Genomic DNA, 224,826 nt, shown 5'->3' on the forward strand with positions numbered 1-224,826 from the left:
CGCCGCGTTGGCGCGCTGGCCCCCCGACCGGCGCACCCGGGGGGGCCGCTCCACCACCTGAGCCGCACCCCCCTCACCCCCACCCGGGGTGGCCCCCGACCCCGGGCCCCACCCCGGGATTGTTCTTGCCGCCATTCGTAGGCAACAAATGGCGCCATGTCGACTTCGCCGAAACGGCTGCCGAGCAATCCTCCCGACACGGTTTGATTTCGTCCGTCGCTGATTCGTAATTGTTCTACGTTTTCCGCGATCCCCACGGCACCCCGGAACGGACAGTGCGGTCCTTCCGCCGGGGCGAGCCTTGCTCACCAGCCCCCTCATTTCTCCAGGAGCACCACCATGACCGCCGCCGCCCGCATCCCGTCCGGCACCCCGCACGAACGGCCCGCATCGTCGAGCGCCCGAGAGAGCCGATCGGTGACCCGCTGGTGGGCCGACCGCGGTGTTCGCACCAAGATCCTCACCGGTGTGGCCGTGGCCGCTGTGGCAGCCACCGCCGTCGGTGTCCAGGGCCTCGGGGCGCTCTCCACGTCCGCGGACCGGACCCAGCAGATGTACGCGACGAACGTCGCCGGGACCCGGTTGGCGGAGGAGATGCGCTTCTCGCTGATGAACGTCCGGTTCAACAGCACGAGCCGCTCCTACGCGTCCACCCCGGAGCTGAAGCAGGTCTACACCGACGGCCGCGAGGCCGCCCGTGTCGAGTTCCTCGCCGCCGGCGAGGGGTACAGGACTCTCTCGGGAGTCAGCGCGGAGGAGGTTGCGATCGTCGACGAGGTGGTCCTCGACATGGAGGAGTACTTCGCTCTCGGGCTCCAGATGGACCAGCTCGTCGCCGCGGGAAACATGGCGCAGTTCAACGTCGTCCGCAAGGAGCAGATCACCCCGCTCACAGAGGAGATGGTCGCCGACCTGGAGGGCCTCACCGCCCTGCAGAACGAATCCGCCGCCGCCGACGCAGCAGCCGCACAGGCCTCCTACGACGACACTCGGACCGCCCTGCTCGCCGCCCTGATCGTGGGTGTGCTCGCCGCGCTCACCTGCGGAACGCTCATCGCCGCGAGCTTCGCCCGTGGCCTCCGGCGCATGCAGGACACGACGGAAGCCCTCGCCGCCGGCGACCTGACCCGTCAGGTGGGACTCACCAGCAAGGACGAGCTGGGCCGGATGAGCGCCTCGCTGGACTCCGCCGTCGCCAGCATGCGCGACGTGATGGCCGGAGTCGTCGCCTCAGCGGATGCGGTCGCAGCGTCGTCGGAGGAGCTGTCGGCCTCCTCGGCGCAGATCGCAGCCTCGGCCGGTGAGACCTCCGCCCAGTCCGGCGTGGTCGCCGGTGCCGCGGAGGAGGTCTCGCGCAGCGTGCAGACCGTGGCCGCGGGTGCGGAGGAGATGGGTGCCTCGATCCGGGAGATCGCCAGCAACGCCGCCGAGGCCAGCCAGGTCGCCGCTCGCGCCGTGGACGCCGCGGCCGCCACCACCGCCACCGTCGCCAAGCTCGGTGACTCGTCCGCGGAGATCGGCAACGTCGTCAAGGTCATCACCTCGATCGCGGAGCAGACCAACCTGCTGGCCCTGAACGCCACCATCGAGGCCGCTCGCGCCGGGGAGGCGGGCAAGGGCTTCGCGGTGGTCGCCAACGAGGTCAAGGAGCTGGCCCAGGAGACCGCGAAGGCGACCGAGGACATCGCCCGCAGGGTGCTGGCCATCCAGGGCGACACCACCGCCGCGGTGACCGCGATCGAGGAGATCTCGAGCATCGTCGCGCAGATCTCCGACCGGCAGACGACGATCGCCTCGGCCGTGGAGGAGCAGACCGCCACCACCAGCGAGATGTCTCGCTCGGTACAGGAGGCCGCGGGCGGCACCACCCAGATCGCCGACAACATCACCGGCGTCTCCGGCGCCGCCGATGCGACCAACCAGGCGTTGGGTCAGACCCGCGTCGCCGTCGACGAGCTGTCCCGGATGGCTGCCGACCTCCGCACCACGGTCGGCCGGTTCACCTACTGACGAGCTGAGCGCACCTCTCGGACGGGGTGATCAGTCGACATGGGAAATGCGGTCGTCGTCCCTTCTCGACGGGCTCTCCCGACACGCCGGACACGCGAGTCCGCGCGGTTCTTCCCGCCCTATCTTTCCCCCACCGCACAGCGCACCGAGCCGGTCGCACTCGCCCGGCGCATCCCGTGTGAACGGTGCCGTCGCACATTCCCAGGAGCCTTTCCTTGTCGCACGCCCGCACCGCTCCCGCTCTCGAGGGCCCCCGCCGCGGTCTCCCGCTGCTCGGCCGGCTGGGCGACGTCCGCATCGGTCGCCGCCTCGGCCTGGCCTTCGGCACCGTCGGCTGCCTGGTCCTGGTCAGCACCGGCGCCGGCCTGATCGCGGTGGGCGAGCAGCGCGACATCGCCACCGAGCTGAGCGACGTCGCCGGCGTGCTGCAGGAGGCCGAGACGGCGCGGTTCCAGATCGCCGACGTGAGTGGTTGGCAGGGCCTCGTCATGGCCGACGTCGCCGCGTTCGGCCCCGCGGCGGGTCTCGCGCCCGACGCCTACAACCGCAACGGCATGATCGAGAGCAAGGCGGCCGTGTACGACTGGCTGGCCGAGGTCGACACCTCGGCCATGGATGCGGACGAGCGGGCCACCTGGAGCGAGCTCGAGCCGGCCTGGGACAAGTACTTCGCCATGGACGACCAGGTGGTCGCGTGGATCTCCGACGGCTCGCCCTCGGGCTTCCGCACCGCGGTGGAGAGCATCAACGGCGGGGAGGCGGGGGAGGGGTACGGACTCGTCCTCGACGTCGCCGATCGTGTCGAGGTCTCGGCCAGCGAGCGCGTCGAGCTCCTCACCGAGCGGCAGCGCGACGCGCAGAGCCGGGCCACGATCCTGCTGAGCGTCGTCGGCGGCCTGGCCGTCCTGTTCGCCGTCATCGCCTCGGTCGCCGCCGCCCGCTCGGTCGTGCGCCCGCTGCGCCGGGTCCAGGCCTCGCTCGACGCCGTCGCGCAGGGCGACCTGACCCGCCCGGCGGGCGTGCACTCCCGCGACGAGGTGGGTCAGATGGCCGCCGCGCTGACCACGGCGCAGGACAGCCTCCGCCGGCTGGTGAGCTCCGTCGTCGCCTCGGCCGACGCGGTCGCCGCGAGCTCGGAGGAGCTCTCGGCCTCGTCCGGTCAGATCTCGGCGTCCGCGGAGGAGACCTCGGCGCAGTCCGGCGTAGTCGCCGGTGCTGCCGAGGAGGTGTCGCGCAGCGTGCAGACGGTCGCCGCCGGTGCGGAGGAGATGGGGCTGTCGATCCGGGAGATCTCCCAGAACGCCGCGGAGGCCAGCCAGGTGGCGGCGCGCGCGGTGACCGCGGCCGAGACGACGACGGTGACGGTGGCGAAACTGGGGGAGTCCTCGGCGGAGATCGGCAACGTCGTCAAGGTGATCACGAGCATCGCGGAGCAGACGAACCTGCTGGCGCTGAACGCCACCATCGAGGCCGCCCGGGCAGGCGAGGCCGGCAAGGGCTTCGCGGTCGTGGCCAACGAGGTCAAGGAGCTCGCGCAGGAGACGGCGAAGGCCACCGAGGACATCGCCCGCCGGGTCGAGGCGATCCAGAAGGACACCGGTGCCGCGGTCGGCGCGATCGAGGAGATCTCCGCGATCGTCGGCCAGATCTCCGACCGGCAGACCACCATCGCCTCCGCCGTGGAGGAGCAGACCGCCACCACCAGCGAGATGTCGCGCTCGGTCCAGGAGGCCGCGGGCGGCGCCGGTCAGATCGCCGACAACATCGGCAGCGTCTCGACGGCGGCCGAGTCGACCACCCAGGCGCTCGCCCAGACCCGCACCGCGGTGGACGAGCTGTCCCGCATGGCCGCGGACCTCCGCACCGAGGTCGGCCGCTTCACCTACTAGAAGGACCCCGTCCTCCTCACCCCTCGCAGGCTCGGGGCGAGCTTCGGGACGGGGCCGAACGCCGATGGTCGGTTGCGGGCGATCGGCTGCCGATAACAGCACAGACGGCGCGGGCCGACGGGTTCACCTTGACCCCGCTGCACGCCCGCCGATGACACCCCCGGAGCCGATCGCGCTCCCGGAAGCAGAGAGAAGGCAGCAGTGGACGGTCTGGACGACATCGTCGAGGAATTCCTCGTCGAGAGCCACGAGAACCTCGACCAGCTGGACGCCGACCTGGTGGCTCTCGAGAAGGAGCCCAACTCGCGCGAGCGCCTGTCGAGCATCTTCCGGACCATCCACACGATCAAGGGCACCAGCGGCTTCCTGGCCTTCAACCGGCTGGAGGAGGTCACGCACGTCGGCGAGAACATGCTCTCCCGGCTGCGCGACGGCGAGCTGGCGCTGACCCCGCACCGCACCAGCGTGCTGCTGCAGATGGTCGACGTCGTCCGCGCGCTGCTCACCACGATCGAGGCCAGCGGCGGGGAGGGCGGCGTGGACGTGTCCGCCGCCGTCTCCGCCATCAGCGCCGCGATGGAGAACGGCGACGGCCCGGCCGCCGAGGCGCCCGCCGCCGAAGCTCCTGCCGCGGCCCCCGTCGCCGAGGTGGCCGCCCCGGTCGCCGCCGCCGAGAAGGCCCCCGCCAAGAAGGCCCCCGCCAAGCGCGCCAGCCGCGCGAAGGCCGCCCCCGCCCCCGCCCCCGCCGCCCCCGTCGAGGAGCCGGTGGCGGCGCCGGCCGCGGAACTGCCCGCAGACCTACCCGTAGAGCCGGCCCTGCCGGCCGTTGCCGAGGAGCACCCGGTGTCCGAGCCCGCCGTCGCCGACCACCCCGAGGGCGAGGTCGCCTCCCCCGACGCCGCAGCCGGCTCGGGCCGCCGCGCCGTCGCCGACAGCACGATCCGCGTCGACGTCGACCTGCTCGACGAGCTGATGCTGCTCGTCGGCGAGCTGGTGCTGACCCGCAACCAGATCGTCCAGTACGTCGGCCGTTCCAACGACACCGACCTGCTGCGCGCCTCCCAGCGGCTGAACCTGATCGCCAGCGAGCTGCAGGAAGGCGTCATGAAGACGCGCATGCAGCCGATCGACCACATCTGGTCGAAGCTGCCGCGCGTCGTCCGGGACCTGGGCCTGCAGCTGAAGAAGTCGATCCGCCTGGAGATGGAGGGCCGGGAGACCGAGCTCGACAAGACCCTCCTCGAGGCGGTCAAGGACCCGTTGACCCACCTCGTCCGCAACGGTGTCGACCACGGCATCGAGTCGCCGGAGGAGCGCAAGGCCGCCGGGAAGCCGGCCGAGGGCGTGCTCACCCTGCGCGCCCGCCACGAGAGCGGCCAGGTCGTGGTCGAGGTCGCCGACGACGGCGCGGGCATCGACCCGGTCAAGCTCGGTGCCAAGGCCGTGCAGCGCGGTCTGCTCACCCAGGACGCGCTCGGCCGCATGAGCCCGGCAGACATCCTGCAGCTGATCTTCCTGCCCGGCTTCTCGACGGCGGCCGCGGTCACCAACGTCTCCGGCCGCGGTGTCGGCATGGACGTCGTGAAGACCAACATCGAGTCGATCGGCGGCACGATCGAGGTCGAGTCGGACGCCGGCAAGGGCACCGTCTGCCGGCTGCGCATCCCGCTGACGCTGGCGATCGTCCCGGCGCTCACCGTCGAGTGCGCCACCGACCGCTACGCCATCCCGCAGATCAGCCTGCAGGAGCTGGTCAGCCTGGACGCCGAGAAGGCCGTCAACGCGGTCGAGGAGGTCGGTGGCGCGCAGGTCTACCGCCTCCGCGGCGAACTGCTCCCGCTGGTGCGGCTCACCGACGTCCTGGGCATCACCTCCGAGCGGCACGACGGCCACGTGGTCATCGCCGTCCTCCGGTCCGAGGGCCGGCGCTTCGGCCTGGTGGTCGACCGCGTCATCAACACCGAGGAGATCGTCGTCAAGGCGGTCGGCGGGCAGCTGAAGTCCATCGGCCTCTACTCCGGCGCCACGGTGCTCGGCGACGGCACCGTGGCCCTCATCCTCGACGTCCAGGCCCTCGCCCGGCGCGCGCTGCGCACCGAGAGCCTCGACCGCCAGGAGTCCCGCGCGTCGGTCGGCCAGAGCACGGCGGCCGAGACGGAGCGCCAGCGCATGCTGCTGGCCTCCATCGGTGGCGGCCGCCGCGTCGCCATCCCGCTCGACACCGTCACCCGCCTCGAGCAGGTGCGCACCGACTCGGTGGAGAAGGTCGGCAACCGGGAGGTCGTGCAGTACCGCGGCGCGATCCTGCCGATCGTCCGTCTCGACCGGCACCTGGGCGCCTACGGCGAGACCGACCACGAGGTCCTCGAGGTCATCGTCTACAGCGACCACGGCCGCAGCGTCGCCATCGTGGTCGAGGAGATCCTCGACATCGTCGACGGCGAGGCGGCCGTCCGCAGCGACATCGAGGACATGGGCCTGCTCGGCTCCGCCGTCCTCGGCGACAGGGTGACCGAGCTGCTCGACGTCCGCGCCGCCATCCTCGCCGCCGACCCGGCGTTCTACTCATCCCCCACGACGCCGGCCGGCGTCTCCGACTCCCTGCTGGAGGTCTGACATGACCGCCCCCACCACCACCGCTGCTCCCGCCACCAGCGGGCAGCTGGCCACCTTCCGGCTCGACGGCGACCTGTACGGCGTGGAGGTGGAGCACGTGCAGGAGGTGCTCCGCAGCCAGCAGCTGACCCGGGTCCCGCTCGCGCCGACCGCCGTCGCCGGGCTGATCAACCTCCGCGGCCAGGTGGTGACCGCGATCGAGCTGCGCGAGCGGCTCGGCCGGCCGCCGCGCCCCGAGGGCACCGACGCCGTCGTCATCGTCGTGCGGCTGCACGGCGAGGCGGTCAGCCTCCTGGTGGACTCCATCGCCGATGTCGTCGACGTGGACGCCAACGACTTCGAGGCTCCGCCGGACACCCTCGAGGGCCAGGCCCGCGACCTGATCCGCGGGGCCTACAAGCTCGACGGGCAGCTGCTGCTCGCCCTGGACGTCCAGAAGGCCGTCAGCGCCTGATCGAAGGACCCCCGTGCCCCCCGCCGCTCGCACGCTCGCGGCGGGACCCTGCACGGGGCCGACCGTTCCATCACCTTCTGTGATGGGCCGATAACACAGCTCACCCGGACACGCGGCCGTCACTCCCTCGCTCTCCTGCGAAGGGGTGACGGCCGCGTGGCTTTTCCGGCACCGGGGCACCAGCATGGGACGACCGTTCGGTCCCGAGACGCTGGAGGCGCTAGCCATGCCCTATTCGCTGGTGAGTGCCGCCACGCTGGGATTCGACCTCGTCCGCCTGCCCGCCGGCCGCGCGGTGGCGGAGGTCCTGCTCACCGGCCTCGGCGCCGACGAGGACGCCGTCTCGCGGCTGGCCGCCGTGCACCCCGCCCGCGGGCTGGACCGCGAGCACCGCGGCGTACGCGTCATCCGGGGCCGCCGGGCCCGGGAGATGGCGGCCGGGGTGCCGCACATGCGCTCGGCCGCCGACGCCGGCGCGGCCGCGGGAGACCGCACCGCGCTGCTCGTCGCCCAGCTGGAGCAGGGCACGATCGGCGACGCGCCCACCCTGGAGCGCCTCCTGCGCGAGGACGTCCTGGGCTCCGAGCACGCGCTGCGCGCCGAGCTCGACGTCGACCTGTGGGACGAGGCCACCGAGGTGCTGGCCGACGCCGCCGTCGGCTTCTGGGCCGCCGGCGTGCTGCCGCCCCTGGTGCGCCGCGACCTGACCGCGGCCTTCGACCGCGCCCAGGACGCCGGCCCGCTGGTCGGCACCGCCGGCTGGGGGCTCGGCCCCGCCGAGCCCGAGCTCACGTCCTTCCTGGCCTCGGTCCGCGATCTGGACGACGCCGGACGCACCCGCTGGCGGGTCGCCGTCGACGAGGGGCGCGCCGCGCACCGCCCGTGGGCGACCGCCATGCACGAGGCCTCCTGGGCGGCGCACGTCTCCGGTCGTACCCGGGCGCTCGCCGCCGCTCAGCTGCTGGCCGTCCAGGCGTTCCTCGACGGCGGGTTCGACCTGCGCGACGGGGCGGCGGGCGTCTGGAACGCCGTCGCCGGCTGCGTGCAGGCGATCGTGCTCGCCGACCTGCTCGGTGAGGAGTCCGCGACGGTGCTGCTCGCACCCCGTACGCGGACGGCGCCGCCCGCCTGACCTCCGCTTCTTCGACGGCCCCCGGGGATTTCCCCGGGGGCCGTCGTCATTTCCGCGGCAATTTGTCGATCATGCCGAAGTCGGTCACCGAATAGGCAGAAGTCGACATTTATTGACGCCGAAAAGATTGCGCCAGACATTCTGCGTGTCGGCTGAAATCCGGCTCCCGGACGCCGAGAATCTCTCCGACAGCAGCAGCCCGCCCCCGCATCGTCGCGACGTGCAGGCTGAAGCGCTCAGAGCGCGCGACGTCCTCGTCCTCCGGTCCCCGTTCCCCCTGCCCGCGTGGCGTCGGAGAGCGGCGACCCCGGGCGTCGCAGCGCTCAAGCCGGGCGTGCAGATGCCGATACACAGAACGAGCCCGCCGGTCGCCGGGGGCAGGCCCAGGAGGACGTGTGAATCCGATCAAGGTGATGGTGGTCGACGACTCCGTCGTCGTCCGCAAGATCGTCACCGACGTGCTCTCCGAGGACCCTGGTATCGAGGTCGTGGGCACCGCCGTCAACGGCAAGGCCGCCGTGAGCAAGCTCGAGCTGCTCAAGCCCGACCTGATCACGATGGACATCGAGATGCCGGAGATGAACGGCATCGAGGCGGTGCGCGCCATCCGCGGCCTGCGCTCCCGCGTGCCCATCATCATGTTCAGCACGCTGACCGAGCGCGGTGCGACCGCCACCCTGGACGCGTTGTCCGCCGGCGCCAACGACTACGTCACGAAGCCGGCCAACGTCGGCAGCGTCGCCCAGTCGATGGAGAGCGTCCGCCAGCAGCTCATCCCCAAGATCAAGGCGCTCCTCGGTCGCCCGGTCGGGTACCAGCGGGGGGCTGCACCGCCGCCCCCGCCGCCCAAGCCGGCCGCACCGCGGACAGGGCCGGGCAAGAAGCCGGCCGTCCTGGTGATCGGCTCCTCGACGGGTGGCCCCGAGGCCCTCGCCCGCGTCATCCCGGCCCTGCCGGCGAACCTGCCGGTGCCGATCCTGCTGGTCCAGCACATGCCGCCGGTCTTCACCCGGCAGTTCGCCCAGCGCCTCGACCGGCTGAGCGCGCTGCGCGTGGTCGAGGCCGTCGACGGGACCCCGCTGATGCCGGGCACCGTGCACCTCGCCCCGGGCGACCACCACCTCGTGGTGCGCGCCAACGCCCGCGCGGCGCTCAGCACGTCGCTCAACCAGAACCCGCCGGAGAACTTCTGCCGGCCGGCGGTCGACCCGCTGTTCCGCTCCGCCGTGGCGGCCTACGACGGCGCCGTCCTCGGGGTCGTCCTGACGGGCATGGGCTCCGACGGGCGCAACGGCTGCGGCGAGATCCGCAACGCCGGCGGCACCGTCGTCGTGCAGGACCAGTCGACCTCCGTCGTCTGGGGCATGCCCGGCGCCGTCCAGCAGGCCGGCTACGCCGACGAGGTCCTGCCGCTCGACCGGATCGCCGAGGCGATCCAGCGCCACCTCTCCGGTGCCGCAGTCCTCAACTCTGCAACAACCATGGCCGTGGGAGGTCGTCGATGAGCCTGACCGCGACCAGTTTCGACTGGGTCCGTGAACTCGTCCGCAAGGAGAGCGCCATCGTTCTCCAGCCGGGCAAGGAGTACCTGGTGGAGGCCCGCCTCCTGCCGATCGCCCGGCAGATGGGGCTGGCCGACGTCAGCAAGCTGGTGGAGACGGTGCGCGTGCGCCCCGACGCCGAGAACACCCGGCGGATCGTCGAGGCTCTCACCACCAACGAGACCTCGTGGTTCCGCGACGGTGACCCGTTCACCGCGCTGACCTCCACGGTGGTGCCGGCGCTGCTGGCGGCCCGCGGGCCGAACGAGCGCCTGCAGATCTGGTCGGCGGCCAGCTCCAGCGGCCAGGAGCCGTACACGATCGCGATGCTCCTCGACGACGCGCTGCCGAACGCGGCATCCCGCGTCTCGATCACCGCGACCGATCTCTCCCGGGAGATGGTGCAGCGCACCAAGGCCGGGAAGTTCAGCCAGCTGGAGGTCAACCGCGGCCTGCCCGCCCCGATGCTCGTCCGCCACTTCCAGCGGGCCGGCACCGAGTGGGAGGTCTCCCCGACCCTGCGGCGCATGGTCACCGCCAGCGAGTGCAACCTCGCCGCGCCGCTGCCCCGGATGGGTCCGTTCGACGTGGTCTACCTGCGCAACGTGCTCATCTACTTCGACCTGCCCACGAAGCAGACGATCCTCCGCCGTGTGCGGGACCTGATGCGGCCTGACGGGTGGCTCTTCCTCGGCGCCGCCGAGACCACCCTCGGTGTCGACGACTCATGGGAGCGGGTCGTCATCGGCCGCAGCTCCGCCTACCGCCCACTGAAGGGGGCCTGACATGCGTGCCTTGGTGATCGACGATTCGCGCGCCATGCGCCGGATCGTCACCGGCATTCTCACCAACCTCGGGTACGAGGTGCGGGATGCCGGTCACGGTCGGGAGGCGCTCGACGTCCTCGACGAGGGCTGGGTCCCCGACCTCGCCACGATCGACTGGAACATGCCGGTGATGGACGGGCTGCAGTTCGTCTCCGCCGTCCGCTCCAACCCGGCCTGGCGCCGGATGACGATGATGATGGTGACCTCGGAGAGCGAGCACACCCAGATCGTCCGCGCGCTGGCCGCCGGCGCCCACGAGTACATGATCAAGCCGTTCACCGCCGACGCGTTCCGCGACAAGCTCGCCCTGCTCGGCCTGCTCCCGCAGGAGGTCGCCCTGTGAGCACCACCGACACCGGCCAGCGCCGCCGCGGCAGCGACTCGCGTCCGGTCATCACCGACCTGATGGACGAGGACACCATTCTCGCCGTGGCCGGCGACGCCTGGATCTCCCTGGTCGGCGAGGACGAGGTCCTCGTGCCGATCCCGGGTGAGATGCCCGGCGACGTGCTGTCCAGCTGGGTCGACGTCGTCGGTCCGTGGACCGGCAGCGTCGTCCTGACGACCGGCCGGGCCACCGCCGAGGCCCTCTCCCGGGCGCTCCTGCGGGAGTCCGCTCCCGAGGTGCTCGACGACGAGGACGTCGAGGACGCCTTCGGCGAGATCGCCAACGTCGTCGGCGGCAGCATCAAGGCCGCACTCCCGGGACCTTCGGGGCTGAGCCTGCCGCAGGTCGGTCACTCCCCGCTGGTGCGCAACCCCGCCGACGTGTGCCGCGTCGAGGTCCTCTGGCGCGGCGAGCCGCTCACCATCTCCGTGCAGGGCGCTCTGCCGCCCCTGCCCGTCACGCACTGATCCACCGACCCAGCCCACCGACCGAGAACGAGGTGCTCCTGTGAAGATCCTGATCGCCGACGACAGCCGCGTGATGCGGCAGATCGTCATCCGCACCCTGCGTCAGGCGGGGTACGACGACCACGACATCGTCGAGGCCGAGGACGGCGCCGAGGCGCTGGCCAAGGTCGGCTCCGAGAGCCCCGACCTGATCCTGTCCGACTGGAACATGCCGAACATGACCGGCATCGAGTGCCTGGAGGCGCTGCGCGCCCAGGGTTCGAGCGTGCCGTTCGGGTTCGTCACCTCGGAGGGCTCCGCGGAGATGCGGGAGAAGGCCGCCAACGCCGGCGCGCTGTTCCTCATCGCCAAGCCCTTCACCGAGGACACCTTCAAGGAGCACCTGGACGGGGTGATCGCATGACCGCCCCCACCGGCGTCCTGGTCCCCGGCGCCAAGGAGGTCCGCGACATGCTGAGCGGCCTGGTCGGCAAGCCGGTCGGGGTCAGCCCCGGCGCGCCCGTCACCCCGGCGCCCGACCGTCCGGTCTCCGTGGCCGTCTACGTGGACCCGCAGATGAACGTCAACGCGCTGTGCCTGATGGACCTGGCGGCGTCGGCCTACACCGGCTCCGCCCTGGCCCTGCTGCCCCCCGGTGGTGCCCAGGACGCGGTCGAGGAGGACGGCGAGCTCTCCGGCATGCAGGTCGAGGCGCTGTACGAGGTGGTGAACGTGCTCTCCGCGCTGTTCAACACCCCGGGTGCCCCGCACTCCAAGCTGCACAAGCTCTACGCCCCCGGCGAGGACGTGCCCGGCGACCTGGCCGGCATGCTCTCCGCCTTCAACCGGGTGGACCTCGCGATCGAGGTGCCGACCTACGGCAAGGGAGCTCTCAGCCTCGTGGTGCCGTGACGCATGCGGCCCGAGCGCCGCATGTTGCACGTGGAACTGACCAGCGAGACCCCTGTCGCCCGAGCGCGACAGGGGTCTCGCTGCGTCATCGGCCTCAGGCCGTCGCGGCGCACTCCGTGGGCAGGCAGGCCCAGACGTGCTTGCACTCGTCGTCGACGTACCAGCCGTGCGCGACCGAGAGCCGGGCGACGAGCTGCAGGCCCATGCCGCCCTTCGCGGGGTCGCGGTCGACGGTCGGGGCGGGCATCGTTTCCGGGGCCCGGTCGCTCACGTCCAGCAGCCAGCCACCGCTGCCGGCGACCACCGTCGCGACCACCGGGTGCTCACCGTGGCGGAGGGCGTTGGAGGCGAGCTCGTCGAAAGCGAGGATCAGCTCCTCGCTCGACGGGTCGTCGCCCTCGGGCGGATGGCCGAGGCGGCTGAGCTGGGCGCGCAGGGCGGCCCTCGCTCGTGGGAGCTCCGACACCGCGTTGAGTCGCCAGCGCCACATCTCGCCCCGGCCGTCGGGTAACGGGCGCAGCGGCCACGCGAGTCGCACCATGCCTCCCCCTCGGCTCGGGTCGTCGACGGTTCAGTGGTGCCCCGTCCGGGACCGTGTCAACCCCCGGGCCCGGGTGCTGTGCGTTCAGATGTGGTGAGGGTCACTCCACCCGCGGGTGGGGAGTTCCGGATCCGCCACGTTGCTTTCCGGTGCACGACCGGTCACGCTGAGCCTCTTCTGCTGCCATCGCGCGGCCGAGCAGGCTGGAGCGGGCGAGGCATGGGGCGGGACGACACGGCAGTGCTGCGTGGTGACCTGCTGCTCCAGGCAGTCGAGGGCATGGAGCGCCCGCTGTTCGTCCTCGACGAGGACTGGAAGTTCGCGTACGTGAATCCGGCCGGCGCGAGGGTCCTGGACCGTTCGGTCGGTGACCTCCTGGGGCACGACGTCTGGGTCGAGTTCCCCGAGGCGGTCGGCGGCCCTTTCGAGCTGCTGTACCGCTCGGTGCGGCAGACCGGGCGCGCGGCCAGCACCGAGGCCTGGTTCGGGCCGCTGGAGAAGTGGTTCCGGGCCGATGCCTTCCTGACCGACGCAGGCCTGGTGGTCAGCTACGACGACGTCACCGAGCGCCGCCGTGCCGACGACGAGCGCGTGGCCGCCGTCGCCGCCCGCGAGGAGGCCGCCGCCGAGGCGGCCGATGCGGGGCGGCGGGCCGAGGAGGCCGGCCGGCACCTGATGGTGCTCGGCGACATCAGCCAGGCGATGACCTCCACGCTGGACTCCGACGAGGCGGCGAGCCGGTTCGCCGCCCGCGTCGTCCCCCTGCTGGCCGACTGGTGCCTGGTCAGCGTGGTCGGTCTGGACGGCCGGCGCCGCGACGTCGGGCGGGCGCACCGCGATCCGGCGATGGTCGAGGACATGCACCGCTACGCCGATGCCCGCGTCGCCTCGAACGACGCGAGCGCGCCGGTGCTTACCGCGCTGCGCAGCGCCGCGCCGGTGGTCATCGAGCAGCTCACGGACCACCACCTGCAGACGATGATCAACGACGCCGAGAGCCGGGAGGCGCTCGCTCCGCTCGCGCCGTCGGCGGTCGCCACCTTCCCGCTGGTCGCCCGCGGTGAGGTCTTCGGCGCGCTCACCCTGGTCAACGGGGCCGAGCGGGGACCGCACACCGCCACCGAGCTCCGCACGGCGGAGATCGCCTCCCGCCGCGCGGCCCTCGCGCTGGACAACGCCCGCCTGGTCTCGCTGCACGCCCAGGTGGCTGAGCGGCTGCAGATGAGTCTGCTCTCGCCACCCGTCCAGCCGGACAACCTGGAGCTGGCGGTCCGCTACCGGCCGGCCACCCAGGGGATCTCGATCGGCGGGGACTGGTACGACAGCTTCCTCCAGCCCGACGGCGACACGGTGCTGGTGATCGGCGACGTGATGGGCCACGACATCGAAGCCGCTGCGGCGATGGGCCAGATCAAGACCCTGGTCCGGGCGATCGCCTTCGACCGCCAGGAGGACCCGGCCGGCGTGCTCGGCCGGGTCGACCACGCCCTCGTCGGCCTCGCCGTGCCGGCCATGGCCACCGCGCTGGTGTGCCGGATCGAGCAGGACGAGGCGGAGCGGGCCGCCGGGACCCGCCGGCTGCACTGGGCCACCGCCGGCCACCCCGACCCGATGCTGCTGCTGCCCGACGGCCGGGTCCAGGACCTCAGCGCGATCGTCGGGCCCCCGCTGGGCATCGGCTGGCTCGAGGCCCGGGCGGGTGGCGCGACCGCGCTGCCCGACGGCAGCACCCTGGTGCTCTTCACCGACGGGCTCTTCGAGCGTCGCGGGCTACCCCTCGACGACGGCCGGGCCCAGGTGCGTGCGCTGCTGGAGTCCTCGGACGGGTTGACGCTCACCGAGCTGTGCGACCGGCTGCTCGCCGAGATGCTGGGGGAGGGCGTGGAGGACGACGTCGCCGTCCTGGCCGTCCGCGTGCACCCGGGCCAGATCGAGCGGCCCGCCGAGGCCGGCCCGGAGATCCTGCCGCCGCTGCTCGGCTGACTCCGGTCAGCTGGATCCGGTCAGGCCCGCGCCCGCTCGATGGCGAAGGCGACCAGGAATCCGAGGCTGGTGATCAGGCCGGTCCAGAGAGCGCACGAACCAGGCCACGAGCGCCCCGAGCACCAGCGCGCCGCCGCCGAGCAGCCCCCACAGTCCCGCTTCCACCCACACCGGCACGGAGGCCGCTGTGCCCAGGGCCAGGCCGGTGAATCTTCCCTAGTCGGGGTGGCGGAGGAGGTAGCGGCCGAAGTGGGGAACCGTGAAGGCGATCTGGCCGCGCTCGGCGGAGTAGACCAGGCCCTTCTTGATCAGCGAGTCCCGCGCGGGGGAGAGGGAGGCGGGCTTGCGGCTCAGGGAGACCGCGACCTCCGACGTCGCCACCGCGGCGCCGCCGGGTCCGCCCAGCTCGGCCATGGCGTGCATGTACTCACGCTCGGCGGGCGTCGCCCGGTCGTACCGGGAGCCGAAGAAGCCGACCGCGAGCTCGGCCTCGGCCACCGGCGCGGCCATGGCGACGTCGGCGGCGGTGATGGGGGAGGCGGCGGCGACGTCCCAGGTGACCTTGCCGTAGGCCTGCACGAAGTACGGATAGCCGTCGGCGGCCTCGTAGAGGGCGTCCAGCGCCGCCTGCTCGAACTCGACGTCCTCCCGCTCGGCGGGGGCGATCAGCGCCCGGTCGGCCGCCTCGCGCTCGAGCCGGTCGATGCGGAGGTACCGGAACAGCCGCTCCGAGTAGCTCTTGCTCGCGCTGAGCACCGCGGGCAGGTGGGGGAGGCCCGCGCCGACGACGATCAGCGGGGCGCCCTGCTGCGACAGCTCGTGGCAGGCCGCGCAGATGGCGGAGACGTCGTCGGGCTGGATGTCCTGCATCTCGTCGATGAACAGGGCGATGCCGCTGCCGATGTCGGCGGCCACGCCGGCGGCGTCGCTGAGCAGCTCGACCAGGTCGATCTCCATGTCGCCGGAGTCCGCGCGGCCGGTGGCGGCGGGGACGTCGATGCCCGGCTGCCAACGGTCGCGCACCTTCGCGTCACTCGGCGCCACCCGCTGCGCGAACGCCTTCACCACGCCGAGCACCTCGGCCACGGACTCCTGGTCCCCATGCCGCGGCCCGAGCTCCCGCAGCGCCATGTGCAGGGCGGAGCTGACCGGGCGGCGCAGCGACTGGTCCGGGCGGGCCTCGATCTTGCCGGTGCCCCAGCCGCGCGAGATGGCCGCCGACCGCAGCTGGTTGAGCAGCACCGTCTTGCCGACGCCGCGCAGCCCGGTGAGCACCAGCGACCGCTCGGGGCGCCCGTGCGCGATCCGCTCGAGGACGACGTCGAAGGCCGACAGCTGGGTGTCCCGGCCGGCGAGCTCGGGCGGCCGCTGACCGGCGCCGGGGGCGTACGGGTTCCGCACGGGGTCCATGTCGACCACCGTATGGCTTCGTCTAGCCACTGCCCTAGAGATCGGTAGAACGCCCTAGCGCGTGTCGGAGGACGCCTGCGCGGGCTGTGGACAGCGTGGCCGGTCGATCACCGCGGGTGGATAGGGTCTCGCTCGGTGCCGGATCGGCACCGTCCCCGAACGGAAAGACGTCTCGACCCGATGCTTCGTACCTCCCGGCTCGCTCCCGCGCTCCTGATCCCCGCGCTGCTGCTTCCCGCCTGCGGCGGGGAGGAGTCGGCGGACACCGCTGATCGCGCCCCCTCGGCGGAGACGTCGTCGTCGGCGCCTGCCACCAGCGAGGCGCCCGCTGCGATGAGCGACCCGATCCCGGTCGGCGAGACCATCAGCGACCCGGTGCTGGGGCACCAGATCAGCGTGAAGAACGTGATCCGCAACTTCCCCGTCCCGGCCGACTCCCCGATGGCCGACAAGGAGCTCGTCCTCGTGGAGATCGAGGCCACCGCCGGCAGCGAGTTCTACGGCGGTCTGTACGGCAGCGAGTTCCGGCTCGTCGAGCCCGGTGAGGAGATCCCCTCGCCGTCCACCGGCGCCTTCGACGAGACCATCACGGCCGAGGGCCTCACCCCGTGGGTCGAGCTCGACCGCGGCGCGACCGGCACCGGCTGGCTGGCCTTCTTCGCCTACCAGCCCGGCGTTCCCGGTCTCGAGCTCCAGTACAAGCGCTCGGCCGCCACCGTGATGGGCTCCGACCAGCAGATCGAGGAAGAGCTCTTCACGGTTCCGCTGCCCGACCCCACCTCCTGAGCCCAACACGCCCGCCGGAGCGGCTGCCCCGGCGGGCGTGGGCGCTAGCGTGGGGCGCGTGATCAAGTTCCTGCTCAAGGTCGTCCTCCTCGGCGCGGTCTTCTTCCTGCTCACGAAGTACGACGTGCTGCCGGGGTTGAACGTCCAGGAGAACCCGGACGGGCCGCTCGGGATCTACGGCTCCTACCTCTGGATCGCCCTGATCTTCGGCGTCGTCAACGCCGTCGTCGGGCCGATCCTGCGGCTGCTGTCGCTGCCGTTCGTGCTGCTGACGTTGGGGCTCTTCCTGATCGTCATCAACGCGGCCCTCCTCGGGCTGACCGCGGCGCTCACCACGCGCCTGGAGATCGACGGCATCGGCACCGCCATCCTGGGCGGGCTGATCCTCGCCGTGGCCGGCTGGGTGGCCGACCAGCTGCTCGACCGCTGAGCCCGCTGAGCCTCCCGGGCGGCCGGCCCGGGTGCGCGTCGCGTCGCCGTGACGGGGCTCTCAGGGAGCAGTAACGTGGCCGTTCATGGCCAGTGACACCGGGATCGCCACCGAGCTGGCCGCGCTGGAAGCCGCCCGCGACGAGAAGCGCCACCTGCTCGACCGGGCCGCGGAGCTCGCGGGCGCCGATGCCGGCCCGGTGGGCGAGCTGCCCGCCGGCTGCCGCGCGGAGGACCTGCCGGCCTTCCTGCGCCGGTACTACTGGAGCGAGCCGGCCCAGGAGGTCGTCGGCCGCTCGCCCGATCTGCTCGCGGACCTGGCGCTCGGCCACCTCGCGCTGGCCGAGGTGCGCCCGCCCGGCTCGGCGACCGTCGACGTGCAGCAGCCGGCGGGGGAGCGTCCGCACGCCGTCGTGCGGCTGGTCACCGACGACATGCCGCACCTGGTCGACTCGGTCACCGCGGAGGTCGTCCGCCAGGGCTTCGCGCTGGAGCACATCGTGCACCCGGTGCTCGTCGTCCGCCGCGACCTGCGCGGCCGGATCACGGCGTTCTGCGACAGCGCCGACGCCGCGGCGTGCGGCGCCGACGCCGTCGCCGAGTCGTGGATGGCCGTCGTCCTGGACGGGCCCCTGGACGACGAGGCCGCCGAGGACCTGGTCGCCGGGCTGCGCACGGTGCTGGACGACGTCCGGGCCGTCTGCGAGGACACCGTCCGGCTGCGCGAGCGGGTCCGCGAGCTGGCCGCCCGGCTGGACCAGATGGCGCCGGACGAGGCCGCCGGCCCCTCCGACGACCCGGCCGAGGCCGCCGCGCTGCTGCGCTGGCTGGCGGACGGCAACTTCGTGCTGCTCGGCGCCCGCGAGGTGGAGCTCCCCGCGGACCCCCGGGCGGCCGTCCGCGCGGTCCCCGGGACCGGCCTCGGGGTGCTGCGCAGCGACACCGACATGAGCGGCGGCTCGGCCACCCCGGAGGCGGCCCAGGCGCCCGCCGGCCATCTGCTGGTCGTCACCAAGGCGGACTCCCGGGCCACCGTGCACCGGCGGTCCTGGCTGGACCTGATCGCCCTCACCACGCCCGCGGACCCTTCCGGCGCCCGGCGCCAGTACCGGTTCGTCGGGCTCTTCCCGTCGGTGGCCTACTCCAGCAGCGTGCTGGACGTGCCCCTCGTCCGGCGCCGGGTCGCGGAGGTGGTCGCCCGGTCCGGCGTGCCGGCCGACAGCCACACCGGCAAGGAGCTGCTCGAAGTCCTGGAGACCTATCCGCGCGACGAGCTGATGCAGGTCGACGCGGACGAGCTGCTGCCGGTCGCGATGGGCGTCCTGCACCTGCAGGAGCGCCGGCAGACGCGGCTGTTCCTCCGGCAGGACCCGACGAAGCGGTTCTGGTCCGCGCTGGTCTACCTGCCGCGGGACCGCTACACGACCGAGGTCCGCCTGGCGATGCAGCAGCAGCTGCTCGAGCGGCTGGGCGGGAGCAGCATCGAGTTCACGGCCCGCTCGACGGAGTCGGTGCTGGCCCGCCTGCACTTCGTCGTCCGGCTGCCGATCGGCCGCAAGGGCGCCCCCCGGCAGGTGCGCGTCGACGTCGACGCCCTGCAGGCGGAGCTGGCGGCGGCGGCGCGCAGCTGGAACGACGAGCTCTCCGCCGCGCTGACCGCCCGCTTCGGCGCCGACGCCGAGACCGTGTTCGCGCGGGTGGCCGACGCCTTCCCCGCCGCCTACCAGGAGGACTTCACGGCGGAGCGGGCCGTGGAGGACCTCGTCCGGCTCGAGGAGCTGGCCCCGGGGGGTCTGGCGCTGCGGCTGTGGACGCCGACCGGCGCCGAGCCGGGCGAGCGCCGGCTGTCGGTGTACCGGGTCGGCGAGCGGCTGCTGCTCTCGCACATCCTCCCGATGCTGCAGAACATGGGTGTCGACGTCGTCGACGAGCGGCCCTACGAGCTGGACCGGATCGGCGCCCCGCCCACCTGGATCTACGACTTCGGCATCGCCGTCCCGCAGGTCGAGCTGCCGCTGGTGCGCTCCCTGCCGGAGCGGTTCACCGAGGCGGTCGGCGCCGTCTGGCGCGGCGAGGCCGAGGACGACGGCCTCGGCGCGCTGGTGATGCTGGCCGGGCTCAACTGGCGGCAGGTCGCCGTGGTCCGCGCCTACGTGCAGTGGCTGCGCCAGGCCGGCCTGCCGTTCAGCCAGTCCTACGTGCAGCAGACGCTGGCCGCTCACCCCGGTGTCGTCGCCCGGCTGGTCGCGCTCTTCGAGACCCGGTTCTCCCCGGGCCGGGTCAACGGCCGGGAGGAGCGCCAGGCCGACCTGGTCGCGGCGCTGCGGCGCTCGATCGGCGAGGTCGCCTCGCTCGACGCCGACCGCGTGCTCAGCTCGCTGCTCGCCGCGGTCACCGCCACCCAGCGGACCACCTACTACGCGATGTCCACCGCCGCCCGGCCGGCGCTGGCGTTGAAGCTGGACCCCGCCGAGGTGCCGGACCTCCCCGATCCGCGACCGAAGCACGAGGTGTGGGTGAGCTCGCCGCGCGTGATGGGCGTGCACCTGCGGTTCGGCAAGGTCGCCCGCGGCGGGCTGCGGTGGTCCGACCGACGCGAGGACCTGCGGACGGAGATCCTGGGCCTGGTCAAGGCGCAGATGGTGAAGAACACCGTCATCGTGCCGACCGGCGCCAAGGGCGGGTTCGTCGTCAAGCGGCCCGCGGTGGAGGGCGCCACGCGCGACGAGATCCTCGCCGAGGGGCAGGCCTGCTACCGGATCTTCATCGGCTCGCTGCTGGCCCTGACCGACAATCTCGTCGACGGCGAGGTCGTGCCACCTCCACGGGTCGTGCGCCACGACGGCGACGACTCCTACCTGGTCGTCGCCGCGGACAAGGGGACGGCGACCTTCTCCGACCTGGCCAACTCCGTGTCGCTCGAGCGCGGCTTCTGGCTCGGCGACGCCTTCGCCTCGGGCGGTTCCGTCGGCTACGACCACAAGGCCATGGGCATCACCGCCCGTGGCGCGTGGGAGTCGGTCACCCGGCACTTCCGCGAGCTGGACCTGGACGTGCAGCGCCAGGACTTCACCGTCGTCGGCGTCGGCGACATGTCCGGTGACGTGTTCGGCAACGGGATGCTGCTGTCGGAGCACATCCGGCTGGTCGCCGCGTTCGACCACCGCCACGTCTTCGTCGACCCCTCGCCCGATGCCGCCACCTCGTTCCGCGAGCGGCAGCGGCTGTTCGACCTCCCCCGGTCGAGCTGGGAGGACTACGACCCGCAGCTGATCAGCGCCGGTGGCGGGGTCTGGCCGCGCTCGGCGAAGTCGATCCCGGTGTCCGAGCAGATGCGGAGCGCGCTCGGGATCGCCGACGGCGCCACCTCGATGAGCCCGGTCGACCTGATGCGGGCGATCCTGCTGGCTCCGGCGGACCTGCTGTTCAACGGCGGCATCGGCACGTACGCGAAGGCCGCGTCGGAGAGCCACCTGGAGGTGGGCGACCGGGCCAACGACGCCCTGCGCGTGAACGGCGGGGAGCTGCGCGTCCGCGTCGTGGGGGAGGGCGGCAACCTCGGGCTCACCCAGCGCGGGCGGGTCGAGTACGCCCTCGCCGGCGGCAAGGTGAACACCGACGCGATCGACAACTCCGCGGGCGTGGACACCTCCGACCACGAGGTCAACATCAAGATCGCGCTGAACCGCCCGGTCGCCGCGGGTGCCATCGACGCCGAGGGCCGCGCGGCGCTGCTGGGCGAGATGACCGACGACGTCGCCGTCGACGTCCTCACCGACAACCACGCGCAGAACGCCACCCTGGCCGTGGAGACGGTGTCGGCGCGAAGCCTCATGGACTCCCACGAGCGCTTCATCCGGTCGCTGGAGCGCTCCGGCCGGCTGCGCCGGGCGGTGGAGTTCCTGCCCGACGACCGGGCCCTCGCCGAGCGCCGCCGCGACGGGCAGGCGCTGACCAGCCCCGAGCTCTCGGTGCTGCTGGCCTACGCGAAGCTCGAGGCCGGCGACGCCGTGCTGCACTCCGCGCTGCCGGACGACCCGGCGCTCGAGGCGCTGCTGGTGGAGTACTTCCCGGCGCCCCTGCGCGACCGCTTCCCGGATGCGATCACCGGCCATCCGCTGCGCCGGGAGATCATCGCGACGGCGCTGACGAACCGGGCGGTCAACGTCGCCGGCGTCACCGGGCTGTTCCGGCTCGGCGAGGAGACCGGCGTACCGCTGGCGGCCGTGGTCCGGGCGCACGTGGTCGCCCGCGCGGTGTTCGGCATCGACGGGATCTGGGACGCCGCGAGGCCGCTGGACAACCGCGTTCCCGCCGTCGTGCAGGTGGAGGCGCGCACCGAGGCCACCCGCCTGGCCGAACGCGCCACCCGCTGGCTGCTCCGCCAGCCCGACCTGACCGCGGACAACCCGCCGCCGCTGGCGGAGGTCGTCGCGCGCTTCGCCGGTTCCGTGGCCGAGGTGCAGGCGGGGCTGCCCGGTTGGCTGATGGGCCGGGAGGCCGAGGCGTTCGCCGCCCGGACCGCCCGGCTGCGCGAGGCGGGTCTGCCCGCGGAGCTCGCCGCTCGGGTCACCACCGCGCCGCTGCTGCCGGCCGCCCTGGACCTCGCCGTCGTCGGCGAGCGGACCGGTGCGCCTGTGGCGCTGGCCGCCCAGGTGATGCAGCGCCTGGCCGAGCGCCTGGGCCTGGCGCCACTGCGCGACCAGGTGACGGCGCTGCCGCGCGACCGCCGCTGGCCGTCGATGGCGCGGGCCTCGCTGCGCGACGACCTGGCGATGGAGCAGTCGTCGCTGACCGAGGACGTGCTGGGGCTGCGGACCTCCGACGCCGAGTCGCCGGCGGAGCTCGTGACGCGCTGGGAGGAGAACTGGGACGCCGCTCAGCGCCGCGCGGCCGGGCAGCTCGCGGACATCACCGCCGGCGACCGGCAGGAACTCGCCGAGCTGCTGGTCGCGGTGCGGACCCTGCGCGGGCTGCGGAAGCGCCGTCAGGCCCGCCGCGTCGCCCGCCCCGGCGAGGAGAAGCAGATCCCGGGCGCCTGACGCGCGGCCGTCGAGATATGAACGCCCGGATGCGGATGAGCGCGGTATCGCAGGCCGCGGATATCACTCGCAGGCGCACGTGGGCGGCTATGGCGGCATCTCGGGCTGTCTAGCGCTCCCGCTAGAGAGTCGTAGAACGGTTCAGACGAGCGGACGGCGCTCGCCGAAGCGGGTGGCCTGCTCGAAGGCGTGCCCCACCTCGAGCACCCGCCGGTCGGCGCGCGGCGGCCCCACGACCTGCAACCCGACCGGCAGCCCGTCGGGCGTGAACCCGCCCGGCACCGACAGCGCCGGGCAGCCGGTGGGGGAGAGCAGCGTGCAGGAGCGCATCCAGGCCAGGTAGTCCTCCTGCGGCTCGCCCGCGATCTCGGTCGGGTACTCCAGCTCCACCGGGAACGGCAGCACCTGGGTCGTGGGGCACAGCAGGACGTCGTAGCGCGTGAAGAACTCGACCATCCGCTCGTAGAGCCTCGTGTGCCGCTGCTCGGCGCGGGCCAGGTCGGTGCCGGTGAGCCGCGCACCGAGCGCGGCGTTCCAGCGGATCGTCTCCTTGACCTGGTCCGGATGCCGCCGGATCAGGTCGCTGAAGGTGGCGTCGAACAGCCAGGCGCGCAGCGTGCCGAACACCTCGTCGGCGCCGTCCAGGTCCGGGCACGCCTCCTCGACGACCGCGCCGAGCTCCTCGACCACCGGCAGCGACGCCGCCAGCACGGCGGTGATCGCCGGATCCACCGTCACCCGCCCACCGAGATCCGGCGCCCAGGCCACCCGCAGCCCGTCCAGCCGCTCGGGCAGGGGAGCGGCGAACCCGGCCGGGTCGTCCGAGAGCGAGAGCGGCACCCGGGGGTCGGGGCCGGCCAGGGCCGAGAGCTGCAGCGCGACGTCGGCGACCGTGCGGCCCAGCGGCCCCTGCACCGAGAGCGTCGACCAGCCCATCGCCGCCGGCCACGAGGGCACCCGCCCCGGCGTGGGGCGCAGCCCGACCACGTTGCAGAACGCCGCCGGGTTGCGCAGCGAGCCGCCCATGTCGCTGCCCTCGGCGAGCGGCACCAGCCCGGCGGCCAGCGCCGCCGTCGCCCCGCCGCTCGAACCGCCTGCCGAGAGCCCGTGCCGGTAGGGGTTGTGGGTGGCCCCGAACACCGGGTTGACGGTGTGCGAGCCGGCCGCGAACTCCGGCACATTGGTCTTGCCGATCCGGATCGCGCCGGCCGCCTTGAGCCGGGCGACCACGAGCTCGTCGCGCAGCGGCACGGTGTCGCGGTGCAGCGGCGAGCCCCACGTCGTGCGCATGCCGCCGGTGGCGTGGGTGTCCTTGTGCGCGACCGGGAGCCCGTGCAGCGGCCCGAGCGGTTCCCCCGCGGCCTGCGCGGCGTCGGCGGCGTCCGCGGCGGCCCGCGCGCCGTCGACGTCCAGCGTGACCACGGCGTTGAGCTGCGGGTTCAGCCGGTCGATCCGGCCCAGGTGCGCCTCGAGCAGCTCCCGCGCCGACACCTCCCCGGTCCGGACCAGCGCCGCCAGCTCGGTCGCGGGGCGGGTGCAGAGCTCGTCGGCGGAGGTCACCGGACCAGCCTCGCAGAAACCCGGGTGCGCGCGACCCGCGTCACCGGTGAACGATGGAGGGGATGAGCGACGAACGAACGACCCCCGGCGACGAGTACTCAGCCCCCGACGAGCACTCGGCCCCGGACGAGCACGCCACCTTCGAGGACCTCGGCCTGCGCCCGGAGCTGCTGAAGGCGCTCTCCGCCCTCGGCTACGAGGAGCCCACGCCGATCCAGCAGGAGGCGATCCCGCCGCTGGTCGGAGGCCGCGACCTGCTCGGCCAGGCGGCGACCGGCACGGGGAAGACCGCGGCGTTCTCGCTGCCGGTGCTCCAGCAGCTGTCCGCCCACCGCCGCGACAAGCCGCCGGTGGCGCTGGTCCTGGTGCCCACCCGCGAGCTCGCCGTCCAGGTGTCGGAGGCGCTGCACAAGTACGGCCGCGACCTCGGCGCCCGCGTGCTCCCGGTGTACGGCGGCGCCCCGATCGTGCGCCAGCTGCGGAGCCTGGAATCCGGTGTCGACGTCGTCGTCGCCACCCCGGGCCGGGCGCTGGACCTGCTCAACCGGGGCTCCCTGCAGCTCGGCGAGATCGCGACCGTCGTGCTCGACGAGGCCGACGAGATGCTCGACATGGGCTTCGCCGAGGACCTCGAGGCGATCCTCGACGAGACGCCGCGGGAGCGGCAGACGGTGCTGTTCTCCGCGACCATGCCGCGCCGGCTCGACGCCCTGGCCCGCCGGCACCTGAACGACCCGGTACGGATCACCATCGCCAAGGAGAAGGCGGCGGCGGGCGAGGCCCCGCGCGTGCGGCAGACCGCCTACGTGGTGCCGCGCGGCGCGAAGCCGGCGGCGCTGGGCCGGATCCTCGACATCGAGGCGCCGACGGCGGCGATCGTCTTCTGCCGCACCCGCGAGGAGGTCGACACCCTCACCGAGACGCTCAACGGGCGTGGCTACCGGGCCGAGCCGCTGCACGGCGGGATGAGCCAGGAGCAGCGGGACAAGGCGATGGGCCGGCTGCGCAGCGGGACGGCGGACCTCCTGATCGCCACCGACGTCGCCGCCCGCGGGCTGGACATCGACCTGCTCACGCACGTCGTGAACTATGACGTCCCGTCGGCGCCGGAGTCCTACGTGCACCGCATCGGCCGGGTCGGCCGCGCCGGGCGCGAGGGCGTCGCCATCACCCTGGCCGAGCCCCGGGAGCACCGGCAGCTCAAGACGATCGAGAAGGTCGCCGGTGCGACGATCTCGGTGCAGACCGTGCCGACCGTCGCGGACCTGCGCGCGCGGCGGCTGGACCTGACCCGGGCGGCGCTGCGGGAGAGCCTGCTCGGCGACGAGCTCGACCGGTTCCGGGTCGTGGTCGAGACCCTGGCCGACGAGTTCGACCTCATGGAGGTCGCGCTGGCCGCGGTCAAGCTCGCGCACGAGGCCGGGGGAGGGGTCGACGACGACGAGGAGATCCCGCAGGTCGGCTTCCGGCCGGACTCCGGCCGCCCCGACACCCGCGGTGGGAGCCGCGACGGCGGGCGGGGTGCGGGCGACGGCGGCCGGCCGCCCCGGCGCTCGTCGGGTCCGGCGGGCCGGCTCTTCGTGGGCCTCGGCCGCGAGGCCGGCATCCGTCCCGGCGACCTGGTCGGCGCGATCACCGGCGAGACCGAGCTGACCGGCCGGGACGTCGGCTCCATCGAGATCCACCAGCGCTTCGCGCTCGTCGAGGTGCCCGAGGGCGCTGTCGACGACGTCGTGAACGCCCTGCGCGCCACGATGATCAAAGGCCGCAAGGCGACGATCCGGCGGGACCGCTCTTAGAAGGACCCCTTGCCCCCCACCACTCGCATGCTCGCGGTGGGGCCCTGCAAGGGGCCGTTCCAGCACGTCACGAAGCGACGTCCGGTGGCACGGTCGGGGGGACCCGGTTCGGGCCGGCCTCGCGCGGCCGGGGCCGGTCCTGGCGGTGCAGCCGGACGGCGACGAGTGCGACGTCGTCCTCCGGGCGCCCGTGGACGAGTCGCTCCAGCAGCTCGTCGAGCAGCTTCTCCAGCGGCAGGCCGGCGAGCTCGATCAGCGCCTCGCGCAGCCGGTGGATGCCCTCGTCGAGGTCGGAGTCGCGGCGCTCGACGAGGCCGTCGGTGTAGAGCAGGACCGTCGAGCCGCGGTCGAGCGTGATCACCGACTCGCGGCGCTTGCTCGCCGGGTCGACGCCGAGCAGCAGGTCGCCGTTCCACTCCGCGAGCTCGGCGACGCTCCCGTCGGGATGGATGACCAGCGGAGGCAGGTGGCCGGCGTTGGCCCAGCGCATGCGGGTGAGGCCGCGGGCGAGCTCGTCGGGAGTCTGCTCGAAGCGCGCCACCGCCGCGGTCGCCAGCGTCTGCATCTGCAGCGTGGTCATCGACATGTCCAGGCCGCGCAGGACCTCCACCGGGCCGGCGTCGCTGTAGGTCGCGATCCCGCGCAGCAGCCCGCGCAGCTGCCCCATCGCGGCGGCGGCCTCGGTGTCGTGGCCGACGACGTCACCGATGACCAGCATCGTCGTGCCGCCCGGCTGCATGAACGCGTCGTACCAGTCGCCACCCACCCGGGCCGCCTCGGCGGCCGGCAGGTAGCGGACGGCGATCTCGGCGTGGTCGGGCTCCGGCGGCTCGGTGAGCAGGCTGCGCTGGAGCCCCTCGGCCAGCTGCTGGTGGGCGCTGTAGAGCCGGACGTTGTCCAGCGCCAGGCCGGCGCGGTCGGCCACGTCCTGTGCGGTGCTCAGGTCGGCCTCCCGCACCGGGGTGCCGTCGGCGTAGAACACGGTGAGCAGACCGACGACCCGGTTCCGGCCGCGCAGGGGGATGACCACGGCCTCGCGGGGGGCCAGCTGGTGCAGCACCTCGCGGATCTCGCCGTCGGGGAACATCTCCCGCACCTCGGGGCCGTCCCGGCGGATCACCTCTCCCGTCCGAAGCGCGACCGAGGCCGGGGAGTCCGGCGGCATGGCGTCGAGGCGGAGCTCGGTGTACCGCTCCAGCGCCGGGCGCAGCTCGGGATCGGCGTGCCAGCAGCCGACGTCGCGTGCTCGACCGTCGGCGTCGACGACGGTCACGATGCAGAAGTCGGCGAGCGCGGGGACGACCAGCCGGGGCAGGTGGGCGGTGGCGGCCAGCGGGTCCAGGGCGCCGGCCAGCTCGGCGCTGACCTCGGCCAGCAGGGCCAGCCGCCGGGTGGCGTCCTCGACCTGGGCCTGCACGCGCCGGCGCTCGGTGACCTCGACGAAGTAGACCGAGAGCCCGTCGGGGCTCGGCCAGGCGCGCACCTCGTACCAGCCGTCGAGGGGGGGCGGGTAGTAGGCGTCGAACGAGGTCGGGTTCCCCGTGCGGACCGCCTCGCGGTACTCCTCGTCGAAGACGCTGTCGACCGCGTCGGGGAACTCGTCCCAGAGCACCCGGCCGAGCAGGTCGTCCCGCGAGCGCTGCAGCAGGCGCTCGGCGACGGCGTTGACGTAGGTGAACCGCCACTCCCGGTCCACGCTGTAGAAGGCCGCCGGCATCGCCTCGAGGACGCGGGTGACGAGGGTGGCCGCCTCCCGCTCGCCGGTCACGTCGTAAGCGGTGCCGAGGATGCGGGCGGTCGTCCCGTCAGCGCCCAGCAGCGAGCGTCCGCGGGCGTGGATCCAGCGTGTGTCGCCGTGGGGCAGCACGATCCGGTACGTGGCGTCGTACTCGCCGCCGGTGTCGACCGCCTGCGTCAGCGCCTCGCCCACCCAACCGGCGTCCTCGGGATGCAGGCGGGCGTCGAAGGCGTCGATCGTGCGGCCGAAGGTGCCCGGCTCGTAGCCGAACATGGCCATGAGCTGGTCGTCCCACACGAGTTCGCCGGTCGTCTGGTCCCAGTCCCAGGTGCCGACGCCGCCGGCATCGGTCGCCAGTTCCCAGCGCACGCGGTCGTCCTCGTAGCGCCGCAGCAGAGCGGAGAGCTGGAGCTCGGTCATGACGGAGCCGGCCAGCTGCTGCAGGGTCGCGAGCTCCGAGGGGGCCCAGGGTCGGGGCTCGGCGTCGAAGACGCACAGCGCGCCGATCGGATGTCCGTCGTCGTCGGTCAGCGGTGTTCCGAGGTAGGAGCCCACGATCCCGGCCCGTACCGGAGGCAGGTCGCGGACCCGCGGGTCGCTCGCCGCGTCGGTGACCACGAGGACATCGCCGGGTGGGAGCGCGGCGGTGACCGTGCAGAGCGACTCCTCGAGCGGGCCGGTGGTGCCGGCGGTGGCCGCGCCCGTACCGGCCGCGACGTGCTGGACATCGGTCAGCAGCGCGACCTGGCTCCCCGACGTCCCGAGGAGGCGGGCGGCCAGCTCGGCCAACCGGTGCAGGCCGGGGCGGTCCCCCCGCGGCAGGATCCGCCGCGCGGCCTCGGTCCTGGAGGGGTCCTGGCGGAGCTGGGCTGCCGCGTGATCGGCGGAGGTGGCCTCCGCTGCGACCGCGCGGTCAGAGGATCCGTCCACCGATGCCCTTCTGCCCGGCGTCGCCGGAAGTCCTCGACCGATCCGCACCCGGCTCTTCGAGTGGCGCGGTCCAGCGCAGTTATGTCACGGGTTGCCTGTTGTGTGCAACCAACCACCCGGAATGCGAGCGATCTCTCCGGCCCGGCCGGGATCGATCAGGCTGGCACCACCAGCGTCAGGGCCGTTCCGCCGTCATGTTCCACGTGCAACCCCGCGCGACGCAGAAGCGCGCGCAGCCGCACGACGTCCGTCGGCTCGGCGGTCGTGGTGGCCAGCAGACGGGCCAACCGACCTTTGTGCGCCTTGTTGAAGTGCGAGACGACCAACCGCTTCCCGTCGGGGCGTTCGCTCAGCACGTCCACCGTGACCGCACCCGGCACAGGGGCCAGCGCGGCGTAGGACCCGCTGCGCAGGTCGACGACGAGCTGGTCGACCGCGGCGAGCACGGGCGAGAGGGCCGGCTTCCACAGGGCCCGCAGCGTGGGCAGCCCGGGCAGCGTCGAGCCCGCCGACAGCCGGTACGCCGGGATCAGGTCGCTCGCAGAGACCAGGCCGAACAGCGCCGAGCCCACGGCCAGGCGCCGGTCGGCGCGCGCCCGCTGGGCGCGGTTGAGGGAACCGACGTCGAGGGCGTCGTAGAGCACGCCGGTGTAGCGCTCCAGCGCCGGGCGGGTGGGGCTGGTCCACAGCTCGGCGTTGCGGGCGATCTCGTCGTCCTGCTTCGGCGAGAGGCCGAGCGCGGCCCGCGACGCCGGCACGTCCGCGGCGAGCTCTCCCAGCGCCTCGGTGATCTCGGTGCGGACCGGCGTGAGCTCGGGTGCGGTGAGCGCGCCCAGGTCCAGCGGGGCGCCGTCCCCGCCGGGAGCCTTCGTCTCCGACGGCGGGAGGAGGATCAGCACCGCTGCTACTCGGCGATGTCGACGATCACCGGCGCGTGGTCGCTGGCGCCCTTGCCCTTGCGCTCCTCGCGGTCGATGAAGGCGTGCTCCACGCGGGCCTCCAGCGCGGGGGAGCCGAGCACGAAGTCGATCCGCATCCCCTCGCGGCGCGGAAAGCGCAGCTGGGTGTAGTCCCAGTACGTGTAGACGCCCGGCCCGGGGGCGTGCGGGCGCACCACGTCGGCGTACCCGGCGTCCACGATCGCCCGGAAGGCGGCGCGCTCCGGGGGCGAGACGTGCGTGGAGTGGGCGAAGACGTTCATGTCCCAGACGTCGTCGTTCTCCGGGGCGATGTTCCAGTCGCCGACCAGGGCCACCGGCGCCGACGGGTCCTCGGCCAGCCAGCCCGCGGCGTTCTCCCGCAGGGCGGCGAGCCACTCGAGCTTGTACTGCAGGTGCGGGTCGGCGAGCGTCCGGCCGTTGGGCACGTACAGGCTCCACACCCGCACCCCGCCGCAGACGGCGCCCAGCGCCCGGGCCTCGGCCGTGGGGTCCTGCCCCTCCTTGGCCGACCAGGTCGGCATGCCGTCGAAGCCGGTCCGGACGTCCTCCAGCCCGACCTTGGAGATGACGGCCACGCCGTTCCACTGCGAGTGGCCGACGTGCGCGACCTCGTACCCGAGGTCGGTGAACCGCGACTCCGGGAACTGGTCGTCGCGGCACTTGGTCTCCTGCAGGGCCAGCACGTCGACGTCGTGCCGCTCCAGGAAGGCCGCCACCCGGTCGACGCGGGTACGGATGGAGTTCACGTTCCAGGTGGCCAGTCGCACGGGGCCCGAGCTTACGGTTCGTCGTGTCCCTGGATCGGGCGGTCCCGGTGCCCCGGGACGCCGTCGGCCCCCCGACCTGGCCGGACGGTGCGATCATGGTCGGATGAGCGGGCGGCGAGGGGGGGCGCGGTGACCGCCGGTACGGACCGGTCCGCCCCCGAGCAGGGCAGCGGGGCCTCCGGGCAGGGCACGAACCGGGCCTCGCGCAGCTTCGGTGCCGCGCTCGGCTGGAGCGTCCTGGGCACGCTGCTCCCGGGCGTCGGCTACCTCGCGGCCGGCCGTCGCCGGCTGGGCGCCGTCGTCCTCGGCCTCTTCCTCGTGCTGGTCGGCACGGTGGTGTGGCTGGCCACCGGGGGACGCCGGTTCGCCGCCCGGGCGGCGGTGGACACCGACGTCCTGCTCTGGGCGACGGTCGGCATCGGCGTCCTCGCAGCGCTGTGGGCGGTGGTCGTCGTGACCGGCTACCGCATGCTGCTGCCGCGCCCCACCTCCGGCGGCCGCCACGCGGTCGGCGGCCTGCTGGTGGCGCTCCTGGTCGCCGGCATCGCCGGCCCGGCGGTGCTGGCCGGGCAGTTCGTGATCACCTCGCGGGACCTGATCGACGGCGTCTTCGCCGACGACCGGCGGTCGGCGACGGTGCCGGACACCCCCGACCCGTTCGGCAGCAAGGACCGCGTGAACGTCCTGCTGCTCGGTGGCGACGGCGGCGAGGGCCGCGAGGGCGTGCGCACCGACACGGTGATCGTGGCGAGCTCCGACACCGAGACCGGCGAGACGACGCTGTTCAGCCTGCCGCGCAACCTGGAGGACCTGCCCTTCCCGGCCTCGAGCCCGTTGCGCGAGGTCTACCCCGAGGGCTTCGACGCCGGCAGCGAGGCGGAGAGCCTGCTCAACGCCGTCTACCGGAACGGGCCGGCGGAGTACCCCGACATCCTGGGCCCCACCGACGACCCCGGCGCCGACTTCCTCAAGCTGGGCGTCGGTGAGGCGCTGGGCCTTCCCATCGACTACTACGTGCTGGTCAACCTCGAGGGCTTCAGCCGGCTGGTCGACGCCCTCGGTGGCATCACGGTGAACGTCAACTACTACGTGCCGGTCAACGGCATCCCCGACACCCGCGAGCTCCCCGACGCCTACATCGCGCCCGGGCCGGATCAGGAGATGGACGGCGCCACCGCGCTGGCCTTCGCCCGCGGCCGGTTCGGGCTCACCGACTACGACCGCATGGCGCGGCAGCGCTGCACCATCGACGCCATCGTGGAAGCCGCGGATCCGGTGACGCTGCTGCAGCGCTACCAGGACCTGGCCGCGACCACCGAGGACATCGTCAGCACCGACATCCCGCGGGACGTCCTCGACGACTTCGTCGACCTGGCGTTCCTCGTGAAGGACGCCGGGCTGCGCAGCGTCGTCTTCGATCCGGAGGTCATCGACCCGGCCTATCCGGACTACGAGCTGATGCGGCAGCTGGTGCAGGACGCGATCGAGCCGCCCGTGGCCCCGCCGCCGGCCGAGCCGGAGGGCGAGCCCGGGTCCGACATCGCTGCCGGGTCCGAGACCGCGCCGCCGCCCCCTCCGGGACCGGTCGCCGACGTCGGCGACGCGTGCGCCTACGACCCGGTGCAGGCCCGCGAGGCGCGGGAGCAGGGCGAGCCGCCGACCCGCCAGGGCTGAGCGCCACCCCCTGGGCGGAGAATGGTCGCGTGCCAGTAGCCGTCCGCCCCGTGACCGCCGTCGACGACGCCCTGCGGGCCGAGTTGCTGGCGTGCTGGATCGACGTCACCAACGCCGGCGGCGCCGTGGGCTTCGTCCCGCCGGTGACCCGGGACGACGTCGCCCCCGTGCTGGACCGGCTGCTCGACGGCGTCCGCTCCGGTCGGGACGTGCTCTGCCTGCTCACCGACGACGGCCGCACCGCCGGGTTCGCCGCGCTGGTCGGCCTCACCGGGCCGCTGCGCCGGCACTGGGGGACCGTCCTGCGCGTGCAGGTGCACCCGTCCCGGCAGGGAGAAGGGCTCGGGCGGGTCCTGATGGAGGGCGTGCACGAGGTCGCCCGCTCGCGCGGTTACGAGTTCCTGCACCTCACCGCCCGCGACGGGACCGGGGTGGACGCGTTCTACCGGCGGCTGGGATACCGCGAGGTGGGCCGGGTGCCCGGCGCGATCCGGGTCGCGCCCGCGGACGACCGCGACGAGATCGCGCTGGTCCGCACGCTCTAGCCCCGTGCGCCCAGGCCACGTCGGGGCTCTGGCACCGTGGACGGCATGACCACTCCGGAGCCGTCGCCCATCGCCCGCCGCGAGCGCCTCGTGGGGCTGCTCGTGCTCGGTATCGCCTTCGTGCTGCTGGTCTCGTCGCCGACGTGGTTCGCCAGCGACCGGACCGGGGTCGGGGTGGCCCAGGTCGTCGTGGCCGTCCTGCTGGGCGGCGTCGGCGCCTACCTGCTGCGCCGCGCCGCCCGCGCCTGAACCCCGGCCCGCTCGATCAGCCGCTGAAGGGGCGCTCGCGCGCCAGCTCCTCCTTGGCGACGCCGCGGATGTGCACCGCGTCGGGGCCGTCGACGATGCGCAGCGTGCGGGCGCTGGCGTAGAAGCGGGCGAGCACGGTGTCGTTGCTGACGCCGGCGCCGCCGTGCACCTGGATCGCGCGGTCGATGACGTCCAGCGCGACCTTCGGGGCGGCGACCTTGATCGCGGAGATCTCCGTCTTCGCGCCCTTCGCGCCGTACTTGTCGATCAGGTCGGCCGTCTTCAGCACGTAGAGCCGGGCCTGGTCGATCTCGATGCGGGAGAGGGCGATCGCCTCGCGGACGGTGCCCTGGTCGGCCAGCGGGCGACCGAAGGCGACCCGGTTCTTGGTGCGCTCCACCATCAGCGCCAGCGCCCGCTCGGCCATGCCGATGGCGCGCATGCAGTGGTGGATGCGGCCGGGGCCCAGGCGGGCCTGGGCGATCATGAAGCCGTCGCCCTCGCCGGAGAGGATGTTGCTCACCGGCACGCGGACGTCGGTGAACTTCAGCTCGGAGTGGCCGTGCTGGTCCTGGTACCCGAACACCGGCAGGTGGCGGACGATCTCCAGGCCGGGGGTGTCGCGGGGCACGAGGACCATCGACTGCTGCCGGTGCGGCGGGCCGTCGGGGTCGGTCTTGCCCATGACGATGAAGATCTGGCAGCGCGGGTCGGCCGTTCCGGTGATCCACCACTTGCGGCCGTTGATCACGTACTCGTCGCCGTCACGGACGATCGACGTCTGGATGTTGCGGGCGTCGGAGCTGGCGACGTCGGGCTCGGTCATCGCGAAGCCGGAGCGGATCTCGCCCTCCAGGAGCGGGTTGAGCCACCGCTCCTTCTGCTCGGGCGTGCCGAACAGCATCAGGGTCTCCATGTTGCCGGTGTCCGGCGCGCCGACGTTCATCGCCTCGGGGGCGATGACGGGCGACCAGCCGGTGATCTCGGCGACGGAGGCGTACTCGAGGTTGGAGAGGCCGCCGACCTCGTGGTGGAAGAGGTTCCACAGGCCGCGCTTGCGCGCCTCGGCCTTGAGCTCCTCGAGCACCGGGGGGTGGTCGTGGTTGTCGTGACCCTGCTCGGCCCGCCACTGGTCGTAGACGGCCTCGGCGGGGAACACGTGCTCGCGCATGAAGTCCCATGCGCGCGCGCAGACGTCCTCGGCCTTGGCGGAGAGAGCGAAGTCCATGCCTGGAACGTAGCGCCGGACGTGACCGCCGTCGCACCTGGGGTCCGCGCTCCCGGGCCCGGAACGACGCGAGCCGGGCCCCGGCCGTCCCCGAGGGGAGGTCCGGAGCCCGGCTCGCGGCCGGGGTGCTGGTTACACGCGGCGGTTGTCGACGGCGTTGCGCACCGGCAGGAGCGCGATCACGAGGCCGACGATCGCCGTGGCGATGTGCAGGACGTTGTCGGCACCGTTGATGCTGAGGAAGTCCCAGTCCTTGCCGATGGCGATCAGGCCGTAGACGAACGCGGCGCCGTAGCCGATCGCGAGCAGCCAGCCGTAGGTGCGGGCGCCGGCCAGCGTGCGGGACAGCACCAGACCGGCGATGCCGATCAGGATGTGCACGACGTTGTGCATCCCGTTGATCTCGAAGATGCCGAGCAGCTTCTCCTCGGTGTTGTGCGCGAAGAAGTCGTCGAAGCCGGTGACGAAGAAGCCGACGATCCCGACGAGCAGGTAGATCGCGCCGAACGCGAGTCCGAGGATCTCGGGGACGGTCTTGCCCCGGCCCGCGGCGTTGTGGCCCGAAGCGGCCATGATGTCCTCCAAGGTGATGGTCCCGTCAGGGGCTGACGGGGGTTGTCAGGCCTGTACCCCCGGCTGAGCAGGAGTAACGGGCGTCCCCCGTTGGAGCGACGGTCGTTGCCGAACCGTCATCCGGGCGGGGAGCCCGTCAGGCCCTCGTCCCGGTGTTCGGGGCCCAGGGCGGTGCCGGTTCACCTCCGCCGGTTCAGACCTGCCCTGTACGGGGGGTGGGCCGGGACCGGCGCACGACGAACGGGCCGATGGCCAGCAGGTCCACGGGAGCCGATCCGAAGCACTCCAGGGCGTCCCGCGGGTCGTCGACCATCGGGCGGCCGGCGGTGTTGAGGCTGGTGTTCACGACCACGGGGATGCCGGTGCGCCGCTCGAAGCACTCGAGCATGCGTGCCACCAGTGGCTCCTCGGCGCGGTCGACGGTCTGGATGCGCGCGGTGCCGTCGACGTGGGTGACGGTGGGGATGCGGGCCTTCCACTCCTGCGCGACGTCGTGCACGAACAGCATGTAGCGCGAGGGGACCGGGCCGCGGCTGAAGATCTCCGGTGCCCGTTCGGCGAGCACCATCGGCGCGACGGGGCGGAACTGCTCCCGGCCCTTGACGTCGTTCATGCGCTCGAGGTTGGCCTCGTAGCCGGGGTGGGCCAGGAGGCTCCGGTGGCCCAGCGCGCGGGGGCCGTACTCGCTGCGCCCCTGGAACCAGGCGACGATGCCGTTGTCCGCCAGCACCTCGGCGACCGCGTCCGCGACGTCGCGCGGGCGTTCGTACTCGATCGCCGCCGTCGTCAGGTACTGCTCGATCTCGTCGTCGGACCAGCCGCGGCCCAGATCGGCGCCGGGCATGGGCTCGGTGGTCTCGCCGAGCCCGCGGGCGACGTGCAGGGCGCTGCCCAGCGCCGTCCCGGCGTCGCCCGCGGCCGGCTGGACCCAGACGTGCTCGAACGGGGTCTCGGCGAAGATGCGCGTGTTGGCGACGCAGTTGAGCGCGACGCCGCCGGCCAGGGTGAGCGTCGTGTCGCCGGTGCGGTCGTGCAGCCAGCGGGCCAGGTCCAGCAGCACCTCCTCGGTGCGCTGCTGCACGCTCGCGGCGAGGTCGGCGTGGGCTTCCGTCCAGTCCTCGCCCTTGCGCAGGCGGGGAGCGAATGCGGAGAAGTCGATCTTCGGTGTGCGGAAGCCGCCGTCCTCGGTGGCCACGACCAGCTCCGACAGCTCGCCCACGAACCGCGGCTTGCCGTACGAGGCCATCGCCATGACCTTGAACTCGTCGCTGCTGCGCAGGAAGCCGAGGTGGTCGGTGAGGTCCTCGTAGAGGAGGCCCAGGGAGTGCGGGAGGGCCTGCCCGGCGAGGATCTCCAGCTGCCCGTCGACGTAGCGGCCGGCGAGGTGGCTGTGCGCCTCGCCGCGGCCGTCGAGGACCAGGACCGAGTTGTCCTGCGTGGGAGCGGCCAGGCCTGCCGACGCCGCGTGCGCGACGTGGTGCTTCACGTAGCGGACCTTCGCCGGGTCGAGCCCGGGCAGGGCATGGGCGAGGAACTCCGGGGCCTTCTCGGCGTACATCTTGCGCATGACGTCGCCGTCATCACCGAGGCCGGAGTCCTCGGGCGTGCCCATGAGGGAAGGGTCGAAGGAGTAGGCGACCGCGTCGAGCTCCTCGGGGTGGATGCCCGCTTCGGCCAGGCACCAGGCGGCCGAGAGCTCGGGGAGCTCCCACGCGCTCCACGGCAGCGGCCGCTTGCCGTGCTTGCGGCGGCTGAAGCGCTCCTCCTCGGCGGCGGCCACGATCCGGCCGTCGACGACGAGGGCCGCTGCCGGGTCGTGGTAGATGGCGTTGATGCCCAGGACCTTCACGCAGAACTCCTCGGTCTGGGGGCCCGACCCGTCGTCTCCAGGTGCGTCCCCGTCGTCGCGATCTTCATGGCGGCGCGGCATCGCCGCAGCCCGAAGCCGCTCGGGTCAGCCGCGGGGGCGCAGCAGGTCGTGCTCGAGGACGGCGGCCAGCGCGAGGGTCTTGTAGCCGACCTCGTCGAACAGCACCGTGATCCGGTCGTCCTCCACCCGCATCACGGCGCCGGCGCCCCATCCGGTGTGCTCGACGGCCGTCCCGACGGGGAACGGGGTGTCGAAGTCGGGTTCACCGGCGTTGTCGTGCGCCGTGCCGGCGGTGCAGTTGTCGCAGTTGCCGCACGGGGAGTCGAGCTGCTCGCCGAAGTAGCCGAGGAGGAACTGGCGCCGGCAGTCGGTGGTCTCGGCGTAGCCGCGCATCATCTCCACGCGGCTCTGGTCCACCTTCTCGTGGTGCTCGGCCAGCTGCCGGGCGCGTTCGGCGGCCTCGCCGGGGGGAGGGGCGCCCTCGGCCGGGAAGGCGGCGCCCTCCTCGTCCAGGACGACGGCGGCGACCTGCTCCAGGAGGTTGAGGTCGCGCGCCAGCGGGGTCGCGGCGCGGCCGGTCTCCTCGCGCAGGGCCGGCACGTCCACGCCGTCGTCGATCCCGGCGGCGGCCGCGGCCTGCACCAGGCCGGCGACCTGCTGGAGCTCCTCCTCGGCGGGGGTGCCGGCAGCGAAGAACCGGCGCAGCCCCAGGTCCTCCTGCCGGTACACGAGGACGGCGAGCGCGGGTTCGCCGTCCCGGCCCGCCCGGCCGATCTCCTGGTAGTAGCTGTCGACCGAGTCGGCCGGCTCGGCGTGGATCACGAAGCGGGTGTCGGGCTTGTCGATGCCCATGCCGAACGCGGTGGTCGCGACGACGACGTCGAGCTCGTCGGCCATCCACGCGCGCTGGGTGTCCTCGCGCAGGGCCTTGTTCAGGCCGGCGTGGTAGTGCCGCGCGCGGAGGCCCCGGTCGGTCAGCTGCCCGGCGATGGTCTCCGTGCCCTTGCGGGTGGCGCTGTAGACGATGCCGGGCCCGCGCCCCTCGCCGATCTCGGCCAGGACGCGGTCGAGCACGCCCTGCTCCTTGCCGTGCGCGTCGGCGTAGTGGTCGACCTCCAGCCGGATCTCGGGGCGGTCGAAGCCGGCCACGACGACCTCCGCGTCGCGCATGCTCAGCAGCTCCACGATCTCGGCGCGGACCGGCGGCGCGGCGGTGGCGGTCAGCGCCAGGACCGTCGGGCGGCCGAGCTGGTCGATGACGCTGCCCAGGCGCAGGTAGTCGGGGCGGAAGTCGTGCCCCCACGCCGACACGCAGTGCGCCTCGTCGACGACGAACAGCGCCGGCTTGGCCTCGGCGATGGCCTCGACGACCTCGCCCTTGGTCAGCTGCTCGGGGGCGAGGAAGAGGAAGCGGACCGTTCCGTCACGCAGGCCGTCCAGCGCTTCCTGCTGGGCGCCGGCGGACAGCGTGGAGTTCAGCTGCGCGGCGCGGCCGGCGCGCTCCTCGAGTTCGGAGAGCCGGTCGACCTGGTCCCGCTGGAGGGCGATGAGCGGGGAGACGACGACCACCGGGCCGTCGAGGAGCTGCCCGGCGACCTGGTAGATCGCCGTCTTCCCGGCGCCGGAGGGGAGGACGGCCAGGGTGTCGCTCCCGCCGACGACGGCCTGCATCGCGCGTTCCTGCCCGGGGCGGAAGCCCTCGTAGCCGAGGACCTCGCGGGCGAACTCCCGGATGCGGCGGGTGCGGACCGAGGCGCTGTTCCCCGCGGGGTTGTCGTCGGACGCGGCAGGGGTGGTGGTGCGGGGCACCGGCTCCGGCTGCCCGGTCCCCGCGACCGGCAAACCGGGCCGCGGGCGAAGAGCTGCGCGCGCCCCTCCATCCCGTGGCGTGGATGACGGGGTGGCCGGGTCACCCCAGTCAAGGCCCCGGGTGGAGGCGCACGTACCACTTGTTACGGATTGACTCCGTGCAGTAACTTGGCCCGGCCTCGATGGTGGCGGCCATGGTCGCCATCTGCCGAGCAGCCGGGGGAACCGACGGGATCGACTTCGGAGGTGGCTGGAGAGTGCCTTCGGGGGAGGTGTGCGGCCAGACCCAGCGGGCCTGCCGGTGGCGGTTCACGGACTCGGAGTTGGAGATCCTGCGCCTGGTGGCAACCGGCATGACCGACGACGCCGTCGCCACCAGGCGAGGATCCAGCTCCCACACGGTGCGTCACCACATGGCATCAGCGATGAGGCGAGCGGCAGCGTGCTCGCGCACCGAACTCGTTGCCAAGTGCTTTGCGGCGGGGGTCCTGACGTCCACCTGGCCGCCGGACATCTCCGTGACCCACTGCCTGTGCAGTCTCGACTGAACCTGCCCGGCGGAATTGCCTAGTCGAAACCGGCGATGTGCGGGGGAGCGGAAAGCCACCACGATCTCCCTGAACCGAACAACGGTTCCCGACAGATCGAGAGGTAAACATGTCCAGTGCACGGAATGTCACAGCGGGAGCGGCGCTCTTCGCGGCGATGCTCTTGTCGGTTGCCCCGGCAACGGCCGCCATCGGCTTGATCTCGTACGAGGGGAGCGACTTCTCCCAGGACGTGAACACGTCGAGCGCTGTGCGGGCCTGCGACGGCGAGAGCGACTCGCACGGCGTCCACGCGGACTTCACGACCAAGGGGTCGGGCGTCGTTCAGCAGATCCGGGACGGAAACGGGGCCAACAACAGCTGCGCGTACACCGGCAACTACGGCAACTACAACATCTATTCGCACCGGGCCGTCGAAGAGATCAATGCCGCCCCGGACAACTTCGGCCCTTGGAAGTACCCGTCCTGATGCACCTCGGAGTTGATGTTCGGGAAGTGGTGGTAGAGGCCGGTGACCACCTGGTGCTGGCCTCTACCACCCTTTTCGCCGCTCCTGGGGAGGTCGTTGCCATCATGGGCCCCTCAGGATCAGGAAAGACGACCCTGCTGGCCTGCGTGGGCGGAACGGCGGTGCCGACGAGCGGCACGGTCGACGTCGACGGGACGCGCGTCTCCGGCCTCGCCCCCGCTGCGCGCGCGCGATTCCGTCGTGAGCACGTCGGTCTGATCTTCCAGGATCCTGAGCTGCTGGACGAGCTGACGGTGGGCGAGAACGTGGCGCTGCAGCTGATCTTCTCCGGGGTGCCCCGATCCGAGGCGCGGAAGCAGGCGATGACAGCTCTGGATCGAGTCTCGCTGGCACATCTGGTCGATTCGCCGATCCAGCACCTGTCCGGAGGAGAAGCTCAACGGGTCGCCGTGGCGCGCGCAACCGTGCGCCGGACTGCTGTGATCCTGGCTGACGAGCCGACTGCATCGCTGGATGCGACCAATGCGCGCCTCGTCACCGACCTCCTCATCGACGCAGCCCGCGACCAGGGGTCCGCAGTGCTGCTGGCCACCCATGACGCTGACGTCGCTGCCGCCTGCGACCGAGTGGTCTCCCTACGCGGAACGAGAGTCGACACGGTGCGATGAGGTTGTTGCTACGCCTCGCTCTGCGCTTCGCGTTCTCCCGTGACCGGACTCAGCGATGGCGACAGGTCAGCGTCACCGTGTCCGCGCTGCTGGCCACTCTCGCCGTCCTGCTCGGCATCGGGGTCGTCGGTCTGGCTGCGGGAGCGGAGCAGCGCCGTGCGGACCGCATGCCCGTGCTGACCCGCGAGGAGCCGGCACCTGCTCCGTTGACGATGTCGCTGCGGGGAGAGATCTGGGCTGAGCGCCAGTTTCCCGTGCTCTGGCTCGACGTCGGCTCCGACCCCGACCCGTCGGTCCTCCCCCCCGGCCTGGAGCGGTTGCCCGAGCCGGGAACGGTGGTGGCATCCCCAGGGCTCGTGGAGTCCGGAGCCGTCGACGGGTTGGGTCTGGTCACCAGTCCCGTCGGCACCGGCCCCGACGGCACGATCGGACCCGAAGGGTTGGCTGTCCCCTCGGAGTGGCTGGCGTACGCACGTCCGCCCGCCGGCCGTTCCCTGGGCACCGGCGGCGCGCTCATCTCCGTCGTCGGCTTCGGGCCTGGCCCGCACGACCCGACGATCACCTTCGAGACCGACCCTGCCGCGCCGTCTCTCGCCGCGGCGCTGTTCACCAGTGGATGGCTGTTCCTGCTTCCGGCCCTGGTGCTCGCCGCGAGTGCCGCCGCTGCGTTGTCGCCACTGCGGACCCGCCGACTCCACCTGCTGCACCGGTTCGGTCTGACCGGGGTCCAGCTACGGGCTCTCGCCGCCGTCGAGACCTCCGCACTGGCGGGTGTCGGTGTCCTCGGCGCCCTCGCCGGCTGGGTGCTCGTCGCTCCGCGGCTGTCGGATCTGCCGTTCTCGGGCATCGCCCTGCCACCAGGAGGGCTGGCGATCCCCCCGGCCCTGGTCGGCGGCGCCGCGGTCGGCGCGCTCGTCCTCTTCGCCGTGCTCGGCGCCCTGACCACCGGGGTGGGCAGGTCTTCCTCAGCACGGTCCAGCAGCCGCCGCCCGGCAGCGTCCGTCTCCGCGTGGAAGCTCACGCCACTGGTCCTGGCAGGCCTGCTGCTGCTGCTCAGCCGTCTCCTCGGCGCCCAGTCCGGAGCTCCGCTGATCTGGGCGTCCCTCCTCGTCCTCCTCGCCGGCATCCCCGTGGCCCTGCCGTGGCTCGTGCAGCGCTTCGGCAGCAGGCTCGCAGCCTCCCGGAACGCCCCTCGCTGGCTGGCCGGCCAGCGGCTGCGCTTCTCCCCGACAGCCCTTGCCCGGCCCGCCGTAGCCATCGCCGCGCTGGTCTTCGTCGCCGGCGCCCTCACCGGCATCCACCAGCGATTCACCGCCTCGGCCGCTCTCGAGGGCCCTCCCGGGACCATGTACCTGCTCGACTGGCGGGATTCGCGACCGGGCGACGCGGAGCTCGTCGCCGACCTTCTGGCTCCTGCGTCCGTCATCCCGTTGCACCAGGCCGAGGGTGAGACCCCTCGGGCCTACCTGCCCACCTGCCAGGCCGTGCTCCCGGTCATCGGCGGACCTGCGGCGCGAGCGTGCGTCAACGGCGAACTCAGCGCCGGTGCCGCCCAGGCCTGGCAGGACGCCACGTCCAGCGTGCCGGTCCTCGGCGCCCCTCCCGAGCTCCCCGCCGGAAGCGTCCAGACCGTCCTCATCACCGGCGATCCCACACCGACCGACTCCGCTGTCTGGCGGGCCGTCAACCCGACCTTGTCAGCCGTCAACCTGAGCGTCCTCGGCGCTCAGGCCCTCGCCCCACCCCTTGCCCAGCAGTGGCTGCTCGCCGCCAGCTCCGTCGGGCTCCTCCTGCTGCTGCTGGCCTTCCTGCAGTCCTACGGCAACCGGGTCCTCGCCGTCGTGGACGAGGATCGACGGCTCATCCGCGTAGCCCTCTCCGCCGGCGAGGTGCGGGCCGTCCAGCGCTGGACCCTCGCCGGCCCGCTGCTCATCGCCGCACCCACGGGGTTCGTGTGCGCGACCGTGTTCCTCGTCGCCGCCAACGACCTCGAACTCGCCGTGACCGCCACCGGTTGGGTCCTCGTCGAGACACTCGTCTGCGGGCTGACGAGTGCTCTCGTCGCCCTCGGTCTCGCTCGGCTCCAGCGCTCCTGGCTCAGCTAGGCCGCTGCCCGGAGGGGCGAGGAGCCGGGGTTTGCCGTCTCCGCAGACGCGGATCTAGGGTGCGGTCCGTGGCGACCTCCTACCGGATCGCCGAGGCGGCGGCGCTGCTCGGCGTCAGCGACGACACCGTCCGACGGTGGGTCGACAGCGGCCGCCTCCCCGCGCGGCGCGACGCCGCAGGTCCGACAGTGGTGGAGGGCGCCGAGCTGGCGAGGCTCGCCACCCAGCTGCGCGAGGCGCCCGAGCCCGGAACCACGCCGTCGTCGGCCCGGAACCGGCTGGCCGGCATCGTCACCCACGTCGTCCGGGACACCGTCATGGCGCAGGTGGAGATCCAGGCCGGCCCCTTCCGCGTCGTCTCGCTGATGTCCCGCGAGGCGGCCGACGAGCTCGGGCTGGAGCCGGGCGTCCGGGCCGTCGCGACGGTGAAGGCCACCCAGGTGAGCATCGACGTCCCCTGAGCGCAGTTGCGGCTCGGGGTGGCAGCCCCTTGCGCAGATGCGGAGAAATCTGCTCTGCTCTGCCGCATGCGCGTCCCGGTACTGCTGCTGCCGCTCCTGCTGGCGCTCTCCGCCTGCACCGCCCAGGACGCCGACGCGCCCCCGGAGGAGGCGGCGGCCGGGAGTGCGGCGCCCGCCGCCGACGAGCTGTCCGGCACGCTCACGGTCTTCGCCGCCGCCTCGCTGACCGACGTCTTCACCGCGCTCGGGGAGGAGCTGGAGGCGCAGCACCCGCGCCTGGAGGTGGAGTTCAACTTCGCCGGGAGTTCGGCGCTGGCCGGCCAGATCGCGCAGGGCGCCCCCGCGGACGTCTTCGCCTCCGCCGACGAGGTCCAGATGGACCGGCTGACCGGCGAGGCGCTCGTCGAGAGCACCGACGTCTTCGCCCAGAACGCGATGATGCTCGCCGTTCCCGTGGAGAACCCCGCCGGGATCGCGCTCCCCGGAGGTGGTGGCGTCCCGACTCTCGCCACGCTGCTCCCGGACGACGTCACCATGGCCGTGTGTGCGCCGGAGGTGCCCTGCGGGGCGCTGTCCGCGCAGCTCCTCGAGGCGGCCGGCCTGGCCGATGTGCCCGACACCTACGAGGAGGACGTGCGCGCCGTCCTCACCAAGGTCCAGCTCGGCGAGGTGGACGCCGGCCTGGTCTACGTCACCGACGTCCGCGCCTCGGGCGGCTCGGTTCTCGCCTTCGGCTTCCGCGAGGGCATCGCGCCGAGGAACGCGTATCCGGTCGGCGTGCTCGAGGACGCCCCGAACCCGGCCGCGGCCCGGGCCTTCACCGACCTGCTGCTCTCGGAAGAGGGACAGCGCGTGCTGACCGACGCCGGCTTCTTCGAACCGTGAGCCGCACCCGCGAGGGGACGCGGGTCCCGGCGCCGCTGCTGATCCCCGCCGCGATCGGCGTCCTCTTCCTGACGCTGCCGCTGGCTGGGCTGCTGATCCGCACCCCGTGGTCGCAGCTCGGCACCCAGCTCACCGCGCCCGGCGTGGGGCAGGCGCTGCGGCTGTCGCTGGTGTCGGCCACGCTGGCGACCGGTCTCTCGCTGCTGCTCGGCGTGCCGCTCGCCTGGGTCCTGGCCCGTTCGCGGGCGCGCGGGCGCACGGTGCTGCGCGCCCTGGTCACCGTGCCGCTCATGCTGCCCCCGGTCGTGGGCGGCGTCGCGCTCTTCCTCGTGCTCGGCCGCCAGGGCATCGTCGGCAGCTGGCTGGACCAGGCCTTCGGCCTCACCATCCCGTTCACCACGACCGCCGTCGTCATCGCCGAGACGTTCGTGGCGATGCCGTTCCTGGTGATCAGCGTCGAGGGTGCGCTGCGCGCGGCCGACGCCCGGTTCGAGGACGTCGCCGCCACGCTCGGCGCCGGCCGCTGGACGACGTTCCGCCGGGTCACGCTCCCGCTCGTCGCGCCCGGGATCGCCGCGGGCGCCGTGCTCTGCTGGGCCCGCGCGCTGGGCGAGTTCGGCGCCACGATCACCTTCGCCGGCAACTTCCCGGGGACGACGCAGACGATGCCGCTGAGCGTCTACCTGGCCCTCCAGCGCGACCCGGACGCCGCGATCGTGCTCTCGGTGCTGCTGCTGGGCGTCTCGCTGGCCACCCTGCTGCTGCTCCGCGACCGCTGGCTCGGCCGGGCGGGCACCGCGTGAGCCTGCGCGCCGCCGTCGCCGTCCGCCGCGGCACCCTCGACCTGCAGCTCGACGTCGAGGTCGCCGACGGCGAGGTGCTCGCCGTCCTCGGACCGAACGGCGCCGGCAAGTCCACGCTCCTGCGCGTGCTGGCCGGGCTGCTGCCGCCGGACGGCGGCAGCGTCGTCGTCGACGGCGAGGTCTGGGACGGCGACGGCGCGCACCGCCCCGCGCACCGCCGACCGCTGGGCATGGTCTTCCAGGACGCGCTGCTCTTCCCGCACCTGAGCGTCGCCGACAACGTCGCCTTCGGGCTGCGCACCCGTGGCACGGGGAAGCCGGCCGCGCGCCGGTCGGCCGACGAGTGGCTGACGCGGGTCGGCCTCGACGGGCTGGGCGGCCGGCGGCCGGCCGAGCTCTCCGGCGGTCAGGCGCAGCGGGCGGCGCTGGCCCGTGCCCTGGTGGGGCAGCCGGCCCTGCTGCTGCTCGACGAGCCGCTCTCCGCGCTGGACGCCCGCACCCGGCTGACCGTCCGGGCCGAGCTGCGGCGGCACCTCGCCGAGTTCCGCGGCAGCACGGTGCTGGTCACCCACGACCCGGTGGACGCGATGGCGCTGGCCGACCGCGTCGTCGTCGTGGAGGAGGGCCGGGTGGTCCAGGCCGGAACGCCGCAGGAGATCGCCCGCCGCCCGCGCACCGACTACGTCGCCCGGCTGGTCGGGCTCGCCCTGCTGCCGGGGACGGCGGAGGGGCGCACGGTGCGCGTGGACGGCGGGGGAGCGGTCTCCGTCGCGGAGGAGGCGACCGGCGCGGTGTTCGCCGCGATCCGGCCGGAGTCCGTGGCGCTCTACCTGTCGCGCCCCGACGGAAGCCCGCGCAACGTCTGGCCGGTCACCCTGGTCGGCGCCACCCCGCACGGGGCCACCGTCCGCTGCGACCTCGCCGGCGAGGTCCCGCTGGTCGCGGACGTCACCGCGACCGCCTTCGCCGAGCTCGGCCTCGTCGTCGGCGGGCAGGTGTGGGCCGCGGTGAAGGCCTCCGAGGTCGCCGTCTACGAGCGCTGATGATCAGGAGACCTGATCGTTACGGGTCCTAGCTCACCGTCGACCGTGAGGTAGGACCCAGATTGATCAGGTGACCTGATCACCAACGTCCTGGTCGGCTCCTGGGAGGGTGGGGGCATGAGCAACGCCGCAGCCGTCGTCCTCGCCGCCGGGGGCGGCCGCCGCTACGGGATGCCGAAGGCGCTGGTCGAGTACGAGGGCAGCCTGCTGGTCGAGCGGGCGGTGCGGACGGCGCGGGCGGCGTGCGACGTCGTCCTCGTCGTCCTCGGCGCGCAGGCGGTCGACGTCTGGCGCAGCGCGGACCTCACCGGCGCCACCGTGCTGGCGAACAAGGACTGGGAGACCGGCATGGCCTCCTCGCTGCGCACCGGCCTGGACGGGCTGCGCGGCTTCCCCGGCACGGTCGACGCCGCGCTGATCACGCTGGTCGACATGCCCGGCATGACGCCGGGAGCGCTGCAGCAGCTGGCCGGGCACGCCGCTCCCGACGCCCTCGCCGTCGCCACCTACGACGGCGTCCGCAGCCATCCGGTGCTTCTCGGCCGCGAGCACTGGGCGGGGGTGATCGAGACGCTCACCGGCGACGAGGGTGCCCGCCGCTACCTGGCGGCGCACGATGTCACCGAGGTCGACTGCACCGGCCTCGCGGATCCGGCGGACCTGGACGTGCCGCCGTCGGGGGTACCTTCGGCGCCGTGATCGCTCAGGTGGTTGACGAGCCGCTGTCCGTCGCCGAGCACGAGGACGCCGTCGCCGACAAGGCGGCCGGAGCTGTCGTGTCGTTCTCCGGCGTCGTCCGCGACCATGACGGCGGCCGGTCGGTGACCGAGCTGGAGTACGTCGGCCACCCCACCGCGGCCGACGTCATCACCGAGCTGGCCGAGGAGTTCGCCGCCCGGCCGGGCATCCACGCCGTCGCGGTCAGCCACCGCATCGGCCTGCTCGGCATCGGCGACGTCGCGCTGGCCTGCGCGGTCAGCGCGTCGCACCGGGGTGAGGCCTTCACCGCCTGCGCCGATCTCGTCGACGAGGTGAAGAAGCGGCTGCCGATCTGGAAGCGGCAGGTCTTCACCGACGGCGAGGAGGAGTGGGTCGCCTGTCCCTGACCGGTCAGCCGGCGTACTCCCGAACCGGCAGGCCGCGGACGCCGGGGGTCGCGCGGAACAGGCAGCCGGCCCGTGGGTCAGCGTCGGGCTCCATGCCCTGCCGGGACGTCGTGATGAACAGCTGGTCCAGGCCGGGCCCGCCGAAGGTGCAGGCGGTCACCTGGGCAGTGGGCACCTCGACCACCGCGTCGAGCCGGCCGGCCGCGTCGTACCGGTGCACCGCCCCGCCCCCGAACAGCGCCACCCACACGCCGCCCTCGGCATCGACGGTCAGGCCGTCGGGGTTCTGCTCGGTGGTCATGGTCACGAAGGGACGGCGCCCGGTGAGCCCGGCGTCGGTGTCGTAGTCGAAGACGTCGACCCGGTGGGTCGCGGTGTCGGCGTAATACGCCTGCGTCCCGTCGGGGCTCCACTCCAGGCCGTTGGAGACGGTGACGTCCCCGAACACCCGCCGCACGCCACCGTCGGGGTCCAGCCGGTACATCGAGGCGGCGCCGGCTGCCTGGTCGTAGGCCATGGAGCCGCACCAGAAGCGCCCGTCGGGGTCGCAGCCGCCCTCGTTCATCCGGACCCCCTCGTCCGCCCACACGGGGGGCAGGGGGACGAGCGACCCGTCGGCGTCCTCGAGAGCGAAGCCGCGCTCGACGGCGAGGACGGCGCCACCGCCCCGTCGCGGACGCACAGCCGCCGCGACCGCGCCCACGGAGAACCGCTGGACCCCGCCGTCGGCGGACAGGGTGAGGACGTCCCCGGCGTGCATGTCCACGAAGCGCAGCCCACCCCAGCCGGGCCACCAGACCGGCCCCTCGCCGTGGTGGGCGACCGGCCCGGTCACCTGCTCCGCCCGCATGGGCGCGATCCTGCCGCAGGTGGGGTGCCGTCGGCGCACCGGCCGGCTCCTACTCCGGGGGAGGAGGTGCCGCCGGCGGCTGCATTCCGGCCGCCATCAGGCTGCTCAGCGTGCGGGCCGCCGCCTCGATCACCGAGAGCTCGCGGGCGGCGCTGCGCGGCTTGGCCCGCGAGGAGACGCCGCACAGCGTGCCGAAGAGCTCGAGGTCCCGCGTGAGGAGCGGGATGCCGACGTAGGCGCCCACGGTTCCGAGGGGCTGCTGCGCGTGCGCCGCGTACTCGGGCACGATCGCGGTGACCGTGGCCATCCGCGGAGCCTTGCCCTCGACCATCTGCCGGCAGAGGGTGTCGGCCCACGGAACCCGGGTCCCGGGCCGGACGACGCGGTCGGGCCAGGCCCGCAGGACGACCTGATGGTCACCCACCAGCCGGGTCACCATCCACAGGTCCCAGCCGACGTGGTGGTGCAGGAAGCGCAGCGCATCGTCCGCGGCGGACGTCCAGTCCCGCCACGGTGCGACGTCGGCGACGTGCGCCGGAACCATGTCGTCCATTATCCCCGTGCAGCCGGATCCTGCACGGGCTCGGCGCTCACGGTTCCGGGCCGACGTGGCGTACGCTGCGCAGGCTCCAACAGCGGGGTGGGATCCGCCCTGTCTGCGCGGGAAGCGCAACAGGTGGAGGTCGGCGGTGCCGCTCCCGCTCGACCCCCTGCTCGAGGCGATGCCGGTCGGCTTCATGGCCATCAACCACGACTGGGTCGTCACCCACCTGAACCCGGCCGGTTCCGCGGTCGTCGGCACGACGCCGGCGGAGCTCATCGGCACGAACTTCTTCGAGGCGTTCCCGGCGAACCTGCACAACGAGTTCGGCCGGGTCTACCGCCACGCGATGGACGCCCGGGTTCCCCAGATGATCGAGGCGTTCTACCCCGATCCGCTCAATGCCTGGTTCGAGGCCTACGCCGTGCCCGTGGACACCGGGCTCGCGCTCTACTTCAGCGACGTCACCGAACGCCGTGCCGCGCAGGGCCGGCTGGCGATGCTGGCGCGGGTCGGAGCCGAGATGACCGGCACCCTCGACGTCGCCGACGCCATCCGCCGGATCCCGCGGCTGCTCACCCCGGAGCTCGGCGACGGCAGTCTGCTCACCGTCCTCGACGAGAGCGGTCGCCCGCGGGACGCCGGCTCCTGGCACGTGGACCCGGAGAAGCGCGACCTGCTCGCCGGATACGCGGAGCGGCGGCTGTCCGGGCTGCCGGCCGACGCGCCGGTGCTGCGGTCGCTGCGCGGCGAGACGGTGGTGACCACCGGACAGGCGGCCTTCGACGGCCTGCCCGATCCCGAGATGCGCGCGATCTTCGGCAAGCTCGGGCCGCCCTCGGTCACCACGCTCCCGCTGCTCGGGAACGCCCGGGTGGTCGGGGCACTCACCCTGCTGTCGGCGAGCGGACGAGCCCCGTCGGCGGAGAACCTGCTCACCGCGCGGGAGGTCGCCGACCGCGTCGGGCTGGCGCTGCACAACGCCTGGCTGTTCGACCAGCACAAGCAGCTGGCCGAGGGTCTCCAGCGCCGGCTGCTCAGCGCGCCGGTGCAGCCCGAGGGCGCGGAGGTCGTCGTCCGCTACACCCCGGCCGCCGAGGCGGCGCGGGTCGGCGGTGACTGGCACGACTCGTTCCGGCAGCCCGGTGGGGCCACGGTGCTGGTCATCGGGGACGTCGTCGGGCACGACACCGAGGCCGCCGCTGCCATGGGCCAGATCCGCGCGCTGCTGCGCGGCATCGCCGCGTACAGCGACGCCGGCCCCGCCGAGGTGCTGCGCGGGCTCGACGCGGCCATGACGCAGCTGGACGTCGGCACCTACGCGACCGCGGCGGTCGCCCGCTTCGAGCCGGGCGCCGCGGGGTGCACGCGGCTGCGGTGGTCCAACGCCGGGCACCTGCCGCTGCTGGTCGTCGAGCCGGGCGGCGCGGTGCACCAGGTCGGGTCGTGGCGCGGAGAGCGGCTGCTCGGCTCGGGCACGGACGCCCCGCGCAGCGAGTCGGTGCTCGACCTGGCCCCGGGGTCGACCGTGCTCCTGGTCACCGACGGGCTGATCGAGCGGCGGGACAGCGACCTCGACGTCGGCATGGACCTGCTGCGGGGCGTCGTCACGGAGCTCGCGGCCCTGCCGCTGCCGGAGCTGTGCGACGAGCTGATCGACCGGCTGGTCAGCGGGCGGCCCGACGACGACGTCGCCCTGGTGGCGATCCGGCTGGACGCCCCGACGCCTTAGCGCGCCGCCGCGGTCCCCTCGTCGTCCGGACGGCGCTCCCCGCGCTCCAGGGCTTCTTCCTCGGCCTCGGCCTTGCCCACGTGCGCCTCGCCGGCGACCGTGGCGGCGGCGTCGCCGTGCGACTCGCCGTACAACTCCTCGGCGCGACCCAGCAGCTCCTCGGCCTTGGCCTTCGCCCTCTCAAAGATGCTCATGGGCACATCCTCCTGCAGGTCAGCCGCCGGCGAAGGGCGGGAGGACGTCGACCACCGCTCCGGGCGACAGCGCCACGGCCCGGTCGCGGGTGGTGGTGCCGTCGATCAGGAACGAGCAGGCGGTGAGCACCCGCTCCAGCCGCTCGCCGTGGTCGGCCACGATCTGCCCGACCAGCTCGTCGAGGCTGCCGGCCTCGCGGGACTCGGTGTCCACACCGACCGCGGCCCGGGCGCCGGCGAAGTACCGCACGGTCACGGTTCCGGGAACGTCGGCCATCTCAGCCGCCGATCGCCGACATCGGCCGGGTCGGCTGCAGGAAGCTCGGGTCGTCGATGCCGTGCCCGGGCAGCTTGCCGAGCGTGGCGATCCGCCAGCGGTCGGCGATCTCCTGGTCGGTGGCGCCGTCGCGCATCGCGGTGCGCAGGTCGGACTCCTCGCGGGCGAACAGGCAGTTGCGGATCTGCCCGTCGGCGGTGAGCCGGGTGCGGTCGCAGGTGCCGCAGAACGACCGGGTCACCGACGCGATGACGCCCACGGTGGCCGGTCCGCCGTCGACCAGCCAGCGCTCGGCCGGCGCCGAGCCCCGCTCCTCGGTGTCCGGCGTGAGCGTGTGCGCCGTCGAGAGCCGCTCGAGGATGTCCTCGGCGGTGACCATCCGGCCACGCGTCCAGGCGTGGTGGGCGTCCAGTGGCATCTGCTCGATGAACCGCAGCTGGTAGCCGTGCTCCAGGCAGAAGTCGAGCAGCGGGACGGCGTCGATGTCGTTGATGCCGTGCAGCAGGACGGCGTTCACCTTGACCGGCGTCAGCCCGGCGGCCTGCGCAGCGGCGAGCCCGGCCAGGACGTCGTCGAGCCGGTCGCGGTAGGTGAGCTGCTTGAACCGGTCCCGGTCGAGGGTGTCGAGGCTGACGTTGATCCGGTCGAGCCCGGCCTCGGCCAGCGCGGGGGCCATCCGGGACAGCCCGATCGCGTTCGTCGTCAGGCTCACCTCGGGGCGCGGCGAGAGCGCCGTCGCCGCCGCCACGATGCCGGGCAGCCCGGGCCGCAGCAGCGGCTCCCCACCGGTGAAGCGGACCTCGCGGATGCCCAGGTGCTCGACGCCGATGCGCACCAGCCGGGCGATCTCGTCGTCGGTGAGCACCTCGACCTTGGGCAGCCAGTCCAGGCCCTCGGGCGGCATGCAGTACGTGCAGCGCAGGTTGCAGCGGTCGGTCAGCGAGACGCGCAGGTCGGTGGCGGTGCGGCCGTACCGGTCGACCAGCCCGCCACTGCCCGGGGCGGGCGCCTCGGGGACGCGCACCCGGGGATCGGGGAGCGGGCTGCTGCTGGTCACAGCCCGAATGTAGCCGCGCCGACCGACGAATGCGGCGGCGTCGGCTCCCGGACCCCCGTTAGGCTCCCCCTGCCACCCGAGGTACCGGCGGACGAATCACCCGCACTCGCCTGTGGCCAGGAAGCGCGAGACGAACCCCGTGTCACCCCGCACCCTCTTCGGGCCCTACCTCCGCCTGTTCGCCGTTCCCGGCTCGGGCTCCTTCTCCACCGCCGCCTGGCTCGGTCGCTTCCCGGCGCCGATGCTGGGTCTGGGCGCCGTCCTCCTCGTGGAGGGCGAGACCGGCAGCTACGGCCTGGCCGGCGCCGTCTCCGGCACGCTGGCGCTGGCCTTCGCGGTGGCCGGCCCGCAGTGGGCCCGGCTGATGGACCGGCGCGGGCAGGGCGTGATCCTCCGCGTGGCCGTGACCGCCACCCTGCTGACCGGTATCGCCTTCGTCGTCGCTGTCGTCAGCGGGGCGCCGCGCTGGAGCTGGTTCCTGCTCGCCGCCGCGACCGGTCTCAGCAGCCCGAACATCGGCTCGCTCGTGCGCGCGCGCTGGTCGGCGGTGCTCGATCCGGCCGGCCGGCAGACGGCGTACGCCTTCGAGGCGGTGGTCGACGAGGTGGTGTTCGTGCTCGGCCCGCCCCTCGTGACGCTGTTGGCGACCCTCATCGCGCCTCCGGTCGGCTTCCTCACCGGGATCGTGCTCGGGGTGGTCGGCGGCTGGTGGCTGGCCTCCCAGCGCGACACCGAACCGCCGCTGCACCAGGCCGACCCGGGTGCCCCGAAGCGGCGCCGGTCGGTGATGACGCCGACGCTGCTCGTCGTCGTCGTCGCGTACGTGGCGGTGGGCACGGTGTTCGGCGGCCTCGACGTCGTCGTCGTCGGGTTCGCCGAGGAGGAGGGCGCGCCGGCGCTCTCCGGCCTCGCCCTTGCCGTCTTCGCCTTCGGCAGCCTCCTGGCCGGGCTGGCCTACGGCCTGGCGAAGCTGCCCGGCACGCTCGCCGCCCGCTTCGTCGGCACCGCGGTCGCCTTCGGCCTGGCCGCGCAGCTGCTGTGGAGCGTCGGGTCGCTCCCCGTGCTGGTCGGCGTCGGGTTCCTCGCCGGGCTCACGATCGCGCCGGTGCTCGTCTCGGGGACGTCGCTGGTGGAGTCCCGCGTGGCGCCCGGTGTGCTCACCGAGTCGCTGGCCTGGACGATCACCGGCCTCACGCTGGGCGTCACCGCCGGATCGGCGCTGGCCGGTGCCGCCGTGGACGCCTGGGGAGCGGAGGCGGCGTTCGCCGTCCCCGCGCTCGCGGCCGCGGCCGCAGGGGCGCTGGCGCTCGCCGGATCGGCGCTCATCGGCGAGGGGCGGGCTCCGGCCGAGGTGGTTGAGGGCCGCACCACCGGGTAGGCGGAGCCGGGGTCGATCGCGCACGACCTATCGGTGCGCGGCCCCCCGGAACCCCGATCGGAAGGATCAGTCTTGGCTTCAGCAGTGCCCACCATCGACCTCAACAACGGCGTGCGGATCCCGCAGCTCGGCTTCGGCGTCTACCAGGTCCCGCCGGAGAAGACCGCGGATGCCGTGAGCACCGCCCTCGAGGTCGGCTACCGCCACATCGACACCGCCGAGATGTACGGCAACGAGAAGGGCGTCGGCGAGGCCGTCGCGCGGTCGGGCATCGACCGCGGCGAGATCTTCGTGACCAGCAAGCTGAACAACGGCTTCCACCGTCGCGACGACGCCCTGCGCGCCTTCGACCAGAGCCTGGCCGACCTCGGCTTCGACTACCTGGACCTCTTCCTCATCCACTGGCCGCTGCCGGGCATCGACGTCGACTTCGTGGAGACCTGGAAGGCGTTCGAGGAGATCTACGCCAGCGGCCGGGCCAAGGCCATCGGCGTCTCGAACTTCAACCCACACCACCTGCAGCGGCTGTTCGACCAGACCGAGATCAAGCCCGCGGTGAACCAGATCGAGGTGCACCCCTTCCTCGCGCAGGACGACGTCCGGGCGTTCAACGCCGAGCACGAGATCGTCACCGAGGCCTGGTCGCCCATCGCCCAGGGCAAGGTGCTCGACGACCCGGCGATCGTCGCGATCGCCGAGCGGCTCGGCCGGACTCCGGCGCAGGTCGTGCTCCGCTGGCACATCGAGCGCGGCGACGTCGTCTTCCCGAAGTCCTCCTCCCGCGAGCGTATGGCGGAGAACTTCGCGCTGTTCGACTTCGAGCTGGAGACCGGCGACCTCGCCTCGATCAGCGGTCTCGACCGCCGCGAGCGCACCGGCCCCGACCCGGAGACCTTCAACTACATCCCCTGACGCTCCGCGTCAGGACCGCGGCCAGCAGCCGTCCCCGGCACAGCTGAGCCGGGGACGAGCCGCTGGGTGTCTCGCGGTGTGGGGCCGGAGGCTCCCGCCGCGAGGCACTGGTGGGCTCAACCCACCAAGGGGACGGCACCTGGCCGCGGTGTGATCCGGAGGATCACGGTGCGTCGGTGACGAAGTCGATGAGCTCCTCGACCCGGCCGATGAGCGTGGGCTCCAGGTCGGTCCAGGTGCGTACCCGGGCCAGGATCCGCTGCGCCCAGACGTAGCCGGTGTCGTCCTCCCAGCCCAGCCGCGTGCAGACGCCGGTCTTCCAGTCCTCACCGCGGGGCACCGTCGGCCACGCCTTGATGCCGACGACGGACGGCTTGACGGCCTGCCAGATGTCGATGAACGGGTGTCCCACGACGAGCGCGTGGTCGCCGGTGATCTGGTCGGCGATCCGGGACTCCTTGGAGCCCTTCACCAGGTGGTCGACCAGCACGCCGAGCCGCCGACCGGAGGCCGGGCGGAACTCCTTCACGATCGCGGGCAGGTCGTCCACGCCGTGCAGGGGTTCGACGACGACGCCCTCGATGCGCAGGTCGTGGCCCCAGACCTTCTCGACGAGTTCGGCGTCGTGCTTGCCCTCGACGTAGATGCGGCCCTCGCGGGCGACCCGCGCCCGGGCGTTGGCCACGTAGGTGGAGCCCGAGGCGCTGCGGGTCGGTGCCGTGGCGACCGCGTGCTTCGGCCGCACCAGCACGACCGGCCGGCCGTCGACCCAGAAGCCGGGGCCGAGCGGGTAGCCGCGGGTCCGGCCGAAGCGGTCCTCGAGGTGGACGACGTCCTTCTCGCAGCGCACCACCGCGCCGACGAAGCCCGAGCTCGGGTCCTCGACCACGAGGTCCTTCTCGGCCTCCACCTGCGGCACCGGCTTCTTCACGGTTCGCGGGTGGACGAGGTTGTCGTAGGGAGAACGGGGAGGCACGCCTCCATGCTGAGCAACGAAACCGTCTACGCGTGGGCGACGCGCCGGACGGACGGACGGGACCGATCCGTGACGACACGCCCGCGCCGACGGGTGTCACGCAGAGTGATCGGAACTACGACGGTTGCGGCACTCAACGGTCCACCCGGTCGTGCACGACCATCTGTCTGCTGACCTGCGAGTAAACCGCGAAAGCGTGATCATCTCCGAGTGTCACGATGGCCGTTACCGTTCGTAACGGGTTTCTGAGCGGTTCCGACGGGCCTCGCCTCGTTTCGCGGTGATCTCCCCGGTCACCCATTGGAGTGACGGACACGAACTCGAGCTCAGTGAGGAGCCACACCCCGATGATCGGTACCGACACCATCAGCCGCGTGATCGGCCAGGACGTCTACGACGAGGCCGGCGAGAAGATCGGCTCGGCCTCCGAGGTCTACCTCGACGACGAGACCGGTCAGCCCGAGTGGGTCACGGTTCGCACCGGCCTGTTCGGCACCAAGGAGTCCTTCGTCCCCATCCGGGATGCCGACCTGACCAACGACGGCGTCCGCGTACCGGTGACCAAGGCCCGCGTGAAGGACGCCCCGAAGATCGACACCGACGGGCACCTCTCCCCGCAGGAGGAGCAGGAGCTCTACGCCTACTACGGCCTCGGCGGCGGCAGCGACGCCGGCATGCAGACCGACACCACCACCACGGGCATGGTCGACACGGGGCGCACCGACACGGCCCGCACCGACATGACGAACGAGCACGGCACCGTGGGCCACGACACCTCCGGCCCGACCACCGACAACGCGATGACGCGGTCGGAGGAGCGCCTGAGCGTGGGCACCCGGTCCGAGGAGGTCGGCCGCGCCCGTCTCCGCAAGTACGTGGTGAGCGAGAACGTCACCGAGACCGTCCCGGTCGCCCGGGAAGAGGTCCGCGTCGAGCGCGAGCCGATCACCGAGGCCAACGCCGGCAACGCGATGGACGGGCCGGCCATCTCCGAGGAGGAGCACGAGGTCACGCTGCACGCCGAGCGTCCCGTGGTCGCCAAGGAGGCCGTCCCGGTCGAGCGGGTCCGCCTGGACACCGAGACCGTCACCGAGCAGGTGCAGGTGGACGAGACCCTCCGCAAGGAGGAGATCGAGGTGGACGGCGCCACGGACACCGACCGGCGCGTCTGATCGAAGGACCCCCTAGGGGGTCGGCACCGAAACGGCGGCCGACCGGGTTCCGACCCGGCCGGCCGCCGTTCGCCTGTCCGGAGCTAGTCCGCCAGGCAGGCGGTGAGCGCGCCGACCATGAGCGGGACGTCGTCGGCGGAGGCGAGCTCGCGGCAGGAGTGCATCGCGAGCTGCGGCGCACCGACGTCGACGGTCGGGACGCCCAGCCGGGTCGCGGTCAGCGGGCCGATCGTGCTGCCGCAGGGCAGGTCCGCCCGGGTCACGAAGGTCTGCAGCGGAACACCGGCGGCGTCGCAGCGTTCGCGGAACCAGCCGCCGGTCGTCGCGTCGGTGGCGTAGGCCTGGTTGGCGTTCACCTTGAGCACCGGGCCACCGCCGAGCTGCGGCCGGTGGGACGGCTCGTGCCGCTCCGAGCGGGTGGGGTGCACGGCATGAGCCATGTCCGCCGAGACCAGCACCGATCGGGCCAGCGCGCGGTGCACCGCCTGCGGATCGGCGGGGTCGGCGGCCAGGCGCTGGACGACGTCCTCCAGGAAGCTGCCGCGCGCCCCGGACATGGAGCCGCTGCCCACCTCCTCGTGGTCGTTGCACACGAGCACCTGGGTGCGATCCCCGGCGGGCGCGGCGAGCAGCGCCAGCACGCCGGAGTGGCAGGAGAACTGGTTGTCCAGCCGCGGCGCGGCGATCCACGTCCCGTCGGCGCCGGCCCGGGCGGCGGGCTGGGTGTCGGCGAGCACCAGGTCGTGGCCGACGACGTCGCCCGCCGAGACCCCGGCGGCCGCTGCGAGGGCCTCCACCAGACCCGGCTCGCTGCCGAGGTCGCGGTCCCACACCGGCACCAGGTGCTGCTGGGCGTCCAGCGTCAGCCCCTCGCGCACGCTGCGGTCGAGGTGGATGGCCAGCGAGGGGAGCCGCAGCGGCGCCCCGGGCAGCCGGACCAGCGCCGTCGTCCCGCCGCGCAGGGCCAGGCGGCCTGCGACGGTCAGCTCGCGGTCCAGCCAGGTGTGCCACAGCCCGCCGCCGTAGGGCTCGACGCCGACCAGCCGGTAGCCGGCCTGCCGGACGTCGTTGTTCGGCCGGACCTTGAACGTGGGGGAGTCGGTGTGCGCGCCGACGATCCGCAGCCCCGACTCCGCCGGTGCACCGGAGCCCACCCGGAAGGCGATCAGGCTGCCGTGCCGGACGACGAAGTGCTGCCCGCCGGGCGCGGGCGCCCAGGAGTCGGCCTCGGCCAGCTCGGTGAACCCGGCGGCGCGCAGCCGGCGGGCCAGTTCGGCGACGGCGTGCGAGGGCGAGGGGGAGGCGTCGACGAAGGCCCGCAGGTCGTCGCCGAGCGGGAGCGCGTCGGGAGCAGCGGTCGGCATCGGGTCCGGCATGGGGCCATCGTCTCCCGCGCCGGTGTGCGTGCGCCCGCCCGGGTGGGATGCTGCCCGGTGTGAGCGAGCGCACAGGCCCCGGTGGTCCCGCGGAACTGGCCGCTGCGCTGGAGGCGACCGGCTACCTCCCCGACGAGGGGCTGGCCACCGCCGCGTACCTGGCGCTGGCGATGCACCGGCCGCTGTTCCTCGAGGGCGAGGCCGGCGTCGGGAAGACGGCGCTGGCGCACGCGCTGGCCGAGATCACCGGTCGGCCGCTGCACCGGCTGCAGTGCTACGAGGGCCTCGAGGCGTCCCAGGCCCTGTACGACTGGGACTTCGGCCGCCAGCTGCTGCACCTGCGGGCCGCCGAGGCCGCGCACGTGGATGCCGACACGGCGAGCCTCGAGGCCTCCCTCTACGACCGCCGGTTCCTGCTGGCCCGGCCGCTGCTGCGCGCGCTGGAGGACTCGCCCAGCGTGCTGCTGGTCGACGAGATCGACCGCGCCGACGACGAGTTCGAGGCGTTCCTGCTGGAGCTGCTGTCGGACTTCACCATCTCCATCCCCGAGCTGGGCACAATCCGGGCGGAGACGCCGCCGCTGGTCGTCCTCACTTCCAACCGCACCCGCGAGGTGCACGACGCGCTCAAGCGCCGCTGCCTCTACCACTGGCTGGCGCATCCCGACTTCGACCGCGAGGTGGCGATCCTGCGCCGCCGGCTGCCCGACGTCACCGAGCAGCTCGCCCGCCAGGTGGCCCGGGCGACGGCGACGCTGCGCACGCTGGACCTGCTGAAGCCGCCGGGCATCGCCGAGGCCATGGACTGGGCCACCGCGTTGCACACCCTCGGCGCCCGCGAGCTCGATCCGGACCTCGCCGCACGGACCCTGGGAGCGGTGCTCAAGTACCGGGAGGACACCGAGCGGGTGCAGGCGCTGGGCACGGGGGCGCTCGTCGGTGCCTGAACGGGACGCGCCTGAGCGGGACATGGTGGACACGGTGCTGGCGTTCGCCCGCACGCTGCGGCACGCCGGGGTGCCGGCGTCGCCGGACCGGGTCGAGGCGATGCTCGCCGCGCTCGCGCACCTCCGCGTGCTGGACCGGGGCGACGTCTACTGGGCCGGCCGGCTGACCCTCTGCGGCGGCCCCGACGACCTCGATCGCTACGACGCCGCCTTCGCCGCCTTCTTCTCCGGTGAGCGCCCGCGGACGTCGCGAGCGAGGACGACCACGCCACCCCGGCTCGCCGCCTCCGCGCCCCTGGACGCCGGCAGCGGCGAGGGCGACGACGCGGACGCCCCCGACCTGGCGGCCCGGGCCAGCGCCGACGAGGTGCTGCGGCACCGCGACGTCGGGACGATGAGCCCGGCCGAGCGGGAGCACCTGCGGCGGCTGTTCGCCCTGCTGGTGCCGGCCGCCCCGATGCGCCCGTCCCGGCGGCGGCGGCCGGCGACGCGCGGCGCCGTCCACCCGGCCCGGACCGTCCGCTCCGCCCTGCGCGACGGCGGGGAGGTGCGCCGGCTGCGGCACCGGCGCGCGCGCCCGCGACCGCGGCGGGTCGTGCTGCTGGTCGACGTCTCGGGCTCGATGACCCCCTACGCCGACGCGATGCTGCGGTTCGCGCACGCGGCGGTGCGGGCGCGGCCGACGTCGACCGAGGTGTTCACGATCGGCACGCGGTTGACCCGGCTGACCCGCGAGTTGCGCCGTCGGGACGCCGACCGGGCGCTGGAGGCGAGCGGCCAGGCGATTCCCGACTGGTCCGGCGGAACCCGCCTGGGCGAGGTGCTCAAGGCGTTCCTCGATCGCTGGGGCCAGCGCGGCACGGCGCGGGGCGCGGTGGTCGTCGTCTGCAGCGACGGCTGGGAGCGGGGCGACGCCGGGCTGCTGGGCGAGCAGATGGTCCGGCTGCGCCGGCTCGCGCACGCCGTCGTCTGGGTGAACCCGCACAAGGGCCGGGACGGGTACGAGCCGCTCACCGGCGGGATGCAGGCGGTGCTGCCCTCGGTGGACCACTTCGTGGCCGGCCACAGCATGGCCGCGTTCGAGCAGCTGTCCGGGGTGATCCACCGTGCCTGAAGAAGGACCCCGTCCTCCTCATCCCTCGCGAGCTCGGGATGAGCCTCTGGACGGGGCCGGAGAGGATGAACTCCATGCGTGATGTCCTGGACGAGCTGGTGGGCTGGTGGCAGGCGGGGGAGACCGTCGGCGTCGGCACCGTCGTCGCCACCTGGCGCTCGGCGCCGCGTCCGGCCGGCGCCTCGATGCTGGTGGGCCCCGACGGCACCGCGGTCGGCAGCGTCTCCGGCGGCTGCGTCGAGGGTGCGGTCTACGAGGAGGCCAAGGACGTCGTCGAGACCGGCGTGCCCACGCTCGAGCGCTACGGCGTCAGCGACGACGACGCCTTCGCCGTCGGCCTGACCTGCGGCGGCATCCTCGACGTCTTCGTCGAGCAGATCTCGCGCGAGTCCTTTCCCGAGCTCGGCGAGGTCGCGGCCTCGGTGGGCCGGCACGAGCCGGTCGCCGTCGTCACAGTGGTGGCCGGGCCGGACGACCGGCTGGGCCGGCGCCTGGTGCTCTGGCCGGACCGCGCCGCCGGAACGCTCGGCTCCGCGCGGCTCGACGACGCCGTGGCCGCGGACGCCCGCGGCATGCTCGCCGCCGGCCGGACGGCGCTGCTGCACGTCGGGCACGACGGCGAGCGCCGCGGTGACGACCTGACCCTGTTCGTGAACTCCTTCGCCCCCGCGGCCCGCATGGTCGTGTTCGGCGCGATCGACTTCGCGGCGGCGGTGGCCCGGGTCGGCGCCTTCCTCGGCTACCGGGTGACGGTCTGCGACGCCCGGCCGGTGTTCGCGACGCCGAAGCGCTTCCCGGAGGCGCACGAGGTCGTGGTCGAGTGGCCGCACCGCTACCTGTCGGCGGAGGTCGAGGGCGGGCGGATCGACGAGCGCACCGTGCTGTGCGTGCTCACCCACGACCCGAAGTTCGACGTCCCCCTGCTGGAGGTCGCGCTGCGCACGCCGGTCGCCTTCGTCGGGGCCATGGGGTCCCGCCGCACGCACGACGAGCGGCTGGACCGGCTGCGCGAGGCGGGGCTGAGCGACGAGGAGATCGGACGGCTCTCCTCGCCGATCGGCCTGGACCTCGGCGCCCGCACCCCGGAGGAGACGGCGGTCTCGATCGCCGCGGAGATCATCGCCGGTCGCTGGGGCGGCACCGGCGAGCGGCTGGCCGCCACCGACGGCCCGATCCATAAAGGACCCCCCGGCCCCCCACCACTCGCAGGCTCGCGGCGGGACCCTGCCGCGGGGCCATGACCTACGCGTACGACACCGAGATCGTGGGCCTGGTGGCGTCCGAGGGGCACCGGTACGACGGCCGCCCGAGCGTGGTGATCCCTGAGCAGGCGGCCGACCGGCGGGAGCGGCTCGAGGTGCGCGCCGGCTTCGGCATCGTCGGCGACCGCTACGCGGGAAAGCAGGCCCATCGCGACGCGCAGGTCACGGTGCTGGCGGCCGAGTCGCTGGAGGCGCTGGCCGCCGAGCTGGGAACCGGCCGCGTCGACCCGCTGCTGGCCCGCCGGAACGTGGTCCTGCGCGGGGTCGAGGTGGAGGCGCTGCGCGGCCAGGAGTTCACGCTGGACTGCGGCGAAGGCGCTGTGGTGCTCCGGGGTGGCCGGCCGGCGAATCCGTGTGCCTGGATGGACGTCGTGCTCGCGCCCGGCGCACACCGCGGGCTGCGCGGACGGGCCGGGGTCCGCTGCGCCGCGCTGTCCGACGGGGTGCTGGGCATCGGCGCCGCCGTCCTGACCTGCGGCGTTCCGCTGGACCCCGCGGCGGCAGGCGCGGTACGGGCCCTGGCGCCGCACCGGCGCTGAGCGGCGGGGGAGGATCGGGGGACCGGCTCCCGGACCACGGGAGTCGGCACCACGACGGACGGAGTTCCATGCACATGCGACGACTCGCCCTTGCCGGGGCGGCGGCCCTCCTGCTGGCCGGCTGTAGCGGCTCCGACGAGTCCGGCTCGGACTCCGCGTCGGGCGCGAGCGGCAGCGAGCTCAGCCGGATGGAGGCCGCCGAGGTCGTCGACGCCTCCTTCACCGCGCTGGAGGAGTCCGGCGCGGCCCACGTCGTCGGCTCCATCGATGAGAACGGCGCGGTCCAGGAGCTCGACCTCCAGCTCGAGGGGGATGACGTCGCCGGCAGCATCACGATGGACGGCGTCAGCGTCGAGCTCATCTCCGTCGGCGGGCAGGCCTACGTCCAGGCGCCGGCCGACTTCTGGGCCTCCTTCGGCATGCCGGCCGAGTTCGCCGGGCAGCTCGAGGGCCAGTGGGTGCTCATGCCGGCCGAGGCGGCCGGGTCGTTCGCGTCCCTCACGCTGTCGGGCCTGGTGGCGGAGCTCCGCGCTTCCGGCGGCGACACGGTGAAGGGCGAGGTCACCACCGACGAGCTGGACGGCGAGAAGGTCGTCGTCGTCACCCAGGAGAACGGCAGCACCTTCACCACCCGGGACGACGACGAGAACCCCTACCCGCTGGTGATCGAGGAGCAGGGCGACGCTCCGGCAATGGTGGAGTTCAGCGACTTCGGCGAGCCCGCTGGGATCGCCGCCCCGCCGAACCCGGTTGACCTGACCACCCTCGGGGGCTGATCGTCCACCCGTCCGGTCGGGCCCCCGGGCCCGGCCGGACGTAGGTTCTGCGCGACACCCGCTCCCCCGGAGGACTCCCATGCGCATCCGTCAGCTCACCGCCGCCAGCACGGTCGCGGCCGCCACCCTGCTGCTCAGCGCCTGCGGCGGCGGTCCGCTGGAGGGCAAGACCGGCCCCGAGGTCGCCGACGCCGCGGCCGACGCCCTCGAGAAGGCGGACTCGGTGCACATGGCCGGCGAGATCGAGCAGGACGGCGAGATGTCCTCGGTCGATATCCACCTGCAGGGCGAGGACGCCACCGGCACGCTGTCCTTCGGCGACATCGAGCTGCAGCTGCTCACCGTCGACGGCGTCTCCCACCTGCAGGCCGCGCCGGAGTTCTGGGCGTCGTTCGGCATGCCCGAGTCGATCGCCGCGAACTTCGACGGCCGCTGGGTGCTCGTCCCGGAGGACGTCGCCGGTGACTTCAGCGAGTTCTCCCTTGCCGGCATGGTCGACCAGCTCCGCAATCCGGAGAGCGAGGTCAAGGACGAGGTCCGCTCCGAGGAGGTCGACGGCGAGGACGTCGTCGTCGTCGAGCAGGAGGACGGCAGCGAGCTCACCGTCCGGGACGACGACCCGTCGTACCCGGTGTCCATCCGCAACGACGGGGACTCCGCCGGCACCATCGAGTTCAGCCGGTTCGGCGAGAAGGAGGACATCTCCGCGCCCGAGGACCCCATCGACCTCACGGAGATGATGGGCGGCTCCTGACCGGAGGGGTTCCGGCCGGTCCGGCCTGACCGCTTCCCGGTGGGCCGTCGGCAGGGCAGACTCGGCGGCATCGTCTCGCAGGAGAGGAGCCCGGTGACCGACGGTCGCGCGCTGCCCGGTCCCGTCATCGGTCTCCGCCGCGAGCGCGAGGTGCTCACCGTCGCGCTCGAGACCAACCGGCACGTCGTCCTCGAAGGGCCGCCGGGCACGGGCAAGTCGACCCTGCTGCGGGCCGTGGCGGGGGAGACCGGGCACGACGTCGTCTTCGTCGAGGGCAACGCCGAGCTGACGCCCGCCCGCCTGGTCGGTTCCTACGATCCGGCCGCGGTCATGGCGGAGGGCTACCTGCCCGGCAGCTTCGTGGACGGCCCGCTGCTCACCGCGATGCGCGGCTCGGGGCTGCTGTACCTCGAGGAGCTCAACCGCATCCCCGAGGAGACGCTCAACGTCCTGATCACGGTGCTCACCGAGGGCGAGATCGCCGTGCCCCGGCTGGGCACCGTGCGGGCGACGGCGGGATTCCGGCTGATCGCGGCGATGAACCCCTTCGACGCGATCGGCACCGCCCGGGTGGGGCAGGCGATCGCCGACCGGATGTGCCGGGTGGTGCTCGGCTACCAGAGCGAGGACGCCGAACGGGAGATCGTCGCGGCGGTCACCGGCGGCGCGCCCTCTCGCGTGCAGCTGGCCGTGGCCCTGGTGCGGGCGACCCGGGAGCACCGCGACCTGCGCACCGGCTCTTCGGTCCGCGGCGCCATCGACCTGGTGCTGCTGCTCGACGGGCTGCTGCGGCTGCGTGGGCTCACCGGATTGGACGACCCGGGCGCGCGCGAGGCGACCCGCGACGCGCTGCACGCGGCGCTGTCCGGCCGGATCCGGGTGACCGAGGGCGTGGAGCGGACGCCGGAGAGCGTGCTCGACGAGCTGCTCGACGGCGTGTGGCCCGCCGACGCCGAGCCGCCGGGCGGCGATGCGCCGGATGCAGTGCCGCCGGCTCCCGGGGACGGCCCGGGAAAAGCGGCGGGCCTGCCGTCTGAGACGGCGGGCCCGGACAGCGGGGAGAGCCGCCAGGATCGGCCGGACCGGGCGGGACGGCGCGGCCCGAAGCAGACCGCGCGGCGGGAGCTGCAGCTGCGGCACGCCTCCTTCGACGAGGTCAGCCCCGAGGTGGGCGAGCTCGACGAGGAGGCCTTCGCGGCGCTGATGGGCGCCGATCCGGATGCGGCGGCGGCGCTGCTGGCCGACCTCGCGCTGGCCACCGACCGCGAGCTGCGCTCGGCCGCGCGGCGGCTGGCGGCCCGGGTGTTCGTGCAGGTGGGCCGGGTGGGCGCGGCGCGCGCCCGCGGCACCCGGCGGCTGACCCCGGCCCGTGGCGGCGACGGCGACCTGGACCTGGAGCGGACGCTGGACCGGTGGACGGGCCCGTGGCCGCCGGCGCCCGAGGACCTGGTGGCCCGGCGGTGGACGGGGTCCCGCCGTGCGGTCTGCCTGGTGGTGGACCGCTCGGGGTCGATGAGCGGGCTGGGAGTGGCGATCGCCGCCGTGGCGGCCGCCGGCGTCGTGCTGGCGTCCGGGGAGCGGCTGGAGACCAGCGTGCTGGCCTTCTCCGACCGGGTGGAGGTGCTGCAGGGGCACGGCCGGCACCGGGCGCCGGAGGACCTGGTGCTGGCGCTGGTGGGGCTGCGCGGTCATGGGAGGACCGACGTCGCCGCTGCGCTCCGGGCGGCCGCGGTGCAGCTGCGCTCGGCGGCGCACGCCGACGAGCGGATCGTGGTGCTGCTCTCGGACTGCCTCTCCACCGCCGGGGATCCGGCCGAGTCGGCGTTGGCCGGGATCGACCGGCTGGACGTGCTCTGCCCGCTGCCCGACGGCGGGGACGAGGACGGGGCGCTCACCGCGTCCCGGACGCTGGCCGCCCGCGGCGGCGGCTCGGTGGCCGCCGTGCGGTCGCTGAGGGACCTGGGCCCGGCCCTCACCCGGCTACTGGCCTGAGTGAGGGCCGGTCACCTTCTACCGGTCGGCGTCGGTGTAGATGATCATCCCGCGGATGTTCTTGCCGTCGCGCATGTCCTGGTAGCCCTGGTTGACGTCCTCGAGCTTGTACTTCGTCGTCACCAGCTCGTCCAGCTTCAGCTGGCCCTCCTGGTAGAGCGAGAGCAGCTCGGGGATGGCGTTGCGCGGGGCGAGGCCGCCGAAGATCGCGCCCTGCAGGTCCTTCTGCAGCAGGGTGAGCTCGAAGAGGCTGAGCTTCACGTCGACGTTGGCGTAGTTGCCCATGCCGGTGACGACGGCGCGGCCGCCCTTGCCGGTCACGCTGAGCGCCGCGGCGATGTCCTCGCCCTGGATGTCGCCGACGGTGATGATCGTCTTCTCCGCCATCCGGCCCCAGGTGAGCTCGTTGATCGCCGGAGCGGCCTCCTCCATGTTCGCGAAGGTGTGCGTGGCGCCCATGTCCATCGCCCACTCGCGCTTCGAGGCGACCGGGTCGATGACCATCACGCGCTTGGCGCCGGCCGCGGCCGCGCCCTGGACGGCGTTCATGCCCACGCCGCCGGCGCCCATGACGACGACGTTCTCGCCGGGGCGCACGTCGGCGACCTTCGTCGCCGAGCCCCAGCCGGTGGTGACGCCGCAGCCGACGAGCGCGGCGATCTCCAGCGGGATGTCCGGCTCGATCTTCACCACCGACGCCTGGTGCACGGTGATGTACGGGGAGAACGTGCCGAGCAGGCACATCGGGATGACGTCCTGGCCCTTGGCCTGGATCCGGTAGCTGCCGTCGGAGATCGAGGTTCCGGCCAGCAGGCTGGCGCCCAGGTCGCAGAGGTTCTGCTGCCCGCGCGAACAGGGCGGGCACATGCCGCAGGCGGGGATGAACGCCGTGACGACGTGGTCGCCCTCCTTGAGCCCGGTCACGCCCGGCCCGACCTTGGTGACGACGCCGGCGCCCTCGTGCCCGCCGATGACCGGGTACGAGGCGACCGGGGTGCCGCCGGTGACCAGGTGCTCGTCGCTGTGGCAGAGCCCGGAGGCGGCCAGCTGGACCTGCACCTCACCCGCGCGCGGATCACCCAGCTCGATCTCCTCGATCGACCACTCTTCGCCCACGCCCCACAGAATCGCGCCCTTGGTCTTCACGTACGTCCTCTCGCCAGGCCCGCACCGTCGCGGGTGATGGGGCACACGCGTGTGCCCCGGGTCACAGCCTGCTGAGCGGGCGTCTGTGCGTCAAGATCTCGACCACGAGGACGGCGGAACACCGGGTGTCGCACACTGTCCGGGTGTCCGGCCTGCCCGTCGTCGTGGTCGGTGCCGGGCCGGTCGGGCTGACCGCGGCGCTGCTGCTCGCCCGTCGCGGGATCGACGTCGTCGTCCTGGAGCGGCACCGGGAGCCGTATGCGCTGCCCCGCGCGGTGCACCTGGACGACGAGGTGTTCCGGGTGCTGCAGGCCGCCGGCGTGGCCGATGCGCTCGCACCGCGGACCCGGGCGATGGCGGGGCTGCGGCTGCTGGACGGCGCGCACCGGGTGCTGGCGGAGTTCCGCCGCGACCCGGACGCCGGCGTCAACGGCTGGCCGCAGGGGTCGTTCGTGCACCAGCCCGACCTGGAGGCGGTGCTCGCCGACGCGGTCGCGGCCGATCCGCGGATCGAGCTGCGCCGCGGGGTCGAGGTCACCGATCTGCCCGAGGGCGGGACGACGGTGGTGGCCCGGGACCGGGCGTCCGGGGAGGACCGGTCCGTCCGGGCGGCCGCGGTGCTCGGGTGCGACGGCGCCGGCAGCACCGTGCGGGGCCTGATCGGCGCCCGCATGCGCGATCTCGGCCGGGCCGACCGCTGGCTGGTCCTCGACGTGCGCTCCGACCGCGACCTGGACCTGTGGCCCGGCGTGCACCAGGTCTGCGACCCGCACCGGGCCTCGACGTTCATGCCGGTCACCGGAGACAGGCACCGCTGGGAGTTCCGGCTGTTGCCGGGGGAGACGGCGGCGGAGCTGACCACGCCGGCCCGGCTCGCTGAGTTCCTCCCGGACCTGCGCGACGTCGAGGTGCTGCGGGCGGTCGAGTACACCTACCGCGCGCAGGTGGCCGACCGGTGGCGGTCGGGGCGGGTGCTGCTGGCCGGCGACGCCGCGCACCTGAGCCCGCCGTTCGTGGGTCAGGGCCTGGGGTTGGGGCTGCGTGACGTGCACCAGCTCGCCTGGAAGCTCGCCGCCGTCCTGGCGGGGGAGGCGGGCGAGGAGCTGCTGGACACCTACCGGGCCGAGCGCGAGCCGCACGCCCGCGCGCTGATCCGGGTGGCGCTGCTGCTCGGCGCGCTGATGACCGGGGGCGGTCGCGGCGCTGCGGTCGTTCGCCGGGTCGTGCTCGCCGCCGTCCGCCGCATCCCCGCGGTCGCCCGCCTGGCCACCGACAGCCGCACGCCTCCGCTGCGCTCCGGGCCGCTGGTGGAGCGGCGTGGCCGGGCGGGGCGCCGCCTCGCGGGCTCGCTCGTGCCGCAGCCCGAGGTGCTGGTCGACGGGCGACCGTGCCGGCTCGACGACGTCCTGGGCGACGGCGAGGCGGAGCTGACGGCCGATCTGCTCGTGCGCCGGTCCGACGGGACCGAGGTCCGGGTGGAGGACCCGACCGGGATGCTGCGGCGTTGGCTCGGCCGGGACGTCGCCGTACGGATCCGGCCCGATCGGGTGGTGCGGTCCGCCCGCTGATCAGCTGCGCGGGCGGCCGATGCCGATCGCGTACAGCGTTCCGAGGACGGCGCCCGGCGGGAGCGCCACGTAGAGCCACCACGGGTGGATGTCGCCGACGGTGGACTCGAGGATCCCCCAGACCGTCAGGTTCACCAGGCTCAGGCAGAACCAGATGATCAGCAGCACCTTCATCGCGCCGCCGGCGTCGTCGTCGGTGAACGCCTTCCGCGGCCCGGGCGGTGCCGGGAGCGGCGGCAGGTCAGCGGTGACCCGGTCCAGGTCGCCGCGGGTGCGCGCGGCCCACACGTCGCGCACCCGCTCGTCGAACTCCGACAGGTCCAGCTGCCCGGCGTCGTGCGCTCGCTGCAGCCCGGAGGCGACGACGGAGCGCTCGGCGTCGGAGACGCGGAGGTCGTGCTGGCGGACCGGCTCGTTCACCGCTGCGATCCTGCCAGCCCGGAGGCGCTAGGACTCCTCGCTGGCGCGCGCCACGGCGGACTGCCCGAGCTGGCGCTCGAAGCCCGGCGGGATCACCAGGTCGTCGCGGCTGAGATCCCCGACGTTCGGGCGCCCGAGGCCGACCATCGCCGAGCCGAGGCCGTCGCGCATCAGGTCCAGCACGTTCTCCACGCCGGCCTGGCCGTTGGCCGCCAGGCCCCACAGGTAGGCGCGGCCGAGCATCACGGCCTTGGCCCCCAGCGCGAGGGCCTTGGCGACGTCGCCACCGCGGCGGATCCCGCCGTCGAGCAGCACCTCGACCTGGTCGCCGACCGCCTCGGCGACCGCGGGCAGCGCCCGGATCGAGGCCGGGGTGCCGTCGAGGTTGTTGCCGCCGTGGTTCGACACCGAGATCGCGCTGACGCCGGCGTCGACGGCGCGCTTGGCGTCGTCCACGCGCATGACGCCCTTGAGCATGAAGGGCGCGTCCGGCCACAGGCTGCGCAGCCAGGCGACGTCCTCCCAGGTCGGCATGGGGGACTGCGTCCACTGGCCGTAGGCCTCGAAGAAGGTCGGCGCGGGGGCGCCGGGGACCGGGACCATATTGGGCACGGTGAGGTCGGGCAGCGACCGGGTCTTCGCGAACTCCCACAGCCAGCTCGGCTTGAGCGCCACCTGCGGTGCGTAGCGGCGCACGGCCTCGAAGTCGATCCGCTCCGGGATGAACGGAGAGCCCCAGTCGCGACCGTGGGAGAACGACCAGTCGAGGGTGGCGATCAGGCCCGCGGCGCCGGCGTTGCGGGCGCGCTCGACCTTGGCGGCCATCAGGTCGCGGTCGCCGACCCAGTAGAGCTGGAAGAACGTCTTCGGATTGGCGGCGATGACCTCCTCCATCGGCTTGCTGGCCATGGAGGAGAGCCCCATCGCGGTGCCGCGGTTGGCCGCGGCCCGGGCGACGGCGACCTCGCCGTCGGGGTGCACCGCCTGCACGCCGGTCGGGCTGATCATCACCGGCAGCGAGAGCTCCTGGCCCAGAACGGTGACGGCCATGTTCCGCTCGTTGGCCAGACCTGCGCTGTGCGGCGCGAAGCCGATCTCGCCGAAGGCGCTGGTGTTGTCGTCGACGGTCAGTCCGCGCTCGGAGCCGGCGAGCAGTGCGCCGTAGACGCCCTTGGGGAGGCGCTTCTTAGCGCGCCGCTGCGCCTCGGCCACCGTCTCGAACCATGCGTTCGCCATGCCGGTCTCCCGTCGTCCGCCTCGCCGACCCGGCGTGGCACTCAGTGCCACCGTAGCGGGCGCGGCGAGACGTGCGCCACAGCCGTGCCGGATCAGCTCCGCAGGCTGGGAAAGCCGGCGGCGAGCTCGTCGAAGGCGCGGTGCAGCTGGCGGCCCAGGTCGCTGCGGTCGTCGGCGAGCCAGGCGGCGAACGCGGTCGTCGCCGCGGCCCGGGTGCTCGCCGCGACGAGGCGGGGGAGCAGGCCGGACGGGTCGTCGCCGCTGCTGCGCGCGACGTGCGCGGCCACGACGCGGTCGATCTCGGCGTACCGCAGCTGCGAGTGGGCCTGCAGCGCCGGCTCGGTGAGGATCAGCCGCATCCGCTGGCGCAGCACGGGGAGGTCCGCCTCGCCGTAGTCGTTCACCTCCGCGTAGGCCGCGCAGATCGTGGCCAGCACCGGACGGTCCGGCCCGGCCGCCCGCAGCAGTCCGTCGAGCCGGGCGACGTGCGCGGCGAAGTCGCCCCAGACCGCGTCGGCCTTGGCCGGGTAGTAGCGGAAGAACGTGCGGCGGCTGATGCCGGCGGCATCGGCGACCTCCTCGGCGGGGACCGCGTCGAAGCCCCGGGAGGTGAAGAGCTCGAGCGCCGCGCGCTCGACCCGGGCGCGCGGCGCCTCGGCCGGGGCGTCGGTGGAGGTCACGGCTCCATCCTGCCGCGCTGCGCCGCCGGGAGGATGCTTTCGGCGTACCGCGGGGGTCACTTGCTCACTGGCACTGGGTGCCACTAGCCTCGGCCCACCGTCAGTGACCTCGCTCACCCCAGGAGTGCAGATGCCCGAGCAGACCGCAGTCGTCGAGCCCACCGTCGAGGCCGCTCCCGTCGAGGAGGCCCTGGTCGAGGAGTCGCTGGTCGAAGAGGTCTCGATCGACGGCATGTGCGGCGTCTACTGATCCGCAGGCCGAGATGACCGCTCCGGCCGGGCCCGTCGTGGACGTCGAGTTCGACCCCGCGCTGCCCTGGCAGAAGGCCCGGTCGGTCGCGCTGCGGCCGGAGCCGTTCGGCGCGCTGGTCTACCACTTCGGCAACCGGAAGCTCTCCTTCCTGAAGTCGAAGATGCTGGTCGCCGTCGTGACCTCGCTGGCCGACCACCCCTCCGCCGAGGCGACCCTGGTCGCCTGCGGCGTGCCCGAGGCCCAGCGCCCCGCCTACGCGAAGGCGCTGGCCGATCTCGCCCGTTCCCAGATGATCACTCCCCGGGAGTCCGCGTGACCGCCGTCCTTCCCTCTCGACCGCAGCGGCCCGAGGGCGGCCGGCTGATCGACCAGTTCGAGTACGGCCTGGACGCCCCGATCTGCCTGACCTGGGAGCTCACCTACGCCTGCAACCTGGCGTGCGTGCACTGCCTCTCCTCTTCGGGACGGCGTGATCCCCGCGAGCTCTCCACCGCCGAGGCCGAGGGCGTCATCGACGAGCTGCAGCGGATGCAGGTCTTCTACGTCAACGTCGGCGGCGGCGAGCCGACCGTGCGGCCGGACTTCTGGCACCTGCTCGACTACGCCATCGGCCACGACGTCGGCGTCAAGTTCTCCACCAACGGCGTGAAGCTGGACAAGGTCCGGGCCGCCCAGCTGGCCCGGACCGACTACGTCGACGTGCAGATCTCCCTGGACGGCGCCACCGCCGAGGTGAACGACCGCGTTCGCGGCGCCGGCTCCTTCGCCACCGCCACCCGCGCGCTGGAGAACCTCGCCGAGGCGGGCATGAAGGACTTCAAGGTCTCCGTCGTCGTCACCCGGGAGAACGTCTCCCAGCTCGACCAGTTCAAGGCGCTGACCGACTCCTACGGCGCCCAGCTGCGGATCACCCGTTTCCGCCCGTCGGGCCGCGGCGCCGACGTGTGGGACCAGCTGCACCCCACCCAGGCCCAGCAGCGCGAGCTCTACGCCTGGCTGCTGGCCAACGGCGACAACGTGCTCACCGGCGACTCGTTCTTCCACCTCTCGGCGCTCGGGGAGTCCCTGCCGGGGCTGAACCTGTGCGGCGCCGGCCGAGTGGTGTGCCTGATCGACCCGGTCGGCGACGTCTACGCCTGCCCGTTCGCGATCCACGAGAACTTCCTCGCCGGCAACGTCCGCTCGCCCGGTGGCTTCCAGCAGGTCTGGCAGAACAGCGAGCTGTTCGCCGACCTGCGCAACCCGCAGACCGGCGGCGCCTGCACCAAGTGCGCCCACTTCGACGCCTGCCGCGGCGGCTGCATGGCGGCCAAGTTCTTCACCGGGCTGCCGCTGGACGGCCCGGACCCCGAGTGCGTGCAGGGCTACGGGGAGACGGCGCTGGCCGCCCGCGACCTCGGGCTCGTGACCCCGAAGAGCTCCATCGACCACTCGCACAAGGGACCGGTCCGCGGTCAGCCCACGCTGCTGGGCATGCCGTCGATCCCGGTGAAGGCCTGCGACGAGTCGCCGCTGGCCGGGCTCACGGCCGGCTGACCGCTCCCCCTCGCTCGGGGGAGTGAGACGCCGGACGCTACAGGTTTGTTCCGGAACCGCCGATGCCGGGAAGGTGATCGCAGAGCTGGCCGCCCGGGTGACCGGTCTCCTCCCCCGGGGACGTGAACTGCCGGAGGGTGTGTGGCAGCGCCGCCACCGCGCGATCGTGCGGCTCTGCATGACCGCCGCCGTGGCGCTCGTGCTGCTCGCCTGGTTCAGGGGCTACGACCAACCCACGGCCGTCCTCGTGCTCGCCGTCGTGGCCGGGCCCGCCGCGCTCGCCGCCGTTCCGCGATTCGGCCGCGCCCTGCGCGCCGGTGCCACCACCGTCAGCCTCATGGGCGCCTGTGTCGCCCTGACCCACCTGTGGTCGGGCGTCACGGAGGCCCACTTCTCGTTCTTCGTGATGATCGGCGTCGTCTCGCTCTACCAGAGCTGGGTGCCCTTCGGCATCGCGCTCGTGGTCGTCAGCGTCCACCACGGCCTGTTCGGGACCATCTACCCGCACTCGGTGTTCGGGCACGCCGCGGCGACCCACTCCCCGTGGACCTGGGCAGGCATCCATGCCGCCTTCGTGCTCGCCGCGAGCCTGGCCCACCTCGCCTCCTGGCGGCACAACGAGAACCAGGGCCTCAGCGACTCGCTGACCGGCCTGGCCAACCGCACGCAGCTGGAAGAGGTCACCGCCCGGGCGCTGAACCGCGGCGGCGCCGTCAGCGTGCTGATGATCGACGTCGACGACTTCAGGGACGTCAACGACAGCCGCGGCCACGCGGTCGGTGACGACCTGCTCCGCGTGGTCGCCGAGCGGCTGCGCGCCTGCGTGCGGCCCGGTGACGTCGTGGCCCGGATCGGTGGCGACGAGTTCGCCGTCGTCGTCGCCGGCGACGCGGACGTCGCGCACGCCGTCGGTGAGCGGGTGCTGGTCTCGCTCGCGCTCCCGGTCCCCCTCGACGACGGTCTGGTGACCGTGCACGGCAGCATCGGTGTGGCCGAGGCCGCCGATGACGATCGCACCGCCGGCGCGCTGCTGCGCAACGCCGACCTGGCGATGCACCTGGCCAAGGCGCAGGGCAAGAACCGCCTGGTGGGCTACGCCGACGGGATGGCAGAGGCCGCCCGCCGCCGCGCCGGCCTGCAGCAGGACCTCCTCGCCGCCGTCGTCGACGAGCAGCTGGAGCTGCACTACCAGCCGACGGTCCGGCTGACCGACGGGCGCACCACCGGCTTCGAGGCGCTGGTCCGCTGGCGTCATCCCGAGCGCGGGCTGGTCCCGCCGGTCGAGTTCATCCCGCTGGCCGAGGAGAGCGGCGCGATCGTCGAGATCGGGCGCTGGGTGCTGCGCACCGCCCTGCACCAGGGCGCGACCTGGCTCCGCGAGCGCGACGACACGCTGCGGATGGCGGTCAACCTCTCGCCGCGCCAGCTCTTCGACACCGACATCGTCACCGATGTGGTCGCGGCGCTGACCGAGAGCGGCTTCCCGGCCGAGCTGCTCACCCTGGAGCTCACCGAGGGGGTGCTGGTCCGCGACGTCGACGCCGTCGTCGCCCAGCTGGAGTCACTGCGGGCGCTCGGCATCCGGATCGCCATCGACGACTTCGGCACCGGGTTCTCCAGCCTGTCCTACCTGCGCAGGCTTCCCGCCGACGTGCTCAAGATCGACCGCAGCTTCGTCACCGACCTGCCCGCCGGCCGGTCGGCGACGACGCTCATCGCCTCGATCGTCGAGCTGGCCCGCACCCTGGGGCTGGACGTCGTCGCCGAGGGCGTGGAGACCGACTCCCAGCGGCTGGCGCTGCGCGACCTCCAGTGCGGGCAGGCGCAGGGCTACTTCTTCGCCCGCCCGCAGCCGGCCGACGAGGCCGGGGCCGCCCTCGGCGCGGTCGTGCGGGGCTAGGGGTACGGAGCTCTAGGGGTACGGAGCTAGAGCTCGACCTTCTCGTTCTCGCCGGACTCGATGCGCTCGCCGGTGGCCTTGGCCTTCACGAAGCTGAACGCCGTGGCGAGGCGGCCACCGGGGGCGTTCCAGTACTCCGCCGAGTCACCGTCGACCTTGATCAGCACGACGCTGTCGTCGTCCGGACCCTGCGGGAACCAGGCCTCGACGCCGCTGTTCCACAGCTCCTTCTTCTTCGCGACGTCGTCCACCACGACCGCGTTCCCGGTCAGCGACACCCAGGTCCCGCCGGAGCCGACGCCCACGTTCACCTGCGGCGTGGCCGCGATGTGCAGCACCGGGTGCGAGCCGCGCTCGGCGAAGAACCAGAGGTCGCCGTCGAACTCGACCTCCTGGAGCGTCATCGGCCGGCTGGTCAGCTTGCCGCCGGGAGCGATCGTGGTGAGGAATGCGAAGCGCTCGCCCTTGATGAGCTCGGCGACCTTGCGGGTGTCTTCCGTCGTCATGTCGAGCCAGTGCCCCGCGCCGGCGCTGCCGACACCCGGACGCCGTCCATCACGCGGGGGCCAGGTAGCGCCAGGCGCCGTCCTCGCGCACGAACCGGCTCACCTCGTGCTGCTCGCCTCCCGCGTACCGCGCCACGAACTCCACCGTGCCTTCGGCGGCGAGCATCCCGCCACCGGTCGTGGCGACGACGTCGAGGCCCAGCCAGCGGATGCCGGCGTCCAGGTCCAGCTCGCGCGGCCGGGTGGTCGGGTGCCAGGTGGCGAGCAGGTAGCCGGGATCGGCGACGGCGAAGGCGCTGTACCGGGAGCGCATGAGCTGCTCCGCGGTCGCCGCCGTCCGCTCCCCGGCGTGCAGCGGGCGGCAGCACTCGTCGTAGAGCAGGCCGGATCCGCAGGGGCAGCGTCGGGGAGCCATGGGAGCAGTCTGCCGCCGTGCGAGGCTGCGGCGGTGACCTCGCTCGACGCGACGACCTGGCCCGAGCTCCCCGACCAGCCGCTGCTCGTCGTTCCGCTGGGATCGGTCGAGCAGCACGGCCCGCACCTGCCGCTGACCACCGACACCCGGACGGCGGAGACCGTGGCACGGGCCGCAGCGCCCGCACTCGACGGCGCGCTGCTGGCCCCGGCGATCGCCTACGGGGCGAGCGGTGAGCACGAGGGCTTCCCGGGAACCGTGTCGATCGGCACCGAGGCGCTCACGACGCTGCTGGTGGAGTTCGGCCGCTCGGCCTGCCGGTGGGCGGGTCGGCTGCTGGTCGTCAACGGGCACGGTGGCAATTTCTTCGCCCTGCGCGCCGCGGTGCCGCTGCTCCGGACCGAGGGGCGCGACGTCGCCTGGTGGCCGCTCGCCGTTCCCGGGGGAGACGCCCATGCCGGGCGCACCGAGACGTCACTGATGTTGCACGTGGAACCAGCTGCGGTGCGTGAGGACCGGGCCGAGGCGGGAGCGACGGCGCCGCTGCGCGAGCTGCTGCCCCGGATGCAGGCCGAGGGCGTGCGCGCGGTCAGTCTCAACGGCGTCCTCGGCGACCCTGCCGGGGCCTCGGCGGCGGAGGGCGAGGAGCTCGTGGCGGACCTGACCCGCCGGCTGGTCGCGGCGGTGCGGGAGTGGCGGGTGGACCCCGCCGGGCGGCTCCTGGAGTGAGCGCCCGGCGGGGTCCCGGGCCTCAGGAGAGCGCGTCGGCGAACAGCGGAACCGCGTTCTCCAGCGCGTAGCGGATGCCGCCGGCCGAGCCGCTGGAGAAGGCATTGGTCAGCGTGGTGTCCTCGAGGACGACGGCGCGACCCTCGCGGACCGAGCCCAGCCCCTGCCACAGCGGGTTGCCGGTGAACTCCGACGCCTGCACGAAGATCGGGAAGACGACGGTCAGCTCGGCGTCCAGCAGCGGGACCTCCTCCTCGCCCACCGACACGAAGAAGTTCTCGCCGGCCAGGTCCTGGATCTCGGCCTTGTTCTCGAAGCCGAGCTGCTCCATGAACTCCACCCGGGCGTCGCCGCGCACGTAGGCGCCGAAGCCCTCGGAGGTGTACGCGCCGACGGCGACCTCGGTGCCCGCGAACTCCGGGTGCTCCGCGGCGGCGTCGGAGAAGGCCTGGTCGACCTCGGCCGCCAGCTCCTCGGCCTGCTCGGTCTTGCCCAGCGACTGCCCGACCAGCTCGAGCTGCTGCTGCCAGGTGGTCTGGTACGGCCCGACGCCCTCGGGCTGACCGACGGTGGGGGCGATCTTCGACAGCGACTCGTAGCGGTCCTGCTCGGCGCTGGAACGGGTGTCGAGGATGAGGTCGGGCTCCAGTGCGGCGATCGCCTCGAGGCTCGGCTCGATCGTCTCGATGATCTCCGGCGCCTCGTCGTACTGGCCCTCCGCCCACGGGCCTACGCCCTCGCCGCCGAAGCCCAGCCAGTCGCTCGCGCCGACGGGCTGGACGCCCAGGGCGAGCGCCGTCTCGGCGTCGGACCAGCCCAGCGCGACGACCCGCTGCGGCTCCTCGTCGATCGTGACGTCGCCGAAGGCGGTGCTCACGGTGACCGGGAACGCCCCCGAGCCGGACGACGGCTCGCGGTCGTCGGCGGAGTCGCTCCCACCGCCGCAGCCGGACAGGACGAGAGCGGCGGCGGCCGCGAGGGCGGCGGCGCTGCGGAAGGACGGGCGGACGGACATGACTTCTCCTCGATCGAGCTCAGGTAAGGGTTACCTAAGCACGCGGACGTCGCGAGCCCGACGCCGGGGCGGCGTCGTTAGGGTCCGTGGCGTGCTGGTCGTCCCCGCGCCGCCCGACGGCCGGCTGCCCGACGGGTTCGCCGTCCGGCTGGATCCGCGCACGCGCCGTCGGGACGGCGGTGCCACGCTGCTGGGCGGCTCGCCGCTCCGGCTGCTGCGCCTCGCACCCCGCGCCGCGGCGCTGCTGGGCTCGGACCGGCTGGAGGTGCGGGACGCGACCACGGCCGCCCTCGCCGCGCACCTGCTCGACGCCGGGGTGGCCTCCCCCTCCCTCCCCCCGGTCGGCGACCGCGACGTGACCGTGGTGGTTCCGGTGCGCGACCGGGATCTCGAGCTCGACCGGCTGCTCGCGGCGCTCCGCGCCGATCCGGAGACGGCGGAGCTGCCGGTCGTGGTGGTGGACGACGGCTCGCGCGAGCCGGTGCGGGCGTCTCCGGGCGTGCGGGTGGTCCGGCATCCCGCCTCTCGGGGGCCCGCTGCGGCGCGCAACGCCGGGCTGGCCGCGGCGGGCACCGACGTCGTCGCGTTCCTGGACAGCGACTGCGTGCCGCTGCCCGGCTGGCTGGGCCGCCTGCTGCCGCACCTCGCCGATCCGCGCCTCGCCGCCGTCGCCCCGCGGATCGTGCCGCTCGCCGGCGCGGCCCGCGGCTGGACGAGCGCGTACGAGGACGTCGCCGGAGCGCTGGACATGGGTGCGCGGCCCGCGGCGGTCCGCCCGCTGTCGGCGGTCTCCTACGTGCCGAGCGCGGCGCTGGTGGTGCGGCGGGCGGCGCTGGGGAGCGGCTTCGACCCCTCGATGCGGGTGGCCGAGGACGTCGACCTGATCTGGCGGCTGACCGGCGCGGGCTGGCGGGTGCGCTACGAGCCCGCCGCCGAAGTGGCGCACGAGCACCCGGCCGAGCTGGGGGAGTGGCTGCTCCGCCGGGCGTTCTACGGCACCGGGGCCGCCCTCCTCGCCGCGCGGCACGGCGGTCTGGTGGCGCCGGTGGTGATCGCGCCGGAGACGGCTCTGACCTGGGTGCTCGCCGTGGCCGGTGGCCGCTGGGGCCGGGTCGCGGCCGCCGGGCTGGTCGGCGCCACCGGGGTGCGTCTGGGCCGCCGGCTGCGCCGCCCGGGGGAGCCGCTGCCCGTCGTCCTCGCGGCCGTGCTGACCGCGCGCGGGCTGGCCGCCTCCGGGCAGTCGCTGGCCCGGGCGACCACCCGCCACCACTGGCCGCTGGCCGTCACCGCGGCGGCCGTCTCCCGTCGCTGGACGCCGCTGCTGGCCGTGGCGGCAGCCGACGGGCTGCTCGCCTGGTGGCCGCACCGATCCCGGACCGGACCGGTCCGTCACGTCGGATCGCGTCGGCTGGACGACCTCGCCTACGGGGCCGGGCTCTGGGCCGGAGCGCTCCGTGCCCGCGACCTCCGCGCGCTGCTGCCGGTCCGCCCGCCCCGGCCGTGAGCGGGGACTCGCCGCTCCGGGAATGCGCACCCCGTCCCGCGCCTTCGCCCTCGGAGTGACCTCCGCTCCGCCCGCACCGCCCCTGTCCACCGGCCGCCTGGTGGCCGCCGTCGTCGCGCTGGCGCTGGGTGGTTTCGCGATCGGCACCACCGAGTTCGTGACGATGGGGCTGCTGCCGGACATCGCCGAGGGCGTCGCCATCGACATCCCCACCGCGGGCCACGTCATCTCGCTCTACGCGCTGGGCGTCGTCGTCGGGGCTCCGGTCATCGCGGCGCTGGGCACCCGGCTGCCGCGCCGCGCCCTCTTGCTCGTCCTGATGGTGGCCTTCATCGTCGGCAACGCGCTGACCGCCCTCGCGCCCGGCTACGGCTCGCTGCTCGCTTCGTGGCCGGCCTGCCGCACGGCGCCTACTTCGGCGTCGCCTCGCTGGTCGCGGCCTCGCTCGTCGCCCCGCACCTGCGCGGCCGTGCGGTCAGCTCGGTCATGCTCGGCCTGGCGCTCGCCAACCTCGGCGGGGTGCCCGCCGCGACCTGGCTCGGCCAGGAGTTCGGCTGGCGCAGCGCCTACTGGGCCGTCGTGGTCATCGCGCTGCTGACCATCGCCGCGGTCACCGCCGTCGTCCCCGGCGCCCCGGGCAACCGGGAGGCCACCGTGCGCTCGGAGCTGGGCGCGCTGCGCCGGCCGCAGGTGCTGCTCACGCTGGTCGTCGGTGTCGTCGGCTTCGGTGGGATGTTCGCCGTCTACAGCTACATCGCGCCCCTGGTCACCGACGTGACCGGGATGTCCCGCGGCTCGATCCCGTGGGTGCTGTTCGCCTTCGGCGCCGGCGGCGTGGTGGGGACGGCGCTCGGCGGGCGGCTCGCCGACCTCGCGCTGTTCCGCTCCCTGGTGGGCACCATGATCGCGACCGGCGTGCTGCTGGCGCTGGTCCCCCTGGCGGCCCGCACGCCGTTCACCGTCGTGGCGTTCATCTTCGCCGTCGGCGCCACCGCGTCGGCGCTCGTCGTCTGCCTGCAGATGCGCCTCATGGAGGTCGCCGGCGAGGCGCAGATGCTGGGCGCGGCGCTGAACCACTCCGCGCTCAACGCGGCCAACGCGCTGGGCGCCTGGCTGGGTGGGCTGGTCATCGCCGCGGGGCTCGGCTACACCGCTCCGGGCATGGTGGGTGCCGGCCTGGCAGGGCTCGGCCTGGTCGCGCTGACCGCCTCGGCGCTGCTGCGGCGGCGGGAGCTGCGCCGGCTCGCCGACGACGCCGGGGCCGGAGTTCCGGATCCCGCGAAGGTCAGCGTGGCCTAAGTCACTCCTCCGGGTGCAGACTCCGGGTCGGGCCCCGCGGTTCACCGCGGTGCCGGCGACCCCTGCAACCAAGCGGAGGACTGATGACCCCCATCACCGTGCGCGTGGACGACGCGTCCTACACCGACGACGTCGAACCGCGGACCCTGCTGGTCCACTACCTGAGGGAGCAGCTCGGCAAGGTCGGGACGGTCGTCGGCTGCGACACCAGCAACTGCGGCGCCTGCACCGTGCACCTCGATGGCGAGGCCGTGAAGAGCTGCACGGTCCTGGCGATCCAGGCCGACGGCTGCGAGGTGACGACCATCGAGGGCCTCGCCCGCGGTGCGGAGCTGCACCCGGTCCAGAAGGCCTTCCACGAGATGCACGGCCTGCAGTGCGGCTACTGCACGCCCGGGATGATCATGGCCTCGATCGACCTGCTCAAGGACAACCCCGACCCCAGTGACGACGAGGTGCGCGAGGGCATCGAGGGGAACCTCTGCCGCTGCACCGGCTACCAGAACATCGTCCGCGCCGTCCGCTCCGCGGCGGCCGAGATGCGCGGCGGATCGGACGGGACGGGCGACGGCTCCGTCCCGCCCGCCTCGGTCTCGCCGGCAGTGGTCGACACCGCCGCCGCTCCGCACGTGGCGGCGCAGTCGTGACCGCCGTCGAGGACCGCACCGGGACGCCGGCGCCGGAGAAGGAGATCGGCAAGGCGCGCCGCCGCAAGGAGGACGCCCGGCTGATCACCGGCCGCACGACGTGGACCGACAACACGGTGCTGCCGGGGATGCTGCACCTCGCCGTCGTCCGCTCGCCCGTGGCGCACGCGCGGATCACGAACGTCGACGTCAGCGCGGCGCGCGAGGCGCCCGGCGTCGTCGCCGTCTACACCGGGCAGGACTTCGCCGAGGAGCAGGGCTCGCTGCCCTGCGCCTGGCCGGTCACCCCCGACATGGTCAACCCGGGCCACCCCTCCATCGCCGTGGACCAGGTCAACCACGTCGGCGAGGCGGTCGCGATCATCGTGGCGCGGTCGAAGACCGCCGCCCAGGACGCCGTCGAGCTCACCGACATCGACTACGAGCTGCTGCCCGTCGTGCTGGACATGGAGCAGGCGGTGCAGGACGGCGCCGACCTCGTGCACGACCAGCTGGAGTCCAACACCAGCTACCACTTCGTCTTCGACGCCGGCGAGATGGGCACGGGCGGCGACACCGAGCAGGCGTTCTCCGGCGCCGACGTCGTCGTCAGCCGGCGCTTCGTGCAGCAGCGGCTGATCCCGGCCTTCATGGAGCCGCGCTCGGTCGTCGTCCAGCCGCAGGGCGACAACTACACGATGTGGTCCTCCACCCAGGTGCCGCACATCCTGCGGGTGATGGCCGCGATGGTCACCGGCATCCCGGAGCACAAGCTGCGCGTCATCGCCCCCGACGTCGGCGGCGGGTTCGGCGGGAAGCTGCAGGTGAACCCGGAGGAGATCCTCTGCCTGCTGATCGCCCGCCGGCTCGGCAAGCCGGTCAAGTGGACCGAGACCCGCAGCGAGTCGCTGATGACCGCCCACCACGGCCGCGACCAGGTCCAGTTCGTGGACATCGCCGCGGACCGCGAGGGCCATGTCAAGGGCCTGCGCGTGCGGCTGCTGGCCGACATGGGCGCCTACCTCCGGCTGATCACGCCGGGGGTGCCCGCGCTCGGCGCCTTCATGTACCCGGGCATCTACAAGTTCCCGGCCTACCGCTTCGAGTGCGACGGCGTCTTCACCAACAAGGTGCCCACCGACGCCTACCGCGGCGCCGGGCGGCCCGAGGCGACCTTCGCGATCGAGCGGATCATGGACGAGCTCGCCGTCGAGCTCGGCATGGACCCGATGGAGCTGCGGCGGAAGAACTGGATCGACGCCGCCGAGTTCCCCTTCACCACCGTCGCCGGGCTGGCCTACGACAGCGGTGACTACGAGACGGCGACGCAGCAGGCGCTGGAGCTGCTCGGCTACGACGAGCTGCGCGCCGAGCAGCAGCAGCGTCGCGAGTCGAACGACCCGGTGCAGCTGGGCATCGGCATCTCGACCTTCACCGAGATGTGCGGCCTGGCGCCCTCCCGGGTGCTCGGCTCGCTCTCCTTCGGGGCCGGCGGCTGGGAGTCGGCGTCGATCCGGATGCTGCCCACCGGCAAGGTCGAGGTCGTCACCGGCTCGACGCCGCACGGGCAGGGCCACGAGACGGCGTGGAGCCAGCTGGTCGCCGACTCCCTCGGCGTTCCGTTCGAGGACGTCGAGGTGCTGCACGGCGACACCGCGATCTCGCCCCGCGGCCTGGACACCTACGGGTCGCGCTCGCTGGTCGTCGGCGGGTCCGCGGTCGTGAAGGCGGCGGACAAGGTGATCGCCAAGGCGCGGAAGATCGCCGCGCACCTGCTGGAGGCCAGCGAGGACGACCTCGATTTCTCCGGCGGCACGTTCTCCGTGCGCGGGACGCCAGGGGCCGGCATCAGCATCCAGGAGATCGCGCTGGCGATCTTCGCCGCGCACGACTACCCGGAGGGCATCGAGCCCTCGATCGACGCCGAGGCGACGTTCGACCCGGAGAACTTCTCCTTCCCGCACGGCACCCACCTCTGCGCCATGGAGGTCGACACCGACACCGGGTTCGTGAAGATCCGCAAGTACGCCTGCGTGGACGACATCGGCACGATCGTGAACCCGCTGATCGTCGAGGGGCAGATCCACGGCGGCCTGGCGCAGGGCATCGCCCAGGCGCTGTACGAGGAGGCCATCTACGACGCCGACGGCAACCTCACCACCGGCACGTTCGTGGACTACCTGGTGCCCTCGGCGGCGGACCTGCCGCACTTCGACACCGGCAACACGGTGCACACCGCGCCCGGCAATCCGATCGGTGCCAAGGGCGTGGGCGAGGCCGGCTGCATCGCGTCGACTCCCGCGGTGGTGAACGCCGCGCTGGACGCCGTCCGGCATCTCGGCGTGAGCGACATCCGCATGCCGTTGACACCCGAACGCGTCTGGCGGGCCATCCATCAGGGCGGTGACGGCGGTGATCGCGCCGCCGCCGGCAGCAACGCCTACGGCGGCGCGCAGACCGAGACCACTGCCGGCGTCTCCACGGACGCCTCGTCGCTGGGAGGCGACCGATGATCCCCGCACCCTTCGCCTACGCCCGGCCCACGACGGTGGACGAGGCGCTGCAGGCCCTCGCCGCGGGCGGCGAGGACGTCAAGGTCATGGCCGGTGGGCAGTCGCTCATCCCGGTCATGCGGCTGCGGCTGGCGGCGCCGGAGACCGTCGTCGACCTGAGCAAGGTCGAGGGCTTGCGCGGTGTGCGGGACGACGGCGACGCGATCGTCATCGGCGCCATGACGACGCACTCCGACGTCCTCTCCGACCCGCTGATCGCCGAGCACGCACCGCTGATCGCCGAGGCGACCGGCACCGTGGCCGACCGGCAGGTACGGCACCGTGGCACCTTCGGCGGGGCGCTCGTGCACGCCGACCCCGCCGGTGACCTGCCGGCGGTGGCCCTGGCGCTGGACGCCGAGTTCGTCGTCGTCGGGCCGTCGGGGCAGCGCACCGTGCCGGCCAGTGAGTTCTTCGTGGACTACCTGACCACCGCGGTCGGCGAGGGCGAGCTGCTCGTCGAGGTGCGGGTGCCGAAGCTCGCCGGGGAGTGGGGCATGCGGTACGAGAAGTTCAACCGGGTGGCCCAGGCCTGGTCGATCGTGGCGGTGGCCGCCGTCGTCCGGCGGGAGAACGGCCGGATCGCCGAGGCCCGGATCGGGCTGACCAACATGGGGCCGACGCCGCTGCGCGCCCGCGCCGTCGAGGAGGCCCTGGCCGGGGCCGAGGCGACGCCGGATGCCGTGGGTGCGGCCGCGGCGCGGGCCGCGGAGGGCACCGAGCCGAGCAGCGACCTGAACGCCCAGGCCGACTATCGGCAGCACCTGGCCACCGTGCTGACGCGCCGGGCGGTGAGCGCCGCCGCCGGGCTGTAGTTTCGACGGAAGGACCCCGTCCTCCCCACCCCTCGCATGCTCGGGGCGGGCCCCTGGACGGGGCCTTCTGCTGGTCGAGTCACGTCGTTTCCTGTCGGAGGTCACCGTGCAGCTGGAGAACTCGTTCACCGTTCCGGTTCCCGTCGACGAGGCGTGGCGGGTGCTGCTCGACATCGAGCGGATCGCCCCGTGCATGCCCGGTGCGGCGGTGGACTCGGTGACCGGTGACGACTTCACCGGCCGGGTGAAGGTGAAGCTCGGGCCGATCAACCTGACCTATCAGGGCAAGGCGTCGTTCGTCGAGAAGGACGAGGTCGCGCACCGCGCCGTCATCGACGCGAAGGGCAAGGACCAGCGGGGCAACGGCACGGCGGCAGCGACCGTGACCGCCACGCTCAAGGCCGAGGGGTCGGGCACCCGGGTCGACGTGCTCACCGACCTGAACATCACCGGGCGGCCGGCCCAGTTCGGCCGCGGCGTGATGACCGACGTCGGCAACAAGCTGCTCGGCCAGTTCGCCGACAAGCTCGCCGCGCAGCTGGGTGAGGGTGACGCGCAGGGCGACGCCGAGCGGGAGAGCGCGGCGCAGAAGGTCGTGGCGACGGCGGCGGGCGCGGTCGAGGAGATCGCCGCCTCCGCCGAGCAGGCCGCCGGGAACGGCGCGGTCAAGAAGGCGGCCGCGGCGACGAAGAAGGCTGCGGCGTCGACGACGGAGAAGGTGACGTCGGCCTCCGCGGACAGCGAGGCGGGCACGGCGAAGGCGGCACCCGCGAAGGGTGCTGCGGCGAAGGGTGCTGCGGCCAAGGCCGCACCGGCGAAGGCTGCTCCCGCCAAGGCCGCGTCCGCGCGGAAGGCCACGGCGCCGGCCGTCACCGTCGTGCCCGACGGGGCGCCCACTCCCGCGGACACCGCGCCGGCCGCTGGCGACACCGCTCCTGCGGCGGCTGAGACGGCTCCGGCTGCCCGGGACACCGCGCCCGGCGCGAAGGCGCCCAGCACGCCGCCCAAGGGTCCGACGGCTCCGCCGGCCCGGCCTGCCACCGGGGCGCCGCTGCGCAGCGTGCCGTCGGGCGGCCCGGCGCGGTCGACCGCGCCTGCGGCTCCTGCGGCCACCGTCCGCCCGAAGCAGGCGGAGCCGGAGCCGATCGACCTGCTCGAGGTGGCCGGCGGGGCGGCGCTGTCCCGGTACGCAGCTCCGGCGGCCGGAGTGGCCGCGGTGGTGCTGCTCGTGACGCTCGTCGTGCGCCGCCGCCGTCGCTGAGTTCTGCCCCTGAGCCCGGCTCTCCCTGAGCCCGGCTCTCCCTGAGCGCGGCTCCCCCTGAGGCCGGCTCCCCCTGAGGCCGGCTCCCCCTGAGCGCGGCTCCCCCTGACGCCGGCTCCCCCTGAGCGCGGCTCCCCGGAACCGTCGAGGCCCGATGGCGCAGGAAGTTCCTGGTCAGCCTCGCGCCGACGCCGAAAATTGTCAGACCCCTGCCGCATACTCGTACACATGTTCGAGGGTGGTGGCTACGGAGTCGGCGTGACAGTCGCCGTCCTCGACGTGCCGCCGTGGCCGGCCGAGTTGGTGCCGGCGGGTGTGACGGCGCGGCCCTCGCGCCTGGGCGAGGTCATGCCCGTGGGGGCGCGCACCTCGCCGGAGATCGCGGTGGAGCTGCAGCGCATCGAGCAGCTCGAGGCGCGGCTGGCGGCCTACCGCACCGAGCTGATCGGCGAGCTCGCTGCCCGCCGGCCCGACAGCCTCGACCGCCAGATCGGCGAGCCCGGTGCCGCCTCACCCGACTGGCTGCCCGGTGCGGAGAACGAGCCCGTCCCGGGGGTGAGCGAGTTCTTCGCCGACGAACTGGCGCACATCCTGAACTGCTCCCGCACCGCGGCCACCACGCTCGCCGACCAGTCGCTCGTGCTGCTGAGGAACCTCACGGGCACCTGGGCGGCGCTCGCGGACGGAGCGCTGGACTGGCCCCGGGCTCGCGCGCTGGCCGTCGAGCTGGGCCCGATCGCCCGGGACGTCGAGCCGCAGGTCCTCGCCGAGATCGAGGCGGCGGTCCTGCCCCGCGCCGCCGAGCTGTCCATCTCCCGGCTCCGGGCAGCGGCGCGAGCGGAACTGCTGCGGCGCGACGAAGAGGCCGCCGAGCGGCGTCGGAAGCAGGCGCAGCGCCGGGCGGACGTGACCGTGAAGCCCCGCCCCGACGGCATGGCCGAGTTCACCGTCTTCCTGCCTCGTCCGATGGCCCGGGCCGCGTTCGACACGGTCGACCGGTACGCCCGGATGGCCAAGGCGGACGATCCGTCCCGACCGATCGGCGAGCTCCGGGTCGGGGTCTTCCTCGACCTGATGCTGCGCCCCTGGGACGCGAGCCGCCCGCCGGTCACCGCGCACCTGACCGTCATCGCCCCGCTGCCCGCGGACCCCACCTCGCCCGCCCCGTCGGCCGAGGTGGACGGGCAGCCGATCACCACGTCTCAACTGCGCGAGCTGCTGGAGCGGCTCGACGCGATGTGCCCGGGCGGACTGCGGGCTCCGGCCGGCGGCTCCCTCGACCTCGCGCTCGTCGACCCGCGGACCGGCGCGCTGCGGGCCACGGTCACCCGGCATCAGCTGGAAGGGCTGGCCCGCCGTGGCTGTCCGATCCATCCGGACGGCGACTGCGGCTGCTCCGTGCTCGACCGTCCTCCCGCGACGGACCGGTATCGACCATCCGTGGCGCAGCGGAGATTCACCACGGTGCGGGACCGGACGTGCCGGCATCCCGGCTGCGGCAATTCCGCCGGCTGGGCGGATCTGGACCATGTCGTCCCGCACGCCGAGGGCGGCGAGACGAGCTGCGAGAACCTCTGCTGTCTGTGCCGCCGGCACCACCGGCTGAAGACGTTCGCGCCCGGATGGCGCTTCGAGATGACTCCCGACGGCGCGCTGAGCGTGACCACACCGAGCGGCATCACCCGGACCACCCGACCGCCGGGCTACTGGGCGGCGATGGGCTATCCGGAACCGCCTGTCGAGGCGCAGCTCATGGCCCAGGTCGGCGCGGGGTCAGGAGGCGCGGCTGCTGGCTACGAGGTGGACGATCCGCCGCCGTTCTGAGGCGAAGCCTGCTCCTTGGCAGTTCGTGGCGGGGGAGAACGTGGCGGGGGAGTGCTCAGTGCGGGAGGACCTCGGTGAGCCACGACATCGCCGCGGCCGCGACCAGGTGCGGGTTCTTCTTCAGCGAGTGGTCGCCCGGCACGGCGTACACCGACGCCCCGGGATGCCCCTGGAGTGCCGCCGCGACGTGCTCCGGCAGGCCCATCGCGTCGGTCTCGCCCTGCACCACGACCAGCGGCACCGGCACCCCGACGAGCTCCGGCGCGCGGCTCTTCTCCGGCTTCCCCGGCGGATGCAGCGGGAACGCCAGCGTCAGCACGCCGGCCGCGCCCTGCTCCGCCGCCGTCCGGCAGGCCACCCGCGCCCCGGCGCTGCGGCCGCCCAGCACCAGCCGGCCGGGCAGGCGGTCCAGCAGGCGCAGCCGGTCCAGCACCGCGTGCCACGCCTCGTCCAGCCTCGGCGGCGCGGGCGCGATCCGCTTCCCCGCCACCCGCCACGGCTGGTCCACCCGGTGCACCAGCCACCCCGCATCCGCAGCCTCGGCAGCCAGCACCGCCAGGTCCTCGGACTCCGACCCGCCGCCTGCCCCGTGGCCGAGCACCAGCGTGCCCGTGCGGCCGTCCCCGGCCGAGAGGACGCGTGCCGGTCCGTGCGGGGTGTCGACCGGCGTCGTCGTCGGACCGGTCACGCCTCGTCGCGCTCGTCGGCCGGCAGGTGCGCCCCGGCGCCGCGGGGACGCTGCAGCCGGCCGCTCAGCTTCTTCCAGAGGAACCAGCCGACGACGAGCGCCACCGCCCCGACGACGAGGTAGTCCATGTACTGCAGGTACTCGTTGATCAGGTCCCCGAGCGCGACGCCGAGTCCGATGAGCACGCTGTTCCAGATCAGGCTGCCGGCTGTCGTGAACAGCAGGAACTGCCCGAACGGCATCCGCACGACGCCGGCCGGCACCGAGATGAAGCTGCGCACGATCGGGACCATCCGCCCGAAGAACACCGCCGATCGGCCGTGGCGCTCGAACCAGGCGAAGGTCTTGTCCACGTCGGCGGTCTCCACCAGCGGCAGCCGGTCGAGGAAGGCGTGCGACCGCCGCGGCCCGAGAGCCCTGCCGATGTAGTAGAAGAAGATCGCGCCCAGGACCGAGCCCAGGGTGGCGAAGAGGATGACCGGGACGACGTTCATCTCCCCGTCGTTGATCAGCACACCGGCCAGCCCCAGGACCGCCTCGCTGGGGATCGGCGGGATGACGGTCTCGGCCAGGATGGCCAGGCCCACCCCCACCGGGCCCAGCGACTGGACGAGGTCCAGCAGGAATCCGGTGATCCCACCCTCGTCGGACGTGGCGGCGGCGAGGAGGTCCATGCCGCCCACGGTATCGGCGGCTCCGGTGCGCTGCCGCGACGCGTGCCCGAGACGCCACTACCGTCGGCAGGCATGCGCCAGCGATTCACCGCCCGGGCCGCCGTCGTCGGCGACCGCGCCGGAACCGTCGTCCCGGACGCGGTGGTGGACGTCCTCGACGGCCGCATCGCCTGGATCGGCCCCGCGGCGGAGGCCCCGGACGCGGCGGACGCCGAGGTGGTCGCGCTCCCCGGCGTCCTCACGCCCGGCCTGGTGAACACCCACTCGCACGCCGCGATGGTGCTGTTCCGAGGCCAGGGCGAGGGGTTGCCCCTGGACCGCTGGCTGCAAGAGGTGATGTGGCCGCGCGAGGCCCGCCTCACGCCCGAGGACGTCGAGGTCGCCATGACCGCGGCGTCGGCGGAGATGCTGGGCAACGGCATCACCACCAGCGTCGAGATGTACTTCCACCCCGAGCGGATCGCCGCCGCCGTCACCACCACCGGCGCGCGGGCCGTGATCGCGACGCCCCTGCTGCCGCTGCCGGGCATGCCGCCCATGGAGGAGCAGCTGCGCTCCGCCGTCGCCCTGGCCGCGACCGCCCCCGACGACGGCACCGTCGAGTACGGCCTCGGCCCGCACGCCGCGTACACCGTGCCGCTCCCGCTGCTGGCCGACGCCGCCCGCGCCGCCCGCGAGCACGGCCTGCTGCTGCACCTGCACGTGGCGGAGACGGCCACCGAGGGCGACGACCTCCTCGCCGCGCACGGGCTGAGCGTCCCGGCGCTGCTCGCCTCCTACGACGTGCTCGGCGGGCGGGTGCTCGCCGCGCACTGCGTGCATCTGGACGACGCCGACCAGGAGCTGTGGCAGGAGTACGACGTCGCCGTCGCGCACTGCCCGGCGAGCAACGCCAAGCTCGCCAGTGGCGTCGCGCCGGTCCGCCCGATGCTCGACCGCGGCATCCGGGTGGGCCTGGGCACCGACGGGCCGGCATCGAACGACTCCCTCGACCTCTTCGCCGACCTGCGCCTGGCCGCGGGCATGGCCCGCCTGCGCGAGCGGTCGGCGACCGCGCTCACGGCCGCCGAGGCGGTCTGGCTGGCCACCGGAGCGGCGGCCGACGCGATCGGCCGCCCCGACCTGGGCCGGCTGGAGGCCGGCCGGCGCGCGGACCTCGTGCACGTCGACACCCGCGACCTCGTCTTCGAGCCGGTCGGCGACCCGGGTGACGTGCTCGCCCACCTCGTCTGGTCCGGCGCCGGCCGCCACGTGCGCGACGTCTGGGTGGGCGGCCGGCCGGTCGTCCGCGACGGCGCGAGCACCACGGTCGACGTCGACGCCCTGCGGGTGGACGTCGCGGAGCGCGCCGCCCGGCTCGCCACGGGCTGAGCCGGGCTCAGGCGTCCGACCGCAGGGCGTCGTCGGTCCACGCGTGGACGTGGTCGCCGAGCACGACGGTCACCCAGCCGTCGCAGAGCAGTGCCGGGCCCTCGCCGAGGTCGGGCCAGTCGCCTCCACCGTCGAAGGGCATGCCCACCTGCGGCAGCGCGGTGCAATCGGCGGGCGGCGCGGCGTCCGGCAGCTCCAGGTCGACGCGCACGCTGCCGTCGTCGTCCCCCGAGGCGTCGCCGGGACGGACGACCGTGACGTGGGTGCCCGCCGCGCGGGTCCACTCGGGTACGAGGTCCCGCGGAGCGCGGTCGGCCGTCGAGTACGCCGTGGTGTCCGTGTGGCCCTGCAGTTCGGCCAGCACCTCGCCCGGGCTGTCCACTCCGGGCGGCATGGTCACCATCAGCCCGGCGACCGCCACGCCGCCCAGCGCCACCACGAACGCCCCGCCCAGCACCGTCTTCTTCGCTCTGTTCGCCATGCGCAGAGCCTGGGTGAGGAGACCGTCAGCGGGCGTCGGTCGGCAGGATGATCTCGCCGTAACCCCCTGGTCGGATCCTTGTTCAACCAAACGGTTGACCACAGCCCACGACAGGGGCTAGCTTCGTTATCAACCGAAAGGTTGAGCAACGAGGAGGACGACGTGCCGGCTGATCCGCTCTCCCGGGTGTTCTCGGCGCTGGCCGACCCCACCCGGCGGGACATGGTCGCGCAACTGGCGATCGGTGACGCCACGGTGAGCGAGCTCGCCGCCCCCTTCGACGTGAGCCTCCAGGCCGTCTCCAAGCACCTCAAGGTGCTCGAGGAGGCCGGTCTGGTGAGCCGGAGCCGGGACGCCCAGCGGCGCCCGGTCCACCTCGAGGCGGAGGTGTTCGACCTGATGACCAAGTGGATCGAGCGCTACCGCCGTCGTGCCGAGGCCCGCTACCGCCGCCTCGACGACGTCCTCCGGTCCATGCCGGAGGAGCCGACACCCACCCTCCCGCAGGAAGGAACCCCGTCATGACCAGCACCACCCACCGCGAGACCCAGATCGTCGCCGACCCCGACGTTCCGCTCATCCGGATCACCCGCGAGTTCGACGCTCCGCGGGGAAAGGTCTTCCGGGCCCACACCGACCCCGAGCTCGTCGCCCAGTGGCTCGGGCCGCGGGACCTCACGATGACGATCGACCACTACGACTGCCGCACCGGCGGCTCCTACCGCTACGTCCACTCGCAGGGCGACGAGGAGTACGGCTTCCACGGCTGCTTCCACGAGGTGCGGCCGGACGAGCTGATCGTGCAGACCTTCACCTTCGAGGGCTGGCCCGACGGCGTCGCCCTGGAGAAGCTCGTGCTGGAGGACCTCGGCGACGGCCGCACGCGGCTGACCGCGACGTCGCTCTGCGACTCCTTCGCCGACCGCGACGCCATGCTCTCCAGCGGCATGGACGTCGGCGTCAACGAGGGCTACGCCAAGCTCGACGAGCTCCTTGCTCGCGACGGGGCCGGTGCGCGATGACGACCACGGCGCCCCGGGCCGCCGCGACAGGACGGCGGCACGGGCGCGGCCGTGCCGGAACCATCATCGGGTGGGTGCTCCGGCTCGGGCTGGCCGCGGTGTTCGCCGGGGCAGGCCTGGCGAAGCTCGCCGGTGATGCGGCGATGGTCGAGATGTTCGCCGACATCGGGGCCGGTCAGTGGCTGCGGTACGCCGTCGGCTCGTGCGAGCTGCTCGCGGCGGGAGGGCTCGTGCTCCCCCGGCTGGCGGGGCCGGCCGCCTGTGGCCTGGTCGGCCTGATGATCGGGGCGACGCTGACCAACCTGTTCGTCCTCGAGGTGTCCGCCGCTGTGACGCTCGTCCTCCTGGCCGCGTCCGCGGTGGTGGCATGGGCCCGGTGGGACGACGTCCGCGCGCTGTCTCCGGTTCGCGGTCGCCGTCCGGCGGCGTCGGCGAGCGCCGTGGAGTCCCCGTGGAGCTGAAGCTCGAACTCGTGCCGATCCCGGTCGCCGACGTCGACCGGGCCAAGGCGTTCTACGCCGACACGCTGGGATTCCACGTCGACGTCGACGTCCGCCCCGTGGAGGGGGCCCGCGTCGTGCAGGTCACCCCGCCCGGGTCGTCCTGCTCGATCGGGTTCGGCACGGGCTTCGCGGCCTACGAGGGCACGCCCGGGTCGGTCCGGGCGCTGCACCTGGTGGTCGCCGACATCGAGAAGGCGCGCGCGGAGCTGGTCGGGCGCGGCGTCGAGGTCGACGAGGTCAGCGGCGGCGGGGGCGTGCTGTTCGCCGGGTTCAGCGACCCCGACGGCAACGGCCTGATCCTGCAGGAGATGGCCTGGCGCACGGAGGAGAACTTCTGATCAGGCGCCGTCCACCTCACGCGCGCAGCGACATCGTCTCGCCGCGGTAGGCGGGCCGGATCGTGCCGGGCAGCCGCCGGCGGGCGACCTCGGCCACGAAGTCACCCAGCGGCGAGGCGAACCGGTCGTAGTCGTCGTAGTGCACCGGCACGGTCATCGGCGGCTTCAGCAGCTCCACCAGATCCGCACCCTGCCGGTCGTCCATCGTCACCGTGAGACCGAGCGCCTTCGTCCCGCCCAGGTGCGGGATGACGACGTCCAGCGGCCCGCACCGCTCCAGCACCTCGCCCAGGAACGGCCGGAACAGCGTGTCGCCGCTGATGTAGCCCCGCCAGCTCACCTCGCCGCCGCGCACCAGCTCCAGCACGCTGCCCATCACCGGCGGCAGCACCTTCGCCAGCAGCCCCGGCCCGTGGACGCCGGGCACCGAGGTGATGCGCAGCTCGTCGTCGTCCTGCGCGAGCACGTGCTGCTGCCACGGCTCGAGGTCCGACGTCGCCTGGAAGCCCTTGCGGCCCAGCGCCTTCGCCGCCTCCTGCGTCGTGACCACCGGCGTCGCCTTGTCCAGGTGGTCGGTGGCGATGTCGTCCCAGTGGTCACCGTGCAGGTGCGACAGGAGGATCGCGTCCAGGGCAGGCAGCTGGGTCGGCTGCAGCGCCGGGTCGGTGAGCCGCTTGGTCCACAGCCCCTTGCCCAGGTAGGCGCGCTGGCCGCGGTGCAGGAAGCTCGGGTCGGTGAGCAGGGTGAACGGCCCGACCCGCAGCAGCATGGTGGCGTTGCCGCCGAAGGTCATCGTCACGTCGTCCACGAGGTCGGGCATGCGCTCGCGCTTACCCGCGCGCGGCGCTGGTAGACAAGGGGCCGTGCCAGCACCCCGCGCCATCGACGAGGCGTTCCTCGCGCTGCCGCTGTCCGCACTGACCGACGCCGCCCTCACCCGGGCCGTCGACCTCGGTTGCGAGCACGCCGACATCCGCGTCGAGCGCATCCGCACGCAGACGATCAGCCTCCGCGACGCCCGCCCCGAGTCCTTCACCGACGGCGAGGATCTCGGCCTCGCCGTCCGCGTCGTGCACGAGGGGACGTGGGGCTTCGCCGCCGGCGTCGTCCTCACCGCGGCCGAGGCGGTCCGCCTGGCCGAGGAGGCGGTCGCCGTCGCGCAGGTCGCCGCCGCGCTGAACCGCGACCGCGTCGAGCTCGCGCCCGAGCCGGTGTACGCCGACGCCACCTACGTCTCGGCCTACGACGTCGACCCCTTCACGGTTCCCGACGCCGAGAAGTCCGGGCTGCTCACCGAGCTCTCCGAGCAGCTGCTGGCCGCCGACGGCGTCGAGCACGTGCAGGCCGCCGCCATGCTCGTGAAGGAGCAGAAGTACTACGCCGACACCGCCGGCACCCGCACCACTCAGCAGCGCGTGCGCATCCACCCCGACTTCACCGCGCTCACCGTCGACCGCTCCACCGGCTCGTTCGAGAGCATGCGGACCATCGCCCCGCCGGCCGGCCGCGGCTGGGAGTACCTCACCGGCACCGGCTGGGACTGGCGCGCCGAGCTGGCCGAGATCCCCGAGCTGCTGCGGGAGAAGACCAAGGCGCCCTCGGTGCAGTCGGGCCGCTACGACCTCGTCGTCGACCCCTCGAACCTGTGGCTGACCATCCACGAGTCCATCGGCCACGCCACCGAGCTGGACCGGGCCCTCGGCTACGAGGCCGCCTACGCGGGCACCTCGTTCGCGACCCCCGACAAGCTCGGCAGCCTGCGGTACGGCTCGCCGATCATGAACGTCACCGGCGACCGTACGGCGCTGCACGGCCTGTCCAGCATCGGCTGGGACGACGAGGGCGTCGCCGCGCAGCAGTGGGACATCGTGAAGGACGGCGTCCTGGTCGGCTACCAGGTGGACCGCAACATGGCCCGGCTCCAGGGGATGGAGCGCTCGAACGGCTGCTCCTTCGCCGACTCGCCCGGTCACGTGCCGGTGCAGCGGATGGCGAACGTCTCGCTGCAGCCCGCGCCGGACGGCCCCTCGACCGAGGACGTGATCGCCGGCGTCGACCGTGGCATCTACGTCGTCGGCGACAAGAGCTGGTCGATCGACATGCAGCGCTACAACTTCCAGTTCACCGGCCAGCGGTTCTACCGGATCGAGGGCGGAAAGCTCGCCGGTCAGCTGCGCGACGTCGCCTACCAGGCCACGACGACGGACTTCTGGGGTTCCATGCGCGTCGTCGGCGGGCCGCAGACCTACGTCCTGGGCGGCGCGTTCAACTGCGGGAAGGCCCAGCCGGGCCAGACGGCGGCGGTCAGCCACGGCTGCCCCACGGCGCTGTTCGAGAACGTGAACATCCTGAACACCGTCGAGGAGGCCGGGCGATGAGCTCCCATCAGCGCGCGCAGGACCTGGTCGAGCAGGCGCTCGCCGCCTCCACCGCCGACGGGCAGCTCGCCTTCGTCGTCGACGGCTCGGAGGCGAACCTGCGGTGGGCGGGCAACAGCCTCACCACCAACGGCGCGATGCGCTCCCGCCAGGTCGTGGTCGTCTCGTTCGTGGACGGCGGCGCCGGCATGGCCTCGGGCACCGTGACCCGCAGCGGGACGCCGGACATCGCCGACCTGGTCGCCGCCAGCGAGCAGGCCGCCCGCGACGCCGGGCCCGCCGAGGACGCGATGCCGCTGATCGGCCCAGATCCCGAGGGCACCGCCCCGCCGGGTGCGGGCGACTGGGACGCGGACCCGGCCGACACCTCCATCGGCGTCTTCGCCGACTTCGCCCCGGCGCTCGGCCAGGCCTTCGGCGAGGCGGCCGATCGCGGCGAGCTGCTGTACGGCTTCGCCGAGCACCGGATGAGCACCACCTACCTGGGCAGCTCCACCGGCCTGCGGCTGCGGCACGACCAGCCCACCGGCCGGGTGGAGCTCAACGGCAAGACCCCCGACTTCGGCCGTTCGGTGTGGGCGGGCACCAGCACGCGCGACTTCAGCGACGTCTCGGTGGCCGACCTCGCCGCCGAGGTGCAGAAGAAGATGGCCTGGTCGCAGCGGCGGATCGACCTGCCCGCCGGGCGCTACGAGACGCTGCTGCCGCCGTCGGCGGTGAGCGACCTGATGATCTACCTGTACTGGACGATGGAGGCGCGGGACGCCGACGAGGGCCGCAACGTCTTCGCCAAGCAGGGCGGCGGCAACCGGATCGGCGACCGGCTGGCCGACCTGCCGCTGACCCTGCGCAGCGACCCGCACTTCCCGGGCCTGGAGGCCGCGCCGTTCCTGGTGACGGGCTCCTCGTCGGGCGGGGCGTCGGTGTTCGACAACGGCATGGCCACGCCCGCGGTGAACTGGATCGAGAACGGAGTGCTGGCGAACCTGTTCCGGCCCCGGGCCTGGGCGCTGAAGACGACGGCCCCGGCCGTCGCCGCCGTGGACAACCTGATCCTCGAGCAGCCCGGGGCGACGGCGACGCAGGAGGAGATGATCGCGGCCACCGACCGCGGCCTGCTGTTGACGACGCTCTGGTACATCCGCGAGGTCGATCCGCAGACGCTGCTGCTCACCGGCCTGACCCGCGACGGCGTCTTCCTCGTCGAGAACGGGGAGGTGACCGGCGCGGTCAACAACTTCCGGTTCAACGAGTCGCCGGTCGACCTGCTCGGGCGGGCGGTGCAGGCCGGGCGCACCGAGCGGACGCTGCCGCGGGAGTGGAACGACTGGTTCACCCGCACCGCCATGCCGACGCTGCGGATCCCGGACTTCAACATGAGCAGCGTGAGCCCCGCCAGCTAGGCGGGGTGGGGGCGTTCCGTCACAGTTGGCGACAAGTCGATCTCGCAGTGCTGGCGACTAATGACGGCGACGACACGTGAACGAAGAATTACTCTCGGTGGCGGAACATGAGCGCTCGGAAAGCTTCACCTCGGACGCAGATCTGCCGAAATCTTCCGTAGCTCGACATCCGTACATCGCATGCGGGCCCGCTTCCCGGGACCGTCGAGGGGAGGACTCCGTGAGCAGGAGTCGCAAGCCGTCCGTCTTCCAGGTGGGCAAGGTCCGGGACGACGGGCACACCGTCGTCATCTCCGGCTGGGGCCTCGGCCTCTGTGCCGCGGGCTGCGCCTGCCACCGCCACCCGTCCGCCGGTCACCTGGCCATCGCCGAGGACCAGGCCGGTGGCTCCATCGGGCTGGTCAGCTTCGCCGAGGGCGGCTGTACCTGCTGCGAGCCGTGGACCTCTGACGAGCTCACGGCGATCCTGCGCGACTTCCAGGCCATCTCCGGCCTGGAGGCCCAGGAGCCCCTCGCCGGCTGACGGAAGGACCCTCTCGCCCCCCGACCCTCGCTCCGCTCGGGCCGGGACCCTGCGAGAGGGCCGTTCCATCCGCGTGCGGTCGGGGTAGGCGCGTCGTCATGTTGGGACGCGCTGCCCTGAGGGGTGCCCTCGCCGGGATCGCCGGCGTCGCCGTGATGACGCTCGGCGAGAAGGCTGAGCAAGCGGTCACCGGGCGCCCGGACAGCTACGTGCCCGCGCGCACGCTCACCGCACTCAGCACCGGCCGCCGGCTCCCGGGTTCGGCCCGGCCGCCGGTGCGCAACCACCTCATGCACTGGGGCACCGGCGCCGCCGTCGGTGCCCTTCGTGGCATCTGGGCGGCCTCCGGCCTGCGCGGCTGGCGGGCGTCGGCCTGGCACACCTCCGTGCGGCTGGCCACCGACCAGACCCTGGAGAACGCCACCGGCGTCGGTTCGCCGCCCTGGACCTGGTCCCGCCGCGACCGGATCGTCGACGTCGGCCACAAGGCCGTCTACTCGCTCGTCACCGGTGCGCTCGCCGACCGGCTCGTGCCTCTCGCCCCGGATCGCCGGCCCGACGGCTCAGCCGGCCCGCGCCGCCGCTGAGCGGCCGTCGAGAGCTCGCCGAGGCGCTCGGGCGAGGCGGCTGACGCCTGCTGGGGCCGATGTGACGCATGAGGTTGCCCCAGGTCTTGCAATGGGCGCGCCGACCACTACTAGTCGACACCGCATCCCTACGGTCCGTGCTGACGCGCAAGGTTGAGGCCCCTTCCCCGGGCCCGGCGCAGCTGATCGGAGGCCCACGGTGCAGTCGCAACGCAGGACCACTCGTCGCCGCTCGCGTGCCGTCCTCGCGGTCGGCGCCGCCCTCATGGCGGCCGCGACCGCGACGCTCAGCCCCACCGTGGCGACCGCGGCCCCGGCCAACGCGGCCCAGGCCGCGGAGCTGGTCGCGCAGGCAGCGCAGCAGCTGACCGTCGTCGAGGCGCAGGTGCACGAGGCCGAGGAGATCGTCGCGTCGCACCACGCGGCCGCGGTCGCCGCCGGCGCCCAGGCCCAGGTGGCCCGCCAGGCCCTCGCCGTGCACGAGCCGCAGCTCCGCGCGATCGCCAAGAGCAGTTTCCAGAAGCAGGAGTCGCGCGTGGCGGCCTTCCTCACCAGCGAGTCCGCCGAGGACCTGGTGCAGCGGATGGCGACGCTGGACGTGATCGCCGCCCACACCAACAGCGTGATCGCCGAGGCCTCCGCCGCCCGCGCCACCGCCGAGCAGGCCGAGGCCACCGCGGCTCAGGCCGCTGCCGACGCGCAGGCATCCCTCGAGCAGCTGAAGGGCCAGCAGGCCGAGGTCCAGCGGCGCGCGGACGAGTACCAGTCCGACCTCGCCCGGCTGTCGGCCGCCGAGCAGGACCGGGTCTCGACCCTGGTCGCCGGTCCGAAGCTCGCCACCCCGGACGCCTCGGACCTGCCGGTGGCCCCGAACGGCGCCGCGGCGACCGCGATCCAGGTCGCGCTGTCGAAGGTGGGTCTGCCCTACCGGATGGGTGCATCGGGGCCGGGCGCGTTCGACTGCTCGGGCCTGACGTCCTACGCCTACGCCGCGGCAGGAGTGACCCTCCCGCGCAGCAGCAGGTCCCAGGCACAGATCGGCCGGCAGGTCACCCGCGCGGAGCTCCAGCCCGGCGACCTCGTCTTCTACTACACGCCGATCAGCCACGTGGCCCTCTACATCGGCGACGGGAAGATCGTGCACGCCCGCACGTACGGCACCCCGCTGTCGGTCACCACGGTGGACCAGGGCGGCTTCCGGTACGGCGTCCGCCTCACCGGCTGACCCCGGTCATCCCGCCGCACCGGCGAGCTCCTGCACCGCGGCGGCGATCCGCTTCGCGCGGGTGCCCGGCGTCGCCGCGGTGTGCACGCGCCACAGCACCGAGTACCGGTCCCCGCTCGTCAGGCCCTCGAACGCCGCCCGCGCCGCAGGGACGGCGTCCAGAGCGGCCGCGAGGTCGTCCGGCACGGTGATCGTGGCCGGCCCGGCGTAGGCGCGCTCCCAGCGCCCGTCGGCCTTCGCCGCCTCGACCGCGGCCAGCCCCGCCGGCCGCATCCGGCCCTGCTCGATCAGCCGGGCCACCGTCTCCACGTTCTTCAGCGACCAGACGCTGCGCGGCCGGCGCGGGGTGATCCGCTGCACGTACCAGGCGTCGTCGATCCGGTTCGCCCGGCCGTCGATCCAGCCGAAGCAGAGCAGCACCTCGACCATCCCGGCCCAGTCGACCGACGGCACGCCGGTGCCCTTCTTCGCGATCTTCACGTAGAGCCCCGGAGCGGTGGCGGCGTGCTCCTCCAGCCACGCCCCGAGCGCGGCCTGGTCGGCGAACGGCAGCACGGGGAGGTCGGTCGGGAGGGGCACGGGCGTCATCCTGCTCCCGGGGGGTGACGGTTTCGGGCGCGAGCTGCGCGGATACCGCCGGTCAGGAGCCGCAGGTCGCGGCCGGGACGGGGGCCGGTGTGCGGAATGGTGGGCCGGGCCCGTCGGTGCTGTGGGTCGTCCGGCACGGCGAGAGCATCGGCAACGTCGCCGACGCCCGCGCGCAGGCGGCCCGGGCCGGGCGCCTGGAGCTCGACGTCCGCGATCCCGACGTCCCGCTGTCGGACACCGGCCGCGCCCAGGCCGAGGCGCTCGGACAGCACCTGGCCGGCCTTCCGCCGGAGCAGCGACCCACCGCCGTCCTCAGCTCGCCGTTCGAGCGCGCGCTGACCACCGCGCAGCTGGCGACCGCGGGCCTCGACGTCCGCGTGCGCACCGACGAGCGGCTGCGGGAGCGCGACTTCGGCGCCTTCGACGGGATGACCGGGGCCGGCATCCGCGAGCAGTTCCCCGACGAGGCGCAGCGACGGGACCTGCTCGGCAAGTTCTACTACCGGCCACCGGGCGGGGAGAGCTGGGCCGACGTCGCCCTGCGGCTGCGCAGCCTCCTGGCCACCGAGGCGCTGGTCCTCGACGGCGAGCGGCTGATGATCGTGGCGCACCAGGCCGTGATCATGGTGCTGCGCTACGTCCTGGAGGAGCTGACCGAGCAGGAGCTGCTGGCCGCCGACCGGGAGGAGCAGGTCGCCAACGCCTCGCTCACCCGGTACGAGCGGAGCCCCGCCGGTGAGTTCGTGCTGGTCGAGTTCAACGCGGTGGGCCACCTGGTCGCCGCGGACGAGGACGTCACCGAGGAGCCCGATGCCGTCGGCCAGCCCTGATCCCACCGTCGTCACGCCCGAGGTGCTCCGGAGCTGGCCGCTGCCCGAGCCGGGCGGCGACAAGAACTCCCGCGGATCGGTCCTGGTCATCGGCGGGAGCACGGAGACGCTCGGCGCGGTGCTGCTCGCGGCGGAGGCCGCCCTGCGGGCCGGCGCCGGGAAGCTGCAGGTCGCCACGGTCGCGTCCATGGCGCCGTTCGCGGCCGCGGCGCTGCCCGAGGCGCTGGTGCGGGCACTGCCCGAGACCGACGGCGGGGCGATCCACCCGGACGCCGCCGACGTCGTCCGCGAGCTCGCCGAATCCGCCGGCGCCGTCCTGATCGGACCGGGGATGACCGACAAGGAGGCGATCGAGGGGTTCGGGAAGCGGCTGCTGCCGCACCTGACCGGCCCGCTGGCCCTCGACGCCCTCGGGCTCGCCACCGTCACGGCCGACGACGCCTGCCTGCACCACCTCGACGGCCGCGCCGTGCTGACCCCCAACCCGACGGAGATCGCGATCGCCCTGCACGTCGAGGACGACGAGGTCGACGCCGACCCCGCGGGGGCGACGGCCGACCTGGCCGCGCGGGCCCGCGTGGCGGTGGGGATGGGCGGGACGACGTCGTGGATCGCCACCCCCGACGGCCGCACCTGGCGGGACGACAGCGGCAACGCCGGGCTGGGGGTCTCGGGCTCCGGTGACGTCCGCGCGGGCATCACCGCCGGGCTGCTCGCCCGCGGCGCCGAGCCCGCACAGGCCGCGGTGTGGGCCGCGTGGCTGCACGGCAGGGCGGGGGAGCGGCTGGCGTCGTCGGTGGGCCGCGTCGGGTTCCTGGCCCGCGAGCTCCCCGCCGAGGTGCCGAGGGCGCTGGGGGAGGTCGCTCCCTGACCCCTCGGATCCGCCGCGTACGTTCACCCCTCGAGACGAGATCGACCGTTCGGAGGGGTGCACATGCAGGGCGAGGTCCCGACGACGGTCCAGGGCATCTACGACGAGGTGCTGCGCCGCAATCCCGGTGAGCAGGAGTTCCACCAGGCCGTCCGCGAGGTGCTCGAGTCCCTCGCCGTCGTCCTGGACCGGCACAGCGAGTTCAGCGAGATGAAGACCGTCGAGCGGATCTGCGAACCCGAGCGGCAGATCATCTTCCGCGTGCCGTGGCAGGACGACCGCGGCGAGGTGCAGATCAACCGCGGCTTCCGGGTGGAGTTCAACTCCGCGCTCGGTCCGTACAAGGGCGGCCTGCGGTTCCACCCCTCGGTGAACCTCGGCATCGTCAAGTTCCTGGGCTTCGAGCAGATCTTCAAGAACGCCCTCACCGGCATGCCGATCGGCGGCGGCAAGGGCGGGTCGGACTTCGACCCCAAGGGCCGGTCCGACGCGGAGGTCATGCGCTTCTGCCAGTCGTTCATGACCGAGCTCTACCGGCACCTCGGCGAGTACACCGACGTCCCGGCCGGCGACATCGGCGTCGGCGCCCGCGAGATCGGCTACCTCTTCGGCCAGTACAAGCGGATCACCAACCGCTACGAGTCCGGCGTCCTCACCGGCAAGGGGCTGGGCTGGGGCGGCGCGCTCGTGCGCACCGAGGCCACCGGCTACGGAGCGGCCTTCTTCGCCGAGGCGATGATGGAGGTCCGCGACGAGTCCTTCGACGGCAAGCGCGTCGTCGTCAGCGGCTCGGGGAACGTCGCCGTCTACGGCATCGAGAAGGTGCACCAGCTCGGCGGGACCGTCGTCGCCTGCTCGGACTCCACCGGCTACGTGGTGGACGAGAAGGGCATCGACCTCGAGGTGCTCAAGCAGGTCAAGGAGGTCGAGCGGGGCCGGATCTCCGACTACGCCGACCGGGTCGCCTCCGCGGAGTACGTCGAGGGCGGCAGCGTCTGGGACGTGCCGTGCGAGGTGGCCGTCCCCAGCGCCACGCAGAACGAGCTCGACGACGACGCCGCCACGGTCCTGGCCCGCAACGGCTGCCGGTACGTGGTCGAGGGCGCGAACATGCCGACGACGCCGTCGGCGGTGCAGGTGCTGCGCGAGGCCGGCGTCGCCTTCGCGCCCGGCAAGGCGGCCAACGCCGGCGGCGTCGCCACCTCGGCGCTGGAGATGCAGCAGAACGCCTCCCGCGACCGCTGGACCTTCGAGCACAGCGAGGCCCGGCTGGCCGAGATCATGCGCGACATCCACACCCGGTGCCACGAGACCGCCGAGGAGTACGGCTCGCCCGGCGACCTCGTGCTCGGGGCCAACGTGGCAGGGTTCCTGCAGGTGGCCGAGGCCGTGCACGCGCACGGCCTGATCTAGGTTCGCCCGATGGACGCATTCGTCGGTGCCCTCGACTTCGGCTCGCCCTCGATCGACGACTCGGCCTTCGTGGCGCCGACGGCGGTGGTGGTGGGCGCGGTGACGATGGGCCCGCGCTCGAGCATCTGGTACGGCGCGATCGCCCGGGCCGACGCCGAGGTCATCGAGATCGGCGCGGACTCCAACATCCAGGACGGCTCCACGCTGCACTCCGACCCCGGCTTCCCGCTGGTGGTGGGGGAGCGGGTCTCGGTCGGCCACCGGGTGGTCCTGCACGGCTGCCGGATCGACGACGACGTCCTCGTGGGCATGGGCAGCATCGTCATGAACGGCGCGCACATCGGCTCGGGCTCGATCGTCGCGGCCGGCGCCGTCGTCACCCAGGGGAAGGTCTTCCCGCCCCGGTCGCTCATCGCCGGCGTGCCGGCGAAGGTGCTGCGCGAGGCGACCGACGACGACCAGCTGCACATCCAGGGCAACGCGATCGCCTACACCGACCGGTTGGACTCCGCGCGACAGGTGCGCCGGCTCGAGCGCTGAGCGCTCAGCCGAGCAGCTCGCGCAGCAGCGCGTCCACCGCGGCGGTCTCCACCAGGAAGCCGTCGTGCCCGTACGGCGAGGTGATCAGCCGCAGCGGAACGCCCAGGGCATCGGCCACCCGTTGCTGCTGCGCCGGCGGGTAGAGCCGGTCGGTGTCGACGCCGGCGACCACAGCCCGGGCGGTGACCCGGCCCAGCGCCGACTCCACGCCGCCCCGGCCGCGGCCGACGTCCCAGCTGTTCATCGCCTCGGTGAGGACGAGGTAGCTCCCGGCGTCGAAACGGGCGGTGAGCTTGTCGGCGTGGTGGTCGAGGTAGGAGGCGACGGCGTAGCGCCCGTCGTCCTGCACGCCTGAGCCGAAGCGGTCCTCGAGCTCCAGGTCGCTGCGGTAGGTGAGGTGCGCGATCCGACGGGCGACGCCGAGCCCCGCGACGGGAGGATCGGCCGGATCGGCGCGGATCGCCGCCTGCTGGGTGGTCTGGGTGCCGATCTGGTCGGCGGAGGCAACCGCCGTCGAGGCGAGGAAGAACAGCCCAGCGACGCGGTCGGGCAGCGCGACGGCCCACTCCAGCGCCCGCATGCCGCCCATCGAGCCGCCGGCGACGCAGGCCCAGCGGTCGACGCCGAGCGCGTCGGCGAGCGCCGCCTCGACCCGCACCTGGTCGCCGACGGTGATCTCCGGGAACCGGGCGCCCCACGGCCGCCCGTCCGGTGCGGGGGAGGACGGCCCCGTCGTCCCCTGGCAGCCGCCGAGCACGTTGGCGCAGACGACGAACCACCGGTCGGGGTCCAGCGCCGCACCCGGCCCGACGATGCCGCTCCACCAGCCCGGGGTGGGATGCCCCGGCCCGGCGGCGCCTACGACGTGGCTGTCACCGGTCAGCGCGTGCTCGACCAGCACCGCGTTGCCGCCGTCGGCCGCGAGCGTTCCCCACGTCTCGTAGGCGACGCGGACCGCCGGCAGCTCGCCGCCCCGGTCGAGGGCGAACGGGCCGGGCAGGTCGAGGAACCGGCGGTCGCCCGCCGGATCCCCCTCGACCCACCCGGCCACCGGCTCAGGCGGACTTCGCCGCGCGGAACCCGGCCTCGAGGTCGGCGAGGATGTCCTCGATCCCCTCCAGGCCCACGGCCAGGCGCACCAGACCCGGGGTGACGCCGGTGGTGAGCTGCTCCTCGGCGGTCAGCTGCGAGTGCGTGGTCGACGCCGGGTGGATGACCAGGCTGCGCACGTCGCCGATGTTGGCCACGTGGCTGTGCAGCTCGAGGGCCTCCACGAACCGCTGCCCGGCCTCGCGCCCGCCGTGCAGCTCGAAGGTCAGCACCGCTCCGGCGCCCTTCGGCGCGTACTTCTGCTGCGCCGCGTGCCAGGGGGAGGACTCCAGGCCCGGGTAGTTCACCCGGTCGACGGCGTCGTGCGCCTCGAGGAACTGCGCCACCCGCAGCGTGTTCTGCACATGCCGCTCCATGCGCAGCGACAGCGTCTCGATGCCCTGCACGACCAGGAAGGCGTTGAACGGCGAGATCGCCGGGCCGAGGTCGCGCAGCAGCTGCACCCGGGCCTTGAGCGCGTAGGCCGGCGCGCCCAGGTCCTTGTAGACGACGCCGTGGTACGTCGGGTCCGGGGTGGTGAAGCCGGGGTGCTTGCCGCCGGCCCAGTCGAACCCGCCGCCGTCGACGATGATCCCGGCGATCGCCGTGCCGTGGCCGCCCAGGTACTTGGTGGCCGAGTGCACGACGACGTCGGCGCCGAACTCCAAGGGGCGGAGGAGGAACGGCGTGGCGATGGTGTTGTCGACGATCAGCGGCACGCCGTTGCGGTGAGCCACGCCGGCGACCGTCTCGATGTCGAGGAGGTCGCCCTTGGGGTTGCCGATCGTCTCGCCGAAGAACGCCTTGGTGTTCTCCTGCACGAGGGACTGCCAGTTCTCCGGGTCGTCCGGGTCCTCGACGAAGGAGACCGTGACGCCGAGCTTGGGCAGCGAGTGGTGCAGCAGGTTGTAGGTGCCGCCGTACAGCGAGGCCGAGGCGACGACGTGGTCCCCGGCCTCGGCGAGATTCAGGATCGCCAGCGTCGTCGCCGACTGGCCGCTGGCCACGGCGAGCGCCGCCACGCCACCCTCGAGCGAGGCCACGCGCTGCTCCAGCGCGTCCTGCGTCGGGTTCATGATCCGCGTGTAGATGTTGCCCATCTCGGCGAGCGCGAAGAGGTCCGCGGCGTGCTTGCTGTCGCGGAACTGGTAGGCGGTGGTCGCGTAGATCGGCAGCGCGCGGGCGCCGGTCGTGGGGTCGGGGCTCGTTCCGGCATGGATCTGCCGGGTCTCGAAGCTCCAGCTCTGCGGGTCGGTCATGCGCCGTCTCCTCACACTCGCGGGAGATCCCGCGGCGCGCAGGAACTCCGTCCTTGCCGGACGGCGGACGCCGACCAGCCGGCTCTTCCCCTGGAGCACCTCAGACGGAGTTGAGGTTGCCGGGCAGCCAGCCAGGTGCTTTGCACTGCCTCTCGTGAGCCAGCGCCGATACTAGGGCGGCGTTGTCACACGTGAAACATCTGTCCCGCGCAGTGGACTGCCCGGCCCTGATCGGCCGGTCGCGTCAGCCGGTGGGATCGGCCGGATCCGACGAGCCCGAGTCGCCGGTCGAGCCCCCGCCGTCGGGCGAGCTGTCCTGGGGCTGCGTGGTCGTCGCGGGCTCGTCCGGCTCCGTCGTGGGCTCGGCGTCGGTGGTGGGCGCCGGCGCGCGGGTCGTCGGCGTCGGGGTGCCCGTCGGCGCCTCGTCCTCGTCGGTCGTGGGCTCCGGCTCGGTCGTCGGCGGCACGGTCTCCGTCGGCGTCGGGTCGGTGGGCACCACGACGGAGGGCTCGCTCGCCGGCGCGGGAGTGCCGCCCGGCGGCGGCTTCACCTGGAGGTAGAGGAAGAAGATCCCGACGAACAGCACGCACATCGCGACCGTGCCGGTGCGGGCGCGCCCCAGGTGCGAGGGGATGGAGGACCACCAGCGGTGCTGCGGCGCGGCGGCCGGCGCGGTGCTCACGGTGGGGACGGCGGGCTGCTGCTCCATCTGGCCGGTCTGTCCTGCCGGTCCGGTCTGCTCCGGGCTGCTCATCGGACGCCCTCCTGCACCGCGGTCGCGCCGTCGTTCGAGCCGTCCGGGCCGGTGGGCTGCGAGACCTGCAGGCCCTGGTTCCGGAACGCCAGCACGATGCGCACCCGCAGGTCCCGGCCGACCTCGAACTGCTTGCCGGGCAGGGTGCGGGCGACCACCCGCACGTTCACCTCGTCCAGACCGAGGGTCTCCACGCCCATGACCGTCGGCGGGTCGAGCAGCAGCGGCCGCATCGCCGGATCGCGGAACGCCTCCCGCCCCACCTCGCGCAGGATCTCGTTCACCCGGTTCACGTCCACCGTCGACGGGACCGGCACGTCGACGACGGCACGCGCCCAGTCGCGCGAGAGGTTCACGACCTTGACGATCTGCCCGTTCGGCACGGTGACGACCTCGCCGTTGGCCGAGCGGACCCGGGTCACGCGCAGGGTCACGTCCTCCACGGTGCCGGTGGCCGGGTCGCCGCCGCCCACCACCTGGATCGAGACGACGTCGCCGAAGCCGTACTGCCGCTCGGTGATGATGAAGAACCCGGCCAGGACGTCGCCGACGATCCGCTGGGCGCCGAAGCCCAGGCCGACACCCAGCACCGTCGCCGGGGCGACCAGACCGGTCACCGGGACGCCGAGCCGGTCCAGCACGAAGAAGACCGCGATCGAGTAGATGAGCACGATCGCGGCCCACTGCAGCACCTGGGTGAGCGAGTGCCGGTGCTTCGCGGCCTCCGAGCGGACCAGCGCGTCACCGCCGGTGGCGTTGCGGTCGATCCGGTCGGTGATCTTGTTGCCGGCCCACGAGATGAACCGGGCCAGCAGCACCGAGCCCAGGATGATCAGCACGACCTCGAGACCTCGGCCGGCGAACCAGTCGAGCACGTCTCTCAATGCGTCTTGCACGGGCGGTGCACTCCGATCGTCGGGGGAAGTCGACCCCTCCACCCTCCCCGACGCCCGCCCCCCGGTGCCAGCCGGACCGGCAGGTTCCGGGGGAGATGCGTCACGCCTCGGGGCGGGGCTCCACGAACAGCGACTGGCTGGAGCGGCCGATCGGCCCGTCGGCGTCGAAGAGGACGGCGCCGCACTGGGCCGCGCCGGCGCCGCCGAGCACGGTGGTGGCCGCCATCCCCAGCCACTCGCCGCGCGGCGGGCGGTGCAGGGCCACGGTGAGGTCCACGTTGGCGAAGGTGGCCGTCGTCCAGTCCAGGACCGCGGAGATGCCGCTGGCGGCGTCGGTCATCACCAGCAGGTGCTGCAGCGGGGTCATCGGCTCGCCGGCCACCAGCTCGCACTGCGGGCGGGTCCACGCCGTCGCCGGACCGGGGGCGTTGAAGGAGCCGTCGGCGAAGCGCCAGTCCAGTGCCCGGTGGTAGGCGACCTCGGTCGTGAAGAACGCCGCGGTCTCCGCACGGCTCTCCTCCGGGCGCCGCGGGGACGGGTGCTGCTGAGCGGTCGCCTCGGCGCCGTCCCGGGTGCGCATCCGCCAGGCCGACAGCCGCATCAGCGGGCGCTCGTCCCCGGTGGAGAGCACCGTCTCCACCAGCTCGACCCGCCGGCCCGGCCGGACGACGGAGCTCGTCAGCCGCACCGGGCCGACGGGGACCGGCCCGAAGATGTCGTAGGCCATGCGCACGGTCTGCCCGCCCTCGATCCCGCTGGCGCGCTCGGCCTCGCGCAGCAGCAGAGCCGCGGGCGGCCCGGCGTGCTGCAGCCCGGCGTCCCACGGGCCGATGGTCAGTGCGGTGGCGGTGAAGCCCGCCGGGTCATCGCTGTCTGGGAGGTAGAGGGCGGCAGGCAGCTCCATGGCTGCAGTCTGGCGTCAGCCCCCGACGTCGTCGCGCCGGGTCTCCCGCACCGCGTACGCCGTCCACCCGACGGCCGCGACGGCGACGAGCGACCACACCCAGCGCAGGTCGTCGGTGGAGAGCAGCAGCAGGACGGCGACGACGAAGCTCGACCCGGCCACCGGCGAGGACCGGGCGAGGACGCCGGCGGTGCCCGGGCCGGGAATCGCGAGGAAGACGACGACCGCCGCAACCAGCAGGAAGGCGCACAGTGCGGCGAGGATCCCGGCGCTCACGCCGTACTCCGCGGGCAGCCCGACGCCGCCCAGCCCACCGAGCACGACCCCGAGCGCCGGCACGAGCAGCGTGCGGCGACGGCGGTCGGACCACGGTGGTCGGTGCGGCACGGGTCCTCCTCCCGGGAAGCGGTGTTCCTCCGTTGTACCGGCGCCACCTGTGCGCGGCCTGGGGAGGTAGGTGCCTCGGGCCCGGTAGCCCGCTACCGTGCGGCGGTGTCCCGCACCGCCCGCCCCGCTGTGGGCTACGCCTTCACCCTGGCCTCGGCCGCCCTGTTCGGGATCAACGGCACGGTCTCCACGCTGGCGCTGGAGGCGGGGATCCCGGCCACCCGGCTGACGGCGCTGCGCTGCACCGGGGCAGCCCTGGTGCTGCTCGGCGCCCTCGCGGTGTTCTCCCGCGAGCGGCTCCGCGTGCGGCGATCCGAGCTGCCGCTGCTCGCGGTCTTCGGCGTCGTGGGCGTGGCGCTGACCCAGTTCCTCTACTACGTGGCGATCGGTCGCATGCCGGTCGGCATCGCGCTGGTGTTCGAGATGACCGCGCCGGTGTTCATCGCGCTCTACGTGTGGCTGGTCCGTCGGGAGGTGGTGCGCCGCCGGCTGTGGGCGGCGCTGCTGCTGTCGCTGGGCGGGCTGGTCCTGGTGGCCGAGGTGTGGCGCGGTGGTGGCTCGCTCGACGGGCTCGGCGTCGCGGCGGGGCTGGGGGCGGCGCTCTGCCTGGCGACGTACTACCTGGTGGGGGAGCGCGGCACGACCACGCGGGACCCGGTGACGCTCACCTGCTGGAGCTTCGTGGCGGCCGCGCTGTTCTGGGCGGTCGCGGCGCCGTGGTGGGCCTTCGACGCCGGGGTGCTGGCGGAGTCGGTGCCGGTCTCCGTGGGGGACATGACCGCGCCGCTGTGGCTGCTGGTCGCCTGGATCTGCGTGCTCGGCGCGGTGGCGCCGTTCTGGCTGTCGATCGCCGCGCTGCCGCACCTGCCGCCGACGACCGCCGGGCTGGTGGCGACGGTGGAGCCGGTGTTCGCCTCGATCGTCGCCTGGCTGTGGGTGGAGCAGGTGCTCACCGGGTGGCAGGTGGCCGGCGGCGTCGTCGTCCTCACCGGGATCGCGCTGGCGCAGACCGCGCGGGCCACGCCCGCGCCCTATCCGCTGCCCGAGACCCCGGCCCCGCTGTCGTCGTGACGGCGAGGCCGGGACCCGGCGCTGTTACGGAGTGACGTCCTTGCTCTCGGTCAGGTAACCGGCGAGCTCCTCCATGTAGGCGGCCTGGGCGACGTAGTCGGGGCCGATGTACTTCCACGGGTGCAGCTGGTCGTTCTGCACGGCGGGCAGGAGCGCGGCGGTGGGCTGCGCGGCGATCTCCTCCGGCGTCATGCTGAACCGCAGCGAGTAGAGCAGCACGTCGCTCGGGAAGTTCGGGACCTCTTCCCAGCCGACGGTCTTCCAGAAGTACCCGTCGCCGCCCGGGTCGACGAAGTTCACGCCCAGGTCCTTGTACATCCTCAGCTGCGGGTCGTCGTCGGCCTTGGCCATCCACCAGCCGTCGGCCTCGGTGGCGTAGACCGGCAGCACGCTGACGCCGCCGGCCGCGGCGTCGGTCAGCGTCTTCTGCGCGGCCTCGAAGTCAGCGCGCGCCTCGGCGACCTCGCCGCCCTCGGGATCGACGCCGAAGGACTCGGCCAGCTCGACGACGCGCTCGATGACCTCGGCGCCCGAGCCGCGGTAGGCGATGTGGAGAACCGGAGCGATCGCGGCCACCTGCTCCTCCTGCGCCAGGTCGTTGAACCCGTAGCCCGCGGTGCCCTCGGGGATGTCGCCCGAGGAGTCGGCCGGATAGATCGTGGTGACGATGACGTCGGGGTCGGCGGCGGCGAGCGCCTCCAGGTCGATCTCGTCGTAGCTGGAGCCGACGATCTGAACGTCGCCGAGGTCGCGGCCCTCGAAGGCGACGTCGTCCTCGGCGGAGGTCTGGCCGAAGGTGGCGACCGGCTCGATGCCGTAGTTCCACAGCGAGGCCGTCAGGTCGTTCAGGCCGGCGATGCGCGTCGGGGCCTCGTCGAGCTCCACGGTCTGGCCCAGGTCGTCGGTGAACTCCCAGCCGCCCTCGGCGGCCGGCTCGGTGCCGTTGTCGCTCTCGCCGCAGGCGCTCACGGTGGCCACGGCGGCCAGCGCGAGCAGGCCGCCTGCCAGGCGGCGGGGGGTCCGGTGCACAGGTGCTCCTCAGCTTCTCCGAGGAAGTGGATCTTCCTCGATCGGGAGGAAGGTTAGCCTGCCCTAACCAGAGTCGAGAAGGGGGTGTCGCGCGGATCCGCCCTGCTCAGCGCAGCCGGCGCACCGGAACGACCATCGGCGTCCCCGCGACGGGATCGGGGATGACCCGGGCCTCGAGGTCGAAGACGTCGGCCAGCAGCTGCTCGGTGAGCACCTCGTCCGGCGTTCCGGAGGCGACGAGGGCGCCGTCCTTCATCGCCACCAGCCGATGGGCGTAGCGGGCCGCCAGGTTCAGGTCGTGCAGCACCACGACGACGGTGCGGCCGCGCTCGGCGTGCAGCCGCCCGACGAGCTCCAGCACGTCGATCTGGTGGGAGAGGTCGAGATAGGTCGTCGGCTCGTCCAGCAGCAGCAGGTCGGTCCCCTGGGCGAGGGCCATGGAGATCCACGCGCGCTGCCGCTGGCCGCCGGAGAGCGCGTCCACCGGCCGGTCGGCGAGCTCGGTCATGTCGGTCCAGGCCAGCGCCTCGGCCACGACGGCCTCGTCGTCGCGGGACCACTGGCGCAGCCAGCTCTGGTGCGGGTGCCGGCCGCGGGCCACCAGGTCGCCGACGGTGAGCCCCTCCGGCGCCACCGGCGTCTGCGGCAGCAGGCCGAGCACCTTGGCCACCTCGCGGGTGGGGGTCTTCGCGATCGCCTGGCCGTCGAGGAGCACCTGGCCGGCGGTGGGGCGCAGCAGCCGGCCCAGCGCCCGCAGCAGCGTGGACTTGCCGCAGCCGTTGGGGCCGACGATCGCGGTGAACGAGCCCTCGGTCAGCTGCAGGTCCAGGCCGTCGACGACGACGCGCTCGTCGTAGGCGAGCCGGACGCCCTCCGCGGCGAGGCGCACGCGGGCGGTAGCGGCGGAGCGTGGCTCGAGCTCGATGGGCGTGGTCACAGCTGCGTCGTCCTCACGTGAACTGCCGCCTTCCGCGGACCAGGAGCCAGAGCAGGTAGGGGGCGCCGATGGCGGCGGTGAGGATGCCGACCGGCAGGGCCTCGGGCAGCACGGTGCGGGTCACCAGGTCGGCGCCCACCACGAGGAGCGCGCCGACCAGCCCGCTGGCCAAGAGCGGGGGACGGGAGCCGCCGGTGAGCCGCACCGCGATCTGCGGGACGATCAGCGAGACGAAGGCGATCGGCCCAGCGGCGGAGACCGCGAAGGCGACCAGTCCGACGGCGAGCAGGACGACGGCGGTCTGCGCGCCGGCCAGCCGCACCCCGAGGCCGCGGGCGGTGTCGTCGCCGAACTGCATCACCGCGAGCACCCGGTTCAGGGCCAGCGACAGGGGGAGGAGCACCGCCAGTGCGATCGCCAGCGGAACGGCGTGGTCCCACGTACGGCTGTTCAGCGAGCCGGTGATCCACACGTAGGCCGACGAGGCGTCGTAGATCTCGGCCCGGGTCAGCAGGAAGTCGATGAGCGCGTTGCCGACGGCCCACAGCGCGATCCCGACCAGCACCAGCCGGTACCCGTCGATCCCGGCCCGCCAGGCGAGCAGGAACAGCAGGAGCCCGGCCGCCAGCGCGCCGAGCAGGGCGGCCAGCGGGATGCCGAGGCCGCCGAGGATCGCGCCGGTGGAGGTGCCGCCGGTGAGCACGATCGCCGCGACGGCTCCCGCCGAGGCGCCCGCGGTGATGCCCAGGGTGTCGGGAGAGGCCAGCGGATTGCGGGCGAAGGTCTGGAACAGCGCGCCGGCGACGCCGAAAGCCAGCCCGACCAGCACGCCCACGATCACCCGGGGTGCGCGGAGCTCCAGGACGATGAACTCCTGCGGCCCCTCGCCGAGCCCCACCAGGGTGCGCAGCACGTCGACGACGCCGATCGGGAAGTCGCCGCGGCCCATGCTGACCGCCGAGACGAGCGCCAGCGCGGCGAACGCCACCGACGGGACGACGACGTCGCGCCAGCGCAGCGACGCCGACACCGGGCCGATCCGCACGGTCCGGCCGCTGCGGACGGGGCGGACCTCGCGCTCCGGAGCCTGCACGCTCACAGCCCGGCCGCCCGGGTGCGCCGGACCAGGGCGATGAAGAACGGGGCGCCGATCAGAGCCAGCACGATGCCGACCTGCAGCTCGCCGGGCCGGACGACGACGCGGCCGATCACGTCCGCGCCCAGCAGCAGAGCGGCACCGAGCAGGCCCGAGCAGGGCAGCAGCCAGCGGTGGTCGGGGCCGGTCAGCGCACGCACCATGTGCGGCACGACCAGGCCGACGAAGGCGATGGGTCCGCAGGCCGCCGTGGCCGCGCCGCAGAGCAGCGTGATCGCGGCCAGCCCGACGGCGCGGGCGAGCCAGATGCGCTGCCCCAGCCCGCGGGCGACGTCCTCACCCAGACCCAGCAGGTTCAGCGCCGGCGCGTTGACCAGGGCGAGCACCAGGCCGATCGCGATGAACGGGCCGACCTGCCACGCGACGTCGGCCCCGCGCCCGGCGAGCGAGCCGACGACCCAGAAGCGGAAGCTGTCCAGGGTCTGCTGGTCGGAGACGAGGACGGCCCGCACCAGCGCGTACATCAGCGCCGACAGCGCCGCCCCGGCGAGGGCCAGGGAGAGCGGCGTCGCGCCGCCGCGGCCGGCCGAGCCGATCGCGTAGACCAGCACGGTGCCGGCCAGCGCCCCGGCGAAGGCGAACCAGACGTAGCCCGACGGCGAGGTCAGGCCGAACACCGAGATCGCGAGAACGACGGCGAGGCTGGCGCCCGCGGTGACGCCGAGCAGCCCGGGGTCGCCGAGCGGGTTGCGGGTGTGGCCCTGCATCAGCGCGCCGGCGATACCCAGCGCCAGGCCGACGAGGAGGCCGAGGACGGTGCGGGGCACCCGGAGCTGGCGGACGATCACCGCTTCCTCGGTGCTCAGGTCGCTGTCGAGCAGCGCCCGCCAGACATCGCCGAGGCCGATCGAGCGGGTGCCGACGGCGATGCTCGCGAGCGAGGCGGCGACGACCAGGCCGAGCAGCAGGAGCAGCGTGGCCAGCCGGCGGGCGCGCCTCGAGCGGGCGAGCGGGCGGACCGCGTCCCGCGCCGGGACCTCGACCGTGGTGGCCACGAGCAGCTCCCGGAACGGACAGTGGTGCAGATCAGATAAGGCTTACCTTAGCTGCGCTGCGCCACGGGTGGGAGCCGACGGGTGCCGCGGTGCGGGTGCGGGGGCCGCGCTGTGCGGCGGACATCGTCCCCGTAGCGCGGCACCGAGGCCTCAGCGCTTCTGCCGACGGCTCCCGCCGTGCCAGTCCTCCTGGGCGCCTGCCTCGTCGGTCCGGACCCCGAACGACGCCAGCTGCGGCCGCTCGCGCAGGCTGCGCTTGAGCTCGGCGAACCCCGGGAACGAGGCAAGCCCGACCACGTGGTCCCACAGTGCGACGGCCTCCTCCGGGGCGGGCAGCCGGCTGATCACCGGACCGAAGAAGGCGATCCCCTCGGGCGGGCGGAACTGCAGGATCGGCGTTCCGACGTCCTTGCCGGTCAGCGCCAGCGCCTCGTCGGTCTCCGCCTGGATCTGCGCGTCCCAGGAGGCGTCGTCCAGCGCCTCGGCGAGCTCCGCGGGGAGACCGGCGTCGGCGAGCGCGGGCTCGACGAACTCGCGGGTGCCCCGGCGGACCTCGTCCCCGCGCTGCGCCGCCACCTCGTGGATCCGGGCGCCGAGCGCCTCGTACAGCGGACCGACCGCCGCGGCGCCGTGCTCGGCCCGCGCGCGGGCGGCCACCCGGAGCAGCCGCAGGCCGGCGGTGTGCCCGGCCTCGTACTCGGGCGGGAAGTGGGTGTCGTAGTCGACGTGCGCGTTGAGCAGCCGCAGCGAGATGAACCGCCACTCGACGGCGTACTCGCGCTGGCGGGCCACCTCCCGCACCCACTGGCTGGTCAGCCAGGCGAACGGGCAGACCGGGTCGAACCAGAAGCGCAGATCGGCGTCACTCACGGGAGCACCGACTCGATGGCGGCGCGCACCTCGGGGGCGTCGGGCAGCGTCATGGGCCGGAAGCGGGCCACGACCGACCCCGTTCCGTCCACCACCCACTTCTCGAAGTTCCAGCTCACGTCGCCCGCGGCGCCGTCCAGATCGGGGGCGTCGGTGAGCGCCTGGAACAGCGGGTGCGCGCCCTCGCCGTTCACCTCGACCTTGTCCGTCATGGGGAAGGTGACGCCGTAGGTGGCCGAGCAGAACTCCTCGATCTCCTCGGCGGTGCCCGGCTCCTGGCCCATGAACTGGTTGCACGGCACGCCGATCACGGTGAAGCCGCGAGCGGAGTACTCCTCGTGCAGGGCCTCCAGCGCCGTGTACTGCGGGGTGAGCCCGCATCGACTGGCCACGTTGACGACCAGCGCCGGCCGGCCGCCGGTCAGCGCCCCGAACGTCGTCGGCTCGCCCTGCAGGGTGGTCACGGGTACGTCGAGGAGGTCGCTCATGTGGGCGGCAGCGCCGTCCGCCCGGGGTTCATTCCAGCCCGCTGATGTCGTCGGGGACGTCGACGGCGTGCTGCCGCAGCGCCTCCAGCGGCACGATCTCCAGCGAGCGGGCGTTGGTGGCGGCCAGCACGACGCCCGACGCGGCGCCGGCCTGGTAGGCCTGCAGCCACCGGGTGGCGACGACGCACCAGCGGTCGCCCGGCCTCAACCCGGGGAAGCCGTACTCCGGGCGCGGGGTGGAGAGGTCGTTGCCCAGCTCCCGCTGCATCGCCAGGAACTCCGTGGAGACGACGGCGCAGACCGTGTGCCGCCCGAGGTCGTCCGGGCCGGTGGTGCAGTGCCCGTCGCGGTAGAAGCCGGTGACCGGGTCGGTGCCGCACGGTTCCAGCGGGCCGCCCAGCACGTTGCGCTCGTCGTCGGGATCGGGCGACACGGGCGCTCCTCGGGGTTCGGTGAGCCGTGGTCGGCGCGGACAGAGAATGGCATGGTGCGGGGATGAGCGAGACCCCGACGGAGCTGTGGCGCCCGGACCCGGACCGCATGCGAGGAACGCGGATGGCCGCCTTCGCCCGCTGGGTGGAGGAGCGCCGCGGCGTCTCCTTCGGCGATCCGGTCGAGTACGACGTCCTGTGGCGCTGGTCGGTGGAGAACCTCGACCAGTTCTGGGGTGACCTCGCGACCTGGACCGGCGTGCTGCCCGACGTCCCGGACGACCGGGTGCTGACCGACCGGAGCATGCCCGGCGCGGTCTGGTTCCCGGGGACGACGGTCAACTACGCCGAGCAGGCGCTCGCCTCCGCCACCGACGCCTACCCCGCGATCGTCGCGGTCGCCGAGGACGGCGAGCCGCAGGAGATCTCCTGGGCGACGCTGTGCGGGCAGGTCGGCGCCTTCGCCGCCACGCTGCGCGGGCTCGGCGTGCGCAGCGGTGACCGGGTGGTGGGCTACCTGCCGAACGTGCCGGAGGCGATCGTCGCCTTCCTCGGCGCGGCCTCGATCGGCGCCGTCTGGTCGGCCTGCGCGCCGGACTTCGGCACCCGCGCGGTGCTCGACCGCTTCGCTCAGATCGAGCCCACGGTGCTGGTCGCCGTCGACGGCTACCGGTTCAACGGGCGCGCGCACGACCGGCGCGACGTCGTCGCCGAGCTCCGGGCCGCGCTGCCGACCGTGCGGACGACGATCGCCGTCCCCCGGCTCTTCCCCGACGAGGTGCCCGCCGGTGCGCTGCCCTGGGCCGAGGCGGTGGCCGACGAGCAGGACCCGGTCTTCGAGCCGACGCCGTTCGAGCACCCGCTGTGGATCCTCTACTCCTCGGGCACGACGGGGCTGCCGAAGGGCATCGTGCACGGCCACGGCGGGGTGGTCCTCGAGCAGCGCAAGTCCGGCACCCTGCACAGCGATCTGCATCCCGGCGACCGCTTCTACTGGTACACCTCCACGGCCTGGATGATGTGGAACGTCGTGGTCTCCTCGCTGCTGTCGGGGGCGACGGCGGTGCTGCACGACGGGGCGCCCGCCTACCCCGCGGTCGACGCGCAGTTCGCGCTCGCCGCCAAGCTGCGCCTCACGCACCTGGGCACCAGCCCCGGATACCTCGCCGCCTGTCAGAAGGCCGGTGTGCGCCCGGGGGAGGTCCACGACCTCTCCTCGCTGCGCGTGCTCGGCTGCACCGGGTCGCCGCTGCCCGCGGCGTCCTACGAGTGGGTCTACGACGCCGTCGGCACGCAGCTGCAGCTCACCTCGGCGTCCGGCGGCACCGACGTCGCCACCGGCTTCCTCGGCTCCTCACCCCTGCTGCCGGTGACCGCCGGCGAGCTGCAGCGGCCGAACCTCGGCGTCGCCGTCGCCGCGTGGGACGAGGACGCGAAGCCGGTGACCGGCGAGCTCGGCGAGCTGGTGGTCACCGAGCCGATGCCCTCGATGCCGCTGTACTTCTGGAACGACCCGGACGGTGCGCGGTACCGGGCGGCCTACTTCGAGCCGTGGCCCGGTGTGTGGCGGCACGGCGACTGGCTGGAGATCACCCAGCGCGGCACCTGCGTCATCACCGGCCGCTCCGACTCCACGCTCAACCGCGGCGGCGTGCGCATGGGCACCGCCGACATCTACGCCGCCGTCGAGAGCTTCCCCGAGGTGCTCGACTGCGTCGTCCTCGGCGTCGAGCAGGCCGACGGCGGCTACTGGATGCCGCTGTTCGTGCAGCTGGCGCCGGGGGAGGAGCTCACCGACGACCTGGTCGCCCGCCTGCGGGAGGCGATCCGGACGACGGCCTCGCCGCGGCACGTGCCCGACGAGGTGCTCGCCGTCCCCGGCGTGCCGCACACCCGCACCGGCAAGCGGCTGGAGGTCCCGCTCAAACGGCTCTTCCAGGGCGTCGACCCGGCGAAGGCCGTCAACACCGGCACCGTCGACGACGCCTCGCTGGTCGAGCACTACGTCGCCATGGCGAAGGAGCGCAGCGCCCGCTGACGCCGGCCCGGCCGTGACCCGACCGTGACGTCGGACCCGGGCAGATCACCTTCGGGTGACACGCCTCACGCAACGGGGTGCGGCTGCCGATAAGGGACCGTGCGCGGAGCGAGCTGGACGTCCCTGGTCGGTGCCGGCGCCGTGCTGGCGGTCGCGCTCTCTCTCGCGTCGGCCGGTCCGGTGCAGGCTCAGCCGGCGCCCGCCCCGCAGCCGATCGACGCCGGCGCCCCCGTCACCGTGTCGGCGATCGTCCTGGTCGGCGGCGAGGCCGAGGTCGTCACCCGTCCGGCCGAGCCCTCGGAGGTCGCCGAGGTCATCGCCGACCTGGAGGACCAGCCCGGCGTGCTCGACGTGTCCGTGGACACGCCCGTCTCCATCGCCGGCGATCCGTTCCGGTACGACCAGTGGTCCCTGGATGACCTGCAGTACGACCGCCTTCCCGCGGATGCCGCTGACGGGTCCGGCCAGCTCGTCGCGGTCCTCGACACCGGCGTACTGGCCGCCCACGAGGATCTCGCCGGCATGGTCCGCTGCGACCTCGGCGCGGACTTCGCCACGGACGCCGCCTCTTATCCGGACACGTTGGGCTGCATCGACCCGCAGGGCCACGGCACCCACGTGGCCGGCCAGATCAGCGCGGTCACCGACAACGAGGTCGGCATCGAGGGCGCCAGCCGCGCGCAGATCATGCCGGTGCGGGTGCTGGCTACCGACGGCAGGGGAACGAGCGCGACCGTGGCCAACGGCATCATCTGGGCCGTCGACCACGGCGCCGACGTCATCAACATGAGCCTCTCGGGGCCCTCCAACTCGGCGTACGACACCGCGGTGAAGTACGCGACCGACCGCGACGTCGTCGTGGTGGCCGCCGCGGGCAACAACCGGCAGGAGGGCAACACGGTCGGCTATCCGGCTGCCTCCCCCGGAGCCATCGCGGTCGCGGCGACCGACGACTTCCGGACGAGCGCCTACTTCAGCTACAGCGGACCGACGAACATGATCTCGGCGCCCGGGTGGTCCGTTCTCTCCACCGACCCCCAGTACGGCTACGTCTGGCGGAGCGGCACGTCGATGGCGGCGCCGCACGTCGCCGCGGTGCTCGCCCGGCACCGCGACGCCTTCCCGGCGCACACCGAGGCGCAGATCCGCGCCCTCGTGCGGACCACGGCGATCGACATCGAGACCCCGGGGTTCGACAACAACACCGGCTACGGCCTCATCGACGCCTACGAGCTGATCGTGGGCTCCGGGTCGATCGCCGTCCCGGGTGCGCCGACGGGGGTGAAGGCGGTCCCCGGCGACCGGGCGGCGACGGTGTCCTGGTCGGCGGCGGCCGCCAACGGCAGCCCGGTGACCAGCTACACGGTGACGGCGTCGCCCGGTGGGCAGACGGCGACCGTGGCGGGCCGGACGGCGACGGTGGGCGGCCTGAGCAACGGCACGTCGTACACGTTCCGGGTGACCGCGACCAACGCCGGAGGGGCCGGGCCGGCGAGCGCGCCCAGCGCAGCGGTGAAGCCTGCCCCGCCGAGCTCGATCTTCCTGTTCCACCAGGCCTCGGGCGGGGCGGACGGTCCTCTCGGGGGCCAGGTGACCGCCGAGCGGTGCGGGCTGCCCGGTGGCGGTTGCTACCAGCTGTTCCAGCGCGGCGCGGTCTACTGGGCGGCGGCCACGGGCGCGCACTCGGTGCTCACCGGTGCGGTGGCCACGCGATGGGGCGCTCAGGGCTGGGAGACCGGTCCGTTGGGTTATCCGACGGCGAGCACCGTCTGTGGGCTGGCCGGTGGTGGGTGCAAGCAGGAGTTCCAGGGCGGTTCGGTGTACTCGGCCACGGCGACCGGTGCTGCCCGGGTCGTGTACGGCGCGGTCCGCACGCGGTGGACGGCGCTGGGTCGCGAGGCGGGCGCGCTGGGCTACCCGTCGGCGGAGACGGTCTGCGGGCTGCGCAACGGTGGCTGCTTCCAGAAGTTCCAGCGCGGCACGATCCACTGGTCCCAGGCCACCGGCGCTCGCGCCGTGCGCACCGGTCCGGTGGCGACCCGTTGGGGCGCGCAGGGCTGGGAGACCGGTGCGCTCGGCTATCCGACGGCTGACACGGTCTGCGGTCTGGCCGGTGGTGGGTGCAAGCAGGAGTTCCAGGGTGGTTCGGTGTACTCGGCCACGGCGACCGGTGCTGCCCGGGTCGTGTACGGCGCGGTCCGCACGCGGTGGACGGCGCTGGGTCGCGAGGCGGGCGCGCTGGGCTACCCGACGGCGGAGACGGTCTGCGGGCTGCGCAACGGTGGCTGCTTCCAGTCGTTCCGGGGCGGCACGATCCACTGGTCGAAGGCCAGCGGTGCCTGGTCGGTGTCGGCTCCGCTCCTCGCCGCCTGGGGCGCGCAGGGCTGGGAGACCGGGCGGCTCGGCTACCCCGTGGGACAGGCGACGTGCTCGTCGGCCGGGAGCTGCACCCAGGCCTTCCAGGGCGGAAAGGCCTCGTGGTCGGCGTCCACGGCAGTTCGCTTCAGCTGATCCGGCGCTGGTGAGGCTGCTCACCTCACGGGTGACGACGGCGTGCGGCGGGAAGGGTTCCCCGCCAAGGTGTACGTGATCACCGCCCGACCGAGGAGGCCGACCGACGATGACGTCGAGCGCCAGCGAGTCCGAGAACGAAATCTGGGAGCCGCAGCCGCCGGTCCTCCTCCCGCCGTGGCACACCCCGGAGCGGGAGGAGCTCCAGGAGCAGGCCCGCCGGTTCGCGATGGACGAGGTGCTCCCGGTCGCCGACGAGCTGGACCCGCAGAAGGGCGAGATCCCGGCGTCGCTGCTGCAGCGGCTGGCCGAGCTCGGGTACTTCGGCATCACCGTCCCCGCCGAGCAGGGCGGCCTCGGTCTGGGCGTCTTCGAGTACTGCATGGTCAGCGAGGAGCTGGCCCGCGCCTGGATGTCGACGGCCAGCATCCTGGCCCGCTCCCAGGGCCTCGGGACGGCGCTGCTCGACGCCGACCACCGGCACGAGCTGATGTCTCGCAGCGCCCGCGGTGACTGGATCGGTGCCATCGCGCTGTCCGAGCCGGACGCCGGTTCCGACCTGGCCGGCGTCTCCACCCGCGCCGTCCTCGACGGCGACGAGTGGGTCGTGACCGGGCACAAGCGCTGGTGCGGCAACGCCAAGGCAGCCGACTTCATCCAGGTGCTGGTGCGCGAGCGCGACCCGGAGGAGGGGGAGTCCCGCTCCGCCGGGCTGATCAACCTGCTGCTGGAGAAGAAGCGCGGCGAGTTCCCCGAGGGTCTGACCGGCTCCCCGATCGACAAGATCGGCTACCACGGCTTCCTCACCTGGGACCTGAAGTTCGACGGCGTCCGCATCCCGAAGGACAACGTCATCGACGAGGCCCGGGCGGCGCGCGAGGAGAGCGACGCCGAGGGCGAGGCCGCCAAGCAGGCCGGGTTCGCCGAGGCGCAGAAGTTCCTCAACACCGCCCGCGTGCACACCGCCGCCCGCGCCGTCGGCCTCGCCCGCGCCGCGCTGGAGGACTCGATCCGCTACCTCCAGGAGCGCGAGCAGTTCGGCCACCCGATCGCCGACTTCCAGGCGCTGCGCTTCAACATCGCCGAGATGGCCTCGCAGATCGAGCAGGCCCGCGCCTTCTACCGCCAGGTCGCCCACCTGCTCGACCTCGGGCTGCCGGTGCACAAGGAGGCGTCGATGGTGAAGCTCGAGGCCACCGAGATGTCGATCCGGGTGACGAACCAGGCCATGCAGCTGCACGGCGGCAACGGCTACACGACCGAGCGCCAGGTCGAGCGGCACTGGCGTGACGCCCGGCTGACCACGATCTTCGAGGGCACCAGCGAGATCCAGAAGCGGATCATCAGCGACCGCCTGCTGCCCCGCTCGCCCCTGACCTGACGCACACCGGCGAGGCTCAGCCCCGCCGTGATGCAGCGGTTCCGGGCAGCACGGCGTCCACGGGCGTCCGGTTCAGCTGAGTCGTTCGGCGCGGTCGTCGGCGAGCGCCTGCTCGTCGGCATGCGCGATGTGGGTCAGCTGCGGCCAGATGAGCACCAGGATGAGCGCCGAGCCGACGAAGGCGAACCAGAACGGGCCGGTCAGCCCCCAGATCCGGGCGATCACGCCACCCAGCCCCTGGCCGACGACGATGCCGCCGAAGACGCCGATCATGTAGAGGCTGCCCACCCGGCCCTGCAGCTGCGGCGGAACGGCGCGCATCCGCACGGTGCGGGACACCGTCCCCCAGACGAAGGTGTGCGCGCCGAAGACGAACATGATCGCCAGGGCGACCCAGCCGGTCGTCGCCAGCGCGAACCCGAGGTGGCTGAACGTCTCGATGAGCAGACCCGCGCGCATGAGGGTCGCCATGCTCAGCCGCCGCTCGATCCAGCCGTAGGCCGGCGATGCGACCAGCCCGCCGATCGCCCCCGCCGTGGTGAGCAGCCCGAACCCGACGGGGCCCATGCCGAGGTGCTCGGTCGCGTAGAGCACCAGCACCGACCAGGCCGCGCCGAAGGTGACGTTGAACGTGACGATGGTCAGCGTCAGCGTGCGCACCGCCGCGTTGCCCCACGTCCAGCGGAACCCCTCGGCGATGTCCCTGCCCACGGGCCGCGGGCCCTCGGGGGCGGGTAGGGGCGGGACCGCCATCCGCGAGATCAGCAGCACCGCGAGCAGCAGGCACACCACCTGGACGGCGAACGGCCACGCCATGCCCACCGCGAAGAGCGTCGCGCCCAACGCCGGCCCGGCCAGCTCGTTCATCGTGATGCGGGCGGTGATGAGCCGGGCGTTGCCGATGCCGAAGTCGGACTTCGCGACCACCATCGGCAGCAGGGTGCCGGTGGTGGTGTCGACGAAGACCTCGGCGGTGCCCAGCAGGAACATGGCGGTCAGGACCACCGGCACGTTGACTGCGCCGGTGACCAGCGCGGTCACCAGGACGACGAGGACGCCGCCGCGCAGCAGGTCGCCGACGATGACGATCCGCCGGCGGTCGAGCCGGTCGGCGAGGACGCCGGCGTGCAGCCCGAACAGCAGCCACGGCAGGCGCTGGAGCAGGCCGGCCAGCGCCACCAGGATCGGATCGGAGGTCTGCGAGGCGACCAGCAGCGGCCCGGCGGCCAGCGCGATGCCGTCGCCGAGGTTGCCCACCCAGGCCGAGCCGACGAGCCAGCGGAACGGCGTCCCCATGCGGGCGGGGAACACCGCCTCGACGATCCGCTTCACGAGGAGGCAACCCTAGGCGACGTCCGGTCCGCGGGCGACGAGGTTTCCCGGCGGGGCGCCGGTGCCGGTCACCAGGCGGGTGGGGTGAGGCCGTAGCGGCGGAGGACGTCGGCCTGCCAGTCCGGCTCCCCGAACTCGAGGCCGTAGGAAGCGGCGAGCGCGACGAACTGCGCCGGCTCGGTGGCGCCGGCCGCTGCGAGGTCGGCGGCGTCGCGGAAGAAGCCCTCGAAGCCGGCCGGGCTGATGATCTCGATCATGCGCGCGGGCGTGTGGCCCGCGTTCCACATGGCGTGCAGCTCGCCGCGCGGCTTGGTGATGTAGCCGCCGGGGCCGAGGACCGCCTCGCGGTCGCCCGACCGGAAGCCGATCTCGCCGTCGAGGACGATCGAGTACTCGTCCTCGCGGGTGTGCAGGTGCGCCGACACGTAGGCGCCCACGGCGAACGGGTGCTCGACGACGGCGATCGAGCCGCCGGTGTCCGCGCCGGCCAGCTTGAACACCACCCCTACGCCGTCGCCGAGGTCGACCGTCCGTCCCTCGCCCGGCTGCACGATGGTCAGTGGCGGCTCGACGTCCATGACTTCTCCGACATGGCCCCTCCAGCGGTCCCGAGGGAGCCATGCTGGCGCGAGGGCGCCGGTGGTGTCGAGGGGGTCCGGCTCAGGGCAGCCGCAGGACGCGGGCCTCCCAGGGGCGGAGCTCGGCCGGGTCGTCGTCGTCCAGATTGCCCAGCACCAGCTCGGCGGCGGGCGCCTCGGGCAAGAGCTCGGCCAGCCGGTACGCGGTCGGCGACAGGTTGCAGACCACGAGCAGCTCGTCGTCGCCCAGCGCGCGGGTGAAGGCGTACACGTCGTCGTGCTCCGGCAGCAGCATGGTGAAGTCGCCCAGCGCCACCACGTCGTCGGAGTGCCGCAGGGCGATCAGCCGCCGGTAGTGGGCGAGGACCGAGCGGTCGTCGTCCCGCTGGGCGGCGGCGTTCCACTCGAGATGGTCGGGGTTGACGGCCAGCCACGGCGTCCCGGTGGTGAAGCCGGCGTTCGGCGAGGCGTCCCACTGCACCGGCGTCCGCGCGTTGTCCCGGCTCATGGCCCGCAGCGCGGTCAGCACCTCGCCCGGATCGGAGCCGGCCGACACCGCCTGCACGTGGTGGTTGAGCGACTCGACGTCCCGGAACTGCTCGAGCGAGGTGAACGGGAAGTTCGCCATCCCGAGCTCTTCGCCCTGGTAGACGTACGGCGTTCCGCGGTGCAGGTGCAACAGCGTCGCCAGGCAGGTCGCGGAGTCGCGGCGGAACTCGGGGGAGTCGTCGCCGAAGCGGGAGACGGCGCGCGGCTGGTCGTGGTTGTCCCAGTAGAGGCTGTTCCACCCCACGTCGGCCAGCCCGGTCTGCCAGCGCCCGAACGAGGCCTTGAGGTCGCGCATCCGCAGCGGCCTCAGGTCCCACTTCGACGTCCCGTGGTCCAGGCCGACGTGCTCGAACTGGAACACCATGTCCACCTCGGCGCGGTCGGGGTCGGTGAACAGCCGCGCCTGCTCCACGGTCACGCCGGGCATCTCGCCGACGGTCAGCAGCGCGCCGTCGCGCCCGGCGAAGACCTCGCGGTGCATCTCGGCCAGGAACTCGTGGATCCGTGGCCCGCAGAGGTAGGACGCGGAGCCGTCGCCGAGCGACGTCCCGGGGATCGGCGGCCCGTCGTGCAGGTGGCCGTCCTCGGCCCCGTCCATACCTTGAAGGTCCTTGCTGATCATGTTGATGACGTCCATGCGGAAGCCGTCGACCCCGCGGTCGAGCCACCACCGCATCATCTCGTAGACGGCCTGTCTGACCTGCGGGTTCTCCCAGTTCAGGTCGGGCTGGCGGCGGTCGAACAGGTGCAGGTAGTACTCGCCGGAGGCCTCGTCGAGCTCCCAGACCGGCCCGGAGAAGAACGACTGCCAGTTCGTCGGCTCCGCGCCTGGCTCGCCGGCGGCGAACCCGGGCCGCGGCGGGCGCCACCAGTACCAGTCGCGCTTCGCCGACGTCCGGGACGCTCTGCTCTCCTCGAACCACGGGTGCGCGTCGCTGGTGTGGTTGACCACCAGGTCCATCAGCAGCTTCATCCCGCGCGCGTGCAGCGCCGCGATCAGCTCGTCCAGCTGCTCGAGGGTGCCGAACAGCGGGTCGATGCCCTGGTAGTCGCTGATGTCGTAGCCGTTGTCGGCCTGCGGCGACGGATAGACCGGCGAGAGCCAGAGGACGTCGACGCCGAGATCCGCGAGGTGGTCCAGGCGCTGCAGGATCCCGCCGAGGTCGCCGATCCCGTCACCGTCGGAGTCGGCGAACGAGCGCGGATAGACCTGGTAGACGACGGCGCGGGTCCACCACGGCGGGGTCTCGGGAGGCATGCGGTCAGCCCAGCACGCCGCGCCGCCGCCCGCACCCGGATCCGGGGAGCTGTGGACGGTCGCCGGCGTTGGGGAAATCGGGTGCGTCCTGTCGTACCCGTCGCCCACGATGGGCCGTCCACCCCGGGAGGAGAGTCATGGCGCTGCCACGCGCGCTCGCGCCGCTCCGGCACCCCGCGTACCGGGTGCTGGCCGCCGCGATGGTCCTCGCGCTGCTCACCCAGGGCCTGTGGGCGATCGCGATGGTGTGGCAGGTGGTCGAGCTCGACGGTGGGCCGGGATCGCTCTCGCTGGTCGCCGGGCTCGGCGCCGCCGGCATGCTGGTCATGGCCCTGCTGGGCGGCGCCCTGGCCGACCGGGTGCCCCAGCGCCGGCTGCTGCTCGTCGTCGCGCTGGTGCAGGGGTGCGCGGTCTCCGCCGCGGCGGTGCTCTCGCTGACCGGCGTCCTCGAGATCTGGCAGCTCGCACTCGTCTCGCTGGTCGACGGCCTCGCCCTCGGCCTCTTCTACCCCGCCTACTCGGCCCTGGTCCCCGCGATCGTCCCGGAGGGCGACCTGCTCGCGGTGAACGGTCTGGAGGGCGCACTCCGCCCGATCCTGGGACAGGCCGCCGGACCGGCCGCGGCCGGTTTCCTCGTCGCCGCGTACTCACCGGGCATGGCGATGGTCGCCACCGCGGTCGTGGCGTTCGCGTCCGCGGCGTGCGTGCTGGCACTGCCGCACACCCCGGTCCGCCGCGAGGCGGCCGAGGACGGCTCGCACCCCGGGCTGTTCGCCGACGTCCGCGAGGGCTTCCGCTACATGGTCGCCACGCCCTGGCTGCTCGCGACGCTGGTGTACGCCGCCTTCATGGTCCTGGTGTTCATCGGGCCGTTCGAGGTTCTCGTGCCCTTCGTCATCGAGGACGCCGGCGGTGGCGCCCGTCAGCACGCCTGGGTGCTCGCCGCGTTCGGCATCGGCGGCGCGGTCGGCTCGCTGGTCGTGGCCTCGCGGCGGCTGCCGCGCCGGTACCTGACGGTGATGAACCTGCTGTGGGGCGTGGGCTGCCTGCCGATGGTGGTGTTCGGCTTCACCACCGACCTCGGCGCCATGCTCGTCGCCGCGGCCCTCCTCGGGGCGGGCTTCGAGTCCGCCACCGTCATCTGGGGCACGCTGCTGCAGCGGCGCGTGCCGTCCGCCCTGCTCGGGCGGGTCTCCAGCCTGGACTTCTTCGTGTCGTTGAGCCTCATGCCGCTGTCGATGGCGCTCGCCGGCCCGCTGAGCCAGCTGGTCGGCTTCACCGGGGCCTTCCTGGTCGCGGGTCTCGTGCCGCCGGTGCTCGCCGTCGTCACGATCCTCGTGGCTCGACTGCCGGCCGACGAGCTGGCCCACCCGCTGGACGTCCCCGCCGAGGAGCCCGCCGGTCCCGCCGCTGCTTGGATGGGGGCAGACGACGCCGGGACAGCCCCGGCGCGGGAGGGAGAACCGTGGCCGAGCTGAGCCGACCGGACGTCGAGCCGCCCACCGGGCCTGCGCCCGACGACCTGGTGATCGAGGACCTCACCGTCGGCGAGGGCCAGGAGGCCAAGGCCGGCGACCTGGTCAGCGCGCACTACGTGGGCGTCACGCACGACGGCGGCGAGCAGTTCGACGCCTCCTGGGACCGTGGCGACCCGCTGGAGTTCCGCGTGGGCGTGGGCATGGTCATCCAGGGCTGGGACGAGGGCATCGTCGGCATGAAGGTCGGCGGCCGCCGCCGGCTCACCATCCCGGCCCACAAGGCCTACGGCGAGCGAGGTGCTGGCGGCGTCATCAAGCCCGGCGCGACGCTGGTCTTCGTGGTCGACCTCGTCGGCGTCCGCTAGTCGCGGATCACGCATGCCCCGGTGCCCTGCGGGGCACCGGGGGTTGCATGACGCAACCGGCCCCCGCTCCCGATCACGTCCTCGCGAAGGACGCCGGGAGCTCCGGAGGGGAGAGCGAGTCGACCGGGACCGTGGTCATCGCGGGCCTGGCCAACCTCGGCATCGCGATCGCCAAGCTCGTCGGCGGCCTGCTCAGCCACTCGGCGGCGATGCTGTCGGAGGCGGCGCACTCGCTGGCCGACACGATCACCGAGGTGCTGCTGTTCATCGCGCTCAAGCGCGGCACCAAGGCTCCCGACGCCCGCCACCCCGTCGGCTACGGCCGGGAGACCTACTTCTGGGCGCTGCTGGCCTGCCTGGCCACCTTCACCCTCGGCGCCGGCTTCTCGATCTGGCAGGGCGTCAGCACCATCCGCGGCGGCGAGGAGCAGGGCTCCCCGACCATCGCCTACATCGTCCTGGCCATCTCGTTCGTGCTGGAGGGCGCGTCCTGGCTCAAGGCCGTGCGCCAGGTGCGCAGCGAGGCCAAGAAGTGGGGAACGACGCCGCGTCGCTACCTCGCCGAGACCAGCGACACCACAGTCAAGGCGGTCACCTTCGAGGACACGGCGGCGCTCATCGGGCTCGTGCTCGCGGCTGCGGGCCTCGGGATGGAGCACCTCACCGGTGACCCGGTTTGGGACGGCGTCGCCGCCATCCTGATCGGGATCCTGCTGCTGTTCGTGGCCGGTTCGCTGGGCCGGGTGAACGTCTCGCTGCTCATCGGGCAGTCGATCTCGCCGCGGCTGCAGGAGGAGCTCAAGGCCGAGATCCTGGCGCTGCCGCAGGTCACCGATGTGCCCTTTCTGCTCACCACCGTGATCGGCCCCGGCCAGCTCATCGTCTCGGCCAAGGTGGACTTCGCCGACGACGCGACCGTGGCCGACATCGAGCGGGCCTCCGACGAGGCCGAGCGCCGGCTGGTCGCCCGCCACTCCGGCGTCCGCTACGTCTTCCTCGACCCCACGCCCGGCGACGGCCGGGCCCGCGCGGAGGTGCATCACGCAAGCGGCAGCTGACGGCGTGGCGGTCGACGCCGGGACTCAGCCTCAGGCCTGTCGGAGATCGAGAACCTCCGCAGCCAGCCGAGAACGACTTGCGGCAGCTTCGGGGGCGGGTCGCGACCGCCTGACTCGGCGTCGCCACCAGCGTCCGACCAGCACAAATACACGTCCGAGCACTGAACTGGCAAGTCTCATAACGGATAGGTAACGACACGCTGACAGACCGTTGCTGGCCAAGATCACCCCGGCCAAGCTCCGCGTCGGTCGCCCACGGCAGGGCAGCAGACCATCCACGGTCCTTCTCGCCTTGATGCGGTTTTGTGTCGGGACCTTCACCTACGATGACGGCACGAACCGGTTGTCCCGTTTGCAGGGCACCGTCAGCAATACGGCTAACACGGTGACGGCGGACCGCAAGTACCAGGAACCGCAGGAGCGGTCGGAACCGCTGCAGCCGGCGTCGCGAGCGTCAGGCCGCCTCCGACCATGAGCGCTGCAAGGACCCCCCGCAACGGGAGATCGATTCTCCGACGGAAGTGAGCAGCACGCAGCGGAACGGTCAGTGGGAGAGGCATAAATGGAATCAACTTGGTCCACGTTCCCGTCAAGTGACGAAGATCATGGCTGACGCCTTCTATGTGGGCGCCTATTGGGGGCCTCGGGAAGAGTCGGTTGACGACTGTGCTGTCAGACTATCCGGCCAGCTGTCCACCCTGACCGGTCTTGATCCTCTACTCCAGGGGTGGTTCAAGAAAGGGAAGAGCCGAAAGGCTGCACTCGCTAACGAGGTCGACACATCTCCCGACTCGCTGCGTGCGCTACTATTGGCTGGCCGGCAGCGGCGCGATGACGACGAGAGGTCGGTCATTGCCGACTTAGGCTTCTCAGTCGGTCTCTGGAATGGGCAGGCCATCTCGGTAGCGCTGAGCGTTCATTGCGGATCGGGTGCCGCCGTGCAAGGTATGACGAGTAACTATCTGACAATCCAACTGCCTCCCGCTCAGAAAGATTCAGCATCGCTGTATCGGCGTGACGTCGCGCTGGGATTGATGCGCTCCGTTGTCACGTCCTGGGCGCCCGCATGGAGCACGTGGACAAATCACCGCCTAAGAAGCGCTCAGAATCCGCAGCCTCATGAGGTCGTTGCAGGTTGGGCCACCTTCGTGGCTGATGGCGTAGGGGTTCAGTCCCAGCTGCTGCCGGTCGGAGCCGCCGTGAAGTCGATTGGCCATGGACTGCTGGTGGTCGCTGATGGCGACGCGGACTCTGCATCTGAGGCATGGGTGTCTGCTGTACGTGGTGCCCTCGGCCCGGCACTGCGCTCGACTGCTTGATTGGCGGGGTCCTGTCTCGACCGCTCTTGCATAGTTTGCGCGGGCGATCGCCGGGAGCGGTGTGCAGGTGGTATCAGTCGCCGCTGACGGTTCTGGCGCGTGAAACATAGCGGGGAATGTCCGGCATTGACCCTCCGGTTGAGCAGGGCATGCGCGTAGAGGTCTGGTCCGACGTCGTCTGTCCGTGGTGCTACGTCGGCAAGCGCCGGCTCGAGACGGCGCTGGAGAAGTTTCCGCACCGCGACCAGGTCGAGGTCGTGTGGCGGTCGTTCCAGCTGGACCCCTCAATCCCCGAGGACGAGACGCACGCGACGCTGCCCGCGCTGGCCCGCAAGTACGGCCAGCCCGAGGACGCGATGCGGCAGTCGATGCGTCAGCTCGAGGAGGTCGCCGCCGGGGAGGGTCTGACGTACGACCTGGCCAACGGCATCAGCGGCAACACCTCGCTGGCCCACGAGCTGCTGCACCTGGCCGCCGAGCGCGGCGTGCAGGGCGAGCTCAAGGAGCTGCTGCTGCACGCGCACTTCGAGGAGTCGCGCAGCGTCTTCGACGTCGACTCGCTGGTAGCCCTCGGCACCGAGGTCGGGCTGGACGCCGACGAGGCGCGCGAGGTTCTCACCGACCGCCGCTACCGCGCTGTTGTCGCCCAGGAGGGCGCCACCGCGCAGTCCCTCGGCGCGACCGGCGTGCCGTTCTTCGTCGTCGACCGCAAGTACGGCGCCGCGGGCGCCCAGCCGGCCGAGCTGCTGCTCCAGCTGTTGGAGCGGGCGTGGGCCGACGCCAACCCGCTGATCACTGTTCCGGCCGCGGACGGCTGCACCGACGACAGCTGCGCCGTCTGATCCGCCGTTGCGCGCTGATCCACGCCTGCTCCCGTCGCAGAGGTGGATGAGAGCGCACCGGCGCTCGCCTAGCCCAGCAGGTCGGGGACCGTCCGCAGCGCACGCTCGGCGTCCTCGGTGAGTGTCCGGACGACGTCGGTGGCCGAGCGCTCGGCGGTGACGAGTCCGACCGCCTCGCCCGCGTAGACCGGCGCCTGCTCCAGGTCGCCGCTGCGCCGGGCGTCCACGACCCGCTGCGAGGCGACGTCGTCGTGCGCCAGCTCGTCCTCCCGGCCGTGCCAGGCGCGGCTGAACTCGTTCTCCAGTGCCCGGCCGGGCCAGCGCTCCGGCCAGGCCAGGCGCTGGGCGACGTCGAAGGCCCGGGTGAGCACGGTGTCCTCGCCCGCGGCGGCTCGAACCCGCGCCCGGGCGGCGGGGGAGTTGAGCCCCTCCGGGCAGGACAGCAGGGCCGTTCCGATCCACACCCCGGCGGCGCCGGCCGCGAGCACGGCGGCCATCCCGCGCCCGGTGGCGATGCCACCGGCGGCGACGACCGGCAGGTCGGTGAGCGCCAGCACCTCCTGCAGCAGCGGCAGGGTCGCGCGGTGACCGGTGTGCCCGCCGGCCTCGCTGCCCTGCGCCACGATCACGTCGACGTCCGAGGCCACCGCCCGGTGCACGTCGTCCACCGTGTTCACCTGGACCGCCACCGCGATGCCGGCGTCGTGCAGCGGCCCGACGTACGGGGCGGGGTCGCCGAACGACACCGACACCAACGCCGGCCGCGCCGCGATCGTCGCCTCGAGCAGCTCGGGGCGGTCGTCGAGCACCCAGGCCATCAGCCCCACGCCGAAGGGCAGTCGCTCCGGGATCGCGCACTGCTCGGTGATGAAGTCCGGCGAGTGGTTGCCGGCCACCCCGATCATCCCGAGCCCGCCGGCGCGGGAGACGGCCGCGGCCAGCGCCCCACCGGCGACGCCGGCCATCGGAGCCCCGATGACCGGCGTCGACAGGTCGAACCGGCGGGTGAGCGCAGTGGTGATCACGCCGCCATCCTGTCGCTACTGCGCGGCGGGGCCGGCCTGACTGGTGCCCTGCAGGCGACCCAGGAACTCGTGGGCCTTGGCGGCCCGCTTCGAGTCCTGCTTCATCACCTTGCGGAAGAACTGGGCCACGTCGTCCAGGCCGGCGTTCTCGGCGTCCCGGACGTACTGGCCGTAGTCGTGCCCGGCCTTGAGCGAGTGGTACTGCACGGAGATGAGGTCGTAGTAGACGTCCTCGAAGCCGGTCTCACCGGTGGCCATCGGTCCTCCTCGGGATGGAACGGGCGGAACTCCCGACCAGTACCCGTGCGGACCGGTCCGTCACACCGTCAGGTGGGCGATCCTCCGGTGACGTCACCGCCACCGGCCTCGTCGGAGAGCGTCTGGCTGGTGGCCAGCTCCTCCTCGCCGGTCGACGCCGGGTCGTCCACGGTCGAGGCCAGGTCGGCGCCCTCGCCGTAGGCCCCGGGGTCGGCCTGGGTCGTGCGGGGGTCGTTGAGCGGGTCCGGGGTGTCGGGATCGGTGACGGTCATGCCGAACCTCGTATCCCGATGCCGCGCGGGCGAACCCCTCGACCGATGCGTAACCGATGTGTTACGCATGCGCCGTGCAGGCGCTACAGGCTCTGGCCGACCCGGTCCGCCGGGAGCTGCTCGCCCTCCTGGCCGGTGGTGAGCGGACCGCCGGTGAGCTGGCGGAGCCGTTCCCGATCAGCCGCCCGGCGATCAGTCGGCATCTGCGCGTGCTGCGGGAGAGCGGCCTGGTCCGGGTGCGGTCGGACGGCCGCGAGCGCCGCTACGCGCTCGACCCTGCGCCGCTGCGCGAGCTCGACGCCTGGCTGGAGCCTTATCGCGACCTGTGGGCGCACCGCTTGGACGCCCTGGACACCGAGATCGCCCGCGGCCGGCGGGCGCGGAGGAACGGAGACCCCCTATGACCGAGGACCTCGAGACCCGGCGCGGCGTCGTCACTCCCGAGCCGGACGGCCGGCAGCGGCTGGAGTTCCGCCGCAGCTGGCCCGATCCGATCGAGGACGTGTGGTCGGCCCTCACCGAGCCCGAGCGGCTGGCCCGCTGGATCGGCATCTACGACGGCGCGCGCGGCCCGGGCGGCACGGGCACGTTCGTCATGACGCACGAGGAGGGGGAGCAGGCCGGCGAGCCCATGACGATCCTCGAGTGCGACCCGCCCCGGCGGCTGGTCGTCGAGTGGCAGCAGCAGGAGACCGAGGACTGGCGCGTCGACCTCGACCTCTGGACGGAGGACGGGCGGACGCAGCTGCGCTTCACCCAGGTCTTCCCGGCCGACGCCGACGTCACCGACTACGCGATGGGCTGGCACTGGTACCTGGACAAGTTCGGCGCCGTCATCACCGGTCGTCCGCAGCCCGGGCACTGGGACGAGTTCTACGCCGAGGTCGGCCCCGCCTACGGCCGCACTCCGGACGCCTGACACGCAGGACGCTCCGGACCCCTGGTGATCAGGAGACCTGATCACCGGGGGTCCTCCCTCGCGGTCGACGGTGAGGGAGGACCCGGAACGGTGAGGGAGGACGGCGCCAAGGGTGCTCCCGGGCGGCCGCCACCACCGGGTGCGCGGCTGGTCGGCGCCGTAGAGGCGGTTGCGGAGAGTGACGTTCCCGCAGCTAGGAGGCGTCAGCGCGCGCAGGAGGGCCCCGAGATGTGTCGAAGGCCGCTCCTGACCTGCCTCTTTCGAGCTGAGGACAAGACGTCCTATACGTAACATTCATCGCAGTTACAGCAGTGTGTCCGCGCTTGTACCCTGTCCCGATCCGGATGGGCCGCAGGCGCGGCCGCAGCCGTACCGCACGACCGCCGGAGGCAGGTTTCCGCCCCGGCTACGCAGAGGATGGAGACGCCGTGACTTCCGTGGCCACCCCCGGTCTCGAGAACGCCCCCACCACGCACGCCCGGCTGCTCGCCTGGGTGCGGGAGATGGCCGAGCTGACGTCGCCGGACCAGGTGGTCTGGATCGACGGCAGCGAGGAGGAGGCTGCGCGGATCACCCAGAAGCTGGTCGACGCCGGCACCTTCCGCCCGCTGGAGAAGAAGCCCAACTCCTACTGGTGCGCCTCCGACCCCAGCGACGTCGCTCGCGTCGAGGACCGCACCTTCATCTGCTCGGTCGACGAGGCCGACGCTGGTCCCACCAACAACTGGATGGACCCCAGCGAGATGAAGGCGATCATGACGGAGCTGTACCGCGGCTCCATGCGTGGTCGCACCATGTACGTCATCCCGTTCTGCATGGGCCCCATCGAGGCCGAGAGCCCCATGTTCGGCGTGGAGATCACCGACTCCGAGTACGTCGTCGCCTCCATGCGCGTCATGGCGCGCATCGGCAGCCGCGTGCTCGAGGCCCTGGGCACCGACCGCCCGTTCGTGCCCGCCATGCACTCCCTGGGCGCGCCGCTCGAGGACGGTCAGGCCGACGTGCCGTGGCCGTGCAGCCAGACCAAGTACATCGTGCAGTTCCCCGAGGAGCGCATGATCTGGTCCTACGGCTCCGGCTACGGCGGCAACGCGCTGCTGGGCAAGAAGGCCTATGCGCTGCGGATCGCCTCCGCCATGGCCCGCGACGAGGGCTGGCTGGCCGAGCACATGCTGATCCTCAAGCTCACCAGCCCGCAGCAGAAGGTCTACTACGTCGCCGGCGCCTTCCCGTCCGCCTGTGGCAAGACGAACCTCGCGATGCTCGAGCCCACCATCCCGGGCTGGAAGGTCGAGACCATCGGCGACGACATCGCCTGGATGCGGTTCGGCGAGGACGGCCGGCTCTACGCGATCAACCCCGAGTACGGCCTGTTCGGCGTCGCCCCGGGCACGGGCTGGGACACCAACCCCAACGCCATGCGGACGATCGAGAAGGGCAACTCGGTCTTCACCAACGTCGCCCTGACCGACGACGGCGACGTCTGGTGGGAGGGCATGACCGAGGAGCCCCCGGCGCACCTCACCGACTGGAAGGGCCGCGACTGGACGCCGGAGAGCGACGAGCTCTCCAGCCACCCGAACAGCCGTTTCTGCACCCCGATCACCCAGTGCCCGATCCTGGCGCCGGAGTACGACGACCCGAAGGGCGTGCCGATCTCGGCGATCCTCTTCGGTGGCCGCCGCAAGACCACGATCCCGCTGGTCAGCGAGGCCCGGGACTGGAACCACGGCGTGTTCATGGGCGCGACGCTCTCCTCGGAGACCACCGCCGCCGCCACCGGCGCCGTCGGCGTCATTCGCCGCGACCCGTTCGCGATGCTGCCGTTCATCGGCTACAACGCCGCCGACTACTTCGGCCACTGGGTGAACACCGGCAAGCAGGCCGACGCCACCAAGCTGCCGAAGATCTTCTACGTCAACTGGTTCCGCCGGGACGACGAGGGCGGCTTCCTGTGGCCGGGCTTCGGTGAGAACAGCCGCGTGCTGAAGTGGGTCATCGAGCGCCTCGAGGGCACTGCCGCCGCCGTCGAGACGCCCGTCGGCCACGTGCCCACGGTCGACTCCCTCGACGTCTCCGGCCTGGGTCTGACGCCCGAGCAGGTCGAGGCCGCGCTCGCCGTCAAGCCCGAGGAGTGGCAGGCGGAGATCCCGCAGATCACCGAGTGGTTCGAGAAGTTCGGCGACAAGCTCCCCACGACCATGTGGGACGAGCTGGAGATCCTGAAGAGCCGACTCGCTTGATCTGACGTCACCAGGGCCCGGACCGCAGCTGCGGTCCGGGCCCTGCGTCGTCCCCGGTGTCCCTTCGCCATCTCCGTGGTGATCAGGAGACCTGATCGTTCGGCGTCCTGGCTCACCACCGGTGCTGAGCCAGGACGCCGCATGATCAGCTGACCTGATCACCGGCACGACCCGGCCGGCTGCGCCGCGGGACCGGCTGGTGTCGGTTAGCGTGGCGAGCACGGCACTGACGGCCGTCCCGATGCCCCCGCCGCGCGCGGGCGGGCCGGAGACGGTCCCTACTGGAGGCTTCCCCGCTCGTGGCCAACCCCTATTTGCAGGTCCTGCGGACCCCGCACGTCCTGCCGATGGTGCTGGCGGCGTTCATCGGGCGGTTGCCGCTGTCGATGGTGGGCCTGGGCTGCGTGCTGCTGGTCGCCGACGAGACCGGCTCGTACGGACTCGGTGGGGCCGTCGCCGCGGTGGGTGCGGTGACGACGGCGATCGCCGGCCCGATCTTCGGTCGCTGGGCCGACACCCACGGCCAGCGCAAGGTCCTGCTGCCCATCCTGCTGGTCTTCGTGATCTCCGGCGTGCTGTTCCTCTTCTCGGTGCGCGGCGACTGGCCGCTGTGGGTCGTGTTCGCCTCCGCCGGTGCCGCCGGCGCCTGCATCCCGCCGGTCTCCTCGATGATCCGGGTGCGCTGGACGCACCTGCTGCGTGGCAGTCACCGACTGCCGACCGCGCTGGCGATGGAGTCCGTCGTCGACGAGTTCGCCTTCATCGTCGGCCCGGTCCTCGTCACCTTCCTCTCCACCACCGGCCACTCCACCTCCGGCGTGGTCACCGCCTTCGCCCTCGCGACCGTGGGCAGCCTGCTGTTCGCCGCGCAGCGGAAGACCGAGCCGCCGCCGCACGGGCACGTGAGCCGTCAGGGGCCGTCGGCGATCCGCACCCGCGGGCTGCGGGTCCTCTTCGTCGTCGGTGCGGCCGTCGGCGCCATCCTCGGCACGCTGGAGATCGCGCTGGTCGCCTTCGCCGAGGAGGTCGGCGCCAAGTCGATGTCCGGCGTCCTCATCGCGGGGCTCGCCGTCGGCTCCATGGCCAGCGGCATCGGCTGGGGGCTCGTGCACTGGAAGACGCCGCTGCGCCGGCGGCTGAGCGTGGCGCTGGTCGTGCTGACCGTGCTGACCGTGCCGCTGCTCCTGGTCGAGGACCTCTGGGTGATGCTGCCGTTCGTCGTCCTCGCCGGGGTCGCGGTCTCGCCGTCGCTGATCAGCTCGTTCACGCTCGCCGAGCTGCTGGTGCCGCGCTCCGCCGTCACCGAGGCCTTCACCTGGATCGGCACCGCCCTCGGGCTCGGCGTGGCGCTGGGCGCCTCCGCGGCGGGCAAGATCGTCGACGTCTGGGGCGCCAACACCGCGTTCCTCGTGGCGACGATCGCGGCCGGAATCGCCGCCGTGGTGGTCCTGCTGTGCCAGCGGCTGCTGCGCGTGCCCGCCGAGCACGCCCCCGAGCCGGCGCTGGCCGGCTGATCCCATGACCCGGCCACGGCCGGCCGCCGGCGGCGGTCGGCAGCTCGGCGTCGCCCCCGCCCGGCTCGGCAAGTGGCTGGACGGCGTCGCCACCCGTCACGGCGCCTTCACCGAGGTGGCCCCCGCCGCCGACGGGCTGGCCATCACCTGCGCCGACACCACGACGGTGACCCTGCGGGCGCCGTTCGGCTGGACGCCCGAGACGCCGCTGCTCGGCAGCTTCACCGCGGCGGCCCAGCGGGAGCACCGCGCCGCCGTTCTCCTGGTCCGCCGGGGCCGCTGGGCCGTCGGCGTGTTCGACGGCGAGCGCCTGGTGGTCTCGAAGGTCGATGCCCGCCAGGTCCAGGGGCGGACGGCCGCCGGCGGCTGGTCGCAGCAGCGGTTCGCCCGACGGCGGTCCAACCAGACCGACGCCGTCGTCGACCACGCCGTCGAGACCGCCGTCCGGGTGCTCCTGCCGCACACCGACGGCCTGGTCGCCCTCTTCCCTGGCGGCGACCGGGGGCTCGTGGACGACGTGCTGGGCGACCCCCGGCTGCGGCAGCTGGCGGCCCTGCGTCAGGACGCGTTCCTCGACGTGGGCGAGCCGACGAAGGCGGTGCTGCTCGAGACGCCGAAGCAGTTCCGCGCGGTCGACGTGCACATCGTGGAGCCCGGCGACCGGGTCTGAGGTCAGCCGCCCGAGGCGGCCACCGGGGCGTCCAGGGGCTCCGGGAACAGCGGGAAGCGGCTGGAGATCCCGAGCCGCTCCAACGCGGCGGGATCGGCGTTCCCGGCGACCGAGGGGTCCAGGCCCAGCCCGACGCCGTCGCCCTCCGTGCGGGGCCAGGCGCTGGTGACCACGCCGGAGTGCTCGCGGACCAGGCGGTGCGCCTCGTCGCCGAGCTCGGTGTCCCGGAAACGCGTCTCGTCCACCCGGACGTCGAAGGTGCCCCCGGACCGGCTCCCCGCCAGCGCGGTCAGCTCCGCCGGAGGTGACCCGTGCCAGCGCAGGATGATCAGCGTCCGGTCCAGGCTGATCTCGGACTGGCCCAGCTCGGGGTGGTCCCCCCAGCGCGCCTGCACCTCGTCGAGCACGGCCTGCATGTCCGACGTGACGAGCGGAAGCGTCAGGACCTCCTCGGGATGCAGGCCTGTCTGCGGCTCGGGGACGGGTGGCCCGCCCGGCTCCGGCGTCATCAGGACGAGCGGGCCGCTGCGCGGACCCCCCGGATGTCCGGCCTCCGCCTGGGCGCACCCGGTCAGGACGCACGCCACGACCCCGAGCAGCAGCGCGGACCGGCCGGTCGCCATGCGAGGAGACTGGCCTCCGACCCGGCCGCAGCACAAGGTGATCGCCCGGTCAGGGGGTGAGGACCAGCCGGATCGGGTCGCCCTGCTTCTGCGCCAGCCGCTCCACGCCCTCGGCCGCCTCGCTCAGCGGCAGCGTGCCGGAGATCGACCGGGAGAGGTCCAGCCGGGAGTGCCGGATCAGGTTCACCAGCTCGACGACGTGGGCCGGATCGGAGCCGTAGTGGCCCAGGATCCGCTGGCCGAAGTAGCTGAACTGCGTGCCGTTGCGGATCGTCAGCGGCTGGTCGGTGAGGCCCACCAGCACGAGCGCGCCGTCCCGCTCGAGGCAGCGCACCGCCTGCTCGCGGACCGGTGCGACGCCGGCGAAGTCGAAGGCGAACGCGAGGCCCTGGCCGCCGGTCAGCTCGCGGACGCGGGCGGCGATGTCATCGGAGGGGTCCAGCGCCAGGTCGGCGCCGAAGTCCAGGGCGCGCTGCCGGGCGGCCGGCACGGGGTCGACGGCGATGATCGGAGCGGCACCGGCGAGCCGGAGCAGCTGCACCGCGTGCGCGCCCAGCCCGCCGATGCCCCAGACGCCGACCGGCTGCGCGGCGCGCACCTGCGCCGTCCGCACGATCGAGGCCCACGGCGTGGAGACGGCGTCGGGCACGATGCAGGCCTGCTCGAACGAGAGGTCGTCGGGGATCGGCACGAGGGTGTCGGCGGTCGCGAGCGCGTACTCCGCCCAGCCGCCGTCGTAGTCCACCCCGCGGGTGTGCACCCAGTCGCCCTTGAGCTCGCCGGCCTGCAGCAGCACCCGCTGCCCCTCGGTCCAGCCGGCCACGCCGTCGCCCGGCTCGGCGACGGTGCCCGCCACCTCGTGGCCGAGGGTGACCTCGTCCCCGTCGAGGAAGAGCGGGGAGAGCTGGCCCTCGATGAGGTGCACGTCGGAGAGGCAGATGCCGGCGGCGGCCACCTTGATCAGCACCTCACCGGGGCCTGGCTTCGGCTTCGGCACCTCCTTGACGACGAACTCGCGGGTGCGCACGTTGAGCCGGCCGGCCAGCATCTCCTCGGGCATGTCCTGTTCCTACCGTTCCGGCGGGGCGGGCACACCGGCCGGGGCGGTGAGGAACTCGTCGAGCGACCGGGTGGCCAGCCAGCCGATCACCAGGACCAGGTGCAGCAGGAAGAGCCACAGCCCCACGGCGACGACGCCGCCGACGACGTCCAGGCCGCCGAACGGAGCGCCGAGGTCCAGGGGCAGCGACAGGAAGAGCACGAAGCCCTGCAGGAAGCCGGACAGGCAGGCGGCGGTGAACAGTGCTCCCGCGGCGAGGGCGGGGAGGTGCACCCGTCCGCCGGCGACGACCCGGAAGCCGAAGGCGATGGGCAGGGTGAGCGCCGCGAGCACGGAGTAGAAGCCCACGGCGACCTGGCCGATGGTGCCCCCGAGGCCGCCGCGCTCGGCGAGGTCGGCCATCCCGGCCGCGGCCAGCAGCAACGGGTAGAGCAGCACGGGGGTGAGGAGCAGCAGGGGCAGCGACGCCAGCCGCCCGCGCCAGCCGGTCATCCCCTCGGAGCGGGTGCTGAAGCGGCCCAGGGCGCGCCGCAGCCCCTCGCCGTAGAAGGTCATCGGGACCAGGGCCAGCAGGGCGCCGAGCGGGGTCAGCCCCACGCCGGCCTCCACCAGTCGCGTCACCGCATCGGGCGCGCCCAGCTCGCCGGGCAGCAGGTCCGCGAGCCGCCGTCCGAGCTCCTGGACCCGCTCGGCGGAGGTCAGCCAGGCGGTCAGCCCGAAGGCGAGCACCAGCAGCGGAACGATCGCGATGCCGGCGTAGAAGGTCAGTCCGGCGGCGAGGAGGGCCAGGTCCCGGCCCACGAGGCCGGTCCGGATCCCGGTGAGGACGGCGGCCGGCGCGGTCTGCAGCCGCCGTCCGGAGGGGCTCAACGGGAGGACGTCACTCGACGCCGTCGTTGCTGCCGGTCTCCTCGCAGCTGGCGTCGTGCGGGTTCTGGGCCTGCTCGGAGGTCGAGTCGCAGTTGGTCTCGCCGCGCTGCACGTCGGTGTTGTCGCCACAGGCGACGAGGGACCCGGCGATGGCGAGGAGGAGGAGGGGCTTGCGGAGGTCCATGTACCGGTAGTGGTCCCCGCGCGCTGGGCCGAAACGGGGACGATCGCGAGAGGCGGCCTCTAGCGGGTCTTGTGACTCAGCGCGCACAGCGAATTACACAAATGTTGTTCGAGGCATTGTCACGGCGTGGTCACGGCCCCTACGGTGAGTGCATCCGCGAGGCCTGTCAGTCACTTCCCGGCTGACAGGCGCCGGACGTCGGGAGCCGCTCCGCCTCATCGGCGGGAGCCGCACCTGGCCACCACAGCACGGCGTCGCGCCGAGACGGACCAGTCCGCCCCGGCCGTGAACTCCTGCCCGACGAGATCGGAGTCGCCGCACGATGGCGTCCCCCCTGCGCACGTCCGCCCGCCGCAGCACCCTTCGGCGGACCGGCATCGCTCTCGCCGGCAGCGTCGGCATCCTGCTCGCCTCCCTGCCGGCCTCCGCCGCGCCCGGTACGCCCGGGACCGCGGCCGACGCCGCCGCGCTGGTCGCCGAGCGCGGTCACCAGCTCGAGGTCGTCACCGAGGAGTTCAACCAGGCCCGCGACGGACTGGCCGCCCAGCAGGCGGCCGCGGCCGCCGCCTCGGCGGAGCTGGAGCGGGCCACCGCCGAGCTCGCCGCCGCGCAGCAGTCGGTGCGCGCGGTCGCCCGCACCGCCTTCACCGGCGAGAGCATGGGCTCCTTCCAGGCGATGATGGTGAGCGGCTCCGCCGACGAGTTCGTGGCGCGGGTGAGCACCCTGCAGACCATCGCCGGCCACCAGACCGGCATCGTCGAGCGGGCCGCCGCGGCCAACGTCGCCGCCGCGCAGGCCCAGGCCACCGCCCAGAAGGCCGCCAACGAGGCGCAGGCCACCTACGACGCGGTCGCCGCCCAGCAGGCCGAGCTGCAGACGCAGATCGACGACTTCCGGGCGCAGTTCAACCGGCTCAGCGCCGACGAGCGCCGCGCCGCCGTCGACCAGGCGGGGCACAGCGACGACGGTGCGCGGGCCAGCCGCAGCGACCGCTCGGCGCCGGTTCCCGCTGGCGCCCCCGTCGTCGCCAACAGCCGGGCCGCGCAGATCGCCGTCGACACCGCCATGGCCCAGCGCGGCAAGCCCTACGTGTGGGCGGCCGGCGGGCCCAACGCCTACGACTGCTCCGGTCTCACGCAGTACGCCTTCCGCGCCGCCGGCATCAGCCTCCCGCACTCCAGCCGGGGTCAGGCCGGCATGGGCCAGGCCGTCTCCCGCGCCCAGCTGCAGCCCGGCGACCTGGTCTTCTTCTACAGCCCGGTCAGCCACGTGGGCATCTACATCGGCAACGGCCAGATGGTGCACGCGCCGACCTCCGGCGACGTCGTCAAGGTCGCCAGCGTCGACACCATGCGCGGCTTCAGCGGGGCCCGCCGCATCGCCGGCTGAGCCTCACCCGCTCCCCGGCGGATCCATCCGCTGCAGCAGCCCCCCGACGACGAGGCGTGAGAGGGACGGGGTCCTTCTACTGCCAGCGGGTGTGCGCGGCGTGCGCCTCCGCGCGGGTGGCGCCCAGCCGGGGGAGGGCCTCGGCGACCAGATCGGGCCGGACGTCGGCCATCCGGCGGAGCAGCACCAGGCAGAACTCCCGCCGCGCCAGACCCCGCACGCCCGCGACCCTGCCACCCGCGCCCCTGCCACCCCCGACGGGCCGGTGAGCAGGGCCACCCCCGCGCCGCCCGCTCCATCGGGGACCATGGGGGCGTGAAGCCCAGCTCCGTCGCCCAGCTCTTCCGCGCCGTCGCGCTCGCCGAGGCGGGCTCCTGGCTCCTGCTGCTCGGCGGCATGTTCGTGAAGTACGTGGGTGACTCCGAGCGCGGGGTGCAGATGTTCGGCCCCGTGCACGGCGGCGTCTTCGTGCTCTACCTGGTGGTCACCGCGGTGGCCTGGCGGGTGCTGCGCTGGGACCGGAGGACCACGTTCCTCGCGCTGGTCGCCTCCATCCCGCCGCTGGCGACGATCTGGTTCGACCGGTGGGCCACCCGCGAGGGCGCGCTCCCGGTTCCGGAGCCGACGCCCGCATCCTGAGTCCGGGCGCGGTCGATACGGTCGGCGTCGTGCCCGAGCCCGTGCTGCCCTCGACCGCCCGCCTCCTGCTCGCCCGGACCGCGCGCGTCCAGCGCGAGGGGCGCGCGCCGAGCCTGGTTGCCGGCGTCGTCCGCGACGGCGGGCTGGCGTGGTCGGCCGGCCGGGGCGACGTCGCCGAGCCGCATACCGACGTCCAGTACCGGCTGGGGTCGATCAGCAAGACGGTGACGGCGGTCGTGGTGATGCGGCTGCGCGACGAGGGCCTGCTCGGCCTGGACGACCCGCTGGAGCGGCACCTGCCCGGCACCCCCTTCGGCGACCGCACCGTCGGCCAGCTGCTCTCCCACCTGGCCGGCGCCTCCGCGGAGAGCCCCGGCGGCTGGTGGGAGCGGACCCCCGGCGGCTCGCTGGACGAGCTGGGCCTGGGCGGCACCGACGTCGTCCTGGGGGCGGCGCGGCGGTTCCACTACTCGAACCTGGGCTTCGGCCTGCTCGGCGAGGTCGTCGCCCGGCTGCGCGGGTCGTCGTGGGAGGACGCCGTGACCGCGGAGGTGCTGGCCCCGCTCGGCATGCGCCGCACCACGCCCCGGCCGGTCGCTCCGGCCGCGCAGGGCCTGGCGGTGCACCCGTGGGCCGACGTCGTCCTGCCCGAGCCGGAGCACCACGCCGGTGCGATGGCCGCGGCCGGCCAGCTGTGGGCCACGCTGACCGACCTGGGGCGCTTCGCCGCGTTCCTGCTCGGTGACACCGCCGACGTCCTCGATCCCGGAACGCTGGAGGAGATGACCGTGCCGGCCGGCGTGGACTCCTCCGCGGCCGGCTGGTCGGCGTACGGCCTGGGCCTGCAGGTCATGCGGCTCGACGGCCGCACGCTGGTGGGTCACGGCGGCTCGATGCCCGGCTTCCTCGCCGGGGTGTTCGTAGACCGCGAGGAGCAGACCGGCGCCGTCTCGCTGGCCAACGCGACCAGTGGGGTCGACCCGCTGGTGTTCGGCCTGCTGGCCGACCTCCGGGCCGCCGAGCCGCGGATCGTCGAGGTCTGGTCGCCGTCGCCCGCCCCGGTGCCCCTGGACGCCCTCGGCGTCTGGTTCTGGGGCCCGGCGCCGTACGTGCTGCGCGCGGTGGCCGGCGGGCTGCTGCACCTCGGCCCGCTGCCGGGCCGCGGTGGCCGGGCGAGCCGGTTCTCCCGCCGGGAGGACGGCGTCTGGACCGGGCTGGACGGCTACTTCGCCGGCGAGACGCTGCGCATCGAGGCCGACCACCTGGACCTGGACACCTTCGTCTTCACCCGCACGCCCTACGACCCGGCCGCGCCGGTGCCCGGCGGTGTGGACGAGCGCGGCTGGCGCTGAGCCCTCGGCCCACCGGGCCTACGGCGGCGGATCGTCCGCGTACTCGCAGGAGGTGTCCCCCGACGGGAGGGCCCGGATCCGCACGGGTCCTCCGGCAGAGCCGGTGACCTCGGCGACCACCGGGCACATGCGGGGGACGGCGACGTCGTCCACCAGGTGCGCAGAGATCCGGACGAGGACCTCCTGGGCGCCGGCGGCGGAAAGGGTCCGGGCGTCGCCGTCCACGGTGACCACGGCGGAGCACCGGGAGGTGAACGCGACCGTCGCCGGGACGTCGGGGCCCCACTCGGCGCGCAGGATCCGGAGCTCGTCGGCGACGTGGGCGCGGGTGGCGCGGGAGAGCCGGCGGAACTGCAGGTCCAGGACGGCGGTGGCCTGCTCGGCGGGCAGGTCGAAGGCCTCCTGCACCCGGCGGACCGCGTCGTCGTCGTCCGCGGCGTCCGCGAGCAGGACGACCAGCCGGACCGGATCGGCCAGCGCGGCCTCGTACGCGGCCAGGATCGCCAGCTTCTCCGCCCGCGGATCGCTCACCGCCCGGCCTGCCGTCCGCGCACGGGCGCAGCCTGCCCGCTGCGAGAGCGGCGCGCCAGGGTGGCGGGGCCGCGGGCAGCGGCGCAGGCTTGCGCCGTGGACGTCGACCGGCAGCTGGAGCAGGCCATCGAGCGGCTGCTCGACACCCGCCGTCCCGACGCGAGCATCTGCCCGTCGGAGGCGGCCCGCGCGGTCGATCCGGAGGCGTGGCGCGACCTCATGCCCGACGCTCGAGCCGCGGCCGGCCGGCTCGCCGCGGCCGGCGAGGTCGAGGTGACCCAGGGCGGCGCCGTCGTCGACGTCGGCAGCGCACGCGGGCCGGTGCGGGTGCGCCGCCCCCGCTGACGACGCCCGGTCAGTTGATCGGCTTCCCCCGGAAGAGGCCGTCGACCTCGCCGTCCTCGAGTTCGAGCATGGCGAAGGGCAAGTGCAGCGTCGCGGTGGCGTCGCCGAACCCGCCGTCGGTCACCTCGATCGTCCCGTCGACGGGTACCTCCGGCGTCCACGCGCACCCGTCCAGCTCGACGGCGACCGTTCCGCTGAAGCCGATCGTGTACTCGACGCTGCCGCCCTCGGGGCAGCCCAGGGTCAGCGGCCGCTGGGCGGACCAGGACTCGAACGTCGGCCCCAGGACCTCGGTCATGATCAACGACGCCGTCGCGTACGGGTCCTCGTAGCCGTCCGCGGTCTCCGGTGCCAGCGGTTCGTAGGCCGCGCCGGCGGCGCCGGTGCAGGTGGTGACGGGTCGCGGGGGCAGGCGACCGGAGTCGAGCAGCCGCAGCACGGTCCGGTCGACGCAGGCGTAGCCCCACCCGAGCAGCACGTGCGGGCCGCCGGGGAGCACGACGAGCGCGGAGTCGGGATCGCGCCCGTGCACCCGCAGGGCGTTGGCGGCCGGGGTGTTCGGATCGGTGTCCGCGGTCAGCAGCAGCACCGGGTAGGCGGGGTCCACCGGTGCGGGAGGCGCGGGTGCCGGGGCGTCGCCGCGGGGCCAGAACAGGCACGGCAGGTCGCCGTAGTAGACGTCGGGGAGCCGCAGGTCCTCGACCCCCGCTGCGGCGGCCTCGTCCAGCCAGACAGCGAGCTCGTCGCGGGGCGTGCTGCCCTCGGGGACGAAAGGGAAGTCCTGGCACTCGACGGCCAGGTACAGCGCGGGGGAGAAGGACGGGTCGGCGACCACCTCGCCGGTGGTGGGGTCGGCGCCCGCGCCGGCAGCGGCGAGGAGGGCCAGCGGCAGCGGGTCGCCCTCGACGGCGGCGTTGACGGTGCGGGCGAACCGGAGCCGCTGGTGCGGCGCGCTCATCGAGGCGGCCGCGGCGCCCTCGAGCTCCTCGATCGTCAGCTCGCGCTCCTCCGAGCCGCCGTCGGCGAGGGGGTAGTCGTAGGACCGCGGTTCCTCGGCGAGCTCGTCGGCCAGCTCGTCGTAGGCCGCCGCCGACGATCCGGGTGCGTCGTCGGCGCACACCGGATCGGCGTCGCACGCGCTCAGGGTGCGTTCGAGCACGTCGCTGTAGGCGCGGGCGCTCTCCGCGGCGAACGCCCGGATCGGGGTCTGCGGGTCGACGACGCCGTCGAGGATCAGGCTCTGCACCCGGTCGGGGTGGGCCGCTGCGTAGGCCTGCTGGAACTGTGTGCCGTAGCTCTCGCCGTAGAGGGTGAGGCGGTCGGCGCCGTACCACTCGCGGAAGATCTCGAGGTCCTCCGCAGCCTGCCGGGTGGCGAACAGCGGCGCCTCGGCCGGTGAGAACCCGGCCTCCTCGAAGCACTCCGCCGCGAACTCCTCCGCGCGGCGGGCGAACCGGTCGCGCTCGTCGTCGTCGGCCGAGGCGTCGACGACCGCGTCGAAGTTCAAGATCGCGCCGTCGCAGCTGAACGGCTCGGAGCGGCCGATGCCCCGCTGATCGAATAAGACCAGGTCGTAGGCGTCGGTGATGGCCGGGTCCATCGAGGCGGCGTAGCTCTCCGCCAGCAGAATCCCGCTGGAGCCGGGGCCGCCGGTCGCCGTCACCAGCACGCCGCGGGACTCGCCGTCGGCCTTCCGCACCGCGAAGGTCGCCTCCCACTCCTGCGACGCGGCGGCGTCGTGGTCGGAGGGGACGGTGAGGGTCACGCACTCGAAGTCGCCCCCGGCGCAGGGCTCCTGCGAGACCACCTCTCCGCCGGTGCGCGTGAAGGGCTCGATCGTCCCCTCGACCGTCTCCGTCGCGCAGCCGGCGAGCACCAGCGGGCTCCCCATTAGGGCGACGAGCAGAGCGGCGGCGCGACGCGGCCGGGGACTGGGCACGGCGCACCCTAGGACGAGGAGTGTCGCGACCGGTGGTGACCGCATGATGACGCGCCGGAACCGGTCAGTCCGCGGCCGGTCCGGCGGCGCGCTCCAGCAGTGGCGCCAGTCGTCGGTCCACGAACCGGCGCATGGCCAGGGCGGTGTCCACCCGCTGCACTCCCGGGATGGCGAGCACGGCCTCGGTGATCCGCCACAGGTGGTCGGCGTCGGTGGCCACCACGTGGACCAGCAGGTCGGTGGCGCCGGAGAGGCCGGTGACCTCGAGGACCTCCGGCAGCTGGGCGAGGGCGTCGCTCACCTCGGCCAGCCCGCGCTGCGCGACCTGCACCGACATGTAGGCGCCCAGCCGGTAGCCCAGGGCCTCCGGGCGGACCCGCTGGTCGAGGGGCCCCAGGACACCGTTGCCCTCCAGCCGGGCGAGCCGGCTCTGCACGGTGTTGCGCGCCAGCCCGAGCCGCTGCGACAGCGCCATCACACTCGCCCGGGGGTCATCGGTCAGGGCGAGCAGCAAACGGGCATCGGTCGCGTCCGCATCCGGCATGCTGCGCATCCTGGCACCTGAGGGGTGGTTTCGGGTACCGATCTGCGCAATTCCGCCGAGCGGCAGCGCGCAGATCGGTACCCCGAGGGGCTTTCCGAGCGCCTTGCCTCGTGCCACGATGTGTGAGGACCGCCACACCAGGCGGGATGTCGAGCACCACCGCGCACCGGCGACCCCGGCAGCGGTGGCCGAGGCGAGGAGCGACCCGTGACAGCGCTGCCAGAGACCACCGAGCTGGTCGATCCCGTCCCGGGGGCCGCCGCGCCCCACCTGCCGGACCAGCGCGGCGTCGACACCGTCCAGCTGCTCACGCCCGAGGGCGACCGCGTCGAGCACCCGGACTACTCCCTCGACATCAGCGACGAGGAGCTGCGCGCGCTCTACCGCGACCTCGTGCTGGTCCGCCGCTGGGACGCCGAGGCCACCGCGCTCCAGCGCCAGGGCGAGCTCGGCATCTGGGCCTCGCTGCTGGGCCAGGAGGCCGCGCAGGTCGGCGCCGGCCGTGCGCTGGCCGACACCGACACCGCCTTCCCGACCTACCGCGAGCACGGCGTCGCCTGGACCCGCGGAGTGGATCCGCTGCACGTCATGAGCCTGTTCCGCGGCGTGGACAACGGCGGCTGGGACCCCGTGGCGACCGGCTTCAACCTGTACACGATCGTCATCGGCTCCCAGTGCCTGCACGCCACCGGTTACGCCATGGGCGTGCAGCGCGACGGCGCCGAGCAGGCCGTGCTCGCCTTCCTCGGCGACGGCGCGACCAGTCAGGGCGAGGTCAACGAGGCGATGATCTGGGCGGCCAGCTTCGCCGCCCCCGTCGTCTTCTTCTGCCAGAACAACCAGTACGCGATCAGCGTGCCGCTGGAGCGCCAGTCGCGAGTGCCGCTCTACCAGCGGGCCGCCGGCTTCGGCTTTCCCGGCGTGCGGGTCGACGGCAATGACGTCCTCGCCGTCCTCGCGGTGACCCGGGCCGCCCTGCAGGCCGCGCGCGAGGGCCAGGGGCCGACCTTCATCGAGGCGTTCACCTACCGGATGGGCGCGCACACCACCTCCGACGACCCCACCCGCTACCGGCTGGCGAGCGAGCTGGAGGAGTGGAAGCTGCGCGACCCGATCGCCCGGGTCAAGGCGTACCTGTCCCGCAGCGGCGCGGCCGAGCCGCAGTTCTTCGACGACGTCGAGGCCGAGGCCGACGAGCTCGCCGTCCGGATCCGGCGCGGCACCGTGGAGATGCCCGACCCGGCGCCGACGGAGATGTTCGACCACGTCCACGCCGAGCAGACCCCCGAGCTCGCCGCCCAGCGCGCGGAGTTCGTGGCCTACCGGGCATCGTTCGAGGAGGAGCAGTGACCGAGACTCTGACCATCGGCAAGGCGCTCAACCTCGGCCTGCGCAGGGCCATGGAGGACGACGCCAAGGTCGTGCTCATGGGCGAGGACATCGGCAAGCTCGGCGGGGTCTTCCGGATCACCGACGGCCTGCAGAAGGACTTCGGCGAGGCCCGCGTCGTCGACACGCCGCTGGCGGAGGCCGGGATCCTCGGCACCGCCGTCGGGCTGGCGATGCGCGGCTACCGGCCGGTCTGCGAGATCCAGTTCGACGGCTTCGTCTTCCCCGCCTACAACCAGATCGTCACCCAGGTGGCCAAGCTCCACGCCCGCAGCAAGGGCCGGCTGCCGATGCCGATCGTCATCCGGATCCCGATGGGCGGCGGGATCGGCGCCGTCGAGCACCACAGCGAGAGCCCGGAGGCGTACTTCGCGCACACCGCGGGCCTCAAGGTCGTCGCCGTCAGCAACCCGGTCGACGCCTACTGGGGCATCCAGCAGGCGATCGCCGCCCCCGACCCGATCGTCTTCCTCGAGCCCAAGCGCCGGTACTGGGAGAAGGCCGAGGTCGACACGGACGCGACGCCGGATCCGCTCTTCGCCTCCCGGGTGGTCCGCGGCGGGGACGACGTCACCGTGCTCGCCTACGGGCCGATGGTGAAGACGGCGCTGCAGGCCGCCGACGCCGCCGCCGAGGAGGGCCGGTCGCTGGAGGTGATCGACCTGCGCACGCTCTCGCCGCTGGACCTCGACCCGGTGATCGCCTCGGTGCGCCGCACCGGCCGCTGCGTCGTCGTCCACGAGGCGCCGACGAGCCTGGGCCCGGGCGCGGAGATCGCCGCCCGGATCACCGAGAGCTGCTTCCACTCCCTGGAGGCGCCGGTGCTGCGGGTGGGCGGGTACGACACCCCCTATCCGCCGTCGAAGCTCGAGGAGGAGTACCTCCCCGACCTCGACCGGGTGCTGGACGCCGTCGACCGATCGATGGAGTTCTGAGATGGCGACGAAGCAGTTCAAGCTCCCCGACGTCGGCGAAGGTCTCACCGAGGGCGAGATCCTGCAGTGGCTGGTCGCCGTCGGCGACACGGTCACGGTGAACCAGCCGCTCTGCGAGGTGGAGACGGCGAAGGCCGCCGTCGAGCTGCCCTCGCCGTGGGCCGGCACCGTCACCGAGCTGCTGTTCGACGCCGGCACGATGGTCGACGTCGGCGCACCGATCATCACCATCGATGTCGGTGGTGACGCACCCGCGGCGACCGGCTCGGGGCTGATCGGCGAGACCAACGCCAACGGCCGCACCGCGGTGCTCGTCGGCTACGGCCCGCGGACCACCGAGGCCCGCCGCCGCCCCCGTCGCGGAGCCGGGCCCGTGGGCACGCCCGTGGTCATGCCGGTCCCGGACGACGCCCCGCCGCTGCTGGCCACCGCGCCGGACATGCGCACCAAGCCGGTCCGGCACGGCGGGCTCGAGGTCGGCCGGCAGGCCGAGGCGGCCGCGCTCAGCGAGGCCGCCGCGCCCGCGCGGGAGGCGGCGCCCGGCCGCCGGGGCCCGCGCCCGCTGGCCAAGCCGCCGGTGCGCAAGTACGCCAAGGACCTCGGCGTCGACCTCGCGACGATCACCGGCTCCGGCGCGGGCGGCGTCATCACCCGCGCCGACGTCGACGCCGCCCTGTCCGGTGCTCCCGTAGCGGCCGAGATGGCCACTTCGGCCCCTGTGGACGGCGAGCAGCGGATCCCGATCAAGGGGGTGCGCAAGGCCACCGCCGCCGCGATGGTGGCCAGCGCCTTCACCGCGCCGCACGTCACGGAGTTCCTGACCGTCGACGTGACCCGCATGATGAAGCTGCGGGCCCGGCTGGCCGCCCGCCCGGAGTTCGCCGGGCTCAAGCTCAGCCCGCTGCTGTTCGTCGCGAAGGCCGTGCTGCTCGCGGCGGAGCGGCACCCGATGGTGAACAGCAGCTGGGACGAGGCCGCCCAGGAGATCGTCGTCCACGGACGGGTGAATCTCGGCATCGCCGCCGCGACCCCGCGCGGCCTGATCGTGCCGAACATCCCGGACGCCGGCCGGCTGTCGCTGGCCGAGCTCGCCGCCGCACTGGGCGAGCTCACCGAGACCGCCCGGGCCGGGAAGACGGCGCCGGCGGACATGACCGGCGGAACGCTCACGATCACCAATGTGGGCGTCTTCGGCGTCGACACCGGCACGCCCATCCTGAACCCGGGGGAGGCGGCGATCCTGGCCTTCGGCTCGGTCCGCGAGCTGCCGTGGGTGCACAAGGGCAAGGTCAAGCCCCGTCAGGTCACCACCCTCGCGCTCTCCTTCGACCACCGGATCGTCGACGGCGAGCTCGGATCACGGTTCCTTGCGGAAGTCGGCGCCGTACTGCACGATCCGGCGTCCGCACTGGCGTACTGATCAACGAGGGAGATCCACCGTGGACCGGAGACCGCAGGCACTGGTCGCTCTGCTGCTGTTCGTCGTGCTCACCGGTGCGGCGATCGCGGTGAGCGGCTCCCGGCCCGGTGGTGACGCCCAGGGGGACCTGCCGTGGCTGCTCCAGGCGGCCGCCTACCTCTGCGCCGCCGTTGGCGGGGCCCTGCTCCTCATGGGGCAGGACCCCGCCGCCAAGCGGAATGGCGGCATCGTGCTCGGCGTGACGGTGGTCCTCGCGCTGGTCGACGCGCTCACCGCGGGCTCCGACGGCGCGGACATCGGCGCGGGCCTCGCCCGGCTGGTCGGGCTCGTGGTGCTCGCGTACGTCATCACCCGGCTGTCGCTCGCGGTGTCGGCGTCCCGCCGGTCGGCCTCCTAGCCTGGCGGCGTGACCGACCTCGACCGGCTGCTCGCGTTCGCCGCCCGTTCGCGGGTCACCGACGGCTTCGGCTACCTCGGGGCGGACGGATCGGTCCTTCCCGGCCGTCCGCAGGAGACGTGGATCGTCGCCCGCATGACCCACGTCTTCGGGCTGGCGCACCTGCTGGGCACGCCGGGCGCCGAGGAGCTGGCGCGGCACGGCGTCGCCGCGCTGACCCGGGGGCCGCTGCACGACGCCGAGCACGGCGGCTGGCGGTCGAGCACCGAGGACGACGGCAAGGCGGCCTACGTGCACGCCTTCGTCGTGCTCGCCGGATCCACGGCGGCGGCCGCGGGCCTGGGGGAGGAGCTGCTGGCCGAGGCCCTCGACGTCTGGCAGGACCGCTTCTGGGACGACGACGCCGGGCTCGCCGTCGAGGAGTGGGACGCCGGCTGGACCCGGCTGGACGGCTACCGCGGCGCCAACGCCAACATGCACGGCGTCGAGGCGACCCTCGCGGCGGCGGATGCGGTGACCGACCCGACGCTCGCCGACCGGCTGAGGGGTCGGGCGCTCCGCAGCGTCGAGCGGGTCGTGCACGGCTGGACCCGGGAGCGTGACTGGCGGCTGCCCGAGCACTTCGACGCCGCCTGGACGCCGCTGCCCGAGCACAATCGCGACCGTCCCGCCGACCCGTTCCGGCCCTACGGCGTGACGGTCGGGCACCAGTTCGAGTGGGCCCGCCTCTGCCTCCACCTGCGGACGGCGCTCGACGACCCGCCGGGGTGGCTGCTGGACGACGCCGTCGCGCTCTTCGACGCCGCGGCCGCGCGGGGCTGGGCCGCGGACGGCGAGGTCGGCTTCCCCTACACGCTGGACTGGCAGGACCGGCCGGTCGTCCGGGCGCGGATGCACTGGGTGCTGTGCGAGGCGGTCGCGGCGGCCGAGGTGCTGGCGGCCGTCACCGGCGAGCGCCGGTTCCGCGAGCTGGCCGATCGGTGGTGGGCGCACGGCGAGGCGCGGTTCGCCGATCCGGCCACCGGCAGCTGGCACCACGAGCTGACGCCGTCCGGCGAGGTCGCCTCGGACACCTGGACCGGGCAGCCGGACGCCTATCACCTGGCGCAGGCGCTGCTGCTCCGGAACTCCCCGGTCCGGGGAAGTGTCGCCGCCGCGCTGCGCTGACCTGCGCTTCGACGTGTCGCCGCGCCGTCTCCCGGGTAGGTCGCGCACGACCGAGAACAGCGAGACGAGGAGCTGAGCAGCAGTGGCCACCGTGCAGGAGTCCGTCGACGTCGACGTCCCGATCCGCGCCGTCTACGACCAGTGGACGCAGTTCGAGTCCTTCCCCCAGTTCATGGGCGGGGTCGAGAGCATCACGCAGATCGACGAGACCCACACCCACTGGGTGACCAACATCGACGGTGTGAAGCGTGAGTTCGACGCCGAGATCACCGAGCAGCACCCCGAGGAGCGGGTCGCGTGGACCAGCACCGGCGGTGAGGCCAAGCACGCCGGCGTCGTCACCTTCCACCGGCTCGACGACGCCAAGACCCGGGTGATGATCCAGATCGACTGGGAGCCCTCGGGTCTGGTCGAGAAGGCCGGGGCCGCACTGGGCTTCGACGACCGCCAGATCAAGGCGGACGCGAAGAAGTTCAAGGAGTTCATCGAGAGCCGCGGCACCGAGACCGGCGCCTGGCGCGGCGACGTCTCCCGTCCCGACCAGCAGTAGCGGAAGGACGCCGCTGCCCCCCTTCCCTCGCACGCTCGGGGAGGGTCCCTGCAGCGGGACCGTTCCAGGCCCTCACCTCGGGCCGTTCCAGTACGTCACCTCGATGGCGCCCGTCCCCTGTGGGGCGGGCGCCATCGTCGTCCCGGGGTGACGACTCTCACCCGGCGGAGTGAGAAACCTTCGGCCAAGCCTCAACCTCACCTGCGTTTCATCGGATTACAGTGGTGAACACCTGCGTTACTACGGCGACAGGGCAACATCTTCGATGAAAGAGGCAGAAGCGATGAGCAGCGTGACGACGATCTGGCGGGAGCGCCGGCAGGTGGCGCGGACCCGGCGGGCCCTCGACAAGGCGCTCACGCGCACCAGCAGCCCGGCGATGCGCGACGAGCTCCTGACGATGGCGAACAGCGGCTTCCTCGGCCGCTGATCCGCCTCGCCGCCCAGGCGCGGCAGCGGATGTTCGACCCCGGTTCCCCTCGTGGGACCGGGGTCGCGTGCGTCCGGGGGTGGCTCCGCGGGGGGCGGCGCGCGCCTGACCAGCACCGGAGTCTCACCGGAACTGGGTGGGATCGCTCAAGATCTCGGCTGTGCGGCCGATGCTGCTAGGAAGAGCACCGGAGCCGGTGAAGGGTGGGTGACGAGATGACTGCGGTTCCGCACGTCGAGGCGCGCGAGACGTCGGGGGCGACCACCGCCGGCGTGCTCAGGTACGTCCGACGGCACGGCGGGGACGACGCCGTCGCCGAGGTCCTGCGCCGGGCCGGCCTGGAGCACCTCGGCGACGAGCTCGAGGACCAGGCCCGCTGGTGGAGCTACGACACGCGCATCCGGCTGTTCACCGCCGCGACCGAGGTCCTGGGCGACCCCGACGCGCTGTTCGCCATGGGGGCCTCGGCCCTGCGCAGCGGGCTCGGCCACTCCCTGCTGCTCGTGCTTCGGGCTCTGGGCACGCCCCGCCAGGTCTTCCGCCAGCTGCCGCGCAGCGCCGCCAAGTTCACCACCGTCCAGCGGATGCACGTGCTGGAGACCTCGCCGACGTCGGCCACCGTCTCGCTCACCCTCGACGAGGGCTACGAGCACTCCGCGCTCGACTGCGCCTACGCCTGCGGCCTCGCCGTCACCGTGCCGGTCATCTTCGGGCTGCCCCAGGGCGTCGTCGCGGTGTCGGACTGCCAGAGCGGCGGCAGCCGCACCTGCGTCTACCGGATCACCTGGGAGCGCCGGTCCCGGCTGCGGCGACGTCGTCCGCAGGCGGAGTCCAACCCGGAACTGGTCGCCCTGCGGGGCCAGCTGCGCACGTTGCAGTCCGCGGCGAGCGAGCTCGTCGGCAGCGACGACCTGGACACCGTGCTGCACCGGATCGTGGCCCGCGCCGGCGAGGCGGTCCTCGCCCCGGCGCACCTGCTCGTCGTCCACGCTCCCGACGGCGGGGCGCCGCTCGTGCACGCCGCCGGCATCCCTGAGCACCAGCTGGCGGGACTTGCCGACCAGTTGCTGTCCGGTGAGGACCTCGGACCCACCGCGGTCGTCGTCGACGTCGCCTCGACGCGGCGCCGGCACGGACGGCTTGCCGCGATCTACCCGACCGGTGACGGCTCGATGGTCGACGAGCACACCATGCTCGCGGCCTACGCCGGCCACGCCGCCGCGGCGCTGGACCTGCTGATCGCCCTGCAGGACGCCCGCCTGGAGGCGGACCGCGCCGGGGCGCTGCTCGCCCTCGCGCACGAGCTGGCCGGTGCATCCGACGCCACCGCCGTCTGCGACGTCGTCGCCGAGGCCCTTCCGCAGGTGGTCGGGTGCAGCAGTGCGGCGGTCATGCTCTGGGATCCGGCGCTGGGTCAGCTGCAGGGCCGGTCGTCGGCGCGTGGCGAGCCGCTCCTGCGTGATCACTTCCTCGGCACGCCGCTGCGTCCTGAGGACACCCCGGAGCTCGTCGGCATGCTCACCGAGCGCGAGCCGACGATCATCAGCGTCGACACCAGCAGCCCCGCGCTGCGCCGGTTCCTGAGCGAGATCGACGTCACCGACGTGGTCGCCGTGCCGCTGGTGGCGGGCAGCGTCTTCCTCGGCGTCGCGACCGCGAGCTGGGAAGCCGGTGAGGCGCCGGCGGAGCTCGGCGGGGACGTGCTCGCCCGGCTGCGCGGCGTCGGCGACCAGGCCACGACGGCGCTGCAGAAGGCCCGGTTGCACGAGACCGTGCGGCACCAGGCCACGCACGACGCCCTGACCGGGCTGCCCAACCGGGTGCTGTTCCTCGAACGTCTGGAGACCACCCTCGCCGCCACTGCGGCCGACGGGAACCTGGGCGTGCTGTTCTGCGACCTGGACCGGTTCAAGGACGTCAACGACACCCTTGGGCACGCGGCGGGGGACGAGCTGCTGCGCCAGGTCGCCGCGCGGCTGCGCGCCGTCGTCCGCCCGGGGGACACCGTGGCCCGGCTGAGCGGCGACGAGTTCGCCGTCGTCCTGCCCGGTCTGGTCGACGCCGCGGACGCCAGGCAGCTGGCCTCCCGGGTGACCGACTGCTTCACCGAACCGTTCCGCCTGGAGGGCCGGCCGGTGGAGGTGGCCACGAGTGTCGGCTTCGCGGTGCTGACCGGCGACGGGCCCCGCAGCGCGGACCTGCTCCTCCGGGAGGCCGACGCCGCCATGTACCGGCAGAAGCAGCAGAAGGATCCCCCTGCCTCCCACCGCTCGCCCGCTCGCGGCGGGCCCCCGCACGGGGGCCGTTAGTCGCGCAGCCGCGCGCGGAGAGCTGCCTGCTCGTCGGGCCCGAACCCGTGGGTGGTCAGCCAGCCCAGTGGCCCGCCGAACCGCTCGTCGAGCAGGGTGAGGACGCGGTCCATCGTCTCGGCCCGCGGCGTGTGGCTGGCGATGTCGCGGGTGTCCATGTCCTCCGCGTAGGTCGACGAGGCGGCGAGCCGGGCCACGACGCCGTCGATCACCTCGGCGGTCATCGCGTAGTCAGCCACGATCTCCTCGTGCGGCACCCCGGCGACGGCCAGGGAGAGGGCGCAGACGACGCCCGTGCGGTCCTTGCCGGCGGCACAGTGCACGACGGAGGCGCCGGGCCCGCCGTGCGCGATCGCCCGCAGGGCCGCGACGACGTTGTCCCCGCGCTGCCCCAGGTAACCCAGGTACGAGCGAACCGCCGGCGGCTCGACCTCGTCGTGCTCGGCGACCTGGCGGGGGAGCAGGGACTCCGTCCAGCCGGCCTGCAGGTCCAGCGGGGCGTCGTCCTCCTCCACCGCGAAGACGTCGGTGTGGTGGCCACGCTCGGGCAGCAGCGTGAAGTGCCGGTGCTGGACCTCGGGCACGTCCCGCAGCGGACCGCGGCCCTCGAGCAGGATCTCCGCCGTCGTGCGGAGGTCGATCACCTGGCGCAGACCGAGCTCGCCGGTCAGCCGCCGGACGTCGTCGGCGGTGAGGGTCTGCAGGTTGTCGCTGCGCAGGATCCGGCCGGGGATCGTCCGGCCGCCGTCCACGGTCGGCAGGCCGCCGAGGTCGCGGGTGTTGGCCGTGCCGTCGAGCCGGATCCAGCGGTCGTCGCCCGGGGAGCTCACGATCGCACCCTACGGGGGCCGCGCCGGGGACCCTTCCCTCGGGATGAGGGAACGGCGATGCTGCGCGGAATGAGGATCGGATCCGTGCTGGCCGGGGTGGTCACGTCCGCGGTGCTGGTCGCACTGGGCGGCTGCACGGACGGCGACGGCGGGCCGGTCACCGCGGCGCCGTCGCCGGAAGAGTCCCCGCCACCGGCGGATCCGGCCGCCGTCGATCCGGTCGTCGTCGACCTCGTCACGCACTGCGGCATCGAGGTGATCACCTTCGAGGGGCGTACCTGGCGGGCGGTCGAGGCTGCTCCCGAGCCGCAGCGGCTGCCCGATGCCGCCGGGGTGGTGACCTACACCGGCACGACGGCGGGAGAGCTGGTCCTGGTCGACGACGACGAGCTGCGCTTCACCGTGCGCGACCCGCTCTCGGCCGCCGACGGGCAGTTCTTCGACTTCCGCCCGGTTCCGGAGGGCGCACCGCCGTCCCCCGTCTGCGCCTGAGCTCCTGATGATCAGGGCACCTGATCACGGGGCGTCCTGGCTCAGCGTCGACGGTGAGCCAGGAGGCCCGATGGTGAGCTAGGACGTGGGGAGCAGCGCGTCGCAGACGTCGAGCAGCCGCTGCCGCAGGACCGCCCCGCGCTCGGCGAACCCGCGCTGCGCGGCGACGTACTCCGCCTTGCCCTCCGGGGTCTCGATCGCGACCGGCTCGTACCCATGCGCGCGCAGGTCGTAGGGCGAGGCCCGCATGTCCAGCTCGCGGATCTCGACCGCCAGCTCCAGGCAGTCGGCCACCAGCTCGCCCGGGGTGGCGGGGCTGAGCTTGTAGGCCCACTTGTAGAGGTCCATCCCGGCGTGCAGGCAGCCCGGCTGCTCGAGCTCGGGCTGGCTCTCGCGGGTGGGCTGCAGGCGGTTGCGGTCGACGGCGTCGGGGGTGAAGAACCGGAAGGCGTCGAAGTGGCTGCACCGGATCGGGTGCGCCTCGACGACGGCGTCGGTGCCCGCGCTGCCCAGCCGCAACGGGATCTCGTGCCGGGTGCCCGGGTCGCGGTAGACCATGGCCCACTCGTGCAGCCCGAAGCAGCCGCTGAACGCGGGCCGCGAGGCGGTGGCGGCGAGCAGTCGGCGGACGAAGCGCACCGTGTCGCCGCGGTCGGCCAGGAAGCCCTCGACGTCGAGCCGCACGGTTCCGTCGTCGGCGGTGTACCAGCGCCAGTCCGCGTGCGGCGCGGGTGCGGCCAGCGCGACCCCGGGGCCCGGGTGCCAGCGGCGCAGCCGGCCGGGGCTCTCGGAGTAGTAGGTGAAGAGGAAGTCCAGCACCGGGTGCGTCTCGCCACGGCGCCGGCGCGCACGGTGCGGCGCCGTCCATCGGTCGACGCGCTCCTCGTGGTCAGCGGCGCGCGCGGCCCACTCCTCCCGGAGCAGCACGGAGGAGGTCAGGGCGGACTGCATCGCTCCAGAGTAGGAAGCGGAGGGACGACGCCCGTGCTCACCTCCCGGTCGGGGCCGCCCCGTTCGGCGTGCTGGGCTTGCCGGCGCCGTCGTAGTCGGCTAGGAGCCGCTCGACCAACAACCGCTGGAGCTCCGCATTCAGCGTTCCGTTGGTCTCGCGGTCGCAGGCGAGGCGCTCGATCGCCAGCATGCGGCCGGTCCGCGCCGGCTCCTGGTAGAAGGCGTGCAGCTGCTTGGAGGTCTCCTTGTAGGTGTCGAAGAAGTTGCTCGACAGGAAGGCGCTCAGCGTGGCGCCGAGGGCGGCCAATCCGCCGGCGACGAACCGGCTGGAGTCGTCCTGGGCCGGCTGGATGGCGATGACCGCACCTACGACGAGGAGCAGGAAGGCGATCCCTGACGCGAGGGTGGCGTTGCGGAACGTCGTGGCCGCCTGGCGGACGCTGAGCACGTGGTACTCGTCGAGCTGTCTGCGATTGAGGCGGAAGAGCTGCACGAGTGGCAGGTCGTCGGACAGCGCCGCCACCGCCTGGCTGACCGCCTCGGCCCGGGTCAGGCGCATCCGGTCGTAGAACGCCTTGCGCTCGCTCACGTACCGGAAGCCGACATAGATCACGACGCCGGCGACGAAAGACAGTGCGAGGGCCTGCGCCACGCGGATCGCCAGGCGGCCCGGTTCGCTGGCAGCGACCGTCGGTGAACTGAGCAGCACCTGGAGCACGATCGCCAGAAAGGAGCAGCCTGCTGCGAGCAGCAGCAGTAACGCTGCTCCCTCCCGAAAGCTGGGTTCCTCGTCGTCCCGGCCGTACTTCGTCACCTGCTTGACCGGGAACAGGGAGTGGTACTCGGGGCTCTTGCGCCACAGGAATGGCTCCACCGCGTCCCGGTAGGGCCGTGCAGGGCGTGGCTCCCTGCCTGGCTCCGGCGCCTGCTCGGCAGCCTGTGCCTGCTCGGCGGCCTGTGCCTTCTCCGCATCCTGACCACGGGCCGCCGCGCGGTCAGTGGGCGGGGCGGTTCTCGTCCGCTCGATCTTCATCGATCCCCCGACCTGGGCGGAAATCCGATGGGGAAACGAATGTCCTCCGCCGTGGGACCCGGGGCAAGAGCCGGATGCCCCGGCGGATCCGTCAGGGCTTCGACGAGTCGGTGAGCCGGTGCAGCCGTCCGCCCAGCCCAGGGCCGGCCTCGGCACGGTCGTCGGAGGGAGCGTCATCGGCACCACGCTCGAGTGGTACGACTTCTGCCTCTACGGCTCGGCCGCCGCGCTGGTCGCCTACGGCGAGACCAGCGAGCGCGACCTGGCTGCCGACCACGCCCTCGTTCCCCAGGACGGCAGGGCCGCCGAGCGGGTGCAGCAGGACCAGCACGTGCACGGGTTCCCCACGACGCCGTCGTGGGGAACCCGTCGCGCGTTCAGTCCGGGGCGTTGCCCGGGCGGACGACGCCGTCGTCGGCCTGGGCGTCCTCGTCGGTGGTGAGCGTCGCGTCGGCCCCGGGGCCGTCAGAGTTCGTGTCCGCGCCGACGGGTCCGTCCTCGGTGTCGGGGGACTCGCCGTAGCCGGTGGGGTCGGAGTCGCTCATCGTTCTCCTCGGAGTGCGGGTGCACGGTCCTGGGGCTCATACCTCCCCGGGCGCCCCGGCACGCCTGAGGCGATCGATGTCACCCCGGAAACGGCCGTGGCCGCCTCCCGTGAACGGGGGCGGCCACGGCGACGTGGTGCAGCGGCTCAGAAAGCGGCCTCGTCGATCTCCATGAGGGCGTTGTCGGTGTTCTCGACGATCGCCCGGTCGGAGGTCAGCCGGGGCAGCACCTGGGTGGCGAAGAAGCGGGTGGCCGCGACCTTGCCCTCGTAGAAGTGCTTGTCCTTGTCGCTCACGTCGCCGGCCAGGGCGGCCAGGGCCACCTCGGACTGACGGACGAGCAGCCAGGCGGTGATCAGGTCGCCGACCGCGAGCAGCAGTCGGCTGGTGTTCTGCGCGACCTTGTACAGCGAGGACATGTCCTCCTGCGCGGCGGTCAGCTGGTTGAACATCGCGGCGAGCATGCCCTGGACGTCCTGCAGCGCGGCGCCGAGCAGCGCCCGCTCCTCCTTGAGCCGGCCGTTCCCGGCCTCGCCGTCGACCGTCGCCTGGATCTGCTCGGCCAGCCACGTCAGCGCGACGCCGCCGTCCTTGACGATCTTCCGGAAGAAGAAGTCCTGGCCCTGGATCGCCGTCGTGCCCTCGTAGAGGGTGTCGATCTTGGAGTCGCGGATGTACTGCTCGATCGGGTAGTCCTGCAGGAAGCCGGAGCCGCCCAGGGTCTGCAGCGACTCCGAGGTCAGCAGCTCGGTGGCCCGCTCGGAGCCGAAGCCCTTCACGATCGGCAGCAGCAGGTCGTTGATCCGCTCCGCCAGCTTGGCCGCCTCGGCGTCGCCGGTGGCCTCGGCCTCGACGACCCGGTCACGGAAGCCCGCCGTGTAGAGGTACAGCGCGCGCATGCCCTCGGCGTACGCCTTCTGCCGCATGAGCGACCGGCGGACGTCGGGGTGGTGGGTGATGGTGACCCGCGGGGCGTCCTTCGACGTCGCCGTCAGGTCCGCGCCCTGGACGCGGGTCTTCGCGTAGTCCAGCGCGACCTGGTAGCCGGCCGACAGGGTCGCGATCGCCTTGGCGCCCACGAACATGCGGGCGTGCTCGATGACCTTGAACATCTGGGCGATGCCGTCGTGCACCTCGCCGACGAGCCAGCCCTGCGCCGGCACCGGGCCGTCGCCGAAGGTGACCTCGCAGGTCGTGGAGACCTTGAGGCCCATCTTCTTCTCGACGTTGGTGACGTAGGCGCCGTTGCGCTCGCCCAGCTCGCCGGTCGCGAGGTCGACGTGAAACTTGGGGACGACGAACAGCGACAGGCCCTTGGTGCCGGCCTTCGCGCCCTCGGGGCGGGCCAGGACCAGGTGGATGATGTTCTCGGTCATGTCGTGCTCGGCGGAGGTGATGAAGCGCTTCACGCCGGTGATGTGCCACGAGCCGTCGGCCTGCTGCACGGCCTTGGTGGTGCCGGCGCCGACGTCGGAGCCCGCGTCGGGCTCGGTCAGCACCATCGTGGCGCCCCACTTGCGCTCGAGCATGAGCTCGGCCCAGCGCTTCTGATCCGGCGTGCCCAGCTCGTCGAGGATCGCCGCGAAGGCGGCGCCCGAGCCGTACATGAAGACGGCGGGGTTGGCGCCCAGGATCATCTCGAAGGCGCCCCAGGTCAGGGCGTGCGGTGCGCCGAAGCCACCGAGGTGCTCGGGCAGGTCCAGCCGCGCCCACTCACCGTCCTCGACGGCCTTGTAGGACTTCTTGAACGACTCCGGGACTGTCACGGAGTTCGTCGCCGGGTCGAAGACCGGCGGGTTGCGGTCGGCGTCGACGAAGGACGCCGCGACCGGGCCCTCGGCGAGCTTGCGGATCTCGGCCAGGATCCCGCGCGCGGTGTCGGCGTCCATCTGCTCGAACGGACCGGTGCCGAACTTGTCCTTGGTGTCCAGGAACTCGAAGAGGTTGAACTCGAGGTCCCGGAGGTTCGCGGTGTAGTGAGTCATGTGCGCTGGGCTCCCGTGCTGCATGCCGATGGGCGGCGTTTGCTACTCGCCGGTAACAAACGCTATTACTCATCGGTAACAACGGCAAGCTCCTCCGGGTCCGACACGCCTGGATCGCCCCATGTGCCCCGATCGGAGGAGGCGTGGGCGCACGGACGCGACGGGCCCGCACGCGCGGGAGCGCATGCGGGCCCAGGGTCGAGCGGGGTCGAGCCGTGGTTCAGCGGTGCCGGCGGCGCGCCCGTCGGACGAGACCGGCCAGCCACACCAACAGCCCGCCGAGCGCGGCAGAGATCAGCAGCGCCACCACGAGCGGGGCGTCGACGTCGCCGAACACCAGGCTGATCGGCACGGTCTGGTCGTTGAAGACGACGAACAGCACCAGCACCACGGTCACGAAGATCAGCAGCGCGAGCGCGAGGGATCGGCCGATGGTCTTGCCGGCGTGCCGCTCGCGGGCCGGTGCCTCCGGAGACGACGGGCCGCTCGACGCAGGCGTCGGCGCCGGAGTGCCGGGACCCGCAGTCGGTGCGCTCGTCGTCGTCGGCGGGTTTAGGCCGACGCTCAGCGGGTCCGAGGACGGCGGGGGAGTCGGGGCGCTCATCGGGCGTCCGGCTCGGTGCCGGCCGGCGGGTAGGCCGGTCCGGCGATCCCGTCGGCGGGGCCCTCGGTCGCGCCCAGCGAGTCGCGGTCCTCGCCCGGCGCCTTCTCGGCGCCCAGCGGTTTCGCCTCGCGGTCGGAGCCGCGGCCGTTCTCGTCAGGCATGGTCATGCGCAAGGGTCTGCCCGTCCCGGCCCCCCTGGAAACGGTCATCAGCACGTGCCCGCCGGGGTCTCGGGGCGTCGGGGCGCCCCGCTGGACCCGAGGTGATCACGCCGTCGTCACTCCGAGAGGGCGGGGCCCGCCTCGTGGTTCGGATGGCCGGCGGTGCGCTCGCGCTGCTTCATGCGCGCCTCGAAGACGTGCCGGTCGCCGCCGGCGAGCTCGTCGCGGGCCCGCGCGTCGTAGGCGCGGAAGGTGCCCCAGTAGTTCTCGTCGAAGTCCTCGACGATCTGGAAGGTCCAGCGGTCGGCGATGACGTTGCGGCCGACGAGGTCCCGGTCCAGGTCGCCGGCCAGCTCGGTGGCGCCGGCCTTCTCGAACAGCTCCACCGACTCCTGCAGCAGGCGGTCGGCCTTGCCGGTGAGCTGGTGGAAGGCGTACAGGAAGCCGCGGGCCTGGTCGACGGTCTCCAGGGCCTCGGAGAGCTTGCCCAGCGCCTCGACCGTGGTGTCGTCGAGGTCCGGGCGGGTGCGATCGGTCACCCGACCATCCTGCGGGGCGGTCGGGGAGCCCGCCTGCTCAGGCGCGCGCGACCGCCGCGTCGATCAGCTTCTCGGCGAGCTGCCGGCCGTGGGCGGCCGGGCCGTCGGGCCCGAGCAGCCCGCCGGAGAGGTACATGCCGTCGATGATCAGGTGCAGCTGCGCGGCGAGGTCCTCGCCAGCGCCGGGGGCGACCTCCTCGGCCAGTCGCTCCAGGCGGCCGTAGAGCTCGAACTTGTAGTCGGCGGCGGCGCTGCGGGCCGGGTGCTGCGGGTCGTCGTACTCGCTGCTCACGTTGTTGAACGGGCAGCCGCGGAAGCCGGTGCGGGTGACGTCCCGCTCGACGGCGTCGACGACGGACAGCAGGGCCGCCCGCGGGTCGCCCTCGAGGCGGTCGAGCTCGGCGTCGATGAACGCCAGGACCGTCGCCGCCTTGCGGGACAGGTAGGCGCCGACGAGGTCGTCCTTGCTCTTGAAGAGCCGGTAGACCGTCATCTTGCCCAGGCCGGTCTCCCGGACGAGCTCGTCCATGCCGACGCTGCGCGAGCTGCGGCTGGAGAACAGCCGCTCGGCGGTGTCGAGGACGATCGCCTGCCGCTCGGCGCGGCTGCGGCGGACCGGTGCCGAGGTGTCGTCGGCGGGGGCGAGATCCAGTACGGCGGTCACGTCAGGGAGCATGCACCGGTACGTGACGGAGCAGTTCGCGGCACGCCGGTCTGGTTGCTCTGGGTGACGAGGGGCGCCCGGGCTGAACGAGACGACGGGGAGCAATGGTGCCGATGTGATCACTCAGCGTGAGAATCGGCGGTTCGACTTCAGTCGCGACGGATGCGCCGGGGATTGGCGAGCATCCGGGCGACGGCGCGCACGGCTGTCTCGACCCGGGGCTCCTCGTTGCCGGACGAGTCGGTGCTGCGGTCGGAATCGGGAGAGTCGGCCATGGAGCCGAGCCTGCCCGACGCGGCGCGGGGCGAAACCGCAGCTCGCGGGCGCATGACCCGTCCGGGGCAGAGACGTCGCTCACCGCCGAGGAACGGCCGCCGGGGCGATGAGCGACGTCGGCCTCAGACGTCCGGGGTGTCCGCGCCGTCGGCGGCGGTGTCCGAGCGCCCCTCGGCCGGCTCCTCCGGGTGCGGGGTGCGGCCGCTGCCGCCCTCCTCGCCGGCGGGATCGCCCTCGGCGCGCTCGGCGCTGTGCGGAGTGCGATGCGACTCGCTCATGTCGGCTCCTCCTCATCGGTACGGGTCGACGGGCCAGTGCCCGGACGGCTCGGGGGCGAACCCCGGCCACGTCGTTTCCGCCGGGGCGACACGCGGTAGGGGAGACCGGACGCACCCGAGGAGGACCCATGGCCGGCGAGGACCCCGACCAGATCAGGCAGGAGTTCGGCGAGGCGGTCAACATGACCGCCGGCGAGCTGGAGAAGTGGCTGGAGGGTGAGGAGTCCAGGAGCGTCGGTCAGAAGCAGGACGGCGCAGACGAGTCCACCGGTCACGCCTCGGGCCGCCGCATCGTCGAGCTGCTCCGCACCAAAAAGGCCGATCTCACCGGCGACGACCTCGCGCACATGCGCAAGGTGCACGGCTACGTCGCGCGGCACCTGGCCCAGGAACCGAAGCAGTCCGACATCGAGACCTCCACGTGGCGCTACTCCCTGATGAACTGGGGGCACGATCCGCTGAAGAAGAGGTAGGCCCCCGTGCGACGCACCGCGCTGCCGCGCAACGACCCTGCGCAGTACGACGTCATGGCCGACCAGTGGTGGGAGGCCTCCGGCGGGTTCGCCGCGCTGCACTGGCTCGCCGCCTCGCGGGCCGAGCACATCCCGCCCGCCGCAGCGCCCGGCGCGCTCCTGGTGGATCTCGCCTGCGGGGGCGGCCTCATGGCGCCGCACGTGGCCGGGCTGGGATACCGGCACGTCGGCGTCGACCTGGGGGACGCCGGACTGCGGGTCGCCCGCGGACACGGCGTCCAGCCCGTCCGGGGCTCGGTGCTCGCCGTCCCGCTGGCCGACGGCTGTGCCGACGTCGTCGTCGCCGGCGAGGTGCTCGAGCACGTGGACGACGACGTCGCGGTCCTGGCGGAGTGCGCGCGGCTGCTGCGGCCCGGCGGCACGCTGGTGCTCGACGCGCTCGCCGACACCCGGATCGGCCGGTTCCTCATGGTCACCGTGGCCGAGCGCCTGCCGGGCGGGCCGCCGCCGGGCATCCACGACCCGGCGCTGTTCGTGGACCGCGCCCGGTTGCTCGCCGCCGCCGACCGGCTGGGGCTGGACCTGCGGCTGGTCGGCCTGCGGCCGTCGCTGCGGGACGCCGTCGCCTGGCGCCTGGGCCGCCGCGACGGCGTCCGGATGAAGCCGGTGCGCTCCACCGGCGTCGTCTTCGCCGGATACGGCCGCAAGCGGTGAGCGAGCGTCCGTTGAAGGGCGCACGTACCGTCGGAGCATGATCTCGAGCAGGCCCGCCACGGAGCGGCGAGCGTGACCGCGGCGGTCGTCACCGGGGCCGGGGCGGCACTCCCGGCGACGCTGGACCAGCGGGCTGCGTGGGACGGGTTCTTCGCCCGGCACTACGAGGGCGTGCGGGCGGCCGAGCGGATCTTCATGGGCGCCGGCGTGCAGCGCAGGCACGCGGTCGCCAACCCGATGGACGAGGACCTCAGCGGCTGGGGCACCGGCGCGCGCATGGAGCGCTACATCCAGGAGGCACTGCCCCTGGGGAAGCAGGCGGTGGCCGGCGCGCTGGACGCGGCCGGACTCGCGCCGGGCGACGTCGGGCTCTTCGCCGTCGCGACCTGCACGGGGTACGCCACCCCTGGACTGGACATCCGGCTCGCCAGCGACCTGGGCATGCCGCCGGGGCTGCAGCGGCTGATGGTCGGCCACATGGGCTGTTACGCGGCCATCCCCGGGCTCGCCGCCGTGGGCGACTTCGTCGCCGCCCGCTCGCGCCCGGCGGTGCTGCTCTGCTGCGAGCTGACCAGCCTGCACGTGCAGCCGGCCCAGCGGGACCTGGAGCAGGTGGTGGCACACGCGCTGTTCTCCGACGCCGCGGCGGCCGTCGTCGTGGAGCCGGGCGCCTCCCGAGGGCACCGGCTGGCCGGCGTCGTGGCGCGCACCGATGCCTCCACCTCCGACCACATGACCTGGGACGTCACCGACCTCGGCTTCCGGATGGGGCTCTCGCCCAAGGTGCCCGACGTGCTGTCCCGGCACGTCGGCGACGTCGTCGACGAGCTGCTCGGCGGCGCCGGGCTCACGGTGGAGGACGTCGCGGGCTGGGCCGTGCACCCCGGCGGTCCGCGGATCATCGACGTCGTCCGGGACGAGCTGGGACTGCGCGAGGAGCAGGTGGGTGCGTCCCGCAGGGTGCTCGCCGAGCACGGCAACTGCTCCTCGGCCACCGTGCTGCTGGTCCTGCAGGAGCTGGCCGACGTGGACGGCCCGATCGTCGCGATGGCCTTCGGCCCCGGTCTCACGCTCTACGCCGCGCTGCTGATGCCCGCCTGAGCCTGCCCGCACCGGCCCTCGCGCGCTCGCGGCGGTGCCCCTGACGGGCCCGACGGGCTAGCGTTTATGCCGTGGATCACGTCGGGCCTGCCATCAGGGTCTTCCTGGTGGACGACCACGAGGTGGTCCGTCGCGGCGTGGCCGAGGTGCTCGAGGACGACCCCGGCATCACCGTCGCCGGCGAGGCTGGGACCGTCGCCGAGGCCCTCGCGCGGGTTCCGGCCGTGCGGCCCGACGTCGCCATCCTGGACATGCGCCTGCCCGACGGGGACGGCGCGACCCTGTGCCGGGAGCTGCGGGCGCGGGAACCGGGGCTGCCCTGCCTGATCCTGACCAGCTACGGCGAGCAGGACGCGCGCGACGCCGCGCTGGACGCCGGCGCCTCCGGGTTCCTCCTCAAGCAGGTGCGCGGCTCGGCCCTGGTGGCGGCGGTGCGCACGGTCGCGGGGGGCGGCACGCTGATCGCCGAGGGGATCCGCGCGCCCGCCGCCCGCCTGGGTACCGACCGGCTGGCCCGGCTGACCGACCAGGAGCGCAGCGTGCTGCGGCTCATCGGCGAGGGCCTGACCAACCGGCAGATCGGCGAGCGGATGGGGCTGGCCGAGAAGACGGTGAAGAACTACACCAGCCACCTGCTGGCGAAGCTGGGGCTCGAGCGGCGGACCCAGGCGGCCATCCTGGCCACCGAGCTGCGCGATCACCGGACCCCCGGGCGCTGATCCGCTCAGCCCGACAGGGGCACCGCCCACTCGATCTCGGTGCCCGACGGCGCCGCGGAGAGCACGAGCCGGCCACCGCGGCGTTCGGCGCGGTCGGCGAGGTTGGCCAGCCCGCTGCGCACGGTCACCGGCGGGAGCCCCCGGCCGTCGTCGGTCACGACCACCCGCACGTCCCCGGCGATCGCCACGGTCACCGTCAGCCGCGTCGCCGCGGCGTGGCGCACGACGTTGGTGACCAGCTCGCGGACCACCGCGACCAGGTCGGGCACCAGGTCGGGGGGCAGGTCCTCGACCTCGCTGCGGACCCGCAGGGAGGGGCGCACCCCGTGCCCCTCGGTCACCGAGCGCACGACCTCGGCCAGCCGGCGGCGCACGGCCGCCGACGAGGCGTCCTCCGCCTCGTACAACTCGAAGATCGATTCCCGGATGCGGGCGATCGTTCCGTCGAGCTCGTCCACGCGCTCGGCGATCCGCGCCGCCTCCCGGGGCGCCGTGGCCTCCAGGGACCGCCCGATCCGGTCCAGGGCCAGCGCGGTGGCGAAGATCCGCTGCACCACGTGGTCGTGCAGGTCGCGCGCGATCCGGTCGCGGTCGGTCTGCAGCTGCAGGCGCCGTTCCCGCTCCTGGCTGCGCACCAGCCCCATCGCGACGGTCGCCTGCCGGGCGAACGCCGCCGCCAGCTCCAGCACCCGGTCCCCGAAGGGCCCGCGACCCCGGAACCGCAGCACGGCGAGCGTGGCCATCGGAGAGGTGCCGCCGAGGGGGATGAACAGCCCGGGCCCATACCGGTGGGCGATCATCGTGACGACCTCCGCCGGCTGGGCCCCGGGCAGGGGGGTGGCGGCGTCGTCGATCACCTGGGGGACGCCGGCGTGGTGCGCAGCGTGCAGGCGGGTCTCGGCGAGCGGGAGGCGTACGCCCTCCATCTCCGCGGCCAGAGGGCCCACCGCGGCCCCGATCATCAGCGACTGGTCCTCGTCCCCGGCAGGCACGAGGACGCCGACGGCGTCGGCATCGGCGAGCTCGGCCACCCGGGCGGCGGCCTCCCGGAGCACCTGGTCGGCCGGGGTCCCCGACAGCAGCGCGGTCGCGATGTCGGTGCCCGCCAGGGCCCAGGCCCGCCGTCGCCCGGTGTGCTCGAGCAGCCGGGCGCTCTCGACGGCCGGCTCCGCGGCAGCGGCGAACGCCTCCGCCGCGGCGCGCTCCTCGGCGGTGAAGGGTCCCGCCTCCGCGGGCCTGGCGAGTCGGAGGGTGGCCAGGGGCGCGCCCGCCGGCCCGATCCGGACGACGAGCTCGGCGGAGCGCGAGGGGATCCCCTCAGGGCCCACCGTGACGGACCGGTCCAGTCCGGGCGGCATCCGCACCGTCAGCTCCGCGACGGGGGCGGCGAGGTGCTGTGTGGCGGCGCCGGCCAGGTGGCGCAGCGTCGTCTCGACCGCGTCGTCCAGGGAGGGATCTCTCATCTGTGGTCCGAGGGGACGGGCGGGGGCACGGCCCGAACCGTAGGAGCGCCGGCGCGGAGGCGGAAGCGATGTGTCCATGGTGGCCCGCGATCCGGTGGTGCCCCAGGGACCAAGGGCCCCCCAGGGGGCAGGGCCCCATGGACAAGGCCTCGGGGCATCTCACTCGGAGGGGAGTGGACCGGCGCTCGGCCTCAAGATCGGGTGCCCACCGTCCGATGCGGTGGCATGACCGTTCTCAGCCGCGTGCGGAACGCCGGCCTCCTGGTGCGCTTCGGCGTGCTGAGCCTCGTGCTGACCGCTGGGCTGGGGGTCGTCATCGGCACCCTCCGCAGCAACGCCATCGCCGAGAGCGCGCGCGAGCACGCCGAGTGGACCGCGATCGTCACGGTCCGGCTGGGCCTCCAGCCGCAGCTGGAACGGGAGGACCTGGAGAACGGCTTCGACCCCGACCGGCTCGCCCACGTGGAGGAGGCCGTCCGTTCGGCCGGTGACCGGCTGCAGGCCTCCGGCCGGCAGCTGGACGACCTGGACCCCGTCGCGGTGAAGATCTTCAACCGCGCGGGCACGATCGTGTACTCCGACGACCACTCGCGCATCGGCACGCAGTCGGACTCCGACGACCTGCGGCGCGCGCTCGGCGGCCAGGTGGTGTCGGACATCGAGGGCTCGACCGACGACAGCGACACCGCCGGTGCCCCGCAGGTCCTCGAGGTCTACGTGCCGGTGCAGTACGACGGCTCCGACCGGCCCGACGGTGCGATCGAGCTCTACCTGCCCTACGCCCCGGTGACCGCGGCCGTGCAGGAGGAGGTGCGCATGCTGGTCGTGATGCTGGTCGGCAGTCTCGTCGTCTTCTACGCGGCGCTGTTCCGCATCGTGTCCCGCGCGTCCACGCGGCTGCGGGTCCAGACCGAGGAGCTGCACGCCTCTGCCGAGCGGGACCGGCACACCGCCACCCACGATGCGCTGACCGGCCTGCCCAACCGCCTCCTGCTGCGCGACCGGCTCGACCAGGCGCTCGCCGCGGCGACCAGGTCGTCGGCCGAGGTCGCCGTCGTGCTCGTCGACCTCGACCGCTTCAAGGAGATCAACGACAGCCTGGGCCACTCCTACGGCGACGCCCTGCTGTGCCAGGTGGCCCCACGGCTGGCCGAGGTCCTGCGGGACGGCGACACCGTGGCCCGGCTCGGCGGCGACGAGTTCGCCGTCCTGCTGCCGGCCGTCGACGGCGTGGCGGAGGCCGAGGCGGTCGCGGAGCGGCTGCGCGAGGCGCTGCACCGGTCCTTCGACGTCGCGGGCGTGACGCTCGACGTCGAGGTCGGCGTCGGCATCGCGGTCTCCCCGTGGCACGGCACCGACAGCGAGGCGCTCCTGCGCTCGGCCGACATCGCTCTGCACGTGGCGAAGGAGCGCAAGGCCGGCGCCGTCGTCTTCGCGCCGGAGGACCACGTGGCCGCTCCCTCGCGGCTGGCCGTCCTCGGTGACCTGCGCCGGGCGCTGGACGGCGACGACGAGCTCTTCCTGCACTACCAGCCCAAGTTCACCCTGGACGGCGAGCGGATCGAGGGCGTCGAGGCGCTGCTGCGCTGGCAGCACCCGGTCCACGGCCTGGTCCCGCCCGCGGAGTTCATCCCGGTGGCCGAGGGAACGGGCATCATCCTGCGGCTCACCGAGCGGGTTCTCGGCCTGGCGCTGGCCCAGGCGCGGCGCTGGATCGACGCCGGTCACCCGCTGCCGGTGGCGGTCAACCTGTCCACCCGCTGCCTGCTCGACGCCGGACTGCCCGACCTGGTGCAGCGACTGCTGGCCGAGCACGGCGTCCCCGCCCGCGTGCTGCGCCTCGAGGTCACCGAGAGCGCCGTCATGGCCGACGCCGCACGCTGCATGGACGTGCTCCAGCGCCTGCACGACCTCGGCCTGCGGCTGTCCATCGACGACTTCGGCACCGGGTACAGCTCGATGAGCCACCTGCGCCGGCTGCCCGTGGACGAGCTCAAGATCGACCGCTCGTTCGTGCTCGGCATGACGACCAGCGCGCAGGACGCCGTCCTCGTGCGCAGCGCCGTGGACCTCGGGCACAACCTCGGCCTGACCGTCGTCGCCGAGGGCGTCGAGGAGGCCGAGCACGTGGCCGCGCTGCGCGAGCTGGGCTGCGACATCGCGCAGGGCTACTTCTTCAGCCGCCCGGTGCCCGCCGAGGTGCTGGACGTCATGCTGGCCGAGGTCGGCACCATCCACGACGTGGACGAGACGGTGACCGGTCCGCGCTCACGCCGGAGGCCGCGCGGGGTGGAGCGGGTGACGAGAATCGAACTCGCACTGTCAGCTTGGGAAGCTGATGTTCTACCATTGAACTACACCCGCGAACGGCGACGAGACTACCTGCCGGTCCCGCCTCCGCGGCAGCCGCCCCCGGTCAGCGGCGCATCTCGGCGAGGAACCCGATCGCTTCCGAGCGGAGCTTCTCCGCCATCTGCGACAGGCCCGTGACGTCGTCGTAGCCGGTGTTCAGCGACGCCGACCCGTCCACCGCCGCGGCGATGCCGTCCACCAGGCCGTTCATCTCGCCGACGGTGCCGCCGACGTTGCTCATCTTGTCGGCGACGTTCTCCGAGGCCTGCCGGATCTGCTCCACCTGGGCGGTCACCCGCTCGGTCGCCCGGCCGGTCTGGTCGGCCAGGTCCTTGACCTCCGAGGCGACGACGGCGAAGCCCTTGCCGGCCTCCCCGGCCCGGGCGGCCTCGATCGTCGCGTTGAGCGCCAGCAGCCGGGTCTGGGCGGCCACCGAGTCGATCAGCGCGATGATCTCCTTGATCTCGGTCGAGGACCGGGTGAGCAGGCTGATGGTGTCGCGGGCGACGTCCACCTCGCTGCTGGCGGCCGACGCCGCGGCGGTGAGGCCGGACGCCGAGGCGCTGAGCTCCGTCGCCGCCGTCGCCACCTGCTCGGACATCGCCAGCACGACCGACTCGAACTCGTCGGCCAGCCGCAGCCGGCTGGTCTGCGCCTCGGCGACCCGGCCGTCGGTTGCCTGCATGGCGCTCCGGGCGTCGTTGATGTCGACGGCGCTGCGCCGGAAGGAACCCAGCAGGCCGGTGGTGAGCAGCTTGCGGTGGAACCGTCCCTCGGCGGCCGAGCTCAGCGCGGCCGAGGACTCCCGGACGAAGGCGTCGGAGACGTCGAACACGCGGTTCAGCGCATGGTGCAGCCCGGTCAGCTCGGGCACGGCCTCCGCCGCGGGGGTCAGCCGGCTGCGCACCTCGAGGTCGCCGCGGGCGGCCGCCTCGCACGCCTGGGTCAGCTGGGAAACGAACGCGCGGTAGACGGCGAGCTCCTCGGCGTCGGACCGGCGGCCGCCGTCGCGCAGGGATCGCTTCCCCATCTCAGCTCTCCTCGCGGTTGATGATCGTCCAGATGAACTCCTCGTAGCTCTGCTGCTGCCCGGCGAGCACGTCGGCGAGCAGCCGCGAGGAGGCGTCGACCGCGGCGCGGGCGTTGGGGTGCCGGCGCTCCTCGGCGATCAGCTGCGCGTAGAGGGGCTGCACCCGGCGGATGGCGGCGGCCGAGGGCTTGCGGCGGTTGGAGTGGTAGCCGACCACCCGGCCGTCGGGCCCCTGCGACGGCGTCACGTGCGCCAGCACCCAGTAGTGGTCGCCGTCGGCGGCCAGGTTGTTGATGTAGGCGAAGATCTCCTGCTTCGCGCCGAGGGTGTCCCACAGCAGCTTGAACACGGCGCGAGGCATCTCGGGGTGCCGGATCATGTTGTGCGGCTGGCCGAGCACCTCGTCCTGCCCGTAGCCGCTGACCCGCAGGAAGACGTCGTTGGCGTAGGTGATGATCCCGCGCGGATCGGTCTTCGACACGATCAGCTCGTCGGGGGAGAAGGGCCGTTCGCGCCCGGTGGGGCGGGCAGCGGTGCGGCCGCCGCGGGGTGCCGGTGGGGCCGGCCGGGTGTCGAGCACGCGGATCTCCCTGCTGGTTCGGTTCGTGCTCTCCTCATCGGCAGGTCCGAGTCCTTCCGGAACGCTTCCGGCACGACACCGCGCCCCGTCCGTATGGGGAAGCCGGACGGGGCGCGGTGGTTCAGGAGGCGCCGCGGAGCAGCGCCGGTCGGGGCGTCAGATCGCGACGCCGGTGCAGGTCACCGAGCAGTTCATCGACCAGATGGAGCCGAGGGCCGAGAACCGGTCCGAGCGGACCAGTCGCTCACCCGAGGGGCCGGTGCGGACCACCGGCGCAGTCACCGGCGGGGTGCCGGAGCCGTCGTCGGGAGAGCCGTCCTCGCCGGGCGACGTCCCGCCGGGGGGCGGGGGAGTCGGGGCCGGCGTGCCGTCCTCCGGCGGGGCGGGCGTGCTCCCGCCCGGGCCGGTGCCGACCGCGTCGGCGTAGGTGAGCGCACGGCTCAGCACGGCGGAGCGACCGTCCGCGGCGTACACCGACACGTCGTAGACCCCGGCCACGCGTGCGGGGACCCGGAACACGAGCCGGGTGGTCGTGCTGTCCACGACGTCGGCAGTGATCGATGCCCCGATCAGCACCGTCGGGTCGGCAGGCAGGGCCCGGCCGGTGATGGTGACGAGCGTTCCGCCGTCGACGTGCACGACGTTCGGGCTCAGCGACGTGATCCGGAAGACGCTGACCTCGGGATAGGTCGTCGTGCCGGGCACCGAGGGCGCCGGGGTGCCGGGAGCCGGAGCCCCTGGCGCCGGGCTGCCGGGCGCAGGAGTGCCCGGAGCGGGGGGAGGAGTCGTCGGCGCCGGGGTGCCCGGAGCGGGGGTGCCGGGCGCCGGTGCCGTGGGTGCCGGCGTCGTGGGGTCCGGGGTGCTCGGAACCGGCGCGACCGGGGGCGGCGTCGGCGTCGTGGGCGCCGGGCTGCCGGGTGCAGGCGTGCCGGGAGCAGGCGTGCCCGGCGAGGGCGCACCCGGATCGGGTGTGCCCGGCTCGGAGTCGCCGGGATCGGATCCATCCGGTCCCGGGGCGACCGGCAGGCCGGGGACGGCGCCGCCCGGCGGCACGGGACCCGGTGTCGGCGCGGGGGCGCCGGGCGCGGGGGTGCCGGGGGCCGGAGCCGTCGGTCCGGGCGTGGTCGGCGCGGGGGTCCCCGGCGCCGGCGTCGGAGAGACGAGCAGCGGAGCGGCGTGCATCCGGCCCAGCGGCTCGCCGTCCCGGTAGAGCTGCACGGTGAGCACGTAGCGGCCCTCGGCCAGCTCGACGGACGGCGACAGGGCGAGGCCGTCGAGGTCCGCGATCGATCCGAGGTCGAAGCGGGCGTCACCGGCGTCGTCGGTGGGCACGGTGACGCCGTCCAGCGTCACGTCCTTCTGCGACAGGGCCCAGATCTCGCCCTGGTGCTCCATGCCCAGCCCGATGTCGGCCGTGTAGTCGCCGCTGCCCACGGGCGTGCTGATCCCGATCGTGGGCGAGACGGTGCCCGGGCGGGCGGTCATCGAGGTGAAGGCGTAGCTGACCGGCTCGTTGCTCTGGTCGGCCAGGCCCTCCATCGTGAGCCGGCCACCGGTGACGGACTTCCCGACGAAGGCGGGGATGCGGTCGACGTCGGCGAGCAGGGCCGCCTTGAGCTCGGCGTACGTCGCCGTCGGCATCACGGCCCGGTACAGGGCGATCGCGGCCGCCACGTGCGGAGCGGCGAGCGACGTCCCGCTGACCAGCCGCATCCCGCCGTCGTTCCACGTCGTGGCGATCTTGTTGCCGGGCGCGAAGAGGTCCACCGTGGTGGCGCCGTAGGCGGAGGTCGGCGATACCGAGTCGGTGGCCGAGGAGCTGCCGACGGTGATGATGTTGGCGTCGGGCAGGCTGGCCGGGTACAGGACCGAGGTGTCTCTGTCGGCGCCGTCGTTCCCTGCTGCGGCGACCACGAGGACGTCGTGGGCCGCGGCGTAGGCGATGGCCTCCCGCAGGACCTGCAGGGGCCGGCCGCTGAACTGGCCGCCCCAAGAGGCGTTGATGACGTCGGCCCCGTTGTCGACGGCGTAGCGGATGGCCTTGGCCCCGAGGGTGGCCTCGACGCTGTCCCCGCCGCCGATCACGAGCGGCATGATCGTCACGTCCGGCGCCACACCGGCGGAGCCGACCCCGTTGTCCGATCGTGCGCCGATCACGCCGGCGACGCTGGCGCCGTGCGTGCCCAGGCTGCCGTTGTCGACGGCGGCGGAGTTCGCGTAGAAGTTCCAACCGTGGCAGTCGCCGGCCAGGCCGTTGCCGTCGGTGTCGGTGCTGCCGCACGGCTGGTCGGGGTTGATCCACAGCGAGCCGGCCAGATCCGGGTGGTCCGAGTCGAACCCGGTGTCCACCAGGGCCACGATGCGACCGGTCCCCGTGCCGGTCGCCCAGCCGGCGGTGGCGTCGACGTCGGCGTCGGACACGGCGCTCTGCTGGTAGACGTTGCTGCCGGTGTTCTCCAGGTTCCAGCCGTAGGCCTGGGCGTACGGGTCGGTGACCGTGCCCAGCACGGGAACCGAGGGCGAGAGCTCGACGGCGTCGATGGCCGGGACGGCGCGCAGGCGGTCGGGCGTGACGCCGTCGACCGCCACCAGGGCGAGCCCGTCGTCGACCCACTGCGCGCTGGCCACGCCCGGGACGGCCTCGAGCACGGCGAGCAGGTCGCCGGCGGCACCGGCCTCGGTGGTCAGGACGTAGCGGGTGAGGCCGTCGCCCTCCCCGTACCCGGTGACGACCTCGATCGGAGGCTGCGCCATCGCCGACCACACGGCGGCACCGGCGTAGCCGGCCACCACCGCAGAGGTCAGGACGATCCCCAGGACCCGCTTGCTCGTCATCCGTTGCTGCCTTCCGGCGCGGCCTCCCGGTAGGTCCGGGGGCATTCCTGGCACGCAACGGCACCCAGGGCGGTCGGCTTGAGCGGCTCGGGGCCCCCTCACCCCGCAGGAGGGCGGTCGCGGTTCCCTAGACTCCGCGCCATGCTGCTGAGCGACCGCGACATCACGGCCGCGATCGCCGAGGGACGCCTCGGCATCGACCCCTACGACCCGGCCCTGGTGCAGCCCTCCAGCATCGACGTCCGGCTGGACCGCTTCTTCCGCGTGTTCAACAACTCGCGGTACACCCACATCGACCCGGCGGAGCAGCAGGACGACCTGACCACCCCGGTCGAGCCCGAGGGCGACGAGCCGTTCGTCCTGCACCCCGGGGAGTTCGTGCTCGGCTCCACGCTCGAGGTCATCAGCCTGCCCGACGACCTCGCCGCCCGGCTGGAGGGCAAGTCCTCGCTCGGCCGGCTGGGCCTGCTCACCCACTCCACCGCGGGTTTCGTGGACCCCGGGTTCTCCGGCCACATCACGCTGGAGCTGTCCAACGTGGCCAACCTGCCGATCACGCTGTGGCCCGGGATGAAGATCGGCCAGCTGTGCATGTTCAGGCTCACCAGCCCGGCGGAGCACCCGTACGGCTCGGCGGTGTACGGCTCGCGGTACCAGGACCAGCGCGGCCCGACGCCGTCCCGGTCCTACCGGAACTTCACCCGCGCGGAGACCCGCCGTCCCGACTGACGCGTGAGCTGACCGGCGCCTCGGTGCCGGCGACCCCGATGCGGTCGGCGTCCGGTGTGGCCCCGGCGCCGACGGGGAGCAGGTGCGCGATCTCGTCGTCGACGAACCGGTCGCGGGTGACGAGCCAACCCAGCGACCACAGCCCGGCGACGCCGACGAGCAGCAGCACGAACATGCCGTCGTACCCGCCCGTCGCGCCGCGCAGCACCCCCACGAGGAGCGGTCCGGCGCCGGCGATCAGGTAGCCCCAGCCCTGGGTCACGGTGGACAGCGCCGTCGTCGTCACCGGCGTGCGCGCCCGCAGCCCGAGCAGCGCCAGGACCATCGCGAAGGTGCCCAGGCCCAGGCCGAGCAGCACCATCCACAGCCACGGAGCGGCGAGCGGCGCCGTCCAGAGCCCGACCCAGCCGGCGACGTAGCAGCTCATGAAGAAGCAGACCAGCGGCCACTGCAGCCGCGGCCGGACGGTGAGCATCGGGACGACCGCGTTGACCGGGATGGCCACCACCGAGTTGACGCCGAGCAGCAGCCCCGCGGTGGCCGCGCTGAGCCCGGCGTCCCGCAGGTACTGGGCCGACCAGCCCACGATCACGTAGGCCTGCATCGCCTGCAGCCCGAAGAACACCGTGAGGGCCAGCGCGAGGCGGCTGCGCAGCAGCACCCGCAGGCGGACGGCGCTGTGCGTGGCGCGGGAGGCGCCGGGGGAGGGGCGCACCAGCACCCAGGGGAGCGCCGCGACGAGAGCCGCCACGGCCCAGATCCCGAGCGCCCAGCGCCAGCCGCCCTCGCCGACGGCGTCGGCGATGGGCTGGGTGGCCACCGACGCGACGGCGGCCCCCACGCTCAGCGCGGTGCTGTAGGCCCCGACCAGCAGGCCGGTCCGCCCCGGGAAGTAGCGCTTCACCAGGCCGGGCAGGAGCACGTTGCCCAGGGCGCCGCCGGTCATCGCCGCCACCGTGCCGACGACGAACAGCGGGAAACCGTCGGCCAGGCTGCGCACGACCAGCCCTGCGGCCATCGCGAGCAGCGCTCCGGCCAGCACGTGCGAGTCGCGGAACCGGGCCGACAGCGGCGGGCCGGCGAAGCCGAGCGCGGCGAAGCAGAGCACCGGCAGCGAGGTGACCAGCCCGGCCAGCCCGCTGGACAACCCGAGGCCGTTCTCGATCTCCTCCAGCACCGGGCCGATGCTGTTCACCGCGGTCCGCAGGTTCAGGCCGGTGAGCACGATCGCCGTGGCGATCAGCGCGAGACCCCGACGTCGGGATCCGGTCGGTGCGGGGGCGCTGCTGCTCACTGCCTCGATGGTCCTCCATGACCGGCGGCACACGCCGTCCGGGTCGGCAGGCGTCAGCGCGCCACGCGCTCCACCTTCGGCACGGTCCGCGGCATGCGGTGCCAGACGGCCTTCTGCAGCGCGAGGGTGGCGAGGGCGGCGACCAGGATCCCCACCAGGTTGATGCCCAGCTGGGTCGCCGCGCGGGTGAACTCGGCGCCGCCACCGAGCGCCATGGCGAGGGCCATGTCCGCGGCCGCGGGCACGGTCGTGACCGAGATGAAGACGCCGACCAGCGCGCCGCTCTTGGCGGAGGTGAGGGAGAGGACGCCGGCGACCCCCGCGAGGACCGCGACCACGACCGACCACCGGTCGGGGGCGGTGATGAAGCCGGTCGCGGGACGGTCGGCGGCGAGCAGCTCGGGCCCGAACCAGCCGAGGCCCCGGCCGGCCAGGACCACCAGCGCCGTGACCGCGATGGCGACGGCGAACCCGACCGCCAGCGAGATCGCCGCCTGGCGGGCGATCGAGGGACGGCGGTGCAGGACGGCGACGGCGAGCGCGGCCAGCGGGGCGAACTCCGGCCCCAGCACCATCGCGCCGATCACCAGGATCGCCGAGTCGTTGATGATCGCGACCGCGGCCAGCAGCGTCGCGATGGTGAGGAACGCCAGGTAGGAGACCGACAGCGAGGAGTCGGCGTCGGTGGTGCGCACCACCTGCTCCCACACGACGGCGTCGGCGCCGTCGCCCGGAGCGCGGTCCTCCGCCCGGCGGGCCGCGGAGGAGACCGCGGCGTCCACGGCCACCAGCGCGATGCCGCCGTCCCGGTCGACGCCGAGGTCGCGCAGCGCCTTCACCAGGCCGTCGGCCGACTCCCGGGCGACGTCGGCGAGCACCAGGTCACCGGCGGGGGCGACCGACGCCCCGTGGAGCACCGCCAGGTGGGCGGTCCCCAGGTCCTGTTCGAAGAGGTCGCGGACCTGCGCGGTCCGGTCGGCGGGAACGGTGACCCGCAGCTGCATCAGCACTCGGCCACTCTGCAGGGTCCCGCCGCGAGCGTGCGAGTGGTGGGGGGCAGGGTGGTCCTTCTGCTACACGGAGAACGACGACGGCGCGCGCCCCCTCGGAGGGAACGCGCGCCGTCGGCGGTGCTGCTGCTCTTGCTACTTCGGGTCGTGCTCCGTGGCGGCGGAGTCCAGGCCGACGACGTCGTCGTCCTTCGTGCCGACGTCGGCACCCTGCTCGGCCCCCTGGGCGCCGACCGCGACCGGCTGCATGGAGCGCAGCAGGATCTGGCTGACGTCGAGGACCTCGACGTGGTCCTTGGCCTCGCCGTTCTGCTTCTTGGCGGTCAGCGCGTCGCTGAGCATCGTGATGCAGAACGGGCACGCGGTGGAGATGACGTCGGGATCGAGCTCGAGCGCCTCTTCGGTGCGCTCGACGTTGATCCGCTTGCCGATCTTCTCCTCCATCCACATGCGGGCACCGCCGGCGCCGCAGCAGAAGCCACGGTCCTTGCAGCGGTGCATCTCCTGCGTGGAGAGGCCCTGGACGGAGTCCAGGATCTCGCGCGGAGGCGTGTAGACCTTGTTGTGCCGGCCCAGGAAGCACGGGTCGTGGTAGGTGACCTTGCGGTCGACCGGGGTGACCGGCACCAGCCGGCCCTCCTCCACCAGCTGGCCGAGCAGCTGCGTGTGGTGGATGACCTCGTACTCGCCGCCGACCTGCGGGTACTCCTTGCCCAGCGAGTTGAAGCAGTGCGGGCAGGTCGCGACGATCTTGCGGGTGCCCGGCACGCGGCCCTCGAAGACGCCGTTGAGGGTCTCGACGTTCTCCATGGCCAGCTGCTGGAAGAGGAACTCGTTGCCCATGCGGCGGGCCGGGTCACCCGAGCAGGTCTCGCCGCTGCCGAGGACGGCGAACTCGACGCCCGCGGTGTTCAGCAGTTCGGCGACGGCCTTGGTGACCTTCTTGGCCCGGTCGTCGACGGCACCGGCGCAGCCGACCCAGAACAGGTACTCGACCTCGTTCGGCAGCGGGCCGTCGGCCATGCGGACCTCGAAGTCGAGCTCCTTGATCCAGTCCTCGCGGACGTTGCCGCCCATGCCCCACGGGTTTCCGCGCTTCTCGAGGTTCGTCATCATGACGCCGGCCTCGGACGGGAAGTTGGACTCGATCATGACCTGGTAGCGGCGCATGTCGTTGATGTGGTCGACGTGCTCGATGTCCACCGGGCACTGCTCGACGCAGGCGCCGCAGTTGGTGCAGCTCCACAGGACGTCGGGGTCGATGACGCCGGCCTCCTCGAGGGTGCCGACCAGCGGACGGTGGGCCTGCGCGTCGTTGGTGCCCTCGACGCGGGCGTACCCGGAGGCCCAGACCTGCTCGTCGCTGGGCTTGAGGACGTCGTAGTCCGGCATCGTCTCGGCAGCGGTCTTCTCGCCGAGGAGGTAGGGAGCCTTCGCGTAGAGGTGATCGCGAAGATCCATGATCACCATCTTCGGGCTGAGCGGCTTGCCCGTGTTCCACGCCGGGCACTGGCTCTGGCAGCGACCGCACTCGGTGCAGGTGCTGAAGTCCAGCATTCCCTTCCAGGTGAAGTCCTCGATCTTGCCGCGGCCGAAGGTCGCGTCCTCGTCCGGATCCTCGAAGTCGATCGGCTTGCCGCCCGACGTCATCGGGAGCAGCGCGCCGAGCGCGGGGGCGCCGTCGGCGTTGCGCTTGAAGTAGATGTTGAAGAAGGCGCTGAACCGGTGCCAGGCGACACCCATGTTCAGGATCCGGCTGATGACCACGAGCCAGGTCAGGGAGATCACGATCTTGACGAAGGCGACGATCGTCAGCAGGTCGGGGCTGTCCGGGAGGACGTTCGCGATCAGGCCGGAGACCGGGTGCGACCAGGCCGGGGCGTCGGTCAGGTCGCTGGAGACCTTCAGCGCGCGGATCAGCAGGATGCAGATGCCGACGGTGGTGACGACGGCCTCGACGAAGTAGCCGCGGCCCTCGTTGCTGCCGGCGAAGCGGCTCTTGCGTCCCTGGCGGCGCGGGTGGTCCTTCTGGCGCCGGTAGATCAGGTAGCCGATGCCCAGGATCGTGCCGGTGCCGATGATGTCGGCGAACAGGTTCCACAGGCCCCAGTTGCCGATGAGCGGCAGGTGGAAGGCCGGGTTGAACACCTCGCCGAAGGCCTCGACCAGCGTCAGGAACAGGCCGTAGAAGCCGATGAAGACGAACCAGTGGGCGATGCCGATCGATGACCACTTGAGCATTCGGGTGTGGCCGAGCGACTCGATCGCCAGCGTCTTCAGCCGGGTCTTGACCGGGCCGAAGCGGGTGTCGTCGGGCTGGCCGGTGCGGATGATCCGCACCATCGCGCGCACGGCGCGGTAGGCCATCACCGAGGCCACGATCAGGAACAGGACGCTGATCGTCCCGAGGACGATCTGCAGCGGGCCCGTCATGTTTTCCTCCCCGGACGCCCGAGGGCGTCGGCTGACCCGTCGGCCACGTGGGGCGACGAGGCTGTGTGTGGTGCGCGCGCCGTCGGACCCGGCGTCGAGCCGGTCTCCGGAGCGCGTGCGGGCACCGCTGCCCGCACTGCTGCGCACGATAGCGGGCGCCCCTGGAGGCTACTCGCGGGTAACCGCACGGGGGGTCACGATCCGGCCACCGACGCCCGCGCCGCCTCCGCGTTCCGCCGCCTCCGCCGCCGCGTGTCGCCCCCTCCGCCGGGTGCCGGGGTGTGGTCGCCGGTGCCGCGTCGCAGCCCGGCCTCCGCCCCCGCACCGCGGCACCGACGTGGTCGGACGTCGGGGTTCCGCAACACGCCGGTGCACGTGCAAGCGGACTACTGCGCTTCGTGCACTACCGTCCTCTCCACCACAGCGACAGCGCGGTGGATCCACACGGAGGTGGGCGTTGGACGCAAGTCAGCTGCTCAAGGGGGTGCTCGACGTCGCGGTGCTCGCCGTGGTCCGCGACGCCGACGGCTACGGCTACGACGTGGTGCGCCGGCTGCGCACCGCCGGGCTCGAGGAGGTGGGCGACGCATCGGTGTACGGCACCCTGCGCCGCCTCTACCAGGCGGGGGCGCTGACGTCCTACGTCGTTCCCAGCGACGAGGGCCCGCATCGGAAGTACTACGCGATCAACGACAGGGGGCGTTCGGTGCTCGAGGACTCGACCAAGACGTGGAGGACGTTCGCCGACACCGTCGACGCCCTCCTGGACCGGACGGGGGCCGCGGCATGAGCGCGCCGTCCCTCTCCCGCACGCGGCAGGCGCAGGACTACCTCGCCGCCGTGGAGCACGAGCTCGCCGACCTGCCGGCAGACGACCGCAGTGCGCTGCTCGAAGACCTGGCGATGCACCTGGACGCGCTCGCCGGCGAGGAGGACGAGCGCGACATCGCCGTCCGCCTCGGGCCGCCGTCGTCCTACGCCGCGGAGCTGCGCACCGCCGCCGGGCTCCCCGCCCGCAGTTCGGGCGGAGCGGCGTCCGCGTCCGGTCTGCGCGAGCGGATCGACGGCCTGATCGCGTCGGCGTCCTTCCAGCGGGCGCTCCCCGCACTCCGGGAGATCGGCCGGCTGGTGGTCGAGCTGCGCCCCGCGTGGTGGGTGCTGCGCGGATACCTGCTCGTGCTCGTGCCGTGCCTGCTGGTGAACGACGGCGTCCGCGACGTCCCGGTCCCGGCACCGCTGGGCAGCGACGAGCTCGGGTTCGTGCTGGTGCTCGCGGCGGTCGCGGCGTCGGTGTTCCTCGGCCGGCGGAAGCTGCCGCGTCCGGTGGGCGTGCTCGTCGTCGTCCTCGGGGTGGTGCTGGTCGGCGTGTCCATCGGCGTCGCGCAGCGCGAGCTCGACCAGGCGACCTACGACCACTTCGCGGCGTCCCAGCCGACGTCGGCCGCGGAGGTCCCGACGGAGCGGTACCCGCTGCTGTCCCGGTACGGGCCGGTGACCGACGTCCTCCCCTTCTCGGCCGACGGGACGCCGCTGCGGGACGTGCTCCTCTTCGACCAGGACGGCCGGCCGCTCAAGGTCGGGTTCCAGGAGTGGTGGGCGGACAACTGCGCCCGGGTGCTCGACCAGCCGGTCGCGGACGACGGGGTGGCGGTGCCGAACGCGTATCCGCAGAGCTACGTCCTGGATCCCGCGGGCGTCGACATCGGCCGCAGCAACCCGCGCCCGGCGGACTCGTGCGCGGCCGAGCTCCCGCGGCCGGGGGTTCCGCTGCCGACCTTCCCCGCCGACGAGGCCCCGGCCCCTGTGGCGGGGGAGCCCACCGAGCCGATCGCCCCTGCCCCCGGCGACTGACGGCGGGTCGGTGCCGCGGTGTGGGGCTGAGAGCCGCCCCGCACCGCGGCACTGGCGCCCATACCGCGGCCTCATCCGGCCCGGGCGACCCCTCGGGTCCGCGGCGTCGCGGTGAATCGCCGGCCCACCGGGGCGGGGCGCGCCAGGAGTCGGCGCAGCTGCTGCTCCGTCCGCGGCCACGAGGTGCCCAGATCCGCTTCGGCGATCCGCACGACCGCGATGTCGAGTGCGCGCAGTTCGTCCTCCCGCCGCTTCTCCTCCCACAGCACGCGGCCGGGATCCCGCCACGGGTCGGTGTACTTCACGCGCCCGTCGAACTCGACCGCGACCGCCGGCCCCTCGAACCACGCGTCGACGACGCCGATCAGCCGTCCGCCGGTCCGGATCTCCACCTGCAGCTGCGGCGTCGGCAGCCCGGCGCCGATCATGCGGAGGCGTCCGCGGGTCTCCAGCGCCGATTCGGCGCGGCCGTCGGTCAGTGACAGGGCGCGAGCGGCCCGCGCGGCACCGGGCCAGCCGTGCGCCCGGGCGGTCGCGTCGCCGAGCTCGTCGAGGGTGAGCAGGTCGCCGAGCAGCGCGGCGTCCATGGCGACGACGGCGTCCGTCAGGGGCTCGCTCCGCGCGAGGTCGACCAGCGTCCGCGCCGGAGCGGTGAGGCGGAGCGACTCCTGGGTCCGGACGTCTCCAGGGTCCAGTGGACCGCGGGACACCCGGAACCCCGACCCCACGCGGCTGTGCGCGGGGTCGGTGAGGCGGATGACGTCGGGCGTCGGGGCGGGCAGCCCCCACAGGTGCGCGGCGGAGCGGTGGCTGACCGCGACGGTCGTGCTGTCCATGGCCAGGAGCACGGCGACGCACTCGACGCGGAAGCGGTTCCCGGCGCGCTCGGCCGCCGCGAGCTCCGTCGCGGTGATGTAGACGCCTCGCCGGAGACGGTGCCACCGGCCGGACGCGCGCAGGTGCCGGACCTCGTCGTGCCGGTAGCCGGCTCGCCGGACATCGCCCGCGGTGAAGACGCCGAGCTGCCGCCCGGCTGCGGCCTCGAGGAGGGGGTGCACCCGCCAGAGTGTGGGCGACCGGCGCGGCGCGCGAGGTCGAGAGCGCCCGGCCTGTGGACGACGGTTCCCCGCGGCCGCGCTGCGGTTGCCGGTGCCGCGATGCAGCACGGCACCGGCATCCATGACGCGGCACCGACGGCGGGAGACGGCGGAGTTGAGTCGACCACGCGCACCCCGGGAACACGGACGCTGCGCCTGCCGTTACGGTGGGCAGGAAAGTTGAGCGAGCCCCGCGCAAGGTGCACCAGCGAGGTGAACCGGCGCCGCGACTCCTCGGCTGACTCCGGACCAGTACCACCCCCAGCACACGGAAGAGAGGCCATCTCCATGGCTCGAGCGGTCGGCATCGACCTCGGCACCACCAACTCCGTCGTCACCGTCCTGGAGGGCGGCGAGCCGACGGTCATCGCGAACTCCGAGGGCGCGCGCACCACCCCCTCCGTCGTCGCGTTCGCCAAGAACGGCGAGGTCCTCGTCGGTCAGTCGGCGAAGAACCAGGCGGTCACCAACGTCGACCGCACCATCCGGTCGGTCAAGCGTCACGTCGGCACCGACTGGAGGACCGACGAGATCGACGGCAAGCGCTACACGCCGCAGGAGATCAGCGCCCGCACGCTGCAGAAGCTGAAGCGGGACGCCGAGACCTACCTGGGCGAGCCGGTGACCGACGCCGTCATCACCGTCCCCGCCTACTTCGAGGACGCCCAGCGCCAGGCCACCAAGGAGGCCGGTGAGATCGCGGGCCTCAACGTCCTGCGCATCGTCAACGAGCCCACCGCGGCCGCGCTGGCCTACGGCCTGGACAAGGGCGAGACCGAGCAGACGATCCTCGTGTTCGACCTCGGTGGCGGCACGTTCGACGTCTCGCTGCTCGAGATCGGCGACGGCGTCATCGAGGTCAAGGCCACCGCCGGTGACAACCACCTCGGTGGTGACGACTGGGACGAGCGCGTCGTCAAGCACCTGGTGCAGACGTTCAACGCCTCCAGCGGCATCGACCTGTCCAAGGACAAGCTGGCCATGCAGCGGCTCCGCGAGGCCGCCGAGAAGGCCAAGATCGAGCTGTCGGGCGCGCAGTCGACGAACCTGAACCTGCCCTACATCACCGCCGGCCCCGACGGCCCGCTGCACCTCGACATCACGATGACCCGCGCGGAGTTCCAGCGGCTGACGCAGGACCTGCTCGACCGCTGCCGCGCGCCGTTCAACCAGGCGGTGCGCGACGCCGGCATCTCCGTCGGCCAGATCGACCACGTCGTCCTGGTGGGTGGCTCGACCCGCATGCCCGCCGTCTCCGAGCTCGTCAAGGAGCTGACCGGCGGCAAGGAGCCCAACAAGGGCGTCAACCCCGACGAGGTCGTCGCGATCGGCGCCGCGCTGCAGGCCGGTGTCCTCCGCGGCGAGGTCAAGGACGTCCTGCTGCTCGACGTCACCCCGCTCTCCCTGGGCATCGAGACCAAGGGCGGGATCATGACCAAGCTCATCGAGCGCAACACCACGATCCCGACGAAGCGCTCGGAGATCTTCACGACGGCCGACGACAACCAGCCGTCCGTGCAGATCCAGGTCTTCCAGGGCGAGCGCGAGATGGCCGCCTACAACAAGAAGCTCGGCATGTTCGAGCTGACCGGTCTGCCGCCGGCGCCCCGCGGCGTCCCGCAGATCGAGGTGGCCTTCGACATCGACGCCAACGGCATCGTGCACGTGTCGGCCAAGGACCTCGGCACGGGCAAGGAGCAGTCGATGACGATCACCGGCGGCTCGGCCCTCCCGAAGGACGACATCGAGCGGATGATGAAGGACGCCGAGGCGCACGCCGAGGAGGACAAGCGCCGCCGCGACGAGGCCGAGACCCGCAACCTCGCCGAGTCGCTGCAGTACCAGACCGAGAAGTTCCTGGCCGAGAACGGCGACAAGATCCCGGCCGAGAAGAAGGACGAGCTCGGCGAGGCCCTCTCCGAGCTGCGTTCGGCCCTCGGCGGCTCCGACATCGCCACCATCAAGGCCGCGCAGGAGAAGGTCGCCCGCGTGTCCCAGGAGGTCGGCGGGGCGCTCTACGCCCAGCAGGCCGAGGCGGCCGGCGCCGAGGCCGGTGCCGAGACCGCCGGCGCCACCGGCGCCGAGGGCGCGTCGACCCCGAACGACGACGACGTCGTCGACGCCGAGATCGTCGACGAGGACAACGACCGCCGGTGACCAGTGGTGAGGTCCGTGGGGCCGCCCGGGGGCACCCCGCCCGGGCCCCGCCCCGGGCCCCCCCGCCCCCCCCCCCCCCCCCCCCCACGGCCCGGTCCCGACCTTCCAGGGGAGCAGATGAGCGAGCACGAGACGCCGGTCGACGAGCAGCCGGCGCCGCAGGTGGACGCCGGTGACGGCGGCGACCTGACCCAGCAGCTGGCCGAGCGCACCGAGGACCTGCAGCGCGTCACGGCCGAGTACGCGAACTACCGGCGGCGCGTCGACCGCGACCGCACGCTGGTCGTCGACCAGGCGGCCGAGCGGTTCGCCGCCCAGCTGTTCCCGATCGTCGACGACATCCAGCGGGCCCGTGACCACGGCGACCTGACCGGTGCGTTCAAGGTCGTCGCCGACCGCGTCCTGGGGCTGCTCGACGGCCTCGGGGTGGAGGCCTTCGGCGTGGCGGGCGACGCGTTCGACCCGTCGCTGCACGAGGCGGTCATGCACGACACGTCCGCCGACGTCGACGTCCCGACGGCCAGCACCGTCCTGCGGCAGGGTTTCCGTCGCGGCGACCGGGTGCTGCGGACGGCGATGGTCGCGGTGACCGAGCCGGAGAACCCGGCGCCCACCCAGGAGCCGGCCGCGGCGCAGCCGTCCGGCGACGAGGCCGGCGCTCCGGCGTCGGACTGATCCGGAGAGGGGGCGTCGATGAGCACCCGTGACTTCATCGAGAAGGACTACTACGGCGCGCTCGGCGTCCCCCAGAACGCCGACGCCGCCGCCATCAAGAAGGCCTACCGGAAGCTGGCCCAGGAGCTGCACCCGGACAAGAACCCGGGCAACGCCGAGGCCGAGGCGCGCTTCAAGGAGGTCTCCGAGGCCTACGACGTGCTCTCCGACCCGAAGCGGCGCGGGGAGTACGACGACGCCCGGCGGCTGTTCGGCGCCGGGGGAGCCGGGGCGCGGGCCGGGTTCCCGGGGGGCTTCCCCGGCGCCGGGCCCGGCGGTCAGCCCTTCGACCTCGGTGACCTCTTCGGGGCCGCCGGTGGTGGGAGCCGCAACGCCGGCGGGCTCGGGGACATCCTCGGCGGCCTGTTCGGCGGTGCCGCCGGCGGCGCCCCGGGGAGCTCGCGGGCGCGCAGCCAGGCGGCGTCCGGCCCCGCGCGCGGTCAGGACGTCGAAACCGAGGCGACGCTCTCCTTCGAGGAGGCTGTCCTCGGCGTGACGGTGCCGCTGCGCATGCAGAGCCCGGGCACCTGCACGACGTGTGCCGGGAGCGGAGCGAAGCCGGGCACCAGCCCGCACACCTGCTCGGTCTGCCAGGGTGCCGGCGTCACCAGCCGCAGCCAGGGCGCGTTCGCGTTCTCCGAGCCCTGCCGCGCATGCCGCGGCAGCGGTCAGGTGATCGACGACCCGTGCCCCACCTGCTCCGGCAGCGGCATCACCACCCAGACCCGCACGATCACCGTCCGCATCCCGGCCGGCGTCAAGGACGGCCAGCGCATCCGGCTGGCCGGCAAGGGTGCGCCGGGGCGGCGGGGCGGACCGGCGGGGGACCTCTTCGTCGTCGTCCACGTCGCCGAGCACCCGCTGTTCGGGCGCAAGGGCGAGGACCTGACGCTGACCGTGCCGATCACCTTCGCCGAGGCGGCGCTCGGAGCGACCGTCACCGTGCCGACGCTGGACGGGTCCGTCTCGCTGAAGGTGCCCGCGGGTACGGCGAGCGGCCGCACGCTCCGGGTCCGCGGTCGCGGCGTGCCGGGCAAGCTCCGCTCCGGCGACCTGCTGGTCACAGTGGAGATCGCGGTGCCGGTCCGGCTCACGCCCGGCCAGCGCAAGGTCATCGAGTCGCTGGCCGAGGAGATGGACGAGGACCCGCGCCCGCAGATCACCGCGGCGGTGACGAACGGCGGCGAGAAGTGACCAGGCCGATGGACCCCGCTCAGGGTGCCGGCCGCGCCGTCGCGGAGGACGCACCGGTGTTCGTGATCTCCGTGGCCGCGGAACTGGCCGGGATGCACGCACAGACGCTGCGGCAGTACGACCGGCTCGGGCTGGTCAGCCCGGGCCGGACCGCCGGGGGCGGCCGTCGGTACAGCCCGCGGGACGTCGCGCTGCTGCGCGAGGTCCAGCGTCTCTCGCAGGAGGACGGCGTCAACCTCGCGGGGATCAAGCGGATCATCGAGTTGGAGTCGCAGGTCGAGGCGCTGCAGTCCCGGGTGCGCGAGCTGCTCGAGGAGCTGCAGCACGCGGAGAACCGCCTTCTGGCCGCGGAGGCGGCGGTTCCGGCGGCCTACCGGGCCGACCTCGTCCCGCTGCGCCGGCCCAGCTCCGCCCTCGTGGTCTGGCGGCCGAGGCCCGGACGGTGAATGCTCCCCCGGTGGACGCGCACGAAGCATTCGTGGCCCTGGAGCGGGAGATCGGGCTGCTGCTGCGCCGGTCCCGGGCCATCTCGACCCGGCTGGCACGAGAGCTGCACCCCGATCTCGACGGCGCCGCCTACGGGCTGCTGGCATTGCTCCAGGACGCCGGCCCGCTGCGGGCCAGCGACCTGGTCGCCCGCCTGGGCCTGGACAAGAGCACCGTCAGCCGCCAGGTGTCCAGCCTCGTCGAGCTCGGGCTGGTGGACCGGGCCGCGGACCCCGACGACGGCCGCGCGCAGGTCCTGACCCCCTCGCGCGAGGGCGCGTCCCGGCTGAGCCGGATCCGCGACGCGCGGCGGGCCCGGTGGCAGGACGACCTCGCGGGCTGGGGCACCGACGACGTCGCCACGCTCGCGGGGCTGCTGGAGCGGCTGAACCGGCTCAGCGAGGCGCGCGACACCGACGTCCCGGTGGAGCCTGTCGACCGCTGAGGGTGTGACGGGCCACACGATGGTCGTCGTTGCAGACTGCAACCATCTAAGAGTATGGTTGCGGTCTGCAAGCATTGATCATCAGCTAGGACTCTCATGCCTCTCAGCCCGGAGACCCGGGAACGCCTCACCCTGAGCATCGCCCAGCTCGTTCGCACCGGGCGGCAGATCAGCTCACGGGCGGCGACCCAGATGCACGACGACCTGCCGTCCTTCGGCTGGCCGCTGCTGCTGCCGCTCGAGCGCGACGGCGACCTGCGGTGCAGCGCCCTCGCGCTCCGCGCAGGCGTCGACGCCTCCGTCGCCAGCCGGCAGGTGGCGACGCTGGAGCGCGCCGGCTACCTGCAGCGCCGCCCCGACCCGCTCGACGGGCGCGCCAGCCTGCTCCACATCACGCCGCGCGGCCTCGAGGCGCTGACCGCCTCCCGTGCGCTCCGGTCGGAGTGGACCGGCACCGCGCTCGCCGGCTGGGACGACGACGACGCGGTCCGCCTGGCCGACCTGGTCGACCGGCTGCTCGCCGACGTCGAGGCCGCCGCGCAGACCGCGGAACCCACCCGCCAGGGCGTCGCCGGATGACCGCCCACTCTTCAGCCCCCTCCGCCGCACCATCCGTCAGGAGTTCCATGAGCACCACCGCCGCCCCCGAGGCGCCCGTCGAGCAGCAGGGGAAGATGACGCACCGCCAGGTGCTCGAGGCCCTCTCTGGCATGTTGCTGGCGATGTTCGTCGCGTTCCTGTCCGGAACCGTCGTCTCCAACGCCCTGCCGACGATCATCACCGACCTGCGCGGGACCCAGAACCAGTACACCTGGATCGTCACCGCGACCCTGCTGGCGTCGACGGCGACCACGCCCATCTGGGGCAAGCTCGCCGACCTGTTCAGCAAGAAGCTGCTCATCCAGCTGTCGATCGTCATCTTCATCATCGGTTCGATGGCCGCCGGGCTCGCCCAGTCCGTCGAGACCCTCATCGCCTGGCGGGCGGTCCAGGGCCTCGGCCTCGGTGGGCTCCAGGCCCTCGTGCAGATCGCGATCGCCGCGATGATCAGCCCTCGTGAGCGCGGCCGGTACGCGGGCCTCATGGGTGCGGTCATGGCCGTGGCCACCGTCGGCGGGCCGCTGCTCGGCGGCGTGCTGGTGGACACCAGCTGGCTCGGCTGGCGCTGGTGCTTCTACGTGGGCGTGCCGTTCGCCGTCATCGCGCTCGTCCTCCTGCAGCGCACGCTGCACCTGCCGGTGACCAAGCGCCGGGTGCGCATCGACTACCTGGGTGCCACGTTCCTGACCGCGGCCGTCACCTCGCTGCTGATCTGGGTCACCCTGGCCGGCACCCGTTTCGACTGGGCCTCCACCGAGACGGCGATCTTCCTGACCGGTGCCGCCGCGGCGATCATCGCCTTCCTGATCACCGAGACGCGTGCGGCCGAGCCGATCGTCCCGCTGCGTCTCTTCCGCGACCGCACCACGACCCTGGCGGTCATCGCGAGCATCGCCGTCGGCATCGCGATGTTCGGGTCGTCGGTGTTCCTGGGCCAGTACCTGCAGATCTCCCGCGGCTACTCGCCGACCGAGGCCGGCCTGCTCACCATCCCGATGGTCGGCGGCCTGCTCGTCTCCTCGACCGTCTCGGGCCTGCTGATCACCAAGTACGGCCGGTGGAAGGGCTTCCTGGTGGGCGGTTCTGCGCTCGTCCTGGTCGGGTTCGCCCTGCTGTCGACGATCGACCACGAGACGAACATGGTCCTGCTCTGCGGCTTCCTGTTCGTGCTCGGCACCGGCATCGGCATGACCATGCAGAACCTGGTGCTCGCCGTGCAGAACACCGTGGCAGCCACGGACCTCGGCGCGGCCAGCTCCGCGGTCGCCTTCTTCCGCAGCCTCGGCGGCACCATCGGCGTCTCGGTGCTCGGTGCGGTGCTGAGCAACCACGTCGCGGAGCTGATCCGCAGCGGCCTGGCGAAGATCCCGGGTGCGGTCGAGGCGGCTGCCGCGGGCGGCGGCGACGTCGGGCTGGCGGACTTCGCCGACGCCCCCGCGCCGATCCGCGTGCTGATCGCCGCCTCCTACGGCGACGCCACCGGGCGGATCTTCCTGATCTCCGCGGTGCTCGCCGTCATCGCCCTCGTGGCGGTCGTGTTCATCAAGGAGATCGCGCTGAGCACCGACACCGGTGACGAGCGCGAGGCGGCGGAGCGTGCGGTGGCAGAGCGCGCGGCGGACCGGCGGGTCGTCGATGCGCAGGCCGGGGCCCCGGTGGTCGCCGAAGGGACGGTCACGCCGGTCGGCTCGCGCTGACCTCCCCGCACAGGCCGACGGCCCGCTTCCCCTCGGGGAGGCGGGCCGTCGTCGTCGTGGCGGGGCCTCTTCAGCCCTCGAGCGCGGCGTCCAGGGTGATCTCCGTGCCGGTGAGCGCCTTGCTGACCGGGCACCCGGCCTTGGCGGCCTGGGCCGCCTTCTCGAACCCGGCCGCGTCGAGGCCGTCGACCTCGCCGCGGACCGTGAGCGTGATGCCGGTGATCGCCGGGGCGCCGTCCTTCTGGCCGAGCGTGACGTCGGCGGAGACCTCGAGCGACTGGGGCGTGCCGCCCGCCTTGCCGATCTCGCTGGAGAGGGCCATCGCGAAGCAGGCCGAGTGGGCCGCCGCGATCAGCTCCTCGGGGCTGGTCGTCCCGCCTGCCTCGTCGGCCGTCCGCTTCGGGAAGGACACCTCGTAGGTGCCGATCTTGGAGCTGGAGAGCTCGACCTGGCCGGAGCCCTCCTGGAGGGTGCCGTTCCAGGCGGTACGTGCGGTGCGAGTAGGCATGCTGCCTCTTCCGGAGCCGTGGCCGCCTCCTGCTCGGGCGGCACTGTGACCAGCTCCTACCCGGACCGGTTGCGCACTACCGTCGTGCGCGGAAGCAGGTCAGGCCTGTGCGGCGCCGTTGACCCGCTCGGTGAGCAGCCGCAGCCGGCTCTTGAGGTCGTCGAACTCGGCGGCGTCGAAGCCGATGGCACCGATCATCTCCTCCGAGATGGCGACCGACTTCTCGCGCAGCGCGCGGCCGGCGTCGGTCAGCGCGATGGAGACCGAGCGCTCGTCCTCGACCCGGCGGTGCCGGCTGACCAGGCCGGCGGCGGTGAGCCGCTTGAGCAGCGGGGACAGCGTGCCGCTGTCCAGCGCCAGCCGGTTGCCGAGCTGGCCCACGGTCTGGTTGTCGGTCTCCCAGAGCAGCATCATCACCAGATACTGGGGATAGGTCAGCCCCAGCTCGTCGAGCATCGGGCGGTACCGCGCGGTCACTGCCCGGGAAGCGGCGTAGAGGGCGAAGCACAGCTGGTCGTCGAGCGCCACGCTCGGCGCCGGCAGAGCGGTCATTCCCGCAGTCTAGAGCCCTTCGGCCCCTTGACCAGGATCATCGGGCCTCTTTCTCACCTCGCGGGATCCCGGAAGCCGGCCCGGCCCCACCTGTTGCCGGCGGCGAGGTACTGGCAGAGTTGAGCGGAACAGACTCAACTCGACCGTCGTTGCACAGGTCGATGCGCCGCCCAGGACGGACGGCGATCCGGAACGACGAAAGGACGTGCGTCCGAGCATGGAGAGCAAGCTCACGACCCGTTCGCAGGAGGCCGTCGCCGGCGCCCAGCGCCTCGCCGTCGGTCAGGGTCAGGCCGCGCTGGAGCCCCTGCACCTGCTGGTCGCTCTGCTGGAGCAGACCGACGGCATCGCCGGTCCGCTGCTGACGGCGGTCGGAGCAGACCCCGTCGACGTGCGCAGCAAGGCCGACGCCGCGCTCCGCCGGATGCCGAGCGTCAGCGGGGCCACGGTCTCCGCGCCCGCCCCGTCGCGGGAGTTCCTGCGGGTGATCAACGCCGCGGGGGAGCAGGCGAGCGCCCTCGGCGACGAGTACGTCTCCACCGAGCACCTGCTGGTCGGGCTGGCCGGCTCCGAGGGCGAGGCCGGCACGGTGCTCACCAGCGCCGGCGCCACCCGCGACGCGCTGGTGGCCGCTTTCCGCACCGTCCGGGGCAGCCGCAAGGTCACCACCGCGGATCCGGAGAGCACCTTCCAGGCCCTGCAGAAGTACGCCGTCGACCTCACCGAGCGCGCCCGCGAGGGCAAGATCGACCCGGTCATCGGCCGGGACACCGAGATCCGGCGGGTCGTGCAGGTGCTCTCCCGCCGCACCAAGAACAACCCGGTCCTCATCGGCGAGCCGGGCGTCGGGAAGACGGCGATCGTCGAGGGCCTGGCCCAGCGGATGGTCGCCGGCGACGTGCCGGAGAGCCTCAAGGGCAAGCGGCTCATGGCGCTGGACCTGGGTGCGATGGTGGCCGGCGCCAAGTACCGCGGTGAGTTCGAGGAGCGGCTCAAGGCCGTGCTCCAGGAGATCACCGAGGCCGAGGGCCAGGTCGTCACCTTCATCGACGAGCTGCACACGCTCGTCGGCGCCGGCGCGACCGGGGATTCGTCCATGGACGCCGGCAACATGATCAAGCCGATGCTCGCCCGGGGCGAGCTGCGCATGGTCGGGGCGACGACGCTCGACGAGTACCGCGAGCACATCGAGAAGGACCCCGCGCTGGAGCGCCGGTTCCAGCAGGTCTACGTCGGTGAGCCCTCCGTGGAGGACACGATCGGCATCCTCCGCGGGCTCAAGGAGCGCTACGAGGTGCACCACGGTGTCCGGATCACCGACACCGCGATCGTCGCCGCCGCGACGCTGTCGGACCGGTACGTCACGTCCCGCTTCCTCCCGGACAAGGCGATCGACCTGGTGGACGAGGCGGCCAGCCGGCTGCGCATGGAGATCGACAGCCGCCCCGTCGAGGTCGACGAGGTGGAGCGGGCCGTGCGCCGCATGGAGATCGAGGAGATGGCGCTGTCCAAGGAGGACGACGAGTCCTCCCTCGCCCGCCTCGCGGCGCTCCGCGAGGAGCTGGCGAACCGGCGTCAGGAGCTCGCCGAGCTCACCTTCCGCTGGCAGCAGGACAAGACCGCCATCGAGCGGATCCAGCGGATCAAGGAGGAGCTGGAGTCCGTGCGCCTGGAGGCCGAGCGCGCCGAGCGCGACGGCGACCTCGCCCGCGCCGCCGAGCTGCGCTACGGCCGGCTCCCGGAGCTGGAGCGCTCGCTGACCTCCGCCGAGGACTCGGTGGCCTCCGGCGACTCCATGCTCAAGGAGGAGGTCGGTCCCGACGACATCGCCGAGGTCGTCCAGGCGTGGACCGGCATCCCGGCGGGCCGGCTGCTCGAGGGGGAGACCCAGAAGCTGCTGCGGATGGAGGAGGGGCTCGCCGGGCGCGTGGTCGGCCAGCCCGACGCCGTCCGGGCCGTCGCCGACGCCGTCCGCCGGGCCCGCTCCGGAGTCTCCGACCCCGACCGGCCCACCGGCTCGTTCCTCTTCCTCGGCCCGACCGGCGTCGGCAAGACCGAGCTGGCCAAGGCGCTGGCGGAGTTCCTGTTCGACGACGACCGGGCGATGGTCCGCATCGACATGAGCGAGTACTCGGAGAAGCACTCGGTGGCCCGCCTCGTGGGCGCGCCTCCCGGCTACGTGGGCTACGAGGCCGGCGGCCAGCTCACCGAGGCGGTGCGCCGCCGTCCGTACACCGTCGTCCTGCTGGACGAGGTGGAGAAGGCGCACCCCGACGTCTTCGACGTGCTCCTGCAGGTCCTCGACGACGGCCGGCTGACCGACGGCCAGGGCCGGACTGTGGACTTCCGCAACACCATCCTGATCCTGACCTCGAACCTCGGGTCGCAGATCATCGCCGACCAGTCGATCCCGGAGGCGGCCCGCCGGGGCGCGGTGCTGGAGGTGGTCCGGTCGCACTTCAAGCCGGAGTTCCTCAACCGGCTGGACGACGTCGTGGTGTTCCGGGCGCTCGGCAGCGAGGAGCTCACCGGCATCGTCGACATCCAGGTCGGGGTCCTGGCCCGTCGCCTGGCGGCCCGCCGGCTGACGCTCACCGTGACCCCCGCCGCCCGCGACTGGCTGGCGCTGAACGGCTTCGACCCGGTCTACGGCGCCCGGCCGCTGCGCCGGCTGGTGCAGTCGGCGATCGGTGACCAGCTGGCGAAGGCGCTGCTCTCCGGCGAGATCCGGGACGGCGACGAGGTCGTCGTCGACTGGGCGGCCGGCGACGCCGAGGGGCTGAGCGTCACGCGCGCGTGAGAGGGGCGCCCTGTCATGTGCAGGGCGCCCGACGCGGGCCGTGCGGGAGGGGCGACGGCGCGTCGGAGAGAATCGCGGGCACGGGGGACGACGAGCGGAGGCGGCATGACGGCGGGTCCGGGCGACCAGCACGACCAGGAGCAGGGCGGGCAGCCGCCGGCGTGGCCGTCGCCAGCTCAGCCGCCGCCTGCTCAGCCGCCATCGGCTCAGCCGCCGGCGTGGCCGTCACCGCCATCCGCCCAGCCGGGCCCGAACCCGCACGCGTTCCAGGGCGGCTCGAAGTGGACGGGGGAGGTGCCGAAGCCCGTGGAGCGGCCGGTGACGGTCCGCGCCGGGCTGGGCGCCCTGCTCGGCGCCTACTTCCTCGGTGTCGTGGCGTCGGTCGCGATGCTGGTCCGGTTCGACGACGTCCTCGCCTGGACCGCGGACCAGGACATGCCTCCGCTGGAGACGCCCGGCCTGGAGCTCGACGCCGACCAGCTGGCCGAGCTGCTGCTGCGGGCGACCATCGTGGTCGGGATCGTGGTCGTCGCGCTCCAGCTGCTGTTCGTCTGGTTCGCCTGGCGCGGCCACAACTGGGCCCGGATCACCCTCTGGGTGTTCGCCGGGCTCACGCTGTTCTCCGCGCCGGTGGGCGCGGCCGGTGACGGCGGCCCGCTGCCGTTCGTGACCTCGCTGGGCTGGTTCGAGACGGCGCTCCTCGTGGTCGGCGTCGTCCTGCTCACGCTCTCGCCGTCCAACGACTGGTACCGCTACCGGAGCTGGCAGCGGGCGACCGGTCAGGGCTGAGCCGGGCGTCCGAGCCACTCCCGGGTCGTGCGGGCCAGCAGGCTCGCGGCGGCCGAGACCGACAGCACGAGCTGCAGCAGCGAGACGACGGTGACGCCACCAGCGGCCACCATCGACGAGAGCATCAGCAGGGCCAGGACCGTCGCGGCCAGCAGCCCGGTCCACCTGCCCCACGCACGGCGGCGTTCGACGGCGATCGCCGACACCGCGCAGGTCACGCCGAGCGCGAGGGACGACGCGAGGTTGATGGTGACGAACTGCTCGGACTCCGCGCGGGTGAGCCCCGCGGTCTCGAGTGCCTGGATCACCCCGTCGCGCCCGACGAACGTGATCGCCGCGTAGAGCAGGAGCAGCGCCGCGAGGGCCGCCAGGAGGCCGATGGCGACACGGACCGACGGGGGCTTCTGGGCGGGGCTCGTCGCGTCCGCGGGACGGGAGGCTGGGGTGGCCGGCACCCGCGCAGCCTGGCAGACGGCGGTCCGCCTTCGCCGGCACCGGCGAGGATTTGTCGGCTGAGGCGCAGAAAAATTGTGCGCGAGATGAATCCGGATCCCGTCCGGCGCGCGAATGCCTGTCGTGACCATGACCGAGCAGGACCCGCGCACCACCTCCGGTGGGAAGGGCCAGAGCTTCGGCGTCCGCCGGCTCCTGGCCGCGCTGGCCGGGTTGCTCGCCGCGGCCGTCGCGCTCGGTGTCGCCGAACTCGTCGCGGCGCTCGTCGGGCCCGCCTCCTCGCCGGTCGTGGCCGTCGGGGACGCCGCGATCACGCTCACCCCCGAGCCGGTCAAGGCCTTCGCCATCCGGACGTTCGGCGAGAACGACAAGATCGCGCTGATCATCGGCACGCTGATCGTCATCGCGCTGTACGCGCTGGTCATCGGACTCGTGGGGCTGCGCAGCCGGCGCCTGGGTGTCCTCGGCATCCTGGTCTTCGGGCTGGTCGGCGTCGTCGCCGCCGTGACCCGCCCGGCCGGCGGCATCCTCTACGGCCTGCCCGCCCTGATCGGTGCGCTGGTCGGCGCGGTCGCCCTGCTGGCCCTGCTCTCCCCGCTGCAGACGCCGCTCGCCGACGAGGACGCCGATCCCGCCGAGCATGCCGTCCGGTCCCCGGCGCAGCACGGTCTGGCCGGCCGCCTCCGGGACGCGCTCGGCGCCGGTGACCGCAAGGGCGCCGGCATGGACCGTCGCCGGTTCTTCCTCACCAGCGGCGCGGCCGTGGGCGTCGCCGCGGTCGCCGGTGGCGGTGGCCGCCTGCTCCAGCAGCGCTTCGACGTCGCCGGTGAGCGCAGCGACCTCGCCCTGCCGTCGCCCGCCTCGCCTGCCCCGGCGCTTCCTGCCGGCGCCGACCTGGCCCCGGGCATCGACGGACTGACCCCGCTCGTCACCCGGAACCGCGACTTCTACCGGGTCGACACCGCCATCTCGGTGCCGCAGATCCGCCCGTCGGACTACAAGCTGACGCTCACCGGCAAGTTCGACTCCCCGAACACGTACACGCTGCAGGACCTCTTCGACCGCGACGACATCATCGAGCGCGACATCACCCTCACCTGCGTCTCCAACGAGGTGGGCGGCCGGCTCGCCGGCACCGCCCGGTGGCTGGGCGTGCCCCTGGGCGCGTTCCTCCGCGAGAACGGCATCGGGGACGACAGCGACCAGCTTGTCTGCACGTCGCAGGACGGGATGACCATCGGCGCCCCGACGCGCTCAGCCCTCGAGGTCGACGACGCGATGCTCGCCTTCGGCATGAACGGCGAGCCGCTGCCGGTGGAGCACGGCTTCCCGGTGCGGATGCTGATCCCGGGCCTCTACGGCTACGTCTCGGCGTGCAAGTGGCTGACGACGATCGACGCCACGACGTTCAGCGCCTTCGACCCCTACTGGGTCGAGCGCGACTGGGCCGCTCAGGCGGAGATCAAGGTCTTCAGCCGCATCGACACCCCGGCCCCGCTGCGGGCGTTCCCCGCCGGCCGCAAGCCGATCGCCGGCGTCGCCTGGGCACAGACCCGCGGCATCGCCCGGGTCGAGGTCAAGGTGGACGACGAGGACTGGGCCGAGGCCGAGCTCTCGCCCGAGGTCGACGCCGACCTGTGGCGCCAGTGGGTGCTGCCCTACGACTTCGCCGCCGGCCAGCACGACGTCACCGTGCGCGCTACGAGCTCCGACGGCGAGACCCAGACCGAGGAGCGGGCCGCCCCGTTCCCGAACGGTGCCAGCGGCTGGCACTCCGTCCGGGTGGTCGTCCGCTGAACCCCGGTCCGGCCGCCCGCACCGGACCCACCAGACCCGTCCCGGCCCCCGCCGACGACGAACCCCCCGGCCACTCCCGTGGCCGGTGCACCACCTGAACCGCGACACCGACGTCGCACGGAACTGGACAGGAGCACCACACCATGAAGCGCACCCTTTCCCGCGGCATCCTGGTCACCGCCGTCTCCACGCTCGCCATCACGCTGAGCGCCTGTGGCGGCTCCGACGAGGGCTCCGAGAGCACGTCGTCGGGCTCCGCCGGCAGCTCCTCCTCCTCCGCCGAGGAGAGCGAGGCCATGCCGATGTCCGACGCGCCGTTCGGTGCTGCCTGCTCCCAGGTCCCCACCGAGGGCGAGGGCAGCGTCGAGGGCATGTCCGACGACCCGGTCGCCACCGCCGCCAGCAACAACCCGATCCTCTCCACCCTGGTCACCGCCGTGACCGAGGCCGAGCTCGGCGACACGCTGAACAGCACCGACGACATCACCGTGCTGGCCCCGGCCAACCCGGCGTTCGAGGCCGTCCCGGCCGACGCGCTGAACGGTCTGCTCGCCGACAAGGCTGCCCTGACCACGGTGCTCACCCACCACGTCATCCCGGGTCGCCTGACCCCGGAGGAGCTGGCCGGCACGCACACCACGCTGAACAACGACGAGGTCACCATCGAGGGCTCCGGTGAGGACTTCACCATCGCCATGGACGGCACCGTCGTCGGCATGGAGGCCTCGGTGATCTGCGGGAACGTGCAGACCGCCAACGCCACCGTCTACGTCATCGACCAGGTCCTCAAGCCTGCCGGTATGTGATCCATGACCTCCTCCTGATCGCTGGGAGGAGGCACTGCGGGGCCCCCGCCGGACTTCGGTCCGACGGGGGCCCTGCGCGTGTCTAGGGTTCCTCGTATGACGGCACCCACCGCCCTGCCCGACCGCGACCGGCTGCTGCAGCTGATCCTCGACCTCGCCGTGGTGCACGGGAAGGTCACGCTCTCCTCGGGCACGGAGGCGGACTGGTACATCGACCTGCGCCGCCTGACGCTGCACCACGAGGGCGCCCCGCTGGTCGGCCGCGTGATGCGCCAGCTGACCGGCGACCTGCGCTACGACGTCGTCGGCGGGCTCACCCTGGGCGCGGACCCGGTGGCGACGGCGATGCTGCACGCGGCGTCGGCGGGGGAGGGCTTCCTGGACGCCTGCGTCGTCCGGAAGGCCGGCAAGGCGCACGGCCTGCAGCGGCGGATCGAGGGCCCGGACGTCGACGGCCGCGCGGTGCTCGTCGTCGAGGACGTCTCGACCACCGGCGGCAGTCCGCTGACCGCGGCCGAGGCGCTGCAGGAGGCCGGCGCCGAGGTGGTTGCGATCGCCGTCATCGTGGACCGCGGGGGGCGCCAGGCGGTCGAGGAGGCCGGCTTCGAGTACCGCGCCGCCTTCACCCTCGCCGACCTCGGCCTGGACTGAAGTCCAGGATGATCAGCTGACCTGATCATTCTGCGTCCTGGCTCACCACCGGTGCTGAGCCAGGACGACTGACGATCAGGTCTCCTGATCACCGACGCAGGGACGCCGTACGGTGTGACGGTGACCACAGTCGCTACCTCGTGGCTCGCGGAGCTCACCGACGTGCTGGGCGCCGACGCCGTCCTGACCGACCCCGACGTCACGGCCTCCTACGCCCGTGACCAGGCCATGCTCGCCGAGGCCGGCACGCCCGCGGCCGTCGTCTTCCCGCGGTGCACCGACGACGTCGTCGCGGTGATGCGGGTGGCCGCGCGGCACGGCGTCCCGGTCATTCCGCGGGGCGCGGGCTCGGGGCTGTCCGGTGGCAGCAACGCCGTCGACGGCGCGATCACCCTGGTGATGACCCGGATGGACGCGGTCCTGGAGATCTCCCCGGCCGACCGGCTGGTGGTCGTGCAGCCCGGCGTGGTGAACAAGTCCCTGCGCGACGCCGTCGCCGGGTCCGGGCTCTTCTATCCACCGGACCCCTCCAGCTACGACTGGTGCACGATCGGCGGCAACCTCGCCACCAACTCCGGCGGCCTGTGCTGCGTGAAGTACGGCGTCACCACCGACTACGTGCTCGGCCTGGAGGTCGTGCTCGCCGACGGCCGGGTGCTGCGGACCGGACGGCGCACCGTCAAGGGCGTCGCGGGCTACGACCTGGCGCGGCTGTTCGTCGGCTCCGAGGGGACCCTCGGCGTGATCACCGAGGCCACGCTGGCGCTGCGGCCCGCCCCGCAGCGGCCGGTCACCCTCGCCGCCACCTTCGCGACGACGGCGCAGACCGGTCAGGTCGTCGAGCGCGTGGTCACCACCGGTCTGGTGCCCAGCCTGCTCGAGGTCATGGACAACACCTGTATCCGCGCCGTCGACGACCTGCTCAAGGCCGACCTCGACCGCGACGCGCACGCCCTGCTGGTCGCCCAGTCCGACACCGGCGGTGAGGCCGCCGCCCGCGAGATCGAGGCGCTCGCGCAGCTGTGCCGGGAGGCGGGTGCGCAGTTCGTGCACACCACCGAGGACCCGGCCGAGGGCGATCTGCTCCTCCAGGCCCGGCGGATGGCGCTGCCCGCACTGGCCCAGGTGGGCAGCACGCTGATCGACGACGTCGCCGTGCCGCGGTCCCGGATCGCCGCGTTCCTCGACGGCTGTGACGCGATCGCGGCGACCCGGGCGCTGACGATCGGCGTCGTCGGGCACGCCGGTGACGGCAACATGCACCCGACCATCGTGTTCGACCCGGCCGACGCCGATCAGCGCGAGCGGGCGTTCGCCGCCTTCGACGACATCCTCGAGCTCGGCCTCGCACTCGGCGGCACCATCACCGGCGAGCACGGGGTGGGCACCATCAAGCTGGACTGGCTGGAGCGGGAGATCGGGCCGGTGTCCCTGGCGGTGCACCGCTCGATCAAGTCGGCGCTGGACCCCGCGGGGCTGCTCAGCCCCGGCTCGGTGTTCCGCTTCTCGGCTCCACGCGATCTGCCGCCGACGCCGGCCTGAGGGACGCCGGGGATCAGGCGGGATGGCGGACGGAGAGCCGGACCGCGTCGATCCACATCGCCTGGGCCGGCCAGAGCGCATCTGCGGCGTCGTCGAGAGAGATCCAGCGGAACGCGAACCGGTGCTCCACGGCGTCGCCGCCGGAGCGCTCCTCCCAGATCCACCGCTCCTGCCGCGGACCTTCGGGGAGCCCGAGGTGGAAGGCGTGGCAGACCTGTTCCTCCAGCCCGGCCGGCACGCGCCCCGTCTCCGACCGGTTCCAGGCCTCGCCCAGCTTCCGCACGATCGCGGGGGTGACGAGCCCGGACTCCTCGGCGAGCTCGCGGACGACGGCGGCCTCGGCGGACTCGCCCACGTGGATTCCGCCGGCCGGCACCTGGGTCCCCGCATCCACGTCGAGGTGGTCGAAGACGAGGAGCCGCCCGTCCGGATCGGTCACGTAGGCCATGGCGCGCTGGTAGACGTCGGGGTGCCAGGCGGCCATCGCCGCCCGACGCTTCGTGGGGCCCTCCTCCGGATGCATCGTCCGATCATCGCGGGGTGCACGGGCTGCGCACAGACGGTCCGTGGTGACACTCTGACCGCGTGAGCACTGATCGGTTGGTCGTCATCGGCGGGGACGCCGCCGGGCTGTCGGCCGCCGCCCAGGCCCGGCGGCTGCGCGGGCCGGAGGACCTGGAGATCGTCGTCCTGGAGCAGGGGCCGGAGATCTCCTACTCCGCCTGCGGCATCCCCTACTGGATCGGCGACCTGGTCAGCGACCGCGACCGCCTGCTGGCCCGCACGGCCGGGCAGTTCGAGGCCGACGGCATCGACATCCGCATCCAGACCCGCGCCGAGGAGATCGACCTCGAGGCGGGCCGGGTGCGCACGAGCACCGGCGAGCAGCTCGGCTACGACAACCTCGTCGTCGCCACCGGCGGGCGTCCCGCGCGGCCGCCGATCCCCGGGCTGGACGCCGAGGGCGTGTACGGCGTGCACCGGCTCGCCGACGGCGCGGACATCCGCGCGGCCATCGCCGCCGGCGCCGAGCGGGCGATCGTCCTCGGCGGTGGCTACATCGGCCTGGAGATGGCCGAGGTGCTGCGGGGACGCGGGCTGTCGGTGACCGTCGTCCTGGCCGATCCGCTGCCGATGGCCCAGCTGGACGACGACATGGGCGAGCGGGTCTGCAAGGCGATGGGCGACATGGGCATCGAGGTGCAGTCCGAGCAGCCGGTCCGCGCGATCGAGACCGACGCCGACGGCGTGGTCCGGGCGGTGCGCACCGACGCGGGCAGCTACGAGACCGACGTCGTCGTCATGGGCCTGGGCATGGGCCCGGAGACGGCGCTGGCCCGGGAGGCGGGGCTGCAGCTCGGCGTCACCGGCGGGATCGACGTCGCGCACACCCAGCGCAGCCGCTCGCACCCCGAGGTCTTCGCGGCCGGCGACTGCGTGCAGACCTACCACCGGATCACCGGCGAGGCGATCCACATCGCGCTGGGCACGCACGCCAACAAGCAGGGCCGGGTGGCGGGCTCGGTCATCGGCGGCCGCCCCGCGCGGTTCTCCGGCGTCCTCGGGACGGCGGTGACCAAGGTGGGCGAGCTGGAGGTGGGCCGGACCGGGCTGTGCACCACGCAGGCGGAGCAGGCCGGCTTCGACCACCGCTCCGACCTGATCGAGGCCACCACGCGCGCCGGCTACTACCCGGGAGCGGAGCCGATCGCGATCAAGCTGATCAGCGAGCGCGGCTCGGGCCTGCTGCTGGGCGCGCAGGTGGTCGGCGGCCCGGGTAGCGCCAAGCGGATCGACGTGCTGGCCACCGCCATCTGGGCCGGGATGACCGCCGAGGACCTGGCCGGCTCCGACCTCTCCTACGCGCCGCCGTTCTCGCCCACCTACGACCCGGTGGTGGTGGCGGCCCGCGTGGCGAGCCGCATCGAGCAGGGATGACCGAGGCCGACGTCCGGGACGCCGACTGGTACGGCGAGGACCTGTCCGGTCACGAGCACACCGGCGTCCGGTTCGCCGGCGTCGACCTGTCGGAGACGACCGGGGACGGCGCCGTCTTCACCGACTGCACGTTCACGGACTGCCGGTTCACCGGCGCGAAGTACACCGACGCCGCTTTCGTGAACTGCACCTTCACCGGCTGCTCGTTCTTCCAGGCGGAGTTCGACGAGTGCAAGTTCGTGGGCAGCCGGTTCGCGCGCTGCACCTTCGACCTGATGACCGTCGCCGGCGGGGACTGGTCGTTCGTCGTCCTGGCCGGCGCGGACCTGCACCGGGCGACCCTGGGCGCGGTGCGGATGCGCGAGGCGGACCTGACGAAGGTCCAGGCGGCCGGGGCGACGCTGCGCGGCCTGGACCTCTCCGCCGCGGAGCTCGACGGCGCCGATCTCACCGGCGCGGACCTGCGCGGCAGCGACCTCACCGCGGTCGATCCGCGTCGCACCGAGCTCGCCGGTGCGCGGATCGACGTCACCCAGGCGGTGGTACTCGTGACCGCTCTGGGGCTGGACGTCCGCCCCGACGCCCCGGAGTGAGCCCGGCGGCGCGATACTGATCGACGACGTACAGCGCCGTACACGCCGCTCACCGGAGGAGTGCCCCGCATGCCCATCGCGACCCCTGAGGTCTACGCCGACATGATCAGTCGGGCCAAGGAGGGCGGTTTCGCCTACCCGGCGATCAACTGCACCTCGTCCGAGACGATCAACGCGGCGCTCCGCGGGTTCGCCGACGCGGGCAGCGACGGCATCATCCAGTTCTCCACCGGCGGCGCGGAGTTCGGCTCCGGCACCAAGGTGAAGGACATGGTCACCGGCGCGGTGGCCCTGGCCGAGTTCGCCCACGTCGTCGCCGAGCGGTACCCGGTCAACGTGGCGCTGCACACCGACCACTGCCCCAAGGACAAGCTGGACTCCTACGTCCGGCCGCTGATCGCGCTGTCCAAGGACCGCGTCGACGCCGGCCAGGCGCCGCTGTTCCAGTCGCACATGTGGGACGGATCGGCGATCGACCTGGACGAGAACCTCGACATCGCCGAGGAGCTGCTGGAGCGCGCCGCCGCGGCGAAGATCGTGCTCGAGGTGGAGATCGGCGTCGTCGGCGGCGAGGAGGACGGCGTCGCGCACGACATCAACGAGAAGCTCTACACGGCCGAGGGCGACTTCGTGGCCACCGCCCGGAAGCTGGGCCTGGGCGAGCGGGGCGTGTACCTGCTGGCCGCCACCTTCGGCAACGTGCACGGCGTCTACAAGCCGGGCAACGTCAAGCTGCGCCCGGAGATCCTCAAGCTGGGTCAGGACGTCGTCGCCAAGGAGTTCGGCACCGCCGACCCCAAGCCGTTCAACCTGGTCTTCCACGGCGGCTCCGGCTCCGCGCAGTCGGAGATCCGCGAGGCGCTGTCCTACGGCGTCATCAAGATGAACGTCGACACCGACACCCAGTACGCCTTCACCCGGCCCATCGTCGGGCACATGTTCGGCAACTACGACGGCGTGCTGAAGGTCGACGGCGAGGTCGGCAACAAGAAGGTCTACGACCCGCGCAGCTACCTCAAGGCCGCCGAGACCGGCATGGCCGCCCGCGTCGTCGAGGCGTGCGAGGACCTGCTGTCGGCCGGTCAGTCGCAGGGGGCGTGACGGTGACGCACTCCCACAACCTGCTGGGCGAGCCCGCCCCCACGCTGCTGCCGGCGAACCCCGAGGCCGACGCCGCCCTCGCTGCCGGCACCCCCGCGGCCGAGGTCGCGGCGAACCACCCGACGGTGAGCGCCGCCTGGGGCGCGCTCGCCGAGGCGGCGCTGGCTGACGGCCGCACGATCGAGGCCTACGCTTACGCCCGCACCGGCTACCACCGCGGGCTCGACGCGCTGCGCCGCAACGGCTGGAAGGGCTACGGCCCGGCGCCGTGGTCGCACGAGCCCAACCGCGGCTTCCTTCGCTGCGTCACGGTGCTGGCGAAGGCCGCCGAGGCGATCGGCGAGACGGACGAGCAGGAGCGCTGCACCCAGCTGCTGCGCGACTGCGACCCGACGCTCGCTCCGTAGCGTTCGGCCACTGTGCGCCGAGGGCGCGTTCCCGACCCGGGAACGCGCCCTCGCTGCACTCTGCGGACAACCGCCGAGCTACCCGTGACGCGGAGTTACGAGGATCCGCGGTCCGCATCGAGCTCGCCCTTCTGAGCTGCACGTTCGCGGGCGGTGTTTGCCAGTTGATCGTGATCGGGCATCACTGTGCGTGCACGGCGCCTACCGGGCGCCCGCAGAGATGAGGGATGAGCAATGGTGACCCTGTTGTGGATCCTCGCCGTGATCCTGGTGGTTTCCGGGATCTTCGCGATCGTTCGTGGGCAGATGCTGTGGGGCATCGTGCTGATCGTCGTCGGGCTGCTGGTCGGCCCGGGCGGGGTCAGCGTCTTCAGCCCCTGACCGCGCCTGACCACCCTGACCGCCCTCCCCGGGCTCAGCGTTCGCCGAGCTCCGGGTGCAGGGCGGTCAGTGCGTCGGTCAGGGTGCTCAGCTGCTCGCCGCCGGCCATGAGCGCCGTCAGGTCGTCGGCGTCGATGTCGTCCCGGGTCAGGGTCGCCGCCACCTGGCCGTGGGCCAGCAGCAGGAACCGGTCACCGATCAGGTGGGCGTAGCGCGGGTTGTTCGTCACGACGACGACGGCCAGGCCCTGGGCCCGCGCGGCCAGGATCGCCTGCCCGAACAGTGTCTGCCGCGCCACGGTCATCGGGGTGACGGGCTCGTCGATGACCAGCGCCCGTGCCCCGAAGTGGAGCGCGCGGGCGACAGCCAGGCTCTGCCGCTCGCCGGCCTGGAGCGCGCTCGCCGGCTGGTCCGGGTCCAGGGCCGTGACGCCGACCCGCGCCATCGCGCGGACGGTGGTCTCCCGGGCGCCGGCGACGTCCAGCCGGCGCAGTGGCCAGACCCCGCGGGTCGGCTCGACGCCCAGGAAGAAGTTCCGCCAGATCGAGAGCAGCGGAGCGACGGCGAGGTCCTGCCAGACGGTGGCGATCCCGAGCGCGCGGGAGTGGCGCGGGGAGCGGAACCGCACCGGCATCCCCGCCACCAGCAGCTCGCCCTCGTCGTGCCGGCCCAGCCCGGAGAGCACCGACACCAGCGTCGACTTGCCGGAGCCGTTCTCGCCCAGCACGCAGGTGATCTCACCGGACCGCAGGACGGCGTTCACCCGGTTCAGTGCCGGGACGTTGCCGTACCGCACGGTCAGCCCGCGCAGCTCGATCACCGGGCGCGGAGGGCGCGTCGGGGCGTCGTGCTCGGAGGAGGCGGTGCTCATGAGCGTGGTTTCGCCTTCAGCCGGCGGCGCACGACGCCGTTGGCGACCAGCGCCACCAGCAGCAGTCCACCCAGGAGGGTCAGGAACCACCGGGGGTCCCAGCCGGCGAGCGTGATGCCCTGGCGGGCCACCGCGTAGAGCACCGAGGCGACGGCGGCGCCGATCGCCGACCCGTACCCGCCGGTGAGCAGACAGCCACCGATGACGGCCACGACGAGGAAGTCCAGCGCGGTGTCCAGGTCCGCGTTGCCCAGCTGCACGCTCTCCAGCCGGAACAGGCCGAGGGTGCCGATCAGCCAGCCGGCCGTCGCGGTGAGGCAGAAGAGGGCGACCGTGGTCCGTCGGACGGGCACGCCCAGCTCACGGGCCGCGCGGCGGGCACCGCCGGCGGCGAAGACGGCGTTGCCGAACGCGGTCCGCCACAGCGCCCACGTCGCCAGCGCGGTGGCCGCCAGCCACCACAGGACCGCGACGTGGAACCGGGCGCCGCCGATCTCCGCCGAGGAGCCGAACACCGAGGCCGCGGAGCTCCAGCCGGGTGCGGCGTCCAGGCCGCCGACCTGCGTGGAGCCCGTCGCCGCCTCGAAGCCGGCGAGGGCGATGCCCTGCAGGACGAGGAACGTGGCGAGGGTGACCAGGAAGCTGGGCAGGCCGGTGTTGACGACCAGCACGCCGTTGACCACCCCGACGGCGAGCGCGGCCAGCAGTGACACCGCCAGGGCCGGCCACGTGGGCCATCCCGCGGGCCCGATCAGCATCGCCGTCAGCAGCGAGCTGGCCAGCGCCATGATGCCCACGGAGAGGTCGAACTGGCCCGCGATCAGCAGCAGGGCGACCGCGACCGCGCCGATGCCCAGCGGGGCCGCGACGTCGAGGACGCCGGCCAGCCCCGCGGTGCTGCGCAGGTCCGGCGCCTGCAGCCCGAAGAACGCGACGACGACCACCAGGGCGACGACCGCGGGCAGGCTCGGACGAGCCAGCGCCCGCGAGAGGAAGCGGCGGCCCGCCTGGGGGCGGGCCGTGCCGTAGGAGGGCAGCCGGTCGCCGATCACCGTCGGGGAGCCCCGGCGGTGGGGGAGCAGGGCGTCGGCAGCGGGTCCTCCTCGATCGTGCGGGTGCACCCAGTGTCCACGACGTCCCGAGGTGCTGGCGCCCGCCCCGCTACGGCTGGAGACGCCACCGCACGCGGTCGTCGGCGTACCAGGTCCAGCGGGAGACCGGGCGCGGGTAGGGGACGCCGTCGCGGACGATGCGCGCCGGGTCCGAGGCCACCTGCAGGGCCCGGCCGCTGGTGTGCCGGGTCGGGCGCAGCGGCAGGGTCATCACGGTCACGCCGATGGTGTCGACGGCGGTCCAGTCCGGCCGGACGTCGATCCGGGTGATCTCGCCGTCGGCGACCTTGATGTCGTCGTGGTGCGCCTGCAGCCCGATCCGGCGGGAGAGCGATCGCCGGCCGCCGCCGGCCGCCTCGATCCGCCCGTGGTGGAGGAGGACGCCGCCGTGGTCGTCCCGGACGAGCGTGAGGTCGCGCGGCTCGCCGGTGCCGATCTCCAGATCGCGGGCGAGCCCGTCGGACGCCTTGTCGCGGCCCGGCTCCCAGGCCACCGGCACCTCGGCGGTCCGCCCGGCCTTGAGCAGCGCCGCGAGCACGGCCGAGAGGGCGGGTACGGGGCCGCGCACGACCACGGAGTCGGCCGTCCCGACCGGCTCGAGCTGGGTCGGGCGGGGCGCTTCACCGGGCTCCAGGCGACGGAGGTCCAGCTCGACGGAGGCCATGCGGATACCCTGCCACCTGCCGGCCGCGGACCCTTCCTGGTGCCGAGCGAGAGACGAGAACCATCTCCCCCGAGCGAACAAGGAGACCCGGAGCCGATGCCCGCAGTCGTGCTGATCGGTGCCCAGTGGGGCGACGAAGGCAAGGGCAAGGCCACCGACCTGCTCGGCGGCCGAGTCCCCTACGTCGTCCGTTACCAGGGCGGCAACAACGCCGGCCACACGGTGATCACGCCGGACGGTGAGAAGTACGCCCTCCACCTGATCCCGTCGGGCATCCTGACGCCCGGGTGCACCCCGGTCATCGGCAACGGCGTGGTGATCGACCCCGAGGTGCTCATCCGGGAACTGGCGGGCCTGGAGGAGCGGGGGGTGGACACCTCGCGCCTGGTGATCTCCTCCGACGCGCACTTGATCATGCCGCACCACCGGGCCCTCGACAAGGTCACCGAGCGGTTCCTGGGCAAGCGCAAGATCGGGACGACGGGGCGCGGCATCGGCCCCGCCTACGGCGACAAGGTGGCCCGCACCGGCATCCGCGTGCAGGACCTGCTGGACCTCTCGATCCTCCGGCAGAAGCTCGAGGGCACGCTCCAGGAGAAGAACCAGATCCTGGTCAAGGTCTACAACCGCAAGGCGATCGACGTCGACGAGGTCGTCGAGGAGTACGCGCGGTACGCCGAGATCCTCAAGCACCGGATCGTCGACACCCGGCTGCTGCTGGGCAAGGCGCTCGACGCCGGCGAGTGGGTGCTGCTCGAGGGGTCCCAGGGCACGCTGCTCGACGTCGACCACGGCACGTATCCGTTCGTCACGTCGTCCAACCCGACCGCCGGCGGCGCCGCGGTGGGCGCCGGCGTCGGCCCGACCCGCATCGACCGGGTCGTCGGGATCCTCAAGGCCTACACGACCCGCGTGGGCTCCGGTCCGTTCCCGACCGAGCTGCACGACCAGTGGGGCGAGTACCTGCGGAAGCACGGCGGCGAGGTGGGCGTCACCACCGGCCGCGACCGCCGCTGCGGCTGGTTCGACGCCGTCATCGCCCGCTACGCCAGCCGGGTCAACGGGATCACCGATTACTTCCTCACCAAGCTCGACGTGCTCTCCGGCCTGGAGACGGTGCCGATCTGCGTGGCCTACGGGATCGACGGCGTCCGCCACGACGAGATGCCGATGACGCAGACCGACTTCCACCACGCGAAGCCGATCTTCGAGGAGATGCCCGGCTGGTTCGAGGACATCCGGCACTGCCGCTCGTTCGACGAGCTGCCGGCCACCGCGCAGGCCTACGTGCGCCGGCTCGAGGAGCTCTCCGGCGCGCGGATCAGCGTCATCGGCGTCGGCCCCGGCCGCGACGAGAACGTCGTCATCCACGACCTCATCGGCTGAGCAGGGCGTTCCGCGTCGCGGGGCCGGAGGCTCCCGACGCGGAACGCGGACGCGCTCGGCTCAGCGGCGGGACGACACCAGTGTCATCGCGGTGCGGGCCCGGACGGCGTGGTCCGGCGAGTCGGTGATCAGGCCGTCGACGCCGAGCGCCAGCAGCTCCTGGGCGTCGCCGACGGCGTCGCCGAGTCCCTCGGGGGCGTCCCCGCGGCGCAGGTGCGCGGGGAGGAAGGCGTTCTCCGCCCGCAGGGTCCAGACGAACACCGACAGCTGGGCGGCGTGCGCCTGGCCGACGAGGTGTGCCCGTCCCGCCCGGGTGCCGGCGGCGCTGGTGAGCACGCGCTCCCGGCTGGGGGCGATGGCCTGCGCGTAGGTGGAGATCTCGCGCAGACCGGACGGCGTCACCATGGCGTCGCCGGTCGGGGCGTCGGGGATCAGCTGGGCCATCTGCGGGCCGCCGTCACCGAGGCGGGCGCGCAGATCGCGCAGCAGGGCTGGGTCGAACGACTGAATCAGCACGGTTCCGTCGGCCCGGTCGGTGCCCAGGCGGCGCAGTTCCTCGGCCACGAGGGCGCCCATGTGCACGCCGGCGTCGCCGTCGACGTCGGGGTTCTTCAGCTCGGCGAGCACCCGGATCCTGCGGTCGGCGGTCGACCGGCAGCGGGCCAGCTCGATCACCTCGGCCAGGGTGAGGATTCCGTACCGGCCGTCGTAGGCGGTGTTGAGCGGGCGCATGGCCGGCATCCGCTCGACGGCCCGCAGGGTCCGCAGCTCGGCGTAGGTGAAGTCCTCGGTGAACCAGCCGGTGCAGAGCGAGCCGTCGACGACCTTGGTGGTGTGGCGGTCGGCGAACTCCGGGTGCTCGGCCACGTCGGTGGAGAGCGAGAGCTCGCTCTCGTGACGGACGACGAGCACGCCGTCGCGGCTGACCACGACGTCGGGCTCGATCAGGTCGGCTCCGAGGTCGATGGCCAGCTCGAAGCTCGCCGTGGTGTGCTCCGGCCGGTAGGCCGGGGCACCACGGTGTCCGATGACGACGGGCCGGGGAAGGCGTGTCGCTGGTCGTCGTGCCAGCAACTCGGTCGCGCGCATGGCGTCCACAACACAGGAATCGGGTGAATGAGGGGGGAACTGAAGAAGACTCGTTGCGCACAACCGGGCGGACAGTTCGCTGACCAGCGGAACTGGAGGGTGTTTGTGACCCAGATCACCTGGTGTGTCTGGGGTTTCTGAGGTTTGAACGCCTGTCGGACTGGTCAGGGACTGCGCCCGCACAGCTCCCTCGGAAGGGTCGGTAGGGTCGCCGATCGTGCGCGTGCTGGTGATCGGCTCCGGTGCCCGGGAGCACGCCCTGTGCGTGGCTCTCCAGTCCGACCCCTCGGTGAGCGCGGTCTCCTGCGCCCCCGGGAACGCCGGAACCCGGCGGCTCGCCCCACCCCCGCCGGGCGGTGAGTCGCTGGCGGTCGCGGACCCGGTCGCCGTCGCGAGCCTGGCCCGGGAGTGGCGCGCCGACCTCGTCGTGATCGGCCCCGAGGTGCCCCTGGTGGCCGGTGCCGCCGACGCGGTGCGCGAGGCGGGGATCGCCTGCTTCGGCCCGTCGGCGCAGGCCGCGCAGCTCGAGGGCAGCAAGTCCTTCGCCAAGCACGTGATGACCTCGGCCGGTGTGCCCACTGCCCGGTCCTGGGCGGTCGGCGGTCCGGCGGAGCTGGAGACGGCGCTCGACGAGGTCGCCGAACTGACCGGTGGCGCGCCCTACGTGGTCAAGGACGACGGTCTCGCCGCCGGCAAGGGCGTCGTCGTCACCTCCGATCGCGAGGCCGCCGTGGCGCACGGCCGCGGGGTGCTGGAGGTCGGCGGCGCGGTGCTGATCGAGGAGTACCTCGACGGGCCGGAGGTCTCGCTGTTCGCCGTCACCGACGGGACGACGGTGCTGCCGCTGGTGCCCGCGCAGGACCACAAGCGGCGCGACGACGGCGACGGCGGCCCGAACACCGGCGGCATGGGCGCTTACGCGCCGCTGCCCTGGGCGCCGGCCGGTCTGGTCGAGGAGGTGCTCGCCACCGTGCTGCAGCCGACCGTCGACGAGATGGTGCGGCGCGGCGAGACGTTCAGCGGCCTGCTCTACGCCGGGCTCGCGCTCACCTCGCGTGGCGTCCGGGTGGTGGAGTTCAACGCCCGCTTCGGCGATCCGGAGACCCAGGTCGTCCTGCCGCTGCTGGAGACGCCGCTCGGCGGGCTGCTGCACGCCGCGGCCACCGGCACGCTGGCCGAGCACCCGCCGCTGCGCTGGCGGGACGGCGCCGCCGTCACCGTCGTCGTCGCCGCCCCGGGCTATCCGGAGCGCCCGCGGACCGGCGATCCGATCACCGGAGCCGACGGCGAGGGCGTCCTGCACGCCGGAACGACGCTGGGCGCCGACGGCACCGTCGTCTCCGCCGGTGGCCGGGTGCTGGCGGTGACGGGCATGGGTGCCGACCTCGCCGCCGCCCGGCAAGCCGCGTACGAACGCGTCGCGGGCGTGCGGCTGGCCGACGCGCACTGGCGCACCGACATCGCGCTGGCCGCTGTGGAGGGCAGGATCGTCCTGTGACCGGCGCCACCGAGATCTGGAACCGCGCCTGCGACCCGTATGCCCCCTTCACCCACTCCGGAGACGCCGCCCTGGCCGCGGTGCTGCTCTGCCACGGGATGGCGATGAACGGCGGCCTGCTGCACGCCGTCGAGGGGCTGGAGCCGGACCAGCTGGCCGCGGCGACCGACGGCTACAGCTCCCTCGGCCTGGGTGGGGTGGCGGAGCTGATCACCGACGTCTCCGGGCGGGCGGCGGCGCTGGATCCCGACGACGCCGACGCGGCCGAACAGCTGGAGATCGAGGCGAACCGGCGCTTCGGCGAACTGGTCCCCGACGACGAGACCGTGTCGACGGCCTTCGAGGCCCACCTCCGCGCGCACCCGGAGGCCTACGCGCCGGTCTGAGCTAGGTGGTGGACACCACCGGGCGGGCCTGGTCGGGGCGTGGCTCGGGCGGCCGCGGGCCCTCGTGCCGCCGGCTCAGGTAGGTACCGGCGACGTTCACGCAGGCCACCGTCGGCACGGCGATCAGCGCGCCGAAGATGCCGCCGACCAGGAGCCCCGCGGCGATCGCCAGCACGACGGCGAGCGGGTGCACGTGCACCGCGCGGCCCAGCAGCAGCGGCTGCAGGACGTGTCCCTCCAGCTGCATCACCGCGATGACGACCGCCAGCGCGATCAGCGCCTTGATCGGGCCGACGGCGACCAGCGCCACCAGCACCGCGACCGTGCCGGCGAGGAACGAGCCGATGATCGGGATGAAGGCGCCCAGGAAGACGAGGGCAGCCAGCGGGATGACCAGCGGCACCCCGAGGATCGCCAGGCCGATCCCGATGCCGATGGCGTCGACCATCGCCACGGCCACCGTGGCGCGGACGTAGGAGATCAGCGTCCGCCAGGCCCGCCGCGCGGCCTCGTCGAGGAACGCCTGCGACTCCCGCGGGAACAGGCCCACCAGCCACAGCCAGATGGACCGGCCGTCCTTCAGGAAGAAGAAGAGCGTGAACAGCGCCAGGACGATGCCGGTGAAGACCTCGCCGACGGTCGCCGCGGTCGTGATGGCGCCCGACGCCAGCGTCTCCTGGTTGTCGACCAGCGTCTCCTGCGCCTGGGTGACGGCGTCCTCGAGCTGTCCGCGGGTGATCGGGAAGCTCCGCACGACGAAGTTCTGCACCTGCACGATGCCCTCGCCGACCTGCTCGGCGAGGTCGCTGAAGCCGGCGCTGATCTGCTGGACGACCAGCGTGATGATCCCGGAGACGACGCCGAGACCGACCACGAGCATGGTGAGCGCGGACAGGGACCGCGGCCAGCCGTGCCGCACCAGCGCAGCGGCTCCCGGCTGAAGGAGGGCCGCCAGCAGCAGCGCGACGATCACCGGGACGACGACGACGGCGACGGAGGCCATCCCGACCAGCAGCGCGTAGAGCCCGGCGACGACCACCAGCAGCCGCCACGACCAGGCCGCCGCCGTGCGGAGCGTCGTCGGCACGAACTCCTCGGCGTGGATGCGCGGACCCGGGTCGCCGAGGAGCGGGGTGTCGAGGTCCTCGCCCCGTTGCGGGCGGCCGTTCTCGGGAGGGCCGCTCACCGGGCCGGGAGCGAGGACGCCGTCGAGATCGGGGGCGTCGGGTGCGGGGCTGCCGAGCGGGGGTGCGCCCTCGTCCTCGCCGGGCGGCTCGACCCGCTCCGTCGGCGGCGCCACCGCCTCCGTCGGCGGAGCGACCTTCGTCGTCGGCGGGGCCTCGGGCCAGCCGTGGGGATCGTGCTCGCGGGCGGCCCGGATGCGCTCCCGGGCTCGGCCGACGACGTCGCCGGCGCGTCCCAGCATCAACGTTCCTCCGCAGGAAATAGGGGGCGTTCGTGATCACGCCAGTGCTGCGGGAGACTGTCCCCGTGGCGCGACGAGCTGAGCAGTGGCAGGCGGTACCCGCATGATCGAGCGCTACACGCTCCCCGACATGGGCCGGGTCTGGAGCGACGCCCACAAGTACGCACTGTGGTGCCGCGTCGAGACCCTGGTGCTCGAGGCGCACGCAGCCGCCGGCCGCGTTCCGGCCGACGTCGTGGAGCCGGTGCGCAACGCGCCGCCGCCGACCGCCGAGCGGGTCGCGGAGATCGAGGAGACGACGCAGCACGACGTCATCGCCTTCCTCACCGCTTGGGCCGACAACACCGAGCCCCGCTCGGCCGCCGCCTACGTGCACCACGGCATGACGTCGTCGGACCTGCTCGACACCGCGCTCGCGGTCCAGCTCACCGACGCCACCGACGTGCTGCTGGCCAAGGCCGACCGGCTGGTCGCCGCGCTGCGCGACCACGGGCTGGCGCACCGGGCCACGATCAAGGTCGGGCGCACGCACGGCGTGCACGCCGAGCCCGTCGTCTGGGGCCACCGGGTCGCCGACCTCGCCTTCGCCGCTGCCCGCTCCCGCGACCGGCTGCGCGCGGCCCGCGACGCCGTCGGCGTGGTCGCCATCTCCGGCGCCGTCGGCACGTACTCGCTGATCGACCCGTCGGTCGAGCGCACCGTCGCCGACGCGCTGGGCCTGCGGCCGGCCGACGCCTCCACCCAGGTGGTGCTGCGCGACGGCATCAGCGAGTGGGTCTCGGCGCTGGCGATCATCGCGACGGTCTGCGAGGCGATCGCGCTGGAGGTCCGGCACGGCCAGCGGACCGAGGTGCGCGAGCTGTCGGAGGCGTTCGGGTCGGGCCAGAAGGGCTCGAGCGCGATGCCGCACAAGAAGAACCCGATCCGCTCCGAGCGCATCGCGGGCCTGGCGCGCGTGGTGCGGGCCGCGATCGTGCCGGTGATGGAGGGCATCCCGCTCTGGCACGAGCGCGACATCTCGCACTCCTCCACCGAGCGGGTCTTCCTGCCCGACGCCGCGATCACCACCGACTACCTGCTGAACCTCACCGCGGGCCTGGTCGAGAACCTGGTGGTCGACGCCGACCGCATGCGGGCCAACCTGGAGTCCACCGGCGGGCTCATCTACACCTCGTCGGTGCTGCTGGAGCTGGTCGAGGGCGGGCTGTCCCGCGAGGACGCCTACGCGCTGGTGCAGGGCGCGGCCATGGAGACCTGGAACTCCGGGACGCCGTTCCGCGAGACGCTGCGCGCCCGGGCGGCCGCGTCGTCGGTGACGCTGGACGAGGCGCGGCTGGACGAGATCTGCCGGCCTGAGCAGTACGTCGCCAACCTCGGTCCGCTGTTCGACCGGCTGGCTGAGTTGTCCTGATGGCCGGCCCGACCGTCGATCTCCCGCTGATCGCCCGCGGCAAGGTGCGGGAGATCTACGACGCCGGTTCCGAGCAGCTGCTGCTGGTCGCGTCGGACCGCATCTCGGCCTACGACTGGGTGCTGCCGACGCCGATCCCCGACAAGGGGAAGGTGCTCACGCAGCTCTCGGTCTGGTGGTTCGAGCAGCTCACGCCGGTGCTGGCGCAGTTCGGGGCCACGCACCACCTGGTGAGCGCCACGGACGTCCCCGCCGAGGTCGCCGGACGTTCCATGCTGGTGCGCCGGCTGGAGATGCTCCCGGTGGAGTGCGTGGCCCGCGGCTATCTCTCCGGCGGTGGCACCAAGGAGTACGAGCGCACCGGCTCGATCCGCGACGTCGTCCTGCCGGCCGGGCTGGTCGAGGGCTCGCAGCTGCCGGAGCCGGTGTTCACGCCGTCGACGAAGGCGGAGATCGGCGAGCACGACGAGCCGATCGACTTCCCTGCCGTCGTCGGTCTGGTGGGAGCCGACCGCGCCGAGGAGCTGCGCGCGCTGACGCTGGCGCTGTACCGACGCGGCGCGGAGATCGCCCGCGACGCCGGGATCGTGCTGGCCGACACCAAGTTCGAGTTCGGGACCGCCGACGGTGGCGTGGTGCTCGGCGACGAGGTGCTCACGCCGGACTCCTCGCGCTTCTGGCCGGCGTCGTCCTGGTCGCCCGGGTCGGTGCAGCCCTCGTACGACAAGCAGTTCGTGCGCGACTGGCTGACGTCGTCGGGCTGGGACCGCGTCTCCGAGCCACCCGAGCTGCCCGCCGACGTCGTCGCGGCCACCCGCGAGCGCTACGTCACCGCCTACGAGCAGCTCACCGGCACGACCTTCGCCTGATCGCGCCCCGGGCAATGTGCGCCCGGGGCGGGTTCCCGTGCTGGGAACGCGCCGCTGCCGCACATCGCGTGGACCTCAGCGGTAGCTGACTGTCCGTCGTCCGGTGGGGACGTCGAACGTGATCGACCCGCCCTGGAACGTCTGCCGGATGGTCGAGCCGGCGCGCAGTTCGCCGGACGTCGGGTAGCCCAGCCGGCCGTTCTCCCAGCCCTGTCCGGCCCACGCGTCGCGGATCGCACCGCGGACCGCGTGCGCACCGGTCGACGGCGACCAGTAGATGCTCCCGGACTGGAAGATCTGGCCGCGGCCACCGCGCAGCGCGATCTCCTCGGAGACCGGGTAGCCCAGGGGGCCGGTCTCCCAGCCGGTGCGGCCCCAGGCGTCGCGGATCGCGCCGCGCACGGTGTTCGCCCCGGTCGACGGCGTCCAATAGACGGCGCCGCCCTGGAACGGCTGCCAACGCCCGCCCCGGAGCGTCATGTCCCCGGAGGTCGGGTATCCCAGCGGGCCGTTCTCGAAGCCCGAGCGGCCCCAGGCGGCATAGATCGCGCCGAGGACGGCGTGCGCGCCGCTGCCGGGCGACCAGAACATGGTCCCGCCGGAGAAGAACTGCCCGCGTCCACCGCGGAGCAGCAGCTCCTCGGAGGTGGGCCGGCCCACGGGTGCCTTCTCGTAACCCGCCTTCCCCCAGGCCTTTTCGATGGCGCCCACAACCAGGCGGGCACCGCCGGACGGCGACCACCAGATGGTGCCGCCCTGGAACGACTGCCGGGCGCCGCCGGGGACGGCGACCTCGCCGGACGTCGGGTAGCCGAGCGGGCCGTTCTCCCAGCCCGACCGAGCCCAGGCATCGCGGACCGCGCCCCGGACCGCCTGCGCCCCTGTCGCGGGTGACCAGTAGACGGATCCGCCGGTGAACAGCTGGAAGCGCCCGCCGCGCAGCGCCTTCTCGGCGCCGGTCGGCTCGCCGAGCGGTCCGGCGTCCCACCCCGACCGCTCCCAGGCGGGCTGCAGGGCGGCGCTGACCACGAGCCCGTCGTTGGACGGCGACCACCAGATGGTGCCGCCCTGGAACGACTGCCGGAGGCCCCGGTCGGACTCGACCTCGTCGGCCACCGGGTAGCCCAGAGCTCCCTTCTCGACGCCGGACGCGGCATAGCGGTCCCAGATCGGGCTGCTCACGCCGTGCGAGCCGGTCCTCGCGCTCCAGTAGACGTCCCCGCCCTCGAACTCCTGCATGACCCCGTCGCGCAGGGCCACCTGCTCGCTGACCGGGTAGCCCAGAGGGCCTTCCTCCCAGCCGCTCGCGGCCCACCCGTCTTCCATGACCTGTCGGACGACCAGTACGGGCGTGGAGGAGGAGTCCCAGATGCTGCCGCCCTCGAAGAGCTGCCCGCAGCCGGAGTCTCGGTACCCGCACTCGTGCTCGCCGAGCGGGAAGCCGAGGTCACCGGCTGGTCCCGCCACGCGCGAGTAGGCGGCGGCGAAGGGCGCCCGGATCGAGAAAGGGTCTGCGCCGTCCTGCTGCGTGATGAGGCCGTGCGCGTGGTCCTGCTGCCGCCCGCCCGGCACCGCGCGCTCCGGCACGGCCACCGGTCCGAGCGGGCCCCAGGTCCAGCCCGACTCGCGGAAGTACCGGCCGATGGTGCTGATCTGCACGGGAGTCTCGGCGACGGCCGCGGACATCGCGCTCTCGGGGGTCGCCGAGGTGCCGGTCTCGACCGCCAGGTGCTGCACCTGGTAGCTGTACTGGCGCCCCGTGACCAGGCCGCTCTCGTCGAACCGGGGCACGTCCGTCGTGGCCAGCGGGGAGCCGTCCCGGTAGACCTGCCACGGACCGGTCGCACCATCGTTGTCCCAGCTGAGGTGCAAGGACGTCGGGTCGTCCGCCGGCACCACGTTCAGATCCGCGGGCGCCGACGGCCGGCGCCCGCGCGTCACCGACTCCGAGTTCCGCCCGCCGACGGCAGCGCCGTTGACAGCGGAGATCGAGTAGGTGTGGGTCGCCTCGTCCGGGATGCCGGTGTCGGTCCACGTCAGCTCGGTCGTGGTGTGGAACAGCACCCCGGAGCGGAAAATCCGGTACTCGACGGCGTGCTCCGTGGCGGACCAGGTCAGCGTCGCCGTGTCCGCGGTCTGGGTGATGCCCACACCGGTGACCTGGCGGGGCTGCACGTAGAGGTGCGCGGTCACGGTGGCGGTAGCCGTGTTCCCGTGGCCGTCAGAGACGGTGTACGTGAACGAGTCGACGCCCGACTCGTACGGGCGCGGCTTGTAGTAGAGCTTGTCGTACTGGAGGTAGGCATCGCCCTTCGACGCCGGGGTCACGGCGGTGTAGACGAGCGCGTCGCCATCGGGGTCCCAGTCGTTCCGCAGGGCGCCGACCAGGAAGATGACGGCGCCCGTGTGGCCGACCGTGATGGTGTCGTCCCTTGCCACAGGCGGCCGGTTCTCCCCCTCGGCCGAGGCCGGCGTGGCGCTCGCGAGCACGAGACCAGCGGACAGAACAGTGATCAGGCGTCGCACGTGCCCTCCTCGGCAGATGCGCGAAGTCTGCAGCCGGAATGCGTGCGCGCCCTCCGATCGCGGGGCGGTCGCGACGGGTGGGACGGGCGGGGGAGATGAGGGTTCCCGACGGCGTCGGGCGCGGACGGTGTGCGCGGATGTGCCGTTCTGAGCCGGTAACCGGCGCATCGGCGCACACAGTCGGCAGCGAGACCAGGGTCACGGGGGTGGTCGCAGCGGTCCCGGTAGGCTCGTCGGCGTGTCCCGGGTGGTCGTCGACGTCGTGCTCAAGCCGGAGATCTCCGACCCCCAGGGGCAGGCGGTGCTCGGCGCCCTGGGGCGGCTCGGCCACGACAGCGTGACGAGCGTCCGCCAGGGCAAGCACTTCGTGCTCGAGGTCGCCGGGACGCCCGACGAGGCAGAGCTCAAGCAGATCGCAGAGACGCTGCTGGCCAACCCGGTCATCGAGGACGTCGAACTGCACCTCTCCACCGACTGACGAGGGACCGCACGTGCGCATCGGTGTCATCACCTTCCCGGGCTCCCTGGACGACGTCGACGCCGCCCGCGCGGTGCGCCTGGCCGGCGGGGACCCCGTCGCGCTCTGGCACGGCGACCACGACCTCAAGGACGTCGACGCCGTCGTCCTGCCCGGCGGCTTCTCGTACGGCGACTACCTGCGCGCCGGCGCCATCGCCGCCCGCTCGCCGCTGATGCAGGACGTCGTCGCCGCCGCGAAGCAGGGCCTGCCCGTGCTCGGCATCTGCAACGGCTTCCAGGTGCTGTGCGAGGCGGGCCTGCTGCCCGGCGCGCTGACCCGCAACAGCCACCTGCACTTCCGCAACCGCGACCAGGTGCTCGTCGTGGAGCGCGCCGACACCACCTGGACCCAGGACTTCACCGAGGGCCAGCGGATCCTCATCCCGGTCAAGAACGGTGAGGGCCGCTACGTGGGCTCCGACGCCGACCTCGACCGGCTCGAGGGCGAGGGGCGGGTCGTCTTCCGCTACGCCGACGGCAACCCGAACGGCTCCAGCCGCGAGATCGCCGGCGTCGCCAGCGAGAACGGGCGGGTGGTCGGCCTCATGCCGCACCCCGAGCACGCGATCGAGGACCTCACCGGCCCGTCGACCGACGGCCTCGGCTTCTTCACCAGCGTCCTGAAGGCGGTCGTGAGCGCATGAGCGCGGACGGAACGGCGGGTCAGGCCAGCGCCACCGCAGGGCTCTCCGACCTCGACACCGGCCCGGGGCGGCTGCAGCACCGCCTCGACACCGTCGACCTGGCGGCGAGCACGCCGGACGACGAGCAGCCCTACGCCGAGCTCGGCCTGAAGAGCGACGAGTACGCGCGGATCAAGGACATCCTGGGCCGCCGCCCCACCACCGCCGAGCTCGCGATGTACTCGGTCATGTGGAGCGAGCACTGCTCCTACAAGTCCTCCAAGGTGCACCTGCGCCAGTTCGGGGACCTGCCGCCCAGCGAGGCGCTGCTCGTCGGGATCGGCGAGAACGCCGGTGTGGTTGACGTCGGCGACGGCTACGCGGTCACCTTCAAGGTCGAGTCGCACAACCACCCGAGCTACGTCGAGCCCTACCAGGGCGCGGCGACCGGCGTCGGCGGCATCGTCCGCGACATCCTGACCATGGGCGCGCGCCCGATCGCGGTCATGGACTCCCTGCGGTTCGGCCGCGCGGATGCCCCCGACACCGCCCGGGTGCTGCCCGGCGTCGTCGCCGGCGTCGGCGGCTACGGCAACTGCCTGGGCCTGCCCAACATCGGCGGCGAGCTGCTCTTCGACGACTGCTACGCCGGCAACCCGCTGGTCAACGCGCTCTGCGTCGGCGTCATGAAGCACGAGGACGTCCGGCTGGCCAAGGCCGAGGGCCTCGGCAACAAGGTCATCCTGTTCGGCGCCCGCACCGGCGGTGACGGCATCGGCGGCGTCAGCGTCCTGGCATCGGAGACCTTCGACGCCGAGGGCCCGGCCAAGCGCCCCGCCGTGCAGGTGGGCGACCCGTTCACCGAGAAGCTGCTCATCGAGGCCTGCCTGGAGATCTTCGCCCAGGACCTCGTGACCGGGATCCAGGACCTCGGCGGTGCCGGGCTCTCCTGCGCCACCAGCGAGCTGGCCAGCGCCGGCACCGGCGGTATGCACGTCGACCTGGACGCCGTTCCGCTGCGCGACTCCACCCTGACGCCCGCCGAGATCCTGATGAGCGAGTCGCAGGAGCGCATGTGCGCCATCGTGGAGCCGGACAAGGTCGAGGCGTTCCTCGCCGTCTGCCGCAAATGGGAGGTCCGCGCCGCGGTCATCGGTGAGGTCACCGACGGCGACCGGCTCACCGTCGACTGGCACGGCGAGCGGATCGTCGACGTGCCGCCGCGCACCGTCGCGCACGAGGGCCCGGTCTACGAGCGCCCGATGCAGCGCCCGGCCGACCTCGACGCCCTGCAGGCCGACGCCGCCGCCCGGCTGCCCCGCCCGAGCACCCCGGCAGAGCTCCAGGCGCACTGGCTCGCCGTCGTCAGCAGCCCCGACGGCGCCGACAAGACCTGGGTGACCGAGCAGTACGACCGCTACGTGCGCGGCAACACCGTCCTGGCCCAGCCCGACGACGCCGGTGTGGTGCGCATCGACGAGGAGTCGCACCGCGGCATCTCGCTGTCGCTGGACGGCAACGGCCGCTACGCCCGGCTGGACCCCTACACCGGCACCCAGCTGAACCTCGCCGAGGCCTACCGCAACGTCGCCGTCTCCGGCGCGAAGCCGCTGGCGGTCACCAACTGCCTGAACTTCGGCTCCCCGGAGAACCCCGAGGTCATGTGGCAGTTCGCCGAGGCCGTGCGTGGCCTGGCCGACGGCTGCCGCGAGCTGGGTCTGCCGGTTACCGGTGGCAACGTCAGCCTCTACAACCAGACCGGCGACGTCGCGATCAACCCGACGCCGGTCATCGGCGTCCTGGGCGTGCACGACGACGTCCGGAAGCGCATCCCCGCGGGCTGGCGGACCCCGGGCGAGACCGTCCTGCTGCTGGGCGCGACGAAGGCCGAGTTCGGCGGGTCCGCGTGGGCGAGCGTCGTCCACGGCCACCTCGGCGGGCAGCCGCCGGCGGTCGACCTGGCCGCGGAGCGCGCCCTGGGCGAGCTGCTGGCCGACCTCGCCGACTCCGGGCTCGCCGGCTCCGCGCACGACCTGGCCGACGGCGGGCTGGCGCAGGCGCTGGCCGAGTCGGCACTGCGCTACGGAACGGGTGCCCGCATCAGCCTGGACGGCGACGCGTTCACCGCGCTGTTCAGCGAGTCCACCGCCCGCGTCGTCGTCACGACATCGGACGTGGACGCGGTGCGGACCGCCGCGCAGCAGGCGGGCGTGCAGGTCACCGAGCTCGGCACGACCGGCGGCGAGGCCCTGGTGGTCGACGGGCTGCTGGAGATGCCGCTCGCCGAGCTCCGGGCCGCGTGGAGCGCCACGATTCCGGCGCTCTTCGGCGGTCCGGAGCACACGCCGCCGTTCACGGTTCCGACGGGCGCCGTCCCCACCGCCTGATGCCGGCACCCATCCCGGCCGAGGACCTGCGGGCGGCCATCGATCCGGCGCGGGCCTGGCTGGCCGGCGAGGCCGAGCAGCCGCCGCGCGCCGTCCTCGGCGCCGCGGTGAAGACCAGCGCCCGCTGGCTGGCCCAGCAGGTGCCGGGCCGGTCGGTCGAGCTGCGGGTGCCCCCGCACGTCGCCGTCCAGTTCGTGGAGGGCCCGCGGCACACCCGGGGGACGCCGCCCAACGTCGTCGAGACCGACGCCGCGACCTGGCTGCGGCTGGCCACCGGCGAGCTCTCCTGGGCCGACGCCGTCGCCGAGGGCAAGGTCAGCGCCAGCGGCAACCGCGCCGACCTCTCGCGGCTGCTCCCATTGTCGCCGCTCCGCGGCGACACCGCGGCCAAGGGTCGTCCCCGGCAGAGCTGAGCCGCTGCGCTGCGCCTGCGCGGACCCCTCCGGGGCCCACTCGGCGCAACAGGGCACAGACCAGCACTGAGCCCCGCCCGCTGGACAGCGGACGGGGCTCAGTGGGTGATGAAGGGGATCAGCCGAACAGCGCGGTTGCCGCCTTCACGGTGTTGTAGAGGCCATAGGCCAGCGGAACTCCGACGAGCGCCCAGGCGAAGGCGATGAGCCCCACCGGGGTGGTCGTGGGCTGCTGGTCGTGCTGCGACACGGACGAACTCATCGGACGGCGCTCCGCTCTTCCTCGGTGTGGTGCTCGTGGGTGAACTCCTCGACGGCTTCCTTCGACTCGTGCCACTTGCTCGCCACCGGCTTGATCAGCAGGTTGGCGATGAAGCCCACGGCCAGGAGGCCGACCATGATGAACAGCGCGGGCCGGTAGTCGCCGGCGACGAGCTGACCCGGGGTGCCCCGCGAGTCGAGGACGCCGTTGACGATCAGCGGGCCGGCGATGCCGGCCGCCGCCCACGCGGTCAGGAGGCGGCCGTGGATGGCGCCGACCTGGTAGGTGCCGAAGAGGTCACGCAGGTAGGCCGGGACCGTCGCGAAGCCACCGCCGTAGAAGGAGATGATGATCGCGGCGGTGATCACGAAGATCCAGGTCGCCGAGCTGCCGAGGGTAGCCAGGATGACGTACAGGATGATCCCGACGCCGAGGTAGACCATGTAGATCGGCTTGCGCCCGATGAAGTCCGACGTGGACGACCACACGAAGCGGCCGGCCATGTTGAACAGCGAGAGCAGGCCGACGAAGCCGGCCGCCGTGGCGGCGAGGACCGTCGAGGTCTCACCGTTGCGGAAGAAGTCCTGGATCATCGGCGCGGCCTGCTCGAGGATGCCGATGCCGGCGGTCACGTTGCAGAAGAGAACCGTCCACAGCAGCCAGAACTGCGGGGTCTTGATCGCGTTGTTGGCCGAGACGTTCTCGGTCGTGATCATCGGCTTGGACTTGACCGACGCCGGGTCGAAGCCGGCGGGCTTCCAGTCGGCGGCCGGGACGCGGACGATGAACGCACCGAACATCATGAAGACGGCGTAGAGCGCGGCCAGGGTCAGGAACAGCCCACCGACGGCGTTGCCGCTGGGCGTGGTGCCGACGACGGCCGGGTCGTAGCCCGGGTCGTACCAGCTCATCAGCTGGCGCGAGAGCGGCGAGGCGATGAGCGCGCCACCACCGAAGCCCATGATGGCCATGCCGGTGGCCAGGCCCGGACGGTCGGGGAACCACTTGATCAGGGTGGAGACCGGCGAGATGTAGCCGATGCCCAGGCCGATGCCGCCGATGACGCCGTAGCCGAGGTAGAGCAGCCACAGCTGCTCGGTGTAGATGCCGAGGGAGCCGACGAGGAAGCCGGTCACCCAGAAGACGGCCGAGGTGAACATGGCAGCGCGGGGGCCGTTCCGGTCCACCACGTGCCGAAGACGGCGGCCGAGAGGCCGAGCATCACGATGGCGATCGAGAAGATGATGCCGATCGCGGTGAGCGTCGAGTCGAAGTGCGAGACCAGGGCGGTCTTGTAGACGCTGGTCGCGTAGGCCTGGCCGATGCACAGGTGGACGGCGAGAGCCGCCGGCGGGATCAGCCAGCGGTTGAAGCCCGGGCGCGCGATGATTCGCTCGCGCGCCAGGAAGCTGGGTACTGCCACGGGGAACAACCTCCGGGGACGGGAACCGGTAGGGCCGGACGGCCACAACCGGGACGCGCCCTGTGATCTGGGTCGCGATCGGGTGGCACGCTACGTCGTCCCCCGCAAGTTGGCCCCGGCAACTCGCCATCGTGAGCAAGCAGTGACTCGATGTGACTAAACCGTAGTGCCCATGCCCGGCCTCCGGCACCCCCCTAGGCTCGGGTCATGGCTTACGAGGTACGGGGCGTCGTCGCCCGCGGCAAGGGGCAACCGGTCACCGTCGAGACGATCCTGGTGCCGGACCCGGGGCCGGGCGAGGCGGTCGTCGACATCCAGGCCTGCGGGGTGTGCCACACCGACCTGCACTACCGCGAGGGCGGCATCAACGACGACTTCCCGTTCCTGCTGGGCCACGAGGCGGCCGGCGTCGTCTCCGCCGTCGGCGAGGGCGTCACCAACGTCGTCGTGGGCGACTTCGTCGTCCTCAACTGGCGCGCGGTCTGCGGCCAGTGCCGGGCCTGCCTCAAGGGCGAGCTGCAGTACTGCTTCAACACCCACAACGCCGCGCAGAAGATGACGCTGGCCGACGGCACCGAGCTCTCGCCGGCGCTGGGCATCGGCGCCTTCGCCGAGAAGACCCTGGTCCACTCCGGCCAGTGCACCAAGGTCGACCCCGCCGCTCCCGCGACGGCTGCCGGCCTGCTGGGCTGCGGCGTCATGGCCGGCGTCGGCGCTGCGATCAACACCGGCGCCGTGCGCCGCGGCGAGACCGTCGCCGTCTTCGGCTGCGGTGGCGTGGGTGACGCCGCGGTCGCCGGCGCGAAGCTGGCCGGGGCGACGACGATCATCGCCGTCGACATCGACGACCGGAAGCTGGAGTGGGCGAAGCAGTTCGGCGCCACCCACACGGTCAACTCCAAGGAGACCGACCCGGTCGAGGCGATCAGGGCGCTGACCGGCGGCTTCGGGGTCGACGTCGCGATCGACGCCGTCGGCCACCCCGCGGTGTTCGAGCAGGCGTTCTACGCCCGCGACCTCGCCGGCCGCGTGGTCATGGTCGGCGTTCCGACGCCGGGCATGGAGATCACCCTCCCCGCGATCGAGCTCTTCGGCCGGGGCGGGGCGATCAAGTCCTCCTGGTACGGCGACTGCCTGCCCAGCCGCGATTTCCCGATGCTGGTCGACCTGTACCTGCAGGGCCGGTTCCCGCTGGAGGAGTTCGTCAGCGAGACGATCGGCCTGGACGCCGTCGAGGAGGCGTTCACCAAGATGCACGCCGGCGACGTGCTGCGTTCGGTCGTGGTGCTCTGATGGCCGCCCGCATCGACAAGGTCGTGATCCCGGGCGTCTTCTCCCTGGACGGGCAGGACTTCGACGTCGAGAACAACGTCTGGCTGATCGGCGACGACGCCGAGGTGCTCGTCGTCGACGCCCCGCACGACGCCGCCCCGATCGTCGAGGCGATCGGCGGCCGGAAGGTGACGGCGATCGTGCTCACCCACGGGCATAACGACCACATCACCGCCGCCCCCGCGCTGCGCGAGGCCACCGGCGCCCCGATCTGGTTCAACAGCGCCGACCGGATGCTCTGGGACATGACGCACGCGGATGCCCAGCCCGACTCCGACCTGCAGCCGGGCACCCGGTTCACCGTCGCCGGCACCCGCATCGTCGCGCTGCACACCCCCGGTCACTCGCCGGGCAGCACCTGCCTGCACGCCGCGGACCTGAACACCGTCTTCACCGGTGACACGCTGTTCTGCGGCGGCCCGGGCGCGACGGGCCGGTCGTTCAGCGACCACCCGACGATCCTGGACTCGATCCGGTCGCAGCTGTTCAGCCTGCACGGCGACACCGTCGTGAAGACCGGGCACGGCGACGACACCACGATCGCCGCGGAGCTCCGCACGATCGGCTGAAGAAGGACCCCGATGCCCCCCACGCCTCGCATGCTCGGCGTGGGCCCCTGCACCGGGGCCGTTCCATCACCTCACCGCCGGGTCGCGGCTGAAGCGAAGCCCAGCCAGGTGTGCCGGTTGCCCGCCCAGCACCAGCCGACCTTGGGGGCGCCCCGGCGGTCCTTGCCGTCGCGCCCGGTGCCGTTGCTGATCCACAGCGCCGGCGTGCGGGAGTCCAGCCCGCCCTTCGGCTTGCGCAGCCGCGAGCCGATCGTCATGAAGCAGACGTTGCGGGCCAGGACGTCGGGGCACTGCAGCAGCCAGTGCACGCCCTCGCCGAGGGTGAGCGGGGTGCGCCCCGCGCCGGTGATCGCCGGGAGCGCCTCGTCGGGGCTCCAGTTCAGCATCTCGTCGCCGCGGTCCAGGTCGGTCACCGCGTAGACCGGGGAGTCGGGCAGCTCGACCGACTCGACGGGGGAGAACGCGTCGACGTCGGTCATGTCGGTGACGACGAACCCGGGCTTCCCGTCCAGCGTGAGCAGCGGGGCGAGCGCGGAGACCGGCGCCCGGTCGGGGTGGATCACCAGCAGGTCGCCGGGCGCGAGCGCGTCCGCGGCGTCGCACAGCTCGCGCGGGCCGAGCCCCGCGATCTCGTGCACGCCGAGGGCGATCAGCCGGTCGGCCTGGGCGCGGGCGGGGGGAAGGGACGTGGTGAGCGTGGGCACGGGCGGACCTCCGGGGCCGGTGGGGACCGAGGCCCAACGCGCCAGGGTGCGGTCCGGTTCCCCTCCGACCAGCGACGAAGCGCCTCCGGGGTGACCGGTGACACCCCTTCGCCTCTGGGCAGCGCCGCCGGCCCCGGTACTCTCGACCCCGTGCCTCGCGGTGATGGACGGCTGACGCACGACCTCGACCCCCAGAATCCTGGACCCCAGGACGCCTGTGGCGTCTTCGGCGTCTGGGCGCCCGGGGAAGAGGTCGCGAAGCTGACCTATTTCGGTCTGTACGCCCTCCAGCACCGAGGGCAGGAGGCGGCCGGCATCGCGGTCTCCGACGGCGCCTCGGTCGTCGTCTACAAGGACCTGGGGCTGGTCAGCCAGGTCTTCGACGAACCGACCCTCGGCAGCCTGCGCGGCCACATCGCCGTCGGCCACGCGCGGTACTCCACCACCGGGGCCTCCACGTGGGAGAACGCCCAGCCGACGTTCCGCACCACCGAGGCCGGCACCGGCCTGGCGCTGTGTCACAACGGGAACCTGGTCAACACCGCCGAGCTGGCGAGCGCCGCCGCGGACGAGGGCGTGGCCGGGGCGTTCGTCGCCACCAACGACTCCGACCTGGTGACGTCGCTGATCGCCGCGAAGCCGGACATGTCGGTCGAGGCCGCCGCGATGGAGGTGCTGCCCCGCCTGCGCGGCGCGTTCAGCTTCACCTTCATGGACGAGCACACCCTCTACGCCGCCCGCGACCCGCAGGGTGTGCGCCCGCTGGTGCTGGGCCGGCTGGAGCGGGGCTGGGTGGTCGCCAGCGAGACCGCCGCCCTGGACATCTGCGGCGCCTCCTTCGTGCGCGAGGTCGAGCCGGGCGAGCTCATCGCGATCGACGAGGACGGCCTGCGCAGCCAGCACTTCGCCGTCGCCGACCCCAAGGGCTGCGTCTTCGAGTACGTCTACCTGGCCCGCCCGGACACCTCGATCTCCGGGCGCAGCGTGCACGCCGCGCGCGTCGAGATCGG

219 protein-coding genes, 1 tRNA gene, 2 pseudogenes and 1 riboswitch (1 of these 223 only partly in view) are annotated in these 224,826 nt (G+C 73.2%); of the genes and pseudogenes, 132 read left to right on the top strand and 90 right to left on the bottom strand.

Annotated features, from left to right (window positions below; all coding sequences use genetic code 11):
* The first annotated feature begins 339 nt into the window (after positions 1 to 339).
* The 11 genes from LBW97_RS11865 to LBW97_RS11915 all read left to right on the top strand — a co-directional run bounded on the left by LBW97_RS11865 (position 340) and on the right by LBW97_RS11915 (position 12,215).
* Entirely contained in the window at positions 340 to 2,010 is a 1,671-nt protein-coding gene (locus tag LBW97_RS11865; protein ID WP_224499589.1) for a methyl-accepting chemotaxis protein, read from the top strand.
* A gap of 215 nt (positions 2,011 to 2,225) precedes the next feature.
* Complete coding sequence (locus LBW97_RS11870) at positions 2,226 to 3,899, top strand: methyl-accepting chemotaxis protein (protein ID WP_224499590.1); 1,674 nt, start codon at positions 2,226 to 2,228, stop codon at positions 3,897 to 3,899.
* 201 nt (positions 3,900 to 4,100) lie between these two features.
* A complete protein-coding gene (locus tag LBW97_RS11875; protein WP_224499591.1) occupies positions 4,101 to 6,515 on the top strand; it encodes a chemotaxis protein CheA in 2,415 nt (804 codons plus the stop codon).
* Position 6,516: 1 nt separating this feature from the next.
* Complete coding sequence (locus LBW97_RS11880) at positions 6,517 to 6,969, top strand: chemotaxis protein CheW (RefSeq protein ID WP_224499592.1); 453 nt, start codon at positions 6,517 to 6,519, stop codon at positions 6,967 to 6,969.
* Positions 6,970 to 7,195: 226 nt separating this feature from the next.
* Positions 7,196 to 8,101: a hypothetical protein gene (locus tag LBW97_RS11885; RefSeq protein ID WP_224499593.1), complete on the top strand. Its 906-nt coding sequence runs from the start codon at positions 7,196 to 7,198 to the stop codon at positions 8,099 to 8,101.
* A gap of 395 nt (positions 8,102 to 8,496) precedes the next feature.
* Positions 8,497 to 9,606 (top strand): chemotaxis response regulator protein-glutamate methylesterase, encoded by a 1,110-nt coding sequence (locus tag LBW97_RS11890; protein ID WP_224499594.1) that lies wholly within the window; start codon positions 8,497 to 8,499, stop codon positions 9,604 to 9,606.
* Positions 9,603 to 10,427, top strand: a complete 825-nt coding sequence (locus LBW97_RS11895; RefSeq protein WP_224499595.1) for a protein-glutamate O-methyltransferase CheR — start codon at positions 9,603 to 9,605, stop codon at positions 10,425 to 10,427. Before LBW97_RS11890 ends, LBW97_RS11895 begins: the two co-directional genes overlap by 4 nt.
* A gap of 1 nt (position 10,428) precedes the next feature.
* Positions 10,429 to 10,812 (top strand): response regulator, encoded by a 384-nt coding sequence (locus LBW97_RS11900; RefSeq protein ID WP_224499596.1) that lies wholly within the window; start codon positions 10,429 to 10,431, stop codon positions 10,810 to 10,812.
* Positions 10,809 to 11,324, top strand: a complete 516-nt coding sequence (locus LBW97_RS11905) for a chemotaxis protein CheX (protein ID WP_224499597.1) — start codon at positions 10,809 to 10,811, stop codon at positions 11,322 to 11,324. Before LBW97_RS11900 ends, LBW97_RS11905 begins: the two co-directional genes overlap by 4 nt.
* 40 nt (positions 11,325 to 11,364) lie before the next feature.
* Positions 11,365 to 11,727 (top strand): response regulator, encoded by a 363-nt coding sequence (locus LBW97_RS11910; RefSeq protein ID WP_224499598.1) that lies wholly within the window; start codon positions 11,365 to 11,367, stop codon positions 11,725 to 11,727.
* Complete coding sequence (locus LBW97_RS11915) at positions 11,724 to 12,215, top strand: hypothetical protein (protein WP_224499599.1); 492 nt, start codon at positions 11,724 to 11,726, stop codon at positions 12,213 to 12,215. The genes LBW97_RS11910 and LBW97_RS11915 overlap by 4 nt, the downstream gene beginning before the upstream one ends.
* A gap of 94 nt (positions 12,216 to 12,309) precedes the next feature.
* Here the strand turns inward: LBW97_RS11915 and LBW97_RS11920 are convergent, their stop codons facing one another.
* Positions 12,310 to 12,756 (bottom strand): ATP-binding protein, encoded by a 447-nt coding sequence (locus LBW97_RS11920; RefSeq protein WP_224499600.1) that lies wholly within the window; start codon positions 12,754 to 12,756, stop codon positions 12,310 to 12,312.
* Positions 12,757 to 12,975: 219 nt separating this feature from the next.
* On the opposite strand from LBW97_RS11920, the gene LBW97_RS11925 reads away from it, so the two are divergent.
* Entirely contained in the window at positions 12,976 to 14,739 is a 1,764-nt protein-coding gene (locus tag LBW97_RS11925) for a SpoIIE family protein phosphatase (RefSeq protein ID WP_224499601.1), read from the top strand.
* Between the two features lie 216 nt (positions 14,740 to 14,955).
* On the opposite strand, the gene LBW97_RS11930 is transcribed toward LBW97_RS11925, so the two are convergent.
* Positions 14,956 to 16,149, bottom strand: coding sequence for an ATP-binding protein (locus LBW97_RS11930; RefSeq protein ID WP_224499602.1), 1,194 nt, complete (start codon positions 16,147 to 16,149; stop codon positions 14,956 to 14,958).
* 180 nt (positions 16,150 to 16,329) lie between these two features.
* Between LBW97_RS11930 and LBW97_RS11935 the strand changes: the two genes are divergently transcribed.
* The 3 genes from LBW97_RS11935 to LBW97_RS11945 all read left to right on the top strand — a co-directional run bounded on the left by LBW97_RS11935 (position 16,330) and on the right by LBW97_RS11945 (position 22,406).
* Positions 16,330 to 16,935 carry a hypothetical protein gene (locus tag LBW97_RS11935; RefSeq protein ID WP_224499603.1) on the top strand — a complete coding sequence of 202 codons (606 nt, stop codon included), beginning with the start codon at positions 16,330 to 16,332 and terminating at the stop codon, positions 16,933 to 16,935.
* Positions 16,936 to 16,993: 58 nt separating this feature from the next.
* The gene (locus tag LBW97_RS11940) at positions 16,994 to 17,365 is read left to right on the top strand and encodes a phage holin family protein (protein WP_224499604.1); all 372 of its coding nucleotides are present in this window, start codon (positions 16,994 to 16,996) and stop codon (positions 17,363 to 17,365) included.
* Positions 17,366 to 17,450: 85 nt separating this feature from the next.
* Positions 17,451 to 22,406, top strand: a complete 4,956-nt coding sequence (locus LBW97_RS11945) for an NAD-glutamate dehydrogenase (RefSeq protein WP_224499605.1) — start codon at positions 17,451 to 17,453, stop codon at positions 22,404 to 22,406.
* 141 nt (positions 22,407 to 22,547) lie between these two features.
* Here the strand turns inward: LBW97_RS11945 and LBW97_RS11950 are convergent, their stop codons facing one another.
* Positions 22,548 to 23,966, bottom strand: coding sequence for an amidase (locus LBW97_RS11950; RefSeq protein WP_224499606.1), 1,419 nt, complete (start codon positions 23,964 to 23,966; stop codon positions 22,548 to 22,550).
* A gap of 62 nt (positions 23,967 to 24,028) precedes the next feature.
* Here LBW97_RS11950 and LBW97_RS11955 point away from each other — a divergent pair, with 62 nt between their 5' ends.
* Positions 24,029 to 25,765: a DEAD/DEAH box helicase gene (locus LBW97_RS11955; protein ID WP_224499607.1), complete on the top strand. Its 1,737-nt coding sequence runs from the start codon at positions 24,029 to 24,031 to the stop codon at positions 25,763 to 25,765.
* A gap of 67 nt (positions 25,766 to 25,832) precedes the next feature.
* Here LBW97_RS11955 and LBW97_RS11960 read toward each other — a convergent pair whose 3' ends face one another.
* From LBW97_RS11960 to LBW97_RS11970, 3 genes are all read right to left on the bottom strand, one after another.
* The gene (locus LBW97_RS11960) at positions 25,833 to 28,433 is read right to left on the bottom strand and encodes a SpoIIE family protein phosphatase (protein ID WP_224499608.1); all 2,601 of its coding nucleotides are present in this window, start codon (positions 28,431 to 28,433) and stop codon (positions 25,833 to 25,835) included.
* 155 nt (positions 28,434 to 28,588) lie between these two features.
* A complete protein-coding gene (gene yaaA, locus LBW97_RS11965) occupies positions 28,589 to 29,332 on the bottom strand; it encodes a peroxide stress protein YaaA (protein WP_224499609.1) in 744 nt (247 codons plus the stop codon).
* Positions 29,333 to 29,337: 5 nt separating this feature from the next.
* Entirely contained in the window at positions 29,338 to 30,141 is an 804-nt protein-coding gene (locus tag LBW97_RS11970) for an exodeoxyribonuclease III (RefSeq protein WP_224499610.1), read from the bottom strand.
* Positions 30,142 to 30,270: 129 nt separating this feature from the next.
* Here LBW97_RS11970 and LBW97_RS11975 point away from each other — a divergent pair, with 129 nt between their 5' ends.
* From LBW97_RS11975 to LBW97_RS11985, 3 genes are read left to right on the top strand one after another with little or no spacing between them, the layout of a single operon-like run.
* Positions 30,271 to 31,815 carry an LCP family protein gene (locus tag LBW97_RS11975; RefSeq protein WP_224499611.1) on the top strand — a complete coding sequence of 515 codons (1,545 nt, stop codon included), beginning with the start codon at positions 30,271 to 30,273 and terminating at the stop codon, positions 31,813 to 31,815.
* 29 nt (positions 31,816 to 31,844) lie between these two features.
* Positions 31,845 to 32,360: a GNAT family N-acetyltransferase gene (locus LBW97_RS11980; RefSeq protein ID WP_224499612.1), complete on the top strand. Its 516-nt coding sequence runs from the start codon at positions 31,845 to 31,847 to the stop codon at positions 32,358 to 32,360.
* Between the two features lie 45 nt (positions 32,361 to 32,405).
* Positions 32,406 to 32,609 (top strand): hypothetical protein, encoded by a 204-nt coding sequence (locus LBW97_RS11985; RefSeq protein WP_224499613.1) that lies wholly within the window; start codon positions 32,406 to 32,408, stop codon positions 32,607 to 32,609.
* Between the two features lie 16 nt (positions 32,610 to 32,625).
* Here LBW97_RS11985 and LBW97_RS11990 read toward each other — a convergent pair whose 3' ends face one another.
* From LBW97_RS11990 to LBW97_RS12005, 4 genes are all read right to left on the bottom strand, one after another.
* Positions 32,626 to 33,837, bottom strand: coding sequence for an acyl-CoA dehydrogenase family protein (locus LBW97_RS11990; protein ID WP_224499614.1), 1,212 nt, complete (start codon positions 33,835 to 33,837; stop codon positions 32,626 to 32,628).
* Between the two features lie 132 nt (positions 33,838 to 33,969).
* Positions 33,970 to 34,410: a DUF4383 domain-containing protein gene (locus LBW97_RS11995; protein WP_224499615.1), complete on the bottom strand. Its 441-nt coding sequence runs from the start codon at positions 34,408 to 34,410 to the stop codon at positions 33,970 to 33,972.
* A 193-nt stretch (positions 34,411 to 34,603) separates the two neighbouring features.
* Entirely contained in the window at positions 34,604 to 36,259 is a 1,656-nt protein-coding gene (locus LBW97_RS12000) for a carbamoyltransferase C-terminal domain-containing protein (RefSeq protein ID WP_224499616.1), read from the bottom strand.
* 105 nt (positions 36,260 to 36,364) lie between these two features.
* Entirely contained in the window at positions 36,365 to 38,089 is a 1,725-nt protein-coding gene (locus tag LBW97_RS12005) for an ATP-dependent DNA helicase RecQ (RefSeq protein ID WP_224499617.1), read from the bottom strand.
* 194 nt (positions 38,090 to 38,283) lie between these two features.
* Between LBW97_RS12005 and LBW97_RS20615 the strand changes: the two genes are divergently transcribed.
* From LBW97_RS20615 to LBW97_RS12055, 10 genes are all read left to right on the top strand, one after another.
* Complete coding sequence (locus tag LBW97_RS20615; RefSeq protein ID WP_224499618.1) at positions 38,284 to 38,637, top strand: LuxR C-terminal-related transcriptional regulator; 354 nt, start codon at positions 38,284 to 38,286, stop codon at positions 38,635 to 38,637.
* Positions 38,638 to 38,746: 109 nt separating this feature from the next.
* Entirely contained in the window at positions 38,747 to 39,106 is a 360-nt protein-coding gene (locus tag LBW97_RS12015; RefSeq protein WP_224499619.1) for a hypothetical protein, read from the top strand.
* The gene (locus LBW97_RS12020; protein WP_224499620.1) at positions 39,088 to 39,774 is read left to right on the top strand and encodes an ABC transporter ATP-binding protein; all 687 of its coding nucleotides are present in this window, start codon (positions 39,088 to 39,090) and stop codon (positions 39,772 to 39,774) included. Before LBW97_RS12015 ends, LBW97_RS12020 begins: the two co-directional genes overlap by 19 nt.
* A 77-nt stretch (positions 39,775 to 39,851) precedes the next feature.
* Entirely contained in the window at positions 39,852 to 41,879 is a 2,028-nt protein-coding gene (locus LBW97_RS12025; protein WP_224499621.1) for a hypothetical protein, read from the top strand.
* A 68-nt stretch (positions 41,880 to 41,947) separates the two neighbouring features.
* Positions 41,948 to 42,340 (top strand): molybdopterin-binding protein, encoded by a 393-nt coding sequence (locus LBW97_RS12030; RefSeq protein WP_224499622.1) that lies wholly within the window; start codon positions 41,948 to 41,950, stop codon positions 42,338 to 42,340.
* A 66-nt stretch (positions 42,341 to 42,406) separates the two neighbouring features.
* The gene (gene modA, locus LBW97_RS12035; RefSeq protein ID WP_224499623.1) at positions 42,407 to 43,225 is read left to right on the top strand and encodes a molybdate ABC transporter substrate-binding protein; all 819 of its coding nucleotides are present in this window, start codon (positions 42,407 to 42,409) and stop codon (positions 43,223 to 43,225) included.
* On the top strand, positions 43,222 to 44,028 hold the full coding sequence (locus LBW97_RS12040) for an ABC transporter permease (RefSeq protein WP_224499624.1): 807 nt from the start codon (positions 43,222 to 43,224) through the stop codon (positions 44,026 to 44,028). Before modA ends, LBW97_RS12040 begins: the two co-directional genes overlap by 4 nt.
* Positions 44,025 to 45,071, top strand: coding sequence for an ABC transporter ATP-binding protein (locus LBW97_RS12045; protein ID WP_224499625.1), 1,047 nt, complete (start codon positions 44,025 to 44,027; stop codon positions 45,069 to 45,071). The genes LBW97_RS12040 and LBW97_RS12045 overlap by 4 nt, the downstream gene beginning before the upstream one ends.
* Positions 45,072 to 45,188: 117 nt before the next feature.
* A complete protein-coding gene (locus LBW97_RS12050) occupies positions 45,189 to 45,770 on the top strand; it encodes an NTP transferase domain-containing protein (RefSeq protein ID WP_224499626.1) in 582 nt (193 codons plus the stop codon).
* Positions 45,767 to 46,177, top strand: coding sequence for a molybdenum cofactor biosynthesis protein MoaE (locus LBW97_RS12055; RefSeq protein WP_224499627.1), 411 nt, complete (start codon positions 45,767 to 45,769; stop codon positions 46,175 to 46,177). Before LBW97_RS12050 ends, LBW97_RS12055 begins: the two co-directional genes overlap by 4 nt.
* Before the next feature lie 4 nt (positions 46,178 to 46,181).
* On the opposite strand, the gene LBW97_RS12060 is transcribed toward LBW97_RS12055, so the two are convergent.
* Both LBW97_RS12060 and LBW97_RS12065 read right to left on the bottom strand, forming a co-directional pair.
* Positions 46,182 to 47,027 carry an SMP-30/gluconolactonase/LRE family protein gene (locus LBW97_RS12060; RefSeq protein ID WP_224499628.1) on the bottom strand — a complete coding sequence of 282 codons (846 nt, stop codon included), beginning with the start codon at positions 47,025 to 47,027 and terminating at the stop codon, positions 46,182 to 46,184.
* Positions 47,028 to 47,076: 49 nt separating this feature from the next.
* Positions 47,077 to 47,571 carry a histidine kinase gene (locus LBW97_RS12065; protein ID WP_224499629.1) on the bottom strand — a complete coding sequence of 165 codons (495 nt, stop codon included), beginning with the start codon at positions 47,569 to 47,571 and terminating at the stop codon, positions 47,077 to 47,079.
* Between the two features lie 145 nt (positions 47,572 to 47,716).
* Here LBW97_RS12065 and LBW97_RS12070 point away from each other — a divergent pair, with 145 nt between their 5' ends.
* Positions 47,717 to 49,300 (top strand): SpoIIE family protein phosphatase, encoded by a 1,584-nt coding sequence (locus LBW97_RS12070; RefSeq protein WP_224499630.1) that lies wholly within the window; start codon positions 47,717 to 47,719, stop codon positions 49,298 to 49,300.
* On the opposite strand, the gene LBW97_RS12075 is transcribed toward LBW97_RS12070, so the two are convergent.
* From LBW97_RS12075 to moaA, 3 genes are read right to left on the bottom strand one after another with little or no spacing between them, the layout of a single operon-like run.
* On the bottom strand, positions 49,297 to 49,494 hold the full coding sequence (locus LBW97_RS12075; RefSeq protein WP_224499631.1) for a hypothetical protein: 198 nt from the start codon (positions 49,492 to 49,494) through the stop codon (positions 49,297 to 49,299). The genes LBW97_RS12070 and LBW97_RS12075 overlap by 4 nt on opposite strands.
* Before the next feature lie 19 nt (positions 49,495 to 49,513).
* Complete coding sequence (locus tag LBW97_RS12080) at positions 49,514 to 49,771, bottom strand: MoaD/ThiS family protein (protein WP_224499632.1); 258 nt, start codon at positions 49,769 to 49,771, stop codon at positions 49,514 to 49,516.
* 1 nt (position 49,772) lies between these two features.
* Positions 49,773 to 50,828, bottom strand: a complete 1,056-nt coding sequence (moaA, locus tag LBW97_RS12085) for a GTP 3',8-cyclase MoaA (RefSeq protein WP_224499633.1) — start codon at positions 50,826 to 50,828, stop codon at positions 49,773 to 49,775.
* 139 nt (positions 50,829 to 50,967) lie between these two features.
* Here moaA and LBW97_RS12090 point away from each other — a divergent pair, with 139 nt between their 5' ends.
* Both LBW97_RS12090 and LBW97_RS12095 read left to right on the top strand, forming a co-directional pair.
* Positions 50,968 to 52,206, top strand: coding sequence for an MFS transporter (locus tag LBW97_RS12090; RefSeq protein WP_224499634.1), 1,239 nt, complete (start codon positions 50,968 to 50,970; stop codon positions 52,204 to 52,206).
* Positions 52,207 to 52,278: 72 nt separating this feature from the next.
* A complete protein-coding gene (locus LBW97_RS12095) occupies positions 52,279 to 53,118 on the top strand; it encodes an aldo/keto reductase (protein ID WP_224499635.1) in 840 nt (279 codons plus the stop codon).
* A 163-nt stretch (positions 53,119 to 53,281) separates the two neighbouring features.
* Here the strand turns inward: LBW97_RS12095 and LBW97_RS12100 are convergent, their stop codons facing one another.
* Entirely contained in the window at positions 53,282 to 54,094 is an 813-nt protein-coding gene (locus LBW97_RS12100; RefSeq protein WP_224499636.1) for a DUF3097 domain-containing protein, read from the bottom strand.
* A gap of 347 nt (positions 54,095 to 54,441) precedes the next feature.
* On the opposite strand from LBW97_RS12100, the gene LBW97_RS12105 reads away from it, so the two are divergent.
* Positions 54,442 to 55,266 carry a DUF2382 domain-containing protein gene (locus tag LBW97_RS12105; RefSeq protein WP_224499637.1) on the top strand — a complete coding sequence of 275 codons (825 nt, stop codon included), beginning with the start codon at positions 54,442 to 54,444 and terminating at the stop codon, positions 55,264 to 55,266.
* An 83-nt stretch (positions 55,267 to 55,349) separates the two neighbouring features.
* On the opposite strand, the gene LBW97_RS12110 is transcribed toward LBW97_RS12105, so the two are convergent.
* On the bottom strand, positions 55,350 to 56,642 hold the full coding sequence (locus tag LBW97_RS12110) for a M18 family aminopeptidase (RefSeq protein ID WP_224499638.1): 1,293 nt from the start codon (positions 56,640 to 56,642) through the stop codon (positions 55,350 to 55,352).
* Positions 56,643 to 56,689: 47 nt separating this feature from the next.
* On the opposite strand from LBW97_RS12110, the gene LBW97_RS12115 reads away from it, so the two are divergent.
* From LBW97_RS12115 to LBW97_RS20240, 7 genes are all read left to right on the top strand, one after another.
* Positions 56,690 to 57,589 carry a MoxR family ATPase gene (locus LBW97_RS12115; RefSeq protein ID WP_255600991.1) on the top strand — a complete coding sequence of 300 codons (900 nt, stop codon included), beginning with the start codon at positions 56,690 to 56,692 and terminating at the stop codon, positions 57,587 to 57,589.
* Positions 57,590 to 57,611: 22 nt separating this feature from the next.
* On the top strand, positions 57,612 to 58,703 hold the full coding sequence (locus LBW97_RS12120; protein ID WP_224499640.1) for a VWA domain-containing protein: 1,092 nt from the start codon (positions 57,612 to 57,614) through the stop codon (positions 58,701 to 58,703).
* A gap of 74 nt (positions 58,704 to 58,777) precedes the next feature.
* Entirely contained in the window at positions 58,778 to 59,944 is a 1,167-nt protein-coding gene (locus LBW97_RS12125) for an XdhC/CoxI family protein (RefSeq protein WP_224499641.1), read from the top strand.
* A complete protein-coding gene (locus tag LBW97_RS12130) occupies positions 59,941 to 60,504 on the top strand; it encodes an MOSC domain-containing protein (protein ID WP_224499642.1) in 564 nt (187 codons plus the stop codon). Before LBW97_RS12125 ends, LBW97_RS12130 begins: the two co-directional genes overlap by 4 nt.
* A 74-nt stretch (positions 60,505 to 60,578) precedes the next feature.
* The gene (locus LBW97_RS12135; RefSeq protein ID WP_224499643.1) at positions 60,579 to 61,280 is read left to right on the top strand and encodes a hypothetical protein; all 702 of its coding nucleotides are present in this window, start codon (positions 60,579 to 60,581) and stop codon (positions 61,278 to 61,280) included.
* A 79-nt stretch (positions 61,281 to 61,359) separates the two neighbouring features.
* On the top strand, positions 61,360 to 62,034 hold the full coding sequence (locus LBW97_RS12140; RefSeq protein ID WP_224499644.1) for a hypothetical protein: 675 nt from the start codon (positions 61,360 to 61,362) through the stop codon (positions 62,032 to 62,034).
* Between the two features lie 93 nt (positions 62,035 to 62,127).
* Positions 62,128 to 64,026 carry an AAA family ATPase gene (locus tag LBW97_RS20240; protein ID WP_308010463.1) on the top strand — a complete coding sequence of 633 codons (1,899 nt, stop codon included), beginning with the start codon at positions 62,128 to 62,130 and terminating at the stop codon, positions 64,024 to 64,026.
* 18 nt (positions 64,027 to 64,044) lie between these two features.
* Here the strand turns inward: LBW97_RS20240 and LBW97_RS12155 are convergent, their stop codons facing one another.
* Positions 64,045 to 65,172, bottom strand: coding sequence for an NDMA-dependent alcohol dehydrogenase (locus LBW97_RS12155; protein ID WP_224499645.1), 1,128 nt, complete (start codon positions 65,170 to 65,172; stop codon positions 64,045 to 64,047).
* A 143-nt stretch (positions 65,173 to 65,315) separates the two neighbouring features.
* Between LBW97_RS12155 and LBW97_RS12160 the strand changes: the two genes are divergently transcribed.
* Positions 65,316 to 66,740: a bifunctional 3-(3-hydroxy-phenyl)propionate/3-hydroxycinnamic acid hydroxylase gene (locus LBW97_RS12160; protein ID WP_224499646.1), complete on the top strand. Its 1,425-nt coding sequence runs from the start codon at positions 65,316 to 65,318 to the stop codon at positions 66,738 to 66,740.
* Here LBW97_RS12160 and LBW97_RS12165 read toward each other — a convergent pair whose 3' ends face one another.
* The 3 genes from LBW97_RS12165 to LBW97_RS20470 all read right to left on the bottom strand — a co-directional run bounded on the left by LBW97_RS12165 (position 66,741) and on the right by LBW97_RS20470 (position 69,076).
* Positions 66,741 to 67,160 carry a DUF1707 domain-containing protein gene (locus LBW97_RS12165; protein ID WP_224499647.1) on the bottom strand — a complete coding sequence of 140 codons (420 nt, stop codon included), beginning with the start codon at positions 67,158 to 67,160 and terminating at the stop codon, positions 66,741 to 66,743.
* Between the two features lie 27 nt (positions 67,161 to 67,187).
* The gene (gene mftD, locus LBW97_RS12170) at positions 67,188 to 68,396 is read right to left on the bottom strand and encodes a pre-mycofactocin synthase MftD (protein WP_224499648.1); all 1,209 of its coding nucleotides are present in this window, start codon (positions 68,394 to 68,396) and stop codon (positions 67,188 to 67,190) included.
* Positions 68,397 to 68,488: 92 nt separating this feature from the next.
* Positions 68,489 to 69,076, bottom strand: a complete 588-nt coding sequence (locus tag LBW97_RS20470; protein ID WP_224499649.1) for a TetR family transcriptional regulator — start codon at positions 69,074 to 69,076, stop codon at positions 68,489 to 68,491.
* 130 nt (positions 69,077 to 69,206) lie between these two features.
* On the opposite strand from LBW97_RS20470, the gene mftA reads away from it, so the two are divergent.
* The 4 genes from mftA to LBW97_RS12195 all read left to right on the top strand — a co-directional run bounded on the left by mftA (position 69,207) and on the right by LBW97_RS12195 (position 72,765).
* The gene (gene mftA, locus LBW97_RS12180) at positions 69,207 to 69,326 is read left to right on the top strand and encodes a mycofactocin precursor MftA (protein ID WP_224499650.1); all 120 of its coding nucleotides are present in this window, start codon (positions 69,207 to 69,209) and stop codon (positions 69,324 to 69,326) included.
* A gap of 13 nt (positions 69,327 to 69,339) precedes the next feature.
* Positions 69,340 to 69,645 carry a mycofactocin biosynthesis chaperone MftB gene (gene mftB, locus LBW97_RS12185; RefSeq protein ID WP_224499651.1) on the top strand — a complete coding sequence of 102 codons (306 nt, stop codon included), beginning with the start codon at positions 69,340 to 69,342 and terminating at the stop codon, positions 69,643 to 69,645.
* Positions 69,642 to 70,865 carry a mycofactocin radical SAM maturase gene (gene mftC / locus LBW97_RS12190; protein WP_224499652.1) on the top strand — a complete coding sequence of 408 codons (1,224 nt, stop codon included), beginning with the start codon at positions 69,642 to 69,644 and terminating at the stop codon, positions 70,863 to 70,865. Before mftB ends, mftC begins: the two co-directional genes overlap by 4 nt.
* Before the next feature lie 73 nt (positions 70,866 to 70,938).
* Entirely contained in the window at positions 70,939 to 72,765 is a 1,827-nt protein-coding gene (locus tag LBW97_RS12195; protein WP_224499653.1) for an EAL domain-containing protein, read from the top strand.
* A 26-nt stretch (positions 72,766 to 72,791) separates the two neighbouring features.
* Here LBW97_RS12195 and LBW97_RS12200 read toward each other — a convergent pair whose 3' ends face one another.
* Both LBW97_RS12200 and LBW97_RS12205 read right to left on the bottom strand, forming a co-directional pair.
* Positions 72,792 to 73,271, bottom strand: coding sequence for a pyridoxamine 5'-phosphate oxidase family protein (locus LBW97_RS12200; RefSeq protein WP_224499654.1), 480 nt, complete (start codon positions 73,269 to 73,271; stop codon positions 72,792 to 72,794).
* Positions 73,272 to 73,320: 49 nt separating this feature from the next.
* A complete protein-coding gene (locus LBW97_RS12205) occupies positions 73,321 to 73,686 on the bottom strand; it encodes a YchJ family protein (protein WP_224499655.1) in 366 nt (121 codons plus the stop codon).
* Positions 73,687 to 73,719: 33 nt separating this feature from the next.
* Here LBW97_RS12205 and mftE point away from each other — a divergent pair, with 33 nt between their 5' ends.
* Positions 73,720 to 74,415: a mycofactocin biosynthesis peptidyl-dipeptidase MftE gene (gene mftE / locus LBW97_RS12210; RefSeq protein ID WP_224499656.1), complete on the top strand. Its 696-nt coding sequence runs from the start codon at positions 73,720 to 73,722 to the stop codon at positions 74,413 to 74,415.
* Between the two features lie 22 nt (positions 74,416 to 74,437).
* On the opposite strand, the gene LBW97_RS12215 is transcribed toward mftE, so the two are convergent.
* Positions 74,438 to 75,430, bottom strand: coding sequence for an iron-siderophore ABC transporter substrate-binding protein (locus LBW97_RS12215; protein WP_224499657.1), 993 nt, complete (start codon positions 75,428 to 75,430; stop codon positions 74,438 to 74,440).
* A 91-nt stretch (positions 75,431 to 75,521) separates the two neighbouring features.
* Here LBW97_RS12215 and mftF point away from each other — a divergent pair, with 91 nt between their 5' ends.
* From mftF to LBW97_RS12250, 7 genes and pseudogenes are all read left to right on the top strand, one after another.
* Entirely contained in the window at positions 75,522 to 76,934 is a 1,413-nt protein-coding gene (gene mftF, locus LBW97_RS12220) for a mycofactocin biosynthesis glycosyltransferase MftF (RefSeq protein WP_224499658.1), read from the top strand.
* Positions 76,935 to 77,097: 163 nt separating this feature from the next.
* Positions 77,098 to 78,233, top strand: a pseudogene (locus LBW97_RS12225) (MFS transporter).
* A gap of 83 nt (positions 78,234 to 78,316) precedes the next feature.
* On the top strand, positions 78,317 to 78,880 hold the full coding sequence (locus LBW97_RS12230; RefSeq protein ID WP_224499659.1) for a (2Fe-2S)-binding protein: 564 nt from the start codon (positions 78,317 to 78,319) through the stop codon (positions 78,878 to 78,880).
* Positions 78,877 to 81,372 (top strand): xanthine dehydrogenase family protein molybdopterin-binding subunit, encoded by a 2,496-nt coding sequence (locus tag LBW97_RS12235; protein ID WP_224499660.1) that lies wholly within the window; start codon positions 78,877 to 78,879, stop codon positions 81,370 to 81,372. Before LBW97_RS12230 ends, LBW97_RS12235 begins: the two co-directional genes overlap by 4 nt.
* Positions 81,369 to 82,226: a xanthine dehydrogenase family protein subunit M gene (locus LBW97_RS12240; RefSeq protein ID WP_224499661.1), complete on the top strand. Its 858-nt coding sequence runs from the start codon at positions 81,369 to 81,371 to the stop codon at positions 82,224 to 82,226. Before LBW97_RS12235 ends, LBW97_RS12240 begins: the two co-directional genes overlap by 4 nt.
* Before the next feature lie 106 nt (positions 82,227 to 82,332).
* On the top strand, positions 82,333 to 83,487 hold the full coding sequence (locus tag LBW97_RS12245; RefSeq protein ID WP_224499662.1) for an SRPBCC family protein: 1,155 nt from the start codon (positions 82,333 to 82,335) through the stop codon (positions 83,485 to 83,487).
* 258 nt (positions 83,488 to 83,745) lie between these two features.
* Positions 83,746 to 85,311, top strand: a complete 1,566-nt coding sequence (locus LBW97_RS12250; protein WP_224499663.1) for an HNH endonuclease signature motif containing protein — start codon at positions 83,746 to 83,748, stop codon at positions 85,309 to 85,311.
* Between the two features lie 55 nt (positions 85,312 to 85,366).
* On the opposite strand, the gene LBW97_RS12255 is transcribed toward LBW97_RS12250, so the two are convergent.
* Positions 85,367 to 85,999, bottom strand: coding sequence for an alpha/beta family hydrolase (locus LBW97_RS12255; RefSeq protein ID WP_224499664.1), 633 nt, complete (start codon positions 85,997 to 85,999; stop codon positions 85,367 to 85,369).
* Positions 85,996 to 86,673 (bottom strand): DedA family protein, encoded by a 678-nt coding sequence (locus tag LBW97_RS12260; RefSeq protein ID WP_224499665.1) that lies wholly within the window; start codon positions 86,671 to 86,673, stop codon positions 85,996 to 85,998. The genes LBW97_RS12255 and LBW97_RS12260 overlap by 4 nt, the downstream gene beginning before the upstream one ends.
* Before the next feature lie 72 nt (positions 86,674 to 86,745).
* Between LBW97_RS12260 and LBW97_RS12265 the strand changes: the two genes are divergently transcribed.
* Positions 86,746 to 88,044 carry an amidohydrolase family protein gene (locus LBW97_RS12265; protein ID WP_224499666.1) on the top strand — a complete coding sequence of 433 codons (1,299 nt, stop codon included), beginning with the start codon at positions 86,746 to 86,748 and terminating at the stop codon, positions 88,042 to 88,044.
* A gap of 7 nt (positions 88,045 to 88,051) precedes the next feature.
* Here the strand turns inward: LBW97_RS12265 and LBW97_RS12270 are convergent, their stop codons facing one another.
* The gene (locus LBW97_RS12270) at positions 88,052 to 88,525 is read right to left on the bottom strand and encodes a hypothetical protein (RefSeq protein ID WP_224499667.1); all 474 of its coding nucleotides are present in this window, start codon (positions 88,523 to 88,525) and stop codon (positions 88,052 to 88,054) included.
* A 162-nt stretch (positions 88,526 to 88,687) separates the two neighbouring features.
* Between LBW97_RS12270 and LBW97_RS12275 the strand changes: the two genes are divergently transcribed.
* The 4 genes from LBW97_RS12275 to LBW97_RS12290 all read left to right on the top strand — a co-directional run bounded on the left by LBW97_RS12275 (position 88,688) and on the right by LBW97_RS12290 (position 90,388).
* Entirely contained in the window at positions 88,688 to 89,050 is a 363-nt protein-coding gene (locus LBW97_RS12275) for a helix-turn-helix transcriptional regulator (protein WP_224499668.1), read from the top strand.
* Positions 89,047 to 89,547 (top strand): SRPBCC family protein, encoded by a 501-nt coding sequence (locus tag LBW97_RS12280; protein ID WP_224499669.1) that lies wholly within the window; start codon positions 89,047 to 89,049, stop codon positions 89,545 to 89,547. Before LBW97_RS12275 ends, LBW97_RS12280 begins: the two co-directional genes overlap by 4 nt.
* A gap of 74 nt (positions 89,548 to 89,621) precedes the next feature.
* Positions 89,622 to 90,008, top strand: a complete 387-nt coding sequence (locus LBW97_RS12285; protein WP_224499670.1) for a DoxX family protein — start codon at positions 89,622 to 89,624, stop codon at positions 90,006 to 90,008.
* Positions 89,999 to 90,388: a VOC family protein gene (locus tag LBW97_RS12290; protein WP_224499671.1), complete on the top strand. Its 390-nt coding sequence runs from the start codon at positions 89,999 to 90,001 to the stop codon at positions 90,386 to 90,388. Before LBW97_RS12285 ends, LBW97_RS12290 begins: the two co-directional genes overlap by 10 nt.
* A gap of 16 nt (positions 90,389 to 90,404) precedes the next feature.
* Here the strand turns inward: LBW97_RS12290 and LBW97_RS12295 are convergent, their stop codons facing one another.
* Positions 90,405 to 91,208 (bottom strand): MBL fold metallo-hydrolase, encoded by an 804-nt coding sequence (locus tag LBW97_RS12295; protein WP_224499672.1) that lies wholly within the window; start codon positions 91,206 to 91,208, stop codon positions 90,405 to 90,407.
* A gap of 43 nt (positions 91,209 to 91,251) precedes the next feature.
* Between LBW97_RS12295 and LBW97_RS12300 the strand changes: the two genes are divergently transcribed.
* The 5 genes from LBW97_RS12300 to LBW97_RS20475 all read left to right on the top strand — a co-directional run bounded on the left by LBW97_RS12300 (position 91,252) and on the right by LBW97_RS20475 (position 96,504).
* Positions 91,252 to 92,766, top strand: a complete 1,515-nt coding sequence (locus LBW97_RS12300) for a TldD/PmbA family protein (protein WP_224499673.1) — start codon at positions 91,252 to 91,254, stop codon at positions 92,764 to 92,766.
* Positions 92,763 to 94,169, top strand: a complete 1,407-nt coding sequence (locus LBW97_RS12305; protein ID WP_224499674.1) for a TldD/PmbA family protein — start codon at positions 92,763 to 92,765, stop codon at positions 94,167 to 94,169. Before LBW97_RS12300 ends, LBW97_RS12305 begins: the two co-directional genes overlap by 4 nt.
* Before the next feature lie 220 nt (positions 94,170 to 94,389).
* Positions 94,390 to 94,692 (top strand): hypothetical protein, encoded by a 303-nt coding sequence (locus LBW97_RS12310; protein WP_224499675.1) that lies wholly within the window; start codon positions 94,390 to 94,392, stop codon positions 94,690 to 94,692.
* 98 nt (positions 94,693 to 94,790) lie between these two features.
* Positions 94,791 to 95,279 (top strand): hypothetical protein, encoded by a 489-nt coding sequence (locus LBW97_RS12315; RefSeq protein ID WP_224499676.1) that lies wholly within the window; start codon positions 94,791 to 94,793, stop codon positions 95,277 to 95,279.
* Positions 95,280 to 95,478: 199 nt separating this feature from the next.
* Entirely contained in the window at positions 95,479 to 96,504 is a 1,026-nt protein-coding gene (locus LBW97_RS20475) for a C40 family peptidase (protein WP_224499677.1), read from the top strand.
* A gap of 6 nt (positions 96,505 to 96,510) precedes the next feature.
* On the opposite strand, the gene LBW97_RS12325 is transcribed toward LBW97_RS20475, so the two are convergent.
* A complete protein-coding gene (locus LBW97_RS12325) occupies positions 96,511 to 97,083 on the bottom strand; it encodes a YdeI family protein (RefSeq protein ID WP_224499678.1) in 573 nt (190 codons plus the stop codon).
* 125 nt (positions 97,084 to 97,208) lie between these two features.
* Between LBW97_RS12325 and LBW97_RS12330 the strand changes: the two genes are divergently transcribed.
* From LBW97_RS12330 to LBW97_RS12345, 4 genes are all read left to right on the top strand, one after another.
* Entirely contained in the window at positions 97,209 to 97,922 is a 714-nt protein-coding gene (locus LBW97_RS12330; RefSeq protein ID WP_224499679.1) for a histidine phosphatase family protein, read from the top strand.
* Positions 97,903 to 98,793, top strand: a complete 891-nt coding sequence (locus LBW97_RS12335) for an NAD(P)H-hydrate dehydratase (RefSeq protein ID WP_224499680.1) — start codon at positions 97,903 to 97,905, stop codon at positions 98,791 to 98,793. The genes LBW97_RS12330 and LBW97_RS12335 overlap by 20 nt, the downstream gene beginning before the upstream one ends.
* A gap of 63 nt (positions 98,794 to 98,856) precedes the next feature.
* Positions 98,857 to 100,206, top strand: a complete 1,350-nt coding sequence (gdhA, locus tag LBW97_RS12340) for an NADP-specific glutamate dehydrogenase (RefSeq protein ID WP_224499681.1) — start codon at positions 98,857 to 98,859, stop codon at positions 100,204 to 100,206.
* Positions 100,207 to 100,215: 9 nt separating this feature from the next.
* The gene (locus tag LBW97_RS12345) at positions 100,216 to 100,746 is read left to right on the top strand and encodes a gamma carbonic anhydrase family protein (RefSeq protein ID WP_224499682.1); all 531 of its coding nucleotides are present in this window, start codon (positions 100,216 to 100,218) and stop codon (positions 100,744 to 100,746) included.
* A 4-nt stretch (positions 100,747 to 100,750) separates the two neighbouring features.
* Here LBW97_RS12345 and LBW97_RS12350 read toward each other — a convergent pair whose 3' ends face one another.
* The 6 genes from LBW97_RS12350 to LBW97_RS20480 form a co-directional block, all read right to left on the bottom strand.
* Positions 100,751 to 101,797, bottom strand: a complete 1,047-nt coding sequence (locus LBW97_RS12350) for a homoserine O-acetyltransferase (RefSeq protein ID WP_224499683.1) — start codon at positions 101,795 to 101,797, stop codon at positions 100,751 to 100,753.
* A 4-nt stretch (positions 101,798 to 101,801) separates the two neighbouring features.
* Positions 101,802 to 103,094, bottom strand: a complete 1,293-nt coding sequence (locus LBW97_RS12355; RefSeq protein ID WP_224499684.1) for a bifunctional o-acetylhomoserine/o-acetylserine sulfhydrylase — start codon at positions 103,092 to 103,094, stop codon at positions 101,802 to 101,804.
* Positions 103,095 to 103,138: 44 nt separating this feature from the next.
* Positions 103,139 to 103,254, bottom strand: a riboswitch (SAM riboswitch).
* An 84-nt stretch (positions 103,255 to 103,338) separates the two neighbouring features.
* Positions 103,339 to 103,848 carry a hypothetical protein gene (locus LBW97_RS12360; protein WP_224499685.1) on the bottom strand — a complete coding sequence of 170 codons (510 nt, stop codon included), beginning with the start codon at positions 103,846 to 103,848 and terminating at the stop codon, positions 103,339 to 103,341.
* Positions 103,845 to 104,723, bottom strand: coding sequence for a mechanosensitive ion channel family protein (locus LBW97_RS12365; RefSeq protein WP_224499686.1), 879 nt, complete (start codon positions 104,721 to 104,723; stop codon positions 103,845 to 103,847). Before LBW97_RS12365 ends, LBW97_RS12360 begins: the two co-directional genes overlap by 4 nt.
* A gap of 121 nt (positions 104,724 to 104,844) precedes the next feature.
* The gene (locus LBW97_RS12370; RefSeq protein WP_224499687.1) at positions 104,845 to 105,648 is read right to left on the bottom strand and encodes a thioesterase family protein; all 804 of its coding nucleotides are present in this window, start codon (positions 105,646 to 105,648) and stop codon (positions 104,845 to 104,847) included.
* Positions 105,649 to 105,663: 15 nt separating this feature from the next.
* Positions 105,664 to 106,035, bottom strand: coding sequence for a hypothetical protein (locus tag LBW97_RS20480; RefSeq protein ID WP_224499688.1), 372 nt, complete (start codon positions 106,033 to 106,035; stop codon positions 105,664 to 105,666).
* 105 nt (positions 106,036 to 106,140) lie between these two features.
* Between LBW97_RS20480 and LBW97_RS12380 the strand changes: the two genes are divergently transcribed.
* Positions 106,141 to 107,106 (top strand): DMT family transporter, encoded by a 966-nt coding sequence (locus LBW97_RS12380; protein ID WP_224499689.1) that lies wholly within the window; start codon positions 106,141 to 106,143, stop codon positions 107,104 to 107,106.
* Positions 107,107 to 107,130: 24 nt separating this feature from the next.
* Here LBW97_RS12380 and LBW97_RS12385 read toward each other — a convergent pair whose 3' ends face one another.
* From LBW97_RS12385 to LBW97_RS12415, 7 genes are all read right to left on the bottom strand, one after another.
* Entirely contained in the window at positions 107,131 to 108,135 is a 1,005-nt protein-coding gene (locus tag LBW97_RS12385; RefSeq protein WP_224499690.1) for an ABC transporter substrate-binding protein, read from the bottom strand.
* Between the two features lie 106 nt (positions 108,136 to 108,241).
* Positions 108,242 to 109,072, bottom strand: coding sequence for an ABC transporter ATP-binding protein (locus LBW97_RS12390; protein ID WP_308010464.1), 831 nt, complete (start codon positions 109,070 to 109,072; stop codon positions 108,242 to 108,244).
* Positions 109,073 to 109,085: 13 nt separating this feature from the next.
* The gene (locus LBW97_RS12395; RefSeq protein ID WP_224499691.1) at positions 109,086 to 110,165 is read right to left on the bottom strand and encodes an iron chelate uptake ABC transporter family permease subunit; all 1,080 of its coding nucleotides are present in this window, start codon (positions 110,163 to 110,165) and stop codon (positions 109,086 to 109,088) included.
* 2 nt (positions 110,166 to 110,167) lie between these two features.
* Complete coding sequence (locus LBW97_RS12400) at positions 110,168 to 111,223, bottom strand: iron ABC transporter permease (protein WP_224499692.1); 1,056 nt, start codon at positions 111,221 to 111,223, stop codon at positions 110,168 to 110,170.
* Positions 111,224 to 111,373: 150 nt separating this feature from the next.
* Positions 111,374 to 112,093 carry a hypothetical protein gene (locus LBW97_RS12405; RefSeq protein WP_224499693.1) on the bottom strand — a complete coding sequence of 240 codons (720 nt, stop codon included), beginning with the start codon at positions 112,091 to 112,093 and terminating at the stop codon, positions 111,374 to 111,376.
* Positions 112,090 to 112,581 carry a glutathione peroxidase gene (locus tag LBW97_RS12410; protein ID WP_224499694.1) on the bottom strand — a complete coding sequence of 164 codons (492 nt, stop codon included), beginning with the start codon at positions 112,579 to 112,581 and terminating at the stop codon, positions 112,090 to 112,092. Before LBW97_RS12410 ends, LBW97_RS12405 begins: the two co-directional genes overlap by 4 nt.
* 28 nt (positions 112,582 to 112,609) lie before the next feature.
* Entirely contained in the window at positions 112,610 to 113,014 is a 405-nt protein-coding gene (locus LBW97_RS12415) for a DUF2237 family protein (protein WP_224499695.1), read from the bottom strand.
* A 62-nt stretch (positions 113,015 to 113,076) separates the two neighbouring features.
* On the opposite strand from LBW97_RS12415, the gene LBW97_RS12420 reads away from it, so the two are divergent.
* From LBW97_RS12420 to LBW97_RS12430, 3 genes are all read left to right on the top strand, one after another.
* Positions 113,077 to 115,050 carry an acetoacetate--CoA ligase gene (locus LBW97_RS12420; protein ID WP_224499696.1) on the top strand — a complete coding sequence of 658 codons (1,974 nt, stop codon included), beginning with the start codon at positions 113,077 to 113,079 and terminating at the stop codon, positions 115,048 to 115,050.
* A gap of 99 nt (positions 115,051 to 115,149) precedes the next feature.
* Positions 115,150 to 117,561, top strand: coding sequence for a S8 family serine peptidase (locus LBW97_RS12425; RefSeq protein ID WP_224499697.1), 2,412 nt, complete (start codon positions 115,150 to 115,152; stop codon positions 117,559 to 117,561).
* Positions 117,562 to 117,670: 109 nt separating this feature from the next.
* Positions 117,671 to 118,942: an acyl-CoA dehydrogenase family protein gene (locus LBW97_RS12430; protein ID WP_224499698.1), complete on the top strand. Its 1,272-nt coding sequence runs from the start codon at positions 117,671 to 117,673 to the stop codon at positions 118,940 to 118,942.
* A 72-nt stretch (positions 118,943 to 119,014) separates the two neighbouring features.
* Here LBW97_RS12430 and LBW97_RS12435 read toward each other — a convergent pair whose 3' ends face one another.
* The 3 genes from LBW97_RS12435 to LBW97_RS12445 form a co-directional block, all read right to left on the bottom strand.
* Positions 119,015 to 120,274: an MFS transporter gene (locus LBW97_RS12435; protein WP_224499699.1), complete on the bottom strand. Its 1,260-nt coding sequence runs from the start codon at positions 120,272 to 120,274 to the stop codon at positions 119,015 to 119,017.
* Between the two features lie 68 nt (positions 120,275 to 120,342).
* Positions 120,343 to 120,852 carry a cupin domain-containing protein gene (locus tag LBW97_RS12440; protein ID WP_224499700.1) on the bottom strand — a complete coding sequence of 170 codons (510 nt, stop codon included), beginning with the start codon at positions 120,850 to 120,852 and terminating at the stop codon, positions 120,343 to 120,345.
* 82 nt (positions 120,853 to 120,934) lie between these two features.
* Positions 120,935 to 122,659, bottom strand: a complete 1,725-nt coding sequence (locus LBW97_RS12445; RefSeq protein WP_224499701.1) for an alpha-glucosidase — start codon at positions 122,657 to 122,659, stop codon at positions 120,935 to 120,937.
* Between the two features lie 137 nt (positions 122,660 to 122,796).
* On the opposite strand from LBW97_RS12445, the gene LBW97_RS12450 reads away from it, so the two are divergent.
* The 5 genes from LBW97_RS12450 to LBW97_RS12470 all read left to right on the top strand — a co-directional run bounded on the left by LBW97_RS12450 (position 122,797) and on the right by LBW97_RS12470 (position 127,721).
* Positions 122,797 to 124,137, top strand: coding sequence for an MFS transporter (locus LBW97_RS12450; RefSeq protein ID WP_224499702.1), 1,341 nt, complete (start codon positions 122,797 to 122,799; stop codon positions 124,135 to 124,137).
* Positions 124,125 to 124,502, top strand: coding sequence for an FKBP-type peptidyl-prolyl cis-trans isomerase (locus tag LBW97_RS12455; RefSeq protein WP_308010465.1), 378 nt, complete (start codon positions 124,125 to 124,127; stop codon positions 124,500 to 124,502). The genes LBW97_RS12450 and LBW97_RS12455 overlap by 13 nt, the downstream gene beginning before the upstream one ends.
* 47 nt (positions 124,503 to 124,549) lie before the next feature.
* A complete protein-coding gene (locus LBW97_RS12460; protein WP_224499703.1) occupies positions 124,550 to 125,560 on the top strand; it encodes a cation diffusion facilitator family transporter in 1,011 nt (336 codons plus the stop codon).
* Positions 125,561 to 126,153: 593 nt separating this feature from the next.
* Positions 126,154 to 126,879: an Imm52 family immunity protein gene (locus tag LBW97_RS12465; protein ID WP_224499704.1), complete on the top strand. Its 726-nt coding sequence runs from the start codon at positions 126,154 to 126,156 to the stop codon at positions 126,877 to 126,879.
* Between the two features lie 149 nt (positions 126,880 to 127,028).
* Positions 127,029 to 127,721: a DsbA family oxidoreductase gene (locus tag LBW97_RS12470; RefSeq protein WP_224499705.1), complete on the top strand. Its 693-nt coding sequence runs from the start codon at positions 127,029 to 127,031 to the stop codon at positions 127,719 to 127,721.
* A 68-nt stretch (positions 127,722 to 127,789) separates the two neighbouring features.
* Here LBW97_RS12470 and LBW97_RS12475 read toward each other — a convergent pair whose 3' ends face one another.
* The 3 genes from LBW97_RS12475 to LBW97_RS12485 all read right to left on the bottom strand — a co-directional run bounded on the left by LBW97_RS12475 (position 127,790) and on the right by LBW97_RS12485 (position 129,276).
* Complete coding sequence (locus LBW97_RS12475) at positions 127,790 to 128,746, bottom strand: nitronate monooxygenase family protein (protein ID WP_224499706.1); 957 nt, start codon at positions 128,744 to 128,746, stop codon at positions 127,790 to 127,792.
* 15 nt (positions 128,747 to 128,761) lie between these two features.
* Positions 128,762 to 129,004, bottom strand: a complete 243-nt coding sequence (locus LBW97_RS12480) for an acyl carrier protein (RefSeq protein WP_224499707.1) — start codon at positions 129,002 to 129,004, stop codon at positions 128,762 to 128,764.
* A 68-nt stretch (positions 129,005 to 129,072) separates the two neighbouring features.
* On the bottom strand, positions 129,073 to 129,276 hold the full coding sequence (locus tag LBW97_RS12485; protein ID WP_224499708.1) for a hypothetical protein: 204 nt from the start codon (positions 129,274 to 129,276) through the stop codon (positions 129,073 to 129,075).
* 74 nt (positions 129,277 to 129,350) lie between these two features.
* On the opposite strand from LBW97_RS12485, the gene LBW97_RS12490 reads away from it, so the two are divergent.
* From LBW97_RS12490 to LBW97_RS12510, 5 genes are all read left to right on the top strand, one after another.
* The gene (locus LBW97_RS12490; protein WP_224499709.1) at positions 129,351 to 129,680 is read left to right on the top strand and encodes a helix-turn-helix transcriptional regulator; all 330 of its coding nucleotides are present in this window, start codon (positions 129,351 to 129,353) and stop codon (positions 129,678 to 129,680) included.
* The gene (locus LBW97_RS12495) at positions 129,677 to 130,195 is read left to right on the top strand and encodes an SRPBCC family protein (protein WP_224499710.1); all 519 of its coding nucleotides are present in this window, start codon (positions 129,677 to 129,679) and stop codon (positions 130,193 to 130,195) included. Before LBW97_RS12490 ends, LBW97_RS12495 begins: the two co-directional genes overlap by 4 nt.
* Positions 130,196 to 130,623: 428 nt before the next feature.
* Complete coding sequence (locus LBW97_RS12500; protein ID WP_224499711.1) at positions 130,624 to 132,438, top strand: phosphoenolpyruvate carboxykinase (GTP); 1,815 nt, start codon at positions 130,624 to 130,626, stop codon at positions 132,436 to 132,438.
* Positions 132,439 to 132,737: 299 nt separating this feature from the next.
* Positions 132,738 to 133,952 carry an MFS transporter gene (locus LBW97_RS12505; protein WP_224499712.1) on the top strand — a complete coding sequence of 405 codons (1,215 nt, stop codon included), beginning with the start codon at positions 132,738 to 132,740 and terminating at the stop codon, positions 133,950 to 133,952.
* 4 nt (positions 133,953 to 133,956) lie between these two features.
* A complete protein-coding gene (locus tag LBW97_RS12510; protein WP_224499713.1) occupies positions 133,957 to 134,622 on the top strand; it encodes an acVLRF1 family peptidyl-tRNA hydrolase in 666 nt (221 codons plus the stop codon).
* A gap of 2 nt (positions 134,623 to 134,624) precedes the next feature.
* On the opposite strand, the gene LBW97_RS12515 is transcribed toward LBW97_RS12510, so the two are convergent.
* Genes LBW97_RS12515 through LBW97_RS12530 form a run of 4 tightly spaced genes read right to left on the bottom strand, consistent with a single transcriptional unit; the run spans position 134,625 to position 137,359 of the window.
* Positions 134,625 to 135,245 (bottom strand): hypothetical protein, encoded by a 621-nt coding sequence (locus tag LBW97_RS12515; RefSeq protein WP_224499714.1) that lies wholly within the window; start codon positions 135,243 to 135,245, stop codon positions 134,625 to 134,627.
* 49 nt (positions 135,246 to 135,294) lie between these two features.
* Positions 135,295 to 136,305 (bottom strand): zinc-binding dehydrogenase, encoded by a 1,011-nt coding sequence (locus LBW97_RS12520; protein ID WP_224499715.1) that lies wholly within the window; start codon positions 136,303 to 136,305, stop codon positions 135,295 to 135,297.
* Between the two features lie 9 nt (positions 136,306 to 136,314).
* A complete protein-coding gene (locus LBW97_RS12525) occupies positions 136,315 to 137,175 on the bottom strand; it encodes a YhjD/YihY/BrkB family envelope integrity protein (RefSeq protein ID WP_224499716.1) in 861 nt (286 codons plus the stop codon).
* 10 nt (positions 137,176 to 137,185) lie between these two features.
* On the bottom strand, positions 137,186 to 137,359 hold the full coding sequence (locus LBW97_RS12530; RefSeq protein ID WP_224499717.1) for a hypothetical protein: 174 nt from the start codon (positions 137,357 to 137,359) through the stop codon (positions 137,186 to 137,188).
* A 322-nt stretch (positions 137,360 to 137,681) separates the two neighbouring features.
* Between LBW97_RS12530 and LBW97_RS12535 the strand changes: the two genes are divergently transcribed.
* On the top strand, positions 137,682 to 138,749 hold the full coding sequence (locus tag LBW97_RS12535) for a C40 family peptidase (protein ID WP_224499718.1): 1,068 nt from the start codon (positions 137,682 to 137,684) through the stop codon (positions 138,747 to 138,749).
* Between the two features lie 76 nt (positions 138,750 to 138,825).
* Here LBW97_RS12535 and LBW97_RS12540 read toward each other — a convergent pair whose 3' ends face one another.
* Positions 138,826 to 138,969, bottom strand: coding sequence for a hypothetical protein (locus LBW97_RS12540; protein WP_158544836.1), 144 nt, complete (start codon positions 138,967 to 138,969; stop codon positions 138,826 to 138,828).
* A 95-nt stretch (positions 138,970 to 139,064) separates the two neighbouring features.
* Between LBW97_RS12540 and LBW97_RS12545 the strand changes: the two genes are divergently transcribed.
* Together LBW97_RS12545 and LBW97_RS12550 are read left to right on the top strand one after the other, a co-directional pair.
* Positions 139,065 to 139,388 (top strand): DUF3817 domain-containing protein, encoded by a 324-nt coding sequence (locus LBW97_RS12545; protein ID WP_224499719.1) that lies wholly within the window; start codon positions 139,065 to 139,067, stop codon positions 139,386 to 139,388.
* Positions 139,389 to 139,417: 29 nt separating this feature from the next.
* A complete protein-coding gene (locus LBW97_RS12550; protein WP_224499720.1) occupies positions 139,418 to 140,740 on the top strand; it encodes a serine hydrolase in 1,323 nt (440 codons plus the stop codon).
* Positions 140,741 to 140,758: 18 nt separating this feature from the next.
* Here the strand turns inward: LBW97_RS12550 and LBW97_RS12555 are convergent, their stop codons facing one another.
* Positions 140,759 to 141,271, bottom strand: coding sequence for a hypothetical protein (locus LBW97_RS12555; RefSeq protein ID WP_224499721.1), 513 nt, complete (start codon positions 141,269 to 141,271; stop codon positions 140,759 to 140,761).
* A 96-nt stretch (positions 141,272 to 141,367) separates the two neighbouring features.
* On the opposite strand from LBW97_RS12555, the gene LBW97_RS12560 reads away from it, so the two are divergent.
* On the top strand, positions 141,368 to 141,616 hold the full coding sequence (locus tag LBW97_RS12560) for a DUF3253 domain-containing protein (RefSeq protein ID WP_224499722.1): 249 nt from the start codon (positions 141,368 to 141,370) through the stop codon (positions 141,614 to 141,616).
* A 10-nt stretch (positions 141,617 to 141,626) separates the two neighbouring features.
* Here LBW97_RS12560 and LBW97_RS12565 read toward each other — a convergent pair whose 3' ends face one another.
* Positions 141,627 to 143,555 carry an alpha/beta fold hydrolase gene (locus tag LBW97_RS12565; RefSeq protein ID WP_224499723.1) on the bottom strand — a complete coding sequence of 643 codons (1,929 nt, stop codon included), beginning with the start codon at positions 143,553 to 143,555 and terminating at the stop codon, positions 141,627 to 141,629.
* A gap of 64 nt (positions 143,556 to 143,619) precedes the next feature.
* Positions 143,620 to 144,108: an Lrp/AsnC family transcriptional regulator gene (locus LBW97_RS12570; RefSeq protein WP_224499724.1), complete on the bottom strand. Its 489-nt coding sequence runs from the start codon at positions 144,106 to 144,108 to the stop codon at positions 143,620 to 143,622.
* Positions 144,109 to 144,306: 198 nt separating this feature from the next.
* Here LBW97_RS12570 and pdhA point away from each other — a divergent pair, with 198 nt between their 5' ends.
* The 8 genes from pdhA to LBW97_RS12610 all read left to right on the top strand — a co-directional run bounded on the left by pdhA (position 144,307) and on the right by LBW97_RS12610 (position 152,696).
* Positions 144,307 to 145,449, top strand: a complete 1,143-nt coding sequence (pdhA, locus tag LBW97_RS12575; RefSeq protein ID WP_224499725.1) for a pyruvate dehydrogenase (acetyl-transferring) E1 component subunit alpha — start codon at positions 144,307 to 144,309, stop codon at positions 145,447 to 145,449.
* Complete coding sequence (locus LBW97_RS12580) at positions 145,446 to 146,423, top strand: alpha-ketoacid dehydrogenase subunit beta (RefSeq protein WP_224499726.1); 978 nt, start codon at positions 145,446 to 145,448, stop codon at positions 146,421 to 146,423. The genes pdhA and LBW97_RS12580 overlap by 4 nt, the downstream gene beginning before the upstream one ends.
* A gap of 1 nt (position 146,424) precedes the next feature.
* Entirely contained in the window at positions 146,425 to 147,843 is a 1,419-nt protein-coding gene (locus tag LBW97_RS12585) for a dihydrolipoamide acetyltransferase family protein (protein WP_224499727.1), read from the top strand.
* A 19-nt stretch (positions 147,844 to 147,862) separates the two neighbouring features.
* Complete coding sequence (locus tag LBW97_RS12590) at positions 147,863 to 148,240, top strand: hypothetical protein (RefSeq protein WP_224499728.1); 378 nt, start codon at positions 147,863 to 147,865, stop codon at positions 148,238 to 148,240.
* 9 nt (positions 148,241 to 148,249) lie between these two features.
* Complete coding sequence (locus tag LBW97_RS12595) at positions 148,250 to 149,407, top strand: AGE family epimerase/isomerase (RefSeq protein WP_224499729.1); 1,158 nt, start codon at positions 148,250 to 148,252, stop codon at positions 149,405 to 149,407.
* 82 nt (positions 149,408 to 149,489) lie between these two features.
* Positions 149,490 to 149,957: an SRPBCC family protein gene (locus tag LBW97_RS12600; RefSeq protein ID WP_224499730.1), complete on the top strand. Its 468-nt coding sequence runs from the start codon at positions 149,490 to 149,492 to the stop codon at positions 149,955 to 149,957.
* A gap of 283 nt (positions 149,958 to 150,240) precedes the next feature.
* The gene (locus tag LBW97_RS12605; protein WP_224499731.1) at positions 150,241 to 150,387 is read left to right on the top strand and encodes a hypothetical protein; all 147 of its coding nucleotides are present in this window, start codon (positions 150,241 to 150,243) and stop codon (positions 150,385 to 150,387) included.
* A 215-nt stretch (positions 150,388 to 150,602) separates the two neighbouring features.
* Positions 150,603 to 152,696, top strand: coding sequence for a GGDEF domain-containing protein (locus LBW97_RS12610; RefSeq protein ID WP_224499732.1), 2,094 nt, complete (start codon positions 150,603 to 150,605; stop codon positions 152,694 to 152,696).
* Here the strand turns inward: LBW97_RS12610 and LBW97_RS12615 are convergent.
* The gene (locus LBW97_RS12615) at positions 152,693 to 153,526 is read right to left on the bottom strand and encodes a tyrosine-protein phosphatase (protein WP_224499733.1); all 834 of its coding nucleotides are present in this window, start codon (positions 153,524 to 153,526) and stop codon (positions 152,693 to 152,695) included. The two genes, LBW97_RS12610 and LBW97_RS12615, sit on opposite strands and share 4 nt — an antisense overlap.
* Before the next feature lie 69 nt (positions 153,527 to 153,595).
* Here LBW97_RS12615 and LBW97_RS12620 point away from each other — a divergent pair, with 69 nt between their 5' ends.
* Positions 153,596 to 154,018: a hypothetical protein gene (locus LBW97_RS12620; RefSeq protein ID WP_224499734.1), complete on the top strand. Its 423-nt coding sequence runs from the start codon at positions 153,596 to 153,598 to the stop codon at positions 154,016 to 154,018.
* Positions 154,019 to 154,096: 78 nt separating this feature from the next.
* Here LBW97_RS12620 and LBW97_RS12625 read toward each other — a convergent pair whose 3' ends face one another.
* The 10 genes from LBW97_RS12625 to LBW97_RS12665 form a co-directional block, all read right to left on the bottom strand.
* Positions 154,097 to 154,969, bottom strand: a complete 873-nt coding sequence (locus LBW97_RS12625; protein WP_224499735.1) for a 3-methyladenine DNA glycosylase — start codon at positions 154,967 to 154,969, stop codon at positions 154,097 to 154,099.
* A gap of 37 nt (positions 154,970 to 155,006) precedes the next feature.
* Positions 155,007 to 156,002: a hypothetical protein gene (locus tag LBW97_RS12630; protein WP_224499736.1), complete on the bottom strand. Its 996-nt coding sequence runs from the start codon at positions 156,000 to 156,002 to the stop codon at positions 155,007 to 155,009.
* Between the two features lie 377 nt (positions 156,003 to 156,379).
* Positions 156,380 to 156,547: a hypothetical protein gene (locus LBW97_RS12635; protein ID WP_224499737.1), complete on the bottom strand. Its 168-nt coding sequence runs from the start codon at positions 156,545 to 156,547 to the stop codon at positions 156,380 to 156,382.
* Between the two features lie 146 nt (positions 156,548 to 156,693).
* On the bottom strand, positions 156,694 to 158,532 hold the full coding sequence (locus LBW97_RS12640) for an acyl-CoA dehydrogenase (RefSeq protein ID WP_224499738.1): 1,839 nt from the start codon (positions 158,530 to 158,532) through the stop codon (positions 156,694 to 156,696).
* 220 nt (positions 158,533 to 158,752) lie between these two features.
* The gene (locus LBW97_RS12645; protein WP_224499739.1) at positions 158,753 to 159,136 is read right to left on the bottom strand and encodes a LapA family protein; all 384 of its coding nucleotides are present in this window, start codon (positions 159,134 to 159,136) and stop codon (positions 158,753 to 158,755) included.
* Positions 159,133 to 159,303: a hypothetical protein gene (locus tag LBW97_RS12650; protein WP_224499740.1), complete on the bottom strand. Its 171-nt coding sequence runs from the start codon at positions 159,301 to 159,303 to the stop codon at positions 159,133 to 159,135. Before LBW97_RS12650 ends, LBW97_RS12645 begins: the two co-directional genes overlap by 4 nt.
* Before the next feature lie 110 nt (positions 159,304 to 159,413).
* Positions 159,414 to 159,836 (bottom strand): hypothetical protein, encoded by a 423-nt coding sequence (locus LBW97_RS12655; RefSeq protein ID WP_224499741.1) that lies wholly within the window; start codon positions 159,834 to 159,836, stop codon positions 159,414 to 159,416.
* A gap of 37 nt (positions 159,837 to 159,873) precedes the next feature.
* Entirely contained in the window at positions 159,874 to 160,500 is a 627-nt protein-coding gene (locus LBW97_RS12660; protein ID WP_224499742.1) for a TetR/AcrR family transcriptional regulator, read from the bottom strand.
* Positions 160,501 to 160,649: 149 nt separating this feature from the next.
* Positions 160,650 to 160,775, bottom strand: a complete 126-nt coding sequence (locus LBW97_RS20045) for a hypothetical protein (protein ID WP_255600998.1) — start codon at positions 160,773 to 160,775, stop codon at positions 160,650 to 160,652.
* A 123-nt stretch (positions 160,776 to 160,898) separates the two neighbouring features.
* Complete coding sequence (locus LBW97_RS12665) at positions 160,899 to 161,054, bottom strand: hypothetical protein (RefSeq protein WP_224499743.1); 156 nt, start codon at positions 161,052 to 161,054, stop codon at positions 160,899 to 160,901.
* 128 nt (positions 161,055 to 161,182) lie between these two features.
* Here LBW97_RS12665 and LBW97_RS12670 point away from each other — a divergent pair, with 128 nt between their 5' ends.
* From LBW97_RS12670 to LBW97_RS12685, 4 genes are all read left to right on the top strand, one after another.
* A complete protein-coding gene (locus LBW97_RS12670; RefSeq protein WP_224499744.1) occupies positions 161,183 to 161,527 on the top strand; it encodes a DUF3140 domain-containing protein in 345 nt (114 codons plus the stop codon).
* Positions 161,528 to 161,533: 6 nt separating this feature from the next.
* Entirely contained in the window at positions 161,534 to 162,241 is a 708-nt protein-coding gene (locus LBW97_RS12675) for a methyltransferase domain-containing protein (protein ID WP_224499745.1), read from the top strand.
* A gap of 72 nt (positions 162,242 to 162,313) precedes the next feature.
* On the top strand, positions 162,314 to 163,342 hold the full coding sequence (locus LBW97_RS12680) for a 3-oxoacyl-[acyl-carrier-protein] synthase III C-terminal domain-containing protein (RefSeq protein ID WP_224499746.1): 1,029 nt from the start codon (positions 162,314 to 162,316) through the stop codon (positions 163,340 to 163,342).
* Between the two features lie 71 nt (positions 163,343 to 163,413).
* Positions 163,414 to 164,061, top strand: coding sequence for a response regulator transcription factor (locus tag LBW97_RS12685; protein WP_224499747.1), 648 nt, complete (start codon positions 163,414 to 163,416; stop codon positions 164,059 to 164,061).
* 5 nt (positions 164,062 to 164,066) lie between these two features.
* Here the strand turns inward: LBW97_RS12685 and LBW97_RS12690 are convergent, their stop codons facing one another.
* The gene (locus tag LBW97_RS12690; RefSeq protein ID WP_224499748.1) at positions 164,067 to 165,524 is read right to left on the bottom strand and encodes an ATP-binding protein; all 1,458 of its coding nucleotides are present in this window, start codon (positions 165,522 to 165,524) and stop codon (positions 164,067 to 164,069) included.
* Between the two features lie 828 nt (positions 165,525 to 166,352).
* On the opposite strand from LBW97_RS12690, the pseudogene LBW97_RS20620 reads away from it, so the two are divergent.
* A pseudogene (locus LBW97_RS20620) lies at positions 166,353 to 167,651 on the top strand (putative bifunctional diguanylate cyclase/phosphodiesterase); the annotation flags it as partial.
* A gap of 163 nt (positions 167,652 to 167,814) precedes the next feature.
* On the opposite strand, the gene LBW97_RS12700 reads toward LBW97_RS20620, so the two are convergent.
* From LBW97_RS12700 to LBW97_RS20245, 4 genes are all read right to left on the bottom strand, one after another.
* Positions 167,815 to 167,888: transfer RNA gene (locus LBW97_RS12700), tRNA-Gly, on the bottom strand.
* Positions 167,889 to 167,940: 52 nt separating this feature from the next.
* A complete protein-coding gene (locus LBW97_RS20055) occupies positions 167,941 to 168,906 on the bottom strand; it encodes a methyl-accepting chemotaxis protein (protein WP_255601000.1) in 966 nt (321 codons plus the stop codon).
* Between the two features lies 1 nt (position 168,907).
* On the bottom strand, positions 168,908 to 169,486 hold the full coding sequence (locus LBW97_RS12710) for a PAS domain-containing protein (RefSeq protein ID WP_224499749.1): 579 nt from the start codon (positions 169,484 to 169,486) through the stop codon (positions 168,908 to 168,910).
* Positions 169,487 to 169,642: 156 nt separating this feature from the next.
* Positions 169,643 to 172,321 carry a S8 family serine peptidase gene (locus LBW97_RS20245; RefSeq protein WP_304505441.1) on the bottom strand — a complete coding sequence of 893 codons (2,679 nt, stop codon included), beginning with the start codon at positions 172,319 to 172,321 and terminating at the stop codon, positions 169,643 to 169,645.
* A 141-nt stretch (positions 172,322 to 172,462) separates the two neighbouring features.
* Here LBW97_RS20245 and dcd point away from each other — a divergent pair, with 141 nt between their 5' ends.
* A complete protein-coding gene (gene dcd, locus LBW97_RS12725; RefSeq protein WP_224499750.1) occupies positions 172,463 to 173,050 on the top strand; it encodes a dCTP deaminase in 588 nt (195 codons plus the stop codon).
* Here the strand turns inward: dcd and LBW97_RS12730 are convergent.
* The 3 genes from LBW97_RS12730 to LBW97_RS12740 all read right to left on the bottom strand — a co-directional run bounded on the left by LBW97_RS12730 (position 173,019) and on the right by LBW97_RS12740 (position 177,787).
* The gene (locus LBW97_RS12730) at positions 173,019 to 174,344 is read right to left on the bottom strand and encodes a CynX/NimT family MFS transporter (protein WP_224499751.1); all 1,326 of its coding nucleotides are present in this window, start codon (positions 174,342 to 174,344) and stop codon (positions 173,019 to 173,021) included. The genes dcd and LBW97_RS12730 overlap by 32 nt on opposite strands.
* Before the next feature lie 53 nt (positions 174,345 to 174,397).
* Entirely contained in the window at positions 174,398 to 175,348 is a 951-nt protein-coding gene (locus LBW97_RS12735) for a DUF389 domain-containing protein (protein WP_224500140.1), read from the bottom strand.
* Positions 175,349 to 175,489: 141 nt separating this feature from the next.
* On the bottom strand, positions 175,490 to 177,787 hold the full coding sequence (locus LBW97_RS12740; protein WP_224499752.1) for a (Fe-S)-binding protein: 2,298 nt from the start codon (positions 177,785 to 177,787) through the stop codon (positions 175,490 to 175,492).
* Between the two features lie 457 nt (positions 177,788 to 178,244).
* Here LBW97_RS12740 and LBW97_RS12745 point away from each other — a divergent pair, with 457 nt between their 5' ends.
* Both LBW97_RS12745 and LBW97_RS12750 read left to right on the top strand, forming a co-directional pair.
* A complete protein-coding gene (locus LBW97_RS12745) occupies positions 178,245 to 178,577 on the top strand; it encodes a PadR family transcriptional regulator (protein ID WP_224499753.1) in 333 nt (110 codons plus the stop codon).
* Positions 178,574 to 179,638: a hypothetical protein gene (locus LBW97_RS12750; protein WP_224499754.1), complete on the top strand. Its 1,065-nt coding sequence runs from the start codon at positions 178,574 to 178,576 to the stop codon at positions 179,636 to 179,638. Before LBW97_RS12745 ends, LBW97_RS12750 begins: the two co-directional genes overlap by 4 nt.
* 71 nt (positions 179,639 to 179,709) lie before the next feature.
* Here the strand turns inward: LBW97_RS12750 and LBW97_RS12755 are convergent, their stop codons facing one another.
* Positions 179,710 to 180,696: a type IV toxin-antitoxin system AbiEi family antitoxin domain-containing protein gene (locus LBW97_RS12755; protein ID WP_224499755.1), complete on the bottom strand. Its 987-nt coding sequence runs from the start codon at positions 180,694 to 180,696 to the stop codon at positions 179,710 to 179,712.
* Between the two features lie 327 nt (positions 180,697 to 181,023).
* Here LBW97_RS12755 and dnaK point away from each other — a divergent pair, with 327 nt between their 5' ends.
* From dnaK to LBW97_RS12790, 7 genes are all read left to right on the top strand, one after another.
* Positions 181,024 to 182,892 carry a molecular chaperone DnaK gene (gene dnaK, locus LBW97_RS12760; protein ID WP_224499756.1) on the top strand — a complete coding sequence of 623 codons (1,869 nt, stop codon included), beginning with the start codon at positions 181,024 to 181,026 and terminating at the stop codon, positions 182,890 to 182,892.
* Between the two features lie 117 nt (positions 182,893 to 183,009).
* The gene (gene grpE / locus LBW97_RS12765; RefSeq protein ID WP_224499757.1) at positions 183,010 to 183,567 is read left to right on the top strand and encodes a nucleotide exchange factor GrpE; all 558 of its coding nucleotides are present in this window, start codon (positions 183,010 to 183,012) and stop codon (positions 183,565 to 183,567) included.
* Between the two features lie 18 nt (positions 183,568 to 183,585).
* On the top strand, positions 183,586 to 184,800 hold the full coding sequence (dnaJ, locus tag LBW97_RS12770) for a molecular chaperone DnaJ (protein ID WP_224499758.1): 1,215 nt from the start codon (positions 183,586 to 183,588) through the stop codon (positions 184,798 to 184,800).
* An 8-nt stretch (positions 184,801 to 184,808) separates the two neighbouring features.
* On the top strand, positions 184,809 to 185,246 hold the full coding sequence (locus LBW97_RS12775) for a heat shock protein transcriptional repressor HspR (RefSeq protein ID WP_224499759.1): 438 nt from the start codon (positions 184,809 to 184,811) through the stop codon (positions 185,244 to 185,246).
* Positions 185,247 to 185,257: 11 nt separating this feature from the next.
* Positions 185,258 to 185,731: a MarR family winged helix-turn-helix transcriptional regulator gene (locus LBW97_RS12780; protein ID WP_224499760.1), complete on the top strand. Its 474-nt coding sequence runs from the start codon at positions 185,258 to 185,260 to the stop codon at positions 185,729 to 185,731.
* Positions 185,732 to 185,827: 96 nt separating this feature from the next.
* Positions 185,828 to 186,310, top strand: a complete 483-nt coding sequence (locus LBW97_RS12785) for a MarR family winged helix-turn-helix transcriptional regulator (RefSeq protein WP_224499761.1) — start codon at positions 185,828 to 185,830, stop codon at positions 186,308 to 186,310.
* Between the two features lie 47 nt (positions 186,311 to 186,357).
* Positions 186,358 to 188,028: a DHA2 family efflux MFS transporter permease subunit gene (locus LBW97_RS12790; protein WP_224499762.1), complete on the top strand. Its 1,671-nt coding sequence runs from the start codon at positions 186,358 to 186,360 to the stop codon at positions 188,026 to 188,028.
* A gap of 70 nt (positions 188,029 to 188,098) precedes the next feature.
* Here LBW97_RS12790 and LBW97_RS12795 read toward each other — a convergent pair whose 3' ends face one another.
* Complete coding sequence (locus tag LBW97_RS12795; protein WP_224499763.1) at positions 188,099 to 188,536, bottom strand: OsmC family protein; 438 nt, start codon at positions 188,534 to 188,536, stop codon at positions 188,099 to 188,101.
* A gap of 99 nt (positions 188,537 to 188,635) precedes the next feature.
* Positions 188,636 to 189,088, bottom strand: coding sequence for a MarR family winged helix-turn-helix transcriptional regulator (locus LBW97_RS12800; RefSeq protein WP_224499764.1), 453 nt, complete (start codon positions 189,086 to 189,088; stop codon positions 188,636 to 188,638).
* Positions 189,089 to 189,305: 217 nt separating this feature from the next.
* Between LBW97_RS12800 and clpB the strand changes: the two genes are divergently transcribed.
* Together clpB and LBW97_RS12810 are read left to right on the top strand one after the other, a co-directional pair.
* Positions 189,306 to 191,888, top strand: a complete 2,583-nt coding sequence (clpB, locus tag LBW97_RS12805; protein ID WP_224499765.1) for an ATP-dependent chaperone ClpB — start codon at positions 189,306 to 189,308, stop codon at positions 191,886 to 191,888.
* 294 nt (positions 191,889 to 192,182) lie between these two features.
* Positions 192,183 to 192,677: a hypothetical protein gene (locus LBW97_RS12810; protein ID WP_224499766.1), complete on the top strand. Its 495-nt coding sequence runs from the start codon at positions 192,183 to 192,185 to the stop codon at positions 192,675 to 192,677.
* Here LBW97_RS12810 and LBW97_RS12815 read toward each other — a convergent pair.
* The gene (locus LBW97_RS12815; protein ID WP_224499767.1) at positions 192,668 to 193,132 is read right to left on the bottom strand and encodes a hypothetical protein; all 465 of its coding nucleotides are present in this window, start codon (positions 193,130 to 193,132) and stop codon (positions 192,668 to 192,670) included. The two genes, LBW97_RS12810 and LBW97_RS12815, sit on opposite strands and share 10 nt — an antisense overlap.
* 127 nt (positions 193,133 to 193,259) lie before the next feature.
* On the opposite strand from LBW97_RS12815, the gene LBW97_RS12820 reads away from it, so the two are divergent.
* From LBW97_RS12820 to LBW97_RS12835, 4 genes are all read left to right on the top strand, one after another.
* Positions 193,260 to 194,927, top strand: a complete 1,668-nt coding sequence (locus LBW97_RS12820) for a molybdopterin-dependent oxidoreductase (RefSeq protein ID WP_224499768.1) — start codon at positions 193,260 to 193,262, stop codon at positions 194,925 to 194,927.
* Positions 194,928 to 195,070: 143 nt separating this feature from the next.
* Positions 195,071 to 195,733 (top strand): fasciclin domain-containing protein, encoded by a 663-nt coding sequence (locus tag LBW97_RS12825; RefSeq protein WP_224499769.1) that lies wholly within the window; start codon positions 195,071 to 195,073, stop codon positions 195,731 to 195,733.
* Positions 195,734 to 195,829: 96 nt separating this feature from the next.
* A complete protein-coding gene (gene pyrE / locus LBW97_RS12830) occupies positions 195,830 to 196,384 on the top strand; it encodes an orotate phosphoribosyltransferase (RefSeq protein ID WP_224499770.1) in 555 nt (184 codons plus the stop codon).
* 120 nt (positions 196,385 to 196,504) lie between these two features.
* Positions 196,505 to 197,926, top strand: coding sequence for an FAD-binding oxidoreductase (locus tag LBW97_RS12835; protein ID WP_224499771.1), 1,422 nt, complete (start codon positions 196,505 to 196,507; stop codon positions 197,924 to 197,926).
* A gap of 13 nt (positions 197,927 to 197,939) precedes the next feature.
* Here LBW97_RS12835 and LBW97_RS12840 read toward each other — a convergent pair whose 3' ends face one another.
* Positions 197,940 to 198,449 carry an NUDIX domain-containing protein gene (locus LBW97_RS12840; RefSeq protein ID WP_224499772.1) on the bottom strand — a complete coding sequence of 170 codons (510 nt, stop codon included), beginning with the start codon at positions 198,447 to 198,449 and terminating at the stop codon, positions 197,940 to 197,942.
* Between the two features lie 62 nt (positions 198,450 to 198,511).
* On the opposite strand from LBW97_RS12840, the gene LBW97_RS12845 reads away from it, so the two are divergent.
* From LBW97_RS12845 to LBW97_RS12865, 5 genes are all read left to right on the top strand, one after another.
* Positions 198,512 to 199,864, top strand: a complete 1,353-nt coding sequence (locus LBW97_RS12845; protein WP_224499773.1) for an FAD-dependent oxidoreductase — start codon at positions 198,512 to 198,514, stop codon at positions 199,862 to 199,864.
* Positions 199,861 to 200,457, top strand: a complete 597-nt coding sequence (locus LBW97_RS12850; protein ID WP_224499774.1) for a pentapeptide repeat-containing protein — start codon at positions 199,861 to 199,863, stop codon at positions 200,455 to 200,457. Before LBW97_RS12845 ends, LBW97_RS12850 begins: the two co-directional genes overlap by 4 nt.
* Before the next feature lie 69 nt (positions 200,458 to 200,526).
* Complete coding sequence (gene fbaA, locus LBW97_RS12855) at positions 200,527 to 201,558, top strand: class II fructose-bisphosphate aldolase (RefSeq protein ID WP_224499775.1); 1,032 nt, start codon at positions 200,527 to 200,529, stop codon at positions 201,556 to 201,558.
* A gap of 2 nt (positions 201,559 to 201,560) precedes the next feature.
* Positions 201,561 to 201,965 (top strand): DUF3151 domain-containing protein, encoded by a 405-nt coding sequence (locus LBW97_RS12860; protein WP_224499776.1) that lies wholly within the window; start codon positions 201,561 to 201,563, stop codon positions 201,963 to 201,965.
* Positions 201,966 to 202,199: 234 nt separating this feature from the next.
* Positions 202,200 to 202,346 (top strand): GPGG-motif small membrane protein, encoded by a 147-nt coding sequence (locus LBW97_RS12865; RefSeq protein WP_224499777.1) that lies wholly within the window; start codon positions 202,200 to 202,202, stop codon positions 202,344 to 202,346.
* A gap of 34 nt (positions 202,347 to 202,380) precedes the next feature.
* On the opposite strand, the gene LBW97_RS12870 is transcribed toward LBW97_RS12865, so the two are convergent.
* The 3 genes from LBW97_RS12870 to LBW97_RS12880 are packed head-to-tail and all read right to left on the bottom strand — an operon-like array spanning position 202,381 to position 204,993.
* Positions 202,381 to 203,217: an ATP-binding cassette domain-containing protein gene (locus LBW97_RS12870; protein ID WP_224499778.1), complete on the bottom strand. Its 837-nt coding sequence runs from the start codon at positions 203,215 to 203,217 to the stop codon at positions 202,381 to 202,383.
* Positions 203,214 to 204,338: an ABC transporter permease gene (locus tag LBW97_RS12875; RefSeq protein WP_224499779.1), complete on the bottom strand. Its 1,125-nt coding sequence runs from the start codon at positions 204,336 to 204,338 to the stop codon at positions 203,214 to 203,216. Before LBW97_RS12875 ends, LBW97_RS12870 begins: the two co-directional genes overlap by 4 nt.
* Before the next feature lie 40 nt (positions 204,339 to 204,378).
* Complete coding sequence (locus LBW97_RS12880) at positions 204,379 to 204,993, bottom strand: hypothetical protein (RefSeq protein WP_224499780.1); 615 nt, start codon at positions 204,991 to 204,993, stop codon at positions 204,379 to 204,381.
* 96 nt (positions 204,994 to 205,089) lie between these two features.
* On the opposite strand from LBW97_RS12880, the gene LBW97_RS12885 reads away from it, so the two are divergent.
* Positions 205,090 to 206,379, top strand: a complete 1,290-nt coding sequence (locus LBW97_RS12885; RefSeq protein WP_224499781.1) for an adenylosuccinate synthase — start codon at positions 205,090 to 205,092, stop codon at positions 206,377 to 206,379.
* Between the two features lie 60 nt (positions 206,380 to 206,439).
* On the opposite strand, the gene LBW97_RS12890 is transcribed toward LBW97_RS12885, so the two are convergent.
* Positions 206,440 to 207,468, bottom strand: coding sequence for a glycerophosphodiester phosphodiesterase family protein (locus LBW97_RS12890; RefSeq protein ID WP_224499782.1), 1,029 nt, complete (start codon positions 207,466 to 207,468; stop codon positions 206,440 to 206,442).
* Between the two features lie 217 nt (positions 207,469 to 207,685).
* Here LBW97_RS12890 and purD point away from each other — a divergent pair, with 217 nt between their 5' ends.
* Positions 207,686 to 208,966 (top strand): phosphoribosylamine--glycine ligase, encoded by a 1,281-nt coding sequence (purD, locus tag LBW97_RS12895; RefSeq protein WP_224499783.1) that lies wholly within the window; start codon positions 207,686 to 207,688, stop codon positions 208,964 to 208,966.
* Positions 208,963 to 209,352, top strand: a complete 390-nt coding sequence (locus tag LBW97_RS12900; protein ID WP_224499784.1) for a hypothetical protein — start codon at positions 208,963 to 208,965, stop codon at positions 209,350 to 209,352. Before purD ends, LBW97_RS12900 begins: the two co-directional genes overlap by 4 nt.
* A 1-nt stretch (position 209,353) precedes the next feature.
* On the opposite strand, the gene LBW97_RS12905 is transcribed toward LBW97_RS12900, so the two are convergent.
* Positions 209,354 to 210,778 carry an AI-2E family transporter gene (locus LBW97_RS12905; protein WP_224499785.1) on the bottom strand — a complete coding sequence of 475 codons (1,425 nt, stop codon included), beginning with the start codon at positions 210,776 to 210,778 and terminating at the stop codon, positions 209,354 to 209,356.
* 103 nt (positions 210,779 to 210,881) lie between these two features.
* Between LBW97_RS12905 and purB the strand changes: the two genes are divergently transcribed.
* Together purB and LBW97_RS12915 are read left to right on the top strand one after the other, a co-directional pair.
* Positions 210,882 to 212,189 (top strand): adenylosuccinate lyase, encoded by a 1,308-nt coding sequence (purB, locus tag LBW97_RS12910; RefSeq protein ID WP_224499786.1) that lies wholly within the window; start codon positions 210,882 to 210,884, stop codon positions 212,187 to 212,189.
* Positions 212,189 to 213,058: a phosphoribosylaminoimidazolesuccinocarboxamide synthase gene (locus LBW97_RS12915; RefSeq protein WP_224499787.1), complete on the top strand. Its 870-nt coding sequence runs from the start codon at positions 212,189 to 212,191 to the stop codon at positions 213,056 to 213,058. Before purB ends, LBW97_RS12915 begins: the two co-directional genes overlap by 1 nt.
* A gap of 75 nt (positions 213,059 to 213,133) precedes the next feature.
* Here the strand turns inward: LBW97_RS12915 and LBW97_RS12920 are convergent, their stop codons facing one another.
* Positions 213,134 to 215,584: an Ig-like domain-containing protein gene (locus LBW97_RS12920; protein WP_224499788.1), complete on the bottom strand. Its 2,451-nt coding sequence runs from the start codon at positions 215,582 to 215,584 to the stop codon at positions 213,134 to 213,136.
* 238 nt (positions 215,585 to 215,822) lie between these two features.
* On the opposite strand from LBW97_RS12920, the gene purS reads away from it, so the two are divergent.
* Genes purS through LBW97_RS12940 form a run of 4 tightly spaced genes read left to right on the top strand, consistent with a single transcriptional unit; the run spans position 215,823 to position 219,526 of the window.
* A complete protein-coding gene (gene purS / locus LBW97_RS12925) occupies positions 215,823 to 216,062 on the top strand; it encodes a phosphoribosylformylglycinamidine synthase subunit PurS (RefSeq protein WP_224499789.1) in 240 nt (79 codons plus the stop codon).
* Positions 216,063 to 216,075: 13 nt separating this feature from the next.
* Positions 216,076 to 216,747, top strand: a complete 672-nt coding sequence (purQ, locus tag LBW97_RS12930) for a phosphoribosylformylglycinamidine synthase subunit PurQ (protein ID WP_224499790.1) — start codon at positions 216,076 to 216,078, stop codon at positions 216,745 to 216,747.
* Positions 216,744 to 219,113, top strand: coding sequence for a phosphoribosylformylglycinamidine synthase subunit PurL (purL, locus tag LBW97_RS12935; RefSeq protein ID WP_224499791.1), 2,370 nt, complete (start codon positions 216,744 to 216,746; stop codon positions 219,111 to 219,113). The genes purQ and purL overlap by 4 nt, the downstream gene beginning before the upstream one ends.
* Positions 219,113 to 219,526 carry a sterol carrier family protein gene (locus tag LBW97_RS12940; protein ID WP_224499792.1) on the top strand — a complete coding sequence of 138 codons (414 nt, stop codon included), beginning with the start codon at positions 219,113 to 219,115 and terminating at the stop codon, positions 219,524 to 219,526. Before purL ends, LBW97_RS12940 begins: the two co-directional genes overlap by 1 nt.
* Before the next feature lie 118 nt (positions 219,527 to 219,644).
* Here LBW97_RS12940 and LBW97_RS12945 read toward each other — a convergent pair whose 3' ends face one another.
* The 3 genes from LBW97_RS12945 to LBW97_RS12955 are packed head-to-tail and all read right to left on the bottom strand — an operon-like array spanning position 219,645 to position 221,211.
* Entirely contained in the window at positions 219,645 to 219,788 is a 144-nt protein-coding gene (locus tag LBW97_RS12945) for a hypothetical protein (RefSeq protein WP_224499793.1), read from the bottom strand.
* Positions 219,785 to 220,948 (bottom strand): OFA family MFS transporter, encoded by a 1,164-nt coding sequence (locus LBW97_RS12950; RefSeq protein WP_255601003.1) that lies wholly within the window; start codon positions 220,946 to 220,948, stop codon positions 219,785 to 219,787. The genes LBW97_RS12945 and LBW97_RS12950 overlap by 4 nt, the downstream gene beginning before the upstream one ends.
* Positions 220,921 to 221,211: a hypothetical protein gene (locus tag LBW97_RS12955; RefSeq protein ID WP_224499795.1), complete on the bottom strand. Its 291-nt coding sequence runs from the start codon at positions 221,209 to 221,211 to the stop codon at positions 220,921 to 220,923. The genes LBW97_RS12950 and LBW97_RS12955 overlap by 28 nt, the downstream gene beginning before the upstream one ends.
* Before the next feature lie 207 nt (positions 221,212 to 221,418).
* Between LBW97_RS12955 and LBW97_RS12960 the strand changes: the two genes are divergently transcribed.
* On the top strand, positions 221,419 to 222,504 hold the full coding sequence (locus LBW97_RS12960) for an S-(hydroxymethyl)mycothiol dehydrogenase (protein ID WP_224499796.1): 1,086 nt from the start codon (positions 221,419 to 221,421) through the stop codon (positions 222,502 to 222,504).
* On the top strand, positions 222,504 to 223,112 hold the full coding sequence (locus tag LBW97_RS12965; RefSeq protein WP_224499797.1) for an MBL fold metallo-hydrolase: 609 nt from the start codon (positions 222,504 to 222,506) through the stop codon (positions 223,110 to 223,112). Before LBW97_RS12960 ends, LBW97_RS12965 begins: the two co-directional genes overlap by 1 nt.
* 71 nt (positions 223,113 to 223,183) lie before the next feature.
* Here the strand turns inward: LBW97_RS12965 and LBW97_RS12970 are convergent, their stop codons facing one another.
* Entirely contained in the window at positions 223,184 to 223,816 is a 633-nt protein-coding gene (locus LBW97_RS12970) for a DUF5701 family protein (protein WP_224499798.1), read from the bottom strand.
* A gap of 150 nt (positions 223,817 to 223,966) precedes the next feature.
* Here LBW97_RS12970 and purF point away from each other — a divergent pair, with 150 nt between their 5' ends.
* A protein-coding gene (gene purF, locus LBW97_RS12975; protein ID WP_224499799.1) for an amidophosphoribosyltransferase crosses the window boundary here: on the top strand, positions 223,967 to 224,826 show its 5' portion. 679 nt of this gene lie beyond the right edge of the window; the window shows 860 of its 1,539 coding nt (coding positions 1-860); the start codon lies at positions 223,967 to 223,969; its stop codon lies off the right edge, out of view.

This window comes from Blastococcus sp. LR1 (assembly GCF_020166105.1).
GTDB lineage: Bacteria > Actinomycetota > Actinomycetes > Mycobacteriales > Geodermatophilaceae > Blastococcus.

What these genes read in the sequence shown, in the direction of transcription:
- LBW97_RS12515 (WP_224499714.1), bottom strand. Translation starts at nt 135,245, where the DNA reads ATGGCGACCGGCCGGTCCGCGCTGCTGCTCGGGGTCGTGGCGTGCGTC.
- LBW97_RS12270 (WP_224499667.1), bottom strand. Translation starts at nt 88,525, where the DNA reads ATGGCGAACAGAGCGAAGAAGACGGTGCTGGGCGGGGCGTTCGTGGTG.
- LBW97_RS12215 (WP_224499657.1), bottom strand. Translation starts at nt 75,430, where the DNA reads ATGTCCGTCCGCCCGTCCTTCCGCAGCGCCGCCGCCCTCGCGGCCGCC.
- LBW97_RS12125 (WP_224499641.1), top strand. Translation starts at nt 58,778, where the DNA reads ATGCGTGATGTCCTGGACGAGCTGGTGGGCTGGTGGCAGGCGGGGGAG.
- LBW97_RS12960 (WP_224499796.1), top strand. Translation starts at nt 221,419, where the DNA reads ATGGCTTACGAGGTACGGGGCGTCGTCGCCCGCGGCAAGGGGCAACCG.
- clpB (WP_224499765.1), top strand. Translation starts at nt 189,306, where the DNA reads ATGGAGAGCAAGCTCACGACCCGTTCGCAGGAGGCCGTCGCCGGCGCC.
- purB (WP_224499786.1), top strand. Translation starts at nt 210,882, where the DNA reads ATGATCGAGCGCTACACGCTCCCCGACATGGGCCGGGTCTGGAGCGAC.
- LBW97_RS20045 (WP_255600998.1), bottom strand. Translation starts at nt 160,775, where the DNA reads ATGGCCGACTCTCCCGATTCCGACCGCAGCACCGACTCGTCCGGCAAC.
- LBW97_RS12075 (WP_224499631.1), bottom strand. Translation starts at nt 49,494, where the DNA reads ATGAGCATCTTTGAGAGGGCGAAGGCCAAGGCCGAGGAGCTGCTGGGT.
- LBW97_RS12740 (WP_224499752.1), bottom strand. Translation starts at nt 177,787, where the DNA reads ATGACGGGCCCGCTGCAGATCGTCCTCGGGACGATCAGCGTCCTGTTC.
- LBW97_RS12585 (WP_224499727.1), top strand. Translation starts at nt 146,425, where the DNA reads ATGGCGACGAAGCAGTTCAAGCTCCCCGACGTCGGCGAAGGTCTCACC.
- LBW97_RS12535 (WP_224499718.1), top strand. Translation starts at nt 137,682, where the DNA reads ATGGCGTCCCCCCTGCGCACGTCCGCCCGCCGCAGCACCCTTCGGCGG.
- LBW97_RS12295 (WP_224499672.1), bottom strand. Translation starts at nt 91,208, where the DNA reads ATGCCCGACCTCGTGGACGACGTGACGATGACCTTCGGCGGCAACGCC.
- LBW97_RS12905 (WP_224499785.1), bottom strand. Translation starts at nt 210,778, where the DNA reads ATGCTGGGACGCGCCGGCGACGTCGTCGGCCGAGCCCGGGAGCGCATC.
- LBW97_RS11990 (WP_224499614.1), bottom strand. Translation starts at nt 33,837, where the DNA reads ATGGACTTCGCTCTCTCCGCCAAGGCCGAGGACGTCTGCGCGCGCGCA.
- LBW97_RS11925 (WP_224499601.1), top strand. Translation starts at nt 12,976, where the DNA reads ATGGGGCGGGACGACACGGCAGTGCTGCGTGGTGACCTGCTGCTCCAG.
- LBW97_RS12495 (WP_224499710.1), top strand. Translation starts at nt 129,677, where the DNA reads ATGACCGAGGACCTCGAGACCCGGCGCGGCGTCGTCACTCCCGAGCCG.
- LBW97_RS12205 (WP_224499655.1), bottom strand. Translation starts at nt 73,686, where the DNA reads ATGGCTCCCCGACGCTGCCCCTGCGGATCCGGCCTGCTCTACGACGAG.
- LBW97_RS11915 (WP_224499599.1), top strand. Translation starts at nt 11,724, where the DNA reads ATGACCGCCCCCACCGGCGTCCTGGTCCCCGGCGCCAAGGAGGTCCGC.
- LBW97_RS11880 (WP_224499592.1), top strand. Translation starts at nt 6,517, where the DNA reads ATGACCGCCCCCACCACCACCGCTGCTCCCGCCACCAGCGGGCAGCTG.
- LBW97_RS12785 (WP_224499761.1), top strand. Translation starts at nt 185,828, where the DNA reads ATGCCTCTCAGCCCGGAGACCCGGGAACGCCTCACCCTGAGCATCGCC.
- LBW97_RS11985 (WP_224499613.1), top strand. Translation starts at nt 32,406, where the DNA reads ATGACCACTCCGGAGCCGTCGCCCATCGCCCGCCGCGAGCGCCTCGTG.
- LBW97_RS12850 (WP_224499774.1), top strand. Translation starts at nt 199,861, where the DNA reads ATGACCGAGGCCGACGTCCGGGACGCCGACTGGTACGGCGAGGACCTG.
- LBW97_RS12625 (WP_224499735.1), bottom strand. Translation starts at nt 154,969, where the DNA reads ATGCAGTCCGCCCTGACCTCCTCCGTGCTGCTCCGGGAGGAGTGGGCC.
- LBW97_RS12485 (WP_224499708.1), bottom strand. Translation starts at nt 129,276, where the DNA reads ATGACCGTCACCGATCCCGACACCCCGGACCCGCTCAACGACCCCCGC.
- LBW97_RS12360 (WP_224499685.1), bottom strand. Translation starts at nt 103,848, where the DNA reads ATGAGCAGCCCGGAGCAGACCGGACCGGCAGGACAGACCGGCCAGATG.
- dnaK (WP_224499756.1), top strand. Translation starts at nt 181,024, where the DNA reads ATGGCTCGAGCGGTCGGCATCGACCTCGGCACCACCAACTCCGTCGTC.
- LBW97_RS12775 (WP_224499759.1), top strand. Translation starts at nt 184,809, where the DNA reads ATGGACCCCGCTCAGGGTGCCGGCCGCGCCGTCGCGGAGGACGCACCG.
- dcd (WP_224499750.1), top strand. Translation starts at nt 172,463, where the DNA reads ATGCTGCTGAGCGACCGCGACATCACGGCCGCGATCGCCGAGGGACGC.
- LBW97_RS12130 (WP_224499642.1), top strand. Translation starts at nt 59,941, where the DNA reads ATGACCTACGCGTACGACACCGAGATCGTGGGCCTGGTGGCGTCCGAG.
- LBW97_RS12315 (WP_224499676.1), top strand. Translation starts at nt 94,791, where the DNA reads ATGTTGGGACGCGCTGCCCTGAGGGGTGCCCTCGCCGGGATCGCCGGC.
- LBW97_RS12050 (WP_224499626.1), top strand. Translation starts at nt 45,189, where the DNA reads ATGAGCAACGCCGCAGCCGTCGTCCTCGCCGCCGGGGGCGGCCGCCGC.
- LBW97_RS12510 (WP_224499713.1), top strand. Translation starts at nt 133,957, where the DNA reads ATGACCCGGCCACGGCCGGCCGCCGGCGGCGGTCGGCAGCTCGGCGTC.
- LBW97_RS12885 (WP_224499781.1), top strand. Translation starts at nt 205,090, where the DNA reads ATGCCCGCAGTCGTGCTGATCGGTGCCCAGTGGGGCGACGAAGGCAAG.
- mftD (WP_224499648.1), bottom strand. Translation starts at nt 68,396, where the DNA reads ATGGCGAACGCATGGTTCGAGACGGTGGCCGAGGCGCAGCGGCGCGCT.
- LBW97_RS12840 (WP_224499772.1), bottom strand. Translation starts at nt 198,449, where the DNA reads ATGCATCCGGAGGAGGGCCCCACGAAGCGTCGGGCGGCGATGGCCGCC.
- LBW97_RS12610 (WP_224499732.1), top strand. Translation starts at nt 150,603, where the DNA reads ATGACTGCGGTTCCGCACGTCGAGGCGCGCGAGACGTCGGGGGCGACC.
- LBW97_RS12445 (WP_224499701.1), bottom strand. Translation starts at nt 122,659, where the DNA reads ATGCCTCCCGAGACCCCGCCGTGGTGGACCCGCGCCGTCGTCTACCAG.
- LBW97_RS12915 (WP_224499787.1), top strand. Translation starts at nt 212,189, where the DNA reads ATGGCCGGCCCGACCGTCGATCTCCCGCTGATCGCCCGCGGCAAGGTG.
- LBW97_RS11955 (WP_224499607.1), top strand. Translation starts at nt 24,029, where the DNA reads ATGAGCGACGAACGAACGACCCCCGGCGACGAGTACTCAGCCCCCGAC.
- fbaA (WP_224499775.1), top strand. Translation starts at nt 200,527, where the DNA reads ATGCCCATCGCGACCCCTGAGGTCTACGCCGACATGATCAGTCGGGCC.
- LBW97_RS12305 (WP_224499674.1), top strand. Translation starts at nt 92,763, where the DNA reads ATGAGCTCCCATCAGCGCGCGCAGGACCTGGTCGAGCAGGCGCTCGCC.
- LBW97_RS12670 (WP_224499744.1), top strand. Translation starts at nt 161,183, where the DNA reads ATGGCCGGCGAGGACCCCGACCAGATCAGGCAGGAGTTCGGCGAGGCG.
- LBW97_RS12570 (WP_224499724.1), bottom strand. Translation starts at nt 144,108, where the DNA reads ATGCGCAGCATGCCGGATGCGGACGCGACCGATGCCCGTTTGCTGCTC.
- gdhA (WP_224499681.1), top strand. Translation starts at nt 98,857, where the DNA reads ATGCAGGGCGAGGTCCCGACGACGGTCCAGGGCATCTACGACGAGGTG.
- LBW97_RS12690 (WP_224499748.1), bottom strand. Translation starts at nt 165,524, where the DNA reads ATGAGAGATCCCTCCCTGGACGACGCGGTCGAGACGACGCTGCGCCAC.
- mftA (WP_224499650.1), top strand. Translation starts at nt 69,207, where the DNA reads ATGCCCGAGCAGACCGCAGTCGTCGAGCCCACCGTCGAGGCCGCTCCC.
- LBW97_RS11935 (WP_224499603.1), top strand. Translation starts at nt 16,330, where the DNA reads ATGCTTCGTACCTCCCGGCTCGCTCCCGCGCTCCTGATCCCCGCGCTG.
- LBW97_RS12800 (WP_224499764.1), bottom strand. Translation starts at nt 189,088, where the DNA reads ATGACCGCTCTGCCGGCGCCGAGCGTGGCGCTCGACGACCAGCTGTGC.
- LBW97_RS11865 (WP_224499589.1), top strand. Translation starts at nt 340, where the DNA reads ATGACCGCCGCCGCCCGCATCCCGTCCGGCACCCCGCACGAACGGCCC.
- LBW97_RS12890 (WP_224499782.1), bottom strand. Translation starts at nt 207,468, where the DNA reads ATGCGCGCGACCGAGTTGCTGGCACGACGACCAGCGACACGCCTTCCC.
- mftB (WP_224499651.1), top strand. Translation starts at nt 69,340, where the DNA reads ATGACCGCTCCGGCCGGGCCCGTCGTGGACGTCGAGTTCGACCCCGCG.
- LBW97_RS12820 (WP_224499768.1), top strand. Translation starts at nt 193,260, where the DNA reads ATGACCGAGCAGGACCCGCGCACCACCTCCGGTGGGAAGGGCCAGAGC.
- LBW97_RS12645 (WP_224499739.1), bottom strand. Translation starts at nt 159,136, where the DNA reads ATGAGCGCCCCGACTCCCCCGCCGTCCTCGGACCCGCTGAGCGTCGGC.
- LBW97_RS12345 (WP_224499682.1), top strand. Translation starts at nt 100,216, where the DNA reads ATGGACGCATTCGTCGGTGCCCTCGACTTCGGCTCGCCCTCGATCGAC.
- LBW97_RS12430 (WP_224499698.1), top strand. Translation starts at nt 117,671, where the DNA reads ATGACGTCGAGCGCCAGCGAGTCCGAGAACGAAATCTGGGAGCCGCAG.
- LBW97_RS12940 (WP_224499792.1), top strand. Translation starts at nt 219,113, where the DNA reads ATGCCGGCACCCATCCCGGCCGAGGACCTGCGGGCGGCCATCGATCCG.
- LBW97_RS12105 (WP_224499637.1), top strand. Translation starts at nt 54,442, where the DNA reads ATGATCGGTACCGACACCATCAGCCGCGTGATCGGCCAGGACGTCTAC.
- LBW97_RS11885 (WP_224499593.1), top strand. Translation starts at nt 7,196, where the DNA reads ATGCCCTATTCGCTGGTGAGTGCCGCCACGCTGGGATTCGACCTCGTC.
- LBW97_RS12115 (WP_255600991.1), top strand. Translation starts at nt 56,690, where the DNA reads ATGCTGCCCGGTGTGAGCGAGCGCACAGGCCCCGGTGGTCCCGCGGAA.
- LBW97_RS12865 (WP_224499777.1), top strand. Translation starts at nt 202,200, where the DNA reads ATGGTGACCCTGTTGTGGATCCTCGCCGTGATCCTGGTGGTTTCCGGG.
- LBW97_RS12110 (WP_224499638.1), bottom strand. Translation starts at nt 56,642, where the DNA reads ATGCCGGACCCGATGCCGACCGCTGCTCCCGACGCGCTCCCGCTCGGC.
- LBW97_RS12750 (WP_224499754.1), top strand. Translation starts at nt 178,574, where the DNA reads ATGAGCGCGCCGTCCCTCTCCCGCACGCGGCAGGCGCAGGACTACCTC.
- LBW97_RS12470 (WP_224499705.1), top strand. Translation starts at nt 127,029, where the DNA reads ATGCGCGTAGAGGTCTGGTCCGACGTCGTCTGTCCGTGGTGCTACGTC.
- LBW97_RS20055 (WP_255601000.1), bottom strand. Translation starts at nt 168,906, where the DNA reads ATGGGGAAGCGATCCCTGCGCGACGGCGGCCGCCGGTCCGACGCCGAG.
- LBW97_RS12230 (WP_224499659.1), top strand. Translation starts at nt 78,317, where the DNA reads ATGACCCCCATCACCGTGCGCGTGGACGACGCGTCCTACACCGACGAC.
- LBW97_RS12665 (WP_224499743.1), bottom strand. Translation starts at nt 161,054, where the DNA reads ATGAGCGAGTCGCATCGCACTCCGCACAGCGCCGAGCGCGCCGAGGGC.
- LBW97_RS12880 (WP_224499780.1), bottom strand. Translation starts at nt 204,993, where the DNA reads ATGGCCTCCGTCGAGCTGGACCTCCGTCGCCTGGAGCCCGGTGAAGCG.
- LBW97_RS12520 (WP_224499715.1), bottom strand. Translation starts at nt 136,305, where the DNA reads ATGCCCGAGGAGATGCTGGCCGGCCGGCTCAACGTGCGCACCCGCGAG.
- pyrE (WP_224499770.1), top strand. Translation starts at nt 195,830, where the DNA reads ATGACGGCACCCACCGCCCTGCCCGACCGCGACCGGCTGCTGCAGCTG.
- LBW97_RS12265 (WP_224499666.1), top strand. Translation starts at nt 86,746, where the DNA reads ATGCGCCAGCGATTCACCGCCCGGGCCGCCGTCGTCGGCGACCGCGCC.
- LBW97_RS12450 (WP_224499702.1), top strand. Translation starts at nt 122,797, where the DNA reads ATGGCGCTGCCACGCGCGCTCGCGCCGCTCCGGCACCCCGCGTACCGG.
- LBW97_RS12530 (WP_224499717.1), bottom strand. Translation starts at nt 137,359, where the DNA reads ATGGACCTCCGCAAGCCCCTCCTCCTCCTCGCCATCGCCGGGTCCCTC.
- LBW97_RS12440 (WP_224499700.1), bottom strand. Translation starts at nt 120,852, where the DNA reads ATGGACGTCGAGCCGCCACTGACCATCGTGCAGCCGGGCGAGGGACGG.
- LBW97_RS12790 (WP_224499762.1), top strand. Translation starts at nt 186,358, where the DNA reads ATGAGCACCACCGCCGCCCCCGAGGCGCCCGTCGAGCAGCAGGGGAAG.
- LBW97_RS12065 (WP_224499629.1), bottom strand. Translation starts at nt 47,571, where the DNA reads ATGGTTCCGGCGCACGTCGCCGACGTCGCACCGTGGCGGGACTGGACG.
- LBW97_RS20615 (WP_224499618.1), top strand. Translation starts at nt 38,284, where the DNA reads ATGGTCGCCATCTGCCGAGCAGCCGGGGGAACCGACGGGATCGACTTC.
- LBW97_RS11945 (WP_224499605.1), top strand. Translation starts at nt 17,451, where the DNA reads ATGGCCAGTGACACCGGGATCGCCACCGAGCTGGCCGCGCTGGAAGCC.
- LBW97_RS12635 (WP_224499737.1), bottom strand. Translation starts at nt 156,547, where the DNA reads ATGAGCGACTCCGACCCCACCGGCTACGGCGAGTCCCCCGACACCGAG.
- LBW97_RS12460 (WP_224499703.1), top strand. Translation starts at nt 124,550, where the DNA reads ATGACGCAACCGGCCCCCGCTCCCGATCACGTCCTCGCGAAGGACGCC.
- LBW97_RS11930 (WP_224499602.1), bottom strand. Translation starts at nt 16,149, where the DNA reads ATGGACCCCGTGCGGAACCCGTACGCCCCCGGCGCCGGTCAGCGGCCG.
- LBW97_RS12640 (WP_224499738.1), bottom strand. Translation starts at nt 158,532, where the DNA reads ATGACTCACTACACCGCGAACCTCCGGGACCTCGAGTTCAACCTCTTC.
- LBW97_RS12420 (WP_224499696.1), top strand. Translation starts at nt 113,077, where the DNA reads ATGAGCGAGACCCCGACGGAGCTGTGGCGCCCGGACCCGGACCGCATG.
- LBW97_RS12735 (WP_224500140.1), bottom strand. Translation starts at nt 175,348, where the DNA reads ATGCAGCTGCGGGTCACCGTTCCCGCCGACCGGACCGCGCAGGTCCGC.
- LBW97_RS12630 (WP_224499736.1), bottom strand. Translation starts at nt 156,002, where the DNA reads ATGAAGATCGAGCGGACGAGAACCGCCCCGCCCACTGACCGCGCGGCG.
- LBW97_RS12015 (WP_224499619.1), top strand. Translation starts at nt 38,747, where the DNA reads ATGTCCAGTGCACGGAATGTCACAGCGGGAGCGGCGCTCTTCGCGGCG.
- LBW97_RS12945 (WP_224499793.1), bottom strand. Translation starts at nt 219,788, where the DNA reads ATGAGTTCGTCCGTGTCGCAGCACGACCAGCAGCCCACGACCACCCCG.
- LBW97_RS12140 (WP_224499644.1), top strand. Translation starts at nt 61,360, where the DNA reads ATGCGCATCCGTCAGCTCACCGCCGCCAGCACGGTCGCGGCCGCCACC.
- LBW97_RS12355 (WP_224499684.1), bottom strand. Translation starts at nt 103,094, where the DNA reads ATGACCGACCCGCAGAGCTGGAGCTTCGAGACCCGGCAGATCCATGCC.
- LBW97_RS12280 (WP_224499669.1), top strand. Translation starts at nt 89,047, where the DNA reads ATGACCAGCACCACCCACCGCGAGACCCAGATCGTCGCCGACCCCGAC.
- LBW97_RS20245 (WP_304505441.1), bottom strand. Translation starts at nt 172,321, where the DNA reads ATGACGAGCAAGCGGGTCCTGGGGATCGTCCTGACCTCTGCGGTGGTG.
- LBW97_RS12650 (WP_224499740.1), bottom strand. Translation starts at nt 159,303, where the DNA reads ATGACCATGCCTGACGAGAACGGCCGCGGCTCCGACCGCGAGGCGAAA.
- LBW97_RS12200 (WP_224499654.1), bottom strand. Translation starts at nt 73,271, where the DNA reads ATGACGACGGAAGACACCCGCAAGGTCGCCGAGCTCATCAAGGGCGAG.
- LBW97_RS12260 (WP_224499665.1), bottom strand. Translation starts at nt 86,673, where the DNA reads ATGGACCTCCTCGCCGCCGCCACGTCCGACGAGGGTGGGATCACCGGA.
- LBW97_RS11995 (WP_224499615.1), bottom strand. Translation starts at nt 34,410, where the DNA reads ATGGCCGCTTCGGGCCACAACGCCGCGGGCCGGGGCAAGACCGTCCCC.
- LBW97_RS12080 (WP_224499632.1), bottom strand. Translation starts at nt 49,771, where the DNA reads ATGGCCGACGTTCCCGGAACCGTGACCGTGCGGTACTTCGCCGGCGCC.
- LBW97_RS12240 (WP_224499661.1), top strand. Translation starts at nt 81,369, where the DNA reads ATGATCCCCGCACCCTTCGCCTACGCCCGGCCCACGACGGTGGACGAG.
- LBW97_RS12870 (WP_224499778.1), bottom strand. Translation starts at nt 203,217, where the DNA reads ATGAGCACCGCCTCCTCCGAGCACGACGCCCCGACGCGCCCTCCGCGC.
- LBW97_RS12825 (WP_224499769.1), top strand. Translation starts at nt 195,071, where the DNA reads ATGAAGCGCACCCTTTCCCGCGGCATCCTGGTCACCGCCGTCTCCACG.
- LBW97_RS12480 (WP_224499707.1), bottom strand. Translation starts at nt 129,004, where the DNA reads ATGGCCACCGGTGAGACCGGCTTCGAGGACGTCTACTACGACCTCATC.
- LBW97_RS12335 (WP_224499680.1), top strand. Translation starts at nt 97,903, where the DNA reads ATGCCGTCGGCCAGCCCTGATCCCACCGTCGTCACGCCCGAGGTGCTC.
- LBW97_RS12120 (WP_224499640.1), top strand. Translation starts at nt 57,612, where the DNA reads ATGGTGGACACGGTGCTGGCGTTCGCCCGCACGCTGCGGCACGCCGGG.
- LBW97_RS11895 (WP_224499595.1), top strand. Translation starts at nt 9,603, where the DNA reads ATGAGCCTGACCGCGACCAGTTTCGACTGGGTCCGTGAACTCGTCCGC.
- LBW97_RS12410 (WP_224499694.1), bottom strand. Translation starts at nt 112,581, where the DNA reads ATGAGCGACCTCCTCGACGTACCCGTGACCACCCTGCAGGGCGAGCCG.
- LBW97_RS12795 (WP_224499763.1), bottom strand. Translation starts at nt 188,536, where the DNA reads ATGCCTACTCGCACCGCACGTACCGCCTGGAACGGCACCCTCCAGGAG.
- LBW97_RS12950 (WP_255601003.1), bottom strand. Translation starts at nt 220,948, where the DNA reads ATGTTCACCTCGGCCGTCTTCTGGGTGACCGGCTTCCTCGTCGGCTCC.
- LBW97_RS11920 (WP_224499600.1), bottom strand. Translation starts at nt 12,756, where the DNA reads ATGGTGCGACTCGCGTGGCCGCTGCGCCCGTTACCCGACGGCCGGGGC.
- LBW97_RS12370 (WP_224499687.1), bottom strand. Translation starts at nt 105,648, where the DNA reads ATGGAGCTGCCTGCCGCCCTCTACCTCCCAGACAGCGATGACCCGGCG.
- LBW97_RS12605 (WP_224499731.1), top strand. Translation starts at nt 150,241, where the DNA reads ATGAGCAGCGTGACGACGATCTGGCGGGAGCGCCGGCAGGTGGCGCGG.
- LBW97_RS12620 (WP_224499734.1), top strand. Translation starts at nt 153,596, where the DNA reads ATGAGGATCGGATCCGTGCTGGCCGGGGTGGTCACGTCCGCGGTGCTG.
- LBW97_RS12965 (WP_224499797.1), top strand. Translation starts at nt 222,504, where the DNA reads ATGGCCGCCCGCATCGACAAGGTCGTGATCCCGGGCGTCTTCTCCCTG.
- purL (WP_224499791.1), top strand. Translation starts at nt 216,744, where the DNA reads ATGAGCGCGGACGGAACGGCGGGTCAGGCCAGCGCCACCGCAGGGCTC.
- grpE (WP_224499757.1), top strand. Translation starts at nt 183,010, where the DNA reads ATGAGCGAGCACGAGACGCCGGTCGACGAGCAGCCGGCGCCGCAGGTG.
- modA (WP_224499623.1), top strand. Translation starts at nt 42,407, where the DNA reads ATGCGCGTCCCGGTACTGCTGCTGCCGCTCCTGCTGGCGCTCTCCGCC.
- LBW97_RS12060 (WP_224499628.1), bottom strand. Translation starts at nt 47,027, where the DNA reads ATGCGGGCGGAGCAGGTGACCGGGCCGGTCGCCCACCACGGCGAGGGG.
- LBW97_RS11900 (WP_224499596.1), top strand. Translation starts at nt 10,429, where the DNA reads ATGCGTGCCTTGGTGATCGACGATTCGCGCGCCATGCGCCGGATCGTC.
- LBW97_RS12135 (WP_224499643.1), top strand. Translation starts at nt 60,579, where the DNA reads ATGCGACGACTCGCCCTTGCCGGGGCGGCGGCCCTCCTGCTGGCCGGC.
- dnaJ (WP_224499758.1), top strand. Translation starts at nt 183,586, where the DNA reads ATGAGCACCCGTGACTTCATCGAGAAGGACTACTACGGCGCGCTCGGC.